203 protein-coding genes, 4 tRNA genes and 1 pseudogene (1 of these 208 cut by a window edge) are annotated in these 230,686 nt (G+C 70.2%); 82 read left to right on the forward strand and 126 right to left on the reverse strand.

Going from position 1 to position 230,686, the window contains the following annotated elements:
- Positions 1-44: 44 nt before the first annotated feature.
- The 5 genes from Pph01_RS24950 to Pph01_RS24970 all read left to right on the forward strand — a co-directional run bounded on the left by Pph01_RS24950 (position 45) and on the right by Pph01_RS24970 (position 3,377).
- Positions 45-1,052, forward strand: a complete 1,008-nt coding sequence (locus Pph01_RS24950; protein ID WP_204075589.1) for a sugar phosphate isomerase/epimerase family protein — start codon at positions 45-47, stop codon at positions 1,050-1,052.
- Positions 1,053-1,155: 103 nt separating this feature from the next.
- A complete protein-coding gene (locus Pph01_RS24955) occupies positions 1,156-1,752 on the forward strand; it encodes a GNAT family N-acetyltransferase (RefSeq protein ID WP_239116994.1) in 597 nt (198 codons plus the stop codon).
- 38 nt (positions 1,753-1,790) lie between these two features.
- Positions 1,791-2,210 carry a CoA-binding protein gene (locus Pph01_RS24960; RefSeq protein WP_204075590.1) on the forward strand — a complete coding sequence of 140 codons (420 nt, stop codon included), beginning with the start codon at positions 1,791-1,793 and terminating at the stop codon, positions 2,208-2,210.
- A gap of 56 nt (positions 2,211-2,266) precedes the next feature.
- Positions 2,267-2,956: a response regulator transcription factor gene (locus Pph01_RS24965; RefSeq protein WP_308441918.1), complete on the forward strand. Its 690-nt coding sequence runs from the start codon at positions 2,267-2,269 to the stop codon at positions 2,954-2,956.
- A gap of 46 nt (positions 2,957-3,002) precedes the next feature.
- Complete coding sequence (locus Pph01_RS24970) at positions 3,003-3,377, forward strand: response regulator (protein ID WP_204075591.1); 375 nt, start codon at positions 3,003-3,005, stop codon at positions 3,375-3,377.
- On the opposite strand, the gene Pph01_RS24975 is transcribed toward Pph01_RS24970, so the two are convergent.
- The 6 genes from Pph01_RS24975 to Pph01_RS25000 are packed head-to-tail and all read right to left on the reverse strand — an operon-like array spanning position 3,343 to position 13,505.
- Positions 3,343-4,782 (reverse strand): phytoene desaturase family protein, encoded by a 1,440-nt coding sequence (locus Pph01_RS24975; RefSeq protein WP_204075592.1) that lies wholly within the window; start codon positions 4,780-4,782, stop codon positions 3,343-3,345. The two genes, Pph01_RS24970 and Pph01_RS24975, sit on opposite strands and share 35 nt — an antisense overlap.
- Positions 4,779-6,683 (reverse strand): sensor histidine kinase, encoded by a 1,905-nt coding sequence (locus Pph01_RS24980; protein ID WP_204075593.1) that lies wholly within the window; start codon positions 6,681-6,683, stop codon positions 4,779-4,781. Before Pph01_RS24980 ends, Pph01_RS24975 begins: the two co-directional genes overlap by 4 nt.
- A 49-nt stretch (positions 6,684-6,732) precedes the next feature.
- Positions 6,733-9,135, reverse strand: coding sequence for an ABC transporter permease (locus Pph01_RS24985; RefSeq protein ID WP_204075594.1), 2,403 nt, complete (start codon positions 9,133-9,135; stop codon positions 6,733-6,735).
- Between the two features lie 2 nt (positions 9,136-9,137).
- Entirely contained in the window at positions 9,138-11,531 is a 2,394-nt protein-coding gene (locus Pph01_RS24990; protein ID WP_204075595.1) for an ABC transporter permease, read from the reverse strand.
- On the reverse strand, positions 11,528-12,202 hold the full coding sequence (locus tag Pph01_RS24995) for an ABC transporter ATP-binding protein (protein WP_204075596.1): 675 nt from the start codon (positions 12,200-12,202) through the stop codon (positions 11,528-11,530). Before Pph01_RS24995 ends, Pph01_RS24990 begins: the two co-directional genes overlap by 4 nt.
- A 1-nt stretch (position 12,203) precedes the next feature.
- Positions 12,204-13,505: an adenylate/guanylate cyclase domain-containing protein gene (locus tag Pph01_RS25000; RefSeq protein ID WP_204075597.1), complete on the reverse strand. Its 1,302-nt coding sequence runs from the start codon at positions 13,503-13,505 to the stop codon at positions 12,204-12,206.
- 132 nt (positions 13,506-13,637) lie between these two features.
- Here Pph01_RS25000 and Pph01_RS25005 point away from each other — a divergent pair, with 132 nt between their 5' ends.
- The 5 genes from Pph01_RS25005 (at position 13,638) to Pph01_RS25025 (ending at position 17,587) form a co-directional block, all read left to right on the forward strand.
- Positions 13,638-14,636 carry a cyclic nucleotide-binding domain-containing protein gene (locus Pph01_RS25005; protein ID WP_204075598.1) on the forward strand — a complete coding sequence of 333 codons (999 nt, stop codon included), beginning with the start codon at positions 13,638-13,640 and terminating at the stop codon, positions 14,634-14,636.
- Entirely contained in the window at positions 14,633-15,421 is a 789-nt protein-coding gene (locus Pph01_RS25010) for an MBL fold metallo-hydrolase (protein ID WP_204075599.1), read from the forward strand. Before Pph01_RS25005 ends, Pph01_RS25010 begins: the two co-directional genes overlap by 4 nt.
- A gap of 61 nt (positions 15,422-15,482) precedes the next feature.
- On the forward strand, positions 15,483-16,364 hold the full coding sequence (locus Pph01_RS25015) for a TIGR03854 family LLM class F420-dependent oxidoreductase (protein WP_204075600.1): 882 nt from the start codon (positions 15,483-15,485) through the stop codon (positions 16,362-16,364).
- An 88-nt stretch (positions 16,365-16,452) separates the two neighbouring features.
- Complete coding sequence (locus tag Pph01_RS25020) at positions 16,453-17,082, forward strand: GNAT family N-acetyltransferase (RefSeq protein WP_204075601.1); 630 nt, start codon at positions 16,453-16,455, stop codon at positions 17,080-17,082.
- Between the two features lie 142 nt (positions 17,083-17,224).
- Positions 17,225-17,587: a PRC-barrel domain-containing protein gene (locus tag Pph01_RS25025; RefSeq protein ID WP_204075602.1), complete on the forward strand. Its 363-nt coding sequence runs from the start codon at positions 17,225-17,227 to the stop codon at positions 17,585-17,587.
- Positions 17,588-17,753: 166 nt separating this feature from the next.
- Here the strand turns inward: Pph01_RS25025 and Pph01_RS25030 are convergent, their stop codons facing one another.
- Positions 17,754-18,350 carry a nucleotidyltransferase family protein gene (locus Pph01_RS25030; protein WP_204075603.1) on the reverse strand — a complete coding sequence of 199 codons (597 nt, stop codon included), beginning with the start codon at positions 18,348-18,350 and terminating at the stop codon, positions 17,754-17,756.
- A gap of 192 nt (positions 18,351-18,542) precedes the next feature.
- Here Pph01_RS25030 and Pph01_RS25035 point away from each other — a divergent pair, with 192 nt between their 5' ends.
- Entirely contained in the window at positions 18,543-19,106 is a 564-nt protein-coding gene (locus tag Pph01_RS25035; protein WP_204075604.1) for a DUF6328 family protein, read from the forward strand.
- A gap of 197 nt (positions 19,107-19,303) precedes the next feature.
- Positions 19,304-19,453, forward strand: a complete 150-nt coding sequence (locus Pph01_RS25040; protein WP_203885462.1) for a GPGG-motif small membrane protein — start codon at positions 19,304-19,306, stop codon at positions 19,451-19,453.
- Positions 19,454-19,785: 332 nt separating this feature from the next.
- Here the strand turns inward: Pph01_RS25040 and Pph01_RS25045 are convergent, their stop codons facing one another.
- Both Pph01_RS25045 and Pph01_RS25050 read right to left on the reverse strand, forming a co-directional pair.
- Positions 19,786-20,517: a metallophosphoesterase family protein gene (locus tag Pph01_RS25045; RefSeq protein WP_204075605.1), complete on the reverse strand. Its 732-nt coding sequence runs from the start codon at positions 20,515-20,517 to the stop codon at positions 19,786-19,788.
- A complete protein-coding gene (locus Pph01_RS25050; protein WP_204075606.1) occupies positions 20,514-20,759 on the reverse strand; it encodes a BON domain-containing protein in 246 nt (81 codons plus the stop codon). Before Pph01_RS25050 ends, Pph01_RS25045 begins: the two co-directional genes overlap by 4 nt.
- Positions 20,760-21,091: 332 nt before the next feature.
- On the opposite strand from Pph01_RS25050, the gene Pph01_RS25055 reads away from it, so the two are divergent.
- Complete coding sequence (locus Pph01_RS25055) at positions 21,092-22,300, forward strand: glycosyltransferase (protein WP_204075607.1); 1,209 nt, start codon at positions 21,092-21,094, stop codon at positions 22,298-22,300.
- Between the two features lie 40 nt (positions 22,301-22,340).
- Here the strand turns inward: Pph01_RS25055 and Pph01_RS25060 are convergent, their stop codons facing one another.
- Positions 22,341-23,375, reverse strand: a complete 1,035-nt coding sequence (locus Pph01_RS25060; RefSeq protein WP_204075608.1) for a glycosyltransferase family 9 protein — start codon at positions 23,373-23,375, stop codon at positions 22,341-22,343.
- Between the two features lie 237 nt (positions 23,376-23,612).
- Between Pph01_RS25060 and Pph01_RS25065 the strand changes: the two genes are divergently transcribed.
- From Pph01_RS25065 to Pph01_RS25075, 3 genes are all read left to right on the forward strand, one after another.
- Positions 23,613-23,795 carry a hypothetical protein gene (locus tag Pph01_RS25065; RefSeq protein ID WP_204075609.1) on the forward strand — a complete coding sequence of 61 codons (183 nt, stop codon included), beginning with the start codon at positions 23,613-23,615 and terminating at the stop codon, positions 23,793-23,795.
- A gap of 4 nt (positions 23,796-23,799) precedes the next feature.
- The gene (locus Pph01_RS25070) at positions 23,800-24,798 is read left to right on the forward strand and encodes an SDR family oxidoreductase (RefSeq protein WP_204075610.1); all 999 of its coding nucleotides are present in this window, start codon (positions 23,800-23,802) and stop codon (positions 24,796-24,798) included.
- A 138-nt stretch (positions 24,799-24,936) separates the two neighbouring features.
- Complete coding sequence (locus tag Pph01_RS25075; RefSeq protein ID WP_204075611.1) at positions 24,937-25,710, forward strand: MerR family transcriptional regulator; 774 nt, start codon at positions 24,937-24,939, stop codon at positions 25,708-25,710.
- A 173-nt stretch (positions 25,711-25,883) separates the two neighbouring features.
- On the opposite strand, the gene Pph01_RS25080 is transcribed toward Pph01_RS25075, so the two are convergent.
- The gene (locus Pph01_RS25080; RefSeq protein ID WP_204075612.1) at positions 25,884-26,141 is read right to left on the reverse strand and encodes a DUF6458 family protein; all 258 of its coding nucleotides are present in this window, start codon (positions 26,139-26,141) and stop codon (positions 25,884-25,886) included.
- Positions 26,142-26,240: 99 nt separating this feature from the next.
- Between Pph01_RS25080 and Pph01_RS25085 the strand changes: the two genes are divergently transcribed.
- Positions 26,241-26,756, forward strand: a complete 516-nt coding sequence (locus tag Pph01_RS25085) for a shikimate kinase (protein WP_204075613.1) — start codon at positions 26,241-26,243, stop codon at positions 26,754-26,756.
- A gap of 53 nt (positions 26,757-26,809) precedes the next feature.
- On the opposite strand, the gene Pph01_RS25090 is transcribed toward Pph01_RS25085, so the two are convergent.
- From Pph01_RS25090 to Pph01_RS25100, 3 genes are all read right to left on the reverse strand, one after another.
- A complete protein-coding gene (locus Pph01_RS25090) occupies positions 26,810-28,087 on the reverse strand; it encodes a low temperature requirement protein A (protein ID WP_239116995.1) in 1,278 nt (425 codons plus the stop codon).
- A gap of 26 nt (positions 28,088-28,113) precedes the next feature.
- Positions 28,114-28,872 (reverse strand): phytanoyl-CoA dioxygenase family protein, encoded by a 759-nt coding sequence (locus Pph01_RS25095; RefSeq protein ID WP_204075614.1) that lies wholly within the window; start codon positions 28,870-28,872, stop codon positions 28,114-28,116.
- Between the two features lie 74 nt (positions 28,873-28,946).
- The gene (locus Pph01_RS25100; RefSeq protein ID WP_204075615.1) at positions 28,947-29,183 is read right to left on the reverse strand and encodes a hypothetical protein; all 237 of its coding nucleotides are present in this window, start codon (positions 29,181-29,183) and stop codon (positions 28,947-28,949) included.
- A gap of 273 nt (positions 29,184-29,456) precedes the next feature.
- On the opposite strand from Pph01_RS25100, the gene Pph01_RS25105 reads away from it, so the two are divergent.
- From Pph01_RS25105 to Pph01_RS25140, 8 genes are all read left to right on the forward strand, one after another.
- Positions 29,457-30,623, forward strand: a complete 1,167-nt coding sequence (locus Pph01_RS25105) for a glycosyltransferase (RefSeq protein ID WP_204075616.1) — start codon at positions 29,457-29,459, stop codon at positions 30,621-30,623.
- Positions 30,623-31,525, forward strand: a complete 903-nt coding sequence (locus tag Pph01_RS25110; RefSeq protein WP_204075617.1) for an SGNH/GDSL hydrolase family protein — start codon at positions 30,623-30,625, stop codon at positions 31,523-31,525. The genes Pph01_RS25105 and Pph01_RS25110 overlap by 1 nt, the downstream gene beginning before the upstream one ends.
- Positions 31,522-32,706 (forward strand): glycosyltransferase family 4 protein, encoded by a 1,185-nt coding sequence (locus Pph01_RS25115; RefSeq protein WP_204075618.1) that lies wholly within the window; start codon positions 31,522-31,524, stop codon positions 32,704-32,706. Before Pph01_RS25110 ends, Pph01_RS25115 begins: the two co-directional genes overlap by 4 nt.
- A gap of 55 nt (positions 32,707-32,761) precedes the next feature.
- Positions 32,762-33,103 carry a PadR family transcriptional regulator gene (locus Pph01_RS25120; protein WP_239116996.1) on the forward strand — a complete coding sequence of 114 codons (342 nt, stop codon included), beginning with the start codon at positions 32,762-32,764 and terminating at the stop codon, positions 33,101-33,103.
- Positions 33,100-34,029: a hypothetical protein gene (locus Pph01_RS25125; protein ID WP_204075620.1), complete on the forward strand. Its 930-nt coding sequence runs from the start codon at positions 33,100-33,102 to the stop codon at positions 34,027-34,029. Before Pph01_RS25120 ends, Pph01_RS25125 begins: the two co-directional genes overlap by 4 nt.
- Before the next feature lie 120 nt (positions 34,030-34,149).
- Entirely contained in the window at positions 34,150-35,544 is a 1,395-nt protein-coding gene (locus tag Pph01_RS25130) for a hypothetical protein (protein WP_204075621.1), read from the forward strand.
- Positions 35,545-35,595: 51 nt separating this feature from the next.
- The gene (locus tag Pph01_RS25135) at positions 35,596-36,501 is read left to right on the forward strand and encodes a hypothetical protein (RefSeq protein WP_204075622.1); all 906 of its coding nucleotides are present in this window, start codon (positions 35,596-35,598) and stop codon (positions 36,499-36,501) included.
- Positions 36,502-36,597: 96 nt separating this feature from the next.
- Complete coding sequence (locus Pph01_RS25140; protein WP_204075623.1) at positions 36,598-37,800, forward strand: NAD(P)/FAD-dependent oxidoreductase; 1,203 nt, start codon at positions 36,598-36,600, stop codon at positions 37,798-37,800.
- Positions 37,801-37,816: 16 nt separating this feature from the next.
- Here the strand turns inward: Pph01_RS25140 and Pph01_RS25145 are convergent, their stop codons facing one another.
- From Pph01_RS25145 to Pph01_RS25190, 10 genes are all read right to left on the reverse strand, one after another.
- Positions 37,817-38,107 carry a hypothetical protein gene (locus tag Pph01_RS25145; RefSeq protein WP_204075624.1) on the reverse strand — a complete coding sequence of 97 codons (291 nt, stop codon included), beginning with the start codon at positions 38,105-38,107 and terminating at the stop codon, positions 37,817-37,819.
- Positions 38,098-39,015, reverse strand: coding sequence for a YwqG family protein (locus Pph01_RS25150; RefSeq protein ID WP_204075625.1), 918 nt, complete (start codon positions 39,013-39,015; stop codon positions 38,098-38,100). The genes Pph01_RS25145 and Pph01_RS25150 overlap by 10 nt, the downstream gene beginning before the upstream one ends.
- A 5-nt stretch (positions 39,016-39,020) precedes the next feature.
- Positions 39,021-39,725 carry a class I SAM-dependent methyltransferase gene (locus Pph01_RS25155; RefSeq protein WP_239116997.1) on the reverse strand — a complete coding sequence of 235 codons (705 nt, stop codon included), beginning with the start codon at positions 39,723-39,725 and terminating at the stop codon, positions 39,021-39,023.
- 73 nt (positions 39,726-39,798) lie between these two features.
- Positions 39,799-40,524, reverse strand: coding sequence for a restriction endonuclease (locus Pph01_RS25160; RefSeq protein WP_204075626.1), 726 nt, complete (start codon positions 40,522-40,524; stop codon positions 39,799-39,801).
- Between the two features lie 70 nt (positions 40,525-40,594).
- A complete protein-coding gene (locus Pph01_RS25165; protein WP_204075627.1) occupies positions 40,595-41,128 on the reverse strand; it encodes a 2'-5' RNA ligase family protein in 534 nt (177 codons plus the stop codon).
- A 40-nt stretch (positions 41,129-41,168) separates the two neighbouring features.
- On the reverse strand, positions 41,169-41,381 hold the full coding sequence (locus tag Pph01_RS25170) for a hypothetical protein (RefSeq protein WP_204075628.1): 213 nt from the start codon (positions 41,379-41,381) through the stop codon (positions 41,169-41,171).
- 204 nt (positions 41,382-41,585) lie between these two features.
- Positions 41,586-41,659: transfer RNA gene (locus Pph01_RS25175), tRNA-Lys, on the reverse strand.
- 90 nt (positions 41,660-41,749) lie between these two features.
- Positions 41,750-42,349, reverse strand: a complete 600-nt coding sequence (locus Pph01_RS25180; protein WP_308441919.1) for a hypothetical protein — start codon at positions 42,347-42,349, stop codon at positions 41,750-41,752.
- Positions 42,350-43,708: 1,359 nt separating this feature from the next.
- Positions 43,709-44,095 (reverse strand): OsmC family protein, encoded by a 387-nt coding sequence (locus tag Pph01_RS25185; protein ID WP_204075629.1) that lies wholly within the window; start codon positions 44,093-44,095, stop codon positions 43,709-43,711.
- 42 nt (positions 44,096-44,137) lie between these two features.
- Entirely contained in the window at positions 44,138-44,866 is a 729-nt protein-coding gene (locus tag Pph01_RS25190; protein ID WP_239116998.1) for a response regulator transcription factor, read from the reverse strand.
- Positions 44,867-45,014: 148 nt separating this feature from the next.
- On the opposite strand from Pph01_RS25190, the gene Pph01_RS25195 reads away from it, so the two are divergent.
- Positions 45,015-46,379 carry a ferredoxin reductase family protein gene (locus Pph01_RS25195; RefSeq protein ID WP_204075630.1) on the forward strand — a complete coding sequence of 455 codons (1,365 nt, stop codon included), beginning with the start codon at positions 45,015-45,017 and terminating at the stop codon, positions 46,377-46,379.
- 9 nt (positions 46,380-46,388) lie between these two features.
- Here the strand turns inward: Pph01_RS25195 and Pph01_RS25200 are convergent, their stop codons facing one another.
- On the reverse strand, positions 46,389-46,664 hold the full coding sequence (locus tag Pph01_RS25200; protein ID WP_203955560.1) for a hypothetical protein: 276 nt from the start codon (positions 46,662-46,664) through the stop codon (positions 46,389-46,391).
- A gap of 377 nt (positions 46,665-47,041) precedes the next feature.
- On the opposite strand from Pph01_RS25200, the gene Pph01_RS25205 reads away from it, so the two are divergent.
- The 3 genes from Pph01_RS25205 (at position 47,042) to Pph01_RS25215 (ending at position 51,080) form a co-directional block, all read left to right on the forward strand.
- A complete protein-coding gene (locus Pph01_RS25205) occupies positions 47,042-49,147 on the forward strand; it encodes an acyltransferase family protein (protein ID WP_204075631.1) in 2,106 nt (701 codons plus the stop codon).
- 201 nt (positions 49,148-49,348) lie between these two features.
- On the forward strand, positions 49,349-49,720 hold the full coding sequence (locus tag Pph01_RS25210; protein ID WP_204075632.1) for a phage holin family protein: 372 nt from the start codon (positions 49,349-49,351) through the stop codon (positions 49,718-49,720).
- Positions 49,710-51,080, forward strand: a complete 1,371-nt coding sequence (locus Pph01_RS25215; protein ID WP_204075633.1) for an aromatic amino acid lyase — start codon at positions 49,710-49,712, stop codon at positions 51,078-51,080. Before Pph01_RS25210 ends, Pph01_RS25215 begins: the two co-directional genes overlap by 11 nt.
- Here the strand turns inward: Pph01_RS25215 and Pph01_RS25220 are convergent.
- On the reverse strand, positions 51,077-52,099 hold the full coding sequence (locus Pph01_RS25220) for a LacI family DNA-binding transcriptional regulator (RefSeq protein WP_239116999.1): 1,023 nt from the start codon (positions 52,097-52,099) through the stop codon (positions 51,077-51,079). The two genes, Pph01_RS25215 and Pph01_RS25220, sit on opposite strands and share 4 nt — an antisense overlap.
- A 162-nt stretch (positions 52,100-52,261) precedes the next feature.
- Between Pph01_RS25220 and Pph01_RS25225 the strand changes: the two genes are divergently transcribed.
- From Pph01_RS25225 to Pph01_RS25235, 3 genes are all read left to right on the forward strand, one after another.
- A complete protein-coding gene (locus tag Pph01_RS25225) occupies positions 52,262-53,152 on the forward strand; it encodes an amidohydrolase family protein (RefSeq protein WP_204075634.1) in 891 nt (296 codons plus the stop codon).
- Entirely contained in the window at positions 53,149-53,688 is a 540-nt protein-coding gene (locus tag Pph01_RS25230; RefSeq protein ID WP_204075635.1) for a cysteine dioxygenase, read from the forward strand. Before Pph01_RS25225 ends, Pph01_RS25230 begins: the two co-directional genes overlap by 4 nt.
- A gap of 68 nt (positions 53,689-53,756) precedes the next feature.
- Positions 53,757-54,395: a Uma2 family endonuclease gene (locus Pph01_RS25235; protein WP_204075636.1), complete on the forward strand. Its 639-nt coding sequence runs from the start codon at positions 53,757-53,759 to the stop codon at positions 54,393-54,395.
- On the opposite strand, the gene Pph01_RS25240 is transcribed toward Pph01_RS25235, so the two are convergent.
- The 3 genes from Pph01_RS25240 to Pph01_RS25250 all read right to left on the reverse strand — a co-directional run bounded on the left by Pph01_RS25240 (position 54,392) and on the right by Pph01_RS25250 (position 57,978).
- A complete protein-coding gene (locus Pph01_RS25240; RefSeq protein ID WP_204075637.1) occupies positions 54,392-55,102 on the reverse strand; it encodes a hypothetical protein in 711 nt (236 codons plus the stop codon). The two genes, Pph01_RS25235 and Pph01_RS25240, sit on opposite strands and share 4 nt — an antisense overlap.
- Before the next feature lie 84 nt (positions 55,103-55,186).
- Positions 55,187-56,410 (reverse strand): CynX/NimT family MFS transporter, encoded by a 1,224-nt coding sequence (locus Pph01_RS25245; protein ID WP_239117000.1) that lies wholly within the window; start codon positions 56,408-56,410, stop codon positions 55,187-55,189.
- Between the two features lie 107 nt (positions 56,411-56,517).
- On the reverse strand, positions 56,518-57,978 hold the full coding sequence (locus Pph01_RS25250) for a benzaldehyde dehydrogenase (RefSeq protein WP_204075639.1): 1,461 nt from the start codon (positions 57,976-57,978) through the stop codon (positions 56,518-56,520).
- Positions 57,979-58,267: 289 nt separating this feature from the next.
- On the opposite strand from Pph01_RS25250, the gene Pph01_RS25255 reads away from it, so the two are divergent.
- From Pph01_RS25255 to Pph01_RS25265, 3 genes are all read left to right on the forward strand, one after another.
- Positions 58,268-59,053 carry an IclR family transcriptional regulator gene (locus Pph01_RS25255; RefSeq protein ID WP_204075640.1) on the forward strand — a complete coding sequence of 262 codons (786 nt, stop codon included), beginning with the start codon at positions 58,268-58,270 and terminating at the stop codon, positions 59,051-59,053.
- Between the two features lie 80 nt (positions 59,054-59,133).
- The gene (locus tag Pph01_RS25260) at positions 59,134-60,195 is read left to right on the forward strand and encodes a LacI family DNA-binding transcriptional regulator (RefSeq protein WP_239117001.1); all 1,062 of its coding nucleotides are present in this window, start codon (positions 59,134-59,136) and stop codon (positions 60,193-60,195) included.
- Between the two features lie 214 nt (positions 60,196-60,409).
- On the forward strand, positions 60,410-62,332 hold the full coding sequence (locus Pph01_RS25265) for an ABC transporter ATP-binding protein (RefSeq protein ID WP_204075642.1): 1,923 nt from the start codon (positions 60,410-60,412) through the stop codon (positions 62,330-62,332).
- A gap of 1 nt (position 62,333) precedes the next feature.
- Here the strand turns inward: Pph01_RS25265 and Pph01_RS25270 are convergent, their stop codons facing one another.
- On the reverse strand, positions 62,334-62,738 hold the full coding sequence (locus Pph01_RS25270; RefSeq protein WP_204075643.1) for a MerR family transcriptional regulator: 405 nt from the start codon (positions 62,736-62,738) through the stop codon (positions 62,334-62,336).
- A gap of 96 nt (positions 62,739-62,834) precedes the next feature.
- Here Pph01_RS25270 and Pph01_RS25275 point away from each other — a divergent pair, with 96 nt between their 5' ends.
- Complete coding sequence (locus Pph01_RS25275; RefSeq protein WP_204075644.1) at positions 62,835-63,746, forward strand: aldo/keto reductase; 912 nt, start codon at positions 62,835-62,837, stop codon at positions 63,744-63,746.
- Between the two features lie 12 nt (positions 63,747-63,758).
- Here the strand turns inward: Pph01_RS25275 and Pph01_RS25280 are convergent, their stop codons facing one another.
- On the reverse strand, positions 63,759-64,409 hold the full coding sequence (locus tag Pph01_RS25280) for a TetR/AcrR family transcriptional regulator (protein ID WP_204075645.1): 651 nt from the start codon (positions 64,407-64,409) through the stop codon (positions 63,759-63,761).
- A gap of 77 nt (positions 64,410-64,486) precedes the next feature.
- On the opposite strand from Pph01_RS25280, the gene Pph01_RS25285 reads away from it, so the two are divergent.
- Entirely contained in the window at positions 64,487-65,773 is a 1,287-nt protein-coding gene (locus tag Pph01_RS25285; RefSeq protein WP_204075646.1) for a GH1 family beta-glucosidase, read from the forward strand.
- Positions 65,774-65,796: 23 nt separating this feature from the next.
- On the opposite strand, the gene Pph01_RS25290 is transcribed toward Pph01_RS25285, so the two are convergent.
- Positions 65,797-66,651, reverse strand: coding sequence for a coiled-coil domain-containing protein (locus tag Pph01_RS25290; protein ID WP_204075647.1), 855 nt, complete (start codon positions 66,649-66,651; stop codon positions 65,797-65,799).
- 288 nt (positions 66,652-66,939) lie between these two features.
- Between Pph01_RS25290 and Pph01_RS25295 the strand changes: the two genes are divergently transcribed.
- Together Pph01_RS25295 and Pph01_RS25300 are read left to right on the forward strand one after the other, a co-directional pair.
- Positions 66,940-69,981: a M14 family metallopeptidase gene (locus Pph01_RS25295; RefSeq protein WP_239117002.1), complete on the forward strand. Its 3,042-nt coding sequence runs from the start codon at positions 66,940-66,942 to the stop codon at positions 69,979-69,981.
- A gap of 243 nt (positions 69,982-70,224) precedes the next feature.
- Positions 70,225-71,661 carry an aldehyde dehydrogenase gene (locus Pph01_RS25300; protein ID WP_204075648.1) on the forward strand — a complete coding sequence of 479 codons (1,437 nt, stop codon included), beginning with the start codon at positions 70,225-70,227 and terminating at the stop codon, positions 71,659-71,661.
- A gap of 159 nt (positions 71,662-71,820) precedes the next feature.
- Here the strand turns inward: Pph01_RS25300 and Pph01_RS25305 are convergent, their stop codons facing one another.
- Complete coding sequence (locus Pph01_RS25305; protein WP_239117003.1) at positions 71,821-72,576, reverse strand: alpha/beta hydrolase; 756 nt, start codon at positions 72,574-72,576, stop codon at positions 71,821-71,823.
- Positions 72,577-72,829: 253 nt separating this feature from the next.
- Here Pph01_RS25305 and typA point away from each other — a divergent pair, with 253 nt between their 5' ends.
- Both typA and Pph01_RS25315 read left to right on the forward strand, forming a co-directional pair.
- On the forward strand, positions 72,830-74,683 hold the full coding sequence (typA, locus tag Pph01_RS25310) for a translational GTPase TypA (protein WP_204075649.1): 1,854 nt from the start codon (positions 72,830-72,832) through the stop codon (positions 74,681-74,683).
- Between the two features lie 380 nt (positions 74,684-75,063).
- Positions 75,064-75,684: a superoxide dismutase family protein gene (locus Pph01_RS25315; RefSeq protein ID WP_204075650.1), complete on the forward strand. Its 621-nt coding sequence runs from the start codon at positions 75,064-75,066 to the stop codon at positions 75,682-75,684.
- 3 nt (positions 75,685-75,687) lie between these two features.
- Here Pph01_RS25315 and Pph01_RS25320 read toward each other — a convergent pair whose 3' ends face one another.
- The 5 genes from Pph01_RS25320 to Pph01_RS25340 form a co-directional block, all read right to left on the reverse strand.
- Positions 75,688-76,314, reverse strand: a complete 627-nt coding sequence (locus tag Pph01_RS25320) for a DUF2461 domain-containing protein (protein ID WP_204075651.1) — start codon at positions 76,312-76,314, stop codon at positions 75,688-75,690.
- Between the two features lie 56 nt (positions 76,315-76,370).
- Positions 76,371-77,879, reverse strand: a complete 1,509-nt coding sequence (locus Pph01_RS25325; protein WP_204075652.1) for a helicase HerA-like domain-containing protein — start codon at positions 77,877-77,879, stop codon at positions 76,371-76,373.
- Positions 77,876-78,691 (reverse strand): polysaccharide deacetylase family protein, encoded by an 816-nt coding sequence (locus Pph01_RS25330; RefSeq protein ID WP_204075653.1) that lies wholly within the window; start codon positions 78,689-78,691, stop codon positions 77,876-77,878. The genes Pph01_RS25325 and Pph01_RS25330 overlap by 4 nt, the downstream gene beginning before the upstream one ends.
- A gap of 33 nt (positions 78,692-78,724) precedes the next feature.
- On the reverse strand, positions 78,725-79,030 hold the full coding sequence (locus Pph01_RS25335) for a hypothetical protein (RefSeq protein ID WP_204075654.1): 306 nt from the start codon (positions 79,028-79,030) through the stop codon (positions 78,725-78,727).
- Positions 79,031-79,172: 142 nt separating this feature from the next.
- Entirely contained in the window at positions 79,173-79,751 is a 579-nt protein-coding gene (locus tag Pph01_RS25340; RefSeq protein ID WP_204075655.1) for a helix-turn-helix domain-containing protein, read from the reverse strand.
- Positions 79,752-79,819: 68 nt separating this feature from the next.
- On the opposite strand from Pph01_RS25340, the gene Pph01_RS25345 reads away from it, so the two are divergent.
- Positions 79,820-80,656, forward strand: a complete 837-nt coding sequence (locus Pph01_RS25345; RefSeq protein ID WP_204075656.1) for a DMT family transporter — start codon at positions 79,820-79,822, stop codon at positions 80,654-80,656.
- A gap of 71 nt (positions 80,657-80,727) precedes the next feature.
- On the opposite strand, the gene Pph01_RS25350 is transcribed toward Pph01_RS25345, so the two are convergent.
- Entirely contained in the window at positions 80,728-81,324 is a 597-nt protein-coding gene (locus Pph01_RS25350) for a sigma-70 family RNA polymerase sigma factor (protein WP_203955584.1), read from the reverse strand.
- Between the two features lie 262 nt (positions 81,325-81,586).
- Here Pph01_RS25350 and Pph01_RS25355 point away from each other — a divergent pair, with 262 nt between their 5' ends.
- Positions 81,587-82,660 carry a PLP-dependent cysteine synthase family protein gene (locus Pph01_RS25355; RefSeq protein ID WP_204075657.1) on the forward strand — a complete coding sequence of 358 codons (1,074 nt, stop codon included), beginning with the start codon at positions 81,587-81,589 and terminating at the stop codon, positions 82,658-82,660.
- Between the two features lie 47 nt (positions 82,661-82,707).
- On the opposite strand, the gene ftsY is transcribed toward Pph01_RS25355, so the two are convergent.
- The 12 genes from ftsY to fakA all read right to left on the reverse strand — a co-directional run bounded on the left by ftsY (position 82,708) and on the right by fakA (position 96,933).
- Entirely contained in the window at positions 82,708-83,883 is a 1,176-nt protein-coding gene (gene ftsY / locus Pph01_RS25360; RefSeq protein WP_204075658.1) for a signal recognition particle-docking protein FtsY, read from the reverse strand.
- Positions 83,884-84,139: 256 nt separating this feature from the next.
- Entirely contained in the window at positions 84,140-87,847 is a 3,708-nt protein-coding gene (locus tag Pph01_RS25365) for an AAA family ATPase (RefSeq protein ID WP_204075659.1), read from the reverse strand.
- Between the two features lie 373 nt (positions 87,848-88,220).
- Complete coding sequence (locus Pph01_RS25370) at positions 88,221-88,415, reverse strand: hypothetical protein (protein ID WP_204075660.1); 195 nt, start codon at positions 88,413-88,415, stop codon at positions 88,221-88,223.
- 189 nt (positions 88,416-88,604) lie between these two features.
- Positions 88,605-88,880 carry an acylphosphatase gene (locus Pph01_RS25375; protein ID WP_204075661.1) on the reverse strand — a complete coding sequence of 92 codons (276 nt, stop codon included), beginning with the start codon at positions 88,878-88,880 and terminating at the stop codon, positions 88,605-88,607.
- 40 nt (positions 88,881-88,920) lie between these two features.
- Complete coding sequence (gene mutM / locus Pph01_RS25380) at positions 88,921-89,838, reverse strand: bifunctional DNA-formamidopyrimidine glycosylase/DNA-(apurinic or apyrimidinic site) lyase (protein ID WP_204075662.1); 918 nt, start codon at positions 89,836-89,838, stop codon at positions 88,921-88,923.
- A 66-nt stretch (positions 89,839-89,904) separates the two neighbouring features.
- Positions 89,905-90,624 carry a ribonuclease III gene (gene rnc, locus Pph01_RS25385; protein WP_239117017.1) on the reverse strand — a complete coding sequence of 240 codons (720 nt, stop codon included), beginning with the start codon at positions 90,622-90,624 and terminating at the stop codon, positions 89,905-89,907.
- A gap of 270 nt (positions 90,625-90,894) precedes the next feature.
- Positions 90,895-91,074: a 50S ribosomal protein L32 gene (rpmF, locus tag Pph01_RS25390; RefSeq protein WP_203885404.1), complete on the reverse strand. Its 180-nt coding sequence runs from the start codon at positions 91,072-91,074 to the stop codon at positions 90,895-90,897.
- Position 91,075: 1 nt separating this feature from the next.
- The gene (locus Pph01_RS25395; protein WP_204075663.1) at positions 91,076-91,648 is read right to left on the reverse strand and encodes a YceD family protein; all 573 of its coding nucleotides are present in this window, start codon (positions 91,646-91,648) and stop codon (positions 91,076-91,078) included.
- A gap of 71 nt (positions 91,649-91,719) precedes the next feature.
- Positions 91,720-92,196, reverse strand: coding sequence for a pantetheine-phosphate adenylyltransferase (coaD, locus tag Pph01_RS25400; protein ID WP_204075664.1), 477 nt, complete (start codon positions 92,194-92,196; stop codon positions 91,720-91,722).
- Positions 92,197-92,213: 17 nt separating this feature from the next.
- Positions 92,214-92,783, reverse strand: coding sequence for a 16S rRNA (guanine(966)-N(2))-methyltransferase RsmD (gene rsmD / locus Pph01_RS25405; protein WP_204075665.1), 570 nt, complete (start codon positions 92,781-92,783; stop codon positions 92,214-92,216).
- A gap of 381 nt (positions 92,784-93,164) precedes the next feature.
- Positions 93,165-95,336 (reverse strand): ATP-dependent DNA helicase RecG, encoded by a 2,172-nt coding sequence (gene recG, locus Pph01_RS25410; RefSeq protein WP_204075666.1) that lies wholly within the window; start codon positions 95,334-95,336, stop codon positions 93,165-93,167.
- 37 nt (positions 95,337-95,373) lie between these two features.
- A complete protein-coding gene (gene fakA / locus Pph01_RS25415; RefSeq protein ID WP_204075667.1) occupies positions 95,374-96,933 on the reverse strand; it encodes a DAK2 domain-containing protein in 1,560 nt (519 codons plus the stop codon).
- 211 nt (positions 96,934-97,144) lie between these two features.
- On the opposite strand from fakA, the gene rpmB reads away from it, so the two are divergent.
- Both rpmB and Pph01_RS25425 read left to right on the forward strand, forming a co-directional pair.
- Positions 97,145-97,330 (forward strand): 50S ribosomal protein L28, encoded by a 186-nt coding sequence (gene rpmB / locus Pph01_RS25420; RefSeq protein ID WP_203955596.1) that lies wholly within the window; start codon positions 97,145-97,147, stop codon positions 97,328-97,330.
- Positions 97,331-97,438: 108 nt separating this feature from the next.
- Complete coding sequence (locus tag Pph01_RS25425; protein ID WP_204075668.1) at positions 97,439-98,077, forward strand: hypothetical protein; 639 nt, start codon at positions 97,439-97,441, stop codon at positions 98,075-98,077.
- A 7-nt stretch (positions 98,078-98,084) separates the two neighbouring features.
- On the opposite strand, the gene thiD is transcribed toward Pph01_RS25425, so the two are convergent.
- The 3 genes from thiD to Pph01_RS25440 form a co-directional block, all read right to left on the reverse strand.
- The gene (thiD, locus tag Pph01_RS25430) at positions 98,085-98,876 is read right to left on the reverse strand and encodes a bifunctional hydroxymethylpyrimidine kinase/phosphomethylpyrimidine kinase (RefSeq protein WP_204075669.1); all 792 of its coding nucleotides are present in this window, start codon (positions 98,874-98,876) and stop codon (positions 98,085-98,087) included.
- A 37-nt stretch (positions 98,877-98,913) separates the two neighbouring features.
- Entirely contained in the window at positions 98,914-99,894 is a 981-nt protein-coding gene (locus tag Pph01_RS25435; protein WP_204075670.1) for a hypothetical protein, read from the reverse strand.
- Between the two features lie 70 nt (positions 99,895-99,964).
- The gene (locus Pph01_RS25440; RefSeq protein WP_204075671.1) at positions 99,965-100,948 is read right to left on the reverse strand and encodes a thiamine-phosphate kinase; all 984 of its coding nucleotides are present in this window, start codon (positions 100,946-100,948) and stop codon (positions 99,965-99,967) included.
- 47 nt (positions 100,949-100,995) lie between these two features.
- Between Pph01_RS25440 and Pph01_RS25445 the strand changes: the two genes are divergently transcribed.
- Both Pph01_RS25445 and Pph01_RS25450 read left to right on the forward strand, forming a co-directional pair.
- The gene (locus tag Pph01_RS25445) at positions 100,996-101,229 is read left to right on the forward strand and encodes an Lrp/AsnC family transcriptional regulator (RefSeq protein ID WP_204075672.1); all 234 of its coding nucleotides are present in this window, start codon (positions 100,996-100,998) and stop codon (positions 101,227-101,229) included.
- Positions 101,230-101,278: 49 nt separating this feature from the next.
- Positions 101,279-101,725 carry a DUF3515 domain-containing protein gene (locus Pph01_RS25450; RefSeq protein ID WP_204075673.1) on the forward strand — a complete coding sequence of 149 codons (447 nt, stop codon included), beginning with the start codon at positions 101,279-101,281 and terminating at the stop codon, positions 101,723-101,725.
- 1 nt (position 101,726) lies between these two features.
- Here the strand turns inward: Pph01_RS25450 and Pph01_RS25455 are convergent, their stop codons facing one another.
- From Pph01_RS25455 to Pph01_RS25470, 4 genes are all read right to left on the reverse strand, one after another.
- Entirely contained in the window at positions 101,727-102,842 is a 1,116-nt protein-coding gene (locus Pph01_RS25455; protein ID WP_204075674.1) for a D-alanine--D-alanine ligase family protein, read from the reverse strand.
- 40 nt (positions 102,843-102,882) lie between these two features.
- Positions 102,883-104,112, reverse strand: coding sequence for a trans-sulfuration enzyme family protein (locus Pph01_RS25460; RefSeq protein ID WP_204075675.1), 1,230 nt, complete (start codon positions 104,110-104,112; stop codon positions 102,883-102,885).
- 5 nt (positions 104,113-104,117) lie between these two features.
- Positions 104,118-105,125 (reverse strand): NAD(P)H-dependent glycerol-3-phosphate dehydrogenase, encoded by a 1,008-nt coding sequence (locus tag Pph01_RS25465; RefSeq protein WP_204075676.1) that lies wholly within the window; start codon positions 105,123-105,125, stop codon positions 104,118-104,120.
- Between the two features lie 66 nt (positions 105,126-105,191).
- Positions 105,192-105,980 (reverse strand): lysophospholipid acyltransferase family protein, encoded by a 789-nt coding sequence (locus Pph01_RS25470; RefSeq protein WP_239117004.1) that lies wholly within the window; start codon positions 105,978-105,980, stop codon positions 105,192-105,194.
- Between the two features lie 149 nt (positions 105,981-106,129).
- On the opposite strand from Pph01_RS25470, the gene cofC reads away from it, so the two are divergent.
- Complete coding sequence (gene cofC, locus Pph01_RS25475; protein ID WP_239117005.1) at positions 106,130-106,765, forward strand: 2-phospho-L-lactate guanylyltransferase; 636 nt, start codon at positions 106,130-106,132, stop codon at positions 106,763-106,765.
- A gap of 45 nt (positions 106,766-106,810) precedes the next feature.
- Here cofC and Pph01_RS25480 read toward each other — a convergent pair whose 3' ends face one another.
- Complete coding sequence (locus Pph01_RS25480; RefSeq protein WP_204075678.1) at positions 106,811-108,289, reverse strand: MFS transporter; 1,479 nt, start codon at positions 108,287-108,289, stop codon at positions 106,811-106,813.
- 199 nt (positions 108,290-108,488) lie between these two features.
- On the opposite strand from Pph01_RS25480, the gene Pph01_RS25485 reads away from it, so the two are divergent.
- A complete protein-coding gene (locus tag Pph01_RS25485) occupies positions 108,489-109,226 on the forward strand; it encodes a TetR/AcrR family transcriptional regulator (protein ID WP_204075679.1) in 738 nt (245 codons plus the stop codon).
- Positions 109,227-109,270: 44 nt separating this feature from the next.
- Positions 109,271-109,492, forward strand: coding sequence for a hypothetical protein (locus Pph01_RS25490; RefSeq protein ID WP_204075680.1), 222 nt, complete (start codon positions 109,271-109,273; stop codon positions 109,490-109,492).
- 119 nt (positions 109,493-109,611) lie between these two features.
- On the opposite strand, the gene Pph01_RS25495 is transcribed toward Pph01_RS25490, so the two are convergent.
- From Pph01_RS25495 to leuC, 3 genes are all read right to left on the reverse strand, one after another.
- Positions 109,612-109,911: an HU family DNA-binding protein gene (locus tag Pph01_RS25495; protein ID WP_204075681.1), complete on the reverse strand. Its 300-nt coding sequence runs from the start codon at positions 109,909-109,911 to the stop codon at positions 109,612-109,614.
- 287 nt (positions 109,912-110,198) lie between these two features.
- On the reverse strand, positions 110,199-110,786 hold the full coding sequence (gene leuD / locus Pph01_RS25500) for a 3-isopropylmalate dehydratase small subunit (protein WP_204075682.1): 588 nt from the start codon (positions 110,784-110,786) through the stop codon (positions 110,199-110,201).
- A 28-nt stretch (positions 110,787-110,814) separates the two neighbouring features.
- Positions 110,815-112,200 (reverse strand): 3-isopropylmalate dehydratase large subunit, encoded by a 1,386-nt coding sequence (gene leuC, locus Pph01_RS25505; RefSeq protein WP_204075683.1) that lies wholly within the window; start codon positions 112,198-112,200, stop codon positions 110,815-110,817.
- Positions 112,201-112,334: 134 nt separating this feature from the next.
- On the opposite strand from leuC, the gene Pph01_RS25510 reads away from it, so the two are divergent.
- A complete protein-coding gene (locus Pph01_RS25510) occupies positions 112,335-113,051 on the forward strand; it encodes an IclR family transcriptional regulator (RefSeq protein WP_204075684.1) in 717 nt (238 codons plus the stop codon).
- Between the two features lie 36 nt (positions 113,052-113,087).
- On the forward strand, positions 113,088-114,782 hold the full coding sequence (locus tag Pph01_RS25515; RefSeq protein WP_204075685.1) for a hypothetical protein: 1,695 nt from the start codon (positions 113,088-113,090) through the stop codon (positions 114,780-114,782).
- On the opposite strand, the gene Pph01_RS25520 is transcribed toward Pph01_RS25515, so the two are convergent.
- The 5 genes from Pph01_RS25520 to Pph01_RS25540 form a co-directional block, all read right to left on the reverse strand.
- On the reverse strand, positions 114,760-115,254 hold the full coding sequence (locus Pph01_RS25520; protein ID WP_204075686.1) for a PaaI family thioesterase: 495 nt from the start codon (positions 115,252-115,254) through the stop codon (positions 114,760-114,762). The two genes, Pph01_RS25515 and Pph01_RS25520, sit on opposite strands and share 23 nt — an antisense overlap.
- A gap of 55 nt (positions 115,255-115,309) precedes the next feature.
- On the reverse strand, positions 115,310-116,302 hold the full coding sequence (locus Pph01_RS25525) for a redoxin domain-containing protein (RefSeq protein WP_308441922.1): 993 nt from the start codon (positions 116,300-116,302) through the stop codon (positions 115,310-115,312).
- 181 nt (positions 116,303-116,483) lie between these two features.
- Positions 116,484-116,556, reverse strand: a tRNA-Glu gene (locus Pph01_RS25530).
- A 12-nt stretch (positions 116,557-116,568) separates the two neighbouring features.
- Positions 116,569-116,641, reverse strand: a tRNA-Glu gene (locus tag Pph01_RS25535).
- A gap of 47 nt (positions 116,642-116,688) precedes the next feature.
- A tRNA-Gln gene (locus tag Pph01_RS25540) sits at positions 116,689-116,760 on the reverse strand.
- A 159-nt stretch (positions 116,761-116,919) separates the two neighbouring features.
- Here Pph01_RS25540 and Pph01_RS25545 point away from each other — a divergent pair.
- On the forward strand, positions 116,920-118,899 hold the full coding sequence (locus Pph01_RS25545) for a M3 family metallopeptidase (protein WP_204075688.1): 1,980 nt from the start codon (positions 116,920-116,922) through the stop codon (positions 118,897-118,899).
- 44 nt (positions 118,900-118,943) lie between these two features.
- Here Pph01_RS25545 and Pph01_RS25550 read toward each other — a convergent pair whose 3' ends face one another.
- The 5 genes from Pph01_RS25550 to Pph01_RS25570 form a co-directional block, all read right to left on the reverse strand.
- On the reverse strand, positions 118,944-120,020 hold the full coding sequence (locus Pph01_RS25550; protein ID WP_204075689.1) for a Gfo/Idh/MocA family protein: 1,077 nt from the start codon (positions 120,018-120,020) through the stop codon (positions 118,944-118,946).
- Entirely contained in the window at positions 120,017-120,841 is an 825-nt protein-coding gene (locus Pph01_RS25555) for a ThuA domain-containing protein (protein ID WP_204075690.1), read from the reverse strand. The genes Pph01_RS25550 and Pph01_RS25555 overlap by 4 nt, the downstream gene beginning before the upstream one ends.
- A 175-nt stretch (positions 120,842-121,016) precedes the next feature.
- A complete protein-coding gene (locus Pph01_RS25560; protein ID WP_239117018.1) occupies positions 121,017-124,703 on the reverse strand; it encodes a S8 family serine peptidase in 3,687 nt (1,228 codons plus the stop codon).
- Positions 124,704-125,076: 373 nt separating this feature from the next.
- Positions 125,077-126,441, reverse strand: a complete 1,365-nt coding sequence (gltX, locus tag Pph01_RS25565; protein WP_275412867.1) for a glutamate--tRNA ligase — start codon at positions 126,439-126,441, stop codon at positions 125,077-125,079.
- Positions 126,434-127,204 carry a fumarylacetoacetate hydrolase family protein gene (locus tag Pph01_RS25570; protein WP_204075692.1) on the reverse strand — a complete coding sequence of 257 codons (771 nt, stop codon included), beginning with the start codon at positions 127,202-127,204 and terminating at the stop codon, positions 126,434-126,436. Before Pph01_RS25570 ends, gltX begins: the two co-directional genes overlap by 8 nt.
- A 155-nt stretch (positions 127,205-127,359) precedes the next feature.
- On the opposite strand from Pph01_RS25570, the gene Pph01_RS25575 reads away from it, so the two are divergent.
- Entirely contained in the window at positions 127,360-127,740 is a 381-nt protein-coding gene (locus tag Pph01_RS25575; protein WP_204075693.1) for an antibiotic biosynthesis monooxygenase family protein, read from the forward strand.
- A 19-nt stretch (positions 127,741-127,759) separates the two neighbouring features.
- Here the strand turns inward: Pph01_RS25575 and cimA are convergent, their stop codons facing one another.
- A complete protein-coding gene (gene cimA / locus Pph01_RS25580) occupies positions 127,760-129,334 on the reverse strand; it encodes a citramalate synthase (RefSeq protein WP_204075694.1) in 1,575 nt (524 codons plus the stop codon).
- A 329-nt stretch (positions 129,335-129,663) separates the two neighbouring features.
- On the opposite strand from cimA, the gene Pph01_RS25585 reads away from it, so the two are divergent.
- Complete coding sequence (locus Pph01_RS25585; RefSeq protein WP_204075695.1) at positions 129,664-130,317, forward strand: O-methyltransferase; 654 nt, start codon at positions 129,664-129,666, stop codon at positions 130,315-130,317.
- 150 nt (positions 130,318-130,467) lie between these two features.
- Here the strand turns inward: Pph01_RS25585 and Pph01_RS25590 are convergent, their stop codons facing one another.
- From Pph01_RS25590 to Pph01_RS25600, 3 genes are all read right to left on the reverse strand, one after another.
- Positions 130,468-131,559 carry a branched-chain amino acid aminotransferase gene (locus Pph01_RS25590; protein ID WP_204075696.1) on the reverse strand — a complete coding sequence of 364 codons (1,092 nt, stop codon included), beginning with the start codon at positions 131,557-131,559 and terminating at the stop codon, positions 130,468-130,470.
- 146 nt (positions 131,560-131,705) lie between these two features.
- Entirely contained in the window at positions 131,706-132,755 is a 1,050-nt protein-coding gene (locus Pph01_RS25595; protein ID WP_204075697.1) for a 3-isopropylmalate dehydrogenase, read from the reverse strand.
- 45 nt (positions 132,756-132,800) lie between these two features.
- Positions 132,801-133,739: an ROK family protein gene (locus tag Pph01_RS25600; RefSeq protein ID WP_373315683.1), complete on the reverse strand. Its 939-nt coding sequence runs from the start codon at positions 133,737-133,739 to the stop codon at positions 132,801-132,803.
- 433 nt (positions 133,740-134,172) lie between these two features.
- On the opposite strand from Pph01_RS25600, the gene Pph01_RS25605 reads away from it, so the two are divergent.
- The 4 genes from Pph01_RS25605 to Pph01_RS25620 are packed head-to-tail and all read left to right on the forward strand — an operon-like array spanning position 134,173 to position 138,187.
- Positions 134,173-135,261 carry a sugar ABC transporter substrate-binding protein gene (locus tag Pph01_RS25605; RefSeq protein WP_204075699.1) on the forward strand — a complete coding sequence of 363 codons (1,089 nt, stop codon included), beginning with the start codon at positions 134,173-134,175 and terminating at the stop codon, positions 135,259-135,261.
- A complete protein-coding gene (locus Pph01_RS25610) occupies positions 135,262-135,981 on the forward strand; it encodes an ATP-binding cassette domain-containing protein (RefSeq protein ID WP_204075700.1) in 720 nt (239 codons plus the stop codon).
- The gene (locus Pph01_RS25615; protein WP_204075701.1) at positions 135,978-137,165 is read left to right on the forward strand and encodes a sugar ABC transporter permease; all 1,188 of its coding nucleotides are present in this window, start codon (positions 135,978-135,980) and stop codon (positions 137,163-137,165) included. The genes Pph01_RS25610 and Pph01_RS25615 overlap by 4 nt, the downstream gene beginning before the upstream one ends.
- The gene (locus tag Pph01_RS25620; RefSeq protein ID WP_204075702.1) at positions 137,162-138,187 is read left to right on the forward strand and encodes an ROK family protein; all 1,026 of its coding nucleotides are present in this window, start codon (positions 137,162-137,164) and stop codon (positions 138,185-138,187) included. Before Pph01_RS25615 ends, Pph01_RS25620 begins: the two co-directional genes overlap by 4 nt.
- A gap of 567 nt (positions 138,188-138,754) precedes the next feature.
- Here Pph01_RS25620 and serA read toward each other — a convergent pair.
- A complete protein-coding gene (gene serA / locus Pph01_RS25625) occupies positions 138,755-140,344 on the reverse strand; it encodes a phosphoglycerate dehydrogenase (RefSeq protein WP_204075703.1) in 1,590 nt (529 codons plus the stop codon).
- 314 nt (positions 140,345-140,658) lie between these two features.
- Between serA and Pph01_RS25630 the strand changes: the two genes are divergently transcribed.
- A complete protein-coding gene (locus Pph01_RS25630) occupies positions 140,659-141,522 on the forward strand; it encodes a hypothetical protein (RefSeq protein ID WP_204075704.1) in 864 nt (287 codons plus the stop codon).
- Between the two features lie 72 nt (positions 141,523-141,594).
- A complete protein-coding gene (locus tag Pph01_RS25635) occupies positions 141,595-142,986 on the forward strand; it encodes an MFS transporter (RefSeq protein ID WP_204075705.1) in 1,392 nt (463 codons plus the stop codon).
- Between the two features lie 16 nt (positions 142,987-143,002).
- Here the strand turns inward: Pph01_RS25635 and Pph01_RS25640 are convergent, their stop codons facing one another.
- From Pph01_RS25640 to Pph01_RS25650, 3 genes are read right to left on the reverse strand one after another with little or no spacing between them, the layout of a single operon-like run.
- Positions 143,003-145,633, reverse strand: a complete 2,631-nt coding sequence (locus tag Pph01_RS25640) for an ABC transporter permease (RefSeq protein WP_204075706.1) — start codon at positions 145,631-145,633, stop codon at positions 143,003-143,005.
- Entirely contained in the window at positions 145,630-146,385 is a 756-nt protein-coding gene (locus tag Pph01_RS25645; protein WP_204075707.1) for an ABC transporter ATP-binding protein, read from the reverse strand. Before Pph01_RS25645 ends, Pph01_RS25640 begins: the two co-directional genes overlap by 4 nt.
- Positions 146,382-146,921, reverse strand: coding sequence for a PadR family transcriptional regulator (locus Pph01_RS25650; RefSeq protein ID WP_204075708.1), 540 nt, complete (start codon positions 146,919-146,921; stop codon positions 146,382-146,384). Before Pph01_RS25650 ends, Pph01_RS25645 begins: the two co-directional genes overlap by 4 nt.
- 260 nt (positions 146,922-147,181) lie before the next feature.
- On the opposite strand from Pph01_RS25650, the gene Pph01_RS25655 reads away from it, so the two are divergent.
- The 3 genes from Pph01_RS25655 (at position 147,182) to dacB (ending at position 150,400) form a co-directional block, all read left to right on the forward strand.
- Entirely contained in the window at positions 147,182-148,132 is a 951-nt protein-coding gene (locus Pph01_RS25655; protein ID WP_204075709.1) for a CAP domain-containing protein, read from the forward strand.
- 87 nt (positions 148,133-148,219) lie between these two features.
- A complete protein-coding gene (locus Pph01_RS25660; RefSeq protein ID WP_204075710.1) occupies positions 148,220-148,756 on the forward strand; it encodes an FHA domain-containing protein in 537 nt (178 codons plus the stop codon).
- A 96-nt stretch (positions 148,757-148,852) separates the two neighbouring features.
- The gene (gene dacB / locus Pph01_RS25665; RefSeq protein WP_204075711.1) at positions 148,853-150,400 is read left to right on the forward strand and encodes a D-alanyl-D-alanine carboxypeptidase/D-alanyl-D-alanine endopeptidase; all 1,548 of its coding nucleotides are present in this window, start codon (positions 148,853-148,855) and stop codon (positions 150,398-150,400) included.
- A gap of 99 nt (positions 150,401-150,499) precedes the next feature.
- On the opposite strand, the gene ilvC is transcribed toward dacB, so the two are convergent.
- From ilvC to Pph01_RS25690, 5 genes and pseudogenes are all read right to left on the reverse strand, one after another.
- Complete coding sequence (gene ilvC, locus Pph01_RS25670) at positions 150,500-151,486, reverse strand: ketol-acid reductoisomerase (RefSeq protein ID WP_204075782.1); 987 nt, start codon at positions 151,484-151,486, stop codon at positions 150,500-150,502.
- A 91-nt stretch (positions 151,487-151,577) separates the two neighbouring features.
- The gene (ilvN, locus tag Pph01_RS25675; protein ID WP_204075712.1) at positions 151,578-152,102 is read right to left on the reverse strand and encodes an acetolactate synthase small subunit; all 525 of its coding nucleotides are present in this window, start codon (positions 152,100-152,102) and stop codon (positions 151,578-151,580) included.
- Positions 152,103-152,154: 52 nt separating this feature from the next.
- A pseudogene (locus tag Pph01_RS25680) lies at positions 152,155-153,921 on the reverse strand (acetolactate synthase large subunit); the annotation flags it as partial.
- A gap of 548 nt (positions 153,922-154,469) precedes the next feature.
- Complete coding sequence (locus Pph01_RS25685; protein WP_239117006.1) at positions 154,470-157,334, reverse strand: putative bifunctional diguanylate cyclase/phosphodiesterase; 2,865 nt, start codon at positions 157,332-157,334, stop codon at positions 154,470-154,472.
- 239 nt (positions 157,335-157,573) lie between these two features.
- Positions 157,574-158,506, reverse strand: coding sequence for a 2-hydroxyacid dehydrogenase (locus tag Pph01_RS25690; protein ID WP_239117007.1), 933 nt, complete (start codon positions 158,504-158,506; stop codon positions 157,574-157,576).
- A 67-nt stretch (positions 158,507-158,573) separates the two neighbouring features.
- Here Pph01_RS25690 and Pph01_RS25695 point away from each other — a divergent pair, with 67 nt between their 5' ends.
- Positions 158,574-159,725 carry a PQQ-dependent sugar dehydrogenase gene (locus Pph01_RS25695; protein WP_204075715.1) on the forward strand — a complete coding sequence of 384 codons (1,152 nt, stop codon included), beginning with the start codon at positions 158,574-158,576 and terminating at the stop codon, positions 159,723-159,725.
- A 76-nt stretch (positions 159,726-159,801) separates the two neighbouring features.
- Here Pph01_RS25695 and Pph01_RS25700 read toward each other — a convergent pair whose 3' ends face one another.
- From Pph01_RS25700 to Pph01_RS25730, 7 genes are all read right to left on the reverse strand, one after another.
- Positions 159,802-161,754 carry a VanW family protein gene (locus Pph01_RS25700; protein WP_204075716.1) on the reverse strand — a complete coding sequence of 651 codons (1,953 nt, stop codon included), beginning with the start codon at positions 161,752-161,754 and terminating at the stop codon, positions 159,802-159,804.
- A 233-nt stretch (positions 161,755-161,987) separates the two neighbouring features.
- The gene (gene gatB / locus Pph01_RS25705; protein ID WP_275412868.1) at positions 161,988-163,496 is read right to left on the reverse strand and encodes an Asp-tRNA(Asn)/Glu-tRNA(Gln) amidotransferase subunit GatB; all 1,509 of its coding nucleotides are present in this window, start codon (positions 163,494-163,496) and stop codon (positions 161,988-161,990) included.
- Positions 163,497-163,604: 108 nt separating this feature from the next.
- On the reverse strand, positions 163,605-165,095 hold the full coding sequence (gatA, locus tag Pph01_RS25710; protein WP_204075717.1) for an Asp-tRNA(Asn)/Glu-tRNA(Gln) amidotransferase subunit GatA: 1,491 nt from the start codon (positions 165,093-165,095) through the stop codon (positions 163,605-163,607).
- Complete coding sequence (gene gatC, locus Pph01_RS25715; RefSeq protein WP_203885480.1) at positions 165,092-165,391, reverse strand: Asp-tRNA(Asn)/Glu-tRNA(Gln) amidotransferase subunit GatC; 300 nt, start codon at positions 165,389-165,391, stop codon at positions 165,092-165,094. The genes gatA and gatC overlap by 4 nt, the downstream gene beginning before the upstream one ends.
- A gap of 91 nt (positions 165,392-165,482) precedes the next feature.
- A complete protein-coding gene (locus Pph01_RS25720) occupies positions 165,483-167,564 on the reverse strand; it encodes a putative bifunctional diguanylate cyclase/phosphodiesterase (RefSeq protein WP_204075718.1) in 2,082 nt (693 codons plus the stop codon).
- A gap of 306 nt (positions 167,565-167,870) precedes the next feature.
- Positions 167,871-170,069, reverse strand: coding sequence for an NAD-dependent DNA ligase LigA (gene ligA, locus Pph01_RS25725; RefSeq protein WP_239117008.1), 2,199 nt, complete (start codon positions 170,067-170,069; stop codon positions 167,871-167,873).
- A gap of 137 nt (positions 170,070-170,206) precedes the next feature.
- Complete coding sequence (locus tag Pph01_RS25730; protein WP_204075719.1) at positions 170,207-171,316, reverse strand: methionine synthase; 1,110 nt, start codon at positions 171,314-171,316, stop codon at positions 170,207-170,209.
- A 19-nt stretch (positions 171,317-171,335) separates the two neighbouring features.
- Here Pph01_RS25730 and Pph01_RS25735 point away from each other — a divergent pair, with 19 nt between their 5' ends.
- The gene (locus tag Pph01_RS25735) at positions 171,336-171,968 is read left to right on the forward strand and encodes an MBL fold metallo-hydrolase (RefSeq protein ID WP_204075720.1); all 633 of its coding nucleotides are present in this window, start codon (positions 171,336-171,338) and stop codon (positions 171,966-171,968) included.
- Positions 171,969-171,979: 11 nt separating this feature from the next.
- On the opposite strand, the gene mnmA is transcribed toward Pph01_RS25735, so the two are convergent.
- Positions 171,980-173,065 carry a tRNA 2-thiouridine(34) synthase MnmA gene (gene mnmA, locus Pph01_RS25740; RefSeq protein ID WP_275412869.1) on the reverse strand — a complete coding sequence of 362 codons (1,086 nt, stop codon included), beginning with the start codon at positions 173,063-173,065 and terminating at the stop codon, positions 171,980-171,982.
- Positions 173,066-173,167: 102 nt separating this feature from the next.
- Here mnmA and Pph01_RS25745 point away from each other — a divergent pair, with 102 nt between their 5' ends.
- Positions 173,168-174,208 carry a DUF695 domain-containing protein gene (locus tag Pph01_RS25745; protein ID WP_204075721.1) on the forward strand — a complete coding sequence of 347 codons (1,041 nt, stop codon included), beginning with the start codon at positions 173,168-173,170 and terminating at the stop codon, positions 174,206-174,208.
- A gap of 63 nt (positions 174,209-174,271) precedes the next feature.
- Here Pph01_RS25745 and Pph01_RS25750 read toward each other — a convergent pair whose 3' ends face one another.
- Positions 174,272-175,441, reverse strand: a complete 1,170-nt coding sequence (locus tag Pph01_RS25750; protein ID WP_204075722.1) for a cysteine desulfurase family protein — start codon at positions 175,439-175,441, stop codon at positions 174,272-174,274.
- 105 nt (positions 175,442-175,546) lie between these two features.
- Here Pph01_RS25750 and Pph01_RS25755 point away from each other — a divergent pair, with 105 nt between their 5' ends.
- Together Pph01_RS25755 and Pph01_RS25760 are read left to right on the forward strand one after the other, a co-directional pair.
- Positions 175,547-176,038, forward strand: a complete 492-nt coding sequence (locus Pph01_RS25755; RefSeq protein WP_204075723.1) for a TetR/AcrR family transcriptional regulator — start codon at positions 175,547-175,549, stop codon at positions 176,036-176,038.
- A gap of 108 nt (positions 176,039-176,146) precedes the next feature.
- Complete coding sequence (locus Pph01_RS25760) at positions 176,147-177,346, forward strand: MFS transporter (RefSeq protein ID WP_204075724.1); 1,200 nt, start codon at positions 176,147-176,149, stop codon at positions 177,344-177,346.
- Between the two features lie 116 nt (positions 177,347-177,462).
- Here Pph01_RS25760 and Pph01_RS25765 read toward each other — a convergent pair whose 3' ends face one another.
- From Pph01_RS25765 to glgP, 14 genes are all read right to left on the reverse strand, one after another.
- Positions 177,463-178,416 (reverse strand): electron transfer flavoprotein subunit alpha/FixB family protein, encoded by a 954-nt coding sequence (locus tag Pph01_RS25765; RefSeq protein WP_204075725.1) that lies wholly within the window; start codon positions 178,414-178,416, stop codon positions 177,463-177,465.
- 11 nt (positions 178,417-178,427) lie between these two features.
- Entirely contained in the window at positions 178,428-179,207 is a 780-nt protein-coding gene (locus tag Pph01_RS25770; RefSeq protein WP_204075726.1) for an electron transfer flavoprotein subunit beta/FixA family protein, read from the reverse strand.
- A 292-nt stretch (positions 179,208-179,499) separates the two neighbouring features.
- Positions 179,500-180,855, reverse strand: coding sequence for a serine/threonine-protein kinase (locus Pph01_RS25775; protein WP_204075727.1), 1,356 nt, complete (start codon positions 180,853-180,855; stop codon positions 179,500-179,502).
- A gap of 41 nt (positions 180,856-180,896) precedes the next feature.
- Positions 180,897-182,840, reverse strand: a complete 1,944-nt coding sequence (locus Pph01_RS25780) for a serine/threonine-protein kinase (protein ID WP_239117009.1) — start codon at positions 182,838-182,840, stop codon at positions 180,897-180,899.
- An 11-nt stretch (positions 182,841-182,851) separates the two neighbouring features.
- The gene (locus Pph01_RS25785) at positions 182,852-184,969 is read right to left on the reverse strand and encodes a serine/threonine-protein kinase (RefSeq protein WP_204075729.1); all 2,118 of its coding nucleotides are present in this window, start codon (positions 184,967-184,969) and stop codon (positions 182,852-182,854) included.
- A gap of 105 nt (positions 184,970-185,074) precedes the next feature.
- Complete coding sequence (locus Pph01_RS25790; protein WP_204075730.1) at positions 185,075-185,605, reverse strand: YbaK/EbsC family protein; 531 nt, start codon at positions 185,603-185,605, stop codon at positions 185,075-185,077.
- Position 185,606: 1 nt separating this feature from the next.
- The gene (locus Pph01_RS25795; protein WP_204075731.1) at positions 185,607-187,163 is read right to left on the reverse strand and encodes a flavin monoamine oxidase family protein; all 1,557 of its coding nucleotides are present in this window, start codon (positions 187,161-187,163) and stop codon (positions 185,607-185,609) included.
- A 161-nt stretch (positions 187,164-187,324) separates the two neighbouring features.
- A complete protein-coding gene (locus Pph01_RS25800; protein WP_204075732.1) occupies positions 187,325-188,167 on the reverse strand; it encodes a M55 family metallopeptidase in 843 nt (280 codons plus the stop codon).
- The gene (locus Pph01_RS25805; protein ID WP_204075733.1) at positions 188,164-189,399 is read right to left on the reverse strand and encodes a DUF6395 domain-containing protein; all 1,236 of its coding nucleotides are present in this window, start codon (positions 189,397-189,399) and stop codon (positions 188,164-188,166) included. The genes Pph01_RS25800 and Pph01_RS25805 overlap by 4 nt, the downstream gene beginning before the upstream one ends.
- A 5-nt stretch (positions 189,400-189,404) precedes the next feature.
- Entirely contained in the window at positions 189,405-189,905 is a 501-nt protein-coding gene (locus Pph01_RS25810) for a hypothetical protein (protein ID WP_204075734.1), read from the reverse strand.
- Positions 189,906-189,971: 66 nt separating this feature from the next.
- The gene (locus tag Pph01_RS25815) at positions 189,972-190,745 is read right to left on the reverse strand and encodes an enoyl-CoA hydratase/isomerase family protein (RefSeq protein WP_204075735.1); all 774 of its coding nucleotides are present in this window, start codon (positions 190,743-190,745) and stop codon (positions 189,972-189,974) included.
- A gap of 60 nt (positions 190,746-190,805) precedes the next feature.
- Positions 190,806-191,843, reverse strand: a complete 1,038-nt coding sequence (locus Pph01_RS25820) for a glycosyltransferase family 4 protein (protein ID WP_204075736.1) — start codon at positions 191,841-191,843, stop codon at positions 190,806-190,808.
- Positions 191,844-192,546: 703 nt separating this feature from the next.
- Positions 192,547-194,067 carry an HNH endonuclease signature motif containing protein gene (locus tag Pph01_RS25825; RefSeq protein ID WP_204075737.1) on the reverse strand — a complete coding sequence of 507 codons (1,521 nt, stop codon included), beginning with the start codon at positions 194,065-194,067 and terminating at the stop codon, positions 192,547-192,549.
- Positions 194,068-195,151: 1,084 nt separating this feature from the next.
- Positions 195,152-197,749 (reverse strand): alpha-glucan family phosphorylase, encoded by a 2,598-nt coding sequence (gene glgP, locus Pph01_RS25830; RefSeq protein ID WP_204075738.1) that lies wholly within the window; start codon positions 197,747-197,749, stop codon positions 195,152-195,154.
- A gap of 546 nt (positions 197,750-198,295) precedes the next feature.
- On the opposite strand from glgP, the gene Pph01_RS25835 reads away from it, so the two are divergent.
- From Pph01_RS25835 to Pph01_RS25870, 8 genes are all read left to right on the forward strand, one after another.
- Complete coding sequence (locus tag Pph01_RS25835; protein ID WP_204075739.1) at positions 198,296-200,353, forward strand: alpha-1,4-glucan--maltose-1-phosphate maltosyltransferase; 2,058 nt, start codon at positions 198,296-198,298, stop codon at positions 200,351-200,353.
- Positions 200,354-200,384: 31 nt separating this feature from the next.
- On the forward strand, positions 200,385-202,118 hold the full coding sequence (gene treS / locus Pph01_RS25840; protein WP_239117010.1) for a maltose alpha-D-glucosyltransferase: 1,734 nt from the start codon (positions 200,385-200,387) through the stop codon (positions 202,116-202,118).
- Positions 202,115-203,464: a maltokinase N-terminal cap-like domain-containing protein gene (locus Pph01_RS25845; RefSeq protein WP_204075740.1), complete on the forward strand. Its 1,350-nt coding sequence runs from the start codon at positions 202,115-202,117 to the stop codon at positions 203,462-203,464. Before treS ends, Pph01_RS25845 begins: the two co-directional genes overlap by 4 nt.
- Positions 203,465-203,535: 71 nt before the next feature.
- Positions 203,536-205,683, forward strand: coding sequence for a 1,4-alpha-glucan branching protein GlgB (glgB, locus tag Pph01_RS25850; RefSeq protein WP_204075741.1), 2,148 nt, complete (start codon positions 203,536-203,538; stop codon positions 205,681-205,683).
- Between the two features lie 104 nt (positions 205,684-205,787).
- A complete protein-coding gene (sppA, locus tag Pph01_RS25855; protein WP_204075742.1) occupies positions 205,788-207,479 on the forward strand; it encodes a signal peptide peptidase SppA in 1,692 nt (563 codons plus the stop codon).
- A 17-nt stretch (positions 207,480-207,496) separates the two neighbouring features.
- Entirely contained in the window at positions 207,497-208,027 is a 531-nt protein-coding gene (locus Pph01_RS25860) for a GNAT family N-acetyltransferase (protein ID WP_204075743.1), read from the forward strand.
- A gap of 126 nt (positions 208,028-208,153) precedes the next feature.
- Complete coding sequence (locus Pph01_RS25865) at positions 208,154-208,708, forward strand: RNA polymerase sigma factor (protein ID WP_204075744.1); 555 nt, start codon at positions 208,154-208,156, stop codon at positions 208,706-208,708.
- Complete coding sequence (locus Pph01_RS25870; protein WP_204075745.1) at positions 208,705-209,574, forward strand: hypothetical protein; 870 nt, start codon at positions 208,705-208,707, stop codon at positions 209,572-209,574. Before Pph01_RS25865 ends, Pph01_RS25870 begins: the two co-directional genes overlap by 4 nt.
- 38 nt (positions 209,575-209,612) lie before the next feature.
- Here Pph01_RS25870 and Pph01_RS25875 read toward each other — a convergent pair whose 3' ends face one another.
- The 5 genes from Pph01_RS25875 to Pph01_RS25895 form a co-directional block, all read right to left on the reverse strand.
- The gene (locus Pph01_RS25875) at positions 209,613-210,095 is read right to left on the reverse strand and encodes a flavin reductase family protein (protein WP_204075788.1); all 483 of its coding nucleotides are present in this window, start codon (positions 210,093-210,095) and stop codon (positions 209,613-209,615) included.
- A gap of 243 nt (positions 210,096-210,338) precedes the next feature.
- Complete coding sequence (locus tag Pph01_RS25880; protein WP_204075746.1) at positions 210,339-211,253, reverse strand: ABC transporter substrate-binding protein; 915 nt, start codon at positions 211,251-211,253, stop codon at positions 210,339-210,341.
- A 36-nt stretch (positions 211,254-211,289) separates the two neighbouring features.
- Positions 211,290-211,952 (reverse strand): ABC transporter permease, encoded by a 663-nt coding sequence (locus tag Pph01_RS25885; protein WP_204075747.1) that lies wholly within the window; start codon positions 211,950-211,952, stop codon positions 211,290-211,292.
- A complete protein-coding gene (locus tag Pph01_RS25890) occupies positions 211,949-212,626 on the reverse strand; it encodes an ABC transporter permease (protein ID WP_204075748.1) in 678 nt (225 codons plus the stop codon). The genes Pph01_RS25885 and Pph01_RS25890 overlap by 4 nt, the downstream gene beginning before the upstream one ends.
- On the reverse strand, positions 212,623-213,699 hold the full coding sequence (locus Pph01_RS25895; RefSeq protein WP_204075749.1) for an ABC transporter ATP-binding protein: 1,077 nt from the start codon (positions 213,697-213,699) through the stop codon (positions 212,623-212,625). Before Pph01_RS25895 ends, Pph01_RS25890 begins: the two co-directional genes overlap by 4 nt.
- Before the next feature lie 332 nt (positions 213,700-214,031).
- Between Pph01_RS25895 and Pph01_RS25900 the strand changes: the two genes are divergently transcribed.
- Positions 214,032-215,324, forward strand: a complete 1,293-nt coding sequence (locus tag Pph01_RS25900) for an RNA polymerase sigma factor (RefSeq protein ID WP_204075750.1) — start codon at positions 214,032-214,034, stop codon at positions 215,322-215,324.
- A gap of 51 nt (positions 215,325-215,375) precedes the next feature.
- Here Pph01_RS25900 and Pph01_RS25905 read toward each other — a convergent pair whose 3' ends face one another.
- From Pph01_RS25905 to Pph01_RS25925, 5 genes are all read right to left on the reverse strand, one after another.
- Positions 215,376-216,548 (reverse strand): lipid-transfer protein, encoded by a 1,173-nt coding sequence (locus Pph01_RS25905; protein WP_204075751.1) that lies wholly within the window; start codon positions 216,546-216,548, stop codon positions 215,376-215,378.
- A gap of 4 nt (positions 216,549-216,552) precedes the next feature.
- The gene (locus Pph01_RS25910; protein WP_204075752.1) at positions 216,553-216,942 is read right to left on the reverse strand and encodes a MaoC/PaaZ C-terminal domain-containing protein; all 390 of its coding nucleotides are present in this window, start codon (positions 216,940-216,942) and stop codon (positions 216,553-216,555) included.
- On the reverse strand, positions 216,942-217,865 hold the full coding sequence (locus tag Pph01_RS25915) for a bifunctional MaoC family dehydratase N-terminal/OB-fold nucleic acid binding domain-containing protein (RefSeq protein ID WP_204075753.1): 924 nt from the start codon (positions 217,863-217,865) through the stop codon (positions 216,942-216,944). The genes Pph01_RS25910 and Pph01_RS25915 overlap by 1 nt, the downstream gene beginning before the upstream one ends.
- Positions 217,866-217,962: 97 nt before the next feature.
- On the reverse strand, positions 217,963-219,135 hold the full coding sequence (locus Pph01_RS25920) for an acyl-CoA dehydrogenase family protein (protein ID WP_204075754.1): 1,173 nt from the start codon (positions 219,133-219,135) through the stop codon (positions 217,963-217,965).
- Positions 219,135-220,205 (reverse strand): acyl-CoA dehydrogenase family protein, encoded by a 1,071-nt coding sequence (locus tag Pph01_RS25925; RefSeq protein ID WP_204075755.1) that lies wholly within the window; start codon positions 220,203-220,205, stop codon positions 219,135-219,137. Before Pph01_RS25925 ends, Pph01_RS25920 begins: the two co-directional genes overlap by 1 nt.
- 311 nt (positions 220,206-220,516) lie before the next feature.
- Between Pph01_RS25925 and Pph01_RS25930 the strand changes: the two genes are divergently transcribed.
- Positions 220,517-221,119 carry a TetR family transcriptional regulator gene (locus tag Pph01_RS25930; protein WP_239117011.1) on the forward strand — a complete coding sequence of 201 codons (603 nt, stop codon included), beginning with the start codon at positions 220,517-220,519 and terminating at the stop codon, positions 221,117-221,119.
- Positions 221,120-221,144: 25 nt separating this feature from the next.
- On the opposite strand, the gene speB is transcribed toward Pph01_RS25930, so the two are convergent.
- Positions 221,145-222,125 (reverse strand): agmatinase, encoded by a 981-nt coding sequence (gene speB, locus Pph01_RS25935; RefSeq protein WP_239117012.1) that lies wholly within the window; start codon positions 222,123-222,125, stop codon positions 221,145-221,147.
- Between the two features lie 183 nt (positions 222,126-222,308).
- On the opposite strand from speB, the gene Pph01_RS25940 reads away from it, so the two are divergent.
- Positions 222,309-223,469 (forward strand): steroid 3-ketoacyl-CoA thiolase, encoded by a 1,161-nt coding sequence (locus tag Pph01_RS25940; protein ID WP_204075756.1) that lies wholly within the window; start codon positions 222,309-222,311, stop codon positions 223,467-223,469.
- Between the two features lie 121 nt (positions 223,470-223,590).
- Here Pph01_RS25940 and Pph01_RS25945 read toward each other — a convergent pair whose 3' ends face one another.
- Entirely contained in the window at positions 223,591-224,493 is a 903-nt protein-coding gene (locus Pph01_RS25945) for a TIGR03619 family F420-dependent LLM class oxidoreductase (RefSeq protein WP_204075757.1), read from the reverse strand.
- 247 nt (positions 224,494-224,740) lie between these two features.
- Here Pph01_RS25945 and Pph01_RS25950 point away from each other — a divergent pair, with 247 nt between their 5' ends.
- Complete coding sequence (locus Pph01_RS25950; RefSeq protein WP_204075758.1) at positions 224,741-225,412, forward strand: FadR/GntR family transcriptional regulator; 672 nt, start codon at positions 224,741-224,743, stop codon at positions 225,410-225,412.
- Here Pph01_RS25950 and Pph01_RS25955 read toward each other — a convergent pair whose 3' ends face one another.
- On the reverse strand, positions 225,413-226,447 hold the full coding sequence (locus Pph01_RS25955) for an aldo/keto reductase (RefSeq protein ID WP_204075759.1): 1,035 nt from the start codon (positions 226,445-226,447) through the stop codon (positions 225,413-225,415).
- Positions 226,448-226,549: 102 nt separating this feature from the next.
- On the opposite strand from Pph01_RS25955, the gene Pph01_RS25960 reads away from it, so the two are divergent.
- A complete protein-coding gene (locus Pph01_RS25960; protein ID WP_204075760.1) occupies positions 226,550-227,509 on the forward strand; it encodes an AraC family transcriptional regulator in 960 nt (319 codons plus the stop codon).
- Here the strand turns inward: Pph01_RS25960 and Pph01_RS25965 are convergent.
- The 5 genes from Pph01_RS25965 to Pph01_RS25985 all read right to left on the reverse strand — a co-directional run.
- Positions 227,452-228,324 (reverse strand): amidohydrolase family protein, encoded by an 873-nt coding sequence (locus Pph01_RS25965; protein ID WP_204075761.1) that lies wholly within the window; start codon positions 228,322-228,324, stop codon positions 227,452-227,454. The genes Pph01_RS25960 and Pph01_RS25965 overlap by 58 nt on opposite strands.
- Before the next feature lie 75 nt (positions 228,325-228,399).
- A complete protein-coding gene (locus tag Pph01_RS25970) occupies positions 228,400-229,314 on the reverse strand; it encodes an aldo/keto reductase (RefSeq protein WP_204075762.1) in 915 nt (304 codons plus the stop codon).
- Positions 229,311-229,616: an L-rhamnose mutarotase gene (locus tag Pph01_RS25975; RefSeq protein ID WP_239117013.1), complete on the reverse strand. Its 306-nt coding sequence runs from the start codon at positions 229,614-229,616 to the stop codon at positions 229,311-229,313. The genes Pph01_RS25970 and Pph01_RS25975 overlap by 4 nt, the downstream gene beginning before the upstream one ends.
- A 14-nt stretch (positions 229,617-229,630) precedes the next feature.
- A complete protein-coding gene (locus Pph01_RS25980; protein ID WP_204075763.1) occupies positions 229,631-230,383 on the reverse strand; it encodes an SDR family NAD(P)-dependent oxidoreductase in 753 nt (250 codons plus the stop codon).
- A 34-nt stretch (positions 230,384-230,417) separates the two neighbouring features.
- On the reverse strand, positions 230,418-230,686 hold the end of the coding sequence (locus Pph01_RS25985) for an L-fuconate dehydratase (protein ID WP_239117014.1). Its footprint extends 1,006 nt past the window's final position; 269 of the gene's 1,275 nt are visible here — the last part of the coding sequence; its start codon lies off the right edge, out of view; it ends in the stop codon at positions 230,418-230,420.

Here is a 230,686-nt window from a genome sequence, read left to right on the forward strand (position 1 = left end):
AAGAGCGCGGCCGACGGCAGCCGTTTCGTCACCGTGGAGGACTCATGACACGACCGATAACGCTGTTCACCGGCCAGTGGGCCGACCTGCCCTTCGAGGAGGTCTGCCGCCTGGCCTCGGAGTGGGGCTACGACGGGCTGGAGATCGCCTGCTGGGGCGACCACTTCGAGGTCGACCGCGCGCTGGCCGAGCCCGACTACGTCCCCCGCAAGCTGGAGATGCTGGACAAGCACAACCTGAAGGTGTGGGCCGTCTCCAACCACCTGGTGGGGCAGGCGGTCTGCGACAGCCCCATCGACGAGCGACACAAGGGCATCCTGCCCGCCCGCATCTGGGGCTCGGGCGACCCCGAAGAGGTGCGCGCCAACGCCGCGGAGGAGATCAAGAACACCGCCCGCGCGGCCGCCAAGCTCGGCGTCGACACCGTGATCGGCTTCACGGGCTCGTCGATCTGGCACACCGTCGCGATGTTCCCGCCGGTGCCCCCAGACATGATCGACAGGGGCTACCAGGACTTCGCCGACCGGTGGAACCCGATCCTGGACGTCTTCGACGAGGTGGGCGTGCGCTTCGCCCACGAGGTCCACCCCAGCGAGATCGCCTACGACTACTACACCACCGTCCGCACGCTGGAGGCCATCGGCCACCGCCCCGCGTTCGGGCTGAACTGGGACCCCTCCCACATGGTGTGGCAGCAGATCGACCCGGTGAACTTCATCCTCGACTTCGCCGACCGGATCTACCACGTCGACTGCAAGGACGCCAAGGTCCGCATCGGCGACGGCCGCCGCGGCCGGCTGTCGTCGCACCTGGCCTGGGCCGACCTGCACCGGGGCTGGGACTTCGTCTCCACCGGACGCGGCGACGTCCCCTGGGAGGACTGCTTCCGCGCCCTCAACTCGATCGGCTACGACGGCCCCATCTCGATCGAGTGGGAGGACGCGGGCATGGACCGCCTCGCCGGCGCTCCCGAGGCCCTCGCCTACATCCGCACCCTCAACGCCATCACCCCGCCCGACGCGGCCTTCGACGCCGCGTTCTCCAGCGAGTGACGGTCCGCGGGAGGGGTCGCGCCGCACCGGCGGGCCCCTCCCGCGTCGCGCCACGGCCGACCCGGTGACATGTCTCTCCTCGGTCGGAGGGAAGAATGGGCTCGTGCCATCCCATCCCTTTCCCGTCGTGGCTCCCGGCTGGATGCGCGACAACGAGCAGCCCGACCTCCGGGCGGGCGACCTGCTCCTGCGCTCCTGGCTCCCCCACGACGCCCCCGCCGTGCTGGCGGCCTTCTCCGACCCGGCCATCCAGCGCTGGCACCGCCGCTCGATGACCTCCCTCGACCAGGCGGCCGACTGGATCGCCCAGTGGCCGGTGCGCTGGCGGACCGAGACGGACGCCTGCTGGGCCGTCACCGACCCGGCCGCCGACGAGGTTCTGGGCCGCGTCTCCCTGCGTGACATCCATCTGGCGGAAGGGCTGGCTCAGGTCACCTACTGGATCCTGCCCGACGCCCGCGGGCGTGAGGTGTCCGTCCGGGCCGCGGTCGAGGCGACTCGATGGGCGTTCGAGGATCTGGGGCTGCACCGGGTGGAACTGCACCACTCCACGTACAACACCGCGTCCTGCCTCGTGGCGGACAAGGCGGGCTTCGCCTACGAGGGCACGCTGCGCAGCGCTCTCCTCCACGCCGACGGGTGGCACGACATGGAGGTGCACGCCCGGATCAACGAGCCGGCCCGGGCACGCCGTCCCTGAACGGGAAGCGCCGGGAGGCCCGGCGTGTTGCGACAGACATGGACGATCGTTTCGCGGATCTGCATGTCATCAGGCGCCTGCTCAACGAGTCGAAGACATGGGCCTTCGTCGGCCTGGGCGACGACCCGGACCGTACGGCCTACCAGCAGGCGAACCTCCTCCAGAAGAGGGGCAAGCGAATCGTCCCGGTCCACCCCGCCGCCAAGACCGTGCTGGGTGAGCAGGGCTACGCGAAGCTGGCCGACGTTCCGTTCCCGGTCGACGTCGTCGGGGTGTACCGGCGGGCCGAGTTCGCCGGCGACGTCGTCGACGAGGCGATCGCGGCGGGCACCGGCGCCGTCTGGCTGCCTCTCGACGTGATCGACGAGGCCGCCGCGCAGCGCGCCCTCGACGCCGGGCTCGACGTGGTCATGGACCGTTGCCCGGGAGTCGAGTGGGTGCTGCGCCGCGAGGCCTGATCCGCTACTGACCGTCCGTCCGGAATCCGGCGCCCGTAGCGGAATAAGCTTCCTGCGTGGCGATTCGGATAGTCATAGCGGAGGACTCCTTCCTCGTGCGCGAGGGCGTGCGGCGGGTGCTCGATCTGCAGGACGACCTGGAGGTCGTGGACACCGCCGCCGACCTGCCCCAGTTGCTGGCGTCCGTGGCCGAGCACTCCCCCGACGTGGTGGTGACCGACATCCGGATGCCCCCGACCTCGACCGACGAGGGCATCCAGGCCGCCACCGGGTTCCAGACGAGCCGTCCCGGCATGGGCGTCGTCGTGTTGTCGCAGTACGCCGAGCCGGCGTACGCCACCCCGCTGCTCGCCACGGGGAGCACCGGGCGGGCCTACCTGCTCAAGGAACGGGTCGGCGATCCGCAGGCGCTGATCCACGCGGTCCGCACGGTGGCGGCGGGAGGCTCGGTCATCGACCCGGCCGTGGTGGAGGCGCTGGTGACGGACTCGATCCGCGCGAAGGCCTCCCCGCTCGCCGGGCTGACCGCCCGGGAGCGCGACGTGCTGGCCCAGATCGCGCAGGGCAAGAGCAACGCGGCCGTCGGGGCTGCGCTCTTCCTGACCGAGCGCGCGGTGGAGAAGCACATCAACGCGTTGTTCGCGAAGCTGGGGCTCGGCGCCGAACCGGACGTCAACCGGCGGGTCATGGCGGTTCTGCTGTATCTGTCGGCCCAAAAAGGTGGTGCTAGCACCCAGAAAATGTAGGGTCCGCAACCTTGGTGGGTTCTGCCCTTTCGGGCAGGCTGAAGGCATGACCGCTAAGGAGGCGTCGTACGTGGACGTGCTCATCGTCGACGACCAGGCGCCCTTCCGTTCCGTGGCGCGCGCCCTCGTGCGCCTTCTGCCGGGGTGGCGCGTGATCGGTGAGGCGGAGAGCGGCGAGGACGCCTACGACCAGGCGGCACTCGCCCACCCGACGATGATCCTCATGGACATCAACCTGCCCGGCATCAACGGGATCGAGACGACGCGCCGGATCCTCGCGCGGTCTCCGGAAACCAAGATCGTCCTGTTGTCCACCTACGCGGCCGACGATCTGCCCCCCGACGCCGCGACCTGCGGAGCGCTCACCTACATCCGCAAGGACGACCTCACACCCGCGCTGCTGCGCGCTCTTCCCGTCTGAGGGCCAGCCGCGCCGCCTGCAGTCCCCCCATACCGTGCACGGACGGCCCGGGCGGAGTGCTGGCCGAGCAGATGTAGAGGCCGTCGACCGGCGTCGCCCACGGGTGCGCCCGGTAGACGGGCCTGCCCACGAACTGGCCGGCCTGGGCGGAGCCGCCTCCGATGTCGCCGCCGACGAGGTTGGGATTGCGCCGTTCGAGCGCCGCCGGCCCCATCGTGTGGCGCGCCAGCACGACGTCGCGGAACCCCGGTGCGAACCGCTCGATCTGCGCCTCGATCGCCGCGCTCATGTCGATGTCGGAGCCGTTGGGCACGTGGCAGTACGCCCACAGGACGTGGGCGCCCGCGGGGGCCCGGCTCGGATCCGCGACACCCGGCTGGACGGCCAGCACGAACGGCCGCTCCGGATGCCTCCCTCTCGCGACGTCGGTCTCGCTCCGGGCGATCTCCTCCATGGTGCCGCCCAGGTGGACCGTCCCCGCGGACGCGACCGAGGGGTCCCGCCACGGGACGGGGCCGGACAGCGCCCAGTCCATCTTGAAGACGCCGGGACCGTACCGGAAACGCGTCAGACGCCGCCGGTAGGCGGCCGGAAGCCGGTCCCCCGCAACGGCGACGACCTGGCGCGGCGTGAGGTCGAGCAGGATCGACCTGGCCGGCGGCAACTCGTCCAGGCTCCGTACCGTGTGGCCCGTCACGACTTCGCCGCCGTGCCGGAGGAGCCGGCTCACCAGCGCGTCCGCCAGCGCCTGGGAGCCCCCGCGCGCGACCGGCCAGCCCACCTGATGGGCGAGGACCGCGAGCAGCATGCCGTACCCGGAGGTGAGGGGGGCGCGCAGGTCGAGCATCGAGTGCGCGGCCATCCCGGCGAGTACGGCACGCGCCTCGGGCGTGCGGAACGCCGACCGGGCGAGCCAGGTCAGCGGCAGCAGGGCGGGAGCTCCGAAACGGGCGGCGCTGAAGGGCGCCTTCGGCGGCGAGAGCGGGGCGAGCAGGGTGTCGACCAGGGGGAAACCGGCCCGTACGGCGGCGCCCACGGTTGCACGCCACGCCACCGCGTCACGGCCGAACGACTCGGCCGTCCGCTCGGGATCGCGGTGCACCAGAGCGGCGGGCCGCCCGTCCAGTGGATGCGCGGCGGGCACCGGAGGGTGCGCCCACTCGACGTCGAGATCGAGCCCGCGGAACGCGGGGGACGCGAGCGCCATCGCCAGGATGGTCGCGCAGACGTCGTGGCGGAACCCGGGAAGCGTCAACTCCTCGGTGCGCAGCCCGCCCCCGCACACCCCGGCCGCCTCGACCAGCAGCACCCGCCGGCCCGCCTCGGCCATCGTCACGGCGGCCATCAGCCCGTTCGGGCCGGAGCCGACCACGACCGCGTCGAACTCTGCATCAAACCGACTCATATCGAAATTTCCCCGCTTATCGTGGTTCCCGCTCCGGGCGTGGACGCGACGCGCAACCGCCCGCCGATCGCCCCCAGGCGGTCGGCCATGTTGACGAACCCGTGGCCGTGCCCGTTGCCGCTGTCGAATCCCGCCCCGTCGTCGCTCACCGAGAATCTCAGCAGGTCGCCGTCCAGGTGGATGCGCACCTCGATCGAGGCGTCCGGCCCCGCGTACTTGCCCGCGTTCTGGATCGCCTCGAGGCAGCAGAAGTAGACGGCCGCCTCGACCTGCTCGGAGAAGCGGCGCGGCAGGTCCACGTCGACCTCGTACGGCAGGGCCACGCGCCGGGTGATCGACCGCAGGGCCTCCCCCAGGCCGTGGTCGCGCAGCAGGGGCGGATAGATGCCGTGCGCCAGTTCGCGGAAGGCCGCGTTGGTGCTCTGCACGTCGGCCCGCAACTCCTCCAGCATCTCGGCCACGAGGGCCGAATCCTCCTTGATGAGCTCGCCCGCCAGCCCCAGCTTCACCGACAGCGCGACGAGATGTTGCTGGGCGCCGTCGTGCAGGTCGCGCTCGATGGCGCGGCGGGAGGCGTCGGCGGCGGTGACGATCCGCAACCGCGACGCCTGGAGTTCCTCGTTGCGCTGGCGCAACTCCTCCAGCGAGGCCTGGAGCGCCGAGTCGAGGCGCATGTTGTGCAGCGCGAGGCCGACCTGCCGGGCGAGCTCGATGAGCACCCGGTCGTCCTCGTCGGAGTACTCGACGCCGTCGGACGGCCGGCGCACGACGAGCAGGCCGAGGAGATCCCCGAGGTGCGCCGCGGGAGCGACCCGGATCGGGGCGTCCCTGTCGTCGATCAGGGACGGCAGCCAGACCGACATCCAGGCCGGGCCGCCGATGCGCGTGCGTCCGACGACCAGGCGTTCCTTCTCGTCGAGCGTCAGCACGGCGTCCTCCCGCTCGGGGACGCTGACCGTCCGGTGCAGCACGCCCTCCGTGCCCACCCAGACCTCCGCCCCGGCGGGGCCGAGCGTCGCGCGCAGCGACTCCACCAGTTGCAACAACAGCTCGTCGAACGGCACGGCGCGGCTCATCCGGGCTCCGAACGAGGCCAGCGCCTCCTCCGGCGTCTGCCCGCGCCGCCCGAGCAGCCCCTCCCCGAACGACACCAGCCGGAAACGGAGCGGCAGTCCCAGCCCGACGGCGGTGAGGGAGGCGATCACGCTCGCGAGCAGCACCTCTCGCTCCGGTTCCTCCGGCGACCTGGCGAGCCCGATGACCACCACCAGGTAGACCGCCACCACCAGCATCGCCAGCCCGGCGACCACGATGGCCTCGACCAGCCCCCGCTCGGAGAACCTGGCCGTGAAGGACACCTGGCCGAGGAACACGCCGAGCGGCAGGACGACCATCGACGCGAGCACCGAGGTGATCACGTCGTCGGGAGCGCCGAGCAGGAGGTGCGTCGCGACCAGCACGGCGTCCGTGGCGACCGTCACCACGGCGGCCGCCGCGACCCACTGGAGCGTGCGGCGCCGTCCGGCGGGAGCGCGAGGGCACCGCAGCAGCACCGCCGCGAGCGCGACGGCCGACGCCGCCGCCACGACGCCGGCCACGACTCCCACGTTCGGCGTCGTCCCGGCGATGGCCATCAGGACGCTCCAGACCACGGCGGCGGCGAAGGCCGCGGCCGCGAATCCGCGGCGCGTCCACGACCCCAGTTCGCCGTCGGGCAGGCCGAGACCGCACGCGAACCAGGCGGCCACCGCGAGGGGTGTGCACGCCGGCCAGACCGTCGCCACCCCCTGCGCGACCGCGACCAGCAGGGCCGCACGCACCAGCGCCCTGCGCTCGGCCGCCAGCGCACCGGCGGCGACGACCAGCCAAGCCGCCACGAGGACGGCGGAGGCTACGACCATGACCTCACCCCTGACATCACCTCAGGATCCACGCCAGGATTCACGCCGCCTACTCCGTCCGGAGAACGTGGCCGATGCGGAGCCTGGCAGCGAGGCGGCCTGGCCACGCGGCGAGCAGGTTGGCGAGCAGCAGCGCGACCGGTCCGACCAGCACCAGCGCCCAGAACGCGACCGGCACGAGGTAGTCGAGCGGCATGAAGTCGGCGACCAGCCTCCAGACCGTGCGGCCAAGCGCCACACCCAGCGGAACGCCGACGGCGAGCCCCACCAGGGCCAGCAGGGTGGCCTGGACGACCACCGCCCATCGGGCCTGCCTCCTGGTCATGCCCAGCGCACGCAACACGGCCACCTCGTGGCGGCGCCGCCGTACGGCCGTGGCCAGGGCGTGGCCGACCGCGCCCACGGCGAGCACCGCCAGGAATCCGGCCAGCACGATGGGCAGCGCCTGCACGTCACGGATCTTCCGCAGTTCCGGGAGGGGATCGGGTGGGGCGAACCCGGCCCCCATGGACGACAGCCGGGCGGCGACTGCCTCGGGAGCGGCGCCCGGGCGCAGCGCCACGTGGGCCAGGTGGAACTTGAACAGGGTGCTCGCATCCTCGAACAGATGGTCGTAGCCGGCGGAAGTGGTCCACGCGCCGTCGCTGTAGTTGTTGTGGGAGCCCGCCGGCACGAAGCCGATCCCCGTCACCGTCATCGTCACCGGCGCGCCTCCACTGGCCAGCCGAACCCGTCCGCCGACCTCCGCCCCCATCCTGTCCGCGCTGCCCGGGGCGAGCACGATCTCTCCGGCGCCGGCGGGCAGCCGTCCCTCGAGCATGACCACCGGGAACGGCCCTCCCATGGGGGCATAGGTGTAGGTGGTCACCGAGGTGGGATTCGCGGTCCCGACGGATTCCGCGACCGCGATCCGGGAGTCGTTGACGGACGCGACCTGCGGATCCTTAGCGATCTTGGGAAGTAGCTCCTTGACTGGCGTGGGCGTCATGTCGTCGCCGTTGAAGCCGACGTAGGCCTGCAACTGGTGGGTCTGGCCGAACCGCTCCGGATTGGTCGCCGCGTCGTGGACCCCGGCGGAGAACGTGAACGCGGCCAGCACCCCGAGCACTCCGGTGACGGCCCCGACCAGCGCGGGCCGCACAGGCACGGCGCTGCGCCCGCGGCCGGGCTCCAGGGCCAGGCGGGCGCCGACCACCATCGGCACGGGCAGGCCCAGTCGCGCCGCGGTGAGCGCGACGACGGACCGGCGCGGTGATCCCTCGCCGTGCCGTACGACCAGGGCGAAGGCCGCCGCCCCACCGGCCCCCGCCAGCACGAGGACGGGGACGAGCACCCACCCGGCCACCAGGACCAGCGAGTCCACGTCGAAGCCGGGAGCAGGCTCGTACAGGGACGCCGCTCCGATGGGCATCCACAACGAGGCGACCGCCGCCCCCGCGACACCGAGCGTCGCGCCGGCCAGGGAAGCCAGGAAGGGGGCCGCGGCCGCCAGCACGATGCCCTGGCGGGTGGCCAGCCCGACGGCGCGCAGCACCTGCAGGTCGGCCGCGGTGGCAGCGGCGTACCGCGCCACCGACTGGCCGACCAGAACGATCGCCGCGGCGAGAGCCGCCAGCCCGAAGGCCGTCAAAGAGACCGCCTCGAAGTGGTTCAACTGCCGGCGGGGTTCCTGGAGCTTGGCGTCGATGTCCCAGACGTCGATGTCGTTGCGTTCGGTGGCCGCCGCCAGACCATCGCGGAAGCTCTCGACGTCGGCGGCGCCGCCCTTCAGGCGCACCAGAGCGTTGATGAAACTGCCCGGCCCGATGAGGTTGTCCCGGTATCGCGCCACGAGCGCGGACGACGGGAGCACGCCTCCCGGAGATCCGACATCCTCCGCGAACCACGGCGACTTGATCACGCCGACGATCCGCGCCTTGATCGTGGGACCGCCGAACGCCTCACCGGTGGCCGGGTCGAAGTCCTCGCGGTTGATCTGCTTCGGCGTCGCGAGCCGCAGGGTCAGCTGATCTCCGACCTTCCGGTGGAAGGAGGCGAGGAAGCCCGGGGCGGCGACGACCTCGTCGACACGCGACTGATCGGGGAGTCGCCCTTCCAGGATGACGGGCCGCTCGATGGTCCTCAGCAACCCGTCGTCCATGGGAGGAAAGGCGTCCACATGGGCGCTCCAGGGGATGCCGTCCACACCGAAGGCCGAGACGGGGAACAGCGTGAGCGCCTCGACCTCCGGCAACGCCCGGATCTTCTCCCAGTCGAAGTCCGGCTGATTGGGCAGGACGGCGATGGTGGCGGGCAGGGTCCCCGCCTGAAGCCGGTCGACCGCGGTGACGCCGCGGCGGGCGCCGGCGAAGGCGGCCAGGACCGTCGCGGTGGCGAAGGCCACGAGGAGGGCGAGCACCAGCAGCGGCCGCCAGCGGCGGCGCAGTTCCAGCCGGAGCCACATGGTGATCATGGCTACTCCGTCCGGAGGACGTGGCCGATGCGGAGCCGGGCGGCGAGGCGGCCCGGCCAGGCGGCAAGCAGGTTGGCGAGCAGCAACGCGACCGGCGCGACCAACAGCAACGCCCAGAACGCGACGGGCACGAGGTAGTCGAGCGGCATGAAGTCCGCCACCAGCCGCCAGACCGTGCGGCCCAGAGCCACGCCCAGCGGAACGCCGACGGCGAGCCCCACCACCGCGAGCAGGGTGGCCTGGGTGACCACCGCCCAGCGCGCCTGCGGACGGGTCATGCCCAGCGCACGCAACACGGCCACCTCGTGGCGGCGCCGCCGTACGGCCGTGGCCAGGGCGTGGCCGACCGCGCCGACGGCGAGCACCGCCAGGAACCCGGCCAGCACGATGGGCAGCGCCTCGACGTCCCGGATCTGTTGTACCTGCGGAGGGGGAGGGCTCGGGATGAACTGAAGCCCGGTCCCGGCGGACAGCCGCGCGGCCACGGCCGCCGGATCCGCTCCGTCCCTGAGCACCACGTGGACGACGTGGAACTTGAAGGAGTAGCGGGCCTTCGCGAAGAGCCGGTCGTATCCCTCGGGAGTGGCCCACGCCCCGTCGCTGTAGTCATTGTGAGGGCCGAACGGCAGGAAGCCGATACCGGTCACCTTCATGGTCACCGGTTCGCCGCCGCTCGCCAGCCGTACCTGCCCGCCGACCCTCGCGTGGAGGGCGTCCGCGCTGAGCGGCGCGAGCACGATCTCGTCGGCCGCCGAGGGCATCCGCCCCTCCATCACGACGACGGGGAACGGCCTGCTCACGGGGTCGTAGGTGTAGGTCGTCACCGAGGTCTCGCCCGATTCGGCGACGGCGATCCGCGGGGCGTTCACCGCAGCGACGTCTGGATCTCCGGCGATCTGCGGAAGGGCCTGATCCACGGGTCCCAGGTCCTCACCGTTGAACCCGGCGAAGGCCTCGACCTGGTGCGTCTGCCCGAACCGTTCGGGATGGGCCGCCGCGTCACGCACTCCGGCGGAGAAGGTGAAGGCGGCGAGCACCCCGAGCACTCCGGCGACGGCGCCGAACAGCGCGGGTCGCACGGCCACCGCGGAGCGCCCGCGTCCCGGTTCCAGGGCGAACCTGGCCCCCACCACGGCCGGCACGGGCAGTCCCAGCCGGGCGGCCGCGAGCGCGACCGCCGAACGCCGGGGAGATCCCCCGCCCTGGCGCACGACCAGGGCGACCGCGGCTGCGGCGGCCGCCGTGCCCAGCACCAGAAGGGAAGCGAGCACCCATCCGCTTCCGAGGATCAGCCAGTCGACGTCGAACCCGGGTGCGGGCTCCATCAGTGACGCCGATCCGATGGGCATCCAGATCGACGCGACGGCGGCTCCCACGACGCCCAGTGTCGCCCCGCCGAGCGCGGCCAGGAAGGGGGCGGTCGAGGCCAGCATGACGCCCTGCATGGGGGCGAGCCCCACAGACCGGAGCACCTGGAGGTCGGCCACCGTGGCGGTGGCGTACCGCGCCACCGACTGGCCGACCAGCACGACCGCGGCGGCGAGCGCCGCCAGCCCGAAGGCCAGCAGGGATGCCGCCTCGAACCTGTCCACTTTTTGCACGGGAGTGAGGAACTTGTCCTTCACGTCCCAGATGTCGATGTCGTTGCGTCCCGCCTCCCTGGCCAGGCCCTCACGGAAGCCGCGCTCCGCGTCCATCCCGCCTTTGAGGCGGACGAGCGCATTGTGGACGCCTCCAGCGCCGACCAAGTTGTCCTGGTGGCGGGCGTACAGAGCGGGGGACGCGACCACGGACCCCTTGGCGCCGACCTTGTCGGAGAACCAGGGCGAACGGATGACGCCGACGATCCGTGCCCCGACTGCCGGGCCCGCGAGCGGCACGCCACTGGCCGGGTCGTACTCGAGGTCGGCCGCCTGCTCCTCGGACATCAGCCGCAGCATGAGCCGGTCTCCCACGCCCCGGTGGTAGAAGACCGGGAAGAGCGGGGTGACCACGACCTCGTCCGCCCGTGCGGGGTCGGGCAGCCGCCCTTCGAGCACCACGGGACGTTCAATGGTGTGCAGCACCTCGTCGTCGACCACGGGGAACGCGGAGACGTTGTCCGCAAGTGGGATGCCGTCGACGCCGAAGCCGGACACGGCGAACACCGTCAGCGCCTCGACCTCGGGCAGCGCCCGGATCTTGTCCCAGTCGAAGCCGGGCTCGTTGGGCAGGACGACAAGGGTCGTCGGCAGCGTGTCGGCCATGAGCCGCTCCGCGGCGGTGTCTCCCCTGCGGGCGCCCGCGAACGCGGTCAACACCGTGACCGTGGAGAACGCGACGAGCAGAGCCAGCACCACAAGCGGCCGCCACCGCCGGCGCAGCTCGATGCGCAGCCACGTCCGGACGACGGTCACGGCGCGTCCACCCTGCCGTCGCGCAGCCGTACGGCACGGCCCGCCCCCCCGGCCACCTCAGGCGAGTGGGTGACCATGATGATCGTCTGGCCGTCGTCGTGGAGCCTGCGGAACAGCTCGAGGACCTCCATGCCGCCCTCGCTGTCGAGCGCCCCGGTGGGCTCGTCGGCGAGCAGGAGCGTCGGCTCGTTGACCAGGGCGCGGGCGATGGCCAGGCGCTGGCGCTGTCCTCCCGACAACACGGCGGGCACCTGGTGGGTGCGGTCGCCCAGTCCGAGCAGGTCGAGCAGGTCGCGTGCCCGGGTCTCGGCCGCCCGCCGCTTCATGCCGCCCAGAACTCCCGGCATGACGAGGTTGTCCAGCGCGGAGACGCCGTCGAGCAGGTTGAAGAACTGGAAGACGAAGCCGACGTGGTGCCGCCTGAACCGGGCCAGCCAGTCCTCGTCGCGGCCGTCGACCCGTTCCCCCGCGACCTCGACGGTGCCCTCGTCCACCGTGTCGAGACCGGCGATGACGTTGAGGAGGGTCGACTTGCCGCAGCCCGACGGGCCGGTCACGGCGACGAACTCGCCCTCGTCCACGGACAGGTCGACGCCGCGGAGCGCGCGGACGGGGGCCAGTTCCGCGGTGAAGGTGCGTCTGACCCCTTTGATCTCGACAGCGGTGGGCATGTCAGTTCACCACCAGGTGATAGGCGTTGACGGGGGTGCTGCGTCCCTTGACCGGGCGCGCGCCCAGGGACTTCCACGGCCAGGCGACGCCGCCCGCGCGGACGGTGGCCTCCGCGGCGACCGTCCCCGCGGGACGGGCCAGGTCCTGCATCCGCTGGGCGAGGTTCACGGTGTCGCCCACGAGCGTGTACTCGACCCGCTCGTCGCTGCCGAGCAGGGCCGCCGCCACCTCTCCGGTGGACAGGCCGATGCCGAGCCAGAACGGGGCGAGATCCTGGGCCGCCCATTCCGTGTCCAGCGCGGCCTGCCGTACGTGCATGTCGCAGGCGGCCCTGATGGCGCTGTCCGCGTGGCCGGGCGACGGGTCGGGCGCGCCGAAGACGGCCATCACGGCATCCCCGACGTACTGCATCACGGTCCCGCCGGCGTTGAGGATCGCGGCGTTCATCGCCCTGCGGTGGGCGTTGAGCTGTCCGGCGAGGACGGCGGGGTCGGTGCTCTCCGCGATACCCGAGTAGCCGCGCACGTCGGACATGAGGACGGTGACGTTCAGGCGTTCGGTCCGCTCGATCGCGCCGCGGTCCATGCGGAGCTTGTCCGCCAGGCCGCTCGGCAGGAGCCGGGACAACGTCTCGCCCTGCTCCTCCCGGCGGAGGATCGCGGTGTGCAACATGCGCAGCCGGCGCAGCGCGCTCTGCCGTCCCCTGCTCGCCCCCTCGGCGAGTTCGAGGAACAGCTGCTCGATCGCGGCGTTCACGGCCTCGGGCGTGTCCCCGCTCGCCAGGGCGATCGCCTTGACCGGTCTTCCCTCGGCGACCTGGCGGAGCAGGCTCTCCTTCGCCTCCGACAGCTCGCCCTCGTCGCGCGCGGGGTCCATGAGCTCCCGCACGATCATCGGGTCGATGAGCGATCCCCCGGTGGCGACGGCGCGGATCGCCCGGCCGAGCAGTCCCGCGTCGGACACGCGGTCCTTGAGGAGGTAGGCGTAGCCCGCGGCGCCGTCGCCCAACAGCCGGACGGCGTACTCGGGGTCGTCGTACTGGCTGAGCACGACCGTCCCGGTTCCCGGCAGCCGCCTGCGCACCTCGCGCGCGGCCTCGATGCCCTCGTCCTGGAACGTGGGCGGCATCCGGATGTCGGTGACGATGACCTGCGGGCGCAGCCGCACCGCGGCCGAGACCAGTTCGTCGTAGTCGGCCGCGAGCCCCACGACCTCGAGGGCGGGGTCGTGGGCGAGCAGAGCGCGCACTCCTTCGCGGACGATGAGGTTGTCGTCCGCGAGCACCAGCGTGATCCGATCCACGAGCCGATTAGATATCGGGCGTGTCCCCTCCAGAAAGGGTGCTGGGACGAAGGAAGGGGGGTGCTGGCACCCCCGTGCGATGGCAGGGTGACGCCCTCGTGTGAGGCGGCCGTGGTTCCTACCGTCGAGACCATGCGAGTCACATCTCACCTCACGTCCGTTTCCTGGATCCCGTCGGAGGCCGTCAAGGGCTACACCAAGCCGGCCTTCACGATGGGCATCGCGCACTACGACGAGCCGCCTCCCGACACGATCGACGACCTGGAGGCGCTGCGTGCCGCCGACGCCTTCCGCCTCGCCCATCGGCTGGAGGCCTGGGCCGAGTTCGACGGCGGCGTCCTGGTGGACCACGGCGCCCGCGGCGGCCTGATCATGGGGTCGACCACCGTACGGCTGGGCCGGCTCGGCGTGACCTTCGCCGCCTTCTCCCTGCCGGACCTGCGCCCCGAGCCCGAGATCGGGGACGGGTGGATCCGGTTCTCCCAGACCGTCGGGGGCCGCACGGCGATGCCTCTTCCGCGGCGCAGCTCCCGCCCGCCGTATTTGCGGCTGCAGTCCCCGTTCGTGTGGACCACGCTCTCCCTGACGCTGCACGCCGACGGCAGGGCCGAGGGCAGCCTGTCCGGCGCGAGCCCCTTCCCCCGGCACTGGGTCTACGGCGCCGACGACACGCTGGCCATGAAGGCCGGCCTCACCGACTACAAGACGTGGGCCGGCCAGGAGGGGGCCGAGAGCACGCCATGGGGCGACGAGGACTCGCCGGTCCTGGTCACCGCGGCGGAGACCGCGCTGGAGCGCGAGATGTCGGCGCTCATCATGCGCGGAGGACGCAAGCCCGTGATCCGCTCGCTGGAGGCCGGCACCGTGCTGGTCCGCCAGGGCGAGCCGGGCTCGTCGCTGTTCCTGCTCCTCGACGGGGTCCTCACCGTCGACGTGGACGGCAGGGCGCTGCCAGAGTTGGGCCCCGGCGCCATCCTGGGCGAGCGCGCGGTGCTCGAAGGCGGCCTCCGTACGGCGACGCTGACCGCGAGCACGCCCGTCCGGGTCGCCGAGGCCTCCCCCGACATCATCGACGTCGCCGCCCTGGCCCGCCTCGCGGAAGGCCACCGCCGAGAGGACTCGCTCGCGTGAGACTCGCCCTGCTCGGCGTGCGGGGGTCGACACCCGCACCCGGTCCCGAGTTCGTCCGGTACGGCGGGCACACCAGTTGCGTCGCCGTCCTGCCCGACGACTCGGACGTCCCCCGGCTGGTGCTCGACGCGGGCACCGGCCTGCGGGGACTCGGCCGTCTGCTCGGCGGAGAGCCGTTCCGCGGCTCGATCATGCTCACCCACCTCCACTGGGACCACCTGCAGGGCCTGCCCTTCTGCCCGCCGGTTGACCGGCCCGACGCCCGCGTGGACCTCCACCTGCCCGGTGACGAGGACCCGCGGAGTCTTCTGGCCCGGATGATGTCGCCGCCGCACTTCCCGATCGACCCCGGAGGGCTGCACGGCGACTGGCGGTTCCGCACGTCCGCCGACGGAGTCGTCGAGGGGTACACCGTGCGCGTGGCGGAGATCGCCCACAAGGGCGGCGTCACCCACGGGATCCGGGTCGAGGGTGACGGGGTCTGCGTGGCCTACCTCCCCGACCACTGTCCGCAGATCGAGTCCGCGGCCGCGGAGAAGCTCGCGTCAGGAGCCGACCTCCTGCTCCACGACGGCCAGTTCCTGCCCGCCGAGCAGGAGACCGCCGACGCGTACGGCCACGCCACCATCGGCGACGCGGTCGCGTTCGCGCGGCGCTGCGGAGCGCGGCGGCTGGTCCTGACCCACCACGCGCCCGGCCGTACGGACCACGCCCTGGACGCCGTCGCCGCCACCGGCGTCGAGCTCGCCCGGCAGGGCGACGTCCTCTCCGTCGGAGCGCCGTGACGCGGAGGCCACGGTCCGGCCACATCTGGGTTCGGAGAACGAATCGTGGTCGAATGGAGCGGTGAAGGTTCGGATCGGAATATCGGCGGCCACACGCGCCGACCGCTTCGCCGAGACCGTCGACCTGGCGGAGGCTCTCGGAATCGACTCCCTGTGGTTGTCCGAGCTCGTCCTCGGCTCGTCGGTCGAGCCGGTGGTCGGCATGGGCTACGCCCTGGCCAGGACGGAGCGGCTGAAGGTCGGCACTGGTGTCGCGATCCTGCCCGGCCGGCATCCGGTGCTGGTCGCCAAACAACTCGTCTCACTGGCCGCCCTCGCGCCCCGGCGCGTCCTGCCCGCGTTCGGTCTGCTGCCGGCCCGCCCTCAGGAGCGCGCCTTCTTCCCCGTGCCGGGCGAGTCGCGCGGCGCGGTCTTCGACGAGTCGATGGAGGTGCTGCGACTGCTGCTCCGGCAGGAGCGGGTGACCTTCAAGGGCGAGTTCCACACCATCGAGGACGTGGGCGTCGGCCCGCTTCCCGCGCGACCGCTCGACATCTGGCTCGGCGGAAGCGGACCCCGGGCGCTGCGCCGGGTCGGCCGCTTCGGCGACGGCTGGCTGGCCAGCTTCGTCACCCCGGAGGAGGCGGGCGCGGCGCGGGCGTCCATTCAGGCCCACGCGGCCGAGGCCGCGCGCGAGATCGAGGAGGACCATTTCGGCGTCAGCCTCGCCATCGCGACCGCGGGCGTCTCCGACGATCTCGCCGCCGCGGTCCGGCGTCGCCGCCCGGACGCCGACCTCGCGGCGTTCGTCCCCGACGGCTGGCAGGCCGCCCGCGACCTCATCGAGCGTTACGTTGCGCAGGGCATCACCAAGTTCGTCGTACGGCCCGCCGGGCCCGCGCCCGCGATGGAGGAGTTCCTGCACGACTTCGCTCGCGAACTGAAGCCCATGGAGACCACGTAGACCATGGAGACCATGGAGACGAGGTGGACTTGAGCCGGGCCGCGGAAATTCAGATGCCGAGCCGCTAGTCGTCCGTGAAAATCGGGCCATGCGCCACTGGCCCATCTTCGATCTCCGTCTGACCACGCCGCGCCTCGAGTTGCGCCTGCCCTCGCTCGACGACCTGGACGCGCTGGTCGACCGTGTACTCGAAGGCGTGCACGAGCCCGGTTTCATGCCGTTCGGCATTCCCTGGACGGCCGCGCCCGCGGATATCCTCCCGATCGCCTCGATCCAGCACCACCTCGGGTCCCTGGCCTCCTGGCGGCGGGAGAACTGGCACGCGAACTTCATGGTCGTGCACGACGGCCAGGTCATCGGCTCCCAGACCGTGGCGGGGATCGACTTCGCGGTCACGCGCGAGGTCTCCTCGGGCTCCTGGCTCGGCCGGGCCTGGCAGGGCAGGGGCCTCGGCACCGAGATGCGCGCCGCCGTGCTGCACTTCGCGTTCGAGGGGCTGGGCGCGGAGTCGGCCACGTCGTCCGCTTTCACGGACAACCCCGCCTCGCTCGCGGTCTCGCGCAAGCTGGGCTACCGGGAGAACGGCATCCAGCCCCAGGTCGTCCAGGGCAGGCGGCGCGTCAACCAGCGCCTGCGCCTGCTGCGGGACGACTTCACCAGCCCGGTCCCCGTGGAGATCCACGGCCTGGACGGCTGCCGCGACCAGTTCGGCGTCTGAGACCGGTCTCCGTCCGGGGACTCCCTCACCGTCGTCCCGCACCTCTGAAGGGCGACCTGTCCGCGGGGTGACCCGAGCCTTACGGATGCGGATGTTTCGCTCCACCGCGTCGGGTAGGTGGCTGCTCGACGAAGGGAGAACCATGACACCGGATCTTTGGTCGTATCCCAACGGCGTATACGACACCGGACAGGCGGCGGACGTCGTGGGGTACGACGTCGAGGCCACCGACGGCAAGATCGGGTCGGTCGACGACGCGACCTACGAGGTCGGTCAGAGCTACCTCATCGTCGACACCGGCCCGTGGATCTTCGGCAAGAAGGTCATGCTGCCCGCGAGCGTGGTCACGCAGATCGACCCCGTGGAACGGAAGATCTTCGTGGGCAGGACCAAGCAGGAGATCAAGAACGCTCCCGAGTTCGACGAGTCGGCGTTCAAGGAGTCGGCTTACCGGGACACCCTCGGCGAGTACTACGGGCGCTTCCCCTACTGGGGCGCTCCGTAAGCTCGGTCGATCGTCACGAGAAGGGGGCCGCGCCCGCTGGCGCGGCCCCCTTCGTCTTGCCTCGTCTGTCTCCTCGGTCTCTCGGCGCGGCCTCCTCGAGCCGGTCTCCTCAGCGCGGTCTCCTCAGCGCGATCTCATCGGCGCTGTCTCGTCGGCGCGGTTCGCCTCACGGCCAGTCGACGTCCGGCGACGGCGAGGTCGGGGCGATGACGCGGAGCCGTTCGAGCAGGGTGAGGAACGTCGACGCGTAGGGCGACGGCGCCACGACCGACGCCACCCGATCCCAGTCGACCTGTTCCCGCATGGCGCGGACCACGGGAAGCTGCGCGCCGTAGTCGCAGCTGTGCTCGGAGAGCGGGAGGATCCAGGAGATCACCAGGTCGGTGGCCTCCAAAACCGGCAGGCTGAGCGCCGCCGTGTTGATCATATCCGCGCGGGCGATCATGGCCTCGGTCACCGGCCGGTCGGCGATCGAGTAGATCATGTCGACCAGCACCCCGTCCTCGTCGAACGCCTTGACCAGCCAGTCCTCCGGCGGCCGCGCCGTACGGAAGCCGAGGTTCTCCAAGGTCTTGAACGCGAGCGGGACGTCCTCCTCGATCAGGGCGAAGTCGACGTCATGAAGGGACGGCGCGGCGCCGCGCGCGTAACCCGCGCAGCCTCCCGCCAGGGCGAACCGCACGCCCGCCTCCTTGAGACCGGAGCCGGCGCGCTTGAGCGTTTCGAGGATCGCTTCGGTGACAGCGTGCCCATGACTACTCACTTACGACGCTTGCCCCGGTATGTTCGCCGCAAACAATCCCGGGTAGACCGCGTCCCATGTACGACATCCTCCGAGAAATCCAGCGTGACGACGACGTCGTGGACCCGGCGTGGAGGTGGATCTCCACGCACCGGCTTCCGGGTTCCGGTCGCCGTGCACGGCGCCGATGAACGACACCGGTGAGTGACACCGATGAACGACAAGACGCAGACGTCGCCGGACCCCGAGAGCCCGAAGGAACGGCTGGACCGCGAGCTCATCGAGCTCCTCCAGGGCCTGCGGGTCGCGGCGACCGGGGTCCAGGTCCTGTTCGCCTTCCTCCTGACGCTGCCCTTCTCCGCCGGCTTCGGCAAGATCGGCAAGGCGGGTCACTCGTTGTTCCTCATCGCGGTCATCACGGCGGCGCTCGCGTCGATCTGCCTGATCGCGCCCGCGACCCAGCACCGGATCCTGTTCAGATCGGGGCTCAAGGCACTGTTGTTGCGCCGCGCCAACCGGTTGGGCGTCGTGGGCGGAATCGCGCTGGCGATCTCCATGGTGTGCTCGACGAGCCTGGTCGTCCACACCCTGACCGGTCTGTGGCTCGCGGTGGTCATCGCCGCGGCGATCGCCGCGCTGAGCGCCTGGTTGTGGTTCATCCAGCCCCTCGTCTCACTGCTGCGCGCCCGGGAGGGCGACCGAAGCAGCGACCGGGAGAGCGGCCACGACGGTGGCCACGACGGTGGCCAGAGCGGCAACCGGGGCGACGCCCCTTAGCGGAGTGGCACATCCCCATGCGGATCGGCACATTCCGGGCAGATCGGCACACGCTGGCAGCCCTGTGGGGCATTTCCGGCTGATGCCCATATTTCCTACTTAAAGCAAATACCTTCCAATTGGCGTTCATCGGCAAAAACACCGACCCCTGCGACCTGCTGATGTTATGAGGTCATTTGTCAGGGCAGTGGAGGGCCATGGCTACACTGCTCTGGCTCATCGCCGTCGTACTCGTGATCGCCGGGATCTACGTCATCCTGGCTCGCCGGGACATCCTCTGGGGGATCGTCCTCATCGTCCTCGGGTTCCTCGTCGGCCCCGGAGGCGTCAGCATTTTCAATCCATAGCCGTCACCCCTCGAACAGCGGACGAAAACGGCGGCCGGCGTCAAGCCGGCCGCCGTCCTGCTCGTTTCAACCGGAACCATCCAGAAACGTCCGGAAGCGTCCGCGGAAACACATGCCGACGGAGGCGGGAAACGGGAAAAGGCCGCCCGGTCGCGATCCGGGACGGCCTTTCTTCATCGCCTGCCTTTCAGCGTTCAGCGGCGCGGGCGCCCGCGAGGGTTGCCCCCCTACGCCTGCGCGATCAGCGCGCCGCCACGCCATCGACCAGCGCACAGCCGCAACCAGTGCACGCCATCGACCAGCGCACAGGCTCGATCAGTGCACAGGCTCGATCAGTGCACAGCCTCGCCGTCGAGGCAGTAGACGACGTACGCGTGCTCGATGACGGGCAGCGCGACGTTCCGCACGCGGATCCCGCCCGGCGTCATGCCCTTCTCCGTGCCCAGGTGCGCGTGGCCGTGGACGATGAGATCGGCCCCCTCGGCGTCGGCCGCCTCGGCCAGCAGGTAACTGCCGAGGAACGGATAGATCTCCGGCGGCTCGCCCGCGAGCGTGTCCTTGACCGGCGAGTAGTGGCTGAGCACCACTCTGTGGTCGGAGTCCAGGTCCTTGAGCGCATGGCGCCACCGCTCCGCGATCTCCTTGGTGTGCCGTACGAACGCCTTGGTCTCCGGCTCGCCGAACTCGCTCGCGCACTTTCCGGCGAACCCGCCCCCGAAGCCTTTCCCGCCCGCGACGCCGAACCGTACCCCGTCGAGGGACAGCACCACGGCGTCGTCGTCGAGAACGATGACCCCGGCGTCACGCAGCATCGCGGCGATCTCATCCTCGGCGTCGGAATGGTAGTCGTGGTTCCCGAGCACGGCGACCACGGGAATGGGCAGGTCACCGAGTTCCTCGGCGACCACCCGGCCCTCCTCCCTGGTGCCGTGCCTCGTCAGGTCGCCCCCCACGAGGAGGACCTCGGCCCGGTGCTCGATGCCCTCGAGCTTCTTGCGATAGTGGCCCCGGATGTCCTCGCCGAGGTGGATGTCCGCCACCGCGGCGATTCGCAGTGCTCTCACAGGTGCTCCTCCTCCCCCGGGTCGCGTACTTCCATGAGCCGAATCTCGTTGTGGACCGTCAGCCCCGGAGCCGCCTCCCGGGCGACGTCCTCAATGCCGTGCCTGCGCTCCTCGCAGGACACCTGACCGCGAAGGAATACCTGGTCCCCGCGTACGTCCACGCGGATGCCCAGTTCGTTGGTGCGTTCGTCCTCCGCGAGAGCCCGCTGGATCCGGGCCGCCACGTACTGCGGCGTCTCCATGACTTCCCCCTCATCCTGTACGGCTATCGCTGCCCGGGGCCTCCCGAGTAAAACGCAGGGGTTTGAGATGCAATTACCTGGATATGGTCAATTCAGACCTCGGTGCCTAAGACGCAGGTACCTCCGTGGCACGAACATGCCTGCCGGAGGAGCGTTCTCGGGAACGGGTCACCTTCTCGCACGTCGGTGAGACTCCACTCCCGATCCGGCGACTTCACGATCGTTCGGCCACGCCACCCGCAGCCCCCATCAGCCCGGCCGCCGGGCACCTTCACCTGGGCTCCGTGATCCCCGAGCCAGGTGGTCGACGCCGCCCCTCACGGAGGAACCCAGTGAAGATCGCCATGATCTCGGAACACGCCAGCCCACTCGCCGTTCCCGGCGCCGTGGACGCCGGCGGCCAGAACGTCCACGTGGGCGCCCTCGCCCGGGAGATCGCCGGCCTCGGGCACGAGGTGACCGTCTACACCCGCAGAGATCACGAGAACACCCCACAGACCGTCGAGCTCGGACCGGGGCTGACCGTGGTGCACGTGCCCGCGGGACCGGCCGTCCCGATCTCCAAGGACGAGATTCTGCCCTGGATCCCCGACTTCGGCGCGTGGCTGCGCGACCGGTGGACCGTCGACCGGCCGGACGTGGTGCACAGCCACTTCTGGATGAGCGGCGTCGCCGCCCTGGAGGCTGCCGAGCGCGCGCACGTCCCGGTCGTCCACACCTACCACGCCCTCGGCGTCGTCAAGCGGCGCCACCAGGGCCCCGCGGACGCGAGCCCGCGCGACCGGATCCGGGCCGAGGGCTCGATCGGCCGGCGGGCGGACGCCATCATCGCGACCTGCCACGACGAGGTCGACGAGCTGATCCGCATGCGGGTGCCCCGCCGGTCCGCCCGGGTCGTGCCCTGCGGGGTCGACACCGCCGTCTTCAACCACCACGTCGAGCCGCGCGAGCGGCCCAGCCGTACGCGGCTGTTGTCGGTGGGCAGGCTGGTGCGGCGCAAGGGCGTGGAGACGAGCATCGAGGCCCTGCGCCACCTGCCCGACGTGGAGCTGGTCGTCGCCGGCGGTCCCGCGGCCTCCGAGCTGCACCGCGATGCCGAGGTCACCCGCCTGCGGTGGATCGCCGCCCGCGCGGGCGTCAGCGACCGGGTGCGCTTCATCGGCCGGGTCGGCAGGGCCGAACTGCCCTCGCTCATGCGCTCGGCGGCGGCACTCGTCTCGGTCCCCTGGTACGAGCCGTTCGGGATGGTCGCCCTGGAGGGGATGGCGTGCGGCGTCCCCGTGGTCGCCTCCGCCGTCGGCGGTCAGAAGGAGACCGTGGTCAACGGCGTGACCGGCGTCCTCGTACCGCCGCGCCACCCGCTGGCGCTCGCGAAGGCCCTGCGGGGCCTCCTCGACGACGGCGTCCGCCGCACGGCGTACGGCATCGCCGGAGCGGACCGGGCCAAGGTCAGGTACGGCTGGCGCCGCATCGCCTCGGAGACTCTCGCCGTCTACGACGAGGTGCTGGCCGCCCGGGGGCTGGAGCGCAGCCTCTCCTGAGCATGAGCATCCCGAGCCGTCGCATCCCGCCGCGGTGTGGTCAGCGCAGCAGGTCCTGCGCCTGTTCGAGGACGTCGTCCACCGTCACGTCGGCAACCCACGACGCCGACTCGTGCCCGCAGCCCAGTGAGCCCGCGCCTCCACAGCCCGAGCAGTGGACCGTCCAGGAGATCAAGGGCCGGTGCATGCCTCTGCTCAGCGGCCCCCTGCTGATCAGATCACCGCACCAGAAGATCCCCACCGTCGGCGTGCCGGTGGCCGCGGCGAGCTGACGGGGGCCGCTGTCGTTGGAGACGACGAGGTCGCAGGCCGCGTACAGCGCCGCCAGCCCGCCGACGGAAAGATCGTCGATCACGACGAGTCCCGGCCGCTTCATCGCGGCCGTCACCCGGTCGACGACGCCCCTGTCCGGCTCCGTGCCGGTCACGACCACGGGCCGTCCCAGGCGGTCGGCCACCTCGGCGAAGCATTCCGGCGGCCAGCGGCGCCTGGGGTCGGGCGCCCCGGGATGGATCGCCACGAGTCCCTTCGGAAGCCTGCCCAGATGCCGGTTGAGCTCCGCCCAGTCCTCTCTGATGACGGACAGGCGCGGCTCGACGTCGGCGGTTCCCGCGCCGAGCAGCCCGGCGACCTCCAGGGAACGGAGGATCTCGTGCTGGTGGTCGACGTAGGGGATCCACCTGTCCAGCGGCTCGGCGCCGGGCGCGCACAGGCCGGCGGTGAGCCGCGCGCCCAGCCGCCGTACGAACGGATTGCAGTCGCGGCCGCCGCCGTGCATCTGCACCACGACGTCGAAGCGGCGCGAGCGCAGGTCGTCGTAGACCTCGTCGGGGACGGCGCCGCCGGCGGCGGACGAGACTCCGGAGATCGGGGGCAGGGGGACCACCTCGTCCACAGGTCCCGGACGGTTTCTCAGGAAACGCTCGTGCCACTCGCGCCCCAGAAGAGTGATCGCGGCGGCGGGATAGGCGCTCTTCAGCGCCTCGAAGGCGGGCAACGCGATCAGAAGGTCCGCCATCACGCCGGCTCGCAGCACCGCGATGCGTTCGACCCCGTCGACAAGCAGCCCCGTCATGGCGCGAGACCCCTTCCCGTCCCCGGTCTCGTCCGGTATTCCATCGCGCTTACCCAGCCCTTCCCCTCGTGCAGCACTCGTCCCGCCGACCGTCGGCCCGCCCTCCTCGTCCCGGCCCGGCATGAATCCGGCTACCCCTTGACCTGATGGGCAAACGCCCGGCTGTGACTGTCGGCTGTCATCCCGTGACGCGGCGGCGCTGTGCGTGACCCGCCCGCTCCCGGGTAGTGGGCGCCCATGACCGAGGAACAGCGCTCGCCCAGCGGCAAGCCGATGGTGCCGGCCACGCCGAAAGACGTGATTCACATCCGGATCGGCTCCCTGGCCCTGGTCCTGTGCGTCGGGATCGGCCTGCTGGCGGGCCTGACACGTCCCCGCAGGCAGCGCCGGCTCGGCGGCGGGCCCGAATCGAGAGGATGACACGGTGAGTCTCAGCGACAAGGTCGTCGTGGTCACAGGAGCCAGCGGCGGCGTGGGCCGCGCGGTCGTGCGCCAGTTGGGCGAGCAGGGGGCGATCGTCGCGCTGATCGCCCGTGGCGAGGCCGGCCTGGCCGGCGCCGCCGTGGACGTCGGCGTCGGAGGCGGCATGGCGAAGGTCTACGCGGCCGACGTCGCCGACCACGAACAGGTACGGCAGGCCGCGCAGCGGATCGAGGCCGAGATCGGACCGATCGACGTGTGGATCAACGTCGCCTTCACCACGGTGTTCGCCCCGTTCATGGAGATCAGCCCGGAGGAGTTCGAACGCACCACCCAGGTGTCCTACCTGGGCTTCGTCTGGGGAACGCGTGCGGCCCTCGAGGTGATGCGGCCGCGGGACAGGGGCGTCATCGTGCAGGCCGGCTCGGCGCTGGCCTACCGCGCCATCCCGCTCCAGTCGGCGTACTGCGGAGCCAAGCACGCGATCAGGGGATTCACCGAGTCGGTGCGGACCGAGTTGATCGCCGCCGGGTCCGGCGTGAAGATCACGATGGTCCAGCTGCCGGCCCTGAACACCCCGCAGTTCGGCTGGGGGCTGACCCGGCTGCGCCGGCATCCCCAGCCGGTGCCCCCGATCTACCAGCCCGAGGTCGCCGCCCAGGCGGTGCTGTTCGCCGCCGAACATCCGGAACGCAAGGAGTTCTGGGTCGGCGCCACCACAGCGGCCACGATCTTGGCCCAGCGCGTCGCCCCCGGCCTGCTCGACCGTTATCTCGGCCGGACGGGGGTGAAGGCCCAGCAGGTGGAGGGCAAGCCGCCCAGTGGAGTGTCGAACCTGTGGGAACCGGCCGACGACGAGGAGGACCACGGCGCGCACGGCGCCTTCGACGAGCGTTCGCACCCGCGCAGCGTCCAGGTGTGGCTGTCGCAACACCGCGGCGTGGTCACCGCCGCTGCCGCCGGGGTCGGCGCGGCCGCGCTCCTCAGGCTGCGCCGCCGCTGAAGGGGCGCCGCCGCTGAAGGTCCGGCCGCTGAAAGGTCCGGCCGCTGAAAGGTCCGGCCGCTGAAGAAGGCGCGGCCGGACGAACACCCGTGACCGGGGCTTGAACCCGCCGTCACGGGAGGTCCTAGCGTTGCGGACGTGATCGGGAAAGACGACGCCGGACGTCGCTGGAGCATCGGCGAAGTGGCGCGGGTGAGCGGGACCACCGTGCGGACCCTGCGCCACTACGACGAGATCGGCCTGCTGAACCCGGGAGAACGGACCGCTTCCGGGCACCGCCGCTACACCGAGGTCGATGTGCGCCGGCTGTACCGGATCCGGGCGTTGCGGACGCTCGGCGCCTCTCTCGAGGAGATCGCGAGCGTCCTCGCGGACTCCTCGGACGGGCTCGGGCCGATGCGCGACCTGCTCGCGGAGCAACTCCGCGGGCTCGAGGTGCACGCCGCGCAGGTCCAGCAGCTCACCCAGCGGCTTCGCGGGCTGCTCGGTCAGATCGACCGCGCGTCGATGCCCGATCCGGACCAGTTCCTCACCACCCTGGAGATGATCTCTGTGTTCGAGACCTCGTTCACGCCGGAACAACGTGAGCAGCTCGCCCGCCGCAGGGCCGAACTCGGCGCGGACGCCATCGAGGCGGCCAAGACCGAGTGGGCGGGACTCGTCGAGGACCTTCTGCGGCACGTGGAGGAGGACACCCCTGTCGAGGACCCGCAGGTCCAGGAGCTCGTGGCCCGTTGGGACGCGTTGGGAAACCGGTTCCACGCCGAGGGCGGCGACGGAGAGCAGACCAAGGCCGCGGCCAGGCGGATGTGGAGCGACAACAGCGAGGAGATCGGGCGGAACCTGCCGTGGCCTGCAGACCGGATGCGTGACCTGATGGGCTATCTGGAGAGGGCCCGTCAGGCGCGCTGACCCGCCCCCTGCCCCGCTGACTCGCACCACTGATCCGCACCGCTGATCCGCACCACTGACTCGCACCACCGTGTTTCCACCGCGTTTCCATCGCGCCCCGCCGCCGTCCGGCCGCTGGGCGCGGAACGGGAGCGGCCCCGATGTCGCGCGCGGCCGCTCCCGTTCGAAAACCCTCAGAAGGCGTCGGTGTCCCGTCGCTCCTCGTAGACGCGGTGGTGGCGGATCACTTCATCGGTTGGCTCGACGGTCCTGACGGTGGCCGCCCGGCGCACCGTGCTCAGCCGCCAGATGCCGAAGAGCAGGCCGGCGAGGCCGCCCAGCATGAGGATCACTCCTATCACCTCGATGTCGACGCCCGCGACGGCGAAGTCGACGGCCCAGGTGAGGATGGCCCCCAGCATGATGAGGATGATGCTTCCGGCGATGGTCATGGCGCAGTCCCTCCTTCGCCTGGTGCCTCTATCCCCTCCACGGAAGTCAAACGTCGCAGAACCATCGCATTACCGGGCAGCATTGCCTTTATGACGGTCATGCCACTAGTCGTGATGGGACTCATGGGTGCGGGGAAGAGCACGGTCGCCCACCTGCTCGCCCAGACGCTGGGCCGTCCCATGAGGGACAGCGACGCCGACCTCGAGAGCCGGTACGGCGCGACCGCCGCGACGATGGCCGCCGAGGTCGGCCCCGGCGAACTGCACGCACGTGAGGGGCTGGTACTGAAGGAGGCCCTGGAGGCCGAGCCGCCCGCGGTGATCGCCGCGGCGGCGAGCACGGTCGACGATCCCGGCTCGCGGAGCCTGCTCGCCCCCGCGTTCGTGGTGTTCCTCGACGGGTCGCCGCAGGTGCTGGCCGAGCGCATGCGATCGAGTGCGCACCGCCCGCACTTCAAGCCCGACCTCGTCGAGATGCTCACCGAGCAGCGGGCCCGGCGTCTGCCGCACTTCCAGGAGGTGGCCGACGTGACGGTGGACAGCACGGCCCACACCCCCGAGGAGATCGCCGGCATCGTGCTGGCCCGTCTCGGCGCCCGTCCTCAAACAGGGTGAGTAGCAGGCCCGGAGGCAGGGCGGGAGGCAGGACGGGAAACAGGGCGTGACGGTCAGCCGTGACCGGCGGCGGCGCCCTCGCGTCGCGCGATCAGCACGGCGACCGCGACGAGCGCGGCGAGGACGGCTCCGGTGGCGAGCGCGGGCATGGGGACGAAGGTCGCCGCGAGCACGAGGGCGGCGGCCCCGGGGACCAGCACCTTGTGGCTGCGGCTGACCTGGTGCGGGCGGTGCTGCAACCACCACACGGTCAGCAGGAAGACCGCAACAGGGACGGTGACGACCGCCCCCCGCGCGACCGCGCCGCCGTGGAAGTGCCCGGTGGCGCCGTCGACCGCGGCGGACAGACCGGCGCCGACGGCGGCCGCCGATCCGAGGACCAGATAGTGGCCGTATCCCCAGAGGAAGGCGGCCCGGTTGGACGTGAGGAACCGGTGGGCCGGTTTGGCGAAGTACAGCCACCACATCGAGAACACGATGAGCAGCCCTCCGCCGGCCACGCCGTACAGGTCGGCGGTGGCCTGTTCCGTGTCGACGGCGCCCTGGACGGCTAACGTCGCCGCGAGGATCGACTCGCCAAGGACGATCAGCGTGAACAGCCCGTGGCGCTCGGCGATGTGGTGCGGATGCCACGCGGTGCGGTGCCTGCGCTCGGCCCACACGGGGACGGAGACGTCGGCGCACGCGAGTAACAGCCAGGCCCACAGCCGGATGCCGGACGGGAGCGTCAGCATGACGACCCAGGCCGCCTCGACCGCGGTGATGCCGGCCGCGTAGCGCAGCGCGGTGCCGCGGCCCTCCGGGTCGGCCGCCGCGGCGCGCAGCCAGTTGGCCACCAGGGCGGTGCGCATCACGACGTACCCGAGGACCGCGATCGTGAAGTCGCGGTGCTCGAAGGCCCGCGGGATGCCCGCCGCGAGGATGAGCGCGCCGGTGATCTGGACCAGCGCCGCGATCCGATACGGCACGTCGTCGGTGTCGTAGGCGGAGGCGAACCACGAGAAGTTCATCCACGCCCACCAGATCGCGAAGAACGTCATCGCGTAACTCAGCAGGCCGTCTCCGACATGCCCGGACGCCAGCGCGTGGTGCAGGCCTGCGGCCGACTGGGCGACCGCGACGACGAAGCACAGGTCGAACAGCAGCTCCAGCGGGGTGGCCGCGCGCAGCGACTCGGTGACGTCCCTCGGGGTCATCCGGCGTCCGCCCGGCGGCGTGATCACCGACGTCTCCTGGCTCATCGGCGGCCGGGTCTCCTCTCCCCAGGGTGGCCCGCGCCGTACGGCGAGCAGCCGGAAGAGCGCGCGCCCGGACGGTGAACGCGCACTCATGATAGGTACGCGCGGCGACCCGGTGCCTAGTCGAGAGCCCTGCGGGGATGGCGGCCGTCGACGTAGCCGATGAACGGCGGGCAGATGTTGTATCCGAGCAGCTCCTGCATCCGCTCCGGCAGGTCGCGCACGATCTCCCGCGGCACGGCGAGCAGGTGGTTCTCCTGCGGGCGCAGCCAGGAGGCCGCGTAGTGCAGGACCACTCCGAGACGTGGCCGGTCGGTGCGGTTCGCGCCGCCGCCGTGCCAGAGGGTGCCGAGATAGATGAGCGCGGAACCCGCGGCCATCTCCGCGGCGACGGTCGGCGTCTCGGGTCCCGGCCGTTCCTCACCCCAGCGGTGGCTGCCCGGCACGATGCGGGTGGCGCCGTTCGCCTCCGTGAAGTCGTCGAGCGGCAACATGACGTTGATCACCATCTCGCGATGGGGGCGCGGGACGGGATAGACGCCGTCGTCCGGGTGGAGCGGCTGCGCGGTCTCCCCCGGGCCGATCTCGATGCCGGTGGGCGCGCTCAGCTGGTAGTACCCGAGGAAATGGTCGAGCACCGCCAGCACGAGCGGATGGGTCGCCGGTCCGTCGAACAGGCGCGTCTTGGCGAACAGCGCGTAGACGCGCCGGGTGTGGTCGCCCTCGAAGTCGTTGCGCCCGAAGGGGGTGCTCTCCAGGATCGTCCCCAGCTCCGCCTTGGCGGCGGCGACCTCCTCCCGGCTCAGCAGGTCCGGGACGATCATGTGGCCGTGGCGGTCGAGTTCGTCCACCACCGTCGCCGCTTGAGGCAGAGTCACAGATCGAGACTAATCAAGCCGAACAAAGTTCGGTAGCCGTGCGGCCGGATCGATTCGCCCACGACGACCTCCGGTCAGGAGGAGATCATCTGGCTTCCGATCCGCTGCTGGGCGGTGAGCAGGTCGCGCAACTCCTCGGCGTCCTCTCCCGACGCGGTCATGATCAGACCCCGGTCCATCTCGACCCGGGACAACGATCGCCTCATCCGGGTCGCGTACCAGCGCCCCGCGTCGCTTCTCCAGATCGACCAGTGTCCCCCGTACTCGCTGCGCAACTGACCCCACGCGAGGTCATCGGCTGAGATCGGCACTGCCCCCACCTCCAGGCTCGGTGCCAGGAAGCAGCGAGATGCTCGGCCGGGCACGAATGGTAGTGAGAAGCGACCTCCCCCGTCCGGAGCCGGTGTGACCGCGGGCGAGGCGAAGATCTTCCGTTGGATGCGCTGACTTCACCTGATCTTGGCATGCCGGAAATGACACGGGTATTCGGAGAAGGTTAGGGATCAGGTCATTTGGGGTTACCTGTCCGGGTAATCGGCTGGGTCACCATCGCGGCAAGCGTCCAGTGGCTTCCGGGATGGAACATGAAGATCGTACGGCTGGCCAACTTCATCGCCCCCCGGTCGGGCGGTCTGCGCACCGCCCTCAATGAACTCGGCGCGGGCTACGCGGCCGCCGGCCACGAAGCGGTCCTGGTGATTCCCGGACCCGAGGCCGGCAGGCGCGACACGCCCTCTGGTCAGGTCATCACGGTGCCGGGTCCCGTCGTCCCCGGGTCGGGCGGCTACCGGGTCATCACCGCACGCAGGTCGCTGCGGCGCCTGCTCGACGACCTCCGCCCCGACCGGCTCGAGGTCTCCGACCGCACCACGCTCCGGTGGACGGGCCGATGGGCCCGGTCGCGCGGCGTGCGGTCGCTCATGGTCTCCCACGAGAGCCTCGACGGCCTGCTGCGCCTGTTCGCCCCCCGTTTCATCCCCTCGGCCTCCGGTTCAGGGGACGGTCGCGCGGACCGGCTCGTCACCGGGCTCGCGGACCTGCTCAACCGGCGCACGGCGGCCGACTTCGACATGGTGGTGTGCACGACGGAGTGGGCGGCGGCCGAGTTCAGGCGGCTGGGCGTGCCCAACCTGACGCGGGTGCCCCTCGGCGTCGACCTGGCCCGTTTCTCCCCCGAGCGCCACGACCCCGAGTTGCGTCGTCAGTTCGCCGCCCCCGGTGAGCCGCTGCTCGTCCACTGCAGCAGGCTCTCGCCCGAGAAGCGGCCCGACCGGCCCATCGAGGCGTTGCGCGAGCTGCACCGCCGCGGCGTGCCCGCCACGCTGGTCGTGGCCGGGGACGGGCCGCGCCGGTCGGCGCTGGAGGAGCGGGCGAGCGGGCTGCCGGTCCACTTCCTCGGCCACGTCTCCGACCGGGACCTCCTCGCCCGGCTGCTCGCGACCGCGGACGTCGCCGTCGCGCCCGGCCCCGTCGAGACCTTCGGGCTGGCGGCGCTGGAGGCGCTGGCGAGCGGGACGCCCGTCGTCGTGTCGCGGCAGAGCGCGCTGCCCGAGGTCATCGGCGAGTCCGGGGTCGCGGTCGGCGACGACCCGGGCGAGTACGCCGACGCGGTGGGAGCGCTCCTGGCCGACGAGGAGGGGGAACGCCGCGCCCGCGCCCGCCGCCAGGCCGAGCGCTTTGACTGGCCGGGCTCCGTGGACGGGTTCCTTCGCGCCCACGGGCTTGCGAACCTGATCGGAGGTCGACGGTAGTGGCGACCAGACTCGTGGCACTCGGTGACTCGGTCACCGCCGGACTCGGCGACCCGATCCCCGGCGGGGGGTGGCGCGGCTACGCGGCCATCCTGGCCGACGCGCTCGGCCCGCACGGGCAGGTGGAGTTCAGCAACGTCGCCACCTCGGGGGCGACGTCCCGCGACCTCGCCGCGGACCAGCTTCCCCGCGCCCTCTCCCTGCGCCCGACGCTCGCCACCGTGCTGGCGGGCGTGAACGACACCCTGCGCGGCACGTTCGACCTTCCCGCGATCGCCTCCGACATCGAGGAGGTGGTGGGAGGGCTGCGCCGTGCCGGCGCCACCGTGCTCACCGTCCGCCTGCCCGACCCGGGGCTGATGCTGGGCATCCCCGATCTCGTCCGAAGGCCGCTCACCCGGCGGGTGCGGGCGATCAACACGATCCTCGACCACGTCGCCCACCGCCACGACACCGTCCACGTCGACCCGGCCCGCCACCCGGCCCTGTACGAGCGTCGGATGTGGGGGGTCGACAGGCTCCACCCGAGCGAGCGCGGGCACCGCCTGCTCGCCCGGCTCATCGCCGCCGAACTGGCCACGCGAGGCGTCCCCCTCGACTCGATGCCCGACGCGGAGCCCACCGGCGCGAACCCGTCCGCCTGGGCGAGCGCGCGCTGGATGGCCGTCGAAGGCACCGGGTGGGTGGTCAGGCGCTCGCGGGACTTCCTGCCCGAACTCGCCCGGCTCGTGCTCAACGAGGCGTGGCACGACATCCGCGGCCGGGCCGAACTGCTCGACCAGCGCTTCCACAACGACCTCGACCACGCCCTGCGGCACCTCGGCGCGCAGCCCCCGGTGACCGGCCCTCGGCGGACGCCCTCTCCCTCCCTGCACGTCGCTACGGAAGATGCCTGCCCATGAGAGTCGCCATCGTCTCCGAGTCCTTCCTCCCTCAGGTGAACGGGGTCACCAACTCGGTCTGCCGCGTCCTCGAACACCTCGAACGCCACGGCCACGAGGCGATGGTGGTCGCGCCCGGCCGCGGTCCTTCGGACTACGCGGGCTTCCCCGTGCGGACCACCCCGGCCTTCCGCCTGCCGTTCTACCGCTCGTTCCGGGTCGGCCTGCCGAGCGGCGAGATCATGTCGTCGCTCGAGGCGTTCAAGCCCGACGTCGTGCACCTCGCCTCCCCCACGGTGGTGGGAGCGTCCGGGATGACGGCCGCCGACCGGCTCGGCGTGCCCGCCGTCGCCGTCTTCCAGACCGACCTGGCCGGCTTCGCCCGCCAGTACGGCATGCGGGGCGCCGACGCGGCGATCTGGGGCTGGCTGCGCCACATCCACATCCGCGCCGCCCGCACGCTCGTACCCTCCTCGGCGACGATGAGCGAGCTCAACGCGCACGGGATCCCGCGGCTGTCCCTGTGGGGCCGGGGGGTCGACCTCGACCGGTTCAACCCCGCGCATCGCTCGGAACGGCTCCGCCGCGAGCTGGCGCCGAACGGCGAGGTCATCGTCGGCTACGTGGGCCGACTGGCCGCCGACAAGCGGGTCCACCTGCTGGCCAAACTGGCCGACCTGCCGGGGATCAAGCTGGTCGTCGTCGGCGACGGCCCCGCCGCCAAGAGCCTGCGCCGCCGCATGCCGGACGCGGTCTTCTGCGGGCTCCGCACCGGCACGGAGTTGTCGGAGATCCTGGCCTCGTTCGACGTCTTCGTGCACACGGGCGCGAACGAGACGTACTGCCAGGCCGTCCAGGAGGCCCTGGCCGCAGGCGTCCCGGTCGTCGCCGCGGCGGCGGGCGGGCCGCTCGACCTCGTGCAGCCTGGGCAGAACGGGCTGCTCTATCCGTCCGACTCCCCCGAGGGGATGCGCGAGGCGGTCGCCCACCTCGTGGCCGACGGCGAGGCGCGGGCGCGGATGAGCGGCAACGCGCGCGCGTCCGTGCTCCATCGCACGTGGAGCGCCCTCTGCGACCAGTTGGTCGGCCACTACGAGACCGCGGTCGCGCGGAACCTCTCGCCGCACGAGGAGGAGGACCTGGGCGAGAAGCCCTGGAAGGCCCGGGTCTCCGAGCCGTCGGAAGCCCACGCCGGTACCTGACATTTCCGTCATAGACGATTGACCATACTTCGCGAGGCGAAGTATGGTCGGCGGCATGGCCAAGAAACCGCCGACTCTGAGCGAACCGGCGTACTTCATCCTCGCCGCGCTGCTCGACGGTCCGCTGCACGGCCACGCCATCATCGGGCGCACGCTCGAGTTGTCGGAGCAGCGGGTGAAGCTGCCGGTCGGCACGTTGTACGGCGCTCTCGACCGGCTGGCGGCGGGCGGCCTCATCGCAGTGGAGCGCGAGGAGGTCGTGGACGGGCGGCCGCGGCGCTACTTCCGGCTCACCGACGAGGGCCGCGGACTGGTGACGGCGGAGGCGCTGCGCATGCAGCAGGCCGCATCCGTCGTGACCAGCCGCGTCCTGGGCACGGGATCGGCCTTCGCGTGAGCGCGGGCACGCACGCCCCCGCCGGGACGGAGGCCGCCAGGACGGCGCTGGCGAGACGGTACGGGCGTCTTCTGCTGGCCTATCCGCGCGACTACCGCCGCAGGCACGGGCCGGAACTCCTCGCCACCCTGCTCGAGACCTCCGAACCCGGCCGGGCGCTGCCGTCCTGGACCGAGTCGGCCGGCCTCGTCCGCGGCGGCCTGCGCACCAGGGCCACGGTCGCGGCGCGCGGATCCCCGTGGCGCGACGGCCTGCACCTCGGGGTCCTCGTCGTCGCCTCGGCCAACCTGGCGCTGTTGCTCCCGTACGCGAGGTCGATGCCCCTCTGGGTGGGCCTGTCGGCGGCCGTCGTCCTGGCGGTGCTACTCGGGCGGGTCAGACTCGCGATCCCCCTCGTCGCCCTGGTGGGTGCGAAGGCCGTCGCGGTCGCGCTCGGCAGGCCGTTCCTGGACCAGACGCTTCTACCGATCTTCCCCGACGAGATCTGGGGAGGCCCGGCGCTCTACAGCGAGGGCGGCGCCGTCACTCCCGCCGTGGCCTACGCCGCGGTCCTCGCCGGGCTGCTGGTGATCGCCGCGGACGACGCCCCCCTCAACAGGCGTTCCTGGCTCTGGTGGGCGCTCGTCCCACTGATCGCCGGCACCGACCCGGCGCAGCCGGATCTGGGCGCGGGGTCGCCGCGCACGATGACCAGGATCGGGCTGGAACTCGCCCTGCTCCTGCTCGCGGCCTGGGCGGGGCACGTCGCTGGGGACCCCCGGTGGGCGCTCGCGGCGGGAATGTACCTGCTGACCCAGATGGCAGCGGTGGCCGAGAACCTCTCCACCTTCACGCGCCAGGACCTCGCCCACTTCGCCCTGCTCGCCTTCCTCACCCTGGTCGCGGCCGCCGTGCCGTACCGGACGCGAACGCAGCCCCAGTTCTGACCTCCGGCTGACCCGCCGGCTCTCCACCTTCGCCACGTGCTCTCTTCGGCGTGCGCGCGTTTCCGCCCGGCCCGCCGGGCGGCGTCACTCACCCCCGGTTCGCCGACGATCGGATTCAGCGTGCTCACAGACGTCCGTCCCACCGCTCCCCCGCTGCCGCGGCCCGGCCTCCTCGCGGGCCACCACGCCTTCGCCGTGGTCCTCGCGCTCGCCGCCGCGCTCCGCGTGATCGTCATGCTCGGCTATCCGCCCGCCCGCCTCTACTGGTACGACTCCTTCGAGTACCTGGACACCGCCGTCCACCTGAGACCGGGAGCCGGTTTCCACCCGATCGGCTACTCGCTCTTCCTGCGACTGCTTCTGCCGTTCCACAGCGTCGGGCTGATCGCGGCGGTCCAGCACGTGATGGGCCTCGCCATCGGGGTCATGGTCTACGCGCTGCTGCGCCGCCGTTCGCTGCCGGTGTGGGCGGCCTGCCTGGCCGCGGCGCCCGTCCTGTTCGCCGCCTCGTTCTTCCAGCTCGAACACGCCGTGTTGTCCGACACGCCGTTCATGTTCCTGATCACCGCCGGCCTCACCACGCTGATGTGGTCACCGCGGCTTTCGGCACGGGCCGCGACGGGAGCCGGCCTGCTGTTCGCGTTCGCCGCGCTCACCCGGACCATCGCGCTGCCGCTGCTGCTGCTCGTGGTGGTCGTCCTCGCGTTCCAGCGGGTCGGCCGCAGGCCGCTGATCGCACTCGCCGTCAGCGGGACGCTGCCGCTGGCCGCGTACGCCGGCTGGTACGGCCACCACCACGGGAGGTTCGCCCTCAGCGGCGCCGACGGCGTCTCGTTGTGGGCGAGGACCATGACCTTCGCCGACTGCTCCGTCATCCGGCCCCCGGCCGGACTGGCCCCGCTGTGCCCGAACGCCACCGTCGTCGACGCCGCGTCCGAGTACGTGTGGGCGCCGGGCGCCTCGCTGAACCTGCTGCCCGGCGACCGCATGGACCACAACGACGAGGCCCGCGCCTTCGCGATCCGCGCGATCGCGGCACAGCCGTTCGACTATCTGCTCGACGTCGCCCGCGACACCTCGATCGCGTTCGCGTGGACCCCGATCGCCCATCCGAAGCGGGTCACGCCCGCGTTCGGCTACCGCCTCGGCGGTGGAGGGCTGCCGGACCAGCCGCTCGTCGAGAGGGCGCGGCGAGCCTACGACCCGCGGATGAGCGACGCCCGTGCGGTCAGACCGTGGGCCGACTTCCTCATCGCCTACCAGTACCCCGCCTACCTGCGTGGCCCGGTACTGGCCGCCCTGCTGCTCCTGGGGGCGGCGGGCGCGGTGGCGCGACGCCGCGCGGTCCTGCTGCCCTGGAGCCTGGCCGTGGCCCTGCTCGTCTGCCCGGTCGCCGTTCTAGACTTCGATCATCGCTACGTTCTGCCGGTAGTCCCCTTCGCCTGCCTGGCCGCGGCCCTCGCCCTCCACGCGATCGTGCGACCCCCTCTCCCGGGGAACAGGCGGCCGGGGTGACGCCGGAGAGCTTCGGCGAGTTCGAGGCCGGGTTCCAGAAGGGGGAACGGCATGCACGGGAAGACCACGGCGATCGCCGTGCTCCTGCTCGCCATGCTCTCGGGATGCGGACACGCGGACGCACGACGGACGCAGGCCGGACCGGGAACGCCGGCGCAACGCGCCCTCCAGGCCGAGTCCATGCGGGCGGACTGCATGAGGGACCGGGGTTTCCGGTACATCCCCTACGTCGCGCCCGCGAGGGAGAAGACCACCGACGAACTCCGGGAAGAGGCGGGCGACTACGAGGCGATGAAGCGGTTCCGGCAGAGGAACGGCTACGGGGTGTTCGCCTTCTACGTCTATCCCCAGGAGTTCGGGAACCCCCTGGTGCCCCCGGACCGGCCGCTCCCTCCCGACCCCGACCCCGACCCCAACCACAGGCTCATGGCCGCGCTGTCGCGGACGCAGTTCGGGGCCTACCAGGACGCGGACACGGCCTGCTACCTGCGGGCCGTGAACGACGTCTACGGCAAGGACGTGACGTCGATCTCCGACCAGGTGGACCAGGCCAACGCCCAGGTGGCCGAGTCGGCGCGCAGCACGCTCGACCGTGATCCCCGGATCGCCGAGCGCGCGGGCGCCATGGCCGCGTGCCTTGAGAGCAGGGGCCACCGGATCGGATCGAAGCTGCCGACGGACATGGCCGACCGCGGGCGGCGGGCGTTCGAGGCGATCAAGCGGCCCATGGGCACGAGGATCCCCGACGACGTCCGCGAGGAGATGGACCAGCCGGCGGGGGCGCTCTTCGAGCCCGACCTGTCGATCGAGCAGGCCCGCCCCTACCTGGACCGTGAGATCAGGGACGCCCTCGACGACCTGGAGTGCGGCAGGGACTTCTACCCGTTGTTCCAGCCCAGGAAGACGGAGATCGACAGCCGGGTGTACGAGGAGTTCGGGCTGACACCCCTGTCGTGAAAATCCGTCGCCCGCGGATGTCACGTTCTCCGCGGCGGGCTTCGTCTCGGAAGTGAAAGGCGCCCACAGGGGGCGCCTGGAACGGAAAGGGACACCATGTCCTCCAGAAGAAGCTCACAGCGGATCGTCGTCCTGGGCGCGGGCTACACCGGAATGCTCACCGCGATCCGCGTGGCGGGGCGCGCCCGGCGTCACGGCGGGCACGTCACGCTGGTCAACCCGTCCAGCCGGTTCACCGAGCGGCTGCGCATGCACCAGATCGCCACCGGCCAGTCGCTGCCGGACTTCCAGATCCCGGACGTCCTCGACGGCACGGGCGTCGACTTCGTCCAGGGCTGGGCCACCGCGATCGACCCCGACGCCCGCGAGGTCACCGTGACGGCCTCCGACGAGACGCGGGTCCTGCCGTACGACCGGCTGGTCTACGCCCTCGGCAGCAAGGCCGACCGCACGATGGTCCCCGGAGCGGACGTGCACGCCCACACCCTCGACGACCCCGCGGCGGCGGCACGACTGGCCGCCAGACTGGCCGAGATCGCGGCGGCCGGCGGCACCGTGGCCGTCGGCGGCGCCGGGCTCACCGGCGTCGAGGCCGCCACCGAGATCGCCGAGTCCTTCCCCTCGATCCGGACCGTCCTGATCAGCCGGGACGTGCCCGGCTCGATGATGGGCGAGCGCGCCCGCGCGTACCTGAACCGGGCGCTGGAGCGGCTCCACGTCGAGGTCCGGTCCGGAGTCGAGATCACCAAGGTGCTGCCTGACGCCGTCGAGCTGTCCGGGGGCGAACTGGTGCACGCGGACGCCACCTTGTGGACGACCGGTGTCCGCGCGGCGGCGCTGGCCGCGCGATCGGGTATCGCCACCGACGACCGCGGCCGGATCGTGGTCGACGCCACGCTGCGTTCGGTCTCCCACCCCGCGATCTACGCGGTCGGCGACGCCGCCGCCGTGCGTCAGGCCTACGGAGTGCTGCACGGCACCTGCCAGAGCGGCCTGCCGACGGCCGTGCACGCCGCCGACGCGATCGGCCGCGAACTGCGCGGCAGGCGGCCGAAGCCGTTCCGGTTCGGCTATATGCACCAGCCCGTGAGCCTGGGCCGCCACGACGCGGTCATCCAGTTCACTCGCGCCGATGACACCCCCCGCCGCTGGCACCTCACCGGCAGGCGCGCGGTCGCCTACAAGGAGTTCGTCTCCAGCAGCCCGATGACGACCTACCGGCTGTCGAAGCTGTTCGCCCTCCCCAGCCGCGCGCTGTGGACGCGCGGCGGCCGCGCCAACCCCGCGCCGCGCGTCTGACGTGCGACGCCGCGGGTCAGGCCGTGCCGTACGAGGTGTCGCGATGCGACTGGGCGTCCCGGAGGGCGGGCAGCGGCCCGCCGGCCGCGTGGTAGCGGCGACCGGCGATCAGCAGGTCCTCCGCGGGGAACTTCGTGATCACCTCGCAGCCGTCGGCGGTGACGACGAGTTCCTCCTCGATCCGGGCCGCCGACCAGCCGTCCGCCGCCGGCCAGTAGGTCTCCACGGCGAAGATGGCGGCCGCCGCCCTACCCCCCTCCGACGGCGGATGACCGCGAAGTCTCCGGTGGGCGGGGGTCAGCAGCACTGCCAGGTGAACAGGGCCCGGTCGAAACGCCGGGCCGCGAGGTCCTCCGGCCGGATCAGCCAGTAGAGCGCGCCGGCGTCTCCCCACATCATGTTCGCGCGGTCGTCGGAGTCGAACTGGGCGAGGAGGAGCCATCGTCCGGCCTCCTCCTGGAGCCGTGGATCACGCCAGTCCACACCCCCGAGCGCGAGTTGCGCGACCTCGTACTCCACGTCCGCCTGCACGGGAGCGGCGTATCCGCCCACCCGATGGCCGATGTCGCCGGACGACGGCAGGCCTCTGCGGAACGGCCGTGCCGACACCGGATGATCCTTGATCGTCTCGCGATCGCCTCCGAACGCCGCGACGAGCACCGGGTGAGTGGGCGTCGGGACCGTCACGACGGTGTGCGCCCGCAGGGGCACGCGGGGATACGGCTCGATCCCCGCCGGCGCCTCGCGCGGCGACGCGTCGGCCTCAGCGGGGACGTAGAGGACGCGGGCTCCCGCCTGGGTCGCCGGATCCCAGGGACCGACGATCTCCTCACCGTCGTCGATCTGACCGTCGAAGTAGAAGAACGACAGGACCCCGTCGGGCGGCGGCCCGCCGGGATCCGCAGGCTCCAGGACCGAGCGGTCAAGCGCGGAGCAGTCGAGCGCGGAGCAGTCGAGCGCGGAGTAGTCCAGCGCCGAGCATTCCAGCGCCGCGATGAACGTGAGCGGCCCCCGGCCCTCCCACACGGGCCAGGGCACGTCCGCGGGAAGCACCGGGTCTCCGCCGAGGTGCCCGGCCACCTGGTCCCCGTCCCGCGCATGCGTGAGCCGCAGGCCGGGTCTGAGCAGGGACGTCCAGGTGTCGGCGACGTCCGCGGGAAGATGGGTCCGTGCCAGGCCGGTCAGGCTCTCCCTGGTGACGGCGCGATCATTCATCGAGTTCAGCCCAGGTAGGAGTAGTAGGAGTCGACGGCGGGTTGGCCGGTGTAGTTCGGCCCGGCGGCGTCGTCGGATCCGAGGTATTGATAGGGCAGGCCGGGCAGATCGCCGCCACCGCGCCGGCGGGTGATCCGGTGGTGCCGCGAATCGTAGGCGAACCCCGACGCCCTGAGCGCGGCGGTCAGTCGGCGTCCCGCCTGCGAGCCGTCCTCCAGCCGGATGCACCTCGTGTCGAAGTCGCCGACGAACATGCCGTCGTCGGCCAGCCACCCGGGGATCCGGGAGAGCACGCCGAGCTTGTCGCCGACGTAGTGCAGGCCGTGCACACAGGTGATCAGGTCGAACGGCTCATCGGGCTCCCACGTCGTGATCGACGCGGTGATCAGCCGCAGCCGCGGCGGCCGGGAGGGACCGGCGAAGAAGTCGACGAGATCCACTCCCACGATCTCCGCGTCGTCTCCGAGCACGTGGGACGCCTCGAGGAGCGCCCGCGCCTCACCGCAGCACAGGTCGAGCCATCGCACGACGGGCCTGGTGGACAGCCGGGTGGACGACCGCGTAGACGATCGGGTCCGCAGGAAGTCCAGCACGTCGAGGCCCAGCGCGCGGCCATAGCCGCCGGAGCCGACCAGGCCGCGTTCGCGGTTCATCGTGCGGTTGGCCACCACCGCGGAGCGCTCCAGACTCTCGCCGTCGAGCAGTCGCATCGTCGAGCACCTTCCGGACGGCGGCGGACCGATCATCATGGCCGGCTCATCACGGCGGATCATCACGACGAGATCATCCTGGCCCGCCCATCTCACCACCGCCCCGTCCCGGCTCCGAAACGCGGGGCTCCTCGGCGGGAACCTCCCTGCCACGTCGCAGCCGGGCGAGCCACACCGGTGACCGCCAGCCCGGCCCGAGGCGGTAGGCGTCGAGCAGCCAGTCGCCCAGCCGGTCGCGGTCGATGACGACCAGGTCGTGATCCCGTGCCGTCCTGGCCGCCTCCGCGCTGAGACGGTGTGAGGTGATCAGGACCCCGCGATGGTCCCGGTACGGCCTGGCCTGCAGGGCGCCGACGAAATCACGCACCTGGCCCGGGCCGACCGCACGCGTGTAGTACTTGCACTGGATCGCGTAGCGCACACCATCCGGGGCGACGCCGAGCACGTCGACGCCCCGGTCACCCGCTCCCCCGACGACGGTGACCTTGCGGAAGCCGTCCCGGCGCAGCAACTCGGCCGCCAGTTCCTCGAAACGCCGCGGATCGAGCCGGTCGAGCCCGGCCCTCCGCAGCGCGTCCCTGCGGTAGGTCGTCCCCATCCGGCGGATCACGAGAACGACGGCGACCGGCACGACGACGGCGACCACGGCGACCGTGAGCAGCGTCGCCCACCCCACGGATCGCACGGCCTCGGCCGCCGCCACGAGAACGACCACGACGGACAGCGCCCACAACAGGCCGTTACCGCCGGCGCCGCGAGTGCCGCGCCGGTTCCGCGCTGGTGATCTGCGCCTCGCCATCGAGACCTCCAGGATCGGGGAAGACCCTGCCGAGTCTGGTCGGCTCGACCGACAAAACCGTGCGCGCGGCTCACGCCTCAGGGCACCCGAGGGGGAAGAAAGCCGTCTCCTTCCACAGCGCTCCGTCGAAGGTCTCCAGCGCCACGACACGAACGCGGGTGGTCACCGGCAGCCGTCCGGAGAGCTCGGCCTCGATCATGTCCTGGATGTCGGCCGGCACGCCGTCGGCCACGGTCAGGTGCGGCAGGACCTCCTCGAACTGCCCGCCGTACGGCGGGGCCTCGGGCCAGCGCGCCGCGACCGCCTCGGTCAGCTCCCGGAACGGAGCGTCGGGGTCGGGAGTCAGGTAGATCACGCCGGGAAACCGGCCACAGGCGGAGAACCGCGCGTCGAACGCGGCGTGAGCGGCGAACAGCTCCCCCAGCGCGGCCACGACCCCGGCGTCGACGCGATCGGCGTCGAGGAAGGGATAGAGCACCGTCACGTGCGCGGGAACCCCATGGGCGGCGGAGGAGTCGAACCGACTCCGCCATGAGCCCACCACCGGTTCCGCCTCGGGTACATGGATCACCAGCGCCGTCTGTCCTGGTGCGAATTCCGTCACCGGTCACCTCTCAGTCGGGGGACGTAGCGCGATCATCTGGTCATTCCCCTGGCCGGCCTCCGCCGCGACCACGTCCGGCGACAGCGAAGAGCGAGAGATCCGCCCCGTGCAGATCGTCGATGACGATCTGCATGTCGTTCGGCGCATCGACGAACATGTCACGCCGCATCAGTCCGCCATGCCTCGGTGATTCCCGGACGGCAAAGGGATCTTCCGCCTTTACCGTTACCACGCGATGGCCGTCTGAGGACATGTCCGATCAATCTGTGAATCATGCACAGGAGCCCCATGCCGGATCTCACGCGCCGCGGGGCCGACCGGGCCGAGGCGATCACCGCGGACTGATCCCCGAAGCGCTCACAAGGACGCCGCTTCGCCCTCCGCAGAGGGCCACCGGACATGAAAAAGACCGGCGCACCTCTCGATCGAACGAGAGATGCGCCGGTCTTGTGCGACGTGCGCCGCCAGGGACTCGAACCCCGGACCCGCTGATTAAGAGTCAGCTGCTCTAACCAACTGAGCTAGCGGCGCCTGCGACGTGCGTAACCTTAGCAGTCCCGGGGACGGCACGCACATCGGAAATCGGGTGCGAGGTCGCCCGCGCAGGGAGGCCTTCCCGGCTCAGCTGTTGCTCCACGCGGCGCTGGAGAAGGGGACGGGCTCACCGCGCTTGCCGGGGCCGTCACCCCACTTGGTGACCACGTAGTCCACCTTGATGTGGCCCTGCGAGCCGCCGACCGTCAGGGTGTCGGAGTTCCAGCTGGTGCCGACGAGGTCGGCGAAGGTCTTGCCGTCGATGTCGAGCATGACGCCGTCGCTCGACGGGGTGCCGGGACCGCGGTCGCCGATGAAGAACTTGGCCCTGCGGCCGTTGTAGGAGATGTAGCCCTCGGTGCCGAGGGGCCAGCTGGGGCTGGCGAACAGGCCCTGCTGCATGGGCTTGCCGATCGCGGGCTGCCCGGTGTCCCCCTGACGGCCAGAGCCGTCGTCCCAGAAGTACGAACCGCTCGTCGAGCCGCTCAGCAGAACCTGCTCGTTCTCGACGCTGGCCGGAGCGGCGAGGAGGGTGTCGCTCGCCGGCTTCACGACCGGTGCGGCGCCCATGATGGATGCGCCGATCATGGCGGCGCACGCCATCGTGGTCACGGACGACACGGTCCGGTGGGCCCGCACCTCGCGGACGCCCTTGCCGACCAGGTCGCGGACGGCGTTGGTACACATGCCTACTACGGCTTTGGTACGCGGATCGATAAAGGTCTTCATGGAAGGCCGGGGATCTTTCGTGAGACGACTGGATGAGCGACTTTGCGTCGGCGATCGAACCTTGCGGTTCGGACAGGCCGTGGACGCGGTCGCCGGCCGGGCGAGAGAACATCGATCGCCCGCGAGACACACGCTCAGGCGCGGAAGCTATGAGGACCGGCCCGAGGGCCGCCGTATGTCAGACGTGGTCCGAAGGATCTGGAGTGAGGCCGCACGTGGGGTCGCCCACTGCTGATCTCTTCTCCTGGACTTTGCCACTTGTTGGTAGCAATTGGGACTCTACAAGACAAGTCAGGAGATAACCAAGTAAAGACCCCATAACACCCAGAAGATCTACCCCTTCCCCCAAGGGCAGACCACGAGCCCGGAAGGCCGAAATGCCGAATTCATCGAGGCCGAGGCCCTCGCCACATGGGGTTGACGGCGTATCCGGGCAAAGCCCTCCTGGCAAAGAGCAAGTCAGGGGCGCGGTCAAGGAAAGGGTGTCCACACACCGGCATGCGGAGGGTAAAGGCACCCCGGGTAACGGGCTCGTCAGGATGCGTCTCACCCGGACCCCGGTTAGGCAAAGCCCGGAAGCCCCCCAGCATGGGCCCCGGGTGGACCCCCCGGGGATGGGCCGTGATCATGCACAGGTTCGGAGACATACGCCCTGGCCTGCAGACATTCCGGCCGTGATCGTGCACGCTTTCGCGATCAAGGCTTCTCGGCACAGTCGCAACCCGGAGACCGAGGGCAATCTGAGGCAAAGCGGTGGAAGGCCCGGCCTTCAGGGGCGAGCGGGGCCGCCCGAAGCGCGCAGCCGCCGCACGAAAGAAGGGGGCAAGCGCAGGCCACGAAGGAGGCCCGGGATCGGGCACGGAAGCCAGGACCACCGACCAACCCGGCCATCAAGGGACGCCGGGATCCGGGCAGGGAGGCCGCGGGGTTACGGCAGCCCCCGGAAGCCGGGCAGGGAGGCGGCAAGGTTACGGCGGGCCCCGGAATCAGGGCATAAAAAACGCCGAGGCCGGACAGTCCCCCAACTGTCCGGCCCCGGCTAAAGCGGTTCCGCCAGGCATGCCCTCCCCAAAGGCACCGGCAGGCCCCCGCTTATCGCCGGACGCGGTTCCCCCTCCGCGTCCTTCAATAAAGCTCATCCGGTCGTCTCGACCTGCTACCACATTAGCGCCGTGGTTGTCATGAACTCGTCATCGACAGGTGGATTTTCGGCCTACATCCGGCGTTGACCTGGTGCGACACGGTCAAGTGACCCCCCGCGACGGAGCCCGGACCCCTCGAATCCGCGAACAACCGTCCACGAAACCCACGTGGAGGCTACCCGTTGAGGATGACGCGGACCTCGGTGCCCTGCTCAAGCGAACGGCTGACGATGCAGTGGCGCTCATGGACGCGCTGCGCCACGGCCTCGAATACCTCCCGGGCCTCCTCGGACGGCGGCTCGACGTCGTAGGTGACCGTGACGGACTCGAGCAGGGTGGGGGCGGCCTTCTCGGACGTGACGTCCACCGCGAGGCGGATCAGCCGCTGGCCCCGCTGGGCGGTGAGGGGCTCCACCGTCATGATGTTGCACCCGCCGACGGCCGCGAGCAGCAGCTCCAGAGGGCTGAAAACGCCCTCGGAGGAGCCCATGGTGATCTCCGCGCCCCGGTCGTTGCGGGCAACGAATCCGTCTTCTGTGCGCTCGACGTGGACGTATGCCATGTCGTCACCCTACTTGGGGACCATGAGCGCCACGAGGCGAGATCAGCGCCCGGCCGCCTCTCCGATCGCCCCCGGGTCACGGAGGGTGTCCCTGATCGTCTCCCTGAGCGCGTAGCCCAGCCCGTGCACGGTGTGGATCAGCCGGGGCTCCCCCGCCGCCTCGGTCTTCCTGCGCAGGTAGCGGATGTAGACCTCCAGCGAATTGGACGCGGGACGGAAGGCGTGCCCCCAGATCCGCTCCAGGATGACCTTCCGCGTGAGCACCTGTCCCCCGTTGCGGATCAGCAGGTCGAGCAGGGCGTATTCCGTCCTCGTCAGATCGAAGACCCGGCCGCCCCGCCTGGCCTGCCTGCTCTCCGGCAAGAGGGTCAGGTCGGCGAAGCCCGCGGCGGGCTCCGCCGGGGCCGTACGGCGCAGCAGCGCCCGGACCCTGGCCAGCAACTCCTCGACGGCGAACGGTTTGATCAGGTAGTCGTCGGCTCCCGCGTCGAGCCCGGCGACCCGGTCCCCGACGTCCTCGAGCGCGGTCAGCATGAGCACCGGGACCCGGTTGCCCTTCTCCCGCAGCCTCCGGCACACCTCGAGGCCGTCGATCCGCGGCATCAGCACGTCGAGCAGCACCAGTTCCGGCGTGGCACCGGTGATGACGGCGAGCGCCGACGCGCCGTCATCGGCGGTCGTGACGCGGTGCCCCTCCCCGCGCAGGACGCGCGCGATCGCGTCGCGCACGTCCGGATCGTCGTCCACGACCAGTATCCGTGTCTTGGCCACCCCGTCATCCTGGCCTGCGGCGATGAGAAGTTCATGAAGGAACGCCGCAGGCCGGGCGTCCGGATCCTCCTGCGGGGCAGCCGATCCCGGGCCCGGCCGCGGGTGACTCGTTCAGATCCGCCTCATATCCATCGGCCATGGTCGTGGGATGGCACACACCGAGGTGACGGGAGCGGATCCGGCGGACCGGCCAGTGGCGGGTACGGCCGGCGCCGCCGCGGCGTGGTTGTGGCCCGCGATCTTCTGGGCGGGCGCGGCCGCGGTGCTCGTCCCCTGGGCGGTCCGCTCAGGGGAACGCTTCGCCGCCGACCCCGTCGTCGGCACCGGCAGGCTGGCCGGGATGCTCGCCGGATATCTCATCGCCGTCCAGCTCATCCTCATGAGCAGGGTCCTCGACACGCGGCTCATCGCGGTGTGGCATCGCAGGCTCGGGGCCGCCGTGTTCGCGTTCGTCACCGCGCACATCGTCTTCAGCACCGTGGGCCACGCCGCCGGGAGAAGCCTGGCGGACCAGACGATGAGATTCGTCTTCGGCTATCCCTGGCTGCTCGCGGCCTACGTCGGGACGGCTCTGATCGTGATGATCGGCCTGACCTCGATCCGCGTGATCAAGCGGCGTATGCGTTACGAGACCTGGTACTACCTGCATCTGTACGCCTATCTGGGAACCGCGCTGGCGTTCGCCCACACGATCACGATCTCCACCGACATCAAGGGGATCGCCCGGGTCTTCTGGATCGCGCTGTACGCCACGGCCCTCACGCTGGCCGTCTGGCGGCGGGTCGTGCGGCCGGCCAGGCTGGCGGCTCGGCACGGCTTCCGCGTGTCGGACGTGGTCAAGGAGACGCCGGACGTCACCTCGATCCACATCGGCGGCCGCAGAATGCGCGAGTTCCGCGTCGAGCCGGGCCAGTTCCTGTGGCTGCGCTTCCTCACACGGAACGACTGGGGGCAGGCCCACCCCTTCTCTCTGTCGGCCGCTCCCGACGGGCGCCGTCTACGCGTGACGGTCAAGGCGCTCGGCGACCACACCCGCGGGTTGCAGGAGGTCCCGGTCGGCACCCGGGTCGTGGTCGAGGGCCCCTACGGGAGCTTCACGGCCGGCGCACGCGTCAACGAGGACGTCCTGATGATCGCCGCCGGGATCGGGATCACGCCGATCAGGGCGCTGCTGGAGGAGATGCCGCCGGGGACGGTCGTCCTCTATAGGGCGAGGTCGCAGAGTGAGGTCGTCTTCCGCGACGAGCTCGACGAGCTGGCCGGGTCACGCGGCGCGCGCCTGGTCTATCTGCTGGACGAGGACGGACGGGACGGCGGCGGTCCTGGGGTCACCGATGACCGGCACATCCCGGAGGAGCTCACCGCCGCGGGGCTGGCCCGGCTCGTTCCGGGCATCGGGCACCGCGACGTCTACCTGTGCGGTCCCCCCGGTCTCGTCCGCCGGGTCAACGCGGAGCTGCGCAAGGCGGGCGTCCGCGACCGGCACATCCACCACGACCCGTTCGAGCTCTGAGGCGGGCCCTCAGGCGTCGGGATGCTTGGACAGGTAGTCGACGTAGACGGGCCGCAGGGCGTCGCCGAGCTCCCCCTCACCCGCCGCCATCGCATCGCTGAGCAGCGCGGACACCCGGCTGAGATCGTTCGCCGTCTCGTCGGAGTTGCCGCTGGCGGCCTCGGCGGCCGGAATCAGCTTCAGCAGGTCCCAGAGGAATCCGAAATCGCCGTGCCGTACGGCATAGTGCACGGCGCGGTCGTGCAATTCCTTCGCCGACAACGAATCGAGCTCTTCCACGTCCATCCACACTCACCCCAAAAATCGTCATTGCCCCAAGCCGTGCCGGTTATGCCCATGGCAGAGAAAAGGGTAGTCAGAGACCACGAGCCCTTTGCCGACCCCCCGTCTCCTGCGACTCCCCTGCGACTCCCCTGCGGCTCCACTGAGGCCCCCCGTGGCGCCCCAATCGAGCCCACCGAACGCGCATGAGATCCATTCGTCCCACCTCGTAGACATTTGTTCGCCACCTATATGAAACCAGTATGAACTTCAGCGGAACACCTCCGTACGGGGACTTGACCTGGTACGACGGTTCTGTTTCGGTTTGTCGCTATGCCGTCTCCCCGGAAATCCCCGCCCGCTTCGCGAATGACCGCGCCGGCCGCCGGGAGAAGCGCACAGTGACGCACGCGACTCCCGTGCCGCTGGAAAGAATCGAGCACACCGAGCCCGCTCCCCCTCCGCACACCCGGAAGCGGACCGACATCGAGGGACTACGCGCCGTCGCGGTTTCGCTCGTGGTGCTGAGCCACTCCGGGGTGAGTCTGTTCGCCGGTGGCTACATCGGCGTCGACGTCTTCTTCGTGATCTCGGGCTTCCTGATCACCTCGCTGCTGCTGCGTGAACTCGACACCACCGGCCGCATCTCGATCCGGCGCTTCTACGCGCGGCGGGCCCTGCGACTCCTGCCCGCCTCCACGATCGTGGTCGTGTTCACCGTGATCGGCTCCTGGCTGTGGCTCACGCCGGTCAGATTCGCGGAGTACACCAAGGACGCCCTCGCCAGCACGCTCTACGCCATCAACTTCCGGCTGGCGATCACCGGCACCGACTACCTGCAGGAAGGCGCTCCGCCCTCGCCGTTCCAGCACTTCTGGTCGCTGGCCGTCGAGGAGCAGTTCTACCTCGTGTGGCCCCTGCTGCTGATCGTCTCCGCCTGGCTCCTCAGCCGCGGGGGCCGCAGCAGCCGGACCCGCTACCTGGCGGTCCCGCTCATCGCCCTGTCCGCCGTCTCGCTGGTGCTGAGCATCGTGGAGACCCCGCGCTCGGCCCCCTGGTCCTACTTCGGCTCGCACACCCGCATCTGGGAGTTGGGCGCGGGAGCCCTCGTGGCGCTGGCGGCCGCGCGGCTCGCCCGTACGCCGGGCCGGATCGCCGCCGCCATGACGTGGGCCGGCCTGGCCGCGATCCTCGCCGGGGCGCTGGTCTACGACAACGACACCCCCTTCCCCGGCTACCAGGCGCTCCTGCCGGTCGTCGGCACCGCGATGGTGATCGCGGGCGGCACGGCGGCGGCGCGCGCCGACGCGCGACTGCTGCTGGGCCTGGCGCCCTTCCAGCGCATCGGCGGCCTGTCCTACGGCTGGTACCTCTGGCACTGGCCGCTCCTCGTGATCGGCCCCGCCGCGCTCGGCCTGCACGGCACGCTCAAGGTCAATCTCGCGCTCTGCGCCATCGGCCTGATCCTGGCCGCCGTCACCCTCTACCTGGTGGAGAACCCGGTCCGCTTCCACCGCGCGTTCAAGAACCGGCCGGGACGGGCGATCTCACTCGGAGTCACCCTGTCCGCCGGCGCCGCGGTGATCGCCCTGGTGGCCGCCACCGTGCCCCCCTCGATCCCGTACGGCCCGCCGGTCGCGGACCTGCCGGCCGGGATGGCCTCGGCGCCGGACGCCGAGGCGTTCCTGAAGTCCGCCATCGGCGGCGGCGTGCCGCCGGAGCGGCTTCCCGGCAACCTGACGCCCTCTCTCACCACGGTGAAGGACGACAAGGCGATCGTCTACGACGACGGCTGCCATGTGGGCTACGACGACGTCTCGATGCCCGAGTGCGCCTTCGGCGACCTCACGTCGAGCAAGGTGGTCGTGCTCTTCGGCGACTCCCACGCGGCGCACTGGTTCCCCGCGATGGAGACGCTCGCCAAGAAGAACCACTGGAAGCTCTACTCGTGGACCAAGGCGTCGTGCAAGGTCTCGTCGATCACGCTGGTCCGCACCGGCAAGGCGTACGACACCTGCGACACCTGGCGGAGCCAGACGATCGCGAGGATCAAGAAGCTGCATCCCGCGCTCGTCGTCCTGTCCTCGTCGGAAGACGGGACGATCTTCCCGAAGAACACCGACAACGCGGCCGCCTGGGGTGCGGGCTTCGCGGCGACGCTGAAGCAGATCAACGCGCGCGGCACGAAGATGACCCTGATCCAGGACATCCCCTGGCCCATCAGCGACGCGCCCGAGTGCCTGGCCCAGAACCCCCGGGTTCTGACTCTCTGCACGAACAAGCTCCCGAAGGCCCTGCACTCGCCCGCCCGCCGCGCAGCCATCGCCGCCGCGGCGAAGAAGGCCAAGATCAAGGTGATCGACCCGACCGAGTGGTTCTGCGGCACGGCGGGCACGTGCCCGCCGGTCATCGGCAACCTGCTCGTCTACCGGGACGAGGGCCACATGACCAAGCAGTACGCCCAGCTCCTCGCGCCGCTTCTGATGTCCCGTCTGCCGAAGGTCTGAGCCGTCGGTCCGGCGGTCCCGGGGAGCCCGCCCGAAGGCTCCGGGACCGCCGAACTATACGATCACTACGTGTCAGCGATGCGGGTCATCGGGGGTGCGCCGCGGGCGGCCGGCAGGCTTGCCGGGCGGAGGGCGGGGCGAGCATGCTTGTCCGTCTCGGCCGCCTGACACCCGCTTTTCCGATCATGGAAGGATCCCCCCTTGAAGATCATCCTTAAGGTGCTGATCGTCGCCGGAGCACTGTGGGTGTCCACGCAGCTCGTGGACGGCATCACGGTGAACACCGGCAGCGCCGCCAAGCAGGCGGGCACCCTCATCGCCGTCGCGCTCATCTTCGGTCTCGTCAACGCGGTGCTCAAGCCGATCATCAAGACCATCGGATGCGCCTTCTACGTACTGACGCTGGGCCTGTTCGCCCTCGTCGTCAACGCCGCCCTGCTTCTGCTCACGAGCTGGGTGGCCGACAAGGTGGACCTGCCGTTCCACGTCGACGGGTTCGTCGCCGCCTTCTGGGGCGCGCTCATCGTCGGCGTGATCAGCTGGGTCCTCAACATGATCCTCGGTGACGACTGACATCACTCTCGACGGCACCACGCTGACCTGCGAACAGGTCGGTGCGGTGGCCCGCGGCGAGGCGCGGGTCGCGGTCGGCTCGACCGCCGCGGCCCGGGCCGCCTGGCACGCCTCCGGCCAGCTGCACGGCCCCGTGTACGGCCGGACCACGGGTGTCGGGGCCAACAAGGACGTGGCCGTCCACGAGCAGGGGCTCGACCTGGCGCGCAGCCACGCCGGCGGAGCCGGGCCCCTGGTCGGGGAGGACCGGACCCGGGCGATGATGGTGATCCGCCTCAACCAGCTCCTCCGCGGCGGCTCGGGCGTCAACCCCGGGGTCCTCCCCGTCCTCGCGTACGCGATCAACGAGGGTTTCACTCCCCCCGTCCGCCTCTACGGCGCCATCGGCACGGGCGACCTCACGGCCCTGTCCACGACCGCGCTCTGCCTGACGGGCGAGGTCCCCTGGCGGCGCGCCCCATGGTCTCCGGATCAGGCGCCATCGTTCGCCCTCTCCGGATCCGACGCGTTGCCGTTCATGAGCGCCAACGCCATGACGCTGGGCGACGCCGCGCTCGCGTGCGCGGGGCTCCGGCCGCTGCTCGGCGCCTCCATCGGGGTGGCCGCCCATTCGTGGCGCGCCGTCGACGCGTCGGACGAACCCCTGGAACAGCCCGTGCAGGACGCGCGGCGCCATCCCGGCCAGGCCAGGGTGGCCACCCGCCTGCGCCGCCTGCTCACCCCCGGGCCGTCCCCTCGTCTTCAGGACCCGTACGGCTACCGCGCGCTGCCGCAGGTCCACGGGGCGGCCTTCGACGCGCTGGACATGGCGGAGCGGGTGGTCACGACCGACATGAACTCCGCGGCGGAGAACCCGCTCATCGCGGGCGGCAGGGCCTGGCACAACGGCAACTTCCACACCGCGCCCGTGGCCCTCGCCCTCGACGGGCTACGCGCCGCGCTCGTGCAGACGGCGTCGCTGTCGACGGCGCGGCTGGCCACCATGATGGAGCCCGCCTACACCGGCCTGATCCCGTTCCTGGCCGACCGGCCGGGCGCCTCGGGGGCGCTCATCCTCGAATACGTCGCCTACGACGCCCTGGCCACGCTGCGCAATCTCGCCGCCCCCGTGACCCTGGGGGGCGCCGTCCTGTCGCGCAGCGTGGAGGACCACGCCGGGTTCGGCACGCAGGCGGCGCGGGCCTGCCTCGCGACGCTGGAGCCGTACGAGATCGTCCTGGCCTGCGAGCTGGTCGCGGCCGTGCGCGCGCAACGGCAGCGCGGGCTTTCCTGCGACGTTCCGCTCGACCCGCGCATGGAGGACCGTCCGCTCGACGCCGACATCGAGGCCGCGCGGGCGGCGCTTCCGGGCTTCGCTTAGGTCGTGTCCCGCGCGTCCTGCGGATCGGCGGCCCGCTGGACCGACACGCGCTCACGCAGGTCAGGCGCCTGGACGATGCGCCGGCGGTGGATCTTGCCGTCCGAGGCGGCGACGACGAGCCGGACGGCGGCCCGTACGATGCCGTCGAGGTCCCAGTTCACGGTCGTCAGGCCGAGGAGCTCCGACATCGGGTGGTCGTCGTATCCCATCACCGCGACGTCCTCCGGCACCGAGAGCCCGAGTTCGCCCGCAGCCTTGTACACGCCGTAGGCGATCGAGTCGGAGAAGCAGAACACGGCGGTCGGCCGGTCGGGCCGGGTCAGGAGCCCGGCCGCGACCTCGGCCGAGTCGGCGAGGCCCTGACCGGCCGACCTCACGTCGATGTCCAGGCCGAGGCGCTCCGCCTCCGCGATCACATGGACGTCGGCGGGGCGGTCGGGGGTGCTCGGCCGGGTCGGGGTGAGCACCGCGACGTGGCGGTGGCCCTTGTCCCTGACGTACTCCAGCGCCATCGTGACACCGCGCCGGTTGTCGAAGACCACCTCGGCCGCGGTGTGCCCGTGCAGCAGGGCGTCGCCGATCGCCACGACGGGCAGGGAGTCGGCGAGGTCGGCCCAGAACCTGGCCGCCGGGTCGACCGGCTGCACGATCAGCCCGTCCACCCGCTGGTCCCTGAGCTGGAGGGCGAGCGTGCGCTCCCGGGCGGGGTCGCCCGCAGCGTCGAGGATGAGCGCGTACCGGTCCTTGTCGCGCAGGGCCCGGCCGATCCCGACGGCGAGCGACTGCTGCCACAGGTCCTCCAGCGAGCCGCAGAGGAGGCCGATCATCCCCGTGCGGCCGCTGGCGAGGGCCCGGGCGATCGGGTCGGCCTCGTATCCCAGCTCCGCGGCGGCCTGCCGTACCCGCTGCATGGTCTCCTCGGACACCTGCATGCCACGCAGGGCGTAGCTCACCGCGGCGGGTGACAGGCCGGTCGCCTGTGCCACCTCGCGAATCGTCGCGCGCTTACGCTGAGCCACGCGGTAACCCTATGCCGGACGGCGCTTCCCGTCTTGACACATCTCCAAGTGAAGCGTTTCACTGAAACGTATCAGTGAATCGATTCAGCGCCTTGACAAGCATGTTCCCCTCCGATTACATGTATTATCAGTCGGGAATTAGGGCTACGTGGGAGGTGACGAGTGGGCATCGACGTGCACCAGCATCTGTGGACGCCGTCGTTCCTCGACGCCCTGCGTCGCCGCACCGAGCCGCCGCTTCTCGACGGCTGGACGCTGATCCTCGACGGCGAGGCGCCCTACGAGGTCGACCCCGGCGCCCACGACGTCGACGCCCGGCTCAAGCTCAACGCCGACCTCGACCTCGCGCTCGTCTCGTTGTCGAGCCCTCTGGGCGTCGAACAGCTGCCTCCGGCTGAGGCGTGGCCGCTCATCGACGCCTACCACTCGGGCGCCCGCGAGCTGCCCGCCCCCTTCGGAGCCTGGGCCGCCGCGCCGGTGACCGACGTCGACGCCGTACGGCTCGCGCACACCCTCGATCAGGGGTTCCGCGGCCTCCAGTTACCCGCCACCGTCCTGGGGGACGCCGGGGGCTTCGCGGCCGTGGCCCCGCTGCTCGACGTGCTGGAGGAGCGCGGGCTGCCGCTCTTCGTCCATCCCGGGCCCGCGACCACGCCGCAGGGCCCGTCCTGGTGGGCCGCGGTCGTGCCGTACGTCCAGCAGATGCACGCCTCGTGGTACGCCTTCCAGGCCTTCGGCCGGCCCAGGCACCCCCACCTGAAGATCTGCTTCGCCCTGCTGGCCGGCCTGGCGCCCCTCCACTCGGAGCGCCAGATCAGCCGGGGAGGCTCCGGCCGGGGAATCGTGGACGCGAACGTGTTCGTCGAGACCTCGTCCTACGGTCCGCGTGCCATCGACGCCGTCGTCCGGGAACTCGGCATCGACGTCGTCGTCAACGGCTCGGACCTTCCGTACGCGGAGGCCCCCTCGCCCGAGTTCGGCGAAGCCGCCCGCCACGCCATCCGCGTGGCCAATCCTCATCGCTTGTTGAAACGAAAGGAGTCGCAGTCATGAGCACCCCCACCGTCCAGGTCAGCGAGCGCTGTGCTCCCTTCGAGGGGCTCCCCACCCGTGCGCTCGACCGCCGCGAGCTGTCGGAGCTGGTCAACGAGCTCGCCGAACAGCCCCAGCTGTGGGAGGACAACCTCAACTTCGAGGGCGCGGAGGACGGCGGCCGTCACTACGCATCGCTCTACCGCGACTCCTATGTGGACGTGTGGCTGTTGTGCTGGCGCCCGGAGGACGACACGGGCTGGCACGACCACGACATCTCCTCGGGCGCGGTCCGCGTGGTCACCGGAGAGCTGAAGGAGTGCAACCCCCGAATCGGCGGCGAGCACCTGGAGACGGCCGTCGCCGAAGGCGAGTCGTTCACGTTCGGCCCCGACCACATCCACCGCCTGACCGGAGCACAGCACGGGAGCGTGTCGATCCACGCCTACTCCCCGCCCCTGTGGCGTCTCGGGCAGTACTCCATCAACCAGGACGGGATGATGCGCCGCCTGTCGGTCAGCTACGCCGACGAACTGCGCCCCCTCGACCCGGCGTAGCTTTGCGTGCCCGATCCGAAAAGCGACAATGGCAGACAGGAGCACAGGGCCGACGAGAATGTAACGCGATGACCACGAATGGTGACGGTGACGACGCTACGCTGCGTGACGTGACCAGCGTGCTCGATGACTGGCCGTACCCCCCGCCGGGGGGATGGACGGCCGACGATCTCGACCGTCTGCCTCTGGACGGCCCCAACGGCGAGCTGGACTTCTTCAAGCACGTCGAGCTCGTCGATGGGGCCCTCATCTTCACGTCCCCCCAGAAGCGCTTCCACGAGCGGGTCGTGTTCGGGCTCCGGACGGTCCTGAACGAGCAGGTGCCCGGCGGCTTCGCAGCAGTCAGTCAGATGGACGTCAAACTCGGGCTGCGGCAACGCCCGTACCCCGACGTCTCGCTGGTGGAGGCCGCCGCGGCTGCGGACGACGCCAGGACGTTCTACGTCCCCGAAGAGGTCCATCTGGTCATCGAGGTCGTGTCGCCCGAGTCCGAATACCGCGACAGGGAGATCAAGCCCCAGCGTTACGCCGCAGCGGGCATCCCCCATTTCTGGCGTGTCGAGAACGACGACAACCGCCCCGTCGTCTACGTCTACGAGATCGACCCGGCGACGCGCGCGTACGCCGTCACAGGGATCTACCACGCCCGGCTCGCCGTGGAGGTGCCGTTCACCATCGCCGCCGACCTGGACGCCCTGCCGCGCTAGTCCAGGACGCAGCAGGTGGTGCAGGGGTCTTCGGGATGGATGGCCACCCAGAGGCAGCAGGTGCGGCGGCGGTAGCCGTCCTTGTGCGGGACGATCAGGCCGTCCACGGGGCGGCCGATCTCCGCGAGGAGCGCGGCGGCCTGGTCGTAGGGCCCGAACTCCAACAGAGGTCCGACGAACGCCTCCGCCGTGGATCCCCACAACGTGCGCTCCCCTACTCTGGCCAGCGCGCCGAGAGCCCGGATGACAGGCCATTGCCCGTCGAGCAGCGCGTCCCTGATCGCCGTACCCAGGCTGTCCACGACCACCGTTCCGGGGGCTCCCGCCATCGGATCCCCGGGAAGGACGGCGACGCTCACCCTCTCGGCCGCGATCGTCACGCCGGCCTCGGACGACCGCACGAGAATGTCCTCGAGCCGCATCAACGGCACGTGCCGCCCGAGCTGCCAGCCGAGGGCCATGGGCAACGTGTGCCAGTAGCCGTAGGTCTTCCACAGCAGCGCCGCGCCCACGTGGCGGGGGGCGTCCCACCGCTCCGCCGTCTCCCGCACCAGTCCGGCCAGCCCCTCGTACGGCTCCCGCACCAGGTCGGAGACCCGCATCCACCCATCGGCGTCCTGCGTGACGAGCCCGGGAAGCACGCCGATCACGCCGTCCCTCTCGGCCGCGAGGCTTTCGAGACTCTCGGTGAGAGCTCCAAGAGGCACGGCGTCTCCACTCACTTAGGCAAGGCTTACCTAAAGCTTAGGCGCTCACGCCGCCGTGAGGCACTCGTCACGGCGGCGTCGCCGTCAGCCTGTTCCCGGCGAAGTGCCCGGTGACGGGGTGACCGCACCGGGCGCGGCCGTCCCGGCCGCCTCGGCAGCGGCGGGATCGCCCGACGCGGGACGACCGGCGAACACGCCCGACCCGAGCTGGACGGCGCAGGCGACGAGACCCACGAGGAGCGGCACGGTCCAGTCCCCGGTGGCCTGGTGGATCAGGCCGAAGGCCAAGGGGCCGAGCGCGGCGAACGTGTAGCCGCTCGACTGGGCGACGGCCGACAGCGCGGTCACCGACGCGGGGTCGGGGGCGCGCAAGGTGATGATCAGCAGAGCCAGGGCGATCGAGGCGCCCTGCCCGATGCCGAGGACGATCATCCAGAGCCACGGCAGCGTCGTCGGTGCGAGCAGGACGCCGGCGTATCCGACCATGGTGAGGACCGCGGCCGCGGTCACGTGCGGCACCTGGGAACGCGCCCTGCCCGCATGGATGGGCACGGTGAGGGTCGCCGCGATCTGGGCCAGGTTCGTGAGCCCGAGCATGTACCCGGCCTCGTCGGCGGGCAGACCGGCGTCCTGGAAGATCGTCGGAAGCCAGGCGAGCACGACGTAGAACGTCAGCGACTGCAGCCCCATGAAGGTCATGACCACCCATGTGGTCCTGCTCCGCAGCAGCGTGCGGTATCGCCCGCGGCCTGCCGCCCCGCCGCCTCCCGCGGTACGCCGGAAGGCCTGCGGCGCCCAGAGCAGCGCCGCCGCCAGCGCGAGCACGGCGACCGAGCCCGTGGCCGTCCGCCAGCCGTACTCACCGGCCAGCGGCACCATGACGGACGACGCCACGGCCGCGCCCGCGACCAGGCACGAGACGTAGACGCCGGTGAGGAGCCCCACCTGGGAGGGGAAGTGCTGCTTGACGAGGCCGGGCATGGCGATGTTCATGATCGCGATCGCGGTGCCCGCCAGGGCGGCCCCGGCGTACAGGCCGACGAGGCCTCCCGTGCTGCGCACGACGACGCCCACGGCCAGGATGAGCAGGCCGACCAGCAGCGTGCGGTCGAGCCCGAGTCTGGTGGACAGAGCGGGGGCCAGCGGGCCGAGCACACCGAGGCAGAGCACCATGACCGTCGTGATCGCCCCACCCGCGGCCGGGGAGAGGGAGAGGTCGTCCATGATGTCGCTCAGGAGCGGGGAGACGCCTGCCAGCGCCGGCCTGAGGTTCCATGCCGCCAGAACGAACCCGACGACAAGTAACACCCGGCCACGATTACCCATGAGCAACTACGAACACCCTCAATGCCTCAACATGCCTTGCCAATCCACAAACCATAACCAACCAACCCACCCTCGGCGTGATCATGCACTCAGAACGGGTACCTGGCGATGTCCCCCTGCATCGTGACCCACTGAGTGTGGGTGAAGGCGTCCACGTTGGCCCTGCCTCCGCCGAAGCGGGAGCCGGTTCCCGACGCGCCCACCCCGCCGAACGGGGCGACGGCCTCGTCGTCCACCGTCTGGTCGTTGATGTGCACGATGCCCGTGGGGACGAGGTCGGCCAGAGCCAGTCCCTTCATGACGTCCCGCGTCAGGATGCCGAGCGACAGTCCGTACTCGCTGTCTCCGGCCAGCGCCGCCGCCTCCTCGATCGTGGAGAACGGCATGACCGGCGCGACCGGCCCGAAGACCTCGTTCGCGTACGCGGGCGCGTCGGCCGTCAGGTCGGCGAGGACCGTGGGCCGGTAGAACAGGCCTTCGTACGTGCCGCCCGCCGCGAGCCGTGCGCCTGCGTCCACGCTGCCCGTGACCAGGGCGTGGACCTTGTCGCGCTGCCGCTCGTCGATCAGCGGGCCGAGGGCGACCTGGCCGGTGGCCGGATCGCCGACCGGCATGTGGTCGGCCTTGGCCGCCAGTCGCGCGACGTATTCCTCCTGGAGGGAGGAGTGCACGAGGTGCCGCCCGGTGGTCATGCAGATCTGGCCCTGGTGGAAGAACGAACCCCACGCCGCGGCGGAGACGGCCAGGTCGAGGTCGGCGTCGTCGAGGACGATCAGCGCGGAGTTGCCGCCCAGTTCCAGGTGGGCCCGCTTCAGCAGCCGGCCGCACATCTCCCCGACCCTTCGGCCGGCCGCCGTCGATCCGGTGAAGGAGATGACCGGGATATGCGGATCGGCCACGAGGGCCTCCCCGGCCTCGGGTCCGCCGGGAAGCATGTGAAGCACGCCCGGGGGCAGCCCCGCCTCCTCGAAGACGCGCGCGATCGACACGCCGCCGCTCACCGCCGTACGGGGATCGGGCTTCAGGACGACGGAGTTGCCGAGGGCGAGCGCCGGGGCGACCGACCTGATGGCCAGGATCAGCGGGAAGTTGAACGGCGCGATCACCCCGACCACCCCGACCGGCACGCGGCGGGCCAGGCTGAGCCGCGGCCGGGCCGTCGGCAGGATCTCGCCCGAGGGCTGGGACGCCAGGGCCGCCGCCTCATAACACTCGGACGCGGCGACGGCGGCCTCGAACGCGGCCTTGCCGGGGATGGAGCCCGCCTCCCGGATGATCCAGCCCTGAATCTCCTCCGCGTGCTCCTCGAACAGCCGGCCCGCCCTGCGCAGGACGGCGGCCCGCTCCTCGAACGTCGCCGCGGCCCACTCGCGCCGGGCCTCGTCCGCCCGTACGGCGGCCGCCGCGACATCCTCGGGACCCGCAAGGCCCACGCGGCCGATCTCATCGCCGGTCGCCGGCTCCATGACGGGAGCGTCACCGGCCCGCGACGTCACCCATTCACCACCGAAGATCGAACCCGCCCAGATCTTCGCGTCCATCAATGTCATGAAAAATCCTCCTAATGGTGCAACTCGGAGTCGGAGGGTGACCGCGACCTCCAGGAGAATCGGCGTGCCCGAGGCCGTCGTCTCCGACGACGACCCGCAGATCAGATCTTGTTCGCTGTGCGAACGCACGTTCTCGGTGGAACGTACAGTGGAAGCTACGCCCCACCCCATCGCACGTCAACGAAAATGGGGACGCTGCTTCTGCCACCTCGTGCGCTTTGAGAACGTCGGTTCAAAATACGAACAACGATGGGACGCCAGAGTTCGTGCTCGGAAGGTGGGAGGGCCCATGGCCGAGGAGTTCGTCCAGTCGCTCGCTCGGGGCCTGGCGGTGATCCGGGCGTTCGACGCGACCAACCCGGAACTCACGCTCAGCGACGTCGCGCGCAAGACAGATCTGACGCGGGCCGCCGCGCGGCGTTTCCTGCTCACTCTGGTCGGGCTGGGCTACGTGCGGACCGACGGACGGCTCTTCTCGCTCTCGCCGCGCGTCCTCGAACTCGGCTACGCCTACCTGTCGAGTCTTTCGCTCCCGGAGGTCGCCCTGCCGCACCTGGAGCGGCTCGTCGCCGAGGTGCACGAGTCGGCGTCGGTGTCGGTGCTCGACGACGGCGACGTCGTCTACGTCGCCCGCGTCCCCACGGCGCGGATCATGCGGGTCACGATCGCCATCGGCACCCGCTTCCCCGCCTACTGCACCTCGATGGGCCGAGTGCTGCTGGCCTGGCTCACCCCCGCGGAGCTCGACGCGGCTCTCGAACGCTCGCCGCTGGAGCGCCTCACCCCGCGGACCACGACGTCGCCCGCCGCCCTGCGCGCGGAACTCGACCGGGTCAAGGCCCAGGGCTGGGCGATGGTGGACCAGGAGCTCGAGGAGGGCCTTCGCTCGATCGCGGCGCCGATCCGGGATCGCGGCGGGCGCGTGGTCGCGGCGGTGAACGTGTCCTGCCATGCGAGCCGTACGACGCTCGAATCCGTCCGCAGAGACCTTCTCCCGCCGCTGCTCGCCACGGCCGCCCGCGTCGAGGCCGACCTGCACGCGACCGGCACCGGCGACTCCGCGGCACGCCGCTGAGCGCGGGCCGTTCGCACGGTTGGAGCCTCTGACCGCTTGACAACGTCGTCACCGGCCCGGAGATGCGGGATGATCCAGCCGTGACAGAGACGAGGCGCGGCCGACCGACCATGAACGACGTGGCGGCCGCAGCGGGAGTGGCGCTCAAGACCGTCTCACGTGTGGTCAACAACGAGCCCGGGGTGAACACCGCCACGGCCGAGCGCGTCCAAGCCGCCATCGACAGGCTCGGCTACCGCCGCAACGACGGCGCCAGGACTCTGCGCCAGGGCCGCACCTCCAGCATCGGCCTCGTGATCGAGGACGTCGCCGACCCCTTCTACTCGGGCCTGAGCAGAGCCGTCGAGGACGTCGCGCTGGGGCACGACTACCTCGTCTTCACCGGGTCGTCGGGCGAGAGCCCCACTCGGGAACGCGACCTCGTGCTCGCCTTCTGCGCCCGCCGCGTCGACGGGCTGATCATCGTCCCGGCGGGCGAGGACCACGAGTACCTCACGCCCGAGGTCGACGCCGGGATCGCCGCCGTCTTCGCCGACCGCCCGCCGGGCGCCGGCCCTGAGACCGACATCGTGCTCTGCGACAACTCGAGCGGTTCCCGGGCGGGCGTCGAACACCTCATCGCGCACGGCCATCGCCGCATCGCCTTCTTGGGCGACTCCCCGGCCATCTTCACCGCCCAGGAACGGCTGCGCGGCTATCGGCAGGCCCTGGCGGCCGCCGGCCTGCCGTACGAGGAGAGGCTGGTCGCCATGGGTCCCGGTGACCAGGCGCGGGTCCAGGCCGACGTGGAGCGGATGTTGTCCTCGCCCGAGCCGCCGACGGCGTTGTTCACCGGCAACGGCCGGATGACCGTGGCCACCCTCCGCGTGTTCGCCTCGCTCGCCTCGTTCGCCCCGCCCGGCGTACGGCACGGCGGGGGCGCGGAGCCGATGGAACGGCCGGCCCTGGTCGGATTCGACGACTTCGAGCTCGCGGACCTGCTGAAGATCACGGTTGTCGCGCAGGACCCGGTGGGGCTGGGGAGAACGGCGGCGGAGTTGCTCTTCCAACGCCTGTCCGGCGACGACGGCCCGCCGCGCCGCGTGGAACTGCCCACCCGGCTCGTCGATCGGGGCTCGGGAGAGGTCGGGCCCGGGAGCTGACCCCCGGCCGGCGGGGGTTCACACCATCGGGGGTTCACACCCGGGAGGTCACACCCCGGTGGTCACACCGGCGGGAGCTCACGCCGACCGGCGGGGAGTTCACCTCGGCCGTGCCCGTCACCGCGCTTCGCGGGGCGGGAAGCCGGGTGCACCAGGTGACGTCACGCTCTCCGGCCGTGGCGGATTGTCAGTCGGGATGCTCACACTGGCATCCATGGCGGTCATTCCCCCCGGCACGGCTCGACGCGATCCTCCCGGCGACTCCGATCCCGATGAGGACGCGCCCGATCTCGCGGACCTCGGCTCGATCACGTGGTTCCGCCACGGCGACACGATGGCGGGGGTCGGCTTCCTCACCGTGGCGCGCCGCCTTCCGTACCTGATCCGACAGGCGCTCGGCATGGCCTGGCAGGCCAGCCCGCGCGACACGACGGCGACGGTGGTGCTGAGCGTGCTCGGAGGCGTATTCACCGCCTTCGGCCTGCTGGCCACCACGGGCGTGCTGACCGCGCTGTTCGAGGTGGGCCCGACGCCCGACCGCGTCCGGGCGGCCCTGCCGAGCCTCCTGCTCGTCGGCGCCGCGGCGACGGCCAGGACCGTCCTGCAGGCCGGCGCCGGGTGGGCGCAGTCCAGACTCGAGCCACAGGTCAGCAGGATCGCCGAGCAGCGCCTCTACGGTCTGACGAGCCAGGTCGAGCTGGTCAGCTTCGACGATCCCGACTTCCACGACTCGCTGCAGCGGGCGCGGATCCGCGGCATGGACACGGCCGACTCGGTGGTGCGCACCACGATCGACAGCCTCACCGGGGCCATCGGCATCGTGGCGGCCGCCGGGGTGCTCGGCCTCCTGCATCCGGTGCTCCTCCCGCTGCTGCTGCTGGCGGTACTCCCCGACGCGTGGGCGGCGGTCCGGGCGGCGCGGATGGCGTACTCGACCGATCTCCTGCTCGTGCCCCAGCGTCGCCGCAAGTGGATCGTCACCGAGCTGCTCGCCGACAAGGACACCGCCGCCGAGGTGCGCACGTTCACCATGCGCAGCTTCCTCCTGCGGATGTACGACCGCATCGCGAGGTCGGAGCAGAGGGTCCTGCTCGACCTGGCCAGGCGTCAGACGTTCGCCCGCGTGGCCGGCGAGGGGCTCGGCGGCATCGGCCAGGGCACGGTGTTCGTGGCGCTCGGCGTGCTCCTCGCCCTGGGCGCGGTCCCGCTCGCGGTGGCGGGCACGGCCGTGCTCGCCATCCGGTCCGGCCAGACGTCCCTGGCCAACTTCATGTACGCGACCAACCGGCTCTACGAGGAGGGGCTGTACTTCACCGACTTCCTCGAGTTCATCGCCCAGGCCGAGTCGCGGGTCCCGGCCGGGCGGACGAGCGAGGCGCCCACACGTTTCGACCGCATCCAGGCCGAGGACGTGACCTACAGCTATCCGGCCGCCGAAACCCCCTCGCTTCGCGGGGTCACCGTCCACGTCGACCGCGGGGAGGTCGTGGCCCTCGTGGGCGAGAACGGGTCGGGCAAGACCACGCTGGCGAAGATCCTCGCCGGGCTCTACGACCCGGACGGCGGGCGTGTCCTGTGGGACGAGACCGATCTGAAGCAGGTCGATCCCGACCGGCTCAGGGCCAACATCGCGGTCATCGCCCAGGATCACACCCGATGGCCGCTGACGGCCCGCCACAACATCACCATGGGCATGGAGAAATCCGAGGAGGCGATCGTCACGGCCGCCGAGGTGGCCGGGGCCGACCAGGTCATCACCGAGCTTCCCCACGGGTACCGCACGCTGCTCGACCGGCGCTTCAAGGACGGACACGAGTTGTCAGGCGGCCAGTGGCAGCGGATCGCCGTCGCCCGGGGGTTCTACCGGGACGCGCCCCTGCTGATCTGCGACGAGCCGACGGCCGCGCTGGACGCCCGGGCCGAGCACGCGCTGTTCGAGCGGATCAGGCGGCACGCCGACGGCCGGACGGTCGTGCTGATCACACATCGGCTGGCGAGCGTCCGCTATGCCGACCGGATCTACGTCCTCGACCACGGCAAGGTCGTGGAGCAGGGCACCCACGAGGACCTCATGACCCTCGACGGTCTCTACGCCGACCTCTACAACCTGCAGGCCGACGCCTACCGCGACTCCTGAGTCACAGCGCCTGCTGACCCTGGGCGTCGTAGACGCCGTCGGGGATGGACATGACGTCCTTGTAGTAATGGATCTTGCGCTGGAGCGCCTCCTGCTTGTCCCGCAGGTCCGCGAGTTGCTCCTCGACTCTCCGGTCATGCGCCTCCAGCACCTCGACGCGCTCCGGGATGGTCTGGTCGCCCGCCCGCACCAGTTCGGCGAAGCGCACCATCTCGGCGATCGGCATGCCGGTGTCCCGCAGGCAGCGGACCATGCCGAGCCAGCTGACGTCTCCCTCAGTGAATCTCCGCTGGCCCGACGCGTTGCGCCCGATCGGCTCCAGCAGCCCGATGCGCTCGTAGTAACGAAGGGTGTCGAGGCTGAACCCCGTCTCCTCGACGACCTGTCCGGGGGTGTAGGCGACCACGTCCTCGATCCTGGCACGCGTTCCGCGCGAGCGCGGCGCCCGTCTTCCCCTGAGGGTCTTGCGCTGGAGTGCACTCCAGCTTGCAGGGTGGGCGGCATGACGATCGCATTGGGGACCATCCCCTTCGGGACCACCGTCGACGAGGAGACCTCCTTCGCCATCCTCGACCGATTCGTCGAGGGCGGGGGAACGCTCATCGACACCGCGAACAACTATCCCTTCTGGCTCCCGGGCTCGACCGGCGACGAGAGCGAGACCACGATCGGCCGGTGGCTCGCCTCCAGGAACAACCGGGACCAGGTTGTCGTGAGCACCAAGTGCGGGGGCCGCCCGACGGTCCCCGGGGACCTGACGCTCGACTCCGCCGAGGGGCTGTCCGCCCGGGTGATCCGGGACGCGGCCGAGGGCAGCCTGCGGCGGCTCGGCGTCGACCACATCGACGTGTACTGGGCCCACATCGAGGACCGGTCCGTGCCGCTGGAGGAGACCGTCGGGGCCTTCGGCGATCTGGTGGCGTCCGGCAAGGTCAAGGAGATCGGCGCGAGCAACCACGCCACGTGGCGTCTGGAGCGGGCCAGGTCGCTGGCCGCCGCACTCGGATGGGCGCCGTACACCCATGTGCAGCTCCGCCACTCCTACCTGCGCCCGCGCCCCGGCGTGCGGCTGCCCGAGGGAGGGCACGTGCAGGTCAGTGAGGAGACGCTCGACTACGTGCGCTCCGGACCCGGGCTGACCCTCTGGGTCTACTCGTCGCTGCTCTCGGGCGCGTACACGAGCAAGCCGCTCCCTGAGACCTACGACCATCCCGGCACGGCCAGACGGCTCGCCGTGCTCGACGAGGTCGCGGGAGAGCTGGGCGCGACCAGGAACCAGGTGGTGCTCGCCTGGCTTCAGGCGCAGGGCCTCGTCCCGATCGTCGGGGTCAGTTCGCTCGCCCAGCTTGAGGAACTGCTCGCCGACGTCAAGCTCGACGACGACCTGCGGGCGCGGCTCGACCTCCCCGCCTGATCACGACACGGGCTACATGAGGTGGTCGGCCAGATAACGGCGGACCAGGCGCTTGCACTCGGCGATCAGGTCCGGGTCGCCGTCGGGGTGGGCACGGAACGCGAGCTTCAGGACCGCGTCCGCCGCCTCGACGGCAACCAGGAACGCCCGCGCCGTGTCCTCGCCCCGCGGCAGGCCGAGCACGTCGGTGGTGAGCGAGCGCAGCCGGTCGGCCACGATGACGTTGTTCTCCAGCGCCGCGTCCAGCATCCGCTGGGTGCCGGGCAGGCCCGGACCGCCGGGAGTCGGCTGCACCTCGCCGAAGTCGACGACGCCGAACCCGGGGACCGTCCGCTTCATCCGCACGAACTCGTCGATGCCCAGGTCGACCACCTCGGTCCAGCCCGAGGGGGCCGCGGCCGCCAGCCGGGTGGCCACGCTGTCGAGGAAGGCGTCGAGGTTGCGCAGCGCGAGGGCCTTGACCAAGCCCTGCTTGTCGGAGAAGAACTGGTAGAAGGTCCCGATCGGCACCTCGGCCCGGCGCGCGACCTCCTTGGTGGTCAGCGCCTCGTACCCCGCCTCGTCGAGCAGCCGGGCGCACTCGTCCAGCATCCGCTCGACTCGCTCCTGACTTCGACGCTGGGCCGGCCGGCGACGCAGTGTTCCACCCGTGGCGTCCGTCATTCCGTCATTGTCTCCCGATCCGGCGGCCGGCGGGTTTAACATGAGCTGTACTCATATAAAAGCGAGCTGGAGGCGGCATGTTCCTCTGGGGTACGGCTACCGCGTCCTACCAGATCGAAGGGGCCGCCCACGAGGACGGCAAGGGCCAATCGATCTGGGACACCTTCTCCCATGAGCCCGGCCGGATCCGCGACGGCCACACCGGCGACGTCGCCTGTGACCACTATCACCGGTGGCCCGAGGACGTGGCGCTGATGGCGGAGGCGGGCCTGAACGCCTATCGCTTCTCCATCTCCTGGCCGCGCGTCCAGCCGACCGGGCGCGGCGCGGTCAACCCGGCCGGCCTCGACTTCTACGACCGCCTCGTGGACGCGCTGTGCGAGAAGGGCATCGCACCCACGCCCACGCTCTTCCACTGGGACCTCCCCCAGGCCCTGGAGGACGAGGGCGGCTGGCTCAATCGCGATATTTCCGCACACTTCGCGGACTACGCCGCCATCGTGGCCGACCGCCTCTCCGACCGCGTCACGACGTGGACCACGCTCAACGAGCCCTTCATCCACATGGTGTTCGGCTACGGCCTCGGCATCCACGCCCCCGGCAAGGCCCTGTTCCTCGACGCTCTGCCCGCGGCCCACCACCAACTGCTCGCGCACGGCCTGGCCGTACAGGCACTGCGCGACGGCGGCGCCGAACGCGTGCTGATCGCCAACAACTGCACGCCGGTGTGGCCCGCCTCGGACTCCGCCGAGGACCTGGCCGCCGCCGAGGCCTACGACACCCTGCACAACCGGCTGTTCAACGACCCCCTCTTCCTGGGCGCATATCCCGATTTTTCGGCGTACGGCATAGCTGAGCTGGACTTCGTCCGTACCGGGGACCTGGAGACCATCGCCCAGCCGCTCGACGGCCTGGGGATCAACTACTACAACCCCACCAGGATCGCGGGACCGGGCTCCGACGGCCTGCCGTTCACCGACGCGGGCATCACCGGCCATCCGACGACGGCCTTCGGCTGGCCCGTGGTCCCCGACGGTCTGCGCGAGCTCCTCGTCACGTTCAAGGCGCGGTACGGCACGGCGCTCCCGCCCGTCTACGTCACCGAGAACGGCTGCTCCTACGAGGGCGTCGACGACCAGGAGCGGATCGACTTCCTCGACGGCCACATCGCCGCCATGCGGCAGGCCCAGGCGGAGGGCGTGGACGTCCGGGGCTACTTCGTGTGGTCGCTGCTCGACAACTTCGAGTGGGCCGAGGGCTACCACCAGCGGTTCGGCCTGGTGCACGTCGACTTCGACACCCAGGTGCGCACGCCGAAGGCGTCCTACCACTGGCTCAGGGAGTTCCTCGCGAAGCAGGGCTGACGGCCCTCGACCTCGGAGCGGCCTCAGAGCACCGAGACGTGCACGTGGTCGTAGTGGTTGGCCGTGGTGCCGCCGCGGTCCTCCATCATCTTCCAGCCGCCGCCGGTGCGCATGTCGTAGATGCGCTGCTGCCAGATGATGTACATGATCCCGTACTGGTCGGCGTGGCTGATGCACCACTGGGCCAGGGCGTCGCCGCGCTCCTTGGCCACGGCGTCCGGCATGCGGCCGCCGGAGCTCATCATGAAGTCGCAGGCGCGGCCCTTGCCGTGCTCGCCCGGGTCGCCGACTCGCAGGCATCCCACGCCGAACGGCATGGGGAACTGCGACATGATCGCGGCCCGTACGTTGACCAGGCGGGCGGTCAGGCCCGACGCCGAGCCGGGCTGCTGAATGCCGAACTTGGCCATGCGCCGCTCGACGTCACGCCGCTGGGCCTCGAGCTCCTTGATGTTCTTCCGCAGCTTGGCGATCTCCTCGTCAGCGTCCTCGGTGGCCTTCTTGTGCTCGGCGATGAGTCGCTTGACGGTGTTGAGCTGCTCGGACGTCTGGTCGGAGAGATACGACATCGTGGAGACGGTGCCGGGGTCGATGTTCATGCTGAACAGCTGCGAGTCGTCCAGCCCGCCGCCCATGTACGACGTCTGGGCGAACTCGGCCACCCGCTCCTCGGCCGTGCGGAGTTGCCCCTTGAGCTTCTTGGCCCGGGACGACGCCTTCTTGACGGAGGTCTGCGAGTCCTCGAGGCTGGCGATCTCACCGCGATAGGCCTTGGTGAGCTTGGCGGCCTGCTTGGTCAGCTCGGCGAGCGTCGCCTGCTCGTCCGGCGCGGCCTGCGCGGAGGGCACCGCGAACGTCCCGAGTAACGCGGTGATCACTACCGCCAGCCCAATCAGGCGCCTCGGTCGCACGCGGCCTCCAATCCCATTCGGACCGAAACTATAGAAGGCGATCTTTATGCCTGCTACCGGAACGGGAGAAACTCATGCCCCATTAAGGAGGAATCTCCCACTTTTTCGTGATTTGTGAGGATCTTCCATTGAGCAAGCCGTGATCAATTCGTGACTTACACGAGTCCCGGCATGACTTGCAGGCGATCTGACCGCAGGCGAGATTCGGGTGATCGTTCCCTACGAAGGGCCGTATCCATGTCCCGAAGGCTGATCTTGTCAGTCCTTGCGGCCGGCGCACTGCTCGTGCCCCTCATGCCGACCGCCGGTGCGCAGGCCGTCACCGCCGACCCCCTCCCACCCACGGACCAGATAGAGCTTTACGAGCTGGACAGCCCCGCCGGGACCGGCGGCACGCTGGCCCAGAAGGGCTTCGACATCGTTCAGCAGAAGGCCGAGGGCGACACCGAGCACATCGAGCTCACCGCCACCCCGGCCGAGCTGAAGAAGCTGCAGATCCTCGGCTACCGGCCGCAACCCGTCCGCAACCCCCAGGGCCAGACCCAGTTGCAGGCCGCCCGGGCCCAGGCCGCCGGCGGGTACACCGTGTGGCGCTCGTACTCGGAGAAGGGCGGCATCGCCGACCAGCTCCGCGCGATCGCCGACGCCAACAAGGACATCGCGAAGCTCCAGTCGATCGGCAAGACCGTCCAGGGCAAGGACATCCTCGCCGTCAAGCTGACCCAGCTCGCCCGGGTTCTCCCGGACGGGACCAGGCCTGCGGTGCTCTACTCCGCGACCCAGCACGCACGTGAGTGGATCTCCACCGAGGTCGACATGCGCCTGCTGAAGTACCTGGTGGCCAACAAGTCCAAGCCGGAGGTCGGCAAGCTGCTCTCCTCGACCGAGGTGTGGTTCGTCCCGGTGGCCAACCCGGACGGCTACGACTTCACCTTCACCGAGGGCAACCGCCTGTGGCGCAAGAACCTGCGCGACAACGACGGCGACAAGGAGATCACCGGCAACGACGGCGTCGACCCCAACCGGAACTACCCGACCAAGTGGGGCTACGACGAGGAAGGCTCGTCCAGCGTCTTCAGCAGCGAGACCTACCGAGGCAAGGCGCCGGCCTCCGAGCCGGAGACCAGGGCCATGGACGGGCTGCTCAAGCGGCTGAAGCCCAAGGCCCAGGTCAACTACCACTCCTACGGCCCGCTGCTGCTCTACCCCCAGGGCTGGCAGGTCGCCACCAAGACCGCCGACGACCCGATCTACCTGGCGCTGACCGGAACGGACGAGAACCCGGCCGTCCCCGGCTTCGACCCCGGCGTGGGCGCCGAGCTGTACACGACCAACGGCGAGACCACCGACCACGCGCACTCGAAGTACGGCACGCTCGCGTGGACCCCTGAGCTCGAGGAGGGGTGTGAGGGCTGCGGCTTCGTCTTCCCCGACGACGAGGCGCTGGTTCAGGCCGAGTTCGAGAAGCAGCTGCCCTTCGCGCTCGACATCCTCAAGTCGGCGCCGAACCTGACCAAGCCGGTCAGCCACCTCGCCAACACCGTCCCCGACTTCGTGGTCGACAAGTTCGGCGTGAGCTACGGCAAGGACCAGGTCGTCCAGGTGAACGCCCAGCGCAGGCTCGGCCCCGTCCTGCTCCGGTACCAGATCAACGGCGGGAGCCCGCGCGTCGCCTCCACGTCCGAATGGAAGGGCGGCGAGCGCTACGGCGACGGCTACGACACCTACTTCCACCAGCTCCGCGGCACGGTCAAGGGCGCCAAGCCCGGCGACACCGTGAAGGTGTGGTTCACCTCGCTCACCAGCAAGAGCGAGTCCTTCACCTACAAGGTGTCCGGCGACATCGGCGGCAAGGTGCTCATCGTCGCGGCGGAGGACGTCACCGGCGCGAGCCCGGCCCAGGGTGTGACCGAGGCCAAGTACGCCGACGACTACGCCATGGCGCTGTCGAAGGCCGGCTACAGCTCCGACGTCTACGACGTCGACAAGAACGGCCGCACCGCGCCGCACCCGCTGGGCGTGCTCAGCCACTACAAGGCCGTCGTCTGGGAGACGGGCGACGACATCATCCCGCGCGCGGCCGGCCAGCCCGGCGGCACCGCCGCGAACCTCGCGGAGGCGCTCGAACTGGCCTTCCGCGACTACCTCAACGAGGGCGGCAAGCTCCTCGCCACCGGTAAGTACGCCCTGTACCCGCAGAACGTGAACGGCGCGTACTGGTACGAGCCCGACTTCCCAGGCCAGCCCGAGTGCACCACGGGCACCAAGCCGCCGTGTCTCGCGCTGAGCAACGACTTCGTGCAGTACTACCTGGGCGCCTACACCTTCGTGGACGGCGGCGGCCAGGACGCCGACGGCAACGCGCTTGCGCTGAAGGGCACGAGCGGCGCGTTCTCCGGCTTCCTCGGCAGGCTCAACGGCGGGGACTCGGCGAACAACCAGGACCACACCTCGACGTTCGTGACGACCTCCTCGGTGTTGTCGCCGAAGACGTTCCCGCAGTTCGCCAGCTCGGCACCGCTGAAGTGGCAGTACAGCGCGGGAGCACCCTTCAGTCCGCACACCGGCGCGTGGGACGTGCAGAGCGGCCAGGCCGACGTGTCCTGGAAGCGGCTGACCCGCACGATCGACCTGACCGGCAAGACCAGCGGGAACCTGTCGTTCTGGACGTCGTACAACACCGAGCCGAACTGGGACTTCCTGACCGTCGAGGCGCACACCGTGGGCCAGGACGACTGGACGACCCTGCCCGACGCCAACGGGCACACCTCGGACGAGACCGGCGACAGCTGCGCCAGCGGCTGGGCGACCATCCATCCGTCCACCGCGCACTACCAGACCTTCGACGGCGCGCACTCGTGCACCGCCACCGGCACCACCGGTTCGTGGCACGCGGCCTCCGGCTCGTCGAACGGCTGGCAGCAGTGGTCGATGGACCTGACCGGGTACGCGGGCAAGCAGGTCGAGGTGTCGATCTCCTACATCAGCGACTGGGGCACCCAGGGCCTCGGCGTCTGGCTCGACGACGCGACGGTCACGGCTGACGGCGCGGCCGTCTCCGAGACCTCCTTCGAGGGCGACCTCGGCGGGTGGACGGTCGCGGGACCGCCCGCCGACTCGGCCGAGGCTCCCAACGACTGGGCGCGCAGCGACCAGTCACTCGAGGACGGCGCGGGCGTCACCACGAAGGACACGGTCTACTTCGGCTTCGGCGCCGAAGGGGCGACCACCCAGGCGATGCGGACCGACCTGGTGAAGCGCTCGATGAAACACCTGCTCAACCCCACCCTCCCGTAGTCCCGCACACGTACGGCTCCCGCTCCTTCGGGGGCGGGAGCCGTACGGCCCCGCGGGGTGATCGACCCGCGGTGCGCCGGCCGCTCCAAGCCCCCTCCGGCGGGGTATTGCCAACGTGCGACAGAACATGATTCGGTCTCACTGAGCGCGCGGGGACTTGTTACGTCCGGCGCGCGAGAACAGACTTGTCCAAGCAAGCGTTCGCTCAAATTCGTGAGGCGCGCCCGACCAGGAGGCAGGGACATGCTTCAGCACGACACGCTATTCATCGGGGGCGACTGGGTGGCCCCCGCGGGCACCGGCACCATCGACGTCATCTCTCCCCACACCGAAGAGGTCGTCGGACGCGTGCCGGACGGCACCCCCGCCGACATGGACCGGGCGGTGGCCGCCGCACGCGAGGCCTTCGACAACGGACCCTGGCCGCGCATGAGCATGGCCGAGCGCGCCGCGGTCGTGGGCAGGCTCGCGGAGATCTACGCGTCGCGGCAGGCGGAGCTCGCCGACGTCATCACCCTCGAGATGGGCTCCCCGATCACGTTCTCGCAGCTCGCGCAGGCCCCCCAGCCGCTCGGCATGCTGCAGTACTTCGCCGGGCTCGGCGCCACGTTCCCCGAGGAGGAGGAGCGGCCCGGGGCGTTCGGGCCGGTCACCATCCGCCGCGAGCCCGTCGGCGTCGTCGCCGCGATCGTGCCGTGGAACGTCCCGCAGTTCGTGATCATGACCAAGCTGGCCCCCGCGCTCGTCGCGGGCTGCACGGTCGTGATCAAGCCGGCCCCGGAGACCCCGCTCGACTCCTACCTCCTCGGCGAGATGATCAAGGAGGCGGGGATCCCGGCGGGCGTGGTCAACATCGTCGCCGCGGGCCGCGAAGCCGGCGAGCACCTGGTCTCCCACCCGGGCGTCGACAAGATCGCCTTCACCGGCTCGACCGCCGCCGGCCGCCGCATCGCCGCGATCTGCGGTGAGCAGCTCAAGCGCTGCACGCTGGAGCTGGGCGGGAAGTCGGCCGCGATCATCCTCGACGACTGCGACCTGCCCTCGGCGATGGGCTTCCTGTCGATCGCCTCCCTCATGAACAACGGCCAGGCCTGCGTCGCCCAGACCCGCATCCTGGCCTCACGGCACCGGTACGACGAGGTCGTCCAGGCCGTGGCCGACATGGTGACGGGCCAGGCCGTCGGCGACCCGGCGGACCCGGCGACCGGGATCGGCCCCCTGGTCGCCAAGCGCCAGCAGGACCGCGTCGAGGGCTACATCCGCTCCGGCCTCGACGAGGGGGCCAAGGCCGTGATCGGCGGACTCGAGCGGCCGTTCGACCGGGGATGGTACGTCGCGCCGACCGTGTTCGCGAACGCGACGAACGACATGCGCATCGCCCGCGAGGAGATTTTCGGCCCGGTCCTCACCGTGATCCCCTACGAGGACGAGGGTGACGCGATCAGGATCGCCAACGACAGCGACTACGGCCTGTCCGGCACGGTGTGGACGGCGGACTCCGACCACGGCCTGGACGTCGCCCGGCAGGTCCGCACCGGGACCTACGGCGTCAACATGATGAACACCATGGACCCGAACACGCCGTTCGGCGGCTACAAGGCCAGCGGGCTCGGCCGTGAGCTCGGCCCCGAGGGCCTGTCGGCGTACCTGGAGTACAAGTCGATCGCCCGCCTGGGCTGAGATGTGCCCTTCCCGGTCCTGGACGGCGAGCCGTACAGGACCGGGAAGATCGCCCAGCGCGCCCCCGCGTCGCTGGGCCACACCCGAAGGTGTGCGCCGACCCCCCTTGACCGGCGGTCAGGATCCTCCGAGGAATCCGTACGTTCTAGTAGACGACCCTTATTGGGATTTGGTTCGCGAAATCCACCGGCCAATTTTCCGGATCAGCTCGGGCGTCGCCGCCGCCTCGGCATGGCCGTACCCCGGCTCGATCCACAACTCCTTGGGATCCTTGGCGCCCTCGTACAACTGGTGGGCGTGCTCCAGCGGGAAGAACGCGTCGGCGTCCCCGTGGACGATCAGCAGGGGCGTCGGCGCGATCAGCCCGGCGGCCTCGTGGGGCGGCAGCGGGACGGGATCCCACGTGCCGTTCGAGATCCGGGTGCGCTTGGCCAGCCGGGCCGCGAGCCGTCCCGACCACCGCTCGATCGCCCAGTGCACCTGCCGCATCGGGCGGGTCCCCCGGTAGTACCAGCGGGCCGGGCCGCTCACCGCCACCACCGCGTCCACTCCCCTGTACAGGCCCGCGTGCCGTACGGCGACGGCGGCCCCCATGGAGAAGCCCACAGTCACGACCCGCCGGTAGCCGATCGAACGGGCGTGCTTCACCGCCGCGTCGAGGTCGAGCACCTCCAGATCGCCGACGGTGGAGACGCCGCCGGACCGCCCATGCCCCCGGAAGTCGAACGAGATCACACCGCCGAACCCGGACAGGACATGGACGATGCGCCGCGTGGGACGCTCCCGCCAGGACCCCGTGAACCCGTGGGCCACGACTACGCCGAGGTCGAGCGAACCGTTGGGCGTGTGCGACGCGTCGATCCTGATCCCGTCGGCCGTCCGCAACATCGCCCCGAAGGCAGGAGCAAAACCCATGCCGCCGACCTTATTTCCTCCCTGTGCCGATCTCGGAGGCCACCCCCGCTCTTTGCCGGTGCCCATGGGCCGGATCACACCCGTAGAGGTTTCATCATGAAAACGGTAGATCGTCGTGGTTTGCGGCTCCAGGGCACATGGCGGTAATGGGGATCAACTAAAATCGAGTGGCCGCACATCCGCGGCGGATGTCCGTCTCGCCGAAATCCCGGGACGCGGACGACACCCCGACGAATCAGAGCGAGACTCCACTATGCCTTTGAACAGCCGCGACGACCTGCGGAACATCGCGATCATCGCGCACGTCGACCATGGCAAGACCACGTTGGTGGACGCCATGTTGTGGCAGTCCGGGGCGTTCCGCGCCAACCAGGACGTCGACGAGCGCGTCATGGACTCCAACGACCTCGAGCGCGAGAAGGGCATCACCATTCTCGCGAAGAACACCGCGGTCAAGCACGGCGGAATGACCCTCAACATCATCGACACCCCCGGCCACGCCGACTTCGGCGGAGAGGTCGAGCGCGGCCTGTCCATGGTCGACGGGGTCGTCCTCCTGGTGGACGCCTCCGAGGGTCCGCTGCCCCAGACGCGCTTCGTGCTGCGCAAGGCCTTCGCCGCCAAGCTCCCGGTGATCCTGTGCATCAACAAGGTGGACCGGCCCGACGCCCGGATCGCCGAGGTCGTCGACGAGGTCTACGAGCTCTTCCTCGACCTCGACGCCACCGAGGAGCAGATCGACTTCCCGATCGTCTACGCCTCCGCCAAGGCCGGACGGGCCTCGCTCAACCGGCCCCAGGACGGCGGCATGCCGGACTCCGACAACCTCGAGCCGCTGTTCGAGACGATCACCAAGACGATCCCCGCCCCGCTCTACGACCCGAGCGCCCCGCTCCAGGCGCACGTCACCAACCTCGACGCCTCCAGCTACCTGGGCCGGATCGCGCTCTGCCGCGTTCACCAAGGCACGATCAAGAAGGGGCAGCAGGTCGCCTGGTGCCGCACCGACGGCTCGATCCAGCGGGTCAAGATCTCCGAGCTGCTGATGACCGAGGCGCTGGAGCGCAAGCCCGCCGAGGAGGCGGGACCTGGTGACATTATCGCCATCGCCGGCATCCCCGACATCATGATCGGCGAGACGCTGGCCGACCCGGACGACCCGCGGCCCCTGCCGCTGATCACGGTCGACGAGCCGGCGATCTCGATGACCATCGGCACCAACACCAGCCCGCTCGTGGGCAAGGTGAAGGGCTCCAAGGTCACCGCGCGCATGGTCAAGGACCGGCTCGAGAAGGAACTGGTCGGCAACGTCTCCCTGCGCGTGCTCCCCACCGAGCGGCCCGACCAGTGGGAGGTCCAGGGCCGCGGTGAGCTCGCGCTGGCCATCCTGGTCGAGCAGATGCGCCGCGAGGGGTACGAACTGACCGTCGGAAAGCCGCAGGTCGTGACCAAGCTCGTCGACGGCAAGGTGCACGAGCCGGTCGAGCGGCTCACCGTCGACTGCCCCGAGGAGTACCTGGGCGCCGTGACCCAGCTGCTGGCCGTGCGCAAGGGCCGCATGGAGCACATGACGAACCATGGCACCGGCTGGATCCGCATGGAGTTCGTGGTTCCCGCACGTGGCCTGATCGGCTTCCGTACGGAGTTCCTCACCGAGACCCGGGGAACCGGCCTGGTCCACCACGTGTTCGACGCCTACGAGCCGTGGTTCGGCGAACTGCGGACCCGCAACAACGGCTCTCTCGTCGCGGACAGGTCCGGGCCCGTCACCCCCTTCGCGATGTTGAACCTGCAGGAGCGTGGGACGTTGTTCGTCGCTCCCACCACCGAGGTCTACGAGGGCATGATCGTCGGCGAGAACTCGCGCTCCGACGACATGGACGTGAACATCACCAAGGAGAAGAAGCTCACGAACATGCGCTCGTCCACCAGCGACGAGACGGAGAAGGTGATCCCGCCGCGTGCTCTGTCCTTGGAGCAGGCGCTCGAGTTCATCCGTGACGACGAGTGCGTCGAGATCACGCCGGAGACCGTCCGCATCCGCAAGGTCGTGCTCGACGCGGCCAGCCGCGGCCGCGCGACCGCGCGGGCCAAGCGCACCAACTGACCCCCGGACGACCGACTCCGCACGGCGGGGCCTCAGGCCGGCTCCGCCGTACTGGCGTCGGGCCGCGTCAAAACCTGCCGGTCACGACTCCGGCGACGTGAAGTGTGACGACGCCCCTCGTGGACATGCCATCGTGCATGACCACGAGGGGCGTTTTCGCTGATCAGGCGACCTTTCATCTAATCTGTGCATGATCACGGGCGACGTTCGCCCAGGTCCGCGGCCGATTACCCGAACCTGTGCATGATCACGCCCGGGAGGGGCGGGAGTCGGCAAGGTGGGGGCAAACTGCGCTCCACGAGCGGCGTTTCCCCGTCCCTCCCCCGCTGTGGGCCGTGCTCTCCTGTGCCAGGTCACGAGCGCACACGAAGGAGCCGTCCATGCCGTCCATGATTCGGAAGACCCATCTCGCCCTGGCCGCGAACCTCGTCATCTGCGTCGGCACAGGTGTCCTGGCCCAATCGGAACCGGCTCGTCCCCCAGCGGGCCCGTCGGCCATCGCCGTGATCAAGGACACCGCCGGGACCGCGCTCGGCACCCTGCGCATCGAGCGTTACGACATGACCAAGTCGCGGGTCACGGTCAACATCCGCGGCCTCGCCCCCGGATTCCACGGTCTCCACATCCACACCGCGGGAGTGTGCGACCCGAGTTCGGTGGACGCGGCCACGGGCAGCCCGTTCTCCAGCGCGGGCGGCCACCTCGACCCGAGCGCCGGCTCGTACGGCATGGCGGCCGGCAACCTGCCCTCCCTGCTCGTGGCGGGCGACGGGACCGCCAACGCGTCCTTCGTGACCGACCGGTTCGCCATCCCGCAACTGGCGGACACCGACGGCAGCGCGGTCGTCGTGCACGCCAAGGCCGACAACTTCGCCAACATCCCCACGCGTTACACGCACCCCTCCGACGCGACGGGCACCATGGGGCCGGACTCGGCCACGCTCAAGTCCGGGGACGCGGGCGACCGGGTCGGGTGCGGCGTGATCAGAGTCCTCACCTGACGTTCAGCCGAGGTGGATCCTCAGCCAGTCGACCAGCGGGGTCAGCGACCGCCAGGTGGCGCGGACCCGGTCGAGGGCCTCCGGAGTGTTCAGCCACAACTCCGGCTCGAAGCGGCGGCCGGCGTGCAGCGACTTGTGCCGGAGCAGCTCCAGTCGCGGGTGGTCCTCCGGCGCGCCACGCGGCCGGGTCTTGAGGCGGTCGCCCCCGACGGTCAGCTCCGGCGGCAGTGACGCGAGCGCGGACTCGAGCCCGCCGCCCGCCACGTCGTCGTCGAGAGCGTCCCGGAAGCGGACGATCTGGTCTCCCCCCGCCCACCAGCCGCCGGCCACGTAGAGCCCCTCGGCGTCGAGCTGGACGTAGTAGCCGACGCCGTCGACGCCCACCTGCACGTACGCACCCTGATGGGTCTTGTAGGGCGACTTGTCCTTCGCGAAGCGCACATCCCGATTGGGCCGGAACAGGTGTGGCGTACCGAACTCGGGGGCCAGCTCGTCCATCAGCGCGAGCATCGGCGCCTTCACCGCGTTGTCGTAGAGCTCTTTGTTGGCCGCCCAGTACGACTTGGAGTTGTCGGCCACGAGGCCCTCGTAGAAGATGAGCGCCTCGTCAGGAAACCCGCTGAATCCCATGGCACCCACCTTCGCACGCCCCGCCGACAACGACGCCGCCGAAGGGGCGTGCGCGGTCAGCGCCGCCGTCTCGCGGTGCCGAAGATCGAGCGGGTGATCTCCCGGCCCAGCGCCGACGCGGCGGAGCGGGCGAGCGACCTGAACTCCGACGAGCCGAGGACGCCTTCGAGCACCGACTTCTTGCGTTCCTCGCGCTGCCGTCGCTCCGGCTCCCGGGGAGGAGCGCCGTAGGTGTCGGTGGAGGCGGGCACGGCCAGGCGGGAGCTGAGCATCTCGTAGGCCGACTCACGATCGATCGCCGTGCCGTACTTGGCGAGGAGCGCAGAGGCCCCGACGACCCCGCGGACCACGGCGGGGTCCGAGGGCGCCATCAGCGACTGCGGGGCGCACAGACGGGTCCAGGCGACCGGTGTGGGGGCTCCCGTCTCCGAGAGCACGGTCACGACCGCCTCCCCGATGCCAAGCTCCGTCAGCAGCCGCTGCAGGTCATACGCCGACTCGGGGAAGGTCGAGACGGTCGCCTTCAGCGCCTTGGCGTCCTGCGGGGTGAAGGCCCGCAGGGCGTGCTGCACCCGGGCGCCGAGTTGGGCCAGCACGTCGGCCGGCACGTCCTTGGGCGTCTGGGTGACGAGGAAGACGCCGACGCCCTTCGAGCGGATCAGCCGCACGGTCTGCGTGATCGACTCCAGGAACGCCTTGGAGGCGTCGCTGAACAGCAGGTGGGCCTCGTCGAAGAAGAACACGAGCTTGGGCTTGTCGGGATCGCCCACCTCGGGCAGCGCCTCGAACAGATCGGCGAGCAGCCACATCAGGAACGTGGAGAACAGCCGGGGCCGGTCCTGTACGGCGGGCAGCTCCAGGATGGAGACGACTCCGCGGCCGTCCGGCGCCTGCCGCAGCAGGTCGCGGGCGTCGAACTCGGGCTCGCCGAAGAACGCGTCGGCGCCCTGCGCCTGGAAGTTGACCACCGCGCGCAGGATGACCCCCGCCGTCGCCGGCGACAGGCCGCCGATGCCCTTCAGCGCCTCGGGCGTGTCGGTCAGATAGGTGATGACCGCGATGAGGTCCTTCAGGTCGAGCAGCGGCATGCCGTGCTGGTCGGCGAAGTAGAAGACCAGGCCGAGCGACGACTCCTGGGTCTCGTTGAGTCCGAGGACCTTGGAGAGCAGCGTGGGCCCGAAGGCCGTCATGGTGGCGCGAAGCGGGATGCCCTCCCCCATGCCGCCAAGGGAGAAGAACTCGACGGGGCATGCCACGCCCGTCCAGGACTGACCCACCTCGGCCGCCCGCTGCGCGGTGCGATCGGAGGGGACGCCCGGCGAGGCCATGCCGGACAGGTCGCCCTTCACGTCGGCGAGGAAGACCGGGACGCCCTGGGCGGACAGTTGCTCGGCCATGAGCTGGAGCGTCTTGGTCTTGCCCGTGCCGGTCGCCCCGGCGACGAGCCCGTGCCGGTTCATCATCGCGAGCGGGATCCGGATCGGCGACGACGGGTCGGCCGTGCCGTCGTCTTTCACCAGCGCCCCCAGCTCAAGGGCGGGCCCCGGGAAGTCGTAGCCCTTCATTCCTTGTGGTACGCCTTTCCGGGAGTGGGGCTGCCGATGAGCTCGGAGACCGTCACGTACGTGAAGTGCTTGCGATCCAGCTCGTCGAGCAGGCGAGGCAGCGCCTCGACCGTGGTCGGGTGGATGTCGTGCATCAGGACGATGTCGCCGGGTTTCGCCTCACCGGACCGCTTGGCCACCAGGGCGGCGTTGCGGTCCCTCCAGTCGAGCGTGTCGAGGTCCCACAGGATCTGGGCGAGCCCCTCCTCCCTCGTCGCGTCCTCCACGCGCTTGTCGGTCGACCCGTACGGCGGGCGCATCAGGCGCATCCTGACGCCGGCGACCTGCTGCACCACGTCCTGTGTGCGCTGGAGCTCGCGCCGCAGCGCCTCCGGCGACAGGCCCACGAGGGAGGGGTGGTCCCACGAGTGGTTGCCCAGCTCGTGTCCCTCGGAGACCATCCGGCGCACGAAGCCGCGGGTCTCGTCGGTGACCATCTGGCCGAGCATGAAGAACGTCGCGCGGGCGCGGTGGGCGGCCAGGGTGTCCAGCACGGCGTCCGTTCGGTCGCCCGGTCCGTCGTCGAAGGTCAGCGCCACACATTTGAGCTGTTTGCAGTCGATCTTCCTGGGCGGCGGGGCAACCGGCATGCGTGGGCCCGGCCAGCCGCGCTGCCTGCCCGCCAGCCGGTTGCCGAAGACCTGGGCGTCGAACTGGGCGCCCGCGCGGAACGCGTGATGGGACTTCGAGGACGGACTCGGGACCGCGGACGACCTTGCCTCACCACAGCCCGCGGCGAGCAGCAATGACAACAGCAGCAGTCCGACCCGCATACGACCCCCCGGAGAGCTCGGGGGGCGCGGAATCTACGGATGCTCCTTGACCCCTTCCCCCCTGAGAACCTTGGCCAGGTCTTCCCACCAGGGCGGCTCGTGTGCCTTGAGCTCGGCATACCGCCGGGCGACCCGGATGGCGCATCCGACAGGATCCGTACCCAGGTGCCGGCATTTCACGGCACCCTCGCGCCAACGGTAAAGACCCTCCCGGAAGCTGACGACCAGGCCGATCCAGACCGAGAGGGTGACTTCGTCCCCGATCTCGTACGCGTCGGGAACCCCGAGCACGGCGAGCTCCGCGCGGAGTTTCTCCAGCGCGGCCTGCGAATCACTCACCCGCCACCACCCGCTGATGGACGCTCACGATCCGTCGCCGAAGAGAGGCACACAAAAAGGGATGTACCCAACCTTGAGCCGGCCCTCGCACACTCATGGAGTAATCATGAGACTCCGGAGCGTCACCGCGCAGCCGTACCCGTCAGTCATCAAGCCGTTCGGCGGGTTCGGTGACCACCATGACGAACCGGAGCGGGACGTCGCCCTCGTTGGCGTAGCGGTGCGGGCGGTCGGCGCTGAAGACGACCGCGTCGCCCGTCCCCACGACATGGCTCTTGCCGTACAGGCTGAGCGTGAGCTCACCCTCGAGAACCGTGATCATTTCTCGCGTCCCGGCGGGGTGCGCGTCGCCGTCGTGAAGCTCACCGGGCCCGAGCTGCCAGTCCCACAACTCGAGGATCGCGGGGGCGTCGGTGCCGACGAGCAGCCGCGCCGAGCCGCCCCCGCCGTGCTCGAACGTCACGATGTCGGCCGCGTGGACGATCCGCACCACGGGGGTGTCCGAGACCTCGACCAGCCGTCCGACGGTCACGCCGAGCGCGTCGCCGATCCGGCTGAGGGTGTTCACGCTGGGGTTGGTCCTGCCCTGCTCGATCTGGATGAGCATGCCGCGGCTCACGTTCGATCGTGCGGCGAGTTCGTCGAGCGTCATCCCGCGGTGGGCTCGCTGCCCTCGGACGTTGGCCGCGATGGCGGCGGCGAGGGTCTCCGGATCCGGCATGAGTACAGTCTAGTGATTCACATATACAATCCATTGCACTCTCATGAATGTCGATTGGATGGCGATCAGTGACAGCGGCTGTACTGGCGACCGCATGCGCGGTGATCTTCGGGACGGCCGACTTCTTCGGAGGTCTCGCCACCAGGCGCTCGCGCGTGCTCGCGGTCGTCGTGTTCTCCCAGATCGGGGGGCTGCTGCTGATCGTGCCGCTGCTCGCCTTCCTGCCGGGGTCCCCGAGCCCGGCGGCCCTGCTGTGGGGAATGGCCTCGGGTGTGGCCGGCGCCTGCGGAATCGTGATGTTCTACCGGGGTCTGGCCACCGGTGTGATGTCGGTGGTCGCCCCCACCACCGCCACCGCCTCGATGGCGGTGCCGGTGATCTTCGGCCTGATCACCGGAGAGCGTCCGTCGTCACTGGCGCTCGTGGGGGTGGTTCTCGGCCTGTTCGCCGTGACCCTGGTCAGCCGGTCGCCGAACGACCCGGCGCACGGTTCCCGGATCGGCTCGATCCTCAACGCCCTCGCCTCCGGCGCGGGGTTCGGCGGCTTCTTCATCCTCTTGAAGCTGGCCCCGGAGGATTCGGGCGTGTGGCCGCTCCTCGGCGCCCGTATCGCGTCGATCGCGCTGGTCGCGCTGCTCGCGGTCGCGACGCGCAGGAGCCTGCGCCCCATCCCGGGGACGCTGCGGGTGACCTTCGCCGCCGGGCTGCTCGACATGGCCGCCAACGTGCTCTATCTCCTCGCCGCCCAGCGCGGCCTGCTGAGCCTGATCGCCGTCCTGGTGTCGCTCTACCCCGCGAGCACCCTGCTGCTGGCGCGGTACGTCCTCGGTGAACGGCTGAGCCCGGTGCAGATCACCGGGGTCGGCTTCGCGCTGGGGGCCATCGCTCTCATCGCCGCCGCCTGACCCCGGACACACAGGTACGGCTGCCGCGATGCGACAGCCGTACCAGGGGAACCGCGAGGAAGAGGTTGATCTCAGGCGGCCACAGCGGGCTCGGGTACTCGGACCACGCCCTCTTCACGCGCGTAGCCCTCGAGCATTCCGCGAAGCTGCCGGCGGCCGCGGTGGAGCCGGGACATCACCGTGCCGATGGGCGTGCCCATGCGGTCGGCGATCTCCTTGTAGGCGAACCCCTCGACGTCGGCCAGGTAGACGGCCATGCGGAACTCCTCCGGAAGGGAGCGCAGGGCGTCCATCACGACGCTGTCGGGCAGCTGGTCGAGCGCCTCGTTCTCCGCCGAGCGCAGCCCGGTCGAGGTGTGGGACTCGGCGGCGGCGAGCTGCCAGTCCTCGATGTCCTCAGCCGTGGACAGCTTCGGCGAGCGCTGCTTCTTCCGGTAGTCGTTGATGAAGTTGTTGGTGAGGATGCGGTGCAGCCACGCCTTGAGGTTCGTGCCCTCACGGAACTGGTGGTAGGAGGTGTAGGCCTTCGCCACGGTCTCCTGGACCAGGTCCTCCGCGTCGGCCGGGTTACGGGTGAGCCGCATGGCGGACGCGTAGAGCTGACCGGTAACCGGGACGACGTCGCGCTCGAACCACGCGTGTCGCTGCTCTTCAGTCATCGAGATCATCTCTTCCCCCTACGGAACTTCTCCCCCGTTACCCGTCCGGCATCGACCCATGCGAGGAGGCCTGGTTCATTTGCGGTCCCGGGACATCGTCCCAGCCGAACCCTAAGAATGGTGTTAAATGTTTCACCTGTTCAGCGGGGTCGCTCAGGCCAGGCGCCCGGCACGGGCAGATCACGTGCGGGCCGGACGAATCTCAGTAGCGTAACACTCCAGCCTCAATCCGGAGTAAAGTGTGGCAAACCTCACTCGCTAAAGTATCGGCATGAAACACGTGAACCGGCATGATCCCGTCACGCGGGCCTGGGCCGCCGACGCCATCTTGGCCGTGGAAGCCGACGCGAACCGCAGTTGTGACACGCACCTGCATGTGTTCCCCCTCCCCTCTCACTGGGGCGTGGACCTCTACTTGAAAGACGAGTCGGTGCACCCGACCGGTTCACTCAAACACCGGCTCGCCCGCTCACTTTTCCTGTACGGCCTGGCCAACGGGTGGATCGGCCCCACGACCACGATCATCGAGGCGTCCAGCGGATCGACCGCGGTCAGCGAGGCCTACTTCGCCCGGCTCCTGGGACTGCCGTTCATCGCCGTGATCCCGACCACCACCTCACCGGAGAAGCGGGAGATCATCGAGTTCTACGGCGGCAAATGCCACCTCGTCGACGACCCCGGGGCGATCTACGAGGAGTCCAGGAAGCTCGCCTGGGTGACAGGTGGCCACTACATGGACCAGTTCACCTACGCGGAGCGGGCGACCGACTGGCGGGGCAACAACAACATCGCCGAGAGCATCTTCCAGCAGATGACCCATGAGCGGCACCCGGAGCCCGCGTGGATCGTGGTGGGAGCGGGCACCGGAGGCACGTCCGCGACGATCGGGCGCTACATCAGGTACCGCCGCCACGCGACCCAGCTGTGCGTCGCCGATCCCGAAGGCTCGGCGTTCTTCCCCTCGTGGATCTCGGGAGACGACCTCGCCACCGGCCCAGGATCCCGGATCGAGGGGATCGGACGGCCCCGCGTCGAGCCGTCGTTCCTGCCCACCGTGATCGACCGGATGACCCACGTGCCCGATGCCGTGTCGATCGCCGCCATGCACTGGGTGAAGGAGGTCACGCGGCGGGACGTCGGCGGCTCGACGGGCACCAACGTCGCGGCGGCGGTGGAGATCGTCAAGGAGATGCGGGCCCGGGGAGAAAAGGGCAGCGTCGTCACGTTGATCTGCGACGGCGGCGAGCGTTACCGGGACACCTACGGCGACGACCAATGGCTGGCCGACAAGGGCATCGACATCGAGCCCCACCTCGCCGACCTCCGCCAGTTCCTGCGGAGCTGAACCCCTCCCGTCGCGGGGCCGCTCAGGCCCCGCGGCGAGGGTCGCCGTCAGTCGCCGAGGATGGCGTCGACGAACACCTCGGGGTCGAACGGGGCCAGGTCGTCGGGACCCTCCCCGAGCCCCACAAGCTTGACCGGTACGCCCAGCTCACGCTGGACCGAGATCACGATGCCGCCCTTGGCGGTGCCGTCGAGCTTGGTCAGCGCGATGCCTGTGATGTTGACCACCTCGGCGAACACCTGGGCCTGGCGCATGCCGTTCTGGCCCGTGGTCGCATCGAGGACCAGGAGCACCTCGTCGACCAGCGCCCGCTTCTCGATCACTCGCTTGACCTTGCCGAGCTCGTCCATCAGGCCGGTCTTGGTGTGCAGACGACCGGCCGTGTCGACGATGACGGTGTCCACATGGTCCTCGAAGCCCTTGGCCACGGCGTCGAATGCCACGGACGCGGGGTCGCCGCCCTCCGGCCCCCGGACCACGGCCGCACCCACCCGGTCACCCCAGGTCTGGAGCTGGTCCGCCGCCGCCGCGCGGAACGTGTCGGCGGCGCCGAGGACGACCTTGTTCCCGTCGCCGATCAGCACCCGGGCGAGCTTGCCCGACGTGGTGGTCTTGCCGGTGCCGTTGACCCCCACGATCAGGACCACCGCAGGGCGCTCGCCGTGCGGCCGGACGTGCAGGGTGCGGTCGAGCTCGGGGGCGATCTGGGTGAGCAGCTCCTCGCGCAACATCGCCCTGACCTCGACCGGCGTGCGGGTGCCGAGGACCTTCACCTTCGTACGGAGATCCTCGACGATGGCCCGGGTCGGGGCCACGCCGACGTCGGCGGTGATCAGGTTCTCCTCGATCTCGTCCCAGACCTCGTCGTCGAGCCGGTCCCGCGAGAGCAGTTCGAGCAGTCCCCTGCCGAACGCGCTCTGCGAACGGGCCAGGCGCCCGCGCAGCCGGACCATTCTGCCCGCGGACGGCGGCGGGATCTCGATCTCCGGCGCCTTGACGAGCTCCTCGGCGGGCGCCGGCGGGGGCAGCGTCGTGGTCACGCCGCCTTCCTGGTCGCCACGACCGCCGGCTTGCGGCTCTTCGACGCCCGGGGCGCGCGGCGCCGGAGGCGCCTCCACCGTGGGGCGGTCCTTGGCCTTGGGCCGGAAGTAGAGGAACAGGCCACCGACCGCCAGTACGGCGACGACGGCCACGATCACGATGACGCCGAGGTAACCATCCACAAATGCAGTTTCCCAGACACACCGCACTGCTCCGGTCACCAAACCTCGTCACACGGCCATATCCGGCCCGACTCTCCACCCGAATGACGTGCACAGGCATCACCGCGAGGGGCGCGGCGGTGTCTGGACTGAGGAGAGAGTGGGGAGCGAGGAACGAGCGACCCCGAGCGACGAGGGAAGACATCGCCTCCGGGCGCCCCGAGCCCGCCTCTCCGAAGGAGAGGCCATCAAACACAGAGCGGAGCGAGCGCCAATGTCACGCGTGCTCGCGCAGGCGCTGGCTCACCACCTGGGTGACGCCGTCGCCGCGCATGGAGACTCCGTACAGCGCGTCGGCGATCTCCATCGTCCGCTTCTGGTGCGTGATGACGATGAGCTGCGAACTCTGGCGCAGTTCCTCGAAGAGGGTCAGCAGCCGCTGGGTGTTGGTATCGTCGAGGGCGGCCTCGACCTCGTCCATCACGTAGAACGGCGACGGGCGGGCCTTGAAGATGGAGATGAGGAACGCCACGGCGGTCAGGGACCGCTCACCGCCGGACAGCAGCGACAGCCGCTTGACCTTCTTGCCCGGTGGCCGGGCCTCGACCTCGACTCCCGTGGTGAGCATGTCGGACGGGTCGGTCAGCAGCAGACGCCCGTCGCCGCCGGGGAAGACCCGCTCGAAGATCTGGGAGAACTCCCTGGCCACGTCCTCGTAGGCGGCGGAGAAGACCTGTTCGACCCGGTCGTCGACCTCCTTGACGACGAGCAGGAGGTCCCTGCGGGTCTTCTTGAGGTCTTCGAGCTGCGAGCTGAGGAAGGCGTGCCGTTCCTCGAGCGCGGCGAACTCCTCGAGCGCGAGCGGGTTGACCTTGCCCAGCTGGGTCATCTGCTTGTCGGCCGTTCTCGCCCGCTTCTCCTGCTCCTCGCGGACGTACGGCACCGGCGGGTCGCCGGGCACCGGGACGCTCGGCCCGTACTCGGAGATGAGGGGCTCCAGCTCGACGCCGTACTCCTCCAGCGCCCGCTCTTCCATCTGCTCGAGCCGCAGGCGCTGCTCGGTCCTGGCCATCTCGCTGCCGTGAGCGCGGTTGACCAGGGTGTCCAGCTCCGAGCTGAGGGCGCGGACGCGGAGCCGTACGGCCTTGAGCTCGGCGTCGATCTCGCCGCGTGCCCGCTCCGCCTCGTCGCGCTCTTCCGCGGCCCGCGTGAGCGAGGAATCCAGCGCCTTCAGCGCGATCTGCGCTGCGCCGACCACGCCGGCGGCGACCTCGGCCTGCCTGCGGCGCCGCTCCCGTTGCGCAGCCGCACGCGCGCGGTCGTCCCGTTCCCGCCGGGCCGCGCGCATCAGCCCGTCGGCCCGGCCGGCTATGCCCCTGACGCGTTCCTCGGACGTCCTGACGGTGAGCCTGGACTCCATCTCGGCCTGGCGCGTCACCCCTACGGCGGCGGCGAGCTCGTCACGCGTGTCGGTGGTCGGCTCGGCCTCCAGCTCCTGGGCGTACTCCGCCTCGGCCAGCTGCTCCTCCAGCTCGACGACCGCCGCCTGGGCCAGCTCACGGGCCTGTTCGCCGTCCTGTACGGCTTTCGCCAGCCGGGCGGCCTCGTCCTGGGCCGCCTTAACGGCCGCTTCGAGCCGGGCGAGCTCCTTGGCGGCCGCGGCCGCCTTCTGGTCGGCGTCCCGCTGACGGCCCCGCAGCCGGTCGAGCACGGACTGGGCCGCGTTCAGCCCGGTCTGCGCGCTGTTGATGCCGTTCTGCGCCATGGTGAGACCGTTTTGCGCCTCGCCGACGCGCGCCTGCGCCGCGTCGAGCGCGAGCTGGGTCTCCTCCTCGGCCGCCGCGGCCTCTTCGAGGGCGAGCGCGTGGGTCTCCGCGGCTGTCTCGGCGGTGGCGAGGTCGGCGGCCGCCTCGTCGAGCGCGGCCCGCACCTGTAGCGGCGAGGCCACACTTCCGGAACCGCCATGCGCCGAGTGTGCCCCGAGGACGTCCCCCGAACGGGTTACGGCCCGCAGGCTCGGCTCGGCCTCCACGACCTTCCGCGCCGAGGCGAGATCGTCGACGACCACCACGTCCGCCAGAAGGGCGTCGACGGTGGTCCGGAGCGCCTCCGGCACGGTGACCAGGTCGGCGGCCCATTCCGCACCGTCGACGGCCGCCCGCGCCGGGACGGCCTGGCCGTCGCCGGCGATCAGCAGTGCCGTCCTGCCTCCGTCGGCGACCCGCAGGTGCTCCAGGGCGGCCACGGCGGCGTTCAGGGAGTCGACGGTGACGGCGTCGGCCGTCAGGACCGCGGCGACGGCCGCCTCGGCCCCCGGCCGGACGGCGAGCATGGTGGCGATCGGGCCGAGGACGCCGGGGAGGTCGGCGCCGAGCAGGGCGGCTGCCCCGTCGACGCCTCCGGCGAGACTCATCTCCAGCGCCTCGCGGCGTGCCCGGAGCGCGGCGACGGCACGCTGCGACTCCTGGTCGGCGGCCTGTGCCGCCCCGACGGCCGATTTGGCGGCGCCGAGCGCCTCGCGCGGCGCGGAGGCGGCGGCCTTGGCCTGCTCCACGGCGGTCTCGGCCTGTTCGGCCACGCCCCGTGCCACCTCGACGGCGGCCCTGGCTAGGTCGACGCCCTCCTGGGCCGCCTCGAACTCGGCGGCCAGCTCCGGATCGGCCACGGGCTCGCCGAGCTCGTGCGCGTCGCAGTCGGACTGCGCCCGCTCGGCCCGGTGGTGTGCGTCCTCGACGGCCTTGGTCAGGCGGCCGATCTCGTCACTCGCGGCGCGGGCGCGGCTCCTGGCGGACTCGACCTGGCCCCGGAGCCTGGCGAGCGCCTCACGCCTGTCGGCGGCCGCGCGGGCCGCGACGGACAGGCGGCGTTCCTCGGCGGCGAGCGCCTCCTCCGCCTCGGCACGGATCTCCACGGCCGCTTCCAGCCGGTCGCGTGCCTCGTCGAGCTCGTCGGACAGCGCCTGTTCCTGCTCCCTCACCTCGGCGGCCTCGCGCTCGAGGTCTTCCGGGTCGCGGCCGCGACGTTCGATCGAGGCGGCGTCCGCGGCGTGCCGTCCCCGTTCGGCCGCGAGGCTCTCCACGCCGCGGAGCCTCTCCTTGAGGGCCGACAGGCGGTAGAAGGTCTCCTGGACGGCCTTCAGGCGGGGCTGGGCGTCGTTCTCCGCCGCCTCCAGCTCGGCCTCCCGTCGCTGGCCGTCGGCCAGCTCGGTCTCGACCTGGGTGCGCCGGGCGAGGACGGCCGCCTCGTCGGCCGCCTCCCGCTGCAGGACCTCCCGCAGGTTCACGACGTCGTCGGCGAGCAGGCGCAGCCGGGCGTCGCGCAGGTCGGCCTGGATGACGGCGGCCTTGCGGGCGATCTCCGCCTGCCGTCCCAGTGGTTTGAGCTGGCGCCGAAGCTCGGTGGCCAGGTCCTGCACGCGGGTGAGGTTGGCCTGCATCGCGTCGAGCTTGCGAAGCGCCTTCTCCTTGCGCTTGCGGTGCTTGAGGACGCCGGCGGCCTCCTCGATGAACGCGCGGCGCTCCTCCGGGCCTGCGTGGAGCACCTGGTCGAGCTGGCCCTGGCCGACGATGACGTGCATCTCGCGGCCGATGCCGGAGTCGGACAGGAGTTCCTGGATGTCGAGCAGGCGGCAGGTGTCGCCGTTGATGGCGTACTCGCTCTGCCCCGACCGGAACATCAGCCGGCTGATCGTCACCTCGGTGTAGTCGATCGGCAGCGCGCCATCGGAGTTGTCGATGGTCAGCGTCACCTCGGCACGGCCGAGCGGCGGGCGACTCGAAGTGCCCGCGAAGATCACGTCCTCCATCTTGCCGCCGCGCAGCGACTTGGCGCTGTGCTCGCCCATGACCCAGGCGAGGGCGTCGACGACGTTGGACTTTCCTGAGCCGTTGGGGCCGACCACACAGGTGATGCCGGGCTCGAAACGCAGGGACGTGGCTGAGGCGAAGGATTTGAAGCCGCGCAGGGTGAGCGTCTTCAGATACACGCGGCCCCCTCCCTGACGCAAGACTTATCGGGGAAGACTACCGGTCCCGGCAGTGCCGAGACGTCGGATAGACCCCATGACACCGGTTCCGGCGACGTGGTCCCCGGCAACGGGGCATACTGCCCCCGCGAAAGCCGATCAGGCCTGTGAAGGTCGCGCGGATCCGCCGAGCCGGTCGCCGACGAGGACGGCCCAGGCAGTTCACGAAACACCGGATGTCAACGACAAATCACCGATGGAACTACCAGCCAGTACGAAAATGGACTTTGCGGACACTTGACCGGCGAGTGAATGGCGGTCGAACGGTTTCCACAAATGACAAGGGACGCCTTTGCGGGCGTCCCTGACAATCCTTCCTTTTTGGGCCGGTCTCTCAAGTGAGAGCCGGCTCGCGATCCTGCAGCCGGACCAGGGTCTCTTCACGAGTTTGCGCCGACAGCGCGTCGTTCTGTGCCTGGAGCCGGGTTAGTTCTGCCTCCAGATCCCGGATGCGCTGCTGGAGACGGCGCATTTCCGAGACCATCCGAGGGTCAGGACCGCCGACGTGGCCGAGTAGAGCCTTCGCCATAGTAAAGGGTCCTCCACGCTGAGTGACCAGACTGGTTCGCGCACTTCATTGCCGCGGGAGGGGTGCGCGTGGTTCCTCTCAAGAGTCGCACCGGCAATGGAGGCGGTCAAGCTGAACGCTCCGTACGGATCCGCCGGTGGGCACTCTCGGTAGGTAAATATACCGCATTTGGGTGGTTTGAGGGAAGCCCTATCGCTCTACAAACCCCGCCATACTTCCCTTGGCGTCGCTCCAGCGCTCCACCACCCCCTCCACCTGACCTGGCGTGTCGGTCCCGCGCAGCAGCTCCAGAAGCCTCTCGCACGACTCCCGGGGCCCTTCCGCCACGACCTCGACTCTGCCGTCGGCGAGATTGGCCGCCCAGCCCACCAGGCCGAGCTCCAGCGCCCTCGCGCGGGTCCACCATCGGAAGCCGACCCCCTGCACCCGGCCCCGGACCCACGCCGTCAACCTCACCACGTTCACAGTAGCTGGCCGATCCCGGCTGCCCTTCGGCGGGGACCTGTCATGGCCTGGCATTTCGCGGCGTCGGCTGGCACTTCGGGCAGCTGTAGGACGACCTGTTCATGAACGCCTCCCGCCGCACCGGAGTCCCGCATCGGGGACACGGCTCGTCCCGCCTGCCGTACACGGCGAGTGACCGGTCGAAGTAGCCGCTCTCGCCGTTGACGTTCACGTAGAGGCTGTCGAAGGACGTGCCGCCCTGGCCGAGCGCCTCGGACATGACCTCGCGGACGGCCGACAACAACTCCGCGATCGCCGGGCGGGAGAGCGTCTCCGTAGGACGCGCCCAGTGCAGCCGCGCGCGCCACAACGCCTCGTCCGCGTAGATGTTGCCGACCCCGCTGATCAGCGACTGGTCGAGCAGCGCCCTCTTGATCCCGGTACGGCGCCGCCGGAGCCGGGCCGCGAACTCCGCGTCGTCGAAGGCGCTCTCGAGGGGGTCGGCGGCGATGTGCGTGATCGGCTCGGGGACTGGCCTCGGCGACCGGTGGACCATGGGGGCGACCAGGACGTGGCCGAACGTCCGCTGGTCCACGAACCGGAGGTCGGGTCCCCCGTCGGTGAAGCCGAGCCGCACGCGCAGGTGCTTCTCCAGAGGCGCGAGAGAGTCCACCACGAGCAGTTGGCCGCTCATGCCGAGATGCGCCAGCAGCGCCTCGGCGGCCACAGGCGGCTCAGTGGCCTCACCTTCCACGGCACGACCCTCATCCGCAGCCGTGCCGTCGTGCAGCGGCAGCCAGAGATACTTGCCGCGGCGCTCCGCGGACAGGATGGTCCGGCCCTTGAGCTGATCGGGAAGCTCTCCCGCGTTCCGCCGGACCGCGCGGGGATGCAGGACCTCCGCCGACGCGATGGTCCGGCCGGCGACCCAGCGGTCCAGGCCGCGCCGGACGACTTCCACCTCGGGCAGTTCGGGCATCCCGCTCCTCCCCTCGTGCCGAGCCCGGATCCTTGTCGGTCCCGGGCGACGATCTTCGGCGAGCCGTCAGGACTGGCCGAGCCCCGCGCCCTCGCGGGCGTCCCTGAGCGCGCGGATCGCCGTCCAGGCCGCCTCCGCCGCCTGCTGCTCGGCCTCCTTCTTGCTGCGCCCGGCGCCCGTGCCGTACTGCCGGCCGCCCACGCGCACCGCCGCCACGAACGACTTGGCGTGGTCGGGCCCGCTCTCGTCGACGTGGTACTCCGGGACGCCGAGCATCTCGGCGGCGGTCAGCTCCTGCAGCGAGGTCTTCCAGTCGAGCCCGGCGCCCAGCGACGCCGACCGGGTGATCAGCGGGTCGAAGAGCAGGTGGACGACGCGGAACGCCTCATCCAGGCCCTTGTCGACGTAGACGGTGCCGATGAGGGCCTCCAGCGTGTCGGCCAGGATCGACGACTTGTCACGTCCGCCGGTGCCCTCCTCGCCGCGCCCGAGCCGGAGGTACTTGCCGAGGCCGAGGGTCCGCGCCACGTCGGCGAGCGCCCGCATGTTCACGACCGCGGCGCGCAGCTTCGCGAGCTGCCCCTCCGGCAGGTCGGGGTGGCCTCGGTAAAGGGTGTCGGTGACCACCAGGCCCAGCACCGAGTCGCCGAGGAACTCCAGGCGCTCGTTGGTGGGCAGACCGCCGTTCTCGTAGGCGTAGGAGCGGTGCGTCAGCGCACGCTCAAGGATGGGATTGCTGAGCCGTACCTCGATGACCTGGTAAAGCTCGTCTCTGGCGACCTCCACGGCCACCGGCTTTCCCGATGGTGCAGCCACTTGTGTCCTCCTGACTCATGCATGGCAGAGCCGAGCACGGAGGCAAGTGGATCGATGTGAGGCCCGAGGGCGTGGTGGACGCCGGGCCACCGAAGTCGGGGGCCCCGGCGTCCACCACGGCCGCGGGCACGTTAATGCCGGTTTTTCGCTCCAACCGCCACCGCACGCGCCTCTAAGCAAGGTAACGCCGGCCGGGTCGTTTGACGATCCGGCCGGCGTCCCGATCCGCTCAGCGCGCGATCAGGCCGACGGCTCGATGACCTGACGGCGGTTGTAGGTGCCACATGTGGGGCACGCCACGTGCGGGCGCTTCGGCGAGCGGCACTGGGGGCAGCTCACGAGTGACACCGCAGCGGCCTTCCACTGGGCCCTGCGGGCGCGGGTGTTGCTCCGCGACATCTTCCGCTTGGGGACGGCCACGTCAACCCTCCTGATCGTCTTCGTTGTCCACAACCAAACCCTGCAGCGACGCCCAGCGTGGATCGAGCTTCTCGTGACCGTGGTCAGGGCCGGCCTCCGCCAGCTTGACCCCGCATACCGTGCACAGTCCGGCGCAGTCATCGCTGCAGACCGGGCTCAGCGGCAGTGCGAGCACCACCGCGTCACGGAATACCGGCTCGAGATCGAGCAACTCACCATCGAGGAAGAGGTCGTCCTCTCCCCCCGCGCTTCCAAGAAGCGCGTCGTCCGCCGAGTAATAGAAGAGCTCCTGGAAGTCGACCTCGATCTCCGAGGTCAACGGGTCCAGGCAGCGCGAGCATTCTCCGTGGAGCGGAGCCCGCGCCGTGCCCGTGACGAGCACGCCCTCCATCACCGCCTCGAGCCGGATGTCCAGCTCGACGTCGGCGTCCTTGGGGACGCCGATCATTCCGACCGCGAGATCCACCGGCGCCGGGAGAACGGGAGTCATCTTGCGCATCGACCCCGGTCGTCGTCCCAGATCATGAGTGGAGATCACCCAAGGGGCTCGGGGGTCGAGGCTGCGCTGAGTCATCCTGCTCTCGTTTAGGCATGGCGAACAACCGCCGTCGTGCAAGGCTGAAAGGAAAGAATACCAGCCCGCTGTCAGCCTCTGAGCCGCTCCACGAGCAGCTCCTTCACCAGGTCGGGAACCAGCCCGGAGACGTCGCCGCCGTAGCGGGCGATCTCCTTCAGCCTGCTCGACGACAGGAACGAGTACTCCGGGTTGGTCGACATGAACAGCGTCTCCACACCCGACATGCGGTAGTTCAGCTGGGCCATCTGCAACTCGTAGTCGAAGTCGCTGATCGCCCGCAGTCCCTTGACGATCGCCGGGATGCCCTGCTGCTTGCAGAAGTCGACCAGAAGTCCGTGGAACTTCTCCACACGGACGTTGCCGTACTCCTTGGTCACCGCCGTGAGCATCTCGATGCGCTCGTCGACGGTGAACAGGCTCTTCTTCTCGACGTTGATCAGCACGGCGACGACGACCTCGTCATAGAGCCGTGACGTCCGGCCGATGATGTCCAGATGTCCGTTGGTCACGGGGTCGAACGACCCCGGACAGACGACGCGACGCAAAGGCGCACCCCCACGGTTTACGGGTTCCCGGCGGCGCGACCGTACCAAACGGACGCTTCGCCGTACCGACGGACCCTGTCTTCTTCGAACCCACGCGGCCACACCAGGTCCTTCCCCCTGGATTCCCGCTCCACCGCCACAAGTGCGTCCCCGGCCAGCCAGCCGTTGTCCCTGAGCGCCTCGAGCAGCCTGGTGACCGCCTCGTCCGTCACGGCGTAGGGCGGATCGGCGAAGACGAAGTCGTACGGCTCCTCGCAGGGGCGGCCCACCACCCGCTCGGCCTTCTCCGGCGCGAGCACGGCGCCCGGCAGGCCGAGGGAGGCGATGTTCCCCCTGATCGTCCGTACGGCTCTCGCGTCCGACTCGACGAGCAGCGCGTGCACGGCGCCCCGGCTGAGCGCCTCGAGACCGACGGCCCCCGACCCCGCGTAGAGGTCGAGCACCCGCAGCCCCTCGAGCGAGCCGAACATCGATCCCACCGTGGAGAACAGGCCTTCCCTGGCCCGGTCACTGGTGGGCCTGGTCGCGCCACCTGGGGGAACGGCGAGCCGGCGGCCTCCGGCGGTCCCTGCGATCACCCGCGTCATCCGTTCATTGTCCCGTCCGGCCCGGCCGTCCCGCTCCGCGGCCCGGATCCCGCGGAGATCGTCTTTGGTCAAGAGTGGGCAAGAGGGAGCGAGGAATGAGTAAGAGCGGTATCGCGAGGCCTGCGGCATCCGCATGATGAGTTCTGCGGCCTTCAGGTGACCCAGGGGAAGGCCGGCCGACGTGATCGTGAGCCCTTCCGCACGTCGGCGCCCTCGGCACCTGACCCGAGGGTGGGCCCAGCCGGGGACGGCATTCGGGGGGAGGCCGTCCCATGGCTGGGCCCTGGGTCATTTAAGCGCTCGCGCTGTCGGCGCGTCAGCGTCTGGCAGCTATTTGCGGCCTTTCCGAGATCTTCCGCCTTTGAGCGGGTCTTGCAGGGTTCATGCCTTTTCCAGGTATTCCGCCTTCTCATCGGCCACCATCGCGTCGAGCTCCGACCGCAGGGCCGGATGGGAGTCCAGTTCGGGATCGCCCACCAGCACGGTCGTCGCCTCCGCCCGGGCGGCCTCGATCACGTCCTCATCCCTGAGCAGCTGCAACATCTTCAGCGACGACTTGCGGCCGGACTGTGCGGCGCCGAGGACGTCGCCCTCACGGCGCTGCTCCAGGTCCACCCGCGACAGCTCGAACCCGTCCAGCGTGCCCGCCACCGCGTCCAGCCGGGCCCGCGCTGGGGTTCCCTCCGGAGCCTCGCTCACCAGCAGGCACAGCCCCGGCAGGCCGCCCCGGCCGACGCGGCCGCGCAGCTGGTGGAGCTGCGATACGCCGAAACGGTCGGCGTCCATGATGATCATCACGGACGAGTTCGGCACGTCGACGCCCACCTCGATGACCGTGGTCGCCACCAGGACGTCGACCTCCCCGCGGCTGAACGCCGTCATCACCGCGTCCTTCTCCTCGGGTGGCAGCTTGCCGTGCAGCACCTTGATCCGCAGGCCCTGGAGAGGGCCGGCGGTGAGCGCCTCGGCGACGTCCAGGACCGCCAGCGGGGGCCTGCGCTCCTCCTCGGAGCCGGGCTTGTCGAGATCCCCCTCGTCGCCCTCCTGGTCGCCGATGCGGGGGCAGACGACGTAGGCCTGCCGGCCGAGGCCGACCTCCTCGCGTACCCGCTCCCACGTGCGGTCGAGGAAGCGCGGCTTCTCGGCCGCGGGCACCACGTGCGTCGAGATCGGCGCCCGGCCGGAGGGCAGCTGGGTGAGCGTGGAGACCTCCAGGTCGCCGAAGACGGTCATCGCGACCGTCCGGGGAATGGGCGTCGCGGTCATCACCAGGACGTGCGGCCTGCCCCCGCCGCCCTTCTCGCGCAGGGCGTCGCGCTGCTCCACGCCGAACCGGTGCTGCTCGTCGACCACGACCAGGCCGAGATCGGCGAACTGGACATGCTCCTGGAGCAGCGCGTGGGTGCCGACCACGATGCCGGCGTTGCCCGAGGCGGCGTCCAGCAGGGCGCTCCTGCGTCCCCCCGCGCCCATCGAGCCGGTGAGCAGGGCGACCATCGTGCCGCCGAACATGCCGCCGGTGGCGAGGTCGCCGAGCATCTTCACGATCGACCTGTGGTGCTGCTGGGCGAGCACCTCCGTGGGGGCGAGCAGCACGGCCTGACCGCCGGAGTCGACGACCTGCAGCATGGCCCGCAGCGCCACCACGGTCTTGCCCGCGCCCACCTCGCCCTGGAGGAGCCGGTGCATGGGGTGTTCCAGCGAGAGGTCCGCGGCGATCTCTTCGCCGACCGCCAGCTGCCCCTCGGTCAGCTGGAACGGCAGCCGCCCCTCGAACGCCCGCAGGAGCCCGTCGTCGGCACCCGGCCGCGGCCTGGCCGGCCAGGCGGACGCGGCGAGCCTGCGCCGCACCAGCACCGCCTGCAGGACGAACGCCTCGTCGAACTTCAGGCGGCGCCGCGCCTTGGAGACCTCCCCCATGTCACGCGGGCGGTGGATCTGCCGCAGCGCGGCCTCCAGTGGGGACAGCCCGTGCCGTTCGCGGACCTCGGCGGGCAGCGGGTCCTCCAGGCTCAGCACGTCGATCACGGTGCGGACGGCCCGGCGGATCTTCCAGGTGGCCAGGCCCTGCGCGGAGGGATAGATCGGCACAGGCGCGGTCGCGAACTCCTCCGCGGTCTCCGGCGTCTCGTCGAACGACTCGTAGTCGGGATGCGTGAGCGACACCCGCCGCGTCTTCCCGCTCGCGAAGATGTTGACCTTGCCGGAGAACATGGCCTCGGTGCCCGGCGTCAGCCGCTGCTCCGCGACGTACGCCCCCTTGCCGAAGAACGCCAGATGCAGCTTGTCCCTGCCGTCGGTGACCTGGACGTCGAGCCAGGTGCCCTGCCGGTTCTTCATCGGGCGGCGCATCGCGGCCGACACCTTGCCGACGACGGTCGCGTGCTCGTCGTGCTCGAGCGACGCGATCGGGGTCAGCTCGCCGCGCTGCGCATACCGCCTCGGGTAGTGCCGCAGCAGCTCACCGACCGTGGCGATGCCCAGCGCGCTCTCCAGTGGAGCGGCCGTCTTGTCGCCGAGGGCCTTCTTCAGCGGCTCGTCGAACCTTGTCACGGCACCAGTTTCTACCCCCGACCACCGACAATGCGGCTCACTCGACGCCGATGAGTAGCGGATAACCGCCCTGACCTCCCGCGAGGACGGTCACCTCGACGTCCGGCCGGGCGCGTTCCAGATGGTCCTGGACGGCCCGCAGGACGTCGTCGGGGGCGTCCTCGCCCGTCACGAGCGTCACGAGCTCACTGCCTCCCGACAGCAGGCGACGGGCCACCTCGACGGCCGTGCTCGCGAGGGCGGCGCCGATGAGGGCGGCTTCACCGTCGACGACCCCGAGCACGTCCCCGGGGCCGCAGAGCCCCGCGCTGGTCATCACCTCGCGGTCGGCGACCCACACGTGACCGTGACGGGTGTGGCCCGCCGCGTCGGTCATCGCGACGACGTCGTCGTCGAAGCGCCGGAGGGGGTCGTGCACGGCCAGGGCCGCGAGCCCCTGGACCGACGCCTTCGTGGGCAGCACGCTGACCGTGACGCCCTCCTCGCGCGCCACCTCCGCGGCGGCGGCCGCGACGGCCTGCACGCCGCCGTCGTTGGGCAGGACCACGACCTCGGTCCCGGCCTCCCTGATCGCCTGCAGCACGGCCGCCAGGGGCGGCGTCGAGCCGGGGTCGCGCCGCACGACGACGGCCCCCGCCTGGCGGAACAGCGCGGTCAGGCCGTCGCCCGCCGCGACCGCCACCACGCCCCGCCCGTGGCTCGGCTCGTGCGTGCGGGCGCCGAGGTAGGTGACGCGGATGCGGTGCGGTCGCCCCACGCCCAGCGCGGCCTCGATCGCGACGCCCGCGTCGTCCACATGGACGTGGACGTTCCACAGGCCGTCTCCCCCGACGATCACCAGAGAGTCGCCCAGTGCGTCGAGCACGCCTGTGAGCCGGTCGACGTCGGCCTGTTCGGCGTCGAGGAGGTACATGACCTCGTAGCCCGCCCCCGTGTCCGCCACGGCGGTGATCTTCTCGGTCGGCGCCGGCACCTCGTGCCTGTCGCTGTAGGCCTCGGAGACCACCTCGGTCAGGCTCTCCAGGATGATCGCCAGCCCGGCGGCTCCCGCGTCCACCACGCCGTTGCGCGCCAGCACCTCCAGCTGCCCGGTGGTCCTGCGCAGGGCCCTGCGCGCCTCCTCCGCCGCCCGCCTCGCCACCTCGGCGAGGTCGTCGGGGGCGTCCCGTACGGCTCCCGCCACCGCGGACAGGACGCTGAGCAGCGTGCCCTCGACGGGGCGGACGACTGCGGCCCTCGCCAGCTCCGCCGCCTTGACCAGGCCGTCGCGGAGATCGGCTCCGCGGCCCTCGGCCTGCCTGAGCACCTCGGCCAGGCCCCTGATGGCCTGGCTGACGATCACGCCGGAGTTGCCCCTGGCCCCGAGCAGAGCGCCGCGGGCGAGCGTCTGCCAGGTGCTGTCGCTGCCCGCGTCGCCAGGCAGGCCGTCCAGCGCCTCGGCGGCCGAGAGCAGCGTGAGATGCAGGTTCGTTCCGGTGTCGCCGTCCGGCACGGGGAACACGTTGAGGGCGTCGATCTCCGCCCTGGCCTTGCCGAGTGCGTCCGCGCAGTGCCGGAACCAGCGCCGCACGGCAGGGGGGTCGAGCACGTCCAGCATCCCGCTGTCCTTCCTTCCAGGCGCGCTCCTCCCCCAATGCGCTACCGTTGGCGGATACGAGATTATCCCCGTTCGCCGGGATCTCCGTTTGGTGTGCAGCGGCTGACATCGGATATCCTCGTCTGGCCAGCCGGTTGTCCCGGCATTGCTCGGATGGGCCGCTCTCGACGCGGACCGGGCCGATCGACTGATTTTGAAGGAGCGATTCACCGTGGCTTCCGTCTGCGACATCTGCGCCAAGAAGCCGATCTTCGGCAACAACGTCTCCCACTCGCACCGCCGTACTCGCCGCCGCTGGAACCCGAACATCCAGACTGTGCGCGCGGTGGTCGACGGGACGCCGAAGCGGCTCAACGTCTGCACCTCCTGCATCAAGGCAGGAAAGGTCACCCGCTGACCTGAGGTACCGCCGAGCCCGTCACCGCGAGGTGGCGGGCTTTCGCGTTGCCTGCTGTTTCCGCGACGAACGCTCCGCCGCGCGAGGGCCGCGGTTAGCATCCGAACTGTGATCACTCGGATAAGCGTTCACGCGACCAGGGGGCAGAAGATCGCCGCCTCGGTCTTCGGGATCTTCTTCCTCGGCATCCTCGCGGGCGTCGTAGGCGTCGGCGCCCTCGTGGCGTCCGCCTTCTTCGCGGTCGACGCCGAAACCGGCCTGTCCGACTCGATCGACAACGGAGGCATCCTCTACGGAGGAGCCGTCCTGTTCGCCGCCTTCTTCGCGCTGATCGCGATGATCGCCGCGGCGGCCGTGGTCACATTCCTGTTGCAGACGTTCCGGAGCCGCGCCACGTTGTCGGGATCGACGCTCGAGCTCACGGGCGCGCTCTCCACCCGGCGCGCCGATCTGGCGAGCGCGCCGGTGCGGATCGACACCGTCCCGGAGTACGTCCGGGATCCGCACGACCGGGTGGTGCCCACGGGTCGCAGGATCCCCCGGCTGATCGCCGTGGACCCTTCGGGCCGGCCCGTACGGCTGCGGCTGCACGGCAGGGACCGCGGCCTCCTGCCATCGGCCGAGCTGAACGCCCTCGCCGACGCGATCGAGTCGGGCACGCGCCCGGAGCCCGACGCCGCACACGCCACCCAGACCGCCGCGATCCTCCGCCGCCTCGCGACCGACCCGCTCGCCCGCCTGATCTGAGCCCGGGTCAGGACCTCCAGCGCCAGCCGTGGTCGACCGGGCCGATGCCCGCGCCGAGGGGGAAGCCGCGGGCGATCGCCCCGGTGACGTACTCCTTGGCCTGCCGTACCGCGCCCGGGACGTCCTCTCCCAGCGCGAGGTAGGAGGCGATGGCGGAGGCGAGCGTGCAGCCGGTGCCGTGGGTGTGCCGGTTGTCGTGCCGCTCTGCGGTGAAGCGGAAACTCCGGGATCCGTCGGTGAGCAGGTCCACGGGCTCACCGGGCAGGTGCCCGCCCTTGATCAGCGCCCACGTCGGCCCGAGCGCCAGCACGGCCTCGGCCGCCCGCGGCAGATCCCGCTCGTCCTCGACCTTGACGCCCGTGAGCTGCGCGACCTCCCAGAGGTTCGGGGTCACGACGGTCGCGACGGGGAGCAGCCGGGTCTTGACCGTGCCCACGGCCTCGGGCGCGAGGAGGGAGTCGCCGTGCTTGGAGACGCCGACCGGGTCCACCACGACGGGGGCGGCGACGCCGGACAACACCTCGGCGACGGTCTCCACGAGCACCGGGGAGGCCAGCATGCCGGTCTTGATCGCCTGGGCGCCGATGTCCCCGAGGACCGAGTCGAGCTGGGCCCGCACCGCCTCGGGGGGAAGCTCCCAGTAGCCCTGGACGCCCAGCGAGTTCTGGGCCGTCACGGCGGCGATCACGCTCATCCCGTGAACGCCCAGGGCCAGCATCGTCTTGAGGTCGGCCTGGATCCCGGCGCCGCCGCCGGAGTCCGAGCCCGCGATCGTCAGCACGCGTGGAGGGGTGGTCATGCCCCCATCAAACCAGGACCCGCAGGCAGGGCCCGCCTCACCTGCTGGTGCTGGATACGGTGCACTCGCCTCCCGCGAGGGTGCAGCCGCCGGGGGCCTGGAAGCGGCCGCGGAAGGTGAGGCTCACCGTGGTGTCGCGTCCGCTCCGCAGCTTCCGGTCGGAGCCGATCGACAGCGTGTTCCCGTTCTGATCCCAGTGGTCCGCCCCCACCTGCACTGCCGAGCCTTCGAGGGGGAGGCCGACCGTCCAGGAGGAGAGGTCGTCGGCCTCGTTGTGCACGGTGACCTTCGCGCCGTACCAGCCTCCGGCCTGCCAGTCGAGCCGGACGCTCACCCGCACCCGGTCCGAGGCGGCCGGCTGGGTGGTCTCGGGCTCGGACTGCCCGTCGTCCGAAGGCGGAGGGGGAGGAGGGGCGGCGACGACCGGCGCCGAGGCGCTCGGCGGCGTCTCGGGCGACTGCGTGGTGACGTCACGGGTGGGCGAGTCCCCCGGCCCGGTCGCCGGGGTGGTGCCCGGAGTGGCCGAGGCGGTCGTGCCGGCTGTGACGCTGGGGGTGGAGCCGGGCGTGGCGCTGCGCGAGCCGGGCGGCGTCCGTCCCGCCGAGGCGCTGGGGGTGGAGGACGCCGATCCGTCTCCGGTCTGGTGATCATCCGTGGGGGCCGAGTCCGCCGTCCGCTCGGTGTCGCACTGGCCGGGCGCCGCGCAATTCGTGCCCAGCGACTGGACGGTGAGCTCGGTGCGCCCGGATAACACCTGCACGCCGCCGACGATCAGACCCAGGGTCAGCACGACCGAGACGCCCGACACGAGGGCAAGCCTGCGCAGCCCCTTCGAGGAGTCGTCGCCGGGGCTGGGGGCGCTGCTCAGCCCAGAGCCGAGGAACCCGCTCCGGCGAGCCTCGTCACCCTCCTGCCGCCGCGCCGCCAGATCGCCAGGCCGGACGACCGTGTTCGCTCCTTCGTCCGGGAGCTGCGGTTGTCCCGTTCCAGCCGGATGTTCTGCCGCGTGGCGGCCCATGAGGGTCCTTTCCTGTTGGTACCGCCCTACTTAATAACAGAGCCAATTAATCGTTGTCACAAAATTCCCCTCATTCTCGGAAGTGATCCCAGCCACCTGAGGTCTCGGCACGTCCGCTGACCTCGGCCTTCGCCTCTCCCTCCGCGTCGGAGACCTGCCCGACGACACGCCAGGAAGGCGGCAGCGAAACGTCCCGGGGGAAGGTGGCGGCGAGCGCGTGGTCCTCGCCGCCGGTGAGGACCCAGGTCAGCGGGTCGGCGTCCAGCTCGGCGGCGAGCCGGGCCATCGCCTCGGGCACGGGCAGCGCTGCGGGGTCGAGGACGATCCGCACCCCACTGGCGGTCGCGACGTGGCCGAGATCCTGCAACAGCCCGTCGCTGACGTCGAGCATGGCCGTGGCGCCGAGCCCGGCCGCCTCCGGCCCGCACGCGTACGGCGGCTCCGGCCTGCGGTGGGCGGCGACGAACTCCTCCGCGAAGTCCGGGACCTCGGTGGTCCCCCGCTCCGCCGAGAGGAGGGCGAGGCCGGCGGCCGCGTATCCGAGCCGACCGGCCACCGCGACCACGTCGCCGGGACGCGCGCCCGACCTGGTCACCGGCGTCCGCCCGCCGAGATCACCGAGCGCGGTCACCCCGATCACCACGATGTCCGAGCGCGCGATGTCTCCCCCGGCTACCGTGGCGCCGACCAGGGCGCATTCGTCCCTGAAGCCGTCGGTCAGGGCGTCGAGCCACTCGGCCGACGCCTCACCGGGCAGGCCCAGGCCGACCACGATCGCCGTGGGGTCGGCCCCCATGGCAACGATGTCGGAAAGATTCTGTGCTGCGGCTTTTCTGCCTATGTCGTACCCACTGGACCAATCGCGGCGGAAGTGCCTACCCTCAATCAGGAGATCGGTACTGACCACGACCCGTCCGTCAGGTGCTTCCAGGATCGCGGCGTCGTCGCCGGGGCCCAGGATCACCCCCGACCCTTGGGGCAGGCGTCCCGAAATCCGCCTGATCACACCGAATTCACCAAGATCTCCGACTCTGATGACACACCCCTTGTGCATTCGAGGTACGGTTACGCTCCGGCACTGATCTCTATCCGGAGGACGCGATGGTGCAGGCCTACATCCTTATCCAGACCGAGGTCGGCAGGGCCGCCGATGTGGCCGGGCAGATCGCGTCGATCACGGGCGTCACACAGGCCGAGGATGTCACCGGCCCCTATGACGTGATCGTCCGGGCCGAGGCCCACAACGTCGACGAACTCGGCAAGCTCGTCGTGGCCCAGATTCAGGCTGTGAAGGGCATCACGCGTACGCTTACGTGTCCCATAGTCCACATCTAGTCCGGCACGGCGGGCGTCGACTGCCACCGGACAGCCGATCTGGAAGACGATGCCCAAAACAGCCCTGCCCGCCGGAGCGGCAGCCGCCTTCGTGGCCCTGACCGTCCTCGCCGGATGCTCCGGCGTCGTGCGCGTCGAGCCGCCCACTCCCACGGGAGCGGCCGCGGCCGCATGCCGGAAACTCGCCGGCGCGCTCCCCCACACGCTCGACGGGCTCGACCGCGTCGCGTCCGAGCCCGCCTCGCCGTACGTGGCCGTCTGGGGTGAAGGTGAGATCGCCCTGCGCTGCGGCGTCGAACGGCCCGCCGCGATGCCCGCCACCGCCGAGGTCTCGGACGTCGACGGCGTCGGCTGGTTCAACGATCCGCAGCGGCCCGCGCTGTACACCGCCGTCAACCGCGAGGCGTACGTCGAGCTGACGATCTCCCCCGAGCACAGGCCGGCGGAGATCCAGGTCGATCTCGCCGGGCCCATCAAGACCAACATTCCGCAGTGAGTTAGCGCAGCCCCGCCGGCCTGTTGTACGCGAGCTGGATCAGCCGGTCGACGAGATCGGCGTATGACAGCCCGCTGGCGGCCCACAACTGCGGGGCCACAGAGAGGGACGTGAAGCCGGGCATCGTGTTGATCTCGTTGAGGATCAGCTCGCCCGACGGCGTGTAGAAGAAGTCGACCCGGGACAGGCCCTCGCAGCCCAGCGCCTCGAAGGCCTGTACGGCCATGCCGCGCAGCGCCTCGATCGCCTCCGCGGGGATGTCGGCGGGCACGTCGAGCGCCATCTGGTCGGGGTAGTACTTGGCCTCGAAGTCGAAGAACTCGTGCTCGCCCCTGACCAGCACCTCGCCGGGCATGCTCGCCTCCGCCGGAGCGTCCCCGAGCGACTCGAGAACGGCGCACTCGATCTCCCGGCCGACGATCGCGGCCTCGACCAGCACCTTGGGGTCGTGGGCGCGGGCGAACTCGACCGCCGCCTCGAGAGACTCCACGTCGTGGGCCTTGGAGATGCCCTGGGACGACCCCGCGCGGGCAGGTTTCACGAACACCGGCCAGCCCAGCTCCTCGACCTCCTTGAGCACCCTCGCCCGGTCGATGCGCCAGTCGCGGTCGGTGACGGTGACGAACGGCCCCACGGGCAGCCCCGCCGCCCGCAGAACGAGCTTCATGTACGCCTTGTCCATGCCGACGGCGCTGGCCAGCACCCCGGACCCCACGTAGCGGACCCCGGCCATCTCCAGCAGTCCCTGGATCGTGCCGTCCTCGCCGAAGGGACCGTGCATGACGGGGAAGACGACGTCGACCTCACCGAGGGTCCTCGGGATCTGCCCGGGCTCGAGGGCCACCAGCGAGCCCGACTCGGACGGCAGTGCGAGAGCCGTACCGGACTCGTCGACGGAGGGCAGGCGGCCCCCCTCGATCGCATAACTCTGGCTGCCGGGGACCAGCACCCAACGCCCGTCCTGGGCGATGCCGATGGGGAACACCTCGTACTTTGAGCGGTCGATCGCCTCAAGCACGCTTCCGGCGCCCATAAGAGAGACGGCGTGCTCGGAGTTGCGTCCTCCGAAGACCACCGCCACACGTATACGCGACCGTGACTCGCGAACCTCATTCATGATGCCCGAATCTACCGCGTCTGGGAGGCAAAACGGCTTGTCAGCCGCGCGCCGTACTGGTTGAACCCAGAGCGTCGAGCGCCTGGGTGACGTCCATGATGAGGTCCTCGGCGTCCTCGAGGCCGATCGAGAAGCGGACGGCTCCCGCGTCGACACCGGAAAGCGCCTCGTCGGAACGGGCCACCGAGGCGAGATGCGTCACCTTGGTGTGGGTGCCGCCGACGGAGGACGCGATGCCGGCCAGGCGCAGGCCGTCCGCCAGGGTCATGCCCGCCGTGTACCCCCCGTGAGGGATTACGGTCAGGCACGCGCCGAACCTGGTGCCCTCGGGACCGGAGTCGAAGACGAGCCGGGCGAGTTGGTGTGCGGGGTGGCCCGGCAGGCCCGGATAGTCGACCCGGCGCACGGCCGGGTGCTTGGCCACGGCGGCGGCGACCTCCATCGCCGTCGCGCACATCCGCCGCACGCGCAGGGTCAGCGTCTCGAGCCCCCTGTGCAGGAGGAACGCGTCGTCCGGCGAGAGCGTGCCGCCCGTGGCGACCCGGACCTCCCTGATCTGGGCCATCAGGTCGCGCCGCCCCACCACCACTCCGCCGGTGCTGTCGTCGTGGCCGCCGAGATACTTGGTGGCCGAATGGACGACCAGGTCGGCGCCGTGCTCGAGCGGGCGGCACACGACCGGGGTGGCGGTGGAGGAGTCGACGACGAGCAGGGCTCCCGCCTCGCGGGCTATCCGGTAGAGCCCGCGGATGTCGGCCACCATCATCGACGGGTGCGCCAGCGCCTCCGCGTACACGATCTTCGTCGTCGACCGCATCGCGGCGTGGACCCGGCGCAGGTCGGAGTAGTCGACGAAGTCCACGGTCACTCCGAACCGGGACAACACGTCGGTCAGCAGCGCGTACGTCCCGCCGTGGACGGGAGCGGGCGCGACGACGTGCGCGCCCGCGCGCAGGAAGCTCAGGAAGACCGTGTTGATCGCGGCCATCCCCGACGGGAACGCCTCACCTGCCACGTCGTCGGGCGCGGCCGCACCCTCGAGGGCGGCCACCCCGGCGGCGAAGGCGGCGACGGTCGGGTTGTCGATGCGGCTGTAGGCGAAGCCCGGCATGCGCCCCGACAGGACGTCGCCGTACTCACCGGACGACTCGAACTCCCACGTGGCGGTCCGCCACACGGGAAGGCCGATCGGGACCTGCCGGGGCAGCGGAGGCGAGGGCAGATGGACGGCCCGGGTGTTCTCCCCGGGCCGCTTCCGCGATCGCCTCATGGAGTTCACAGACCGTATCGCTCCGGTTTGGGAGTTCGGTTCATCAGCAGGAGCGCGGCCTCACCGGGCGACAGACCGTCGTGGACCACTCCCACGACCACCTCGGTGATGGGCATCTCCACGTCGTGTTTCCTGGCCAGCTCGAGCACGGACTCGCAGGACTTGACGCCCTCGGCCGTCTGCTTGGTCGCGGCCACGACCTCGGCCAGGGTCATGCCGCGGCCGAGGTTCTCCCCGAAGGTGCGGTTCCTGGACAGAGGCGACGTGCAGGTCGCGATCAGGTCGCCCATCCCCGCGAGGCCCGCGAACGTGTGCTGGTCGGCGCCCAGGGCCGCGCCCAGCCGGGCGATCTCGGCGAGCCCGCGGGTGATCAGCGTGGCCCGGATGTTGTCGCCGAGGCCCATGCCCGCCGCGACGCCCACGGCCAGCGCGATGACGTTCTTGACCGCGCCGCCGAGCTCGACTCCGACGACGTCGGCGTTCGTGTAGGTGCGGAACCACGGCAGGTGGCAGGCGTCCTGGAGCCTGCCGGCCACCTCGTCGTCCGTGCAGGCGACGACGGCCGCGGCCGGCTGCCTCCGGGCCAGCTCGGGGACCAGGTTGGGTCCGGAGACCACCGCCACGCGGCTCTCCGGCACCTCGGCCACCTCGCAGATGACCTCGCTCATCCGCTTGCCGGTGCCCAGCTCGACGCCCTTCATCAGGCTGACCAGCACGGCGCCGGGCGGGATGGCGTCCTTCCACTCGGCGAGGTTGCCGCGCAACGTCTGCGCGGGGACGGCGAGGACGACGAAGTCCGCCCCGTCCATGGCCGCGACGTGGTCGGTAGTGGCGCTCAGCGTCTCGGGCAGCTTCACGCCGGGAAGGTACTCGGGGTTCTCGTGGCGATCGTTGATCGCGTCGACGACCTCCGCCCGCCTGCCCCACAACGTCGTGTCGGTACCCGCCTCAGCGAGGATCATCGCGAACGTGGTGCCCCACGAGCCCGTACCGAAGACGACCGCCTTACTCACTGGTCGCTCACCACTCCTCATCGCCCAGGCTCGCGGTCACGTGCCATTCCCTACCGTACGTCGTGCTCAGTCCTGCGCAGCGTTTTTCGGGTCATACGGGACTTCAGGCGCCTTCTCATCCCGGATCTCGGCGAGCAGTCCGGTGACCGCCGCCATGATGTCGGCCGTCGCGTCACGCAGGACCGATCCGCGCATCGGCTGGCCGGCGTACTTCGACAGGTCGACCGGCGGCCCGGCGAGCACGTGGAAGGTCTTGCGGGGGAACAGCCGCGGCTTCTTCTCGCCGTACGGCAGGAGCTCCTGGGCGCCCCAGTGGGCGATCGGGACCACCGGCACACCTGTCGCGAGGGCGAGCCGGGCCGCACCCGTCTTGGCCGCCATCGGCCACAACTCGGGGTCGCGGGTGATCGTGCCCTCCGGGTAGAAGAGGATGGCGCCGCCCGCCCTGAGCCGCTCCTCGGCGGTTTTGAGCGACTGCGTCGCCTCGGTGCTCCCGCGCTGGACCGGGATGGCCCGCAGCTGGGAGACCGCGTGACCGAGGAACGGGACCTTGAAGATCCCCGACTTGGCCAAAATGATCGGCCAGCGGCCGGTGTTGTACAGGTAGTGCGAGAGCAGCACCGGATCCGACCAGGACAGATGGTTGGCCGCGATGATCAGGCCGCCCTTGCGCGGGATGTTTTCTCCCCCACGCCATCTCCGCCTGACGAACAGCAGCGACAGCGGCTTCACGATCAGGACGGCGAGGAACTCCCAGAAGCGCGGCGGGCGTGAGCTGCGCCTCGAAGCGGGTGTCCGAGCCTCGCCGGACGGCGACTGCTCCACCTCGCCGGTGGGCTCGCTGGGCTGGCTCACTTCTCCTCCTTCACGGCCGCGTTTCCAACGGCCGCTGAATCAACGTGTGTCGCGTCGCCGCGCCCCGGCGACCTGGCCTCCAGGTCACCGTGCGCGGCTCAAGTCTCCCGGCTGCGTCGCCGGAATGTCGAGGCGGGATGCTTAAGGTTATGCAGCTCGCTCGATGGTCCATCGTGGTGCCGGTCAAGACTCTCATCCGGGCCAAGACACGGCTTGCCGGAGCGGCCGGGCCGTACCGGGCCGATCTGGCCGTGGCCGTCGCGAGCGACACGGTGGCGGCCGCGCTGGCGTGCCCCCTCGTGGCGCGCGTCGTGGTGGTGACCGCCGACCCGGTGCCGGCGGAACGGCTCGCCGCGCTCGGCGCGCATGTGGTGAACGACCCGGACAGGGGGCTCAACGCCGCGTTACGTGTGGGCGCGGCGGAGGCGGTACAGCTGGCGGCGGGCGACGCCGTGGGCGCCCTTCAGGCGGATCTGCCGGCGTTGCGCCCACGGGAGCTGGAGAGGGTGCTGACGGCGGCGCTGGAGTTCGACGAGTCCTTCGTCCCGGACGCCGCCGAGGTGGGGACCACCTTCTACGGCGTGCGACCGGGAATCGCGTTCCGGCCGCGGTTCGGGGGCGAGTCGAGGGCCAGGCATCTGTCGGGCGGCGCGAAGGAGTTGGCGCTGGAGGCGATCCCCTCGGTCAGGCGGGACGTCGACACGGTCGAGGACCTCAAGGAAGCCGAGGCCCTCGGCCTGGGCCCCGCCACCATCCAGATCGCCCCCCACATCCTCCGTGCGTGATCACGCCCCCGCCTCTCCCGCGTGATCACGCCCGAGGGGTTGGGGTCAGGCGGGGGTCTCTTCTCTGGCTTGTTTGGGGAGGAGGAAGGCCACCGCGTAGGTCACGATGAGCATTCCGGCCACCACCCAGAGGGTGACCTTCATGGCGTGGTCGAAGGTCGCGCCGCTGGGGATGGAGCCCAGCAGGTCGAAGAAGACCGTGCCGAGCAGCGCCACACCGAAAGCGTTGCCCAACTGCTGGACGGCCGTGAGCGTGCCCGACGCCGATCCGGTCTCGTGCTGCTCCACTCCCGCGAGGACGATGTCGAAGAAGGGCGCCATCAGCAGGCCCATTCCCACACCGCTCACCACCAGAGCCGGCACGAGCTGCCACGGGGTGACCTCGAGCCCGGCGGAGTTCACGGTGAACAGCACCGCGATCACGCCGACGGTCATGATCAAGGTGCCTCCGTGCAGCACCTTGCGCCCGAACCTCTGTACGACCTGGGCGAGCCCGAAGCCGACGATCATGCCGGCCGACCAGGGCACCATCGTCAGGCCGGCCTTCAGGGTGGAGTAGCCCAGCCCGATCTGGGTGTAGAGGTTGAAGACCAGCATGAAGCCGGCCATGCCCGAGAAGAAGACCATGCCCGTGAGCAGACCACCGGTGAAGGCCCGCTTGCGGAACAGGCTGGGCACGATCAGCGGGTCGCCGCCCTGACGGCTCTTACGCGACTCGAACCAGCCGAACGCCGCGAAGACGACGGCCGAGGCGGCGAGCATGACGAACGTCCACGCGGGCCAGTCGCTCTCGCGCCCCTGGACCAGCGGGTAGATCACCAGGAATCCGCCGAGCGAGGCGAGGATGATCCCGGGGAAGTCGAGCCTGAGGGGATGCGGCGATCTCGACTCGGGCAGGAACCGCGCACCGGCGAGCAACGCGGCGGCGCCGAGAGGCAGGTTGATGAGGAAGATCATGCGCCAGCCGGTGCCGAAGTAGTCGGCCTCGACCAGCCAGCCCGCCAGGATCGGACCGCCCACGGCGGAAAGACCCATGATCGGGCCGAACATCCCGAAGGCCGCCTGCATCTCCTTCGGCGGGAACATCTCCTTGATCATCCCCAGCCCCTGGGGAAGCATCACCGCGCCGAACAGGCCCTGCATGACGCGGGCGCCGATCAGAATCTCCGGCGACTGCGCGACGGCACAGGCCAGCGACCCCAGGGTGAAGCCCGCGGCGCCGATCAGGAACATCCGCTTGCGCCCGAAGATGTCGCCCAGCCGGCCTCCGGTGATCAAGCCAACGGCCATCGACAACGTGTACGCGGCGCCCAGCCACTGGATCGTCGCGGGGGTGCCACCGAGGTCGGCGCGCATGGTGGGTGCGGCGATGTTGGTGACCATGGCGTCGAGCAGGTCCATGACCTCCGCGGCCAGGATCACGAACAGAGCCGCCCAGCGCCACCTGTACGGCGCGGCCTCACCGGCCGGAGCCACCGGAGCCGCTGAAGCCCCGGAGGCCGTCACATCGGCGGAATTGACCATCACTCCTCCTGGAAGCGAGAAGAACACTGTTCACAGATTGATGAGCACTGTTCTACTATCGAACAGTGCTCATTCACAAGTTCAGCGTTCTCACGATATATCTCAACTCAAGGCAAGACAAGATATATCTCAAACTGGGTCGCTGTTCGCCGACGCCGAGCGCCATTCCCTACGATGGGCGCGAAAGCGGGAGGACCTCATGAGCCAGCAGGACGACGTGCCCACAGCGCCGTGGGAGCGTCCGCGCAAACGCCAGGCTCCGGCCAGGATCCCTCTCACCAGGGAGCGGATCGTCGAAGCCGCGTTCGTCGTCCTCGACCGGGACGGTTACGACAAGCTGAGCATGCGCCAGGTGGCGGCGGAGCTCGGCGTCGCCGTGTCGGCGCTGTACGTCCACGTCGACGACAAGGACGAGCTGCTCCAGCTGATGTACAACCGCCTGTTCGACGACGTGGAGCTGCCGGAGCCCGATCCGGAGACGTGGCAGGAGCAGATCAAGGACTTCGCGCGGGACGGCCGTCAGCGCCTGCTGCGCCACCGCGACATGGCCAGGATCTCGATGCAGCATGTCCCGTTCACCGCGGAGCTGCTCCCGCACGTGGAGAGACTCTTCGGCATCCTGCGGGCGGGCGGCCTGCCCGACCGGGTGACGGCGATCGCGGGCGACCTGCTCTCGACGTACATGGAGGGCTTCACCCTCGAGGAGAGCATGTGGCAGGACCGCATGAAGGACTCCTCGTGGACGGTGATCGGCAGCCGGCTGGAGAACTACTTCGCCTCGCTGCCGCCTGACCGTTTCCCGAACCTGGTCGCCCTCGCCGACCTGATGGTGGGCGAGACCAACGACTACCGGTTCGAGCTGGGCCTCGACATCATCGTCCGGGGCCTCGCGTCGTACGGCACGCACTCCGACTCCGACCAGGACGAGGCCTCCTGACCGAGCCGTGCTGACAGGCGAGGCATCGTGAGTAGTCTGATCATGTGCAGGCCACAGTGAAAACCTTCGACGGCGCCACCCGTTCGGGATCGGTTTTCCTCGACGACGGAACGGAGATCCCGTTCGACGCCGCCGCGTTCGACGCCGGACCGCTGCGGCACCTGCGGTCCGGGCAGCGGGTCAACATCGTCATGACCGGCGAGCGGATCACCTACGTGACGCTCTCCACGTTCCCGGTCCCCCAGCCCGGCCCCGACTCGGCCTGAGCATCCGGGGGCGATCCCGAAACGGCCCCGGACGACTCCGACAAGACGACTCCGACAAGCGGAAACGGCGCCCGGGATGGCCGGACGCCGTTTCATGGCTCTGATGATGGTTCCGCCGGTTACTTCCTCTTCGAGGACGCCTTGCCGCCGGCGTTGACCTGGTCGCGGAAGTCCGCACCTGGGCGGAACTTCGGCGCCCAGCTCTCCGCCACCTTGATCGGGTCACCGGTCGAAGGGTTGCGCGCCGTGCGGGCGGGCTTGTGCACCATCTCAAAAGCGCCGAAGCCGGTGATCGAAACCTTGTCACCACTTGCGACGGCCTGCTGGATCGCCTCGAGCACCGCGTTGACGGCCTCCGTGGCCGTCTTCCGGTCACCTACACGGTCGATGATCGCGTCGACGAGTTCTTTTTTGTTCATTGGTTCCTCCCCCTTACGCGCTTGAAATTAGGGGACGAGGGCGCGGGACTCAATCACCGGGGGGCATGTTTCGCCTGCTCGGCGTGTCGAATGCGCCGTCCAGACAGGCGATGAAGGCGTCCGGCCGGGCGGGCCGCATGAGCTATGTCCCGATTTGCCACGTCACAGATGGCGAGCACCATCGAGTCGGGCGCACCGCTTCTCCTGTGGTAAGGCTAACGCGCCGGCACGGCCCCGCGCATCACGCAGTGGCCGTGCCAGCAGGCAATATGCGACTTGGAGATCGTTCAGACGGTCGTCGGCAGCCACGGCTGGCGGCCACTCTCGTACGCCGCGATGTCGTCCTTGTGACGCAAGGTGAGCCCGATGTCGTCCAGGCCCTCCATCAGGCGCCACCGCGTGTAGTCGTCGATCTCGAAATCCGCCACCAGGTCGCCGAGCCGTACCTGCCGCTCGACGAGGTCCACGGTCACCTCGGCTGCCTGGTCCGCCTCGACAGCGGCCTGGATGCGCTCGACGACGTCGGCGGGGAGCACGACCGGCAGCAGGCCCATCTTCGTGGAGTTGTTCCGGAAGATGTCGCCGAACCTCGCGGAGATGACGACGCGGAAGCCGTACTGCTGAAGCGCCCAGACCGCGTGCTCACGGGAGGAGCCGGTGCCGAAGTCGGGGCCGGAGACGAGGATCGAGGCGCCCTCGTACGCGGGGTCGTTCAGGACGAAGGCCGGGTCCTCCCGCCAGGCGGAGAACAGGCCCTTCTCGAAGCCGGTACGGCTGACCTGCTTGAGCCAGACGGCCGGGATGATCTGGTCGGTGTCGACGTTGCTGCGGCGCAGCGGCACGGCCCGGCCGGTGTGGGTGGTGAAGGCGTCCATGGGTGATCTCTCCTGGAAACGGGCCTGATCAGAGGTCGGCGGGGGCGGTGAGCCTGCCGGTGACGGCGGTCGCGGCGGCGACCTGCGGCGACACCAGGTGGGTGCGTCCGCCCTTGCCCTGGCGGCCCTCGAAGTTGCGGTTCGAGGTCGAGGCGCTGCGCTCTCCCGGCTGGAGCGTGTCGGGGTTCATGCCGAGGCACATCGAGCAGCCCGCCTCACGCCACTCGGCGCCGGCGGCCTTGAACACCTCGTGCAGGCCTTCCTCCTCGGCGGCCTTCTTGACCTGCATCGACCCCGGGACGATCAGCGTGCGGGTCACCACCGTACGGCCGCGCAGGATCTCGGCAGCGGCCCGGAGGTCCTCGATCCGGCCGTTGGTGCAGGACCCGACGAAGACGGTGTCCACCTCGACGTCCCGGAGCGGCGTGCCGGCGGCCAGCCCCATGTACTCCAGCGCCCGCTCCGCCGCGGACCGCTGAACCGGGTCCGTGAAGTCCTCTGGCGAGGGTACGGCGGAGCCGATCGGCGCCCCCTGGCCGGGGTTGGTCCCCCACGTGACGAAGGGCGTCAGCGTCGAGGCGTCGATGTGCACGACCTTGTCGAACTCGGCGTCGTCGTCGCTGCGCAGGCTCTTCCAGTACTCGACGGCCTCGTCCCACGCCTCTCCCGTGGGGGCGTGCGGACGGCCGCGCAGGTACTCGAACGTCGTCTCGTCCGGCGCGATCATCCCGGCCCTGGCCCCGGCCTCGATCGACATGTTGCAGACCGTCATCCGGCCCTCCATCGAGAGCTTGCGGACGGCCTCGCCGCGGTACTCCACGATGTAGCCCTGACCGCCGCCCGTGCCGATCTGGGCGATGATGGCGAGGATCAGGTCCTTGGCCGTCACGCCGACCGGCAGCTCGCCGGAGACCTCGATCGCCATCGTCTTGGGACGGTAGGCGGGCAGGGTCTGGGTGGCCAGCACGTGCTCCACCTCGGAGGTGCCGATGCCGAAGGCCAGCGCCCCGAAGGCGCCGTGCGTGGAGGTGTGGGAGTCGCCGCAGACGACCGTCATGCCCGGCTGCGTGAGGCCGAACTGCGGGCCGATGATGTGCACGACGCCCTGGCCCGCGTCCCCCATGGGGTGGAGCCGGATGCCGAACTCGGCGGTGTTCTTGCGCAGGGTCTCGACCTGGGTGCGGGAGACCACGTCGGCGATGGGACCGAGCACGGTCGGGACGTTGTGGTCCTCGGTGGCGATCGTGAGGTCGGGGCGGCGCACCGTCCGGCCGCTGAGACGCAGGCCGTCGAAGGCCTGCGGGCTGGTCACCTCGTGGATGAGGTGCAGGTCGATGTAGAGCACGTCGGGCTCGCCCTCCGCATGGCGGACGACATGCTTCTCCCAGACTTTCTCAGCCAGTGTGCGGCCCATGATTGTGATCGCCTCCTTGCGCTCGCCCCCGAAATCTCTGATGATGAGACGGAAATATCGGGATATGGACACTGTACCCGCTGCGTTCCCGTATTGGGTTTGCATCTCGGATAGCGAGACGGCAGTATCGGGGTATGGACAACTCTAGCGGGGTCGGAGTACTCGACAAGGCGGTTCTGGTACTCAACGCGCTGGAGGCGGGCCCCGCTTCCCTCGCACAACTGGTCCAGGCGACCGGCCTGGCAAGGCCCACGGCCCACCGGCTCGCGGTGGCGCTCGAACACCATCGCATCGTCTCCCGCGACACTCAGGGCCGGTTCGTTCTGGGACCGCGGTTGTCGGAGTTGTCCACCGCCGCGGGCGAGGACCGGCTGCTCGCGGTCGCCGGCCCCGTCCTCATCCACCTCCGCGATCTCACCGGGGAGAGCGCCCAGCTCTACCGCCGCCAGGGCGACGAGCGCGTCTGCGTCGCCGCCGCCGAGCGGGCGAGCGGCCTGCGGGACACGGTTCCCGTGGGGTCGGCGCTGCCGATGACCGCCGGATCCGCGGCGCAGATTCTGCTCGCCTGGGAGGAGCCCGACCGCCTGCACCGCGGGCTGCGCGGAGCCAAGTTCACCGCCGCGACCCTCGCGAGCGTGCGCAGGCGTGGCTGGGCCCACAGTGTCGGCGAGCGCGAGCAGGGCGTGGCCAGCGTCTCCGCCCCCATCCGCGGCGCCGGCGGCAAGGTGATCGCGGCCGTGTCGGTCTCGGGACCGATCGAGCGCCTCACCCGCACGCCCGGCCGCATGCACGCCGCCCCCGTCGTGGCCGCGGCGGAGAGGATCACCGAGGCGATGCGGCGGGCCAACTGATTAGAGAGCTGGGGCCGTTGGCCCTAGGCTGGCGGGGTGACAGATCGCATCGAGGCAGCCGCCGCTGAACTGCGTCCCCTGCTCCAAGAATTCATCCTCTGGGCGCCGGCCAACGCACCGGACAGCGACCCTGACCTCGTGGGCCCGGCAGCGTTGTGGCACCGCCTTGACGTCAAGGGCGACGTAGGACTGTGGAAGCGGCAGGATCTGCGCAACCTGCTTCTGGAGCGGATGCCCCAGGCGGTCGAGGATCCCGACGCCGCCGCCGACGGCATGGTGCCCGCCATCCGGGCGTACCTGACCTTCCTGTCCTCGACCGGCCGCCTGTCGGCCGGCTCCGACCCGCTCGAGAGCCTGCTCGAGGAGCTCGACGAACTCGAGGACGACTTCGTCGACGCGATGGAGGACGCGCTGGCCGAGCGCGACTGGGACGAGGAGGAGGACGAGCTCGACGAGGACGAGAGCCTCGGCGACTTCGAGCCGTTCGCCGACGAGATCTCCGACCTTCCCACCATCAGGCTGCGGCCCGACTCCGAGCTGGCCGCGGCCGCCCGCCAGGTCCCGCTCGTCGGCCAGGCCCGCGATCTGGCGCTGTGGGTCGGCACGGGCCGCAAGGTGGGCGAGGAGACCCTGCTCAGCGATGAGGAGGTCCGTGACGCCGTCAAGGCGCTCGGCCTGGCCGAGCCGCAGGCCCTCTGGAACATCTGGAACCTCGCCATCGACCTGGAGTTCCTCGCCCCCGACGGCGACGACACCGTGAGCGTCGACTCCGACACCGCCGCCTGGCCGTTCGAGGACGACGAGGACGCGCTGGACGTCTGGACGCTGGGTCTCCACTCGATCGACTACGGCGACCCCGAGCTCGACGACGACGACCTGACGCTGGCGCTGTCCGGGCTCACCCGGGCGCTGCTGATCAGGGTCCTGGTCAACGGCGGCAGCCGTTCACTCGACGAGCTGCGGGGCGAGCTGGCCGAGGCGACGGCGGAGTACGACGATCTCGGCGCGGACGCCTGGGCCGCCGCCGTCGATCCGCTCGCCCCGGTCATCGCCTGGCTCACCGGCTACGGAATGGTCACCGTCGCCGACGGCGAGGTCACGCTGACGCCGCTCGGCACCGAGGGCGTCGTCCACATGATCGACGAGGCGGACATCGAGGTCGACGCCCGTCCGGCGATCGACGCGATGACGGCCCTCGATCTGCTGTCGTTCAGCGCCGACCTGCCGGAAGACGAGGCCGACGCCGAGTTCGCCGCCTGGATGGCCCTCCGCGACCCCGGCCGCGCGGCCTCCGAGCTGCTCGAGGCGGCCGCGGAGGACGAGGCCGACGCCCTCATCCGGGTCCAGGCCGCCAGCCTGGTGGGCTCCCTCGGCGAGGTGGCCGTGCCGGCCTGGCGCGAGGCGCTCGAGGAGGCGTCGCTCCGGCCGTACGCCGCGACCCACCTCGCCCAGTTGGACGCCGAGGACGCCCTCGAGCCCACCCAGGCGGACACGCACTGGTTGATCCTCGACATGTGGACGATCTCGGCGGGTCTCGGCCGCAGCGAGTTCGTGAGCAGCCTGCACGACATCGGCCCGGCGCAGACGATCATCGGGCTGCTCGACGTGATCTGGAAGGTCCGTCACCCCCACCTGGAGGAGCTGCTGGAGGCCGTGGGCGACGCCCACCCGGACCCGCAGGTGGGCAAGGCCGCCAAGCGCGCCCTGTTCAAGGCGCGATCGGGAAGATAGCGCAGGCCGTCGTGCCGTGGGCGTAGAGCTTGCCGTCGTTCACGCCCACGAGCCGGGCCTCCGCGGTGGCGGTCGTCCGTCCGACGTGCACGGTGTTCGCCTCGCAGCGGAGGGTTCCGGTGTGGGCGAAGGCGGGCCGGGTCATGTGAACCCCCAGCTGCGTGGTGGTGTAGCCGAACCCCGCCGTCAGGCGGGTCATCACCGCGCAGCCGAGGGCCGAGTCGAGCAGGGTGGCGTAGTAGCCGCCGTGGATCGAGCCCAGCGGGTTGTACAGGTGCTCACCGGTCTCCCCTTCGAAGACCGCCTTGCCCGGCTCCACGTGAACCAGGGTGAAACCGAGGGTGCCCGCGATCGGCGGGGGCGCGATCTCCCCGTCCATCAGGGCCCGGAGGAACTCCAGCCCGCTCAGCTCTCCGGTGGGCGGGGTCGGGGGAAGCCAAGAGTGGGTGCGCGAGTTGATCGTCGTCGTCATGAGTATGATTTTGGAACTCAGATGACGCCGAACGCAAATCTTGCACGGAGGGCGGTTAGGCGCCCGCCTCCGCGGCCTGCGCCCCTCTCGACCAGTCGGGCAGCGGGCGGTAGAGGGGGACCCCTCCGGCCTCCAGTTCGTCCCTGAGCCTGAAGTACTCGTCACCGAAGGGGTCGACGCCGCTCAGCGGCATCAGGCTCCTCCGGACGGCCACATCGTGCGGAGCGAGCTCCGCCGCCTTCCGGGCATGTCCCCGCGCGGGAGCGGTACGGCCGCGGCGGAACAGCCACGCGGCGAGCCGCGCGTGCAGCCGCGCGCGGCGCTCCTCCTCCGTCGGGATCCGCAGATGCTCCCGTACGGCCTCCGGCGTCAGGCCCGACTCCCCGTCGAGGACCCATCTCCGGAGGGCGTTCTTGGCGTCCTCGGAGGACAGGCCGTTCATCTCACGGAAGGTGTCGGTCGCGGTCATGGTGTCCTGCGGCCGGGCGATCCGGCCCTCCTCATCGATCCACACGACGGTCGGCACGTTGACGACGTTGTACAGCTCCGCCACCGAGCCCTCGGCGTCGATCAGCGACGGATGCCCCAGTCCTTCGATCCACGGCCGGGCGTCCCCGGGATCGCGGTCGAGGGAGACGCTGACGACGGTGAGCCCGCCCGGCGAGAGCTCGTCGTGGAGCTCGTCCCACGCGGCCAGGTCGTAGCGGCAACCGCACCAGGAGGCCCAGAAGACGAGCGCGATCTTGCTGCCTCGCGCCTCGCGGAGGGAGAAGCCGTCGAGCGTGAAATCCGGCGCCTCGTCCGGGCCGAGCCTCTGGGCGTCGCCCACCGCGATCAGGCGCTCGTCCGGGTCGACGACCGCCACCCTGCCGAGCAACCCGGCGAACCCGGCGAGATCGACGCCGTCCGGCGTCTCCGCCTCGGCCGCGCGGAAGCCCGGGATGCACGCGTCGCCCCGGCACCAGCCGTGCGGCTTGCGCTCCCATCCGAAGATCGGCCGGCCGTGGCGAACCACCGGCCCCTCGACCTGTTCCTCCCGGCCGTCCATCAGCAACGTGTACATGGGCACCTCCGTTGGATAGTTACGCTCTCCAATTATTGGATAGCGCTGCTGTCCAGTCAATCGGGAAGGGTGGAGAAATCTCGCAAGGCGTGGAGGGACTCCGGGAAACCCCCGGAAACGGCGAAAACCCTCGGACGAGAGTGTCCGAGGGTTTTACCCGAGTTTGTAGCCCCGACCGGATTCGAACCGGCGCTACCGCCTTGAGAGGGCGGCGTCCTAGGCCACTAGACGACGGAGCCTTGCGCAGTGAGTAGTCCCGAGCGGATTCGAACCGCCGCTACCGCCTTGAGAGGGCGGCGTCCTGGGCCACTAGACGACGGGACCTTCGCACTGCACTTCTATCCAGCAGAATCCCATACGGGGGGATCCAGCTGGGGTACCAGGACTCGAACCTAGACTAGCTGAACCAGAATCAGCCGGGCTGCCAATTACCCCATACCCCATCTGCTCACGAACCCCGGGGGCCGCTTGCGACTCCGAAAGAATAGCCCAGCTTCGGACCCATCACCAAAACGATTCTCGCGCGTCCCGCGATCACGGCCTGAGCTTGACGTATGCGAGGCTGGGACCACACGTCAGCACCATGTGAGGAGTCGTCACCGATGACGCCGGACGCCAACCCCTTTCTGAGCGCCAGCCCACTCCCCTACCGGTTGCCTCCGTTCCAGGAGATCAAGGAGGAGCACTACGCGCCGGCGTTCGAGCAGGGCATGGCCGAACATCTCGCGGAGGTGGCGGCGATCGCGGACGATCCGGAGCCGCCGACGTTCGAGAACACCATCGAGGCCCTGGAGAGGTCAGGAGAGCTCCTGGACCGCGTCTCGACGGTCTTCTTCAACCAGGCGTCCTCGGACGCGACTCCGGGCGTCCAGGAGATCCAGAAGGACATCACGCCCAAGCTGGCCGCGCACGCCGACGCCGTCCACCTCGACGCGAAGCTCTTCGCCCGCATCCAGGCGGTCGAGACGGCCGACGAGGACCAGCGCTGGCTTCTCGATCGTTATCTCACGGACTTCACGCGGGCGGGAGCCGTACTCGGCCAGGAGGACCAGGAGCGCCTCAGGCGGCTCAACGAGCGGCTCTCCACGCTGGCGACGACGTTCCAGCAGAACCTGCTCGCCGACACCAACGCGAGGGCCGTGATCGTCGACGACGTCTCCGAGCTCGACGGGCTGTCGGCCGACGCGGTTCAGGGGCTCCAGGAGACCGCGAAGGAGCGCGGCCTCGACGGCAAGTACCTGGTGACGCTCGTGCTGCCGACGAGCCAGCCGTCCCTCACGGAGCTGACCGACCGGGCGCTGCGGCAGCGGATCCACGAGGCGTCCACCGGACGCGGCGCCCCGAACGCCGAGCTGATCACCGAGATCGCCGCCCTGCGGCAGGAGCGGGCGACCCTGCTCGGCTACCGGAACCACGCGGAGTACGTCCTGGCCGACCAGACGGCCAAGACCACCCAGGCCGTCACGGACATGCTCGACCGGCTCGTCCCCCCGGCCGTCTCGAACGCCCGCAAGGAGCAGGCGGATCTCGAGGAGATCGCCGGACACGCCGTCCAGCCGTGGGACTGGCCGTTCTACGCCGAGAAGGTCAGGAAGGGGCGCTACGACATCGACAGCGCCCGCATGCGGCCGTATTTCGAGCTGAACACCGTCCTGGAGAAGGGCGTCTTCCACGCGGCGACGCGCCTGTACGGCATCACCTTCACCGAGCGGCCCGATCTGCACGGGTACCACCCCGACGTCCGGGTCTTCGAGGTCTTCAACGAGGACGGCACGCCGCTCGGCCTCTTCCTCGGCGACTTCCACTCCAGGGCGTCCAAGCGGGGCGGGGCGTGGATGAACAGCCTGGTCACGCAGTCGACGCTGCTCGGCACCGGGCCCGTCGTGGTCAACAACCTCAACATCGTCAAGGGTGAGCCCACCCTGATGACGTTCGACGAGGTCAACACGATGTTCCACGAGTTCGGGCACGCCCTGCACGCCCTGTTCTCCGACGTCCGCTTCCCCCGCTTCTCGGGGACGGCGGTGCCGCGCGACTTCGTGGAGTACCCGTCGCAGGTCAACGAGATGTGGGCGACCGACCCGGAGATCCTGGCGAACTACGCGAAGCACTACGAGACCGGCGAGCCGATGCCGCAGGAGCTCGTGGACCGCATGCTCGAGGCGCAGAAGTTCAACCAGGGGTTCGCCACCGTGGAATACCTGGCCGCCACCCTGCTCGACTGGGCCTGGCACACGGAGTACGCGGGCGGCGAGGCGGAGCGGTTCGAGGAGGAGGCGCTGAAGCGCGCCGGAGTGGACCTCGCGGCCGTGCCGCCCCGCTACCGGAGCACCTACTTCGCCCACATCTGGGCGAGCGGCTACAGCGCCGGCTACTACTCCTACATCTGGAGCGAGGTCCTCGACGCCGACACGGTGGAGTGGTTCAAGGAGAACGGCGGCCTGCGGCGCGAGAACGGCGACGCGTTCCGGCGGGAGCTGCTCTCGAAGGGCGGCAGCGTCGACGCGCTCACGGCCTTCCGCAACTTCCGCGGCCGGGATCCGGAGATCACTCCTCTCCTCACCCGCCGCGGCCTCCTCTAGCCCCTGTGGGGCGCCCTGCGAGGGGCGCCCCACAGGCGGTGGGCCTATGCTCCGCCTTCGTAGGCGACGTCGACCTCCTCGTCCTTCTCGGCGGACCGGTAGAGCGCGTCGATCACGATCGACCGCCGGAGGCCCTCGACCCCGCGATGCGCCGCCCACTCGCCCGACCTGACCGCCGCCACGAACTTCGCGACGACGTCGGCGTGGCCGCCGCCGCGCGGGACCACGGGGAAGGTCTCCGCCGGTCTCCCGGCCACGTCCGTCGAGATCTGCAGGACGCCGGCGGGGGCGTAGTCCTTGATCAGGAGGGTGGCGGCCCCCTTCGTCCCGTGCAGGCTCACCGTCATCTCGTTGCCGGAGACCGGTGCGTGCAACGCCCAGCTGGCCTCGAGATAGACGCTCGCCCCCTCCTGGGTCCGCAACGTGCCGCCGCCCAGGTCCTCCACCTCGAATCCCGCAGGGTCCCCGCCTGCCGCCGCGATCGAGGCGGGCACCAGCTCGGCGTGCGTGAACCCGGACGCGCGCGTCACGACCGGCTCGTCCATCAGGTGGAGGACCAGGTCGAGCATGTGCACCCCGAGATCGATGAGCGGCCCGCCACCTGACCGGTCCTTGCGGGTGAACCACGTGTCGCCGGTCGTGTGCCGCCGCCGGGTCCAGGACGCCTTGACGTGGTAGATCCGCCCGAGGCCGCCTTCGTCGACGAAGCGCCTGAGCGTGCGGACGTCGCCGCGCTCCCTGTGGTTGAACACCGTCCAGAGCACACGATCGGCGGCCACGGCGGCGTCGACCATGCTCCGCGCACGCACCGCGTCCAGAGCCAGCGGCTTCTCGCACAACACGTGCTTGCCCGCCTCCAGCGCGGCGACGGCGACCCGGTCGTGCAGCCAGTTGGGGGCGGCGACGCTGACGACGTCGAGGTCGTCACGCGCGACCAGATCCTCCCAGGCCGTGTGGCGATGCGGGACGTCGAGCCGGTCGCCGACGGTCGCCAGCCGCTCCGGCTCCTGAGCCGCGAGAGCGTGCACCTCGACGCCGGGAAGCAGCGCGTAGGCGTCGGCGTGGGTGACTCCGGCCCAGCCGAGCCCCACGACGCCCACGCGAAGGGTGGCGTCGCTCATCGCGCACCCTCTTTCGCCTCCGCGGCGAGCGCCTCGGCCTGGGCCGCCCCCTGCCTCGCGATCTCCTCGTCGTACCAGCCGGTCTCGCACAGCTCCGGCGCGTACTCGCCGTCGAGCACGCCGGCCGTCGGCGCCGCCCACTCCACCCCGTTCGCGAGGACGCGGCCGACCGCGGGATGGTGGTAGACGGGGTACTCCTGGTCGCCCGGGCTGAAGTAGAAGATCCTCCCGTGCCCCCGGTAGAAGCAGCAGCCGCTCCGGAAGACCTCGCCGCCGCTGAACGAGCTGATGAAGACGAGCTCGTCGGGCGCCGGGATGTCGAAGAACTCGCCGTACATCTCCTGCTCGGGGATCACGATCGGGACGGGCACGCCTCGCGCGATCGGATGCGCCGGGTTCACACTCCACACCAGCTCACGGTCGTCCGCGTTTCGCCAGCGCAGCCGGCAACTCGTGCCCATCAGCGTGCGGAACACCTTGGAGAAGTGCGCGGAGTGCAACACCACCAGGCCCATCCCGCGGCGCACCCGGTCGACGACCTTGGCGACGATCTCGTCGGAGACGTCCTGGTGGGCCCGGTGCCCCCACCAGGTGAGCACGTCGGTCTCCTCGAGCACGTCGTCGGTCAGGCCGTGCTCGGGCATGTCGAGCGTCGCGTGCCGTACCGTGACGCGCGCTCCCAGTTCGCGCTCGAGGGCGTCGCCGATCACCGCGTGCATGCCCCGGGGATAGATGGCTCGCACGGACTCGTCGCGACGCTCGTGGATGAACTCGTTCCAGATCGTGACGCGGATCGGGTGCTCCGCTGGACGTTCAGACAAGAGGGCGTCCTTTCACCGGTGGGGACGGGCGACGGTCACCAGGTCATGCTCCCCGGGACACATGATCACAGCCCGCCCGAAGGGTCCACCACCGGCCCGGGTCCCGGCGATCGATGAGATCACGCGGGAACGTCCCCGGCCCGCGACGCGGACCGGGGACGCCCGGCGATCGGCGCTACTTCAGGCCGATGGCACGGACAACCGTCTGTTCGACGCTGTTGCCGTACGTGTCCTCTGCCGTGGCGCGCAGGGTGAGGTGCTCGGCATCGGCCGGGGCGTGCAGCCTGGTCACCCAGCCGTCCCGCGTCCGGTCGAGGCGCTGCCTGTGCCAGGTGGCGCCGTCGTCGTAGGAGACGTCGAGCCCGGCTGAGCGGATCCTGCCGGAGTCCGGGCCCCCTGGCAGGTGGGACGGCGTCAGCGTGAGCCTGGCCGACCGGTCCGCACTCCCTCCGGCGTCGGTGTCCACGCCGTAGTCGAGCTGGATCAGCGGCAACTGGGCGGCCCTTTCCGGGTCGGCGGTCGCCGAGGTGAAGCGCCACCTGGTCGTCGTCCTGAGCGAGAGCGGATAGACCGCCGCGTCGCGCTCCGTCGTCGCGACCAGCGTGTACGGACGCCGGCCCGGAGGCACGTCCGCGTAGAGGAACCCTCCCTCCGTCTGGGTGACGAGGGTGTCCCCCTGGTAGAGGGCGAGCGACTGGGCGAGCTGGCCGGGCACGGCGAGCCCGGCGTGGTTCGCACCCGAGTCACCCCAGCCCGGCACCTCGACCTGCACGGCGTCACCGGTACGCCGGGGAAGGCCGACGGCGTCGTTGATCCTCGGCCGCTGGATGGGGCCGAACCACTCCTCGTGGGCGGTCGACCCGGCACGGTAGGACACGCTTCCGCCGTACTGGATCGACTCTCTGGGGACCTCCGCCTCGCTCATCCAGCGGGCGTCCGCGGTGACCCAGTCGGTGCGGTGGCCCTGGGCCCGGCTCAGCATCGTGGCGCCGACCTTGGCGCTCAGGCCGGGAGACAGGTCGTAGCGGTACTCGTCGACCTCGTCGGCCGGGTCGTTGCGGAAGTCGACCTCCACCCTGGCCAGGTCGTCCTGCTTCGGCTTGTACGTGACGTCCTTCGGCACAGCCCCCCTCCACGTACGGACGAAGTCGTAGAGGTACTCGGTGGCGGGGTGCGAGGTCACATGGAGCCGTACCGGGCCCTCCTTCAGCCGGGCGATGAGCTGCTCGCCCGCGTCCTTGGTCAGGGACGCCACGGTGAGCGGGGTACGGCGGAGCGGCTCGCGGAGCCGTCCGGCCTCGTCGTTGACGATCAGCAGCAGCTTCACGCCCGCCGCGACGGCGGCCGGCACCTGCTTGTCGGTGTCGCCGTAACGGATGACCGCGACCTTCCCCTTGGCGTCGATGCCGGCGTAGTCGGCCGCGGATCCGCCGCCCGCGAAGACCGCGTCCACGTCCGACGTGCCCTCGGGCAGCAGTCCGCCTCCGGGCAGCACCCACAGGTCGTCGTAGGACTGCCTGCCGTTCTCCACCGACAGCAGCGGCTGGATCTTGCGCCAGCGCGCGGTGACGGACAGTTCGCCCTTGGCCGGCTTCTGCGTGGAGTTCGTCCAGACGCTGTCGAAGGTGGTACTGAGCGTGTAGGAGTCGGTGATGGAGGCCGTGTCGCCGAGGGTGCGGTGGTAGTCGACGCGGACGGCGGCGTCGGCCGCCTCCTTGGGCGTGACGGCCTTGATCTCGTGCGCCGTGGACGCGTCCAGCTTCAGCGTGGCGTCGCCGTCCAGGACGACCATGGGCGCGCTCATGAGCGCCATTCCGCGGGAGTTGGGGCCGTGGGTGCCCTCCACCTGCCCCCACATCCACACCGAGTACGTGCCGTTGGGAAGCAGCGCGTTCACGTAGCCGGACGTGGTGACGAAGGAGTAGTACAGGCCCGCGGGGTCGCCCTCGCGCATCATGTTGACCAGGCCGGGCATCGGCTCGCCGTCCCTGCCTGTGGCGGTGACGACGAGACGGCTGGGCTTCTCCCCGGTGCTGACGCCGACGACGGTGTGCGCGAGCACCGTGCCGTCGGCTCCGGTGGCGAGCACCTGACCGCTGTAGCTGAACTGGGGCTCGGCGCGGGACAGGTCGGCGGAGAGCGTCACCGTGCTCTGCCCGTGCGCGGGCACCACGACCTGCGAGGCGGACAGGGACCACATGTCGTCGGGGAGGTCCGAGTCGTCGAACGACAGGTCGAGGGTGACGGGGGCGTCTCCCATGTTGGTGTAGGTCAGGGTCCGCTCAGGCTTGGCGTCCGGCTCCTTGCTCGGCGAGTGGATGCCCAGGTAGGCGCTGGCGGTGGCGAAGACGGTGCCCTTCGTGGCCGCGGCGACGTCGACGCGCCCGCTGCCGGCCTCGTAGGGCCCGTAGTCCGGTGTGAGCTTCGCCGTGCTCACCAGGGCGTCCTTGAGCTGAGCGCCGGTCCAGCCGGGATGCTCGGCGGCCAGCAGGGCGGCGGCTCCCGCGACGTGCGGGGTGGCCATCGAGGTGCCGCTCATGGTCCTGTACGGCCCCTCGCCCGGGGTGTACTGCGAACGGGCGGCGAGCACGTCGACGCCGGGCGCGGTGATCTCGGGCTTGAGCGCGTCGTCGACCAGGCGGGGGCCGCGGCTGGAGAAGTCGGCCAGCCTGTCCGCGCCGTCCACCGCTCCCACGGTGAGCGCCGCGTCGGCGGCTCCCGGGCTGCCGATCGTACGGTCGCCGCTCTGGCCGGAGTTGCCGGCGGCGATGACGAACAGTGCTCCCGTCTCGGCGGTGAGAGCGTTCACAGCCTGGCTCATCGGGTCGGTGCCGTCGGCGGGCGCGTCGGTGCCGAGGCTCATGCTGACGACCTTGGCGTGCTCGTCCCTGGCCGCCCACTCCATGCCGGCGATGATCCAGGAGTCCTGGCCCTGGCCCGAGTCGCTCAGGACCTTGCCGATGTGCAGATCGGCGCCAGGGGCGACGCCTTTCTCCTTGCCATCGGAAGCGGCGCCTGTTCCTGCGACGGTGGACGCGACATGGGTGCCGTGCCCGTGCCGGTCGGTGACGTCCTCGCCGGGCACGAAGCTGGCGCTGTCCTCGATCCGGCCCGCCAGGTCGGGATGCGTGGCGTCCACCCCGGTGTCGAGCACGGCGACGTCCACGCCCTCGCCGGTGTCGCCGCCGGCCCACACCTCGGGCGCACCGATCTGCGACACCGTGTCGCTCAGGTCGGCCTTGACCTTGCCGTCCAGCCACACCTTGGCGACACCGGCCGCGAACGAGGGCGCGGTGTCCTGTGCGCGGGCCTGCGGGGCGGCGGCGCCTCCAGCGGTGAGGGACTCCCAGAAGTCCGCCGACCGGTCGGCGGCCACCGCCGCCCCCTGGATGCTGTCGAGCGTGCGCACCGTCGTGGCCCCCTCAGGCACCCGCTGGGCGCGCAACTGGACGGCGGCCTTGTACGTGACGATCAGGGGGAGGTGGTCGACGTGGGCGTCGTCGTAGCCGTCGGCCAGTAACAGGGTGATGTTGAACAGCCGCCTGTCGAGCACCCCGGCGGAGACGTACGGCAGCGCGCTCTCCGGGTAGACGTAGGTGTCCGTGCCGACGGTGGTGACGTGGGCGGCGACGGGTTCGCCGTCCGCACCGAGCACCGAGACGGTGCCGGCAGGCCCGGCGACGACCTTGTCACCGGTGATCAGGGTGATGGTGTGCGATCCGCCGGTGGCGGTCGGCTGGGCGTCTGCGGCGGTTACCTGGGTTCGTGCGGAGGGTTGGGTGGCGGCGTACGTGGGCGGGGTCACCGCGAACAACGCCATGGCCACCGCGGCGGCGAGTAGCCGCGACCCGCGGGAGGGCATGAGTGCCACGAGCACTTCCTTGACTCAGGTCTTACAGGGGGTACGGCGACGTCACCGGCGGTGAGGGGTTCGAGCGGCCGGGACCGTCCCGGCTCTGAACCGGCTGATTTCGCCACAGGCCAATCTGAAGATCTTGATTTGTGGTGTCAAGGAGATGAATGTTGCCTGCGTGTGACATGAACGCACATGTGGCACTAAACGGGCATAGATCGCACAATAACCGGACAAGAATTTTTGACTGCCGGCAAGTCCCCGAGTCGGGGGTGCACGCCGTACGACTCTCGACGGCGCGAAAGGGCGCGCATGATCACCTCCGTGTGAGCAGAGGGCTCACACGAAGGTGCGCGTGATCAGATGAGAGCGCCGAGTGCGCTCAGGCCAGCTTGGCCAGGGCGGTGCGGAGACGGTCGAGGGCGCGTGCCCGGCCGAGGACCTCGATGGACTCGAACAGCGGCAGGCCCACCGTCCGGCCGGTGATCGAGACCCGAACCGGGGCCTGGGCCTTGCCCAGCTTGAGCCCGTGCTCGGCGCCGACCTCCTCGAGGGCGGTCTTGAGCGACTCCGCGTCCCAGTTGACCGACTCGAGCCGTTCGGCGTAGCCGGAGATGATCCCCGCCGCGCCCGGCTTCATCGCCTTGTCCCAGGACGCCTGGTCGAAGACGGGCTCCTCGAGGAAGAGGAAGTCGACGTTCGCCGTGACCTCCGAAAGCACCGCGATCCGGGTCTGGGCCAACTCCGCCACCTTGCCGAACACGCCCCGGTCCCAGGACGGGTCCAGCCACGGCTCACAGCGGGCGACGAACACGTCGAGCGGCAACGCCCGGATGTACTCGCCGTTGAAGGCGCGCAGCTTCTTCTCGTCGAAGAACGCCGGCGACTGGTTGACGTCCTCCAGGCGGAACAGCGGCATCATCTCCGACCAGGGCAGGATCTCCCGGTCGTCGCCGGGGCTCCAGCCGAGCAGCATGAGGTAGTTGACCATCGCCTCCGCGAGGTAGCCCTCGTCCCGGTAGGACTCCAGGGCGACCTTGTCGCGGCGCTTGGACAACTTCTGCCGCTTCTCGTTGACGATCACCGGCACGTGCGCCCACTGGGGCGGCTCGGCCCCGAGCGCCTCCCAGAGGAGCTGCTGCTTGGGCGTGTTCGACAGGTGCTCCTCGGCCCGGATCACGCTGTCGATCCGCATCTCCATGTCGTCGACCACGTTCGCGAGGACGAACAGCGGTGAGCCGTCGCCGCGGACGATCACGAAGTCCTCCATCGCCGAGTTCGGGAACTCGACCCGGCCGCGGACCCTGTCATCCACGATCGTGACGCCCTCGTCGGGCGTGCGGAACCGCACCGCACCCTCGGTGAGGCCCCGGTCGCGGCAGTAGCCGTCGTAGCCCTGGTGCTCGGAGCCCGTCCTGGCCTTGACCTCGTCGCGGGTGCAGGTGCAGTGGTAGGCCCTGCCGTCCTTCAGCAGCTTCGCCGCGGCCTCACGATGCTGCTGCTCGTAGGCCGACTGGAAGTAGGGGCCCTCGAAGTACGGCGAGTCGCCGTTGATGCCGATCCAGGCGAGGGCGGAGATGATCCCCTCGGTCCACTCCGGCCGGTTGCGCGCCGCGTCGGTGTCCTCGATGCGCAGCACGAAGGTGCCGCCGGACTGCTCGGCGAGCGCCCAGTTGAACAGCGCGGAGCGTGCCCCGCCGACGTGGAACATGCCGGTGGGCGAAGGGGCGAAGCGCACCCTAGTCACGTGAGACCACCCGGTTCGTGAGAGTTCCGATTCCTTCGATGCCGACGCTGACCTCGTCGCCGACGGAAAGCGGGCCGACCCCGGCGGGCGTGCCCGTCAGGATGACGTCGCCCGGCAGCAGGGTCATGAAAGCGGTCACGTGCGCGATGAGCGCCGGGATGTCGTGCAGCAGCAGCGACGTGCGCGCACTCTGCCGGAGCTCGCCGTTGACCGAGGTGGTCAGCGCGAGGTCGCTCGGGTCGAGGTCCGTCTCGATCCACGGGCCCAGCGGGCAGAACGTGTCGAAGCCCTTGGCCCGCGTCCACTGCCCGTCCTTGGACTGGAGGTCACGGGCGGTCACGTCGTTGGCGCAGGTGTAGCCGAAGATCACGTCGTACGCCCGCTCGACCGGCACCTCACGGCACAGCCGCCCGATGACCACGGCGAGCTCGCCCTCGAAGTCGACCCGCTCCGTCAGCTTCTCCGGGTACGCGATGGCCTCGCCCGAGCCGATCACCGACGTGCTCGGCTTGAGGAACACGATCGGCTCCGCCGGAGCCTCGTTGCCCATCTCCTTGGCGTGGTCGGCGTAGTTGCGGCCGATCGCGACGACCTTGCTCGGCAACATCGGGGCGACCACGCGGACCTCCGCCAGCGGATACCGCTCACCCGTGAGCTGGACCCCGCCGAAGGGGTGACCGTCGATCTTGGCGATGACCTGCTCGCCCTCTTCCACCACTCCGAAAGCGACCCCGTCGCCTGTGGAGAACCTCGCGATACGCACGTCACGAGCCTAGTGCCGATCGACGAGTGGTCACACTCGCATTTGCGCTCGCGGCGAGCCGCCTGCCGGGCCGTGCCGTACGGTCGCCGTAAGGTGGTCCTTGGTGACCGGACGGTCACCGGCATTACGAGCATCGAGTCGTACGGGGAGTCCATGTGCCTTCGGTCGTGAAGATCAATGTGCTGACGGTGCCCGAGGAGATGCGCGAGCAACTGGAGAAGCGGTTCGCCAACCGGGCCGGGATGGTCGAGTCCTCCGACGGGTTCGAATGGTTCGAACTGCTGCGGCCCGTCGACGGGACGGACCGCTACCTCGTCTACACCCGCTGGCGCAGCGAAGAGGACTTCCAGCGCTGGCAGCAGAGCCAGGCCTTCCAGGCCGGCCACGCCCGGGCGGCGGCGGAGGCCGGCGCCCAGGGTCACGGCCACGGACAGGCCCAGGGGCAGGGACACGGCCACGGTCAGGGCCCGGCCGCCTCCGGCTCGGAGTTGTGGTCGTTCGAGGTCGTCGAGAGCGCCGAGCCCCGCAAGTCCTGACCCCCGCCCCGCACGAAGATCAGACGGTGTGGCCGGCGCGCAGCAGCCCGTACGTCACGGCCTGCTCGAGCGCCTGCCACGAGGCCTCGATGATGTTCTCGTCGACGCCCACGGTCGCCCAGTCGCCGGTGGCGTCGCTGGAGGTGATCAGCACGCGGGTGACCGCGTCCGTGCCGAGCGTGCCCTCCAGTATGCGCACCTTGAAGTCGATCAGCTGTACCACCGCGAGCTCGGGGTAGAGCTGCTCGAGGGCCAGCCGTACGGCCTTGTCGAGGGCGTTCACGGGGCCGTTGCCCTCGCCCGTGGCGACGATCCGCTCGCCCTTGGCGTGCAGCTTCACGGTGGCCTCGCTGACGATGTCCCCGGCGGGACGCCGTTCGACGATCACCCGCCACGACTCGACCGAGAAGTGCCGCTTCCGCTCGCCTGAGACCGTGTCGCGGAGCAGGAGCTCGAACGACGCGTCCGCCGCCTCGAACGTGTGGCCGCGGGACTCCAGGTCCTTGACCCGGTCGACGAGCTCGCGCGACTGGTCGGAGGTGAGGCGGTAACCCAGCTCGCGGCCCTTGAGCTCGACCGACGCCCGGCCGGCCATGTCGGAGACCAGCATCCGCATGTCGTTGCCGACCTCCGCGGGGTCGATGTGCTGGTAGAGGTTCGGGTCCACCTTGATCGCCGACGCGTGCAGCCCCGCCTTGTGCGCGAACGCCGAGGTCCCGACGTACGGCTGGTGCGAGTTGGGGGTGACGTTGGTCACCTCGGTGATCGCGTGGGCGATGCGGGTCATGTCGCCGAGCGACTGAGCCGGGACGAGGTCGAAGCCCTTCTTGAGCTGAAGGTTGGCCACGACCGTGAACAGATTGGCGTTCCCCGACCGCTCGCCGTACCCGTTGGCGCAGCCCTGCACGTGGGTGGCGCCGGCCGCCACGGCGGCGAGAGTGTTGGCCACGGCGCAGCCGGTGTCGTCGTGGCAGTGGATGCCGATCCGGGCACCCGTGCCCACCGCATCGTGGACGACGTCCGTGAGTTCGTCGGGCAGCATGCCGCCGTTGGTGTCGCACAGCGCGATCACCGACGCCCCCGCCTCCGCGGCCGTACGGAGGACCTCCAGCGCGTACGACGGGTTGGACTTGTAGCCGTCGAAGAAGTGCTCGGCGTCGAGGAAGACGCGCTGGCCCTCCGCGCGCAGGTGGGAGACCGTGTCGCGGATCATCGCGAGGTTCTCCTCGAGTGTCGTCCGGAGGGCCAGCTCAACGTGCCGGTCGTGGCTCTTGGCGACCAAGGTCACGATCGGCGCGCCGGATTCGCGCAATGCGGCCACCAGTGGGTCGTCGGCGGCCTTCACCCCGGCCCGGCGGGTCGCGCCGAACGCGGCGAGCTGCGCGTGCTTCAGGTCGAGCTCTGTGCGGGCTCGCCGGAAGAATTCGGTGTCCTTGGGGTTGGCACCCGGCCAGCCGCCCTCGATGAAGCCGATGCCGAGGGCGTCCAGGTGCCGTGCGACCGCCAGCTTGTCGGCCACCGTGAGGTTGAGCCCTTCCTGCTGGGCGCCGTCACGGAGGGTCGTGTCGTACACGTGGAAGCCGTCGTCGGCCATTGCTCTGTCTCCTTCGCGGTTGTTCATGGTCGCCGCGCGCGCTTTCCGGGGTTTCCGGCCAAACAAAAAGACCCCCCACGGACGTGAGAGGTCTGCGCGCCGGCGTTGTCCCTTTAGCTGGCGCGCCTGCTGATAATGAGCAGACCGAAGCGCATAGTGCCTTGCAGTCTGCCATACGACTTCAGCATTTGGCACATCGATCTCGAATGACGAGACGCCGACCGGCTGTGGACACGCCTTTCCGATCGCGGACGGAGGAGGTGATCACGACCCCGAGCGTGTCCGAATCTCCACGCTCCGCGGGAGATCGGTTGTCTAGGGTGGTCGTCATGAAGGCTGCCAATTTCATCGACGCCACCGTGGCCGAGTACGCCGTCTCGCACACCACTCCCCCCGACGACCTCCTGCTCGCCCTGGCGGAGGAGACGCGGCGGGTCACCGGCGGGAGCGCCGGCATGCAGATCACCCCCGAGCAGGGCACGCTGCTCACCATGCTCGTCCAGCTCACCGGAGCACGGCAGGCCGTCGAGGTGGGGACCTTCACCGGCTATTCGTCGATCTGCATCGCCCGGGGCCTGCCGTCCGACGGGCGCCTCCTTGCCTGCGACGTGAGCGACGAGTGGACGTCGATCGCACGGCGCTACTGGGACGAGGCGGGTGTTGCCGACAAGATCGAGCTTCGCCTGGGGCCGGCCGCCGAGACCTTGCGGGCGCTGCCCAAGGAGGAGTGGATCGACTTCGCGTTCATCGACGCGGACAAGGCCGGCTACCCCGTTTACTACGAGGAGGTCCTCGCACGGCTCGTGCCGGGCGGCCTCATCGCCGTGGACAACACGCTGCAGCACGGGAAGATCACCGACGCATCGTACGGGGGCAACGTCCCGGGGATGCGCGCCTTCAACGACCTCGTCGCGGGCGATCCGCGCGTCCGCACGGTGCTGGTGCCGATCGGCGACGGCCTCACCCTGGTCCGTAAGGGCTGATCCTGGCCCGCAAGGGCATCTCGTGCATGATCACGGCCGGTGGAAGGCCTGGTCGGAGGGCCTTCCATCGAATCCGTGCATGATCACGAACAGAAACTGCGCAGGTCGGGGGCGCTCTTCCCGAACCTGTGCATGATCACGGGCAGGGGGTCAGCAGATCTTGTGGACCCAGTTGTGGGTGTCGGGGCGGTTGCCGAACTGGATGCCCATCAGCTCCTCGCGGATCTTGAGGGTGACTGGGCCTGGGGTGCCGTCGCCGATGGTCCAGCCGCGGTCGGATCCCTTGACCGTGCCCACGGGCGTGACGACGGCGGCGGTCCCGCACGCGAAGACCTCCGTGAGCTCGCCCGACTCGCAGGCCGACTGCCAGTCCTCGATGGAGATCTTGCCCTCCTCGGCCTTGACGCCGAGCTCGCTCGCCATGGTGAGGATCGAGTCCCGGGTGATGCCGGGGAGCAGGGTGCCGGTCAGGGCCGGGGTCACGAGGCGGTCGCCGAAGACGAAGAACAGGTTCATCCCGCCCATCTCCTCGACCCAGCGGTGCTCGAAGGCGTCGAGCCAGACGACCTGGTCGCAACCCTGCTCGACTGCCTGGCGCTGGGCGACGAAGGCGGCCGCGTAGTTGCCGCCGCACTTGGCGAACCCGGTGCCGCCGGGGGCCGCCCGGGTGTACTCGGTCGACAGCCAGACCGAGACAGGCTGCACGCCGCCGGAGAAGTACGACGCGGCCGGCGAGGCGATCACCATGTACCGGTAGTTCCGCGACGGGTGGTTCACCCCGAGCCCGGCCTGTGTGGCGATCATGAAGGGGCGCAGGTAGAGGCTGTGCCCCTCGGTCGTCGGCACCCAGTCACGGTCGGTCTGGACGAGCAGTTCGAGCGACTCGACGAACGTCTCCTCGGGCAGTTCCGGCATCGCCATGCGCAGCGCGGACCGGTTGAACCGGGCGGCGTTGGCATAGGGGCGGAACGCCACGATCGACCCGTTGGCCTGCCGGTAGGCCTTGAGTCCCTCGAACAGCTCCTGGGCGTAGTGGAACACCGAGGTGGCGGGGTCGAGGAGCAGCGGCCCGTACGGCTCGAGCCGCGCGTCGTGCCAGCCACGCCCCTCGGTCCAGTCGATGGAGACCATGTGGTCGGTGAACGTCTGCCCGAAGCCGGGGCTCGCCAGTACCTGCTCCCGCTCGGCCACGGTGCGGGCCTGCTGGTTGAGCTGCACGTCGAAGCTGAGCTGGGTGGTCATGGCGTGGATCCTTCTTTCTACGTCGTCATCTTCATTGTGCGACGAAGCGGCTAACGGAAACCTAGGGCATGCGATGGGTATGAAAAAGCGCATGGCGGCCCGAACCGGGCCGCCATGCGCTGTGGAAGGGGGTGAGCGGCCCGGCTTCAGCCGGCTACTCGTGCGGCGATGTCGTCGCCGATCTCGCTGGTCTGCCTGCCTGATCCGGCGGTCACCTGACGACCGAGCAGGTCGTCGGCCACGGCCCGCTCGACCCGGGCGGCCGCGTCGCCGAGGCCCACGTGGTCGAGGAGCATGGCGACCGACAGGATCGTCGCCGTGGGGTCGGCCTTGCCCTGGCCCGCGATGTCGGGCGCGCTGCCGTGGACCGGCTCGAACATGGACGGCGTGGTCCTGGACGGGTTGACGTTGCCGCTGGCCGCGAGCCCGATGCCGCCGGCGACGGCCGCGCCGATGTCGGTGAGGATGTCGCCGAAGAGGTTGTCGGTGACGATCACATCGAACCGCTGCGGCTGGTTGACGAAGAACATCGATGCCGCATCGACGTGGCAGTAGTCGGTCGTGACCTCGGGATACTCGACGCTGACCCGGTCGACCGTGCGGGCCCACAGGTCGCCCGCGAAGGTCAGCACATTGGTCTTGTGGACCAGGGTGAGCTTGCGGCGCGGACGCGCCTGCGCCTTGTCGAAGGCGTAGCGGACGACGCGCTCGACGCCGAAGGCCGTGTTCAGGGACTCCTGCGTGGCGATCTCCTGCGGCGTGCCGCGGCGCAGGACGCCGCCGGCCCCCGCGTACAGGCCCTCGGTGCCCTCACGGACGACGATCATGTCGAGGTCCTCGGGCCGGACGCCGCCGAGGGGGGTCTCCACCCCCGGGTAGAGCTTGACCGGCCGCAGGTTCACGTAGTGGTCGAGCTCGAAACGCAGCCGCAGCAGCAGGTCGCGCTCCAGGACGCCCGGCGGGACGCTCGGGTCGCCCACCGCGCCGAGCAGGATCGCGTCGAAGCCGCGAAGCTCCTCGAGCACGCCGTCGGGGAGGGTCTCCCCGCTCAGGTGGTAGCGCTTGGCTCCCAGGTCGTACTCGACCGTCTCCGTCTTGACGCCCGCGGCGTCAAGGACCTTGAGACCTTCGGCGACGACCTCGCCGCCGATCCCGTCACCGGGGATCACCGCCAGGCGGATGCTGCTCGACTCCATGCGTGTACCTTACCGGCTCGTCTCGGAGGTCGAACAACGGTCTCATCATCCGAGCGGCGTCGTGGCCACCGCGCGTTCGAACACGAGATCACGGGCGGTGGTGAGCCCGAAGGCCATCGCTCCGAGGAGCACCGCGTCCGACCCCAGCGTGGAGCTCTCGATCCGCGGCGGCCGCAGCGCGACGAGCGACTCCAGCCGCGCGGCGACGGGCTCGATCAGCAGGTCGCCCGCCTGCGCCCCGATCCCCCCGCCCAGGACGACCAACTCGGGGTCGAGCACGGCGGTGACGCCCGCGAGGGCGTGCGCGACGTGGTCGGCCTCGGCGGCGACGACCCTGCCGGCGATCTCGTCGCCCGTCCTGGCCGCGTCGAAGACCTCCTTGGCCGTGGCCGCGACCATGCCGAGCCGTCCCGCCGTGGCCACCACCCCGTCGGCGGACGCGACGGACTCGAACATGCCGCGTCCCGGGTTGACCAGCGGATCTCCCTCACCGACGGGCAGGTAGGAGATCTCACCCGCCGCCCCCTGGGATCCGCGGTAGAGCTTGCCGTCGATGACGACGCCCATGCCGATCCCGGTGCCGATGGAGACGTAGACGAAGTGGGACACGCCCTGCCCGAGGCCGTAGGCGCCCTCCCCCACCGCGGCGAGGTCGACGTCGTTCTCCACAACGTACGGCGACTCGGTGACGTCGGCGAGCCGCTCGACCGCGCCCGGCTGCTCCCAGCCGGGGAGATTGGGGGCCAGCCGCAGGATGCCCGTCTCCTTGTCGTGGATTCCGGGGGTGCCGAAGACGCTGAGCGTGATGTCCCCGCGGGTCATGCCGGCCTCGGCGGTGAGCTGGTCGACGATCCCCGACAGCTGGGAGAGCACCTCGTCGTAGCTCTCCGCCCGCGACGGCTCGTCCCTGCGCGCGACGATGTCGCCCACCAGGTCGGCGAGCGCGAGCCGGACGTACGCCCGGCCGATGTCGACCGCCAGCACCGCGCCCGCCTGGGGGCGGATCTCGTACAGCAGGGCGGCGCGGCCCGCGTTGCCGGTCCGCAGGCCGACCGGGCGGACCAGTCTGGCACGCTCCAGATCGGCGAGCGCCACTGAGATCGTCGGCTTGGACAGCCCGGTGGCCTGGGCGAGCTCGGGCCGGGAGACCTTGCCGAGCCTGAAGATCTCGCCGAACACCGCCCGCTCGTTCATGACTCTGAGCAGGCTCGTCGTGTTGGCGGTCCCGCCGCCCATACTCACCACGTTCCCAAGGTTGACATACCCGCCGCGGAAGGCGGGCCAGTTGATCATCAGTGGATCGCCCTGCACCATGCGGCCTCCGCGAACGTGATCTTGCTCAACCCCTAGTCATCCCACCTGATAGTAAATTACCTTTCTTATCAACCCTCGGGGTCATGAGAAAGGATCGTGTCCAATGCGTCGAGGAATGCTGGCCATATCCGCCGCGGCGCTTCTGCTCGCCGCGGCCTGCGGGAACGGTTCGACCACGGGCGCCGCGAAGCCCGGAGAGGAGGGCGGCGGCGGCAAGACCATCGCCCTCTTCCTGCCCGAGTCGAAGACGACCCGGTACGAAGCGTTCGACCGGCCGCTGTTCGAGGCCAAGGTGAAGGCGCTCTGCGCGGACTGCAAGCTCCTCTACTCCAACGCCGACCAGGACGCCACCAAACAGCAGCAGCAGGTCGAGGCCGCCCTGACCCAGGGCGCCGACGTGCTGGTGCTCGACGCGGTCGACGCGGCGGCCGTGGCCCCGCTGGTCAACCAGGCCAAGCAGAAGAAGGTGCCGGTCATCGCGTACGACCGCCTGATCTCCGGCATCGGCTACGAGTACTACGTGTCGTTCAACAACGTCCGGGTCGGCGAGATGCAGGGGCAGGGCCTGCTGGACGCGCTGACCGCCAACGGGACGGTGGACAAGGGTCAGATCGTGATGATCCACGGCTCCCCCACCGACCCCAGCTCGGCCGACTACAAGAAGGGCGCGCACAACGTCCTCGACGGCAAGGTCAAGATCGGCCGGGAGTTCGACACCCCCGACTGGAGCCCCGACAAGGCGCAGCAGGAGATGGAGCAGGCCATCACGGCCCTCGGCAGGGACAACATCGTCGGCGTCCTGTCGGCCAACGACGGCATGGCCAGCGGCGCCATCGCCGCCATGAAGCGCGCGGGCTACAGCGCCATGCCGCCGATCACCGGCCAGGACTCCGAGCTCGCGGCCATCCAGCGCATCCTGAGTGGCGACCAGTACATGACCATCTACCTCGACATCAGGGCCGAGGCGGAGAAGTCGGCCGAGCTGGCGGTCGCGGTGGCCAAGGGTGAGAAGCCCACGGCGCCCACGACGGTGAACAACGGCACGGCGAGCGTCCCGTCGTTCCTGCTCGACCCCATCCCCGTCACCGCGGACAAGATCGCCGGAACCATCGTCAAGGACGGCTTCTACAAGGCGTCCGACATCTGCACGCCGGAGCTCAAGGACGCGTGCGCGAAGGCGGGCATCCAGTAGATGATCTCCGCGAACAACGTGTCCAAGCGTTACGGCGCGGTCCAGGCTCTCCAGGAGGTGAGCCTGGACCTGCACCCCGGCGAGGTCGTCGCCCTGGTCGGTGACAACGGGGCCGGCAAGTCGACCCTGGTGAAGGTCATCGCCGGCGTGGTCGGCCCCGACTCGGGAGGCGTCGCGATCGACGGCGAGCCGGCGCACATCGGCAACCCGCACGACGCCCAGCGGCACGGCATCTCGACCGTCTACCAGGACCTCGCGCTCTGCGAGAACCTCGACGTCGTGGCCAACCTGTTTCTCGGCGCGGAACGCCGGAAGTGGTCGTTGCTGAGCCACATCCGCATGGAACGATCCGCGCGCGACCTGCTGACCTCCCTCGACGTGCGCATCCGTGACATCCGGGTGCCCGTGGCCATGCTCTCCGGCGGCCAGCGTCAGTCGGTGGCCATCGCCCGCGCGCTGATCGGCGAGCCCCGCCTGGTCATCCTGGACGAGCCGACCGCCGCCCTGGGCGTCGAGCAGACCGCCCAGGTCCTCGACCTCATCAGGCGGCTGCGCGAACGCGGCCTCGCCGTGCTGCTCATCTCCCACAACCTCGCCGACGTGCGCGCGGTCAGCGACCGCGTCGTCGTGCTGCGCCTCGGCCGCAACGCCGGCGAGTTCCGTACGGCCGACGCCACCCAGGAGTCGATCGTGGCAGCCATCACCGGAGCCGCCGCATGAACGCCGCCACCGTCACGCGCAAGCCGTACACGCCGAAGGAGGCGGTCGAGCGCCTGCGGCACGGGGATCTCGGCGCCTGGCCGGTGGTCGGCGCACTGGTGGCGATCGCCGTCGTCTTCGGGACGCTCAACGAGCACTTCCTGTCCCCGGAGAACCTCACGAACCTCGCGTTGCAGATGGCGGCGACGGGGACGATCTCGCTCGGCATCATCATGGTGCTCCTGCTGGGCGAGATCGACCTGTCCGCGGGATCGGTCAGCGGTCTGTGCGCGGTCGTCATGGCCATCCTGTCCGTACGGCAGGGCTGGAACCCGATCCTGGCGATCGTCGTCGCCCTGGCGGCCGGAGCGCTGGTCGGCCTCCTGCACGGGGTCATGTTCACCCGGCTCAGGATGCCGTCGTTCGTCGTCACGCTCGCCGGTCTGATCGGCTGGCAGGGCCTGCTGCTCTACCTGCTCGGCGAGGGCGGCATCGTCAACCTGCCCTTCGACGGCTTCGTGGCCAAGCTGAGCGACACGTGGCTGCCGTCCTGGCTCGCCTGGACGATCGTCGCGCTGCTGGTCCTGGCCTCCGGAGGATCGAGCCTGGTCAACCGGCGGCTGCGGCTCGCGGCGGAGCTTCCCGTGCCGCCGGTGTGGTGGGCCGCCGTCAAGATCGGCGGTCTGACCGTGGTGCTGGCGGGAGCCGTACTGGTCATGTCGGCGGACCGGGGCGTGCCCCTCCTGCTGGTGATCTTCGGCACGCTCGTGGTCGCCTTCGACCTCGTGCTGCGGCACACGGCGTTCGGCCGGTGGATGTACGCCGTCGGCGGCAACGTCGAGGCGGCCAGGCGGGCGGGCATCAGCGTGACCCGGATCCGGGTGCTGGCGTTCGTGTTGTCGTCCACGCTCGCGGCCTTCGGCGGCATCCTGTCGGCGAGCCGCCTCTCGGCCGTCAACCAGGGATCGGGCGGCAGCGACATCCTCCTCATGGCGATCGCCGCGGCGGTCATCGGCGGAACGTCGCTGTTCGGCGGCCGGGGGCGGACCTATGCGGCGCTGCTCGGCATCCTGGTCATCCAGTCGATCACGAACGGCATGTTCCTGTTGAGCGTGGACTCCTCCGTCCGGTACATGGTCACCGCCGCGGTCCTCGCGCTCGCCGTGGCCATCGACTCGCTCGCCCGGCGCGGCAGCACCACGTGAGCGGCACCGCGAGGCCGCTCCCCCACGTGCTGGGCATCGACTTCGGGGGCACCAAGGTGGCGCTTGCCGTGGCACCGGCGGGTGCCATGGAGGCGCCCTCCGCGTCGGCACCGAGGGCGGTCCCCGGATCGGCCCTGGAGGTGACGCGCCTGGAGACCCGGGGCGCCGAGGGGGCGGCCGAGGTGGTGCGCCGCACCGTTGCGGCCTGCCGTTCGCTGCTCGCCTCGCGGGCCGGAGAACTGGTCGCCGTCGGCGTGTCCACCTTCGGCATCGTCCGCGACGACGTCGTACGGCTCGCGCCCAACGTGCCGGGGTGGGAGGGGCTGCCGCTGCCCGGGCTGCTGCGGGAGGAGTTCGGCGGGACGCCCGTGTTCGTCGCCAACGACGTGAAGGCGGCGACGGCCGCCGAGCTGAGGTGGGGCAACCTCGCGGGAGTGCGTGACGGGATCTACCTCAACCTCGGCACCGGGCTCGCGGCCGGACTCGTCGTCGACGGCCGGGTGGCCCGGGGGGCGCACGGCGCGGCAGGAGAGATCGCCTACCTCGCCCGCCACGCGGACGACCTGCGGATTCCCCGGCACAACGGGGTCACGGCACACGCGCAGGAGGGGCCGGAGCCCGCGGCAGCCCGGGCGCACCTGGAGGAGTACGTCTCCGGGGTCGCGCTGGCCGAGCGCGGCACCGAACTGCTCGGCAGCCCGGTGACCGCGGCCCAGTTGTTCGACCGCGGCGACGAGCCACGCGTGCGGACACTGCTCGAGGACGCCCTCGACGCACTGGGGCTCGCCGTGGCCAACCTCTGCGTCGCGCTCGATCCGTCCCGTGTCGTGGTCGGAGGCGGCATGATGGGCGCGGCCTCGCTGATCATGCCCCGCCTGCGCGAGGCCGTACGGCAGGCCGTGCCGTACCCGCCGGAGGTCGTGCCGGCGCGTTTCGTCGACGACGCGCCCCTCTACGGGGCGATCGCCCTGGCGCTGGACGGGGACACGCCGACCGGTCAGGCCGTCCGGCCGACCATGTGAAGGCGCGCCCCCACGGGCCGGTGAAGGTCAGCGCTGCGGCGAACCGCCGTTGTCACGCCGGTCGAGGGCGGTCTGCAGCGCGGAGGCGGCCTCGTCTTCCGCGTCTTCTGGCCGATTCCATGGATACATCTCGTACATGGCGGATCTCATCTCCAGGAAGGAATGCTGGGAGGCGGATTCCGGTCGCGAACCCGGGGCTCATGACTTTCGAGCTCCGGCGCGGATCACACGCCCTGGAACCGAGAAGCCACTGGCCGGCACGCGCCGCACACCGCGGCGGGTCGCCGGCCTGCCATGATCAGGCCCCGCCGCGGCAGGTAAGGAGTACGAACACCTGGCGCGTCATCACCAGTCAGGTTACCCCAGTATCTTGTAGGACGACCTAGCATCTCACTTACTGAGATGAAGTCTCAGGGGCACCACCGGCTTGACCAGGCACATTCGTCACTCCGGCCTCCTGGGTCCCACCTGTAGAAAGACCAGGCCGGGAAACGAAACAGGGAGCCGATCGGCGATCGGCTCCCTGCTCGTGTGTTCGGCGGCGGCTCGAGGGCCGCCGGTTCGTGCTCAGTCCTCCAGGTCGACCGTACGGCCGCTGTCGGCGCCGATCTCGGCGCCGATCTGCTCCACGACGTCGGCCGGGATGGCCGAGTCGACGGTGAGCGCGATGAGGGCCTTGCCGCCCTTCACGTTCCGGGAGACCTGCATGGAGGCGATGTTGACGCCGTGCTCGCCGAGCAGGCGGCCCACGATGCCCACGATGCCGGGACGGTCGGTGTAGGTGTAGAACGCCAGGTGGTCGGTGGGCTCGATCTCCATCGCGAAGCCGTTGACCTCGACGATCTTGGTGATCTGCCGGGGACCGGACAGGGTGCCCGAGACCGACACCGTGCGGCCGTCGGCGAGCACGCCCTTGACGGTGATCACGTTGCGCCAGTCGGGGCTCTCCGAGCTGGTCACCAGCTCGACCACCACGCCGCGGTCCTTGGCGAGGAGCGGCGCGTTGACGTAGGTCACCGCGTCGGTCACCACGTCGGTGAAGACGCCCTTGAGGGCGGCGAGCTCGAGCACGCGCACGTCCTGGGACGCGATCTCCCCGCGGACGTCGACGTCGAGGCGGGTCGCCACCTCGCCCGCCAGAGCGGTGAAGATGCGACCGAGCTTCTCGGTGAGCGGCAGCCCCGGCTTGACGTCCTCGGCGACGGCGCCGCCCTGGACGTTGACGGCGTCCGGGACGAACTCCCCGGCGAGCGCGAGCTTCACGCTGCGGGCGACCTGGGTGCCGGCCTTCTCCTGGGCCTCGTGGGTGGAGGCGCCGAGGTGGGGCGTCACCACGACCCGGTCGAGCTCGAACAGCGGGCTGTCGGTGCAGGGCTCCTTGGCGAACACGTCGATGCCGGCGCCGGCGACGCGGCCCTCCTTGATGGCGGCGTAGAGGGCGTTCTCGTCGATGATGCCGCCGCGGGCGACGTTGATCAGACGCACGGTCGGCTTGACCTGGTGCAGCTCGCGATCGCCGATGAGACCGATGGTCTCCTTCGACTTCGGCAGGTGCACGGTGATGAAGTCGGCCTGCTCGAGGACCTCTTCGAGGGAGACGAGCTGCACGCCCATCTGGGCGGCCCGGGCGGGCTGCAGGTAGGGGTCGTAGGCGATGAGCTCGACGCCGAACGGCTGCAGACGCTGCGCGACCAGCTGGCCGATCTTCCCGAGGCCGAGGATGCCGACGACCTTGCCGTCGAGCTCGACACCGGTGTACTTGGAGCGCTTCCACTCGCCGTCCTTGAGCGCGGCGTGGCCCTGGGCGACGTTGCGGGCGCTGGCGAGGATGAGGGCGACGGTGTGCTCGGCGGCGCTGGTGATGTTGGAGGTCGGCGCGTTGACGACCATGACGCCCGCCTTGGTCGCCGCCTCGACGTCGACGTTGTCGAGCCCGACGCCCGCGCGGGCGACGACCCGCAGCTTCGGCGCCGCGGCCACGGCCTCCGCGTCGATCTGGGTGGCACTGCGGATGATCACGGCGTCCACGTCGGCGAGCGCGGGCAGCAACTGCGCCCGGTCCGCGCCGTCGGCATGGCGGACCTCGAAGTCCGCGCCGAGGACGGCGAGCCCCGCATCGGAGAGCTCTTCTGCGACAAGTACGACAGGCCTGGTCACTGGTCAGTCCTTCGGAAGTGCGACGGCTCGGACACGCGCGAGTCTAGCCGCAGCTTGTGAAAGCTCTCACGAGCGATCCGCCATCCGAGACGGAACCCGTGCGGATTCCACGAAGACAGGGGTTGGGCGAACCGGGGGCCGGGGTCTCGTGTGACCACAGAGAAGGGTGAGACCTATGCCGATGTAGGCACTAGTGGGTCTGTTTACCCAACTTGGACCGGTCCTATCCGTACCGGGGTCGTCTTGGTATTGAAAGCACCCAATCTTGACGATTAGCCTGCTTAAGCCATGGTTCTCTACCTATCGTTCAGCATATGAGCATCGGGAACCCCTCCCTCGGCGAAGTGCTCGCGCAGCACGGCGGACCCCAGGAGTTGCTTGCCGCTTTGGCGGAGTGGGGCATCCTGGTGGCCGTCCGGCCCGACCGCTCCGTGGTGCTCGGCACTACCCAGAACGGCGAGCGCGTTCTGCTCGGCTACACCGGGCCCGCGACCTACGCGCGGCACAACGGGAGCCACTCCCTGTCGGTCTGCGACGCGGACACCATCCTCGACATCCAGCGCGTCACCGGAGTCCGGGAGGTCGTCATCGACGCCGCCGGCCCCGCGGCGGCCGCCGTGCCGATCGAGGACCTCCAGCGGTATCTCCGGACGACCCGCACCGGTCCCACGCCCGCGCTGAACAGGCAGACCACCCCTGTCCCCGCGGCGTACGCCACGGGGGCCATGGCGGCCATCACGAGCGCGCACATGCCGCGAAGCGCACCCGTCCCGGTCTCCGCCGCCGTGTCGTCGTCGTGGGTGCCCGCGCCGCGGCAGCACCAGCCGGGCGCCGCGCCGGTGGTCGACCCCAGCTATCGCCGGACGAACCATCCGATCCTGCCCGCCCTCCGAGTGGCGATCGGCGAGATGCTCCGCGACTTCCCCCTGGTCCACCACGTGTGGATCTCCGAGGCGCGCACCGCGGCCGGGACGTCGGGGATCATGCTGCACGTCAAGGTGCACACGCCGTCCGCGGACGACATCGTCAAGAGCCTGCACCGCCGGGTCCGGGCCCAGCTGCCGCAACTCGCGGCCAGCGAGGCGCCCGCGCTCATGGCCCGCGTGGCGGACTCCCAGACCGAGCGCCGGATGATCGAGCTCGGAGCACACGTCGTCTGCGCCGACGTCACGGACTGAGCACCGCTCCCGTACCCGGATTGCGATCTAGAAAGTCTTCCGGTCGGGCGCTTGCTCGGCTTGAATTGCGGCATGGTTTCCGCGGCGGCCAGGCCCCCCTCGAACGTGTCGACCGGTGTGCGCCTCGGGTATGCCGTCGGCTCCTTCTGCTCGGCGAACTTCACGACCATCCCCGGGCTGCTCCTGCTCTACTACATGACCAACGTGCTCGCGGTGCCGGCGCTGCTCGCGGGCGTCGTGGTCTTCCTCCCCAAGGCCTGGGACCTGATCGCCAACCCGCTCGTCGGGCAGTGGTCGGACCGCACGACGTCGCGGTGGGGTCCGCGGCGGCCGTGGCTGCTCGCCGGAGCGGCCGTCCTCCCGCTCTTCTTCGCCCTGATGTTCATCGGGCCGCCGCTCAAGGGCGTACCGGCCGGGCTCTTCGTGGGCGTGATGTTCCTGATCGCGGCGTCTGGGTTCGCTCTGTACGAGGTGCCGTACAAGGCCATGCCGGCGGAGATGACCACCGACTACCACGAGCGGACGTCGCTGCTGCAGTGGCGCATGATCTTCATCGCGGTCTCGATCGGGCTCAGCGGAATCGTCGCGCCGCTCATCGCCGGTCACACCGTGGACGGCTACCGCGTGATGGGGATCGTCTTCGCCGTCATCCTCCTCGCCGCGATGATCGGCTCGTTCTACGGCACGGCCCGTGCCCCCTTCACCGGCCAGCAGCAGTCCGCGGGGTCGTTGCGGGCCCAGTTGCGGGCGGCGCGGACCTCGAAGCCCTTCCTCTGGCTGCTCGGGCTCAGCTCCGCCCAGACCCTCGCCGCCGGGGTGATGCTGGCGGGCGCGCCGTACTTCGCCGCGTACACGCTGGGCGACCCTGACGCGAAGACCACGCTCTTCGCCGCTCTCGTCGGGCCCATGCTGGTGACCATGCCCCTGTGGGTGTGGCTGGCCCGCAGGATGGACAAGCGCGGTGCGATGGTCCTCGCCGGGTCCTTGTTCGCGCTCGGCGACGTGCTGGCCGTCGGGGCCCCCGCCCTCGGCTCGCTGTACGCCCACCTGGCCGTGGTGGTGGTCGGCGTCGGTTACGCGGGCCTGCAGCTCCTCCAGTTCTCCATGCTGGCCGACGTGATCGCCTACGACGGTGCCGTCAGCGGCGAGCGCAGGGGCGGCGTCTTCACCGGCCTGTGGACGGCGGCCGAGAACGCGGTCGCCGCCTTCGGCGCGACGATCTACGGCGCGGTCCTGGCGCTGGGCGGTTTCATCTCCTCCGACCCGGAGAACCCGGTGACCCAGCCGGAGAGCGCGCACACCGCCGTCATCGTCGGCCTCACCGCCATCCCCGCCGTGATCACCATCCTGGGCGTCTGGATGACCTTCAAGTACGACCTCTCCGCCGACCGCCTGGCCACGATCACCGCCTCGGAGACGAAGGAGACGAAGGAGACGAAGGAGACGGCGGCGCCCGAGGCCTGACACCGCCGCCTCGGCGTCAGGCCGGTCTGCGCCGGGGCGCCGGCAGTCGCGACCTGGTGAACACGGCGCAGACGAGCGCGGCCAGCAGCGGCAGCCCGACCACCAGGATCGCGATCAGGTTCCACGGAACGACGATCACGGGGAGCACCTGATGTGCCGGCGTCAGGCTCAAGCCGTCCGCGCCGAAGATCCGTTTGGGCGCGTTGCGGGGGATCAGTCCCCAACGGACCGCGACCCCCGCCAGGAGACCCGCGACGACTCCCAGCATCGTGCCCGCCAGCGCGATGACCAGGGCCTGGCCGGCTTTCACGTACCGCCTCGTACGGGGCGCGGCTCCAACGGCGGACATCACCGCGAAATCGTGTCTCGCCTCCGCCGCGGCAAGTCCTGTGGCGACAAAGGTGACCCCCAGTACAAGGACCGCCGCGGCCGCGGCCAGCAGGAGGAGGATCGGCGAGTCGTCCACGGGCTCGGCACCTTCGAGCCGGCCCGTCACCTGAGGACTGAGTTTCTCCAGATCCGCGAGCAGCCGCCGCGCCGTCCCCGGCGGCACCCGGAAGTCGTCGGGATCCACCACAAGGAGCGTCGTCTCCGTCGCGTAACCATGTTTCGCAATCGTCTCAGGTGACACGACGACGTGTGCCCAGCCTCGGCCGCTGGGCCGCACCCCGATGGCCGGCAGGTGCAGCATGGGCATGTCACCCGAGGTCATCCCCTCGACCTGCAAGAGGTCGACGTCGACCTTCCCGCCGTGGACGACCGTGGGATTCAGCACGACGGCCTTTCCCGAGCGCAGGGCGGCCACGGCCGAGGGGTCGTCGCGGCCGAGCACATAACGCAGAAGCCGCTCATCACCGACGAGGAGCCCGCCCCTGCCACTGGGATCCACGTTGTCAGCGAAAATCCGCTGATTGTCGAGCTCCGAGTCCGGCAACCTGTCTTGGGCCTGAAGTGGTTCGCCCGACGCGCTCGTCAGCGTCTTCGCTTCGATGACCGGCACACCGGCAGGGATCGCGGCACGGACTAACGCGCGGACACGATCCCAAAGCTCTGTGCCCAGATCGTCGCCTCGGATCCACAACGCCCCGGCAGGCCCCTGCGGATAGTCCTCGGGGACGACCGGCGGTGCCGACAGGCCGCTTCGCCACGCCAGCCCCAACGCGGTGAACAGCGTGACGGCGGTCATCACCGCCGCGACCGCGGGAGTCGTCCGGGCACGGTTCCTGGCCGCGTCACGCACGGCGAACCTCAGCGGCAACGGCAGCGTCCCCGCCACACGCGCCGCCCTGGCGATCAGCCAGGGCAGCACCGCCACCAGGCCGAGCTGGCTGATCAAGGCGGCGCTCACGATCCAGAAGACGCCGGTCCTCGCACCCACCGCCATGCCCGTGACACCGGCGAGAATGAGAACGAGACCCAGCACTGGACGGCCCGCCCGGTCACGCCCTGGTGCGCGTCTGCCGGTGAGCACCGCGACCGGATCCGTATGGCTCGCGCCGCGAGCGGGAGCGAGAGAGGCCAGCAGCCCGGCTGTGGTGCCCATGGCGATGATGATCATCACCGCCGTCCACGGGATCGTGAACCCCCCGGGCCACTTTCCGTACCAGCCTGAGAACCACGGTGCAGCCTGAGCCGCCGTACCGATGCCCGCCGCCGCACCGAGCAACGAGGCGGTCACGCCGAAGATCAACCCGTCGGCGCGGGCGACCCCCTTGATCTGCCGCGGCGAGGCGCCCTGGACGGAAAGCAGGGCGAACTCCCGCGCCCGCCGCCGCTGACCCACGGCGAACGCGGGCCCGGCGAGGAGGACGACCTCGAGCCACATAATCGCGATCCAGGGGACCAGCTCGAGGTCGGCTCCGCCGACGGAACCGGCTTCCACGACGTTCGACGACGCCGCGGCGCCACTGACGACGACCAGACCTCTCGAGTTCAGCCGTGGGACGTCAGCCCAGGACACCGCCGTCGGGGCGTCCACCATCCAGAACGTCGACATTTCAGGCCCTACGGCCTCGATGGCGCCGTCGGGCAGGCTGCCCGGATAGGCGACGAAGTCGGGCGTCATGCCGTTGGGGAATATCGCCGCTCCCACCACGTGCAACGATGTGCGTCCGGCGACCAGCGTCTGGCCGATCCGCAGGCCCCTGTCCCTCGCGTCCCTGGAGATGACCACCTCGCCCGGCACCTTCGGCAGCCTCCCGTCCAGTAGGAGAGAGGTGCCCTGGAAGATCGGATCCCTCAGGTCCGCCTGGCGGACGACGTCCGTGCGATAGCCCTGCGGGGTCAGGTAGCGCAGTTCTCCTTGATCGGCCCGGACCACACGGCTCTCCGGCCCGAACATCGCGGTGACCTCGGGCGCGGTGAAGGATCGCGCGTGGTCGGGCATCTCGCCGTCCCAGGAGACGCCGCCTTGTCCGTCCTGGCTCATATGGGTCCAGTCGGGAGAGCCGGACACCACGACGTCTGCACGACCCAAGGGCAGGTCCCCGCCGTAGTCGCCTTCGTACAGGTAGCCGGCCAACATGGTGGCGAGGCACGTCGCGATGAGGACCGGTAGCGCGATCATGGTGAGGATCAGCGCGCTGCGTTTCTTGGAGCGCCACGCGTTCCTGCGGGAGATCCGGAGCGCGACTCTGAAAGCGCTCATCGCGCGCTCACCAGGCCGGCCGTGGCCGAATCGACGATCTGCCCGTCCCTGAGGAAGACGACCCGGTCGGCCCAGCCGGCATACCGAGGCTCATGAGTGACAAGGAGAACCGCCGCACCGGCATCGGCCCTGGCGCGGAGCAGGCGCAGGATGTCATCGCCCGTCGCGGTGTCGAGCGCACCGGTCGGCTCATCGGCCAGGATCAGCCGCCGCTCCCCCACCAGCGCACGAGCGATGGCCACCCGCTGACGCTGACCTCCGGACAACTCGTCAGGGAAACGACCCGCCAGATCCGCGAGGCCGATCTCACCGAGCACAGCCAGAGCCTCCTGCCTCGCCTTCCCCGTACGAACCCCGTCCAATTCCCTCGGCAACATCACGTTCTCGACAGCCGTCAACGACGGGATGAGATTGAGATCCTGAAAGACATAACCCACACGCCGCCTGCGCAGCGCGGCCAGCCGTGACGGCGGCAGGAGGTCAAGGAGCTCCCCCTCCACCATCACCTCGCCGGACGTCGGCCGATCAAGGCCGCCCGCGATGTTGAGCAAGGTGGACTTGCCGGACCCCGACGGCCCCATCACCGCGATGAGCTCACCCGCCCGGATCTCCAGGCTGACCTCTTTCAACGCGTGGACGACCTGCGCCCCCTCAACGTGGACACGGCTGACGTCGGCCAGTTCCACGACGAGATCACGATCTGGATCCTCCTCTGCGGGGGGTGGGACGGGGGACGGATCACGATCGATCATTGCTGTTCCTGGGGGTGCTGGAGGGATCTGCGGGAGAGGAAGGCCTCGCAGTGGTCGAGCCAGCGCAGCTCGGCCTCGGCCTGGAAGATCTTGGAATCGAGAATCAGCGTCTGCGCGGTGTCGAGCGGACGGTCCAGACCGCGCTTGTTCCGGGTGAGTTCCTGCAGGGTCCGCATGGTCGCGGTCCGTTGAGCCTGAACGACCCGTCCGACGTCGACTCCGGGGGCGGTGACGGCCATGGCGAGCTTGATGGCGAGCTCGTCACGCGGCCGCTCGGTCTGGGTGATGGGCGTGGCGAACCACCGATCGACCTCGGCTCGCCCGTCCTGAGTGATCGAGTAGGCGATCCGGCCCTGTTCGTCCTGCTCGCCGGGCGCGACGAGACCGTCCCGCTCCATGCGCGACAACGTCGTGTAGACCTGGCCGATGTTCAGCGGCCAGGTCGCCCCCGTCGACGCCTCGAACTCGGCGCGCAACTGGTAGCCGTGTCGTGATCCCTGACTGAGCAGAGCGAGCAATCCGTGTCGGATCGACATGAATACTGAGTATGCATACTCGGTATTCATTCGACAAGTCGGCCGAAGAGATCAGGCGACCCCGGCCGGGCGCGCAACCGCTGGAGAAATCGGTCCAGAGGCCGTCGGGAGGCCGCGCCTGGAGTGGCTGATGTGATCTCTGAGGCGGTCCTACTTGGGCGATATTTCAGAGAGACGAGCGATTTAGCAGGACAAATGCGGTCTGAGCGCCCCATAATGGCGATTTGCATCCAGCGTCGAACCCCCACTGGAGAAAGATCGTGAAGAGAGCGCTCGGAGCGATCCTGTGCGTCGGGAGTCTCGCGGCCTGTGGCGCCCAGACGACTTCCACCCCCACCGCGGCACCCGTCGCCAACGCGCAGGCCGAGGTCTCCACCAGCCCCACCCCGACACCGTCCCCGTCTCCCTCCCCCAGCCCGACGGCGGGGAAGAACTGCCGGGTCTTCGCGGGAGTGCCGTCCCGCGGGTCTGACGGGAAGGTCCGTGCGGCGGGCTCGCGCGCCGGTTGCGTCGACAAGGCGACGTTCCAGGTTCGCGTCTGGAAGGTGCAGCCGGGGAACGACCGGCTGGCGAAGATCGGCTCGAAGAGCGTCGTGAACTCGAAGCTGACGGTCGCCCTTCCCTGCGCGAACGGCCTGTTCTACACGACCGTCTCCGACCAGAAGGGGCACAGCGGCACCTCGAAGCAGATTCGCGTGACCTGCCCCGCGCCTCCCCCGAGCAGCGGATCCTCAGGCGGCTCGACGTCAGGCGGAACCTCCGGGGGCACCTCGGGATCGGGTGGAACCTCGACGGGTGGCTCTTCCTCGGGCGGCTCCTCCTCCGGCGTCGGCACGGCCGTCGAGCAGGAGGTCGTGCGCCTCACCAACGCCGAGCGCGCGAAGGCCGGGTGCCGTCCGCTCAAGGCCAACGCGAAGCTCCGCGCCGCCGCGTTCGGCCACTCGTCCGACATGTCGGCGAAGAACTACTTCGACCACGACTCCAAGGACGGCAGGACGTTCGTCGACCGCATCAAGGCGGCCGGTTACTCGTTCTCCGCGGCCGCCGAGAACATCGCCAAGGGCTACAGCAGCGCCGCCGCCGTCGTGAACGGCTGGATGAACAGCTCCGGGCACCGGGCGAACATCCTGAACTGCGCCTATACGGAGATCGGCGTCGGCTACGCCAAGGCCGGCGGCCCGTACTGGACTCAGGACTTCGGCAAGCCCTGACCAAACCATCGGTAAGAGCGGCCCCAAAAAGGAGAGAATGCAGGGATCTTCTGGACACTCCGCGCGCGTGCGTCGGATACTCCAATCATGAGTTCTCCCCCGGTTCGCGCCTCCGACGGGGATCGCGAGCGCGCGCTCAGCGAGCTCCGCGACCGCGCCGCCGAGGGGCGTCTGTCCATGGAGACCTTCGTCGGCCGTGTCGACATGGCGTTGCGGGCCCGAAGCCGCGGCGAGCTGGACGAGCTGATCGCCGACCTGCCTCACCGCGGCCGCTGGCGCAGGCGCATCACGGAGGCCGTCGGCTCGGTGTCGGACTTCACCCAGCGGATCGAGGCCGCGTGGCGCCGGCCTCGACTGCCCCGTCTCGCGCTCCCCGTGGACAGCCGTGCCCGCTACGTCGTCGGCAGGGGAACGGCCTGCGATCTCGTGCTGACCGACCTGACGGTCTCCCGGGTCCACGCCGAGTTGCGCAAGGACGGCGACGATTCCTGGACGCTGGTCGACCTGGGTTCCATGAACGGGACCAGGCTGAACGGCTGGCGGGTGGCCGGGCCCGCCCGGGTGCGGACGGGTGACGAGGTCGCCTTCGGTGACTGCGCCTTCCTGGTGGCCGCGCAGGCCTGATCACCCCTCATCCGGGAACAGATACGCATATTTCCGTATTGAGGTGCCGTCGAGAATTCTCAATGATCGCGAAAGGCCTGTCATTGGGGGTTGATTGTGCGGTTGTCACGACGAAGCTCGATCGCGCTCGTTGGTGCGGTTCTCGTGGCGGGGGTCGCGGGTTCCGGCATTCCGGCGAGCGCTCTCGATCCGGCGCCCGGGGTCAGCGATCTGACGCATGACATCGACCAGATACTCGACGATCCACGGCTCGCGGTCGCCCAGGCGGGGGTGGTCGTGAAGAGCGCGGAGACGGGCGAGGACCTCTACTCGCTCCAGCCGGGCAAGCTGTTCATCCCGGCGTCCAACACGAAGCTGGTCACCTCGGCCGCCGCGGTGGAGACGCTGGGCCTGGACTACCGGTTCAGCACGACGGTCCTCGCGACGTCGAAGCCGGGGCGCTCGGTCAAGGGCGACCTCGTGCTGAAGGGGACGGGCGACCCCACCATGCTCGCCGCCGACTACGACGCGCTCGCCGCGAAGGTCGCCCGGTCGGGGGTCAAGGAGGTCACCGGCCGTCTGGTCGCCGACGACACCTGGTTCGACGGCGTACGGCTCGGCGCCGACTGGACCTGGGACGACGAGCCGTACTACTACGCGGGACAGATCTCCGCGCTGACCACGTCGCCCGACACCGACTACGACGCCGGATCGGTGATCGTCTCAGCGGACCCGGGGAGCGCGCCGGGCAAGCCCGCCAAGATCACCACCACGCCTCCCACCGACTACCTGAAGATCGTCAACAAGGCGGTCACCGGCACCACCACCAACGCCGACATCACCCGTGAGCACGGCACCAACACCGTCGTGATCACCGGCACCGTGGCCGACCGGTACGAAGACTGGATCTCGGTGTGGGACCCGACGCTCTACACGGCGTCGCTGTTCCGGGCCGCACTCGCCAAGCACGGAGTGCTCGTCCACGGTCCCACTGTCCGCGGGGCCGCCCCCAGCGGTGCCACGACGGTGGCCGATCATCGATCGATGCCGCTCGGCGAGCTCCTCGTCCCGTTCATGAAGCTGAGCAACAACATGCACGCGGAGATCCTCACCAAGGCGATGGGCCGCAAGGTCTCCGGCCAGGGCAGCTGGGCGGCCGGTCTCGCGGTCACCTCGGCGTTCGCGCAGAACAACGGAGTCCCGACCGCACGGCTGCGCGACGGCTCCGGCCTGTCCAGGATCGACGGCCTGACGCCGTCGGGCATCGCCTCGCTGCTCGTGAACCTCAGGGCCAAGCCCTGGTTCACGACCTGGTACGGCGCGCTGCCCGTCGCGGGCGAGAGCGAACGGTTCGTCGGCGGCACCCTCAGCAGCAGGATGGCGGGCACCGCGGCGGCGGGGAACGTCCACGCGAAGACCGGGTCGCTGACCGGCGTCTCGGCCCTGTCGGGCTACGTGACCAGCGCCGACGGCGAGCCTCTCGTCTTCTCCGTGATCTCTAACGGATATCTCTCCGGGTCGCCCAAGGACCTGGAGGACCAGATCGCCATCCGGCTGGCCGAGTTCAAGCGGTCGACCGCGGTCGACGGCGCGTCGGTCCTGAGGAAGAGCCCGCCCGCGAACGGCGACCTCGAGTGTTCGTGGCTCAAGCCCGTCCGGTGCTGAGCCGTACCGGGTGACTGAAAGCGCGACGCGGCGCCGCCGAGATCGGCGGCGCCGCGTCGTCGCACTGAGTCCGGGCCGGCGCGAGACCGGCGCCGTGGGCTACTCGCCCTTCAGCCAGCTCATCATCGGGCGCAGCTTGGCACCGGTCTGCTCGATCGGGTGCCCCGCCAGCTCCTCGCGGAACTTGTTGAACTCCTTCTGACCCGAGTCGAACTCCTCGACCAGCTCACGCGCGAAGCGGCCGTCCTGGACCTCGTCGAGGATGCGGCGCATCTCCTTCTTGGTCTCGGAGTTGACCACGCGCGGGCCGCGGGTGTAGCCGCCGTACTCGGCGGTGTCGGACACCGACCAGTACATCTTGGAGATGCCGCCCTCGTACATCAGGTCCACGATCAGCTTCATCTCGTGGAGGCACTCGAAGTAGGCGACCTCAGGCTGGTAGCCGGCCTCGATCAGCGTCTCGAACCCGGCCTTGATGAGCTCGGACACGCCGCCGCAGAGCACGGCCTGCTCGCCGAACAGATCGGTCTCGGTCTCCTCGGTGAAGGTCGTCTTCAGCGCGCCCGCGCGGGTGCCGCCGATGCCCTTGGCGTACGACAGGACCAGCGGCCACGCCTTGCCGGTCGCGTCGCGCTCGACGGCGACGAGGACCGGTACGCCGCGGCCGGCCGCGTACTGCCGGCGGACGAGGTGGCCCGGGCCCTTGGGCGCGACCATGGCGACGTCGACGCCCTCGGGCGCCTCGATGAGGCCGTACCGGATGTTGAGGCCGTGCCCGAAGAACAGCGCGTCGCCCTCGACCAGGTTCGGCGCGACGTGCTCGGCGTAGAGGTGCCGCTGGATGTGGTCCGGCGCGAGGATCATCGTGAGGTCGGCCTCCTCGACCGCCTCGGAGGGCGTCAGCACGCGCAGGCCGTCGGCCTCGGCCTTCTCCCGGCTCTTGGAGCCCTCGGGCAGGCCCACCCGGACGTCGACGCCGGAGTCACGCAGGCTGAGCGCGTGGGCGTGGCCCTGGCTTCCGTATCCGAGGACGGCGACGTGGCGGTCCTGGATGATCGACAGGTCGGCGTCGTCGTCGTAGTAGATCTCAGTCACTTGCTTGCCTTTCAGGAATCGGATGGTCGCGCTCGCTCGGCACGGGCCCGACCACGTGCGTACGGCTGTGCGGCGCGTACGGCTAGGCGATGCGGTCGAGTGCCCGCAGCGAGCGGTCGGTGATGGAACGGGCGCCCCGGCCGACGGCGACCATGCCCGACTGCACAAGCTCCTTGATGCCGTACGGCTCCAGGACCTTGACGAACGCGGCCAGCTTGTCGGTCGTGCCGGTCACCTCGATCGTCACCGCGTCCGGGGCGACGTCGACGCAGCGGGCGCGGAAGAGGTTCACCAGTTCCAGGACATGGGACCGGCTCTCGGAATCGGTCCTCACCTTGATCAGCATCAGCTCGCGCTGCACCGACTGGGCGTTGTCCAATTCCACGATCTTGAGAACGTTGACCAGCTTGTTGAGCTGCTTGGTGACCTGCTCGAGAGGCAGGGCCTCCACGTTCACCACGATGGTCATCCGCGAGATGTCGTGATGCTCGGTGGGCCCGACGGCCAGGGAGTCGATGTTGAACCCGCGCCGGCTGAAGAGCGCGGCGACCCTCGCCAGGACCCCCGGCTTGTTCTCGACCAGCACGGACAGCGTATGACGGCTCATGCGTTCATCCTCCTCATGGCGCCCTCGGCGCAGGCCCCGTCGCCCCGACCGCTCATTCTTCGTTCTCCCACTTCGGCGCCATGTCACGGGCGTACTTGATGTCGTCATTGCTCGTGCCGGCCGCGACCATCGGCCAGACCATCGCGTCCTGGTGGACGACGAAGTCGACCACCACGGGCACGTCGTTGATCTCCATGGCCTTGCGGATGGTGGCGTCGACGTCCTCCGGTCGCTCGCAGCGCAGGCCCACGCATCCGTATGCCTCGGCCAGCTTCACGAAGTCCGGAATCCTCTTGACCCTCTGCAGGTCCGTGTTGGAGTAGCGCTCGTCGTAGAACAGCGTCTGCCACTGCCTGACCATGCCGAGGTTACCGTTGTTGATGACCGCGATCTTGACTGGCACACCTTCGATCGCGCAGGTGGCGAGCTCCTGGTTGGTCATCTGGAAACAGCCGTCGCCGTCGACGGCCCACACCGTGGCGTCCGGCCGCCCCATCTTGGCGCCCATCGCGGCGGGGACGGCGAAGCCCATCGTCCCCGCGCCGCCCGAGTTGATGAACGAGCCGGGGTTCTCGTAGCCGATGAACTGCGCGGCCCACATCTGGTGCTGGCCGACGCCCGCCACGTAGAAGGCGTCCGGCCCGACGATGGCGCTCAGCCGCTCCATGACGTACTGCGGAGCGAGGGATCCGTCGGTGTACGACTCATAACCGAGTGGATAGGTCTGCTTGTATCCGTTGAGCAGCTGCCACCATTCGGAGTAGTCGCCCTTGCGGCCCTCGTCGTGCTCGTTGCGCATGATCGTGACGAGGTCGCCGATCACCTCACGGCAGTCGCCCACGATCGGCACGTCCGCGTGGCGGTTCTTCGAGATCTCCGCCGGGTCGATGTCGGCGTGGATGACCTTGGCGTTCGGCGCGAAGCTGGACAGCTGACCGGTCACCCGGTCGTCGAACCGCGTGCCCAGCGCGATCAGCAGGTCGGACCGCTGCAGGGCGCCGACCGCGGCGACGCTGCCGTGCATGCCGGGCATCCCCATGTGCTGGGGGTGGCTGTCGGGGAACGTGCCGCGGGCCATCAGCGTGGTCACGACGGGGATCCCGGTCAGCTCGGCGAGCTCGATCAGCTCGGCCGACGCGTGCGCCTTGTGCACGCCGCCGCCCACGTAGAGGACCGGGCGCTTGGCCTCGATCATCAACTTGGCGGCCTCGCGGATCTGCTTGGAATGCGGCCGGGTGACGGGACGGTAGCCGGGGAGCTGCATGACCGGCGGCCACGAGAACTCCATCATGTCCTGCAGCGCGTCCTTGGCGATGTCCACCAGCACCGGGCCAGGACGGCCGGTCGACGCGATGTGGAACGCCTCGGCGATCGTCCTGGGAATGTCCGCGGCCTCGGTGACGAGGAAGTTGTGCTTGGTGATCGGCATGGTGATGCCGGAGATGTCCGCCTCCTGGAAGGCGTCGGTCCCGATCAGCGGCGTCGGGACCTGACCGGTGATCGCGACGATCGGCACCGAGTCCATGTAGGCGTCGGCGATCGGCGTGACCAGGTTGGTCGCTCCCGGACCGCTGGTGGCCATGCACACCCCCACCTTGCCGGTGGCCTGGGCATATCCCTCAGCAGCGTGGCCGGCGCCCTGCTCGTGCCGTACAAGCACGTGCCGGACCTTGACCGAGTCGTAAAGGGGATCGTAGGCGGGGAGCACTGCGCCGCCCGGGATCCCGAACACCGTGTCGACCCCCACGTGCTCCAGGGCTCGCACGAGAGCCTGGGCACCTGTCATCTGTTCGGTCATCGGCTCGTTCCTTGTGGCTGAGCTTGTCTGCTGGGATTGCTATGGCATAAAAAATGCCCCAATCCGCTGAGCGGAGCTGGGGCGCGCGCAGGACTGAGACTTCGTCAGGCTGCGCGCCTGCGAAGTACTACGAGAATCCCATCGCGATGCATGGCTACACCATGTCCGATCCCGAGCCCCCACGTCAAATCATCTGGGACGGTTATCTCAGCATCCGGGATGTGTTTGATTGCGCTCGCTCCGCTCGCGCGGGCTCGGGGCGCTCTTTTTGGCCGGGTCTTCCCTCGTCACGTCCTCGCTCGTTCCTCGCTGCGGGCGTTCCTCAGTCCAGATCCCGGCCGCGCCCCTCGCACGATCCTGAAGCTCGATCCTCGCCAGCCATTAGATGGGGAACAAAGTGGCCTGCGGTGCGCAAGCGTCACGCGAGGGGCGCGGCGGTGCCTGGACTGAGGAGCGAGCGGGGAGCGAGGAACGAGCGACCCCGAGCGACGAGGGAAGGCGTCGCCAAAAAGAGCGCCCCGAGCCCGCCGAGCCGGAGGCTCGGCAATCAAACACAGCGGCTCGGCGAATCACGCCGTGTTCTGGAGGGATGTGCGCATGAGGGAGTCGACGCCGCGGGCGGCCATGGGGCGGCCGACCAGGTAGCCCTGGCCGCGGGTGCAGCCCATCTCCCGCAGCAGCTCGAGCTGCTCGGGGCGCTCGATCCCCTCGGCGACGACGATCAGGCCGAGATCATGGCCGAGCCGTACGATCGTGCGGGTCAGCAGCGTGAGGGTCTCGTCCCGCCCCAGGCCGGAGACGAACGACGGGTCGATCTTGATCATGTCGACGGGCAGCTGGCGGAGGAACGCCAGCGACGCGTAGCCGGTGCCGAAGTCGTCGATGGCGAGCCGTACTCCGAGGGCGCGCAGCTGCGACAGCTTGTTGATCGTGTCCTCGGCGTCCTCGACGAGCATCTCCTCAATGACTTCGAGGGTCAGCGCACTGGCGGGCAGCCCGCTCTCCGCGAGCGCCTGGGAGACGGTCTCGACGAACCGCGGAGCCGTGATCTGACGCAGGGACAGGTTGAGCGACAGGCCGATGTCCAGCGACGAGGCCCGCCACGCGGCCACCTCATTGCACGCCTCGCGCAATATCCATTCGCTCAGCGGCACGATGAGGCCCGTGTCCTCGGCCGGCCCGAGGAACTGCTCGGGCGGCACGAACGCGCTCCCCCGCCACCAGCGGACCAGCGCCTCCACCGCGGTGACGCGGGAGGTCGCCAGGTCGACGACGGGCTGGTACTCGATGGCGAACTGGTTGTCGAGCAGGGCCCTTTGGAGGTCGGCCGCGATCTCCAGTCGCCGTACGACGTCGGCGTGCATCTGCGCGGCGAACACCTCGACCCGCCTGCCGCCGAGTTCCTTCGCCCGGGACATCGCGACGTCGGCGTTGCGGAGCAGGTCGCCGGCGGACACGCCGTCCTCGGCGAACGCGACGCCCACGCTGGCGGTGAGGGCCATGTCGCGGTCGGCCACCCGGAAGGGCTCGGACGACACCGCCCTTACGAGCCGTTCCGCCAGGTCGATCGCGGTCTGGGCGTCCGACCCGGAGGACACGCCGCCCTCCAGCAGCACCGCGAACTCGTCGCCGCCCCAGCGGGCCAGCGTGTCGTCGGCCCGTACGGCGGAGCGGAGCCGGCGTGCGGCCTGGCCGAGCAGGTAGTCGCCGCTCGCGTGGCCGACCGAGTCGTTGACCCCGGTGAAGCCGTCGAGGTCCAGGAAGATCACGGCGGTGCGGCCGGAGCCCCGGCGGGCGAGGACCTCCCGGGCGCGCTCCTCGAAGTAGGCCCGGTTGGGCAGGCCCGTGACGCCGTCGTGGAAGGTCAGGTGGGTGACCTGGTTGCGCAGCGCCACCTGGTCGCTCATGTCGCGGACGCTGACGAGGATCTGGTCCTCGTTCCGGACGTCCCGCGTGGCGACCGACTCGGTCGGCCGCCAGGTGCCGTCCGCCGCCCGTACCCGGCAGGCGATCCTGCAGGTCCCGTGCCCGTCGGCCCCGTCCTCGTAGGCGGTCATGCGCCGCAGCAGCGCGTGGATGCCGGGCACGTCCTCGGGGTGGATGTAGTCGAACATCGGGCGGCCCTCGAGGTCTTCGGGGCAGTAGCCGTACGTCTCCTGTACGGCTGCGCCGATCTCCCTGATGACGCCGTCGTGATCGCACACGAGAACGAGGTCGCCCGCGTTCTCCGCCAACTGGCGCAGTTGCCGCTCGCCGACGTCGACGAGGCGGCGCATGCCCGCGGTCTCGACCAGGAGCACGAACAGCCGGCCGAGCAGGACGAGGACGACGGAGGCCGCGACGGCGGACAGGGCCGCGTCCCGGTCGCCGCCGACCGCCTGGACGGCCACGGCGACGGTGGCGACGGCCACCAGCACGAGCGGTGTGGCGGCCGTGAGCGCGGTCGGCAGGGGCTTGCGGAAGCGCCGCTGGTCGAGCCACGGCGCGACGGCGAGCACGAGGAAGGCGGCCGGCGCGATCAGGACCGTCACCAGAGGCGGGTCGTCGCCGCTGAGCCGGGCCAGGGCGGTGCTCACCTCGGCCACGGTGACGGCGCCGAGCACGATCACACCGGCGAGGCCGACGACACGGCCTCCCGAGCGGGCGGCGGCCACGCCCGGCGCAACCGCGCAGGCCGCGAACAGGCAGACGATCGGCAACGCCAGGGTGGAGATGAAGGCTCCGGGTTCCTCCGCCTTCTGGAAGGCGGGCCCGAGCAGCAGGACCCAGCCCACCGTGAAGATCGACGCGGCGCCCAGGTAGGCGTCGGCGGCCTGCCGGAACGCGCTCCTGCTGTAGGCGGAGGGGGTCACGACGGTCCCGCAGCCGATCGCCATCAGCACGGACCCGACGAGAAGCAGCAGGTCGGCGAAGGTGAGCACGAAGGGGGTGCCGTCGGCCACCGGGCGCAGCCCGATGCCGACGAGCCAGGTCAGGGTGCCCACCGCCAGCCAGCGCGACGCGGCGGGCCGCGGCCGTTGCCCCTGCTGGGCGCGGGAGGCGGCCAGGAACAGCGAGATCGCGGCGAGAAGGCCTGCGGCGACGCCGGCCACCGCGGCGATCACGGACGAGGAGCCTCCGCTAATCAACGCGGCGGCGAGCCCCACCGCGCCGAGTCCGGCCACGGCGATGAGCGAACCCCTCGGGTTGCGCCTGCCGTCCACGCGTATCGCCCCTGTGTCCCTTGTCCCTGTAGCCGTCTGTGCAACCGTCTCCGTGGCCGTCGCCTCGCGGTCCTGGCCGGCGGCGTCGGACGTCGGCGCGTCCGTCTCCACCGTCTCCACCGCCTCCGCCGTCTCCGGTGGCTCCGTTTCCGGCGCCGTCACGTCCGGTGCCGGTGGGTCCGGAGACGGAGCCGTGTCGTCGTCGTCGTGCCCGGCGGGGTGTGATGTCACTGCCCCTCCCGTCCTCGACGCGGCTTTACTCTCCATGTCACATGGCCAGTCTGCGCAAGGCGCCTGATCCGCACGGCGACAACCGGTGAGTCGTCACCGATCTGATAACCGGCCACGCGCGACGACGTTCACCGTACGCACTACAGGTCACGGAGCAGCCACGTTCCGGAATCCTTAATGGACCAGTCAGGACCGCCAGTCAAGTGCCTGGTCGCCCGTGTCGTCTCGACGACAAGCACTCAGTAATGACCCGTGATCATGTTAGCGAGTCTCTCGCCGGTCACGTATCTGGCGACCTGTGTCCGCACGAGTTCTCGCGTCCGCCGTACCGACGCCGGTGAGCTGCCGGCGATGTGCGGGGTGATGAACACTCCGGGCGCGGTCCACAGGGGATGGTCCGCGGGCAGCGGTTCCGGGGAGGTCACGTCGAGGGCGGCGCGCAGCCGTCCGCTCTCGAGTTCGGCGACCAGCGCGTCCGTGTCGACGACGGTGCCCCGCGCCGCGTTCACGAGCACGGCCCCGTCCTTCATCCGCGCGAGGAACCGGGCGTCCACCATGCCCACGGTGCCGGCCGTCACCGGGACGAGCAGGACGACGACGTCGGCCGAGGGCAGCAGACCGGGGAGTTCGTCCTCCCCGTGGACGCCCTCGCGTGCGGTCCTGGCCACGCGGACCACGTCGACCTCGAACCCGGCCAGGCGGCGTTCCACGGCCTCGCCGATCGAGCCGTACCCGACGATCAGAACGGTGGAGCCGTCGAGGACGTCGGTGTGGTGGTAGGTCCACTCACGCCTGGCCTGGGCCGCGGCGAACCCGGGGAACTCACGGAGCACGGCGATCGCCGCGCCGACGATCCACTCGGCGGTCCCGGCGTCGTGCACGCCGCGGGCGTTGCAGAGCACCGCCCCCGCCGGGACGTGCGGGAGGTACGGTTCGACGCCCGCGGTCACGGTCTGCAGCACGCGCAGTCCGGTCATCCGGCCGAGGAGCCCGGGGATGTCGGGCACCGGTACGAGCGGCGGCACCCAGATCTCCACCTCCTCGGGCGGGCCGGGCAACGGTCCCCGGCCGTCGTAGACGGCGCACTCGATCTCCGGAGGATCATCCGGCAACTCCTTGGGCAGATCGGACAGCACGTCGGCGAGGTCCTGCGAGGCGACCCAGATCTTCACATGAACAAACCTAGGGAACCTTCGCCGCGGAACGCGAGTATGGAAGGGACGAGGGAGGTCACGAAACATGGTGAAGACGGGCCGATACGCACGATGGGCGTCGTCGCTGGCGCTGGCCGTGACGATCACGACGATCACGATGGTCACGGCATGCTCGGCCGCGCCGGCGGCGCCGGCGCCCGGCGGCGCCGTACCGGAACAGGGCGGGGCCCTGACGCCCGCCCCGCTGGAGGGATCGGCGCCGGCGCGGCCGTCCGGGCAGCCGCGCACGCTGGTCACGGATCTCGCCGTGCCCTGGGCCATCGCGTTCCTGCCCGGCGGCGACGCGCTCGTGACGGAGCGGGATTCGGCCAAGCTGGTCCGGGTCACCCCGGCGGGGCAGGTCTCGGACGTCGGGGTGATCGACGGCGTTTCACCGAGCGGGGAGGGCGGGCTCCTCGGCGTGGCCGTGTCCCCGAGCTTCGCGACCGACCACTACGTCTTCGTGTACTTCTCGGCTGAAGGTGACAACCGGGTGGTCCGCTACCGGTACGACGGCGGCCTGTCCGATCCCGTCCCCCTCGTCACGGGCATCCCGCGGGGATCGATCCACAACGGGGGCCGCCTGGCATTCGGCCCCGACGGCAACCTCTACGCGTCGACCGGCGAGACCGGCGAGCGCGGGCTGGCCCAGGACAGGAACTCCCTGGCCGGCAAGATCCTGCGGATGACGCTGGACGGCAAGCCCGCTCCCGGCAACCCCTTCGGGACCCTGATCTGGTCGTACGGCCATCGCAACGTCCAGGGGCTGGCCTGGGACTCCGCCGGCCGCATGTACGCCACGGAGTTCGGCCAGAACACCTACGACGAGATCAACCAGATCGAGAAGGGCCACAACTACGGCTGGCCCGACGTCGAGGGCATGGGCGGGAAGGGCAAGTACACCGATCCGCTGCTCACCTGGTCGACCGCCGAGGCCTCGCCGTCCGGGCTCGCCTACGCCGACGGCTCCCTGTGGGCGGCGGCGCTGCGCGGCCAGCGGCTGTGGCGGATCCCGCTGAACGGGGAAGGCCGGGTCGGGCGGCCCGAGGCCCTCTACACCGGGGAGTACGGCCGGCTGCGCGCGGTGACCACCGCCCCCGACGGGACCCTGTGGGTCGGCACCAGCAACAAGGACGGCCGCGGCTCACCTCGCCAGGGCGACGACCGCATCCTCGTGGTGCCGACCGGGAAGGGCTGAGCGGCCAGGCCGGGCGTGCATGATCACGCCCGGCATCGGCCCAGGTCAGCGATGATGATCGCGAACCTGCGCATGATCACGAGGGAGGGGCGGGGCAGGTGATCGCGGCTTGGGGGTGGTAGACGGTGGTGAACGACTGGCGGTCCTCGGCCTTGCCGTCCCGCTTGAGGATCCGCGTCACCTCTGCCGTGAAGCCCGGCTGCTCGGGGACCGGCACGCAGTTCGGACCGCTGCCCTCCACCGGCGCGAGGTGGAGGAACCGGGTCTTTACCGGATCGCGGACCTCCACGTCGTACCGCTTGGTGCTCCACAGGGAGACGACCAGCGACGTGTCACTCGCCGAGGCCTGGATCAGCACGCCGTACGGGCTGTCGTTGGTCCATTTCAGGTCCGGCTCCGGATAGGACACCGCGGCGTCCATCCCGGCCGGATACTGCGGCGTGTAGACGTCGGGCGGCGTGCGCTCGATGTCCCCAAGCCCGGCGCGGATCACGGCGTTGAGCATCGTGGTCGCGATCTGGGTCATGCCCGCGACGTCCGAGCCGGCCGTGCCCCGGATCTGGGTGGGCATGGCGGCTCCGCTGAACCCGCCGGCGGCGTCCCGCCTCCCGACGAACTCGTTGAACGAGAACGTCTCCCCCGGCCTGACCAGATGGGTGTCCAGCATGCGGGCGGCGGCCTGGATGTCGGCGACCCGCGGCTGGCAGCAGGCGTAGGAGGTCGTGAATTCGCCGATCTTCTCCTCGACGCCCATCTTCAGCGCGTCGGTGTCCGTCACGACCGGCGGAGCGCCGACCAGCGTCACCGGCACGGTACGGCCCCCGCCCTCCATCGCCTTGATCATGTCGACCCCGAGCCGGCCGGTGTCCACCCGCTTGCCCGCCCGGGCGTGCACCAGGACCGGCTTGCCGTCCTCGATCGTGAACGTGGCGTTCCTGGCTCCGGCCTCGGCGGCGACCAGGCGGTGCTCGAAGCCGACGGCGGCGGCCGCGGCGTCGAACCGGGGCTTCAGGGATCGGCCCTCGGGCACGAACGACAGGTGCCCGGCCAGGACCGCCGGAGGGAGCTGGACGGACTTCGCGCCGAGGGTCAGCGTGATCGGCTCGGCCACCGCATTCTTCGCCCAGGCCACGGCCTGCTGGACGGCGGCCCGGTCGACCTGGGGGACGTCCTTCACGGCCGCGGCCATGACCGTGACGTCCGGGCTGAGGTAGGCCCGCTGGATGTCCCGGGCCACGATCGTCTTGTCGATCCCGTTGCCCGGATGCGGATAGACCGGTACGGGGACCGTCCCCTTGAATTTGACCCCGCCCTCCTGCGCCGGGTCCTCGAGGGAGGCCCCGACGTCCTTGGCCACGGCGGCCTCCAGCTTGACCTGGTCGACCGAGACCACCGGTGTGATCTCACGGCCTCCGAAGATCGACCCCACGACCTCCGCGGGACTGGGGAAGCCGATCGGCGCCTGACCCGCGGTCGCCTCGGCGTCGAACTGGAGCCCCGCCTCAAGGGGGTCGACGGGAATGCGGTGGGTGCCCTGCCGGACGACGATGGGCGAGCGGGTCTCGGTGTACAGCTTCTCCTGCAGGCTCAACGCCGCGTCGGACACGGTCTGCCCGCCGATGTCGACGCCGAGGACCATGGTCCCGGGCAGGATCCGGCCGGACATGGAGATCGCGGGAATCAGATAGGCGAGCAGCAGCAGGAGGACCAGGCCGGCGACCGTGTAGCGGAGCGTCCGCCGTTTCGGCTCGGGTCCCGGTTCGAACGGGGCGGGTTCCTCGATGATCGTCTTTTCGACCACCGGCCAGAGCTCGACCTTGGCCGCCGGCGGGGGAAGGCTGCTGCCCTGCGCCGAGGCCGACGGCCCGGGCGCGGACGGCCCCGGCCGCTCGCCGAAGATGTCGGCGGAGACTCCCGGAGGCAGAGCGGACGCGTTCGACCGGACCGGATGCTTCTTGGGCGGATCGGAGGCGGGAACGGCCGACAGCGGATCCGTCGGCGGATCAATCGACGCTCCGGCGTTCCGCACGCCTCGGTCTCCTCCGGCTCAAGGGCAACTCCGTTCAGCCAACCCTAAAGCCTGCCTTGGAGATATGTCATGAAACAACAACGTTCTGTGTGCCAGAAGCTCGCCGGCACAACAACGTCACCGTTCGGCACACGGCGTTCGCGCCCGCACACCCGTCATCCAGGCATCATCCAGGCACGAAACCCGCTGCGAGCGGCCCGCCGGACGGCGGGCCGCTCGCGGCGGGTGGAGACCTATCCCTCGACTCCGAGCTTCTCGAGGATGAGCTCGCGGGCCCGGCCGGCGTCGGCCTTGCCGCGGCTGGCCTTCATGACTCCGCCGACCAGGGCGCCCACAGCCGCGATCTTGCCCGATCGCACCTTGTCCGCCGCGTCGGCGTTGTCCGCCAGCACCTGGTCGATGATCGCGGACAGCTCGCCCTCGTCGTTGACGATCCGCAGGCCCCGGCTCTCGACGACGGCCTCCGGCGTGCCCTCTCCGGCCAGCACCCCTTCGAGCACCTGGCGGGCCAGCTTGTCGTTGAGCGCCCCCGAGGACACCAGCTCGGTCACCTTGGCGACGTCGCCGGGCGTGATGGGCAGGTCCGCGAGAGCGGTGCCCGTCTCGTTGGCCCGCCGGGCCAGCTCGCCCATCCACCACTTGCGGGCGTCGGCGGCCGGGGCGCCGGCGGCGACCGTCGCCTCGACCAGCTCGATGGCGCCGGCGTTGTGCATGGCCGCCATGTCGAGATCGGAGACTCCCCACTCCGCCTGGAGGCGGGCCCGCCGTACGGACGGCAGCTCGGGCAGCTCGGCCTTCAGCGTCGCCACCCACGCGGGATCGGGCGCGATCGGCACCAGGTCGGGCTCGGGGAAGTAGCGGTAGTCCTGCGCCTCCTCCTTGGACCGGCCGGACGTGGTCGCCCCGCTGTCCTCGTGGAAGTGACGGGTCTCCTGGATGATCCGCCCGCCGTCCGCCAGGATCGCCGCCTGACGCTCGATCTCACCCCGGACGGCCCGCTCGACGCTGCGCAGCGAGTTGACGTTCTTGGTCTCGGTACGGGTTCCCCATTCCGAGGATCCGCGCGGCATCAGGGACACGTTGACGTCGCAGCGCAGCGAGCCCTCCTCCATCCGGACGTCGGAGACGCCGAGGGAGCGCAGGAGCTCGCGCAGCTCCGTGACGTACGCCCTGGCCACCTCGGGAGCGAGCCGGTCCGTCCCCTCGACGGGCTTGGTGACGATCTCGACCAGCGGGATCCCCGCGCGGTTGTAGTCGACGATCGAGTAGTCGGCGCCCTGGATGCGGCCGGTGGCCCCGCCCACGTGGGTGGACTTGCCGGTGTCCTCCTCGAGGTGCACCCGCTCGATCTCCACCCGGACGGTCTTGCCCTCCACCTGGACGTCCAGGTAGCCCTCGGTGCACAGCGGCTCGTCGTACTGGCTGATCTGGTAGTTCTTCGGCATGTCCGGATAGAAGTAGTTCTTCCGGGCGAACCTGCACCACTCCGCGATCGAGCAGTTCAGCGCGAGGCCGATCCTGATGGTCGACTCGATCGCCTTGGCGTTGGCCACCGGCAGCGAGCCGGGCAGCGCCAGGCAGACCGGGCACACGTGCGTGTTGGGCGGCGCCCCGAACGTCGTCGAGCAGCCGCAGAACATCTTCGACTCGGTGCCGAGCTCGACGTGCGTCTCCAGCCCCAGCACCGGCTCGAAGCGCTCCAGCGCCTCGTCGTACGGCATGAGCGTCTCAGTGCTGCTCACAGGTAAGCCCGTCCCTTCACTGCGTTCCTCGCATCGGCGACCCGGTCCGCGCGCACGGGGACCGGAACCGCGAGATCGATGTCGTTGATCATGCGTCGTTCCCTCCCTCTAGAGCGCGGGCGCCTTGGACAGCAGCGGGCCGCCCCACCGGTCGGCGTACGCCTTCTCGACCGCCGCGCCGACGCGGTAGCACCGGTCGTCGCCGAGCACCGGAGCCATGATCTGCAGGCCGACCGGCAGCCCGTCCTCGTCGGCGAGACCGCACGGCACCGAGATCGCGGCGTTCCCCGCGAGGTTGCTCGGGATCGTGCACAGGTCCGCCAGGTACATCGCCATCGGGTCGTCGGCGCGCTCCCCGATCGGGAACGCGGTCGTCGGCGTGGTCGGCGAGATCAGCACGTCCACCTGGTGGAAGGCCGCCTCGAAGTCGCGCGAGATCAGCGTGCGGACCTTCTGCGCCTGGCCGTAGTAGGCGTCGTAGTAGCCCGACGACAGGGCGTAGGTGCCCAGCATGATCCGCCGTTTGACCTCGGGCCCGAAGCCGGCGGCCCGGGTGAGCGCCATGACCTCCTCGGCGCTGCGGGTGCCGTCGTCCCCGACGCGCAGGCCGTAGCGCATGGCGTCGAAGCGGGCGAGGTTGGACGAGCACTCCGAGGGGGCGATCAGGTAGTACGCCGGGAGCGCGTAGCCGAACGTCGGGCAGGAGACCTCGACCACCTTGGCCCCGAGGGACTCCAGCAGGTCGACCGTCTCGTGGAACCGCGCGAGCACGCCGGGCTGGTACCCCTCGCCGCCGAACTCCTTGACCACGCCGATGCGCAGACCGGCGACGTCCGCCTGCCGGGCCGCCTCGACCACCGGCGGGACCGGCGCGTCGATCGAGGTCGAGTCGAACTCGTCGTGACCCGAGAACGCCTCCTGCAGCAGCGCCGCATCGAGCACGTTGCGGGCGAACGGGCCCGGCGTGTCGAGTGACGACGCGAACGCGATCAGACCGTACCGGGACGACCCCCCGTAGGTCGGCTTCATGCCGACGATGCCGGTGACGGCGGCGGGCTGGCGGATCGAGCCGCCCGTGTCGGTGCCGGTCGACAGCGGCGCCTGGTAGGAGGCGACGGCCGCCGAGGAGCCGCCCGACGACCCGCCCGGGACCCGGGACAGGTCCCAGGGGTTGTGCGAGGGCCCGTACGCCGAGTTCTCCGTGGACGAGCCCATCGCGAACTCGTCGAGGTTGGTCTTGCCGAGGATGATCAGCCCGGCCTCGCGGAGGCGGCGGGTCACCGTCGCGTCGTACGGCGGCCGCCAGCCTTCGAGGATCTTCGACCCGGCGGTCGTCGGCATGTCCTCGGTGGTGAAGACGTCCTTGTGGGCGATGGGCACGCCCGCCAGCGGGCCGAGCTTGTCGCCCCTGGCGATCCGCTCGTCCACGGTGCGCGCCTGGGCGAGCGCCCGCTCGGCGTCGACGTGCAGGAACGCGGTGACCTTCGAGTCGACCTCGGCGATCCGGTCGAGATGGGCCTGCGTGACCTCGACGGCGGAGGCCTCCCGGGAGGCGACGAGCCGTCCCAGCTCCGCGGCAGTCTTGTGAACCAGGCTCATGCTTCCTCCCCCAGGATCCGCGGCACGCGGAACCGGTCGTCCTCGACGGCGGGCGCGCCCGAGAGCGCCTGCTCCGGCGTCAGGCACGGCCGTACCTCGTCGGGACGGAAAACGTTGGTCAGCGGCAGAGCGTGCGAAGAGGGCGGGATGTCTCCGGCCGCGACCTCCGCGACGCGGGCTACCGCGCCGACGATCTGGTCGAGCTGGGCGGCGAAGTGGTCGAGCTCCCCCTCGTCCAGCGCCAGCCGGGACAGCCGGGCGAGGTGAGCGACCTCATCGCGGGTTATGGCGGACATGAGTCGTCGAACCCGTTTCATGGATGGAGATTGGACCTTCCCATCCTAGGGCTCGTCTCCGAGCGCGACCGACCCATCGCGGCCGGGCACGTCAATGGGGGGCGAGCCGCGCCTGGTCGTCGGCGCGGGCGACGAACGCCGGGCTCAGGCGGGAGCGCAGCCAGACGGCCGTCTCCGCGGCGGACATGGGCTTGGCCAGCCACCGGCCCTGGCCGGCGGGACAGCCCATCTCCCGCAGGATCGCCGCGATCTCCAGGGACTCGACACCCTCGGCGACGGCACGCAATCCCAGGGAGCCGACGAGGTCGACGATGGATCGGACGATCTGCTCGTCGTCGTCCGACTCCGCCATCCGCCGGACGAACGAGGCGTCGATCTTGACCTCGGAGACGGGCAGGCGCTGGAGGCGGACGAGGGACGAGTATCCGGTGCCGAAGTCGTCGAGGGACAGGTGGACGCCCATCTCCGCCAGCGTATTGATGGTGTCGGCGATGTACGCCTGGTCGGTCATCAGGACACGCTCGGTGATCTCCAGGCGGATCGCGTCCACCGGCAGGCCGAACTCCCTCAACCCGACCTCAAGCTGCTCGGGCAGGTTGGAGTCGATCAGGTCGCGCGCTGACACGTTCACCGAGATCGGCACGCCGATGCCCGCCTGCCACCACCGCCCGGCCTGGGCCAGCGCCTTCCTGATGACGTACTGGGTGATCTCGCGCATGAGGTAGGACTGCTCGGCGAGCGGGATGAACTCGACGGGCGAGACCGGCCCGCGCAGTGGGTGCCACCAGCGCAGCAGGGCTTCGACGCCCTCCACCGTGCCGTCGCTCAACCTGACCTTGGGCTGGTAGTGGAGGTCGAGATCTCCTGACTCGATGGCCATCCGCAGGTCGCCGAGCAGGCTCAGCCGCTCGGGCGAGTTGCGGTCCTTGTCGGCCGCGTAGAACTCCACGCCCGTCCTGTGCTCCTTGGCCAGGTACATCGCCACGTCCGAGCGTTGCAGCAGCAGCTCGAAGTCGGGCGCGTGGTCGGGGAAGAGCGCGATGCCGATCGAGGCGTCCAGATCGAAGGTCATCCCCTCCAGCCGGACGGGCTGCGTCAGCGCGACCCGTAACCGCGAGGCGACCTCCTTGGCCGCGTGGGCGTCCCGGATGGACGGCAGGAGCACGGCGAACTCGTCTCCCCCGAGACGGGCGACCATGTCGCCCGGCCGCACGCTGTGGCTGAGCCGGTGGGCGACGAGCTGGAGCAGGCGGTCCCCGACCGGGTGTCCCAGCGTGTCGTTGACCTCCTTGAACCGGTCGAGGTCGAGGAGCAGCAGGCCGACGTGCTCGTTCTCGCGCGCCTCGGCGAGCGCCTCCATCGTGTGCAGGATCAGCATCTTCCGGTTCGGCAGGCCGGTCAGCCCGTCGTGGGTGGCCTGGTGGTCGCGGCGCAGCGACAGCGTGGCGGTGAAGTGCACGGCCGCGAGGGGCGCCACGAACAGCGGCACCAGGGCCGACGAGTGCGACATCACCACCGCGACCAGGGGCGCCAGCCCGAGGAGCGCGCCGTAGACGAGGGCCTGCGGGCCGATCGACGCCTTGACGACGCGCAGGATCGGCTTGCGCTCGTGAAGCGCGACGGCGGAGCAGACCAGCGAGGCCCGGACCACGAAGTAGGCGAACGCCGCCAGGGCGAGGGCCGGGATGTCCATGCCGTCGGGCGTCCAGGGGGCTTCGGGCCGGGGATGGATGCCGAAGGCGGCGAACGCGACGGCCGCCGCCGTGCAGGCCAGCGTCACCTGCCCGATGTTGAACATCACACGGTGCCACGCCCTGCGGCGCAGGCCGCCGCTGACGACCACCGCGACGGCCTGCATCAGCGCGGCCGTCGGCAGGCCGTAGTGCATGAGCACCGCGAAGGTGAACATCGCGGACGCCGGGGTGCCGCCGACCAGGGTGGAGGAGGTGACCATGACGGGACGCAGCTCGCCCAGCACGACGAGGACGGCCAACATCCAGAACAGCGGGGTCCGCGCGGCGTCCGCGAGCTCGCCGACGCCGAGCCGTACCTGTCCCGCGATCAGCGCGGCGAAGCCCAGGACGATGACGGCCGTGAAGTAGCCCCACAGAGGCGAACCGGGGCGGGGCCCGGTGTCTCGCGCGTCGGCGGGGGCGATCTCAGAAGTCACCATGAGACTGCCGGAACGGGCAATCTCTGCGCATGGCCAGAGATTGCTAGATATCGCCATAGGTCAGAAACCCCCCAAGAGGTCACTATGGGAGGGTACGGCCTCTGGGCCACTTCGCGAAACCAGTTGCGCACGGTCCGTTACGGTAGATTTCCTAAGATCCCCTGATAAAAGCGGCGCAGATTCGCGAAAAAGGGCAGGTTTCGGGCAGCCTCAAAGGGCTGCCCACCCGGCTTCCTGCGGTGATTACGTTTGAGGTCCAGCCTTATCGAGCGTGCGACCCGCGACGGTCCATGACGGCGTCGCGGCTCAGGCCTCGGGGGCGACGGCGGCCGCCTCCGCCGCCTCGGGCCCCTCCTCGAGGAGGATCTGGAAGCCCTGCTCGTCGAGGATGGCCACGCCGAGCTTGACCGCCTTGTCGTACTTCGAGCCGGGGTTGTCCCCGACCACGACGAAGCCGGTCTTCTTGGAGACCGAACTCGACACCTTGCCGCCCCGGCTGGTGATCGCCTCGCTCGCCTCGTCACGGGTGAAGCCCGCCAGCGAGCCGGTCACGACGAAGCTCATGCCCTCGAGCGTCTGCGGCAGCTGATCGGCGGGCGGCTCGTCGACCATGCTCACGCCGGCGGCCCGCCACTTGTCCACGATCTCGCGGTGCCAGTCGACCTCAAACCATTCCTTGATCGTGGCGGCCACCCGCGGGCCGATGCCCTCCACCGCCGCGAGCTCCTCCTCCGTGGCGGTGGCGATCGCGCCCATCGAGCGGAACGCGTCGGCGAGCGCCCGCGCGGTCGGTGGGCCGATGTGGCGGATGCTCAGCGCGACGAGGACCCGCCAGAGGGGCTGGCTCTTGGCCGCCTCGAGCTGCTCGAGCATCTTCTCCGCGTTCTTGCTGGGCGCACCCGCGATCGTCGCGAAGAACGACACGACCTTCTGCTCGCCGGACTCGGGGTCGGTCTTGGGCAGCCCGGTCTCGATGTCGCGCACCACCGACTTGATCGGGAGCAGCCGGTCCATCGTGAGGTCGAACAGGTCGGCCTCGGTCACGACCGGAGGTTCCTGCGGAGGGAGCGGCTGGGTGAGCGCGGTGGCGGCGACGTAGCCCAGCCCCTCGATGTCGAAGGCGTTGCGCCCGGCGGCGAAGAAGATCCGCTCCCGCAGCTGCGCGGGGCAGGCCTGGGCGTTGGGGCAGCGCAGATCGGCGTCGCCCTCGCGCTCATAGGCGAGCTCGGTGCCGCACTCGGGACAGTGCGTCGGCATGACGAAGGCGCGCTCCGCCCCGTCCCTGAGGTCGGCCACCGGGCCCACGATCTCCGGGATGACGTCGCCCGCCTTGCGGAGCACGACGGTGTCCCCGATCAGGACGCCCTTGCGGACCACCTCCGAGGCGTTGTGGAGGGTGGCCCGCTCCACGGTCGACCCGGCGACCACCACCGGCTTCATCACGCCGTACGGAGTGACCCGCCCCGTGCGGCCCACGCCGACCTGGATGTCGAGGAGCTTGGTCGTGACCTCCTCCGGCGGATATTTGAACGCGATGGCCCACCGGGGGGCCTTGCTCGTCGAGCCCAGCAGGCGCTGCACGGCGATCCGGTCGACCTTCACGACCACGCCGTCGATCTCGTACGCCGGATCGTGGCGATGCTCGTTGTAGTAGGAGATGAAGCCGACGATCTCCTCGAGCGTCCCGACGACCTTGTAGCGGTCGCTGACCGGCAGGCCGAAAGCCGCGAGCCGGTCGTAGGTCTCCGACTGGGCCTTGGGCGGCTCCGTCCCCTCCCATTTGCCGACGCCGTGCACGATCATCCGGAGCGGGCGCTGGGCGGTGATCCGAGGGTCCTTCTGCCGCAGTGAGCCGGCCGCGGAGTTGCGCGGGTTGGCGAACGGCGCCCTTCCCGCGTCCATGAGCTGCTCGTTGAGCCTCTTGAAGCCCTCGACGGGCAGGAAGACCTCGCCCCGGACCTCGAGCAGGTCGGGCACGTCGTCACCGACCAGGCGCTGGGGCACGTCGGCGATCGTCCGCACGTTGGGCGTCACGTCCTCGCCGGTGCGGCCGTCGCCCCGGGTGGCGGCCCTGGTCAGGCGGCCCTTCTCGTAGACGAGGGCGATGGCCAGCCCGTCGATCTTCAGCTCGCACAGATAGGGCGCGGGATCGATCTCGGCCAGCCGTTCGGCCCTGGCCTGCCATCCGGCCAGATCGGCGTCGTTGAAGGCGTTGTCGAGACTCTCCATCCGCTGCAGATGGGCGACGGCGGCGAACTCGGTGGAGATCGGCGAGCCCACCTTCTGCGTGGGCGAATCGGGGGTCCGCAGGTCGGGATGCTCCTCTTCGAGAGCCTTGATCTCCCGCATCCACCCGTCGTACTCCGCGTCGCTCACCGTCGGCGAGTCGAGCACGTGGTAGCGCCAGTTGGCGTCCTCGATCAGCTCGGCGAGCTGGGCATGGCGGTCCCGCGCTTCCGAGGGCGCACCCGCCGCCTCGTTCACCTGATCGGTCAAGTCGCTCACGTCGCTCGTCTCCCCTCGTCAACGCCCCGATGGAAACCGTATCGCCGGCCACCGACATCTTCTCCGACCTCGTCCGCGACGGAAAAGGGCCGGGTCCCTCGTCTCGCGCCGCCGGGGTCGCCCGCCCACTTGCCCGCCTACTCTGACGGGTCGTCCCGCAGGACGCGGGCCGCGTCCCGGCAGGCGGTCAGCGCCGCCTTGGCGTATCGCGGCGAGGCGCCGGCGAGCCCGCATGCGGGCGTGAGCACGACCTGCCTCGCGAGCTCCGCCGGAGCGAACCCCAGCCGCCGCCACAACTCGAGCGCCGGCTTGGCGATCACTCCGACATCCGGCAGACGGGCGTCCACACCTGACACGACGCCGAGGAACAGCGCCGTTCCCGCCTCGATCGCCTCGCCGATCACGTCCTCGTCCCGGCGCCGCAACGTCGACGCGTCCACGGAGACGCCGCGCGCGCCGGCCGTACGGAGAAGTTCGAAGGGCGTCCCGGGGGCGCAGCAGTGGACGATCGGGAAGGCGCCGCCGGCCTCACCGTCAGAGGGACGGCCGGTGTCCGGCACGGCCAGGGCCTCGGAGGCGCCGAGAGCCGCGAGCTCCAGCGGATCCACGGGCTCCGGCTCGCCGGGGGCGACGGCCGACAGAACGGTGGCGAGCCGCTCGCGGGCGATCACCGGCTCCACGGCCCGCAGGCGGCCGAACCCCGACGCCGTCGGCACGGTCCCGGCGAGCACGCCGGGCAGTCCCGGCTCGTCGAGCTGGACGACGAGACGCGCCCCGGGCACCCGCCCGCGCACGTCGGCGACGTGCCTGACCAGCCCTTCCGCCAGGGAGTCCGTCAGATCCCGTACGGCTCCCGCGTCGGCGAGCACCTTGTCCCCGTGCCTGAGCTCGATCGCCCCCGCGAGGGTCCACGGCCCGCAGGCCTGGATCTTCAGGGGGCCCCGGTAGCCCTGCGCGACCTCCTCGAGCCCGTCGAGGTCGCGGATCAGATGGTCGCGGGCCCGCTTCGCGTCCCGTCCCGGCCGGTCGGTGAACCGCCATCCCGAGGGCTGCACCTCGACGGGCATCTCCACCAGGAGCGCGGCGCCCCTGCCGATCATGTCCGCGCCGACGCCCCGCGCGGGGAGCTCGGGCAGGTACGGCATGGGCAGTTCGTCGAAGGCCAGGCGCAGGGCGGCGAGGTGATCCTCTTCGGGGTAGGACCCCACGCCCGTGGCCGTGGCCTCGCCCCACGGATACTCATTCACGAGGACTAGCTTAGGGACTATGAAACTCACCAAATTGGGCCATGCGTGCTGGCGTCTGGAGAAGAACGGATCGACGATCGTCATCGACCCGGGGTCCTTCAGCGGAGAGGGCCTGCTCGACGGGGCGGACGCGGTTCTGATCACCCACGAGCACTTCGACCACGTCGACGAGGGACTGCTGAAGAGCATGCCTGCCGGCATCGAGGTCTGGACCTGCCAGGCCGTCGCCGACCAGCTCGGTGACATCCCGGCGAAGGTCCAGGTCGTGCGGGACACCGACGCCTTCACCACGGCGGGGTTCGATGTGAAGGTGATCGGCGAATGGCACGCCGTCAACCTGCCCGGTGTGGATCCCATCCAGAATGTCGGCTTTCTGGTGGACGAGGAGGTCTTCTACCCGGGCGACGCGCTGACCGTTCCCCAGGTCGACGTGCCCACGCTGCTCGTGCCGACGACCGGGCCGTGGATCAAGCTCGCCGAGACGATCCAGTACCTCCGCGACGTGCGCCCGGACCGCGCGTACTCCACGCATGACGGCCTGGCCAACGACATCGGCCTCATGCTGATCGACAACTTCCTGGGCATGGCAGCCGACAGCCAGAAGGCCGACATCCGCCGCGTCCCCGTCGGCGAGTCGGTCGAGCTGTCCTAGACCGCTTCTCCCTAGACGGCCGAGGCGATCGTGGCAGATCCGATCACGGTGTCGCCGTCGTAGAGCACGGCGCCCTGGCCCGGCGCGACGCCGGTGGCCGGGGTGTCGAGCTCGATGTGCAGCAGGTCGCCGGACAACTGGGCACGGCAGCCGTACACCTCGCCGTGCGCGCGCAGCTGGACCGTGCACCTGATCGGCTCGTACGGCTCGGGCACGTGCCCGTTCCACACCGGCCGCTCGCCGACGATGCCGCGGACCTCCAAGGCGGCGCGCGGGCCGACCGTGACCGTGTTGGAGACCGGCTCGATCGACAACACGTACCGCGGCCGCCCGTCGCCGGCCGGGTGGTCGATGCGCAGCCCCTTGCGCTGGCCGACGGTGAACCCGAAGGCGCCCTCGTGGCTGCCGACGACCTGACCTGTGAGCGCGTCGACGATCGGCCCCTCCGACGTCCCCAGGCGCTCGGACAGGAACGCGCGGGTGTCGCCGTCGGCGATGAAGCAGATGTCGTGGCTGTCCGGCTTGTCCGCCACAGCCAGCCCACGCTCGGCGGCCTCCGCCCGAACCTGGGCCTTGGTGGAGTCGCCCAGCGGGAAGATCGCGTGCGCGAGCTGCTCACGGGTGAGCACGCCAAGCACGTACGACTGGTCCTTGCCCTCGTCGACGCTGCGCCGCAGCACCCCGTCCGACAGGCGCGCGTGATGGCCGGTGGCGACGGCGTCGAACCCGAGCGCGAGCGCGCGGTCGAGCACCGCCTCGAACTTGATTTTCTCGTTACAGCGCAGGCACGGGTTGGGCGTGCGGCCCGCGGCGTACTCGTTGACGAAGTCCTCCACCACGTCGTGATGGAACCGCTCGGCCATGTCCCAGATGTAGAACGGGATGCCGATCACGTCGGCGGCGCGCCGGGCGTCGCGGGAGTCCTCGAGGGTGCAACAACCGCGGGCCCCGGTCCGGTACGACTGGGGATTGGACGAGAGCGCGAGGTGGATGCCGGTCACGTCGTGCCCCGCCTCGGCGATCCGGGCGGCGGCGACGGCGGAGTCCACGCCGCCGGACATGGCGGCGAGCACGCGAAGCCTCTGAGTGGAACCCATAACACTTCGAGATTACCCGTACGGCGGGGCTGATCCGCCGCCGCGGACGGCTCTCGCGGCCGCGTTGGCACCGGAGCGGACGACCTGCGAGGATTCGGGGTCATGCGACTGTTCGGGCGCAAGAGCCAGCCGGTCGACCCGGCTGAGGCCATCGCGGACTTCTGGACCTGGTGGCGGCAGACCCGCCCCGAGATCGACTCCCACATCGAGGCGGAGGACACCGAGGCGCTCGCCGGGCTCGTCGGCGCCGCCGTCACCGCACTCGACCCGGCCCTCATCTGGGAGATCGCGCCGGGCCTCACGGCACGGCACGCCCTCGTCGTCAGCGCGTCCGGCGATCCCGAGCTGCGGTCCTTCGCCCACCGGTGGGCGCTGGCCGCCCCTCCGGCGGACGACCAGTGGGAGTTCCATCCGTCCCGCCAGGCCAACCCGAGGGCGGCCGAGATGTCCGTCGACGTGGCCGGCAGGGAGTTCGGCCTCGACCGGCTGGTGCTGGGCCTGCGTGTTCCGCCGGGCACCGCCCGCGTCGACATTTCCGCCTTCCACCCGATATTTCCGGATATCGATGATGAGACTCGGCTGGAGACGACCCTTCTCGCCCTCGACTGGCTCCTTGGCGAGGACGAGGTCGCCCGCTGGGTGGGGGACATCGTCGCGGCCGAGTTCGAGCCCATCGACGCCATCCCCGCGATCCACCTTCCCGCCGTCGTCGCCGACGTCGCCGACGGGGTCAAGCCCGACCAGTGGGCGATGCTCGAAGGCCAGACGGCACAGGGCGCACGCCTGACGGTGACGGCCCGCCACCCCCTGCGCCCGGTCGACCATCCGCTGTTCGACCAGCACATCGCGATCACCCTGCCGTACGAACACGCGGACGGGGACGGGCAGCCGGCCGGAGCGTCCCTGCAGGCGCTGCGCACGTTCGAGGAGCGCCTGGGCGAGCGGCTCGACAAGCTCGGTTCGGCCGTGCTCGCGGCGCATCTGAGCACCGGGGGCGTGCGGGTGCTCAACGTCTACGCCGACCCGTCGAGCGACGCCGCTCCTGTGATCAAGGAACTCGTCTCGGGCTGGGCGGAGGGCCGGGCGCGGGTCGACGTGGCCGACGACCCGTCCTGGAGCGCCGTCGCGCACTTCCTGACCTGACGCGACCGGGCGGTAGCGCGGTCTCCGGAGGCCTCGGTCTCCGGAGGCCTCGGTCTCCGGAAATCAGCTCCTGGAGACGGAGGTGAGCCCGGCGCGGCGGGCGCGCTCCACGACCAGTCCGATGACCTCGCCCACCCGCTCCACGTCGGCCATGGTCGAGGTGTGGCCGAGGGAGAAGCGCAACGATCCGCGGGCGCGGGCGCCGTCCTGTCCCATCGCCAGCAGCACGTGGGACGGCTGCGCCACACCGGCCGAGCAGGCGGACCCGGTCGAACACTCCACTCCCCTGGCGTCGAGGAGCATCAGCAGCGCGTCGCCCTCGCAGCCGGGGAAGGAGAAGTGGGCGTTGCCCGGCAGGCGCTCGGTGGGATGGCCGTTCACGATGACGTCGGGGACGGCCTCACGCACCCTGCTGATCAGGTCGTCACGCAGGATGGACAGCCGGTCGGCGGTGTCGGCCCTGCGGTCGACCGCCGAGCGCACCGCGGCCGCGAACCCCGCGATGGCGGGCGCGTCGAGCGTGCCGGATCGGACGTCGCGCTCCTGACCGCCGCCGTGGAGCACCGGCACCGGATCGACCCCGCGCGCGAGCAGCAGGGCGCCGACGCCGATGGGACCGCCCACCTTGTGCCCGGAGACCGTCATCGCGTCGACGCCCGACTCCGCGAACGACACGGGCAGCTGGGCGACCGCCTGCACGGCGTCGGTGTGGAACGGGATGCCGTGCTCGTGCGCGATCGCGGCAAGCTCCTTGATCGGCTGGACGGTTCCCACCTCGTTGTTGGCCCACATCACGCTCACCAGGGCGACGTCCGCGGGGTCGCGTTCGATGGCGGCGCGGAGCGTGTCGGGGTGCACGCGCCCGTGCTCGTCGACCTCGAGGAGTTCGACGGTCGCACCGTGGTTGTCGGCCAGCCAGTGGGCGGGGTCGAGCGCCGCGTGGTGTTCCACCGCGCTGATGAGGATCCTCGGCCGCTTCCTGGCCCAGAACAACCCCTTGATCGCCAGGTTGTCCGCCTCGGTTCCGCCCGCGGTGAAGACGACCTCGCTCGGCCGGGCCCCCAGCGCGCTCGCGATCGTCTCCCTGGACTCCTCCACGACCCGGCGGGTGCGCCGGCCGGTCGCGTGGAGGGATGAGGCGTTGCCCACCTGTCCCAGCTGCGCGGTCATGGCCTCGATGGCCTCGGGAAGCATCGGGGTGGTCGAGGCATGGTCCAGATACGCAGTTCCCACAGCCCCTCCAGATTCCTTACCTCAGCCAACCAAGCGTATCCGGCATGAGGAGACGCTCCATCCTCGAATTGGCTACTTAACCGTCCAGACGGTACAGTAACTGCCATGAGGAGGGACGAGCTACTCGACGCGGCGGAGTGCCTGCTGGAGGACCAGGGGTCCCAGGGGCTCACGCTGGCCGCCGTGGCCGAGCGCGCCGGCGTCAGCAAGGGCGGTCTCCTCTACCACTTCGCGCACAAGGAAGCCCTGATCAAAGCCATGATCGAACGCCTCATCGGCGAGTTCGACGCGATGATCGAGGCCCAGCGCGAGACCACGTACACGCGCGCCTATCTGAAGGCGACCTTCGAGGCCATCGAGACCGGCAGGCTGAGACGCTGGGCCGTGGTGACGGGAGCGGCGGGCGATCCCGAGCTCCTCGCTCCCCTGCGAGAGGCGATGGCCCGCTGGCATCGGCACGGCTTGGACGACGAGCCCGACCCGCGGACGTCCCAGATCGTACGGCTGGCGTGCGAGGGCGTCTGGGAGGTCGCCACCCACTGTCCGGCGATCGTCGACTACGCCGCGGTGCGGCAGGGGCTGCTCGCCCTGCTCTGATTCCCCCCAGTTCTTGGTGGTCGCCCCTTCCGGCAATACGGCCGGTCGGGGCGACCGGCTTCTGTCTGCCCGCTTAATCCGACTCGGAAACCCTGAAAGGAACCCGTGATGACCCGCGCCCTGAGGACGGCCCGCAACGGTGCCGTTCTCACGTTCGTCCTGGCCGGCCTAATGTGCGGAACGTTCACCGTGCGCCTCCCCGCGCTGGCGGAAAGGCTCCAGTTACCGGAGTCCGCCGTCGGCGTCGCCCTGCTCGCCTGGGGCGTCGGCGCACTGCTGAGCATGCAGGCGATGCGGGTGATCATGGCGAAGGCCGGCAGTCGCGCGGTCCTCAGGATCGCGGCCCCCCTCTGCGCGGTCTCGCTGGTGCTCGTCGCCTTCGCCCCCACCTTCCCGCTCATGGTGCTGGCCACCGCGGTCTTCGGCATGACCTTCGGCGCGGTGGACGTCGCCATGAACGCGCAGGGCTCGGCGGTCGAGCAGGCCTACGGCCACTCGCTGATGAGCGGCATGCACGCGGGCTGGTGCGTGGGCGCGATCTCGGCAGGGCTCGTCGGCACCGTCGCCATCGCGGCCGACCTGTCGCTCACCGCCCACCTGACGGTGATCGGGCTGATCTCCCTGCCCGTCGTGGCAGTTCTGGGCCGCACCTACGTGCCGGACCCGGTCGCCGAGCCCGAGCCGGGACACGCCCGGAAGAGGCTGCCCGGCGTGATCTATCTCCTCGGCGCGATCACGTTCGGCGCGTTCATGATCGAGGGCATCGTGGCCGACTGGAACGGGCTCTATCTCCTGGACACGCTCGGCGCCCCGGAGGCGGTCGCCGCGCTCGGCTACCCGGCGTTCGAGCTGGGCATGCTGCTCGGCCGGCTCTCCGGAGACCGGCTCCGCGGCAAGTACGGCGCACGCGGGCTGATCCTGTTCTCCGGCGGCGCGACGGCGACCACGTTCCTGCTCGTCATCGCCGCCCCGTCCGCCCTCACCGCCGTGAGCGCCATGATCTTCGTCGGCCTGGCCGTGGCGACGATCTCGCCGATGGCCCTGTCCCTCGCGGGCACGGCGACGGCGAACCCCGGTCCGGCGATCGCCCAGGCGGGCGCGATGGGCTACGCGGGCCTGCTGCTCGGCCCGGTCGTGATCGGCGGGCTGTCCTCCATGACCTCGTTGCGGACCGCCATGGCGACCGCGGTCGTGCTCGGCGTGTTCGTGGCCGGCGCCGCCCGGTTCCTGCCGAAGCCGCTCCCGGTCGTCGTCGAGTCGGAGACGCTGCTCGAACTGGAGGAGGAGGAGTTGCCGCTGGCCGCCTGACGGTGACATTTGTCCTGGAGGGCGGCATGGCGGCCGGAGCCCTGCTCACGGAAAAGGGAGCGGCGCCGCACGACATGTGCGGCGCCGCTCCCTTTCGCGCGGTTCCTACGTGCTGCCTACTTGCGCTTCTCGATCTCTTCGGTCAACTGGGGGACGACCTGGAAGAGGTCGCCCACGACGCCGAAGTCGGCGATCTCGAAGATCGGGGCCTCGGAGTCCTTGTTGATCACGACGATGGTCTTCGACGTCTGCATGCCCGCCCGGTGCTGGATGGCGCCGGAGATGCCGGCCGCGATGTACAGCTGCGGCGACACGGTCTTGCCCGTCTGCCCGACCTGGAACTGGTGCGGATACCAGCCCGCGTCGGTGGCGGCGCGGGACGCGCCGACCGCCGCGCCGAGCGAGTCGGCCAGCTTCTCGATGATCGCGAAGTTCTCACCGGAGCCGACGCCGCGGCCGCCGGAGACCACGATCGCGGCCTCGGTGAGCTCGGGACGGGCGCCCCTCTCCTGCTTGACGCGCTCGACGACCTTCGCCGCACGGGCGGAGTCCGACAGGGCGATCTCGACCTTCTCCTCGGCGCCCGCGCCGGCCTCGGCGACGGGAGCGGTGGAGTTCGGGCGGACCGCCACGATCGGCGTCCCCTTGGTCACGCGGCTGCGCACGTTGACGCCGCCACCGAAGATCGACTGGTCGGCGACGAAGCCCTCGCTCAGGCCCACCGCGTCGGTGATCACACCGGAGTCGGTCTTGATGGCCAGGCGGCCCGCGATCTCCTTGCCCTCGGCCGTGGCGGCGACGAGCACCGCGGCCGGCGAGGCGTCGGACACGAGCTTGGCCAGCAACTCGGCCTTCGGCGCCACGACGTGGTCGACGATCTCCTCGCTCGACGCGACGTAGATCTTGGCCGCGCCGTACTCGGCGAGCTTGGCCTTCGCGGCGTCCGTGTACCCGGGGCCGGCCCAGACGGCTGACGGCTCGCCCAGCGACCGCGCCAGGGTCAGCAGTTCGAGGGTGACCTTCTTGACGTCACCGTCGGCGTGCTCGACGAGCACCAGAATCTCACTCATCTCGGGGCCCCTCAGACGAACTTCTTCGACGCGAGGAACTCGGCGGCCTTCACGCCGCCGTCGCCCTCGTCCTTGACCACGGTGCCCGCCGCGCGGGGCGGCGCGGCCGCGAATTCCACGACCTCGCTCCACGCGCTCGCCAGGCCGACCTGCTCGGCCGAGATCTCCGCGTCGCCGACGGCGAGCGTCTCGACCGGCTTCTTCTTGGCGGCCATGATGCCCTTGAAGGACGGGTACCGCGGCTCGTTGATCTTCTCGACCACGGACACGACGGCGGGCAGCGACGCCTCAACCCTGTCGAAGCCGTAGTCGGTCACCCGCTGGATCGTGATCGCCGATCCGTTCACCTCGACCTTGTTGGCGAGGGTCAGCTGGGGCGCGCCCAGCCGCTCGGCCAACATCGCGGCGAGCACGCCGGTGCGGGCGTCGGTCGACTCCGAGCCCAGGATCACCAGGTCGAAGCCGATCTTCTTGAGCGTCTCCGCCAGTGCGTAGGAGGTGGACAGGGCGTCCGAGCCGTGCAGCGCGTCGTCGCTGAGGTGGACGGCCTTGTCGGCGCCCATCGCGAGCGCCTTGCGGATGGTCTCGGTGGCCTTGGCCGGGCCCATGGTAAGGACGGTCACCTCACCCCCGTGAGCCTCCTTGAGCCGCAGCGCCTCCTCGACCGCGTACTCGTCGAGCTCGTTGACGACGCCGTCGGCGGCGTCGCGGTCGAGCGTCTTGTCATCGGACCTCAGCTTGCGCTCGGTCGCCGTGTCGGGGACCTGCTTCACGCAGACGACGATGTTCATGGCCGGTGGCCGACCTCCCCTTTCCGTACGGCTGACGCCGCGGTTTATCGGACGCGCCCGTGGGGGTACGCGCACGTCTTGCAAGACTGCCAGGAGCTCGTAAGGCTGATGACAGTGGGTGTCCCGGAGTCCTCCCTGGCCCCCAGGCGCCATGTTACCCGTGGGTAGCTTGGTCGCAAACTTCCGGCCACGGGCGACGTGACCGTGCTCATACCCGGAAGTCCGCTCCCGCCACGATACCGAACTTTATTCCAGAACCTGCAGCCGCCCCGGCCGGTCGGCCGGTGAGCCGTCAGCTGGCGACGACGAGGGCGATCAGCAGGAACAGGACGGTGCCGACGGCGAGCAGCAGCGTCGTCGTGCTGAAGAGGCTGCTCAGCAGGGCCCAGACGGCCACGGCGCCGACGCCGCCGATGACGTCGACGAGCACGCGGGAACGCGACCGCGCGAGCAACCCCATCGCCGCGTCGGCCACGACGAAGATGCCGTACAGCACGAGCAGCAGGAGAGAGACCTCGGGCAGGTACTGCCGTGCCGCGGCGGCGAACAGCCCGACGACCAGGCTCGATCCGATCATCCAGCGCCGGTGCAGCTTCTGGCGGTGCCGGGCACGCGCGTCGTCGACCGACCGCTTCTTGGCGGTGGGTCGCCATTCCTGGGTCCGCGCCTCGCTGATCCCGCCGCCGGCGGCGGTCACGTCGGCGTCCCGGTAGTCGAGCGGGTGCCGTCCACGCGGCGGGACCGGCTCGGCGTATCCCTCGGCGTATCCGTTGAAGGGCGGAAGCTCGCCCGAGTACAGCGGGCCGGGCTGGGCGGACCGCCTGCCCGCGCCACGCGGCTCGGCGGGCTCGGCCACCGCGGGCGCGGCCACCCCGAGACGTGCGGCCAGTTGCGTCGCGTCCGGCCGCGCGGCCGGATCGGTCCGCAGGCACTCCGCGAGCAGGGGACCGAGCCAGGAGGGGACGCCGGACAGGTCCGGCTCGCGGTGGACGACCCGGTAGGCGACCGCCGCCGCCGGTCCCGTCCCGTACGGCTGCCGCCCCGCCGCGGCGAACGCCAGGGTCGCGGCCCAGGCGAAGACGTCGGCCTCCGGACCGGCGTCGCGGCCTTCCAGCACCTCCGGAGCCAGGTAGCCGGGCGTGCCGACCACGGCGCCCGACGCCGTGACGGAGGCGGACTCGAGCGCGCAGGCGATCCCGAAGTCGATCACATACGGCTCTCCGTCGGAGATGATCACGTTGGCCGGCTTCAGATCCCGGTGGACGACCCCGGCGGCGTGGATCGACCCGAGTGCCTCCGACAGCCCGCGCGCGAGCCGTACGAGATCGTCGCCCCGGACGGGGCCGTCGGACGCGATCACCGTGCTGAGCGGGCGGCCCTGCACGTATCGGGTGACGATGTAGGGCCGTGCCCCGGTCAGCGAGGCGTCGAGGACCTCGGCGATGTGGGGTCCGCGCACCCGGCGCATCGTCTCGACCTCGCGGGCGAGCCGGGTGAGGGCGAAGGCGTCGGAGGCCACATGGGGGTGGAGCACCTTGACCGCGACGGTGTGGCCCCCCGCGTCGAGGGCCAGGTGCACCTCGCCGAATCCGCCGGACCCCAGCAGGGAGAGCAGACGATAGGAGCCGAGGTCTTCCTGCGAACTCATCCCGCTCCCTTCGCGCCGGTGCGTCCCGTCAGCCGGCCCGTTCAGTTCCAGAAGCTCAGGAACCCGACCCCGAGCCGGTCCAGGAAGTCGCCGACGAGACCGCCCACGAGGTTGCCGACGGTCTCCCTCCCCTGTTGCCGCAGGCTCGCGATGACCACCGACGGTGCCCGCCACGGCGCCCAGGAGGCGGTCGCGGACATCGCCGTCAGCACGGCGAAGAACGCCAGTGCGCCCACCGCGATCGTGATGACCATGGCGGCGCCCGGGCTGCGGATGGCGGAGCTCAGCGTCCGCGCGACGGCCTTGCGCGGCGCGCCGCCTCCGGGCAGGAGGAACAACCCGGCCACGAAGGCTGCGGCGGCGTACGCGGCCGACCTGTCGGTGCTGAGATCCCCGAGGTAGAAGAGGCCGCCCCACACGCACACGCCGAACATCGCGGCGAGCGGCACCTGGACCAGGGTCGCGAGCGCGGCCTTGATCAACGCCCACGGGGCGCCGGCCACGGCGATGAGAGGGTCCGCGCCGCTGCTGCCCCGGATGGAGCGTCGCTCCATGATGCCGTCGAGCAGGTAGTGCACCACGCGCAGGCACACCGACAGGCCGACGGCCACCAGGGCCATGGTCACCGGGAGCAGACAGGTCAGGGCCACCAGCGCGACGAGCAGGGAGGCCGAGATGAGCGGATGGCTGCCCTTGTACGGAGTCTTCTGCTGGTCCCCCGCCTGCCGGCCCTGCGCGGGGGCGGCCTGACCGGGCGGCGCGACGTTCGTGCGCGGGTCGGGATATCCGGCCACTCGCTGGTCGGGATGCGGCGGCGGCGCCTGAGCGGCCGGAGGCGGGTAGGCGGCCGGCTGGTACGGCGCGGGCTGGTAGGGCGGCGGCTGGGCCGGCGTCCCGTAGCCCGGCTGGGCCTGGCCGTACCCCTGCGGCTGCGGCGCGAACGCCGCCTGGCCCGCCGCGGGCGGCTCGCGGCGCGGGCGCTCCCGCTTGACGTAGTTCACCGGGGGGAGCAGATCGGAGTAGCTGTCGTCGGTGACGTCCGCGCCCTGCCGCCGGTCCGGGCGTCCCGGCCAGGTGACGTCGTCGTCGAGGACCCTCGTCCCGTCCGTGACGCGCCCGCTGTCCACCGTCGCGCCGAGCACTCTGGTGCCGCCGTCCTGCGCGTTCTCGTGCAGCACGGTCACGGAGGGATCGAGCGTCTGGGTGAGCCTCAGCAGCGACCCGGCGGAGGGGCGGGTGCCGACCTCCGTGGCCAGCGCGAGCCTGAGCCAGGCACGCAACCATCCCGGCGCCTGGTCGATGTTCGCCTTGCCCTCGAGGATACGGAAGCAGACCGCCTCGAACGTGCCCGTGCCGAACGGCGCCTTGCCGGTCGCCGCGAAGAACACCGTGGCCGCCAGAGCGTGCACGTCGGCGGCCTGGGTGATCTCCGAGTCGCGGATGATCTCGGGGGCCAGGTATCCGGGGGTGCCGACGAACATCCCCGTCTGGGTGAGCCGGGTGGCGTTGACCAGATGCGCGATGCCGAAGTCGATGACGAGCGGCTCCCCGCCGACGAGCATCACGTTCGCGGGCTTCAGATCACGATGGATGACGTCGGCGGCGTGAATCGAGGTGAGCGCCTCGCACAGCCCGCGGGCGAGACGGATGATCTCCCCGTCCGGCAGCGGCCCGTCCTCCTGCACGGTCTGCTCCAGCGTCCGGCCGGGCGCATACCTGGTCACGATGTACGGCAGGGCGCCGGTCAGGTCGGCGTCGAGGACCTCCGCCACCCGCCTGCTCCGGACGCGCCGCATGGTCTCGACCTCGCGGGTGAGACGGTCGCGCGCCTTGAGGTCCGAGGCCACGTGGGGATGCAGGACCTTGACGGCCACCTCGCGGCCCTCGGCGTCCAGCCCGAGGTGGACGACTCCCATGCCGCCCTCGCCGAGCTGGCGTAACAGCCGGTAGGGGCCGATCCGTTCCGGAGCCTCAGTAGCCGACATGTCGTCCCCCGTCACCGATACCCCGTCCCGTGAAGCTCCGTCAGGCGTTGCTGCACTGATTGAACGTCGACCGAACCCCACAAGTCCCCTGCTATTGGTCTACCCGTGAAGCTGGTGAGCGCGACCAGCCCCACCAGGGTCGCGAGGACGCCGGCCCCCCAGGCCAGCTTCACCGCGGCCGCGCCGCCCGGCACCAGCGATGCGAGCATGCGCCGCATCTGCCGGCCGGGCGCCTGCACCCCCGGCCCCGCGCAGACGATCAGCAAGCCTACGGCGACCCCCCAGCTCACCGCGGCGGAAACGGTCATCGATCGCGCCAGGAGTGCGAGCAGCACCGTCACGAACGTCCCCGGCACCGCGGCGAGCGGCACGAGCAGGGCCGTGACGGCGATCGACTTGATCAGCGCGGCCGGCTCCGCCAGCACGCGGACCACGTCCGCCGCCGCCGCGCCCGCCGGCCTCTTCCTGCTCAGACGCGGCTGCGCGAGGTCGGCGGCCCTCAGCAGGACGACCGCGGGCAGGGCGACCAGGCACACCCGCATCGGCGCGATCACCGCCAGGCCCGTCATGGCGATCAGCAGCATCGTGCCGGCCACGCCGTACACCTTGGACTGCCGCAGCGCCATGCCGCCCGTCATCGGGGCGGCCTGGGCGGACGGCGCCGTGTTGGCCGCGTTCGCCGCGTTCGCCACGCCTGCCATGCCCGGCGCGGCTGCCATTCCCGCTGTTCCCGGCGCGCCCATGGCCGGGGACGCCACATGCGGCGCCGCCCGGTACGGAGGGACCCCGTGCGGTGGGGGCGTGTCGCGCGGGGGGACGCGTACGGTCGGCAGGAACGGCGCCGGATGCGGCTGCTGCACCCTCGGCGTCTGCTCGTAGGTACTCGGCGGGGTGACCCCGGGGGCCTGCTCGTAGAAGGCCTGGCTGGGCATGGCCGACTCGCGGAGCTCCTCCGAGGTGACCCTCCTGGTGGGGATGTCACCCTCCGCCGGAGGCCTGCCCGACGGGCCGGTCCCCCATCCGGGCCGGCCGGGGTCGGCGGGACGGCCGGCCGTCCCGGTCGGGATGCCCGCCTTGCGCAGGTCCTCCCCCGTCACCCGGACGGTGGGGAACGGGTCGCCGCCGTGCTGGGCGGGACCGTCGTCGAGAAGCGACACGAACTCCCCGGCGGGCGCGCCGGACGCCGCCGGAGCGGGCCTCGCGTACCCAGGCTGCACGGCAGCACCGGCAGGGCCGGAGGCGCCCGGCGGCAGGGAGGCGCCGGTCCTGTCCCACCGGGCCGCCTCGTCGACCTCCGCGACGGTGGAGATCTCGTCGGGCGGGGTGTACTGGGAGCGGCGCGGCGTCAGACGATCGATCCACTGGAGCAGTTCGGCCGCCGCGGGGCGCTTCGCGGGGTCCCGGTGGAAGGCGGCCCTCAGCACGGGACGGAGCAGGTCGGGCGCGGCGTCGACGTTCGCCTTGCCGGACGTGATGTTGAAGAAGATCATCTCCAGCGTGCCCTTGCCGAACGGCGGCTGGCCCGTCGCGGCGTACAGCAGCGTGCCGGCCCAGGCGTGCACGTCGACCTCGGACCCGCCCTCCTGGCCTTCGATGATCTCGGGCGCCAGGTATCCCGGGGTGCCGATGAACATCCCGGTCTGCGTCAGCCGGGTGGCGTCGACAGCCTGGGCGATGCCGAAGTCGATCAGCACCGGCTCCTCGTCGAGCATGAGCACGTTGCCGGGCTTCAGGTCACGATGGATCACTCCGGCGGCGTGCACGGCGACGAGCGCCTCGGCCACGCCCCGGGCCACCTTGAGCAGGACGTCGAGCGAGAAGGCGCCGTCCTGTTTGACCATCTCGTCGATGGCGCGGCCGGGCACGTAACGGGTGACGATGTACGGCCGCCGCCCGGTCACGTCGGCGTCGACGACCTCGGCGATGTGCGAGCCGCGGACCCTGCGCATGGTCTCGACCTCGCGCGACAGCCGCCTGCGCGCGACGTCGTCGCCGGCCACCTCGGGGCGCAGGACCTTGACCGCCACCTGCCTGCCGCGGGCGTCGAGGGCGAGGTGAACCACACCCATGCCGCCCTCTCCGAGCCGCTTCAGCAGCCGGTATGGGCCCAGTCGGTCGTCCTGATTCATGGCCTAAGCACCATACCGACTAAAACACCGTCCATGAGTGAACCATCGCGCCACATTCCTAGTAAGCACAACGCCACAGAATGGTAAGTGGTTTCCCCCGAACGGTCACAGTGTGAGGGCGACGACCTCCGCACCGGTCGCCTCGACCAGGGCCTCACCGGAAAGCCCCAGCTTGGAACGGCGAACGCCACTCCCGATCACCACAAATGAACGACGAGTCACATTTTCGTCAACGAGGACGGGCCAGTCGGCGGGCAGCCCCACGGGGGTGATGCCTCCGTACTCCATCCCGGTGATCGCCACGGCGTCCGCCTGTGGGGCGAACGACGCCTTGCGGGCGTCCAGGTGCCTGCGGACGACCCCGTTCACGTCGGCACGATCGGTCGCCAGCACCATGACGGCGGCGTAGCGGGTCTCGCCGCCCCGCTTGGCCGCCACGATCACGCAGTTGGCCGAGTCCTCCAGGGCGACGCCGTACCGCTCGCAGAACGCGGCCGTGTCCGCCAACTCCGCGTCGATCTCCGCCACCGTGAGACCGGCGCCGGACAACGGGAAGCCGGGTTGCGAGATCGCCTTGGCCACCGGGTCCGCGACGAGGTCGAGCCTGTCGGCGGCGGGAGTCCAGTCGAGCTGCATCTCAGCCCTCCTTCAACACGCGCTGGTGCAGTTGCGTGACCACCTTACGGGCGGAGTCGAGGGCCCCGGCCTGCCAGGCGATGAGGTGGGTGAGCCAGTCCCCGGCGAAGTAGACCCGGCCCGCGGGCTCCTGGAGCAGCGTGAACTCCGCGCCGTAGGAGGGCCACCCGACCCACGCGCCCTCGATGTGGGGCTGCTTGCGCCATGCGATGGAGACGCTGCTCAGGAGCTCGGTCCGGTACTTGTCGCCGTGGACGCGAATACCCTGCTGGATCGCCCGGCGTTCGCGGTCCGCGTGTTTCATCGCCGCGTAGGAGTCGGCATCGGCGTTGAGGTTGTAGTAGCCGACCACCAGACCCTGGACGCCGTTGAATCCGTACGACGGATACCAGATGTGCGAGATGTCCATGTCGGTCTCGGTGATGCCACCGTAGATGCGCTCGTCGGTCTCCCACCATCTACGGCGGTACTCGAGCCCGATCTTGCCCGCGGAGAGCGGCGTCGGGGTCCGCAGGGCGGCCACGACCCGGGCGTCGAGGTTGCCGGAGGTCCTGGCGAGAATGTGAGGCGGCATGGCCGCGACGCAGTAGTCCGCCTTGACCGACCCGCCGCCGTGGACCACCTCGACGCCGTCGGGCAGGTTCGTGATCTTCGTGACCTGCGTCGACGTCTGGATGCGGTCCCTGCCCACCGCGTCGGCGAGCTTGTTCGCGAGGCTGTCCATCCCGCCCACGGGCTGGAACATGGGCATCGCCTGGTCGTAGTCGAAGGGGAAGGCGACCGTGCGGCCGAGGCCGTAGCGCAGCACCTCGGACATCGGCGGTAGTGGCCCCGGGCTCGTTCCGGCGTCGACGCCCGGGTCCGTCCGGTAGCCCCTGCGGGAGGTCCCCCGGTAGACGCCATCGTCGGAGAGGCCGCCGAACTCCGACACGAAGTCGAGCAACACCTCCCGGTCCGCCGACGTCACCATCTTGTCGAGCGTCCCCGCGTTCGTGGCCTTGGCCAGCAGCTCGCTCATGTACCCGTAGGTGTCGGCGCGTGCCATCCGGGTCCGGACGGGGGCCTTCATGCCGCTGTTGAAGGTGTAGCCGTTGGGATTGTCGTTGACGAACACCTCGACGGGGACGCCCAGCTCACGGCAGTAGTCGAGGGTGAGCATCCACTGGGCGATGCGCGCGGGCCCGGCGTTGAAGTAGACACCTTCGCCGAACCTGGCCTCCTGCGTCTCCCCGCCCAGCTCGGTGATCTTGTCGCCGCCCCTGATGGTGAAGCTGCGCCCGCCGACCCGGTCGCGCGCCTCCAGCACCGTGCAGTCGTAGCCGGCCTTGCCGAGCTCGTAGGCGGTCGCGAGGCCCGCGATCCCCGCGCCGAGGATCACGACCTTGGCGGCCGCCTTGCCGCGTAACGCGAAGTCGGACCGTTGCGGCGGGGCGTAGTCGTCCTCGTGGCGGTCGGGCGCCAGGCCGAGGGCGCCCATGGCCGCGTACATGGCTCCTGCCCCGCCCGCGACGCCGAGCCCCACCAGCAGGGCCCGCCGTGAGATCGTCCCCTCGCTCATGCGCGGACCCCGGAACGTCCCCGCCGGCCCAGCCCCTCATCGGACGCGATCATGCATGCCATTCCCGCACATCCAGCCCCACCAGTCACACCGGCAAGCGTGATCATGTATGCCTTCCAGATTCGACCGGCCTCAACGCGTTACGCGACCCCGCGCAGCGATCAGCCGTACACCCCGCTGCCGCATGCGATCCGGCCGGCGATGGTGGCGAAGATACCGAAGAGGGACATGATGTCCCAATAATCGTCTGTGGTGAACTCGGTGTGCCTCGGGCCGACCAGCCTGGTTCCGGGGACGATCGCACAACCGGCCGCGATCGCGGTGGAGTTCCACTCCACACCCAGCGTGTACGGCGGGCTCACCTGATAGGGCCGGAAGTCGGACAGCCGGCCGAGGGCCCTGGCCGCGGCCTCACGGATCCGGGCCTGGGCGACGCTCGGCGGCAGCAGTTCGGCGGAGAACCTGTCGATGCCCTTCTTCACCGCGACCGTCTCGACGTCGCCGAGCACCTCCCGGGCCTCCTCGCACGCCGCCTCGTCACCGGTGACGAGCACGACGGGCACGCCCAGCGAGCCGGCGAGGCCGGCGACCAGCCGAGTCTCGCCGCAGATCTCACCGTTCAGGTAGACGTTGTGGATCTCCTTGCCCATCCACGTGTGGTTGAGCACACCGTGCTGGACACCGGCACGGGCGTGATACCCGGCGAAGCAGGCCGCGTCGAAGTCGCCCGACAGGCCCTGCCCCATCCGGTGCGGCTTGCCCGGCCCCCTGATCAGCGAGGCCCGCGGGTCGATCAGGTCGATCCGGAGGTTCTTGGTCGATCCGTGCGCGTCGTTGATCAGCACCGTGTCGGCGCCCGCGTCGAAGGCCCCTTCGACGACGGCGTTCGCGTCGCCGGTCATCAACTCGCAGCCACGCTCGTAACCGCGGCCTCCCGCGTGCATCTCCTCGGGATCGGTCAGGCCGGTGACACCCTCCATGTCGACCGACACGTAGACCTTCATCGCGCCCCCCAGGTCTCCACCCGCCGCATCTGATCCGCTGTCATCAGACCGACCTTGTCCGCGATGTAAGCGTCGACCTGCTTGCGCCACGGCTCGGGAATCTCGTCGATCGCGGGCGGGTAACAGCGCTCAACCCACGCGGTGGATTCTTCCGTCGCCTGGAGGTAGTCGGCCGCCTTGGCGAACAGCGTGTTCTCGATGCCGGGCACGTGCGCACAGCCGTATTCGATCATTTCCTGCCCGCTGTACGGCGGGGGCCCCTGCCATTGCCGGCTGACGGGCATCTCGGTGGTCGCCTTGGTGTCGAGCGGCCTCCTCTCGATGGCCGCCTGGATCAGTTCCTTGTACACGCATTTGCTGCAGACCCCGCATGGGCCGCTCCGGGGTCCGCGCAGGCACCAGCGAACCTGGTCACGAAGGTCGGACTCCAGGGCCAGCCGCATGGTCACAGCTTCGCTGATGCCGCCGACGGGAAGGACGAGCGGCAACCCGACGGCCTGGAACAGGCGCCCCCACTTCCCGTCCGCCGACCACATGGGGTTGTCCGGTGTGTACCGATGGATGTAGCGATCGCCGCCCAGCCAACGGGAGCCGATCTCGTACCCTGTCGCGATGCCGCCCAGGTCCATGTCGTCCGCGAGCAGGAGCGCCCCCACCAGCACGGCGTGATGCTCGGGGTATCCAGGCCCGGGACGGTTGAGCAGAAGCTCCAGGTCCGACTGCACGATCGTGAGGTCACGGCCCGTCTCTCCAGCAAGGGTCGCGAGCACGTCGGAGCGGTAGAACTCCCACCGGTTCGGCACCCGGGGATGCCTGATCCGCTGGAAATGAATGAACGGCGCTTCGGGGATCATGTCCGCCGCCGCCACGGAGTCCGCGCCGCCGCTGTAGGAAATCGCCAGTCGCGTGCCCGACCGCGGGTCGCCGCCGACCGGACCCGCGTCCACCCCCCAGTCGGTACGGAACACCTCCGCGAGCGCCGGGGAGATGGGCCTGTCGAAGGTCACCTTCTGCCTGGTCCACGGGGCGGCCACGGTCCACGCGGCCACCGCCAGTAGGTCCGGGTGCACGTCGGGCCCGCTCTTCGTGCCGCCCGGCAGCCGTACCTGGCAGGTGTTCGTGCGCAGTTCCAGCGGAGCCAGGTCGCTGCAGATGCCCTTGACGTCGTCCTCGGGGTCCAGCAGGAAGGCCAGGTTCCAGATGCCGTCGTCGAAAGTCCACTTAATGCGCATGCGTCCTACCTCGAGATCTCGGTGACGGCGGTCTGCGCGGACAGGCCGTCGATGGCCTGCCACACGCGCACCTCGTTCTGCAGCACGTGGTCGAGCGCCTCCGCGGTCTGCTCGGCCAGCCGCTGCCCTCTCACCGCCACATCGTTGGCCTTGTTGACGGTCGTCGTCATCTGCCGCAGCCGATTGACCTCGTCACGCAACGCGACGAGGTCCCGGCGCAGCGCCTGGATCTCCTGCTGGGCCTGCTGGGCCTCCGCGTCCTGCCTACGACGCTCGGTCTCGGCCTCCTGACGGAGCGCCTGGACCTCCTGCCGGAGGTTCCTGATGTCCTCTTGGGACTTCCGGATGTCCTCTCGGGACTTGCGGATGTCCTTCCGGGCGTCCTCCCGGGCGTTCCGGATGTCCTGACGGTGCTCGGGCTTGGTGACGTACCTGGCGTCTATTCGATCCCGAGCCGTCCGGCGGAGTCTCGACGGGACAAGAATGCGCGCGACGGACTGCATCATGGATCGCAACGATAGCCGCAAATCCACCATGCGATTGCCCGTAAGAGACATCCCGGAGGGTGACGTCTACCGCCCGGTGAAGGTGGGCCTGCGCTTCTCGGCGAAGGCGGTCATCCCCTCCTTGGCGTCCTCCGTGGCGAACAGCCCCGAGAACTGGAGCCGCTCGATCTCCAGACCGGTGTCCAGGTCGGTCTCGAGCCCGTGGTCGACCGCCAGCTTGGCCGCCCTCACGGCTGCGACGGGTCCCTCCGCGAAGGTCGCGGCCAGTTCCAGTGCGGCGGTGTAGACCTCGCCGTCCGGCACCACCCGGTCCACCAGGCCGATTGACAGGGCCTCCGCCGCGTCCACATGCCGCCCGGTGAAGATCAGATCCTTGGCCCGGGAAGGGCCGATCAGCCGCGGCAGCCGCTGGGTGCCCCCCGCGCCCGGGATGATGCCCAGGGTGATCTCCGGCTGGCCGAGCTTGGCGCTCTCCCCCGCCACCCGGAAGTCGGCGCACAGGGCGAGCTCGCAACCGCCGCCCAGGGCGTACCCGGTGATCGCGGCGATGACGGGCTTGCCGATCCGGGCCACCGCGGTGAAGCAGTCCTGGAGGACCTTGGAGTGGACGGCCATGTCCGCGTAGGACATGACGGCCATCTCCTTGATGTCCGCGCCCGCCGCGAACACCCGCTCGCCGCCGTAGATGATCACAGCGTGCACACCGGGGTCGGCGTCGACGAGCCGGGCGGACTCGGCGATCTCCTCCTGAACCTGCCGGTTCAGCGCGTTCATCTTCGGCCGGTCGAGCCGGACGGTCGCGATCCGGTCCACGATCTCAACGCTGACGAACTCACCCATGACACCCTCGCCCTTCCACCGGCCCGATCCCGTGACAAGCCGGGACCGTAACACCATAGATCAGCGGGCCAGCGGGAGCAGGCGCCGCCGCTCGCGCGTCTGAGCACGAGCGATGGCCCTGCGGTAGACGCGTTCGTATCCCCGCGCCATCATCGCGACGTCGAATCGCCTCACGGCGTGGGCCCGGACAGCGGCGAAATCCAGCCCGGCCGACTCCTCGATCGCGGCGGGCAGCTCCTGCACCGAGTCCCGGACGAATCCGGTGACGCCGTCGACCACGATCTCGGGGACCGAACCCCGTCTCAGCGCCACCACTGGTGTGCCGCAGGCCATGGCCTCGATCATGATCATGCCGAACGGCTCCTCCCACTGAAGGGGGAAGACCAGGCAGTGGGCCTTGGACAGCAGCTCGCGCTTGAGCTTGGCGCCGACCTCGCCCAGATATTCGACGCCGGGGCCGAGAAGAGGCGCGACATGGGTGTCAAAGTAGGCCTGCTCCGCGCGCTCGGTGCGCTTGCCGGCCAGCAGGATGCGACGGCCGGCCGCCCGTGCCGCCTCGATCGCGAGATGAGCCCCCTTGTCGGGGTTGAACCGTCCCAGCCACAGAACCCAGTCGTCCTTCCGGTCCCGGTAGGGGAACGTGCTCACATCGACCGCGTTGTGGACCCTGCCGATCCAGTTCAGGTCGGACGCGAGAGCCCGCTGCGCCCAGGAGATGGCCACGAGCGAGACCGTCGTCGCGAGCGAGCGGTAGAACCGCCCGAATTCACCGGTGACCTCCCCGTGGCAGGTGACGATCGTCGGCGCGCCTCTGCCCCGGGCGCCCAGCGGACCGGCCAGCGAGTGGTCGTGGATGACGTCGGCCTCGATCTCGTCGAGGTACCGCTCGGCCCGGGCCGCGTGGACCATCTCGGGCACGGCCTCCCCGATGCGCTCCGACGGCGGTTCCTCATACGTACGCAGGTCGACGCCGCCGCCCGCGCCGATCAGCGTCACACGATGACCCCTCAGCGTCAGACCGCGTGCGAGGTCGGCCGTCATCGACTCAATGCCGCCGTAGCCTTTCGGCGGGATGTCGTACCAGGGGGGCGCCACCATCGCGATGTGGAGCCCGACTCCCTCGCCGTCTCTCTCCTCGTTGGCTCTTTCGTCGCCGTCCCGTTCCCCACCGTCTCTTTCTCTACCGGCCCTGCCCCGGCCGTCTCTTTCCCGACCGGCCCCTCCACGACCGCCTCCTCCTTGTTCCCTGTGGGTGTTTGCAGGGTCGATCGGGTTGCGGCCCGTCAAGCCCGTCTGTCGCATCAAATCGGCCGGTTCCGTCAGGTTGATCGGTTCTGCCAGTTCGGTCAGGTCTGGGAGGTCGATCGGTTCCGTCGGGTCCGTCGGGTCGGGCGGGTCTATGGGATCAAGCGGGTTCGGCTGGTTCGGCTGGTTCGGCGAGCGTGCCGGGTCAAGCGGGTCCATCGGGTCCATGGGGCCTCCAGAATCCGTCCCTGCGGAATGGGTTGCGCCCAAAATCAGCCTATTCACACCTTTCGTCACCTTTTGTTCCCGTCTTGTGGTCGACTCAGGCTCCGTGCATCCGAAATCACGCCGGCCCGGGACATTCGCCGGCCGCCAGCGCCGCGGTCGGCCTCGGCGACGGGGTCGGCGTTGAGGTCGGCGTTGGTGTTGAGGTCGGCGTCGGCGTCGGCGTTGAAGTCGGCGTCCGGGTAGGCGTCGGTATTGAGGTGGGCCTCGGCGCCGCGGCAGCCTCGGAGTCCGAGCCGCGCGAGTCGGCGGCAGGGGCGGTCGCCCGCGATCAGGGCGGGTTCGGAGCGCGCGCACCCGCTGCCGTGCTGTTCGCGACGTCGGGGGTCGCGCCCCGCGTCGACGGCGGTCTTCGGGCAGCGGGGTGGGGTCCCGTCCGCGTGAAGGCCCAGCGGTCCTTTCCTTCGGGGCGGCGCTGATACCAGTGGGGACGGCGGTAGCGATCACGGTTGTGGAACTGGCAGGCAGGACCAAGCATCCGCAGGTCCGTCGCTCCGCCGTCGCACCAGTTGTCGGCGTGATCGATCTGGCAGACCGTGGCCGGAAGCGGACAGCCGTCAACCCAGCACGTGGCATAACGGGCGAAGACGGCTCTTCGCTGGGCCCCATTGGCCAGACGGACCGTGCGACCCAGGTCAAGGACCTGGCCGTCTGCATCCATCACCAGACGCACCAGTGACGAGGTCCGCGCGAGCCGAGCCACATCGTCGCGCGACAACAACTCGCCGGTGGCCAGCAACAACCCCGGCATCGCCCACCCCAGCCCAGGCAGCCCAGGTAGACCAGGTAGACCAGCCGGTCCCGGCGCCCCTCTCCCGGAGGTGGCCCCGGGCCCATACGCAGGTCCAGGCTCACGCCCATGCCCGTGATCGAGCCCAGGTCCAGGCCCAGGCGAAGGCCCGTACCCAAGTCCCGGCTCAGACCCAGCTCCAGACTCGGGCCTCGGCCGACCTCCGGAATCACCTTCGGATTCGGCTTCAGAACCGTGTCCGTGTGCGGCACCGGGCGACTTCTTCTCCCCGGGATCGGCGGCGGGACCCGCGTCCGGGCCGACAGGGTCCAGGGGAAGGGATTCCACGTTGACCAGGACGAGCAACTCGGTGGTGATTTTGCTTTCGAGGAGGGCGATGAGGGCGTCGGCATTGCGCACCCGCAATGGCCGCTCGTCATCATCGGTCTTCGGCCTGGCATAGGCGTCCAGCCAGGTCCGCAACCGTGCCGCCGCCTCTCGGGGAAGACGGCACTCTCCATGCATTCCGCCTGACCCGGTTGGACGGACCTGCAGATAGCGACCGGCGTAGTCGGCGTCCCTCTCTTTGTCCGCCAGCCCTGGATCCAGCGTTTCCCTCAGATATCGGCCCGCCTTGGCCACCTCAGCCGGGGTCGCCCGATCGGCCAATGCGACGAGGATCGGCTCGGCGATCTCCGCCTGCTCATCGGAAAGCCCACTCGTCGCGGCGCAGATCGCACCGACCTGCCCCTCCGACAGACTGCCCTCGGCGAACCGCAAGCGCACCCCAGGAAGACGTGCCAACTCAGTAGCGAGCTTGACCAGTTGGGACGCCGATCCCGCGCTCGTTCCGCAGGCGCCCTGAAGCCAGGTCCGGGTGCTTGCGTGTCCATGGGATTTGGCCTCGCCCGCGCGATGCACCCGGCCCACCCGAGCGGAGATCGCCGAAGTCAATCGATCTCGAGCGAACAGCAGTTCCCGCGTTTGCTCCAAACACATGGACGGCGATGCCGGCGGGTCGGCCAGCGCCAAGGCGGACACCACCTCGACGACCTCGGCCACCAGGTCATCCGGCCATTCAGATCCGGCAGCCGCGTGTCCCTCAGTCGCACACTGCGCGTCCGACGAGGGCGGTGGGCTGAAACTCGGCGGGCTTGAGGCGGATGGGTCCGGCGCGCAGGAGGCCGAATCGAGGAAAGCACAATCCGAAGCAGGCACATCCGCCCCATGTGGCCCTGAATCGGCCGAGCAGGGGCCAAGTGAGCTCCACGAGGACGGCCCAGCAGCGGCCGAATCCGGCCATGGATCAGTCAGCGGCGGAGTGCTCAACGCCGAACTGCCGTCGGATGACCACGACCTCGCCCAAGCGGTCACCTCCGCCCACCATTCGGGACCGCACGGCATCTCACCTGCACCGGAGGAAGACGAAGGATGCGGCCCTCGCGCCTCGGCCACGTCGACCCCCTCCGTCAAATCGAAACTCTGAACGAATAATCTCACACAGAGTAGTCGCGTGGCTACAAATTTCGAACAGAATTTCTATCTGATCCGCGTGGGAGTCAGGCGAAATAGAGAGAAATCGATGCTCTCGGGACCGGCGAGAGCCTTGATCCGGTAGATCGCCGCCGGCCATGGCCCACTCGCCAACGAACACTCGCCACAGATCACTCGCCACGGCTCATTCGCCACGGCTCATTCGCCGGCGATCCCATCGTTTGCGGGCCGACCCTCGTCGGCGGATCGATCATCTGGTGTGCGCAGCAGAGCGTCCGGGAGCGCTGTGCGACGGTGCGGCATGATGACATTCCGCCCAACGCGGATGCCGACGACAGCTCGATGGCTCCTCGTCAGCGTCGTCGGCACGCCCAGGCCTGCGCATGATCACGAATATGCCTTCAGACGGTCAAAAAGGCGCCCCGATCGAAGGCATCCGCCGTAAACGAGTGTGGCGGTCTCGCCTGACGACGCGACCGCCACATCCGGTGAAACCTGCCATCCTGACCGCTGATCGGCAGGCGGCCGCACCAGGCTTTCCCGGCCGCTGACCAACATGCGGTCGGAACCGCCTTCCGGGCCGCTGATCGACAATCGGCCGGACCCGGCCGCCGATCAGCCGCCGATCAGCATGCGGCCGGGACCTGTTCCTCTAGCGGAGAGTTCCGTTGGTCATGCCCGCCGGCTCCTCGGGAGCCGCGACGAGACCGAGCTCCGCGGGCGATGCCATGAGCGGGTGGAAGGGCACGACGCGGACGGTGTACCCGAACGCGCCGGTGCGGTCCAGGGGCAGGTCTCCGGTGTAGTAGGCCCTGCCGTCGTCGTCGACCGAGTCGGCCTTGAGCGTCACGTGGGCGGGCGAGATCAGCTCGTCATGAGGCCCGACGCGACCGTAGGCCACCTGCACCTGGACGTCGTCGGCGGACAGCTCGCCCAGCGCGATGGTCGCCCGCAGATCCAGCCTGGCCCCGAGTTCGGGGGCGTCCCCGATCCCGGCGGCCTCGACGTGCTCCACCCGGATCCCCGGCCACGCCTGGGTGAGCCTCAGTTTCCACGCGGCGAACTGACGGGCGTTCTCGTAACCGTCCGCCGTGAGCGCGCGGGCCGAGCTCGCGGCCGGCGTGTACAGGGTCTCGACGTAGTCGCGCAACATCCGGCCGGCGAGGACCTTGGGCCCGAGCGAGCTGAGCGTGTGCTTGACCATCTCCAGCCAGCGCCGGGGCAGGCCGTCGGCCGCGCGGTCGTAGAAGCGGTCGGCGACCTCACGCTCGATGATGTCGTACAGGGCCGCCGCCTCCAGCTCGTCGCGGCGCTCGGGGTCGGTGACGCCGTCGGCGCTGGGGATGGCCCATCCGTTGTTGCCGTCGAACCACTCGTCCCACCACCCGTCGAGGATCGACAGGTTGAGACCGCCGTTGAGCGCGGCCTTCATCCCCGACGTGCCGCACGCCTCCAGCGGCCGCAGCGGGTTGTTCATCCACACGTCGGAGCCGGTGACCATGAGCCGGCCGAGGGCCATGTCGTAGTCGGGCAGGAAGACGATGCGGTGCCGCACGTCCTCCTGATCGGCGAAGCGGACCATCTGCTGGATGAACTTCTTGCCGCCCTCGTCGGCCGGGTGCGCCTTGCCCGCGATCACGATCTGGACCGGCTTGTCGGGGTCGAGGAGCAGCTTCTTCAGCCGCTCTGGGTCCGACAACATCAGTGTGAGCCGCTTGTAGGACGGCACCCGCCGGGCGAACCCGATGGTCAGGGCATCGGGGTCGAGCGCCTCGTCGACCCAGGTCAGCTCCGCCTCCGCGGCGCCGCGCTGCCGCCAGGACCGCTTGATGCGCTTGCGGGCCTCGGTCACCAGGTGCGCCCGGAGCCTGCCCCGGATGGACCAGATGTCGCCGTCGGAGAGCTTCCGTACGGCATCCCAGCCCTGTGACATGTCGGTCAGGGAGGCCAGCTCGTCGCCCGCCAGCTCCATGATCTCGCGGCCGACCCAGGTCGGGGCGTGTACGCCGTTGGTGATCGACCCGATCGGCACCTCCTCGACGTCGAAGCCCGGCCACAGCCCCTTGAACATCTCCCGGCTGACCTCGCCGTGCAGCTCCGAGACGCCGTTGACCCGCTGGGCGAGCCGCATGCCCATGACCGCCATGTTGAAGACGGCGGGATCGGCGTCGGGGCCGTCGGGCTCGGCGCCCAGCTCGAGGATGCGGTCGACGCTCACCGTCGGCCAGGCATTGGCGCCGCCGAACTGCCTGGCGATCATCTCGGCGGGGAACCTGTCGATCCCCGCGGGGACCGGGGTGTGCGTGGTGAAGACGGTGCCTGCCCTGACGGCCTCGAGGGCCTCGTCGAAGGACAGGCGCGCCTCGGTGAGCTCGCGGATGCGCTCCAGGCCGAGGAAGCCCGCGTGGCCCTCGTTGGTGTGGAACACCTCGGGCTCGGGGTGGCCGGTGATGCGGCAGTAGGCCCGGATCGCGCGCACGCCGCCGACGCCGAGCAGCAGCTCCTGGACGAGCCGGTGGTCGGTCCCGCCGCCGTAGAGCCGGTCGGTCACGTCCCTGTTGGCCGAGTCGTTGTCGGCGATGTCGGAGTCGAGCAGCAGCAGCGGCACCCGGCCGACCTGCGCGATCCAGATCTGGGCGTGCAGCGTGCGGGAGCCGGGCAGGCTGATCCGGACCCGCGCGGGGGCGCCGTCCTCCTCCTTCAGAAGGGTGAGCGGGAGGCCTCCGGGGTCGAGGGACGGGTAGTGCTCCTGCTGCCACCCCTCGGGGGACAGCGACTGTGAGAAGTAACCGTGGCGGTACAGGAGGCCGACGCCGAGGATCGGCACGCCGAGGTCGCTCGCCGCCTTGAGGTGGTCGCCCGCCAGGATGCCCAGGCCGCCCGAGTACTGGGGAAGGGCCGCGGCGATGCCGTACTCGGGGGAGAAGTAACCGATCGCGGCGGGCCCGCCGTCCTGCGACTGGTACCACCGGGGAGCGGTCATGTACTCGCGGAGGTCGTCGGCCGCGTCGGCCAGCCGGCGCAGGAAGCGCCGGTCCTGGGCGAGCTCGCGCAGCCGGTCGGCCTCCACCGCGCCCAGAAGGGCGACGGGGTCGTGATCGACCCTCTCCCACACCTCGGGGTCGACCTCGGCGAACAGGTCCATGGTCTCCGGGTGCCATGACCAGCGGAGATTCCGGACCAGCTCGCCCAGCGGCTCGAGCTGCGGGGGAAGGACGGTGCGGACGGTGAACCTGCGGATAGCTCTCACGGGGCCAGACCCTAGTTACTCAGCGCCACGACGCGCGACCGAAACACTCTGTCCGATGCCGGGGATGCCCGCGGATGCGACACTTCCCTGGATTTCTTGCATAAGCGCACTCACCACTAACAAACCGGCTCAAACCTCACAAAACTACACTGGCTCAGGTGAGTCCCACCGGCGATGCTACGACCCGCTCGCGTGTGCTCGCTCACCACAGAGCGGCCGGCCGAACACACCGCGCAGTCTTGCCGAACACACCGCGCAGTCTTTCCGCCGGCAGGGGTAAGAGGGGACTATTGGGGCAACCCCTCTATGAGCGATGTTCCCCGTGACGGGTTCCTCGACGTGCCGTCTCCGGGCGGCGCGGGCGCGCGACGGCACGACCAGCAGGACACGGCACCATCCCGGCACCACCTGAGAACGATCCGGCGCGGCCACGCCAGGCCAGGCCGGTGAACGCTCGGGCAACCCCGGAAATCGACCTGATTGACCCATTGAGAAGATCTTGAAAATCCGACGGCACCGGGCGTGCCGTCGCTAACGTGAGTGACGATGATCGGAAGAATCCCAATCCAGGACATCCAGCCCGTCGTCGACTGCGGACGCCGGTCCGCGAAGGCGGCCGCGGGTGAGACCTTCGAGATCAGCGCCACCGTGTTCCGCGAGGGACACGACGCCGTGGCCGCCGGGGTCGTGCTGATCGACCCCAGCGGGGCGTCGAAACGGCTGCTGCGCATGCGGGAGGTCGCTCCGGGCACCGACAGGTGGAGCGCGGAGGTGACGCTGCCGGCCGAGGGCCTGTGGCAGTTCCGCGTCGAGGCGTGGAGTGATCCCGTCGCCACCTGGATGCACGACGCGGAGATCAAGATCCCGCGCGGCCTGGACGCGGACCTCATGTGCGAGGAGGGCGCCCGGCTCTTCGAGCGCGCGGCGAGAGCCGTACGGGCCGCCGACTGCAAGGACGATCCCGCGGACGACTCCTGCGCGCACCGGGCGGCGATGCTGGCGATCGCCGAGCGCCTGCGGGACGACCGCGTCGATCCGCGTGCGCGCTTCACCGTGGCGCAGTTGCCTGAGACGGCCGCGCTGATCGCGGCACACCCGCTGCGCGATCTGACCACGCGGTCCGGCAAGTGCCGGGTGCAGGTGGACAGGCGGCGGGCGCTGTTCGGATCCTGGTACGAGTTCTTCCCCCGGTCGGAGGGGGCGGTGGCCGAAAGCGACACCGACCCCACGATCGCTCCGAAATCCGGAAATTTCCGGACTGCGGCGAAGCGGCTGCCGGCCATCGCCCAGATGGGCTTCGACATCGTCTATCTGCCGCCGATCCACCCGATCGGCGAGCAGTTCCGCAAGGGGCGCAACAACACCCTCACCCCGGAGCAGTACGACCCCGGCTCACCCTGGGCGATCGGCTCCGAGGACGGCGGGCACGACGCGATCCATCCCGATCTCGGCACGTTCGAGGACTTCGACGACTTCGTCGCCAGAGCGAGGGACCTGGGCATGGAGATCGCCCTCGACCTCGCGCTGCAGTGCTCCCCCGACCACCCCTGGGTGAAGGAGCACCCCGAATGGTTCAACATCCGGGCCGACGGGTCGATCGCGTACGCCGAGAACCCGCCCAAGAAGTACCAGGACATCTATCCGCTGAACTTCGACAAGGACCCCGAGGGGATCTACGCCGAGGTCAAGCGGGTGGTCCGGCTCTGGATGGACCACGGCGTCCGGGTCTTCCGCGTGGACAACCCCCACACCAAGCCGGTGAACTTCTGGGAGCGGCTGCTGGCGGACATCAACGCCACCGACCCCGACGTGCTGTTCCTGGCGGAGGCGTTCACCCGGCCCGCGATGCTGCAGACGCTCGCCAAGATCGGGTTCCACCAGTCGTACACCTATTTCACGTGGAAGAACTCCAAGTCCGACGTGGAGGAGTACTTCGGGGAGCTCGCCCACGAGACCTCGCACTTCCTGCGCCCGAACCTGTTCGTCAACACTCCGGACATCCTGCACGAGTACCTGCAGCACGGAGGGGTGCCCGCCTTCAAGATCAGGGCGGTGCTCGGCGCGCTGATGTCGCCGACCTGGGGTGTCTACTCCGGCTACGAGCTGGCCGAGAACGTCCCGGTACGGCCCGGCAGCGAGGAATACCTGGATAGCGAGAAATATCAGTACAGGGTGCGCGACTGGGCCGCCGCCGAGCGGGAGGGGCGCAGTCTCGCCCCGTTCATCACGCAGCTCAATTTGTTGCGAAGAGCTCACCCGGCACTCCAGGAACTGCGTAACCTACGGTTTCACAGCGTCGACCAGCCGGACCTGATCTGCTTCTCCAAGAGACTGCCCGGCGCCTACGACACGGCCACACGACGGCACGGCATAGGCGATGTGGTACTGGCCGTCGTGAATCTGGATCCGCACAACACCCACGAGGCGACCGTCCGGCTGGACATGCCCGCACTCGGCCTCGACTGGCAGGACCAGTTCGTCGTGCATGATGAACTGTCGGGCGAGTCGTACCACTGGGGGCAGGCCGACTACGTGCGCCTCGACCCGCACGTCAATCCCGCACACGTCTTCACGCTCCGCCACGGGTCAGTGCTCCGCCCGTGAGCGTGGCCCTGCACATCCGGGGAGTCCACAGGTGAGCTCGACACCTCAGCCCAGTCAGCACCAGCCCATCCCGAACACCTTCACGCACGAGAAGCCGCGGGATCAGTACTGGTACAAACGGGCTGTCTTCTATGAGGTGCTTATCCGCGGCTTCGCCGACTCGAACGGGGACGGCACCGGCGACATCCGGGGGCTGATCGACAAGCTGGACTACATCCAGTGGCTCGGCGTCGACTGCCTGTGGCTCCTGCCGCTCTACGAGTCGCCGCTCCGCGACGGCGGGTACGACATCGCCGACTTCATGAAGATCCTTCCTGACTTCGGCGACCTGGGCGACTTCGTCAAGCTGGTCGACGAGGCGCACAAGCGCGGCATCCGCGTGATCGCCGACCTCGTCATGAACCACACCAGCGACCAGCACCCCTGGTTCCAGGCGTCCCGCAAGGATCCCGACGGCCCGTACGGCGACTTCTACGTCTGGAGCGACACCGACGAGAAGTACCAGGACGCCCGGATCATCTTCATCGACACCGAGTCGTCCAACTGGAGCTACGACCCGGTGCGGCAGCAGTACTACTGGCACCGCTTCTTCCACCACCAGCCGGACCTCAACTACGAGAACCCCGCGGTGCAGGAGGCCATGCTGGAGGTGCTGCGGTTCTGGCTGGACCTCGGCATCGACGGGTTCCGGATGGACGCCATCCCCTACCTGTTCGAGCAGGAGGGGACCAACTGCGAGAACCTGCCGGAGACCCACGCCTACCTCAAGCGGGTCAGGACCGAGATCGACCGGCTCTACCCCGACCGCGTCCTGCTGGCCGAGGCCAACCAGTGGCCGGCCGACGTGGTGGAGTACTTCGGCGACCCGGTCACCGGGGGCGACGAGTGCCACATGGCCTTCCACTTCCCGCTCATGCCCCGCATCTTCATGGCGGTCCGGCGCGAGTCCCGCTATCCGATCTCGGAGATCCTGGCCCAGACGCCGAAGATCCCCGAGAACTGCCAGTGGGGCATCTTCCTCAGGAACCACGACGAGCTCACGCTCGAGATGGTCACCGACGAAGAGCGCGACTACATGTACTCGGAGTACGCCAAGGACCCGCGCATGCGGGCGAACGTGGGCATCCGCCGCCGCCTGGCGCCGCTGCTCGACAACGACCGCAACCAGATCGAGCTGTTCACCGCCCTGCTGCTCAGCCTGCCCGGCTCCCCCGTGCTCTACTACGGCGACGAGATCGGCATGGGCGACAACATCTGGCTGGGCGACCGTGACGGCGTCCGCACGCCGATGCAGTGGACCCCCGACCGCAACGCGGGCTTCTCCGACTGCGACCCCGGCCGCCTCTACCTGCCGGTCATCATGGACCCGATCTACGGCTACCAGGCCATCAACGTCGAGGCCCAGCAGAAGAGCTCCAGCTCGCTGCTCCACTTCACCAAGCGCATGATCGAGATCCGCAAGCGTCACCCGGTGTTCGGCCTGGGCGACTTCACCGAGCTCAACTCGTCCAACCCGAGCGTGCTCGCGTTCGTCCGGGAGCTCGGGGACGACCGCGTCCTGTGCGTCAACAACCTCTCGCGCTTCCCGCAGCCGGTGGAGCTCGACCTGCGCAGGTTCGAGGGATCGATGCCCGTCGAGTGCATGGGCGGAGTTCCTTTCCCGCCGATTGGCGAGCTTCCGTATCTTTTGACGCTTCCGGGGCATGGGTTCTACTGGTTCACACTGCCCGTGCCATCGAGGGCGGTCGGCGCGAAGGAGGAGTGACGACTTCACTTCAGGAGCTTCTGGCCGGCTGGATCACCGGACAGCGGTGGTTCGCCGGCAAGGGGCGCGCGATCGATGACCTGTCCGTCGACACCCTGACCGAGCTGGATCCGGGCGACCCGACGCTGGTCCACGCCATCGTGTCCGTACGGCAGGGCGAGCGCACCACGCGGTACCAGATCCCGCTCGGCCTGCGGGCACGCATGCCCGACCGGCTCCAGCACGTCCTGATCGGCTCGTGCGACTGGCGGGGGCGCCCGATGTGCGCCTACGACGCGGCGCACGACGCGACGCTGACGTCCCGGCTGCTGAACGGCATGGACTCCGAGCTGCGGGTGCGGCGGCTCGGGTTCCACCGGGTGGCGGGCACCACGATCGACACCTCGCAGCGCAGCCTCGTGCTGACCGCCGAGCAGTCGAACACGTCGCTGGTCTTCGGCGACATGTACATCCTCAAGCTGTTCCGCCAGCTCACGCCCGGCCTCAATCCCGAACTCGAGGTGATCACGGCGCTCGCCGGCGCGGGTTCGGCCCACGTCGCCCGGCCGTACGGCTGGATCGAGACGGAGCTGGACGGCGAGACCACGACTCTGGCGATCATGCAGGAGTACCTCTCCAACGCCAACGAGGGCTGGACGATGGCGCTGACCAGCGTCCGGGACCTCTACGCCACCCCGCCGGGGATGCCGGCGGAGGACGCGGGCGGCGACTTCGCCGCGGAGGCGTTCCGTCTCGGGACGGCGACGGCCGAGGTCCACGCCGAGCTCGCCGAGGCCTTTCCCACGGGAGTGATCGAGCCTCCCGAGATCAAACGGATGACCGAGCGCTTCCAGCGGCGCCTGGAGAAGGCCGTCGCCGAGGTCCCCGCCCTGGCGCCGCACGCGGGCGTGGCCCATGAGGCGTTCGACCGGCTGGCCGACCTCGACCACGAGATACCGGTCCAGCGGGTGCACGGCGACTATCACCTCGGCCAGGTCATGCGCACCCCGGCCGACTGGGTGGTGCTCGACTTCGAGGGCGAACCGGGCCAGCCTCTCGCGGACCGCCGGGCTCTGGACTCGCCCCTGCGCGACGTGGCGGGCATGTTGCGCTCGTTCGAATACGCGGCGCGGCACCTGCTGGCGGGTCACCCGCGCGCGGAGTCCCTGGAGAGACGGGCGCAGGAATGGGCGGCGCGCAACCGGGCGGCGTTCCTCGCGGGCTACTCGGCGGCCGGCGGCGCGATCCGCGGCCACGACGCGGTCTTCCTGCGGGCGCTCGAGCTGACCAAGGCCGTGTACGAGGTCGTGTACGAGGCTCGTAACCGCCCCACGTGGTTGCCCATCCCCCTGTCCGCCTTCAGCTGAGGTCGGCCACCGGCCTCAGTCGATCTACTGATTTGTTGGGACCTCGGATGGTTCTAGGGCAGGGTGAAGGAATGGACTTGGACCGGCTGGCAGGCGGGGCGCACCACGACCCCCACTCGATCCTCGGCGCGCACCTCGAACAGGACGGCGTGACGATCCGGGCCCTGCGGCCCTTCGCCGAGAAGGTCGAGGCGCTGATCGACGGCCGGCCGCACGAGCTGAGTCATGCGAGTTTCGGCGTCTTCGAGACGACCCTCCCCGGCGTGGACAAGATCCCCGACTACCGGCTGCGCGTCACGTATCCGGGGGGCGAGCCGTACGAGACGGGTGACCCGTACCGCCACTGGCCGACCCTGGGTGAGATCGATCTGCACCTCATCGGCGAGGGACGCCATGAGCGCCTGTGGGAGGTGCTCGGCGCGCGCGTCCTGCGCCACGAGGACACCGACGGCACGGCGTTCGCCGCCTGGGCCCCCAACGCCCAGGGGGTGCGGGTGATCGGCGACTTCAACCACTGGAACGGCGGCGGGCACCCGATGCGCTCGCTCGGCCGTTCGGGCGTGTGGGAGCTGTTCATCCCCGATGTCGGGGCCGGCGCCCGCTACAAGTTCCAGATCCTCGGCATGGACGGCGTGTGGCGCGAGAAGGCCGACCCGATGGCCCGCCGCACCGAGGTGCCCCCGGCGACCGCCTCGATCGTCGAGCAGGCGGAGTACGCCTGGCGCGACGAGGAGTGGCTGGCCGCCCGGTCGGGCCGCGACGCCCTGACCGCGCCGATGAGCACCTACGAGGTCCACCTCGGCTCGTGGCGTCCGGGGCTGTCGTACCGCGACCTGGCCACCGAGCTGGTCTCCTACGTGAAGGACATGGGCTTCACCCACGTGGAGTTCCTGCCCGTGGCCGAGCACCCGTTCGGGGGGTCGTGGGGCTACCAGGTGACGTCCTACTACGCCCCGACGTCGCGGTTCGGCTCGCCCGACGACTTCCGGCACCTGGTCGACGAACTCCACCAGGCGGGCATCGGCGTGATCGTCGACTGGGTGCCCGCGCACTTCCCCATGGACGAGTGGGGGCTCGCGCGCTTCGACGGCACGCCGCTCTACGAGCACGCCGACCCGGCGCGCGGCGAGCATCCCGACTGGGGGACCTACGTCTTCGACTTCGGCCGCCGCGAGGTGCGCAACTTCCTGGTCGCCAACGCCGTGTTCTGGCTGAAGGAGTTCCACATCGACGGGCTGCGTGTGGACGCCGTGGCCTCGATGCTGTACCTGGACTACTCGCGCCGCGAGGGCGAGTGGACGCCGAACATCCACGGCGGCAGGGAGAACCTCGACGCGATCGAGTTCCTCAAGGAGATGAACTCCGTCTGCTACCGCGAGGTGCCGGGGATCGTGACGATCGCCGAGGAGTCCACGGCCTGGCCGGGGGTGTCACGACCCGTCCACCTCGGGGGGCTGGGCTTCGGCTTCAAATGGAACATGGGCTGGATGCACGACACGCTCGGCTACCTCGCGCGTGAGCCGATCTTCCGGCAGTACCACCACCACCAGATGACCTTCTCCCTCATGTACGCGTTCTCCGAGAACTTCGTGCTGCCCCTGTCGCATGACGAGGTCGTCCATATGAAGGGGTCGCTGCTGGGCAAGATGCCCGGTGACGAGTGGCAGCGCTTCGCCAACCTGCGGGCGCTCTACGCCTTCATGTGGGCGCATCCCGGCAAGCAGCTGCTGTTCATGGGCGGCGAGTTCGGCCAGGGCGCCGAGTGGTCGGAGTCCAAGGGCCTCGACTGGTGGGTGCTCGACTTCGACTTCCACAAGGGCGTGCAGCGTCTGGTCCGCGACCTGAACCGGATCTACCGGGAGACGCCGGCGCTGTTCACCCAGGACGCCACACCGGACGGCTTCCGCTGGATCGACGCCGACGACGCCTCGGGCAACGTCTTCTCCTTCCTGCGGTACGGCACGGACGGCTCGATGCTGGCCTGCATCGCGAACTTCTCCGGCGGGACGCACGAGAACTACCACCTCGGTCTCCCGGTCGGCGGCCGCTGGGAGGAGATCGTCAACACCGACGCCTACGAGTACGCGGGAAGCGGGACCGGCAACCTCGGTTCCGTGGAGGCGGTTGACGTGCCTCACCACGGCCTGCCGTACTCCGCCCGCCTGCGCGTCCCCCCACTCGGAGCCGTGTGGCTGCGCAAGCCCTCCCCCTCCTCGTGATCCCCAGCTCGGGCCGCTGATCCGCGAACCTGTGCATGATCACGGCCGATGTGGGCGGACTCGGCCAAGCCGTGATGGCGCGACCGTCGCCTATGGTGACATTTATGGACGCGACACAGGCCATCATGGAGACCGTCGACAGGCTTCGGCAACGCCGTACCGCGGCACTCGTGCTGGAGCTCGATCTCACCGAGGGACTGTCCGAGGGACCGCCCTCCGACCCGCTCGGCGCCTTGCTGTCCATGCGCAGGGCCCGGCTCACCGACGTGTTGTCGGGGCTGCGGCGCGCCCGCACCGATCCCCGGGTCAAGGGCCTGGTCGTGAAGATCGGCGGCAACCCCATCGGCCTCGGCATGGTCCAGGAGCTGCGCACCGCCGTACTGAAGCTCAGGGCCGCGGGGAAGCGGACCGTCGCGTTCGCGGAGACGTTCGGCGAGTTCGGCGCCGGGACCGTTCCGTACTACCTGGCCAGCGCGTTCGAGAAGGTCTACCTCCAGCCGTCCGGCGACGTGGGCCTCACCGGCATCGCGCTCGAGCAGCGTTTCGTGCGGGACGCGCTCGCCAAGGCCGGGGTGGAGTACCAGCTCGGCCAGCGCCATGAGTACAAGACCGCGGCCAACATGTTCACCCAGAACCGCATGACCGAGCCGCACCGCGAGTCCACCGCGCGCATCGCGGAGTCGGTGACCGAGCAGATCACGGCGGGCATCGCCGAGGCACGCTCGCTCGAACCCCAGCGGGTGCGCGAGCTCATCGACCAGGGGCCGTTCCTGGGGCCGGAGGCGGTGGAGGCCGGCTTGGTGGACGCCCTCAAGTACCGCGACGAGGTGTACGCCGAGGTGGTCGAGGACGGCGCCCACCTGATGTACGTGTCGAGGTACGCCAAGACGGCGCTGGCCAAGCGGCTCCCCCACCCGGGCGAGAACGTGATCGCGCTGGTCCACGGCACCGGCGCCATCCGGCTCGGCCGCAGCGGCCGCTCGCCGCTCGGCGGCGGTGGCGCCATGGGATCCGACACGATCTGCGCGGCGCTCCGCTCCGCCCGCCGGGACGACAAGGTCAAGGCCATCGTGTTCCGCGTGGACAGCCCGGGCGGGTCGTACGTCGCCTCGGACGCGATCTGGCGCGAGGTCGTGCTGGCCCGGCAGGCCGGCAAGCCGGTGATCATCTCGATGGGCGACGTCGCCGCTTCGGGCGGGTACTTCGTCGCGATGGGCGCCGACGTCATCGTCGCGCAGCCGGGGACGTTGACCGGCTCGATCGGCGTGTTCGGCGGCAAGCCGGTCGTCGGCGAGCTGCTGGGCAAGCTCGGCGTCGTCACCGAGGCGGTCTCCGAGGGCGCCAACGCCGGCATGTTCTCCCCCGTGCGTGAGTTCTCCGACGCCCAGTGGGCCCGGGTCAACAGCTGGCTGGACCGGATCTACGACGACTTCGTCGGCAAGGTGGCGCAGGGACGCGGCCTGACCAGGGAGCGGACGCACGAGCTCGCCAGGGGCCGGGTCTGGACGGGCGCCGACGCCCGGGAGGCGGGCCTGGTCGACGAGCTCGGCGGCGTGGAGGACGCGCTGAGCCTGGCCCGCAAGAAGGCCGGGTTACCCAAGGACACCCAGGTCAGAACATATCCGCGCATGCATCCGTTGGAGCGGCTCCGGCCGCCGGAGTCCAGCGAGGACCGGTCCGCCGCCCTCGCCAGGGTGCGGCTCGAGGCGTGGGGCCCGATCGCACGGCTGGCCGGAGAGCTCGGCCTCCCGACGTACGGCCCGCTGATGCTCCCCGGCTGGTGGACGATCCGCTGAGCCGGCCTCCGCAGACCATGAAGATTGTCACCGCGCACACCGCGGACCTGGACGCCGCGACGCTGAGGGAGGCGCGCGCCCTCTTCTACGACGTCTTCGAGGGCGACCTGGACGACCACGACTGGGACCACTCCCTGGGCGGCGTCCACGCCCTCGTCTGGGAGGGACCGGAACTGGTCGCCCACGGGTCGCTCGTCCAGCGGCGTCTGCTGCACGGCGGCCGGGCGCTTCGCGTGGGATATGTCGAGGCCGTCGGCGTACGCGCCGACCTGCGCAGGAACGGGTACGGCGCCGCCGTCATGACCGCGCTGGAGCGAGTGGTGCGCGGTGCGTACGACATGGGCGCGCTGAGCAGCACGGAGGAGGCCATCGGCTTCTACGCCGCCCGCGGCTGGAGGCTCTGGCTGGGGCGGACGTGGGCGCTCACGCCGGACGGGCCCGTGCGGACGGAGGAGGACGACGGCGGCGTCTACGTCCTGCCCGTGACGGTCTCGCCCGATCTGTCCGGCGATCTCACCTGTGACTGGAGGGACGGCGACCTCTGGTAGCCGGGTAGCGCGCCCTTCGGACAGGCTCACTTCGTCAGGGTGAAATGCCGTCCGGGCTCGCGGACATGTGGCAGGTGTCAGCTTCCGTGCGAGACGCCGTGACCCGGCGTACGCCGAAGGAGAGAGATGCCGCCCCCTGATGAGAAACGACGTCGTTTCGAGGCGATGTACGCGGCCAACCACGACCCGGTGCTCGGGTATGTGTTGCGCCGCACCGCCGATCCTCACGACGCCGCCGACGTCCTCGCCGAGACCTTCCTGACCGCCTGGCGGCGGCTGGACGACGTGCCGCCGGACGACCAGACCAGGCCGTGGTTGTACGGCGTGGCCCGGCGTGTGCTCGCCAACCACCGGCGGGGCGAGCGACGACGCCTCGCCCTCGGCGACCGGCTCCGGGCCGATCTCGCCGACCGGCCCGCCGTGGAGGTGTCCGCGGACCTGCGCCCGATCATGGAGGCCCTGGACGGCCTGCCCGAGCGCGACCGGGAACTCCTGACGCTGGTCGGCTGGGAGGACCTGGACGCCGGGCAGATCGCCATCGTGCTCGGCTGCTCGCGCAACGCCGTACGGATCCGGTTGCACCGCGCGCGCCGGCGCTTCACCCGCGAGCTGGAACGTCGCGGCGCCCTGTTCGAAATGCCGGCGCCCCAGGTCGGGGTCGCGAATGGAGATCCCGCATGAATCCCGAACTGCTGATCAGAAAGGCCGCCCCCGTGACCGACGAGGAGGCCGCCGCCATGGTGCGCCCGCAGACCAGGGCCGACCTGGCCGATCGGATCATGGCCACCACCGCGGAGGACATCACTGCGGAGGACACCTTTGCGGAGGCGCCCCGGAAGGTGTCACCTCGACGCCGTCTGCTGTACGGCGTCGCCGTGGTGGGCGTGACGGCCGCCGCGGCGGTCGTCGTGACGTCCTCCGCGACCCCCGGCCAGAGGGTCGGCCCCGTGCAGGTCGGACCGCCGAGCGCCCAGGCCGCGGCCCTGTCGTTCAGCCGCGAGGGCGACTATCTGATCGTGAAGGTGAAGGACCCGGTCGCCGATCCGGCCCGCTACCGGCGGGAGTTCGCGGCGAGGGGGTTGAACGTTGACCTCACCCTGGCGCCCTCATCCCCGAAGCGCGCCGGCTCGGTGCTCTTCCTTGAGGACGACGGCGACGTGCAGGTGATCACCGCCGAAGGAGCCTGCGGGCCGGAGACCTGCGGCGTCGGCGTCAAGATTCCGTCGTCGTACACCGGGCACGTCAACGTCGTCTTCGGGCGCACCGCACGGCCTGGTGAGCAGTACGACACCGCCCCCGGAGACACGCCCGGTGAGGGGGTCGGGCTGAGCGACGTCAAGGGCCGGACCGTGGCGGACGTCCTCGCAGAGGCCGCGAGACGGCACATCACCAGGATCGAGTACCGCTACGAGGAGGACGGCTCCGACCAGCCGTACCCGAACGGCGTCCCGGCCGACAAGGTGGACAAGAACTGGTACGTCCACGACGCGCTGGCGGGAAGCGAAGGCCAGGTGATCATATTCGTCGGCCCCGAGCCGACGGGCTGACCTGGGCGTTCAGAGGCTCCCGGGGCCCTCGGGGGCTTTCAAGGGCTCTCGGGGGCCTTTGTCACCGGCACGGGCCGGTAGCGGCCGCGAAGCCGTACCAGCGGGGCCTTCGAGACGTCGACGTAGGCGACGGCGAGGACCTGGCCGATGAAGAGCGTGTGGTCGCCGGCCGGGACGACCCGCGTGGTCTCGACCTCGAGCGCGGTGACCCCGCCGTCGATGATCAGGGCTTCGGAGTGCTCCCCGCGATGGTGGGGAGCACCCGCGAGGAGCAACCGGGCGCTGGGCCGTCCGGGGGTCGCGAACCTCGACGCGATCGCCTGCTGGCCGTCGGCGAGGAGGCTGGCCGCCCACCGGTCGTCGCGCAGCAGCACCTCGGTCAGATAGCTGCTCGAGTCGAGGCTGACCAGGACGAGAGGCGGTTCGAGGGACACCGAAAGGAGCGTGGCCACCGTGGTGCCGAGGTCGTCGCGGCCGTCCTTGACCGTGACCACCCCCACCCCCGCGGGCACCTGTCCCATGGCCTCGGTGAACACGCTCCTCCCCTCCCCACTTGCGCGTGATCATGCACAGATTCGGAGGAACACCCTCCCACCTGCGCAACCTCCTGGCGTGATCATGCACATGTTCGCAGAAGTGTGCCCCGACCTGTACCTTTCCAGTTCGTGATCATGCACAGTTGGACGGTGCATGATCACGGGCCGCGTTTGCGCAGGCAGAGCCGCACATCCGCGAGCCCGTGCATGATCACGCGAAGGGGTGCGTCAGAGGAGGCCGTTCTGGGTCAGCCAGTCCTTGGCGACCACGGGCGGGTCGGCCTTGTCCACGGAGATCTGCTTCATCAGCGACAGCAGGGTGTCCGTGGTGAGCTTGGCGGAGATCGCGTTGAGCGTCGACGAGACCGTGTCGTTCACTCCGGCCTTGTAGACGAGGGGCGTCACATTGTCGGAGCCGAACGCGTTCTTCGTGTCCTGCAGCGACACCAGGTCGTTCAGCACGATCTTGGGGTCGGTGGTGAACACGTTGCCCACCTGGATCGTGCCGCTCTTGATGGCGTCGGCGGTGGTGTCACCGGTCGGCTTCCACTCCTTGAACTCCATGCCGTAGACGTCCTTGAAGTTCTGCTCCTGCCGGTCCTTGAACTCCGGCGGGCCGCCCACGACGTAGTTCTTGGACACCTTGGCCAGATCTTCGATCGTGGTGAGCTTGTCCTTGGCCGCCGTCTCCTTGGTGACCGTCAGCGAGTTGTTGTCCTGCGCCTCGGACGGGTCGAGGACCCCGAGCTCGGCCGGGAGCTTGGCCTGCAGCCCGGCGACGATCTCGTCCTTGGTCTTCGCGGTGCTCGTCTTGTCGACGAAGGCCAGCAGCGAGCCGATGTACTCGGGCACAACCGTCAGGCCGCCGCTCTTGATCTGGTCGTAGACGACCTCACGGGTGCCGATGTTGGGCTTCTCCTCGACGGTGACGCCCTTGGCCTGCAGCGCCTGCGCGTAGATCGAGCCGAGCAGGATGCTCTCGGGGAAGTTGAACGAGCCGACGACGACCTTGGCCGACGTCCCGCCCGAGCTCGCCGGCGCGTTCGAGGGCGTGGCGGAGGTCAGCGGGTCCGAACCTCCGCACGCGGATAGGGTCAGCGCCGCGGTCACGGCGACCACGGCGGCGGTGAGAATGCGTTTCATCAAAATTCCCTTCACAATCGGGAGGTAATAGGGAGATTAGCGGACCTGTCGCACTCCCGGGGAGACGACCACCCGGTCGAGCACGGTGAAGGCCAACTGGACGGCCAGCGCAAGGAGCGCGATGAGTACCGCTCCCCCGATCACGTCCGAATATGTCTTGGTGGCGAGTCCGTCGATGATGAACCGCCCGAGCCCGCCCAGACCGACGAACGCGGCGACGCTGGCGGTCGACACCACCTGGATGGCCGACAGCCGCAGGCCCAGCAGGATCAGCGGCAGCGCACTGGGGGTCAGCACCCTGAACAGGACCTGGCCCCCGCGCAGGCCCATGCCGTACGCCGCGTCGCGCAGGTCGGCGTCGACCCCCCGCACGCCCTCGTAGGTGTTGACGAGGATCGGCGGGATCGCGAGGACGACCAGGGGGATCAGGACCGGCAGAACGGTGCCCACCCCGATCAGCAGCACCACCAGCACGAGGAGGCCCAGCGTCGGCAGCGCGCGGGCCGCGTTGGCGGAGACCACGATGAGCAAGGCGCCCCGACCGGTGTGACCGATCAGCAGGCCCAGGGGAACGGCGATCACCGCCGCGATGAGGAACGCGGCGGCCGAGAACTCGAGGTGCTCGAGGATGCGCGCGGGGATCCCGTCGGGGCCGGACCAGTTGGCCGCGGCACCGAAGAAGTCGATCAGCCAGTTCACGCCGCACTCCTCCTCGCCCGCGACCACGGGGTGAGTAACCGCTGCGCGAGCACGAGCAGGCCGTCCGACAGTACGGCGAACAGCACGATGAGCACGATCCCCACGACGATCGGGGTGGGGAACTGCCGCTGCCACCCGTCGATGAACAGGTTGCCGAGACCGCCCTGACCGATCAGCGCGCCCACGCTGACCAGGCTGATGCTGGAGACCGTCGCCACGCGCAGACCACCGAGCACCACCGGAACGGCGACGGGCAACTCGACCTGGAGGAGCCTGCGCAGCGGCCGGAAGCCCATCGCCACCGCCGACTGCCGCACATGCTCGGGCACCGAGCGCAGCCCGTCGACCACGGCGGGGATCAGGATCGCCAGCGTGAACAAGGTGAGCGGGATGATCACCGTCGACTGCGTGAGCCCTGTGACGGACAGGAATATCGAGAACAACACCAGCGACGGCAGGGAGTAGACGACGTTCATCAGCCCGGCCGTGGGCTGGTAGAGCCACCGCCACCGCGCGCATGCCACACCGAGCGGCAGCGCCACGAGCAGCCCGAACACCACCGGCAGCAACGCCATCACGACGTGGCTCTCCAACAACGTCCTGATGGCCGACGGGCCGCCGTTGTCCCAGTTCCTGGCGATCCAGTCCCAGCGGACCAGCGGCTCGTCGTTCACGACTCCGCCCGCCTCGTATCGGACGCCGGGACCTCTCGGTCGGGCTCGGAGACCCGCTCCCCAGGGCTCGTCCCCTGCCGGGTGAGTGCCTCGTCCAGCGCGTCTCGCGTCGCGACGCCGATCACACGGCCGTCACCGTCCACGGCGATCGCCGTGCCGTTCGGCGAGAGCAGCGCCGCGTCCAGCGCCGCGCGCAGCGAGTCCCGCTCGGGGTTGAAGGTTCCGTACGGCAGGAGCCCGCCGTTCGATCGCCATCCGAGGGGGCGGGTGTCCTCGTCCACCTCGAGGTCGGTGGGAGCGGAGCCGAGCCGCACCCCCGTGGCCGGCACGAACGACAACCGCCGGATGCCGCGGTCCTTGCCGAGGAACTCACGGACGAAGTCGTCCGCCGGCTCGCTCAGCAGCGTGGCCGGATCGGCCATCTGGGCCAGGCGGCCGCCGACGCGGAGGACGGCGACCGTGTCCCCGAGCTTGATCGCCTCATCGATGTCGTGGGTGACGAACACGATCGTCTTGTGCAGCTCCGACTGGAGATGGAGCAACTCGTCCTGGAGGCTCGCCCTGACGATGGGGTCGACGGCGCTGAACGGCTCGTCCATGAGCAGCACGGGCGGGTCCGCCGCCAGGGCGCGCGCGACGCCGACGCGTTGCTGCTGGCCGCCGGACAGCTGGAAGGGGTAGCGCCCGGCCAGCTTGGAGTCCAGCCCGACCAGCTCCAGCAGCTCCATCGCCCGCGCGCGGGCCTTCTTCTTGTCCCAGCCCAGCAGGTACGGCACGGTCGCCACGTTGTCGACGATCTTGCGATGCGGGAAGAGCCCCGCCTGCTGGATGACGTATCCGATGCCCCGGCGCAACGTCGGGGGATCGATCGCGCGGACGTCCTGGTCGTCGAGCAGGATCCGGCCCGAGGTGGCGTCGATCATGCGGTTGATCATCCGGAGCGAGGTGGTCTTGCCGCATCCGGACGGGCCGACGAAGACCGTGATCGCGCCCGTGGGCGCCTTGAGGCTGAGGTCGTCCACCGCCACCGTTCCATCGGGGTAGCGCTTGGTCACGCCTTCAAATGTGATCACACGTACCTCGTCCCTCGACAGCAAGCGATCACGACAACAGACCGAGCGACGTCGGTGTTCCCGGGAAACGGTGTTCCCGGGATCGGCCCCCCGTGGGCCCGTCTCGGCCGCCTCGTGCCGCCCGGTCACATGACGTGTCCGTCAGCCTACGGGGCACTCGTCCGATCTGTCCCCTCCAGTCGATGATTCACCGACATGATCAATATGAGAATTCCAACACCGGAATATCTATCAATAGGGCATCTAATAGTGCGCTCACCCACGTTGTCTTGGCATGATTACTCTCAACAATCCCTCCAGCCCCTCCACTACGAATCAGAGGAGAGCCGGTCGTGTCCTCACCGCTCACCGGTCAGCGCTCGCGGAGCGAACTGATCGCCGAGCTCTACGAGCGTCACGCCGCCGGGTTGTTCGCGTACTGCCACGACCAGCTCGGCGAGTCGACGTCCGCCGGCGACGCCGTGGTCGCGGTGTTCACCGGCGTCCCGACGGCCGAGCCGCCGGCCCGTGCCGTCCTGTACTCCCTGGCTCGCCGCGAGATCTACCGCAGGGACGTCAGCTACGCACTCCCCTCCGTCGACTCCGTCGCCGACCCGGCCACCGCGCTGATCGAGCGCGTCTTCCGTGACATCCGGCCGCACCAGCGCGAGGTGCTGCTGTTGTCGGCGGTCTGCAGACTGAGCACCTCCGAGATCGCCGTCGTCCTCGACGTCGCCGCCGACACCGCCGAGGAGCTCACGTACGGGGCGCAGCGGCGCTTCGTCCAGACCCTCGAGACCGCGACGGCGGCCGCCCGCTCCGCCCCGTACGTCGCCGCCGCCGTGGCGGAGATCTACGACGCGATCGGGGTCGCCCCGGTCGCGGACATCCTCGCCCGTCTGCCTTGGCGCCGTCCGGCCGCGGCCGTCCGCGAGCGCGTGTTGTCCTCGCTGCTCCTCGAAGACCCGGGCGCGGCCACCGGCTCTCTCAAGCTGTCCGCCAAGAAGTTGTGGCCCACGACTCCCACCTGGCCCCTGCCTCTGAGCAACCCGGACCAGGCGACGGACACCGTCCTGGTGCAGACCGACCCGGCGAAGGCACCACTGCCGCGGCGCAAGGCCAAGCACGAGGCCATGACCGAGCCCATGCCCAAAATGCGGGGATCAATCCTCAACGCGCTCGGCGACGGCCGTCCACGCCGGAGGCGGGCGATCCCGCCTGCGCCGACAGCCGCCGTAACCGCCCCGGCTCCGGCCCCCGCTTCGCCTCCGGCTCCGGCTCCGGCTCCCACTCCGGCTCCGTCGGAGGCCGACGCGACCTTCGACGCCTTCCGTCCCGCAGAGCCGGACCCCGCGCCGTCCGCCGGGATCTCCGCTGCGCCGCCGGTCATGCCTGCGGTCACTGCGGCCAAGCCGGCGCCGGCCGAGCCCGCCGCCCCGGTTCAGCCGGAGAGCGAACCCGCGGCGGCCGTGGAGCCCAAGGCGCCGGAGCAGGCGGCGAAGCCCGAGGGTCGCCCCAAGAAGCGCAAGAAGGCCAAGACGCGCGACCGCCACTACGACTGGGTGTGGGAGCTCGTGGGGTTCCTGATCTGCCTGGCCATCGCCTTGATCGTGTTCTTCAGCGTCCCCACGATCGTCACCCCCTGACCCCCTTGGCCCCCTAGGCCGTGATCATGCACGGCCCAACCCGGCGCCGTCTCACCCCTGAGAGAGGATGAGGCCGCTCGTGGGCACTCCCGTACCAGCCGTGACCAGGACGTTCTGCACGCCTGCCACCTGATTGACCGCCGTCCCCCGGATTTGCCGTACGGCTTCCGCGATGCCGTTCATGCCGTGAATGTAGGCCTCACCGAGCTGGCCGCCGTGCGGATTGACGGGCAGGTGGCCGTCGATCTCGATTCCGCCGTTCCGGATGAAGTCCTTCGCCTCACCGCGATCACAGAATCCGAGTTCCTCCAACTGAGTGAGAACAAATGGCGTGAAATGATCATAAATGACGGCCGTCTGGATTTCCGAAGGAGAAAGTCCGGATTCTTTCCACAATTTACGGCCGACCACTCCCATTTCCGGAAGACCGGTCATGTCGTCTCGGTAATAGCTCGTCATCATCATCTGCCCCGTGCCGGACCCCTGGGCGGCCGCCGCGATCACCGCGGGCGAGCGGCGAAGATCTCTGGCACGCTCGGCGGTGGTCACCACCAGAGCCACCGCGCCGTCGCTCTCCTGGCAGCAGTCCAGCAGATGCAGTGGATCGACGATCCACTTCGACGCCTGGTGGTCCGCCAGAGTGATCGGACGCCCGTGGAACCAGGCCGCCGGGTTCGTCGAGGCGTGCCGCCGCATGGCCACCGCCACACGTCCGAAGTCCTCGGACGTGACACCGTTTTGGTGCATATAGCGGCGCGCGAACATGGCGACCCAGGCCGCAGGCGTTATCAGCCCGTACGGCACATGCCAGCTCATTTCGAGCCCCTGAGACGACGGCTCACCACCGAGCCTCGTATTGGGCTGACCGAAACGCCGGCCGGACCGTTCGTTGAACGCGCGATAACACACCACGACCTCGGCGGCTCCGGTCGCGACGGCCATTGCTGCGTGCAGAACCGTGCCACAGGCGGCGCCACCGCCGTAATGCACTCTGGAGAAAAAGGACAAATCGCCAATGCCCACTTCGCGGGCGACGGCGATCTCGTCGTTGGCGTCCTGCGTATAGGTGACCATGCCGTCCACATCGGACGGCGAGAGGCCCGCGTCGTCGAGCGCGGCGAACACCGCTTCGGCGGCGAGGTGCAACTCCGAGCGTCCGGACTCCTTGGAGAACTCCGTCGCACCGATGCCCGCGACAGCCGTACGGCCGGACAGGGAGCTCATCGACTCACCCTCTCTGCATGATCACGGCGGAGGCGGTGACGTGGGGGCCCAGGCTGACCGCTCCTGTCACTTCGACGACCGCCTCGTTCTCCTCGACGGTCGCCACCTTGCCGGAGAAGGTCAGCGTGTCCCCCGCGTAGGCCGGGACGCCGAGCTTCACCTTGATCCCGCGGAACACGGCATCGGGACCGGCCCAGTCGCTGACGTACCTCTCGACCAGGCCCATCGTCGTGAGGATGTTCAGGAAGATCTCCTTCGACCCCTGCGCCTTCGCGATGGCGGGGTCGTGATGGACCGGCGTGAAGTCCCTCGTCGCCAGAGCGGTCGAGATCACGACCGTGGGGGTCAGCTCGATCGTGAGGGGCGGCAGCACGCTTCCGGCGACGATCCGCATCACGCCTCCTCCGGGATCGGGGCCCACATCGGCAGGGTCAGCTCGTCGTCCATCTCCTGGTACGTCACCCGCACAGGCATGCCGACATAAACCTCTCCAATGGGGCATTGCACGATATTTCCGACCATCCGTACCCCTTCGGGAAGCTCCACCACGGCCACGACGAACGGAGTCTCCTGTCCGGGCACGGGCGGATGGTGGTGCACCACATAGCTGTAGACCGTGCCCGTGCCGCTCGCCACGACGTGCGTCCGCTCGGCCGACCGGCACGACGGGCAGACCGGTCCCGGCGGATGCCTCAGCTCTCCGCAGCCTCCGCACTTCTGGATCCGCAGCTCGCCGGCCTGCACGCCGTCCCAGAAGAAGCGCGTGTCGTCGTTCACGGCCGGCCTCAGCGGGTACGGCTCCCGCTTCGCCTTCTCCACCGGGCGGAGCGGCTGGAACTTCAGCAGCCGGAACATCATCTCGGCCACCGGTTCGTCCCCCGAGAACCAGGTGACGTTCCAGGTGACGAAGTACCCCTCCCCGAGCGCGGTCCGTTTGGGCCCCACCATGTCCAGCATTCGGGTGCTCGAGGTCAGCTCCTCGCCCATCGAGAGATAGCGGTGGTAGGTGTGCTCGCAGTTGGTGGCCACGACGCCCGTGTACCCGGCCTCGTCGAGCGCGTCGAAGACGTCGTCCATGGGCCTGCGGAACTCCTTGGCCGGGTCACGGCTCAGTCCCTCCATCGACCACACCTGGATCATCGCCGGAGGGGCCACCGCGTCCGGGCCGGTGTAGGCGGGGTTGCGGTCCCCCATCGCCTCGGTCCAGTGGCTGATCATGACGGCGTTCACGGGGTGGGGGGCCGCGTGGCGGGGGCCGTCCCCCGCCGCGACCGCCTTGTCCGCGAGCGCCATGAGGTGGTCCCGCAGTTCGGTCATCGCGCCTCCTCGTCCCTTCGTAAGCAGACCCGTCCCGGCCTTGGAGAACAGAGCCCTGGAGAACAGAGCCTTGGGAAACAGCGCCGTACCGTCGGGTTCATCGCGGCGGCTTGGGAAGCTGGAGGCCGAGCATGGCGATGAGCTCGCGCTGCACCTCGTTGACGCCGCCCCCGAACGTGAGGACGATCGCGCCCTTGACGCCGCGGTCGACCCGCTCGATCAGGTCCCGCGTCTCCTCGTCCCCGGGGTCGCCGAACCGGGCGAGGGCGTCGCCCACGATCCGGCCCACGTCCTGCATGCGCTCAGAACCGTAGATCTTGGTGGCGGAGGCGTCGGGGGCACCCAGCCAGCCGAGATCCATGTTCGCGGCGATCTGCCAGTTGAGCAGTTCGTTCGTCCGGAAGTACGCGTACACCTGGGCGAGCGCCCGCCGCACCGCCGGGTTGTCGTACAGGGGCCTGCCGTCTCTGCCCGGCTTGCCCTTCGCCCACGCCACGAACCTGACGTACGTGTGCGCGATGTTGCCGGCGGGCCCGAGCGTCACGCGCTCGTGGTTGAGCTGGTTGACGATGAGGTCCCAGCCCTTGTTCTCCGTCCCGACGACCATGTTCGCCGGCACGCGGACGTCGGAGTAGTACGTGGAGTTCGTGTGGTGGCGCCCGTCCATCGTGACGATCGGCGTCCAGGAGAAGCCGGGGTCCGCGCAGTCCACGATCATCATGGTGATCCCGCGGTGCTTGCTCGCCTTCGGGTCGGTGCGCGCGGCCAGCCAGATGTACTGCGCGTGGTGCGCCCCCGACGTGAAGATCTTCTGCCCGTTAACGACGTAGTCGTCGCCGTCCCTGACGGCCGTCGTCCGCAACGACGCGAGGTCCGTGCCCGCGCCCGGCTCGCTGTAGCCGATGGCGAAGTGGCAGTCCCCCGCGAGGATGCGCGGCAGGAAGAAGTCCTTCTGCTCGTCGGTGCCGTACTGCATCAGCGTCGGCCCCACGGTCTGCAGCGTGATGATCGGGTAGGGCACCTCGGCCCTGGCGATCTCGTTGGCGAAGATCTGCTGCTCCAGCGGCCCGTATCCGCCGCCGCCGTACTCCTTGGGCCAGCCGAGCCCGAGCTTGCCGTCCCGTCCCAGCCTGCGGCAGTGCTCCATGTACGCCTCGCCGAACGGATCCTGGGCCAGCTTCGCCCGGTCCTCCGCCGTGAGACAGGCGGTGAAGTACTCCCTGAGCTCGTCTCGGAGCCGCCGCTGTTCCGGGGTCAGTTCGATGTGCATCAGACCAGCGCTCCGATCAGGTCGAGCTGGGCCTCCGTGCCGCCGAGCAGGTGGACGGCGTTCTTGCCCCAGGCGAAATAGCGGTGCAGCGGATAGGTCACGTCGAGGCCGATGCCTCCGTGCAGGTGCTGGCAGGTGTAGAGGGCCTCGAGGGCGGGACCGGTCGTGTGGAAGGCGGCGATCGCCAGGTCCTCCGCCGACGGCAGCCCCTCGGCCAGCCGCCAGGCGCCCGACCACATGGCCACGTCGAGCGCCCTGCCCGCGATGTAGACGTCGGCGATCTGCATGGTCACGGCCTGGAACTCGGCCAGCGCCCGGTCGAACTGGCGGCGCGTCCGGATGTAGTCGGTCGTCAGCTTCAACGCCCCCGCCAGCACGCCGGACGCGGTCGCGGTGATGCCGGCGAGCGCGTGCAGCCTGAGCGACTCCCACGCCGCGCCGTCGGCCTCGCCGACCGCCTCTCCGGGAGCGCCGTCCATGGTGATCACCGCTCCGGGCTCGCCGGTCGACAGCGTCACCTCCTGTACGGCCACGGCCCCCGGTTCGACGAGGAAGAGGCCGACCCCGGCCCCCTCGACCCGGGCGGGGACGAGGATCCCGGAGGCCGACGCCGCATGGGAGACGACACTCGTACGCCCGGTGAGTCTGCCCCCGGCGGCCGTGGTCGCGGGCGGCTCCCCCGGGTCGGCGCCCGGCTCCCTGAAGGCGAAGGTGAGCACCGCGTCCCCCTCGGCCAGCGGCGCGAGGGCCTCCTTCTGGGCGGCCGTGCCGTACCGCGAGACGGTCAGGGCGGCGACGAGGCTGGGCAGGACGGGGACGGGCGCGACCCGGGCCCCGGTCTCCCTGAGGATCACCGCCATCTCGACCGCGCCGAGGCCCGCGCCTCCGGCCTCCTCGGGAAGGCACGCGCCGAGCAGGCCGGCCTGCGCCATCGCCTTCCACGTCTTCGCGTCGTACGGCAGGCCGCTCTTTTCGTGGGCCTCGATCCTCGCCTGTACGGCCTCCCGGTCGAGCACCTCGGACGCAAGCGTGCGCAACTCTGCCTGGGTCTCGTCCACATTGAAGTCCACTGGCCCTCCAGAAGGGCGAACTCGGTCCCGATTCCGTGCTGTCCTCCGGGGCGTCGCCGCCCGCCCCGGACCCGCCTCCTCGCACATCTGGCAGAACCGCAAACTAGAACACATTCTAATCTGTGTCCATAGGGCGAGCCCCGTAGCGGCCCTGACAACCGCGGAAAACCCGAAAAGACATGGATGGGGCCCGGTATTTGTGACTGGTGAGTAACCACCGGGTCAGACCGGGAATCAGATAACGTGTTCCTATGCGTATCTCGCCTGTCGGCGCGGACGCCCCAGCGCCACGTTCTGAGGGGGCATCCGTCGTGGACAGCCATCCGATCTCTCCCACTCCCGCTCCGGGAGTGCGGACGCGGAGTCAGCACCAAAGACGTAAGCGCATCGTCCAGGCGGCCGCCGCACTCGCCTCACGGGGCGGTGTCGAGGCCATGCAGATGCGCACCGTCGCCGAGCGGGCGGGGGTCGCCCTCGGCACGCTCTACCGGTACTTCCCGTCCAAGATGGATCTCGTCGTCGCCGTGGTGGGCGAGGAGATCGACACACTGGAGTCGAGCATCGAGCGCCGGCCGCCCAGTGCTCCCACGCCCGCCGGCCGGGCCGTCGACATCCTGATGCGGGCCACCCGTGGCCTGATGCGCGAGCCGGAGCTCGCCGACGCCCTGATCCGCTCACTGATCATGGCCGAGGTGGACATTCCGTTCGGCGACCGGATGGCCGGGCTGTTGCTGCGGGTCGCGGGAGACGGGCTGACGATGGAGGGCGCGACCGAGGAGCAGTTCGCGCTGGCCGGATCGTTGTCCGGCGTGTGGGTGCAGGAACTGCTCGAGATGCTCCGCGGCCGCCGGACCTACGAGCAGGTCCAGCGCAGGATCGAGATCGCCGCCGGGCGCCTGTTCGCCGACTTCTGACCCGCGCGCAGGATCAGCCGCGGGATCAGCCGCCGGAGTCCGGCCGCGAGCTCACCGCCAGCAGGGACAACAACGTGTAGGCGACGTTCGCCGCGGCGATGCCGGTGATCTCGGCGTGGTCGTACGACGGGGAGACCTCCACCACGTCCGCGCCGACGATCTCCAGGCCGGCCAGCCTCCGCAGGATGACCAGCAGTTCGCGCGAGCTGAGGCCGCCGACCTCGGGCGTGCCCGTTCCCGGCGCGTGCGCGGGGTCCAGCACGTCGATGTCGACCGAGACGTAGACCGGGCCGCCTTCGAGCCGGTCGCGAACGCCGCGTGCCACGTCCGCGGCGCCGCGGTCCTCGACGTCGTCGGCCGTGAAGACCTGGAAGCCGAGCCCCTCGTCCTGGTCGAGGTCGACGGAGCTGTAGAGGGGGCCGCGGATTCCCACGTGCGCGCAGCGCCGCTCGTCGAGCAGGCCCTCCTCGGCCGCGCGGCGGAACGGCGTGCCATGCGTGTACGGCTCGCCGAAGTAGGTCTCCCACGTGTCCAGGTGCGCGTCGAAGTGCAGGACGGCCAGCGGCCCGTGCCGCCGGGCATGCGCGCGCAATGTCGCGAGCGCGATCGTGTGGTCGCCTCCGAGGGCGACCACCTTCGTGCCGCGGCTCAGCAGGTCGCTCACCGCCAGGTCGATCGACTCGAGCGCGGCCTTGATGTCGAAGGGGTTGCAGACCACGTCGCCCGCGTCCACGACCTGCTGTTCGGCGAACGGTTCGGCCCGCAGCGCGGGGTCGAACGGGCGGAGCAGCCGCGAGGATTGCCGGATGTGGCCCGGCCCGAACCGGGCCCCCGGACGGTAGCTGACCCCGCTGTCGAACGGCACGCCCAGCAGGGCGACGTCGGCGTGCGCGACCTGGTCGAGGCGAGGCAGCCGCGCGAACGTCGCCTCTCCGCCGTATCGCGGCACGGCGGAGGCGTCGACCGGGCCGATCGGGCCCCCGTCGGTGTGCTCGGGCATCGTCATGCGTCCTTCGTTCAGCCGGTGCGAAGACCGGTCGGTCGATGCGAAGGCTGGAGTGGATGTCGTCATCATCCCGGATCCACCCGTCCGGGCCGGTCGCCGGGAGGGCCCTCGCCTCTGTCTTCCCCATCAGAGTAGAACGCGTTACATTTTGCTGGAACATTGTTCTGACGTGGCGGAGGTCTCGTGGGCAGCCCGGTGATCGTCGAAGCGGTGCGGACTCCGATCGGGAAGAGAGGCGGCCTGCTCTCCGACGTCAAGCCGCAGGCCCTCCTCGCCGCCGCCTTGAAGGGGCTCGTGGACCGGTCGGGCGTCGACCCCACGGCCGTCGAGCAGGTGTTCGCCGGGTGCGTCACCCAGGCCGGCGAACAGGGCGGCCACGTGGGCCGGCACGCCTGGCTCTACGCGGGCCTGCCGTACGGCGCGGGCGTCACGACGGTCGACGCGCAGTGCGGCTCGTCGCAGCAGGCCGTGCATCTGGTCGCGGCGCTGATCCAGGCGGGCGTCATCGACGTGGGGGTCGCGTGCGGCGTGGAGGTGATGAGCCGCCAGCCGCTCGGCAGCAACGTGCTGCCCGCGAAACCCCGGCCGGACGACTGGTCGATCGACCTGCCCGACCAGTTCACCGCCGCCGAGCGGATCGCGGGCCGCCGGGCCCTCACCCGCGCGGACCTGGACGCCTTCGGCGCCCGGTCCCAGCAGTTGGCCGCCAAGGCGTGGGCCGACGGCAGGTTCGGGCGTGAGGTGCTCCCCGTGGCCGCCCCCGTTCTCGGCGAGGACGGTCAGCCCACGGGCGAGAGCCGTACGGTCACCCGGGACCAGGGACTCCGGGAGACGACGGCGGAGGGGCTCGCCAAGCTGCGGCCCGTCCTCGGCGAGAACGGCACGCACACGGCCGGCACGTCGTCACAGATCTCCGACGGGGCCGCCGCGGTGCTCCTCATGAGCGAGGAGGCGGCCGCACGGCACGGCCTGCGCCCCCGCGCCCGGATCCTCGCGCAGGCACTGGTCGGCTCCGAGCCCTACTACCACCTCGACGGGCCGGTCGACGCGACGGCGAAGGTGCTCGACCGGTCCGGGATGGCGATCGGCGACCTCGACCTGTTCGAGGTGAACGAGGCGTTCGCGGCCGTCGTGTTGTCGTGGGCGTCGGTCCACCGGCCCGACATGGACAGGGTCAACGTGAACGGCGGCGCGATCGCGCTCGGGCACCCGGTCGGCGCGACGGGCGCGCGGCTGATCACGACGGCGCTGCACGAGCTGGAGCGGTCGGACTCCTCGACCGCCCTCGTCTCGATGTGCGCCGGCGGGGCCCTGGCCACCGCGACCATCCTGGAACGCGTCTAAAGCACGGCCCCCCGCGTCACCTGCCGTCAAGTGCGCGAGGCAGGGCGCGGTGTCCGGCACGCCTCTGTGTCCGGCGCGCCTCTGCCGCGTGGAGGCGCGCCGGCGGGATCGCGGGCCGGATTCAGCCGCGCTGGATGAGCGGCAGAACCTCGCCGACGAGGTCGAGAGACTCGTCGACGGTGGACGCGACGAACGACGAGTCGACGAGGAAGTGATCGATGCCGGTCGCCTCGGCCACGGTCTTGATGACGTCGGCGGTCTGCTGCGCCGTGACGCCCTGCATGATGTTCACGCGCATGATCGTGTCGATCGACGCCGGGTCGCGGCCGGCGTCACGGGCGAACTGGTCGATGGCCCTGCGCTGCGCGGTCATCATGTCGATGTTCACGAAGTAGGGCACCATGCACAGGGGCAGCCAGCCGTCCGCCCGCTCGCCGGTGCGACGGAGGGCGGCCTCGGCCGTGCCGCCGAGGTAGACCGGCGGGTGGGGCCGCTGCGCCGGCTTCAGCGGGCTGTGCTGCAGCGGCAGGTCGATCAGCTTGCCGTGGAACTCGGCCGGATCCTGCGTCCAGAGCACCTCGAGGGCGTCCAGCAGTTCGTTCATCCGGGCGCCGCGGGTCGAGAATTCGTACCCGACGGCCTCGTACTCCTCCGGCGACCAGCCGACGCCGAAACCCGGGATGAGACGGCCGCCGCTGATCAGGTCGATCGACGTCAGCGTGCGGGCCAGCTGCACCGGCGGGTACACGGGGGCGATGAGCACGTGCGTGCCGAGCTTCACCCGCTCCGTGGCGGCGGCGGCCACACCGAGGACGACGAAGGGGTCGGCCGCGGTGTTGTATTCGACCGGAATGGTGTTGCCCTGACCACCGGCACCGATCTTCGGGTTGACGGCGGCGAAGTTGCGGTCGCCCACCCAGAGGCTGTCGGCGCCCGCCTTCTCCGCCTCGCGGGCGAAATAGGCCGTTCTGGCTATGTCGTGTGCCTGCTGGTGCAGGTGCGGAAGAGCGAAACCGATCTTCATGGCGTCCCTTTGCTTGCCTCACTGCCGAGGTCAACGAACGTACGCCATGAACCTCGGCGTTCCTTCGCGGGGGGACGGCGTGGACCTCCCGGCCTGCCCCCTGCCGAACCCGCGGAATCCACAGGAGGTCGATGGCCCGGTCGGGATCTAAGGGGCGGCTTCGCGTCATACACTCTTAGACATCGGATGTCTAAGAGTCCACGCACGCGGGGCCGTCCCGCCGACAGGACTCCAAGGAGTGCATGGCGTGGCAGTCACCGACGCGGCGATCGACAGCATCAAGGACATGATCCTTTCGGGCGAGCTGGCCCCCGGCGACCGGCTGCCCAAGGAGGCCGACCTGGCCGAACGTCTCGGCCTGTCCCGCAACTCGCTCCGCGAGGCCGTCCGGGCGCTCGCCCTGATAAACGTCCTCGACGTACGGCAGGGCGACGGCACCTATGTCACGAGCCTGGAACCTCACCTGCTCCTCGACGCGCTGTCGTTCGTGGTCGACTTCCACCTGGACGACACGGTCCTGCAGTTCTTCCAGGTGAGAAGAATCCTGGAGCCCGCAGCCACCGCGATGGCGGCGACCCGGATGGGTGACGACGACATCGAGGACCTGCGCAAGATCCTCGACTCCCTCCCCGCGGAGCCGAGCGTCGAGCAGCTCGTGGCCAACGACCTGGAGTTCCACCAGCGGATCGCCGCCGGCTCGGGCAACGCCGTCCTGGCCTCCCTGATCGAGAGCCTGTCGGGGCCGACCACGCGGGCGCGCGTGTGGCGCGGTCTCACCCAGGAGGGCGCCCTGGGCAAGACCCGCGAGCAACACGTGGCCATCTACGAGGCGATCGCCTCCCACCAGCCCGACATCGCGATGGCGTGGGCGACCGTCCACGTCGCCGGAGTCGAGGGGTGGCTGCGCCAGGCCCTCTGATCACGCGTTCAGCGGAAGGCGGTCGGCGAGTCCGCCTCGCTGGACCCAGGTGGGGTAGGTCTCGGGGATGCGGCTCACCTCGTCGAGCTCCCTGAGGTCGTCCGCGGTGAGTTCGAGGTCGACGGCGGCGAGGTTGTCCTCGAGCTGCCCGGGACTGCGGACCCCGGCGATGGCGCAGGTGACCGCCGGGCGCGCGAGCACCCAGGCGAGGGCGACCCTGGCGGCGCTCACCTCATGCCTGGCGGCGACCGCCTTGAGCACGTCGATGACGTCGTAGGCGTGCTCCCTGTCTATCCGGGGGAAGCCCCTGCGGCCCGCCTGCGCCTGACGCGAGGTCGGGTCGGACGCACCGTCGCGGTCGAACTTGCCGGAGAGCCATCCCCCCGCCAGCGGGGCCCAGACCATCAGCCCCAGCCCCTCCTCCTCGATCACGGGCAGCAGTTCGTGTTCGAGTTCCCGCCCGACCAGGGAGTAGTACGCCTGCACCGAGACGAAGCCGGGGAGGTCGCGCAGCGCCGAGACGCCCAGCGCCTTGGCCACCTGCCAGGCCGCGAAGTTCGAACATCCTACGTATCGGATCTTGCCCTGCCGTACGGCGTCGTCCAGCGCTCGCAGCGTGTCCTCGATCGGCGTGTGCGGATCGATGCTGTGGAGTTGGTACAGGTCGATGTGGTCGGTCTGGAGCCTGCGCAGGCTCTCCTCGAGAGCCCGGGCGACGCGCAGCCGCGACAGCCCGACGTCGTTGGGGCCCGATCCCATGCGGGCGGCCAGCTTCGTCGCCAGGACGACGCCGTCGCGACGGCCCTTCAGCACCTGACCGAGCTGCGACTCCGACTCGCCGGCCGAGTAGACGTCGGCGGTGTCGATGAAGTTCACGCCGGCGTCCAGGGCCATGCCGACGATCCGGTCGGTCTCCTCGACGGGCAGGCCGCCCACCGCCTGGTAGACCGGGTGGTCGGCGCCGCCGAAGCTCATCGCTCCGAGGCAGATTTCCGACACGAACACACCCGTACGGCCCAGCATGCGATATTTCACAGTTTCTCCTGTTAGTGGGGATTCACTTGCAGGCTATGGAGAGCGGCCCGGACAATCCATACGAGAAAGTCCGATTTACCTGAGCGATCGTCCGGAGATCCCGTGGATGCCCTGTCCCACGTCCTGTCCCTGCTGAACGTCGAGAGCGCCGCGCCCTCCCGCTTCGAGGTGGGCGGACCGTGGGCGTTGAGGTTCCCGGGGGGCTACCGGCACGCGAAGTTCGGCGTGGTGCTGAGCGGCTCCTGCTGGATCTCGCCGCAGGGCGCCGAGGCCGCGCACCTGCGGCAGGGGGACTGCTGGATGGTCACCAGCGGTGAACCGTACGTCATGTCCAGCGACCTCGAGACCAGGGCCGTCGAGGCGGTGCCGGTGTTCCTGGCCGCCGAGAGCCGCGACTGCGTCCGCTACGGGGACGCGGACGTCGACACCGTCCTCTTCGGCGGGGCCCTCACCTTCGACGACGGCAACGCCAGGCTGCTCCTCGACGTGCTGCCGCCGCTGGTGCACGTCCCCGCGTCATCCGATCAGGCGGAGGTCCTGCACATGGCGATGCGGCTGCTCAACCAGGAGACGGCCGCGCCCGCACTCGGCTCCGCCTTCATGACCGAACGCATCGTCCACATGGTGTTCGTGCAGGCCCTGCGCACCTACGCGACCACGATGGCGGCCGACAGCGGGTCGCCCGGCGGCTGGCTCAGCGCCCTGTTCGATCCCCAGATCGGGGGCGCGCTGCGGCTGATGCACGAGGACGCCGGGCGCAAGTGGACGGTCGACGGCCTCGCCACCTCCGTGGGCATGTCACGGTCGACGTTCGCGGAGAAGTTCAAGACCGCAGTCGGCTCCACCCCGCTCGACTACCTCATGCGCTGGCGCATGCACGCGGCCGGGCGGGAGTTGCGCGAGACCGACCGGACCGTGCACGCGGTCGCCGGGAACTGGGGGTACGGCTCGGAGAGCTCCTTCAGCAACGCGTTCAAACGGGTCATGGGCGCCTCGCCCCGTGCCTACCGGAGCAGGGACGCGTCCAGGTCGTCGGTGTCGGGCAGTCCGTACCACTCCTGAGCGGTGCCGCCGAAGACCCGCGCGCGCTCCGCCTCGGACAGGCCCGACGTGAGCTCACCCGCAAGCTCGACCACCTGCGCGTACGACGCGGCGAGCTCGCACACCGGCCAGTCGGAGCCGAACATCACCCGGTCGGGGCCGAAGGAGTCCAGGATGCGCTCCGCGTACGGCGCGAACTGCGGGGTCTCCCAGTCGGTCCACGACGCCTCGGTCACCAGCCCGGAGAGCTTGCACGCGACGTTCGGCAGCGTGGCCAGCTCGGCGAGCCCGCCCGCCCACGGCTCGAGTTCGCCGGAGGCGATCGGCGGCTTGGCCGCGTGGTCGAGCACGAAACGCAGGTCGGGCAGCTCGCGCGCCGCCGACAGGGCCGCCGGAATCTGCGGCACGAGCACGAGCAGGTCGTAGGCGAGGCCCGCCGCGGCGGCCGCGCGCAGCCCCGCGCGGACGTCGGCACGGGCGATCCACTCGGGGTCGGGTTCGTCCTGCACCTGGTGCCTGAGGCCGACGAGCAGCTCTCCCCCCGCCGCCGCGCGCAGCCGCTCCACCTGGCCGGTGACGTCTGCGGTGAGGTCGGCCCATCCGACGACGCCGGCGATCAGTCCGTCCGACCGGCCGGCGGTGCCCAGGAACTCCGCCGTTTCGTCGAGGTCGGAGACGGTCTGCACGAGGACCGTCCCGCTCACCCCGGCGGCGGACGTCTCCCGCCTGAGGTCCTCCAGCCCGTACGGCCTGCGCACCGGCGCGAGGGCGTCGCCCGCCATCCAGGGGTACGAGCGGCGGGAGGGGTCCCAGAGGTGGTGGTGCGCGTCGATCACGTCACGTCTCCTTGTCGTCGTCCGTGCATGATCACGAACTGGCTCTCTCCGGGTCAAGGGGAATCGAGCGCGGAATCACACGGACAGGAGGTCGGCCCAGAGGTCTTCGGGAATGGGGAGATCGGTCAGGGCCGCGTTCTGCTCGACCTCCCCGGCCGAGCGCATGCCCACGATGACCGAGGCCACCGCGGGATGCCTGAGCGGAAACGCCAGGGCCGCCTGCGGCAGCGTGACACCGTGCCGCTCGCACACCCGGGCCATCTCCCTGGCCCGCTCCAGCAGTTCCGCGGGGGCGGGCGCGTAGTCGTAGGTGCCGGCGGGGTCGTGGGTGGCCAGCAGTCCGCTGTTGAACGCTCCCCCGACGAAGACGGTCACCCCGCGGTCCAGGCACAGCGGCAGGAGTTCCTCCTCGCCCGACCGGTCGAGCAGCGAGTAGCGCCCGGCGAGCAGCACCACGTCGATGTCGGTCTCCCTGACGAGGTCGCAGAGCATCCGCGTCTGGTTCATCCCGGCGCCGATCGCCTTGACGACGCCCTCGGCGCGCAACTCGGCCAGGGCGGGATACGCCTCGGAGAGGGCTTCCTTGTAGTGCGAGTCCGGGTCGTGGATGAGGGCGATGTCGACCGAGTCGAGCCCGAGACGCTCGAGGGACTCCTCCAGCGAACGCCGCACGCCGTCGCGGGAGAAGTCCCAGACGCGCCTGTGGGTCGCGGGCACGTCGAAGCCCTGGTCGTCGCGCCCGCCGTCGGCGTTCGGCACGAGCAACCGGCCCACCTTCGTGGAGACGACGTAGTCCTCCCGCGGCCGGCCGCGCAGCGCCGCGCCGAGCCGCCGCTCCGACAGGCCCAGGCCGTAATGGGGGGCGGTGTCGAAGTAGCGGATGCCGGCGTCCCACGCCGCGTCGATCGCGGCGGTCGCCTCCTCGTCCGAGAGGGCCGCGTAGAGGTTGCCGATCGGCGCGGAGCCGAATCCGTAGGGGGTGACGTTCATGGGAGCTCCCACACCATGCGAAGGCCGGTCGCCTCCGGATCGAAGTCGCCGTCGAGCAGCGGATTGATGCGCGCCTGCCACGCCTGGTCGGCGGGGTTGTCCCGGAGGAACCGCTGAAGGCTCTCGTAGTCGTCGACCTCCACATAGTGGAACAGGTCGAGACCGTCACGCCAGATCCGCCAGGTGTGCACGCCGCCCTCTCGCAGGGCGGCGTCCAGACCTTCCGGGATCACCGCGTGGACCCTCTCGTACTCCTCGACGGCATCCGCCTTGAGCCGGGTGCGCAGCGCGATCCTCTGCATGGGCGAACTCCCTGTCAGTTCGATCGGGGCCGGAGGCGCAGGCCCTGCATGCCGCCGTCGACGGCGAGGGCCGTCCCGGTGGTGGCTGAGCTGAGCGGACTGGCCAGGTGGGCGATGGCGTGTGCGATCTCCTGCGCGCTCACCAGCCGCCCCATCGGCTGGCGCTGCTCCAGCGCGGCACGCTCGGCCATCGGGTCGGACGCGGCGTCGAGCAGCCGGCCGACCCACGGGGTGTCCGCCGTGCCCGGGTTGACGCAGTTGACCCGAATGCCGTCCTCGATGTGGTCTGCCGCCATCGCGAGGGTCAACGACAGTACGGCGCCCTTGCTGGCGCTGTAGAGCGCGCGATTCGGCAGCCCGGCCGTCGCGGCGATGGAGCACGTGTTGACGATGGCCGCGTGACTCGACCGCCGCAGGTACGGCAGGGCCGCCCTGGCCACCCGGACCATGCCGACGACGTTGATGTCCAGGACCCGCAGCCACTCGTCGTCGGGGTTGTCCGCGATGGTGCCCGCGGCCCCGATCCCGGCGTTGTTGACGACGATGTCGAGCCCGCCGAAGTGCTCCGCCGCCGCGGCGACGGCCGTGCGGACGGACGCGTCGTCGGTGACGTCGGCCTTGAGCCCGAGGAACGGCTCGCCCGGCGGGTTGACGTCGAGGCAGGCCACGCGGGCGCCCCGCTCGGCCAGAAGCGTGGCCGTGGCGAGGCCGATTCCCGAGCCGCCTCCCGTCACGAGTGCGGACAGTCCATCGAATTCGGTGCTCATCGGTCACATTCCTGACGTGAGTGGGCTGCGCGGCTCATGCGGATCTCCAGACGGGCCCGTCGGGGAACGAGTATGCCGCGATCGACTCGGGCCGCATGGTGGCGCTGAAGCCGGGCTCGAGCGGCGCCCGGTAGGCACCGTTCTCGATCACCACGGGCGTCACGAAGTGCTCGTGCAGGTGATCGACGTATTCGATGACCCGGTCGTCCATGGATCCGCTGACCGCGACGTAGTCGAACATCGACAGGTGCTGGACCAGCTCGCACAGGCCGACGCCGCCGGCGTGCGGGCAGACCGGGACGC

It is taken from the genome of Planotetraspora phitsanulokensis, assembly GCF_016863295.1.
In the GTDB taxonomy this organism is placed as follows: Bacteria; Actinomycetota; Actinomycetes; order Streptosporangiales; family Streptosporangiaceae; genus Planotetraspora; species Planotetraspora phitsanulokensis.

Coding starts and splice junctions, on each gene's coding strand:
- Pph01_RS25910 (WP_204075752.1), bottom strand. CDS start 216,942: ATGCGGATCGTCGCCGGAAGCGTGCTGCCGCCCCTCACGATCGAGCTG.
- Pph01_RS25745 (WP_204075721.1), top strand. CDS start 173,168: ATGCGACTGTTCGGGCGCAAGAGCCAGCCGGTCGACCCGGCTGAGGCC.
- Pph01_RS25880 (WP_204075746.1), bottom strand. CDS start 211,253: ATGAAACGCATTCTCACCGCCGCCGTGGTCGCCGTGACCGCGGCGCTG.
- Pph01_RS25920 (WP_204075754.1), bottom strand. CDS start 219,135: ATGCACATCGAACTGACCCCGGAACAGCGGCGGCTCCGAGACGAGCTC.
- Pph01_RS25495 (WP_204075681.1), bottom strand. CDS start 109,911: ATGAACAAAAAAGAACTCGTCGACGCGATCATCGACCGTGTAGGTGAC.
- Pph01_RS25975 (WP_239117013.1), bottom strand. CDS start 229,616: ATGCAGAGGATCGCGCTGCGCACCCGGCTCAAGGCGGATGCCGTCGAG.
- Pph01_RS25120 (WP_239116996.1), top strand. CDS start 32,762: ATGGCCAAGAAACCGCCGACTCTGAGCGAACCGGCGTACTTCATCCTC.
- Pph01_RS25610 (WP_204075700.1), top strand. CDS start 135,262: ATGATCTCCGCGAACAACGTGTCCAAGCGTTACGGCGCGGTCCAGGCT.
- Pph01_RS25185 (WP_204075629.1), bottom strand. CDS start 44,095: ATGGCATACGTCCACGTCGAGCGCACAGAAGACGGATTCGTTGCCCGC.
- Pph01_RS25480 (WP_204075678.1), bottom strand. CDS start 108,289: ATGGTCAATTCCGCCGATGTGACGGCCTCCGGGGCTTCAGCGGCTCCG.
- Pph01_RS25155 (WP_239116997.1), bottom strand. CDS start 39,725: ATGCGACTGCTCGACGGCGAGAGTCTGGAGCGCTCCGCGGTGGTGGCC.
- Pph01_RS25635 (WP_204075705.1), top strand. CDS start 141,595: ATGGTTTCCGCGGCGGCCAGGCCCCCCTCGAACGTGTCGACCGGTGTG.
- Pph01_RS25905 (WP_204075751.1), bottom strand. CDS start 216,548: ATGAGCTCCCTGTCCGGCCGTACGGCTGTCGCGGGCATCGGTGCGACG.
- Pph01_RS25025 (WP_204075602.1), top strand. CDS start 17,225: ATGACACCGGATCTTTGGTCGTATCCCAACGGCGTATACGACACCGGA.
- Pph01_RS25820 (WP_204075736.1), bottom strand. CDS start 191,843: ATGGTGGCGCCCCCCTGGTACGACATCCCGCCGAAAGGCTACGGCGGC.
- mutM (WP_204075662.1), bottom strand. CDS start 89,838: ATGCCCGAACTGCCCGAGGTGGAAGTCGTCCGGCGCGGCCTGGACCGC.
- Pph01_RS25485 (WP_204075679.1), top strand. CDS start 108,489: ATGAGCCAGCAGGACGACGTGCCCACAGCGCCGTGGGAGCGTCCGCGC.
- Pph01_RS25440 (WP_204075671.1), bottom strand. CDS start 100,948: ATGCACAAGGGGTGTGTCATCAGAGTCGGAGATCTTGGTGAATTCGGT.
- Pph01_RS25060 (WP_204075608.1), bottom strand. CDS start 23,375: ATGACGGGGCTGCTTGTCGACGGGGTCGAACGCATCGCGGTGCTGCGA.
- Pph01_RS25180 (WP_308441919.1), bottom strand. CDS start 42,349: ATGTGTACCAACGCCGTCCGCGACCTGGTCGGCAAGGGCGTCCGCGAG.
- cimA (WP_204075694.1), bottom strand. CDS start 129,334: ATGGCCGACGACGGCTTCCACGTGTACGACACGACCCTCCGTGACGGC.
- Pph01_RS25320 (WP_204075651.1), bottom strand. CDS start 76,314: ATGGGATTCAGCGGGTTTCCTGACGAGGCGCTCATCTTCTACGAGGGC.
- Pph01_RS25865 (WP_204075744.1), top strand. CDS start 208,154: ATGCCGCCCCCTGATGAGAAACGACGTCGTTTCGAGGCGATGTACGCG.
- Pph01_RS25005 (WP_204075598.1), top strand. CDS start 13,638: ATGCGAGTCACATCTCACCTCACGTCCGTTTCCTGGATCCCGTCGGAG.
- Pph01_RS25760 (WP_204075724.1), top strand. CDS start 176,147: ATGACCCGCGCCCTGAGGACGGCCCGCAACGGTGCCGTTCTCACGTTC.
- Pph01_RS25280 (WP_204075645.1), bottom strand. CDS start 64,409: ATGACGGACGCCACGGGTGGAACACTGCGTCGCCGGCCGGCCCAGCGT.
- Pph01_RS25640 (WP_204075706.1), bottom strand. CDS start 145,633: ATGAGCGCTTTCAGAGTCGCGCTCCGGATCTCCCGCAGGAACGCGTGG.
- Pph01_RS25170 (WP_204075628.1), bottom strand. CDS start 41,381: ATGTCCTCAGACGGCCATCGCGTGGTAACGGTAAAGGCGGAAGATCCC.
- Pph01_RS25795 (WP_204075731.1), bottom strand. CDS start 187,163: ATGAGCGAGGGGACGATCTCACGGCGGGCCCTGCTGGTGGGGCTCGGC.
- Pph01_RS25775 (WP_204075727.1), bottom strand. CDS start 180,855: ATGAGTTCGCAGGAAGACCTCGGCTCCTATCGTCTGCTCTCCCTGCTG.
- Pph01_RS25150 (WP_204075625.1), bottom strand. CDS start 39,015: ATGAATGATCGCGCCGTCACCAGGGAGAGCCTGACCGGCCTGGCACGG.
- Pph01_RS25370 (WP_204075660.1), bottom strand. CDS start 88,415: ATGGCGAAGGCTCTACTCGGCCACGTCGGCGGTCCTGACCCTCGGATG.
- Pph01_RS24970 (WP_204075591.1), top strand. CDS start 3,003: ATGACCGCTAAGGAGGCGTCGTACGTGGACGTGCTCATCGTCGACGAC.
- Pph01_RS25590 (WP_204075696.1), bottom strand. CDS start 131,559: ATGACCACCCAGCTCAGCTTCGACGTGCAGCTCAACCAGCAGGCCCGC.
- Pph01_RS25735 (WP_204075720.1), top strand. CDS start 171,336: ATGAAACTCACCAAATTGGGCCATGCGTGCTGGCGTCTGGAGAAGAAC.
- Pph01_RS25105 (WP_204075616.1), top strand. CDS start 29,457: ATGAAGATCGTACGGCTGGCCAACTTCATCGCCCCCCGGTCGGGCGGT.
- sppA (WP_204075742.1), top strand. CDS start 205,788: ATGGACGCGACACAGGCCATCATGGAGACCGTCGACAGGCTTCGGCAA.
- Pph01_RS25650 (WP_204075708.1), bottom strand. CDS start 146,921: ATGTCGATCCGACACGGATTGCTCGCTCTGCTCAGTCAGGGATCACGA.
- thiD (WP_204075669.1), bottom strand. CDS start 98,876: ATGACCACCCCTCCACGCGTGCTGACGATCGCGGGCTCGGACTCCGGC.
- mnmA (WP_275412869.1), bottom strand. CDS start 173,065: ATGGGTTCCACTCAGAGGCTTCGCGTGCTCGCCGCCATGTCCGGCGGC.
- Pph01_RS25630 (WP_204075704.1), top strand. CDS start 140,659: ATGAGCATCGGGAACCCCTCCCTCGGCGAAGTGCTCGCGCAGCACGGC.
- Pph01_RS25605 (WP_204075699.1), top strand. CDS start 134,173: ATGCGTCGAGGAATGCTGGCCATATCCGCCGCGGCGCTTCTGCTCGCC.
- Pph01_RS25460 (WP_204075675.1), bottom strand. CDS start 104,112: ATGAGGCGATCGCGGAAGCGGCCCGGGGAGAACACCCGGGCCGTCCAT.
- Pph01_RS25085 (WP_204075613.1), top strand. CDS start 26,241: ATGCCACTAGTCGTGATGGGACTCATGGGTGCGGGGAAGAGCACGGTC.
- Pph01_RS25560 (WP_239117018.1), bottom strand. CDS start 124,703: ATGCCCTCCCGCGGGTCGCGGCTACTCGCCGCCGCGGTGGCCATGGCG.
- Pph01_RS24985 (WP_204075594.1), bottom strand. CDS start 9,135: ATGATCACCATGTGGCTCCGGCTGGAACTGCGCCGCCGCTGGCGGCCG.
- Pph01_RS25140 (WP_204075623.1), top strand. CDS start 36,598: ATGTCCTCCAGAAGAAGCTCACAGCGGATCGTCGTCCTGGGCGCGGGC.
- Pph01_RS25815 (WP_204075735.1), bottom strand. CDS start 190,745: ATGGGTGAGTTCGTCAGCGTTGAGATCGTGGACCGGATCGCGACCGTC.
- leuD (WP_204075682.1), bottom strand. CDS start 110,786: ATGGACGCCTTCACCACCCACACCGGCCGGGCCGTGCCGCTGCGCCGC.
- Pph01_RS25875 (WP_204075788.1), bottom strand. CDS start 210,095: ATGGGACAGGTGCCCGCGGGGGTGGGGGTGGTCACGGTCAAGGACGGC.
- Pph01_RS25330 (WP_204075653.1), bottom strand. CDS start 78,691: ATGCGGGTCGGACTGCTGCTGTTGTCATTGCTGCTCGCCGCGGGCTGT.
- Pph01_RS25325 (WP_204075652.1), bottom strand. CDS start 77,879: ATGAAGGGCTACGACTTCCCGGGGCCCGCCCTTGAGCTGGGGGCGCTG.
- typA (WP_204075649.1), top strand. CDS start 72,830: ATGCCTTTGAACAGCCGCGACGACCTGCGGAACATCGCGATCATCGCG.
- Pph01_RS25435 (WP_204075670.1), bottom strand. CDS start 99,894: ATGGGCCGCCACGCGGCAGAACATCCGGCTGGAACGGGACAACCGCAG.
- Pph01_RS25970 (WP_204075762.1), bottom strand. CDS start 229,314: ATGAACGTCACCCCCTACGGATTCGGCTCCGCGCCGATCGGCAACCTC.
- ilvN (WP_204075712.1), bottom strand. CDS start 152,102: ATGAGCCGTCATACGCTGTCCGTGCTGGTCGAGAACAAGCCGGGGGTC.
- Pph01_RS25615 (WP_204075701.1), top strand. CDS start 135,978: ATGAACGCCGCCACCGTCACGCGCAAGCCGTACACGCCGAAGGAGGCG.
- Pph01_RS25040 (WP_203885462.1), top strand. CDS start 19,304: ATGGCTACACTGCTCTGGCTCATCGCCGTCGTACTCGTGATCGCCGGG.
- gatC (WP_203885480.1), bottom strand. CDS start 165,391: ATGTCCGCCATAACCCGCGATGAGGTCGCTCACCTCGCCCGGCTGTCC.
- Pph01_RS25020 (WP_204075601.1), top strand. CDS start 16,453: ATGCGCCACTGGCCCATCTTCGATCTCCGTCTGACCACGCCGCGCCTC.
- Pph01_RS25585 (WP_204075695.1), top strand. CDS start 129,664: ATGAAGGCTGCCAATTTCATCGACGCCACCGTGGCCGAGTACGCCGTC.
- Pph01_RS25450 (WP_204075673.1), top strand. CDS start 101,279: ATGCCCAAAACAGCCCTGCCCGCCGGAGCGGCAGCCGCCTTCGTGGCC.
- Pph01_RS25805 (WP_204075733.1), bottom strand. CDS start 189,399: ATGCGCATTAAGTGGACTTTCGACGACGGCATCTGGAACCTGGCCTTC.
- Pph01_RS25235 (WP_204075636.1), top strand. CDS start 53,757: ATGACCACGAATGGTGACGGTGACGACGCTACGCTGCGTGACGTGACC.
- speB (WP_239117012.1), bottom strand. CDS start 222,125: ATGACGATGCCCGAGCACACCGACGGGGGCCCGATCGGCCCGGTCGAC.
- Pph01_RS25545 (WP_204075688.1), top strand. CDS start 116,920: ATGACGCCGGACGCCAACCCCTTTCTGAGCGCCAGCCCACTCCCCTAC.
- Pph01_RS25315 (WP_204075650.1), top strand. CDS start 75,064: ATGCCGTCCATGATTCGGAAGACCCATCTCGCCCTGGCCGCGAACCTC.
- Pph01_RS25525 (WP_308441922.1), bottom strand. CDS start 116,302: ATGGACGGCCGGGAGGAACAGGTCGAGGGGCCGGTGGTTCGCCACGGC.
- Pph01_RS24950 (WP_204075589.1), top strand. CDS start 45: ATGACACGACCGATAACGCTGTTCACCGGCCAGTGGGCCGACCTGCCC.
- Pph01_RS24960 (WP_204075590.1), top strand. CDS start 1,791: ATGGACGATCGTTTCGCGGATCTGCATGTCATCAGGCGCCTGCTCAAC.
- Pph01_RS25595 (WP_204075697.1), bottom strand. CDS start 132,755: ATGGAGTCGAGCAGCATCCGCCTGGCGGTGATCCCCGGTGACGGGATC.
- Pph01_RS25770 (WP_204075726.1), bottom strand. CDS start 179,207: ATGAACATCGTCGTCTGCGTGAAGCAGGTCCCCGACACGGCGACCGAG.
- Pph01_RS25660 (WP_204075710.1), top strand. CDS start 148,220: ATGAGTTCTCCCCCGGTTCGCGCCTCCGACGGGGATCGCGAGCGCGCG.
- Pph01_RS25445 (WP_204075672.1), top strand. CDS start 100,996: ATGGTGCAGGCCTACATCCTTATCCAGACCGAGGTCGGCAGGGCCGCC.
- Pph01_RS25305 (WP_239117003.1), bottom strand. CDS start 72,576: ATGGGTTTTGCTCCTGCCTTCGGGGCGATGTTGCGGACGGCCGACGGG.
- Pph01_RS25355 (WP_204075657.1), top strand. CDS start 81,587: ATGAAACACGTGAACCGGCATGATCCCGTCACGCGGGCCTGGGCCGCC.
- Pph01_RS25455 (WP_204075674.1), bottom strand. CDS start 102,842: ATGAATGAGGTTCGCGAGTCACGGTCGCGTATACGTGTGGCGGTGGTC.
- Pph01_RS25800 (WP_204075732.1), bottom strand. CDS start 188,167: ATGAAGGTCTACGTGTCGGTCGACATGGAGGGTGTCACCGGCCTGACC.
- Pph01_RS25945 (WP_204075757.1), bottom strand. CDS start 224,493: ATGAAGATCGGTTTCGCTCTTCCGCACCTGCACCAGCAGGCACACGAC.
- Pph01_RS25080 (WP_204075612.1), bottom strand. CDS start 26,141: ATGACCATCGCCGGAAGCATCATCCTCATCATGCTGGGGGCCATCCTC.
- Pph01_RS25395 (WP_204075663.1), bottom strand. CDS start 91,648: ATGACTCAGCGCAGCCTCGACCCCCGAGCCCCTTGGGTGATCTCCACT.
- Pph01_RS25035 (WP_204075604.1), top strand. CDS start 18,543: ATGAACGACAAGACGCAGACGTCGCCGGACCCCGAGAGCCCGAAGGAA.
- fakA (WP_204075667.1), bottom strand. CDS start 96,933: ATGCTGGACGTGCTCGACCCCCCTGCCGTGCGGCGCTGGTTCCGGCAC.
- Pph01_RS25250 (WP_204075639.1), bottom strand. CDS start 57,978: ATGACATTGATGGACGCGAAGATCTGGGCGGGTTCGATCTTCGGTGGT.
- glgB (WP_204075741.1), top strand. CDS start 203,536: ATGGACTTGGACCGGCTGGCAGGCGGGGCGCACCACGACCCCCACTCG.
- Pph01_RS25645 (WP_204075707.1), bottom strand. CDS start 146,385: ATGATCGATCGTGATCCGTCCCCCGTCCCACCCCCCGCAGAGGAGGAT.
- Pph01_RS24995 (WP_204075596.1), bottom strand. CDS start 12,202: ATGCCCACCGCTGTCGAGATCAAAGGGGTCAGACGCACCTTCACCGCG.
- Pph01_RS24980 (WP_204075593.1), bottom strand. CDS start 6,683: ATGGTCGTAGCCTCCGCCGTCCTCGTGGCGGCTTGGCTGGTCGTCGCC.
- Pph01_RS25790 (WP_204075730.1), bottom strand. CDS start 185,605: ATGCAGCTCGACTGGACTCCCGCCGCCGACAGGCTCGACCTCGTCGCG.
- Pph01_RS25050 (WP_204075606.1), bottom strand. CDS start 20,759: ATGGAGACGCCGCAGTACGTGGCGGCCCGGATCCAGCGGGCTCTCGCG.
- Pph01_RS25230 (WP_204075635.1), top strand. CDS start 53,149: ATGAGCACCCCCACCGTCCAGGTCAGCGAGCGCTGTGCTCCCTTCGAG.
- Pph01_RS25695 (WP_204075715.1), top strand. CDS start 158,574: ATGGTGAAGACGGGCCGATACGCACGATGGGCGTCGTCGCTGGCGCTG.
- Pph01_RS25285 (WP_204075646.1), top strand. CDS start 64,487: ATGTTCCTCTGGGGTACGGCTACCGCGTCCTACCAGATCGAAGGGGCC.
- Pph01_RS25520 (WP_204075686.1), bottom strand. CDS start 115,254: ATGACGACGACGATCAACTCGCGCACCCACTCTTGGCTTCCCCCGACC.
- rsmD (WP_204075665.1), bottom strand. CDS start 92,783: ATGACGCGGGTGATCGCAGGGACCGCCGGAGGCCGCCGGCTCGCCGTT.
- Pph01_RS25915 (WP_204075753.1), bottom strand. CDS start 217,865: ATGACCGAACTGCGGGACCACCTCATGGCGCTCGCGGACAAGGCGGTC.
- Pph01_RS25870 (WP_204075745.1), top strand. CDS start 208,705: ATGAATCCCGAACTGCTGATCAGAAAGGCCGCCCCCGTGACCGACGAG.
- Pph01_RS25160 (WP_204075626.1), bottom strand. CDS start 40,524: ATGGCGAGGCGCAGATCACCAGCGCGGAACCGGCGCGGCACTCGCGGC.
- Pph01_RS25550 (WP_204075689.1), bottom strand. CDS start 120,020: ATGAGCGACGCCACCCTTCGCGTGGGCGTCGTGGGGCTCGGCTGGGCC.
- Pph01_RS25720 (WP_204075718.1), bottom strand. CDS start 167,564: ATGGTGACTTCTGAGATCGCCCCCGCCGACGCGCGAGACACCGGGCCC.
- Pph01_RS25255 (WP_204075640.1), top strand. CDS start 58,268: ATGGCCGAGGAGTTCGTCCAGTCGCTCGCTCGGGGCCTGGCGGTGATC.
- Pph01_RS25755 (WP_204075723.1), top strand. CDS start 175,547: ATGAGGAGGGACGAGCTACTCGACGCGGCGGAGTGCCTGCTGGAGGAC.
- Pph01_RS25835 (WP_204075739.1), top strand. CDS start 198,296: ATGATCGGAAGAATCCCAATCCAGGACATCCAGCCCGTCGTCGACTGC.
- Pph01_RS25275 (WP_204075644.1), top strand. CDS start 62,835: ATGACGATCGCATTGGGGACCATCCCCTTCGGGACCACCGTCGACGAG.
- Pph01_RS25265 (WP_204075642.1), top strand. CDS start 60,410: ATGGCGGTCATTCCCCCCGGCACGGCTCGACGCGATCCTCCCGGCGAC.
- Pph01_RS25115 (WP_204075618.1), top strand. CDS start 31,522: ATGAGAGTCGCCATCGTCTCCGAGTCCTTCCTCCCTCAGGTGAACGGG.
- gatA (WP_204075717.1), bottom strand. CDS start 165,095: ATGAGCCTGGTTCACAAGACTGCCGCGGAGCTGGGACGGCTCGTCGCC.
- Pph01_RS25860 (WP_204075743.1), top strand. CDS start 207,497: ATGAAGATTGTCACCGCGCACACCGCGGACCTGGACGCCGCGACGCTG.
- Pph01_RS25090 (WP_239116995.1), bottom strand. CDS start 28,087: ATGAGTGCGCGTTCACCGTCCGGGCGCGCGCTCTTCCGGCTGCTCGCC.
- Pph01_RS25350 (WP_203955584.1), bottom strand. CDS start 81,324: ATGATCTCGATGACTGAAGAGCAGCGACACGCGTGGTTCGAGCGCGAC.
- Pph01_RS25200 (WP_203955560.1), bottom strand. CDS start 46,664: ATGGACGTGGAAGAGCTCGATTCGTTGTCGGCGAAGGAATTGCACGAC.
- Pph01_RS25980 (WP_204075763.1), bottom strand. CDS start 230,383: ATGAGCACCGAATTCGATGGACTGTCCGCACTCGTGACGGGAGGCGGC.
- Pph01_RS25195 (WP_204075630.1), top strand. CDS start 45,015: ATGGCACACACCGAGGTGACGGGAGCGGATCCGGCGGACCGGCCAGTG.
- Pph01_RS25765 (WP_204075725.1), bottom strand. CDS start 178,416: ATGAGTGAGATTCTGGTGCTCGTCGAGCACGCCGACGGTGACGTCAAG.
- Pph01_RS25340 (WP_204075655.1), bottom strand. CDS start 79,751: ATGCCGGATCCGGAGACCCTCGCCGCCGCCATCGCGGCCAACGTCCGA.
- Pph01_RS25300 (WP_204075648.1), top strand. CDS start 70,225: ATGCTTCAGCACGACACGCTATTCATCGGGGGCGACTGGGTGGCCCCC.
- Pph01_RS24975 (WP_204075592.1), bottom strand. CDS start 4,782: ATGAGTCGGTTTGATGCAGAGTTCGACGCGGTCGTGGTCGGCTCCGGC.
- leuC (WP_204075683.1), bottom strand. CDS start 112,200: ATGGGCCGCACACTGGCTGAGAAAGTCTGGGAGAAGCATGTCGTCCGC.
- Pph01_RS25065 (WP_204075609.1), top strand. CDS start 23,613: ATGACCGAGGAACAGCGCTCGCCCAGCGGCAAGCCGATGGTGCCGGCC.
- Pph01_RS25810 (WP_204075734.1), bottom strand. CDS start 189,905: ATGATGCAGTCCGTCGCGCGCATTCTTGTCCCGTCGAGACTCCGCCGG.
- cofC (WP_239117005.1), top strand. CDS start 106,130: ATGCAGCTCGCTCGATGGTCCATCGTGGTGCCGGTCAAGACTCTCATC.
- Pph01_RS25785 (WP_204075729.1), bottom strand. CDS start 184,969: ATGAATCAGGACGACCGACTGGGCCCATACCGGCTGCTGAAGCGGCTC.
- Pph01_RS25510 (WP_204075684.1), top strand. CDS start 112,335: ATGGACAACTCTAGCGGGGTCGGAGTACTCGACAAGGCGGTTCTGGTA.
- Pph01_RS25780 (WP_239117009.1), bottom strand. CDS start 182,840: ATGTCGGCTACTGAGGCTCCGGAACGGATCGGCCCCTACCGGCTGTTA.
- Pph01_RS25135 (WP_204075622.1), top strand. CDS start 35,596: ATGCACGGGAAGACCACGGCGATCGCCGTGCTCCTGCTCGCCATGCTC.